Source organism: Candidatus Tumulicola sp., assembly GCA_036490475.1.
GTDB lineage: Bacteria > Vulcanimicrobiota > Vulcanimicrobiia > Vulcanimicrobiales > Vulcanimicrobiaceae > Tumulicola.
On sequence record DASXDT010000001.1, the window covers coordinates 1 to 230686 of the forward strand.

Genomic DNA, 230686 nt, shown 5'->3' on the forward strand with positions numbered 1-230686 from the left:
TCCCCAGGCGGGACACTTATTGTGTTAACTGCGGCACAGATGGAGTCGATACCACCTACACCTAGTGTCCATCGTTTACGGCTAGGACTACCGGGGTATCTAATCCCGTTTGCTCCCCTAGCTTTCGCTCCTCAGTGTCAGAACAACCCCAGATGATCGCCTTCGCCACTGGTGTTCCTCCCGATATCTACGCATTTCACCGCTACACCGGGAATTCCATCATCCTCTGATTGCCTCAAGATCAATAGTATCCACACCGTTCCCCGAGTTGAGCCCGGGTCTTTCTTTGCGGACTTATCGATCCACCTACGAGCGCTTTACGCCCAATGATTCCGGACAACGCTTGCCCCCTACGTCTTACCGCGGCTGCTGGCACGTAGTTAGCCGGGGCTTCCTCCAGGGGTACCGTCAATATCGTCCCCCTCGACAGTGGTTTACGACCCGAAGGCCTTCTTCCCACACGCGGCGTCGCTCCGTCAGGGTTTCCCCCATTGCGGAAAATTCCTCACTGCTGCCTCCCGTAGGAGTCTGGACCGTGTCTCAGTTCCAGTGTGGCTGGTCGCTCTCTCAAGCCAGCTACCCATCGGAGTCTTGGTAGGCCATTACCCCACCAACTAACTAATGGGACGCAGTCCCCTCCTTCAACGGATTACTCCTTTCATCGCCGAGTGATGCCACTCAGAGATCGTATGCGGTATTAGCTAACCTTTCGGCTAGTTATCCCCCATTGAAGGGCAGGTTGACTACGTGTTACTCACCCGTCTGCCACTAAGTATTGCTACTTCGTTCGACTTGCATGTGTTAGGCACGCCGCCAGCGTTAGTCCTGAGCCAGGATCAAACTCTCCATAAAAAATTTTATGGAACCCTTGATCAGGCTCTCAAAATTCGCGTTGCTATTTTCAGGACCGCTTGCGAGGCGATCCACACCCGAAGGTGCTAGCGAAATTGTACGTTCTCGCGACTCAAAGACATTGCCAAATTTGACCTTGTCTTACAGGTCGGAGACCCACAGACTTATTGCGCTGCTGCACTGTTCAGTTTTCAAGGAGCGAACCTAGTCCCGGCCGGCGTTTTCACGCGGATCTCAACGACCGCGAGGGCGGCCGCCGGTTTAAGTCACAAAGGCTATCTTATCGCGCTGGGAGGGGCGTGTCAAGGGCGCGAGCCCGTTATTTTTTCCACGCCCTCGACCACTCAAACCTTGCGAGAGACGGATTTTGCCTGGAGGAACAGCAGCAAGTAATCCGGTCCGCCGGCCTTGCTGTCGGTTCCCGACATGTTGAACCCGCCGAACGGATGAGCGCCGACCATCGCGCCGGTGCTCTTGCGATTGAAGTAGAGATTGCCGACAAAGAAGTCGTCGCGCGCCCTGGCGATCTTCGCCTCGTCGCTGGTGTACAGCGATCCGGTGAGGCCGAACTCGCTGTCGTTGGCGATGCGCAGCGCGTCGTCGAAGTTTTCGGCCTTGATGACCGCGAGAACCGGCCCGAAAATCTCTTCTTGCGCGATGGTACTGTCGGACGCGACGTCCACGATGACCGTGGGCTCGAGGAAAAAGCCTTTGTCGCCGGCTCGCCTGCCGCCGTTCAATACGCGGCCTTCGCTCTTGCCCTTCTCGATGTACTCCGAGATTGTCTTGAGCGCGCCGGCGTTGATCACCGGACCCATGCCGACCGCCTGGTTCTCCGGGTCGCCGACGGTAATCTTGTCCACACGAGCTTTTAGCTTTTCGAGGAACGCGTCGTAGATCGGCGCCTCGATGACGGCGCGCGAACACGCCGAGCACTTCTGACCCTGGAATCCAAAAGCCGACGCGGCCACGCCTTCGACCGCCGCGTCGATGTCGGCGTCGGCGGCGACGATAATGGCGTCCTTACCACCCATCTCGGCGACTACTCGCTTGATCCACTTTTGACCGGGCTGGGGCTTGGCCGCCAGCTCGTTGATATGAAGCCCGACTTCTTTCGATCCGGTGAACGATATAAAACGAATGTTGGGGTTCGACACGATCGCATCGCCGATGACGCCGCCCGAACCCGGAACGAAGTTAACGACACCCGGCGGCAGCCCGGCCTCGTGCAGCAGGTCGACGAACCAGGCAGCCACGATGGCCGAGTCGCTCGACGGCTTGAGCACGACGGTGTTGCCGGTGACGGCAGCCGCCACGGTCATGCCGGCCATGATGGCGGCCGCGAAGTTCCACGGGGGAATGACTGCACCGACGCCCAGCGGGATGTAAATCATCTCGTTGCGCTCGCCTTCGATCGGCACGATGTCGTGCACGCGGTCGTAGCGTAGCGCTTCGCGCGCGTAGAATTCGAGGAAGTCGATCGCCTCGGCCACATCGCCGTCGGCTTCGGGCCAGGTCTTGCCGACTTCGAACACCAGGAGCGCGTCGTACTCGAAGCGCCGCTGGCGTAGCAGCTCGGCGGCCTTCAAAATGATATCGACCCGGTCGCGGACTGGAACGCGCTTCCACGTTTCGAAGGCGCGCTTGGCGGCCTCGATGGCTTCGACCGCCTGCTCTTTCGAAGCGGAGCTCGTCTCGCCGACAATCTGCGAGGGATCCGCCGGGTTCACCGAGGCGATCCGTTTCTCGGTCTCGATCCGCTTGCCGTCGATGACGAGCGGGTAGTGCCGGCCAAAGCGTCTTTTGACGGACGCCAGGGCGGCGGTCATCGCGGCGCGGTCGCCGTCGTCGGTGAAATTCTTTACGGCTTGGTTTTGGAAGGGCTCCAAGCGCTCGAGCGTTGCAGTCATGCTTTTATCCTACCAAAACACGCAAGCTCCGAATATGCCACTTATACGATAGCGGTGCGCCTAGGGGAGAGCGAGAATTACGATACTATGACCTACGACATCGCGATCGTCGGCGGAGGCATCGTCGGCCTCGCGACCGGCCGTGAGCTTCTGCAGCGCCACCCCGGTCTCAAACTCCTGATCCGCGAGAAAGACGATATGCTCGCGAAGCAGCAGACCGGGCATAATAGCGGCGTCATCCATTCCGGCATTTACTACAAGCCGGGTTCGCTCAAAGCCAAGCTGTGTGTCGAAGGTCGCAAAGCGCTCTGGGAATATTGCGCCAAGAAAAATATTCCGTATAAGAATGTCGGCAAGCTCATCGTGGCCACCGAAGAGCGCGAGCTGGCAAACCTCGACGACCTCTATCAGCGCGGCATCGCAAACGGCATCGACGGCCTCGAAGTGATCGACGCTGCCGGCATCGCCGAGCGCGAACCACATTGCCGCGGGATCAAAGCGATTTTCTCGCCGGTCACCGGCATCATCGATTACGGCGTGGTCGCGCGTAGTTACGGCGACGACGTGCGTGTGATGGGCGGCACGATCGAAACCGGTTGCGAAGTGACCGGCATCGACCGCGTCGGCGGCAAGTCGATCGTGCGTTCGAATAAGGGCGACATCGAAGCGACGCACGTGATTACGTGCGGGGGTTTACAATCCGATCGGTTGGCGCAGATGACGGGCGGCAAAGCGGATCCGAAGATCGTGCCGTTCCGCGGCGATTATCTCATTCTCAAACCCGAGAAACGGTATCTGGTCAAGAGTAATATTTATCCGGTGCCGGATCCGGCGTTCCCGTTCTTGGGCGTGCACTTTACGCCCCGCATGAACGGCGACGTGTGGCTCGGGCCCAACGCGGTGTTGGCGTTTGCGCGCGAAGGGTATAAGTTTACGACGATCAATCCGCGCGATCTGGTCGAAACGCTCACCTATCCTGGATTTATCAAGCTTGCCGGAAAGTTTCTTTCGACGGGCTTGGGAGAAATGTACCGCGACGTCAATCGCGCCGCCTACGTACAAGCATTGCAGCGCTACATTCCGGAGTTGACGGTCGACGATACGCTGACCGGTCCGTCGGGCGTGCGCGCGCAAGCGATGACCGCCGACGGTTCGATGGTCGACGACTTCGTATTCGACGGCGACGCCGGCGTCGTACACGTGCGCAATGCACCGTCGCCCGCGGCAACATCGTCGCTTGCGATCGGACGATTCATCGCCGACGACGCCGACCAGCGTTTCGAACTCAATCGCTCGGTAACGGCTGTTTCATGATTGCGACGCGACCGCGCACCTACGCCAGCGCGCACATTGGCGGCGTTTCGTTCGCGGCCTATCTTCTCGGCATGGGTTTGGCGGGCGCACCGCTCCTCGTAGCGCACGCGCTGCTCGCATTACTCATCGTGATCGCCGGCGCCGCCGTCGTTTCGTTCCGTCCGTCCACGCTCGGAATGTTTCTGCTCGGGTTCTTCGGCGTGATCGTCACCGCGTACGTGCAACATGCCGACGGGTATCTCTTAGGCACGGCTGTGGTCGCGCTTGGGCTCGGCGGCCTCTCGGCAGCGTCGTACGGCCGGCGGTTAGCGCCGCTGTTAATTGCGGTTGTCGGCGCTGCTATCGGTTGCGGTTTATATTTCCTCGGCGTCCCCTCGGGATACTAGTACACAAAACGCGCCATGAGCGAGAGTAAGCATCTGGAGATCGAACGCGGTCTAACCGATGATTTCTCCATTCCATCTGGCATTCAACGTATCTCATTTGATGAACGGCTCCCACAAGATGATTTGGAAAAGCTCGGAAACGAGCTTTATCACCGCCCCGAGATCGCTGTAGCGGCATGCTTCCGCCATGTGAGCCTCCGTAGCAAACGCACCTTAGAGCCAATCACCGATCTCGAATTTCTGAGGTACTTTCCAAACATCCGCAACTTATATATCGACCTTTGGGAGCTGATCGATATCTCTGGGCTACGCTACATCCGATCACTAGAATCGTTTTCGCTAGGCGAGACGAAAACAAAGCGTCATTCGCTCCGTTTCTTAGAGATGTTTCCGAACATTCGGGAGCTATCGCTCGAGGGGCACGTAAAGGGGATCGACGCGATCCGGAGCTTACAGAAGCTCGAATGCCTTCGTCTGCGATGTGTCACATTGCCGGACACTAGCATACTCGAGCCGTTACAAGACTTGCGGACGCTCGAACTTGTACTCGGCGGGACGGTTCGGCTACAAGGTTTGTGCAAACTTTCCAAGTTGCGACATCTCGAATTGACGATGATACGAAAACTTGATGACGTGAACGTAATCGGCGAACTAAGAAACGTAGAAACCTTGCATCTGCAGGGGCTGCGTAATGTAACCGAACTTCCGTCCCTTCGTAACCTGACTCGATTGCGATCCGTGTATCTCGAAACGATGAAAGGCCTACAACATATCCGAGGTGTTGCCGAGGCCCCATCGCTGCAAAAGCTGATCCTTATCGACATGACCAAAGTTGATCCAACGTCGCTTCGCTGCTTGGTCGGACATCCGACTCTTCGGGAATTTAGAGGCGGCTTGGGTTCGATCAAGCGCAACGCCTATGCGGAAGCCCTACTGGATCTAGAGCCTCAGGTTTGGCTTCCGCCTGGTGTACGAGAGAAAGCGGTGCTACAGATTGCGATCGAAGACGCGAAGCGCATGATGAACTGACGTGAAGACGCTGATCAAAACGTTGCTCGGGCTCCTTCTACTCGCCGGCGGGGTTGCTCTCGGCACGTTTGTGGAGCGCGCCACGGCGGTTCGGGAGACTCCGTCCGATGCGGTTCGGCAGCTCGCGAGTTTTCATCGATGCCTTACCGTTATTCCGGCCGTGCTACACGGCTCGTTGCACAGCTTGCACTTACAGACCGCCAAGCAACGAGCGATCTTCGTTTTCGAACTCGAGGGAAGTTGCGCGAAGACGACGCTGCACGGTTTCGAATCGACGGACATCACGAAGCTCACCGGCTACCGCTTCGTGGCCGGAAACGATCTAACGAAATAGGTCGTTGTGCGAAATTAGGCCGGGCGTTTGACGTGCACGCCGACGGCGATGCCGGCCGAACCCAAAACGATGTTGAGCAACACGCCAAATGCCGCGACTCCGTAAAACGATGCGTCAGAAACGCCGGGGCCCCGACCGCCAGGGCCAATCAGCGCGGCCAGGTAACCGCCGAGAAACACTTCGACGAGCGCTGCGAGGATGATTGGGATAAGGGCCAGCCAGCTTTGCATAAAGCGCCCGGCCAGGATACCCGCGAACACGTAGAGCACCGACGACAGTAAAACAAACTGCCCGTAATCGACAGACGTCGCCTTGGCGAAACTCGCCGCGACGACGTCAAAGAGAACCATGACCACCGAGAACAACAGGGCCAGGCGAAGCATGGCCCTTGTCTTATTTCACCAGTTCGATGAGCGACAACTCGGCGGCGTCGCCGTGACGAACGCGCGTCTTGGTGATGCGCGTGTATCCGCCGGTGCGGCCTTTGAGGGCCGGCGCGATTTGTTCGACGAGTTTCTTGACGACCGCCGGTTCGGTAATGAACTCGGCGACGTTGCGGCGTGCGGCCAGATCGCCGGCCATCGCTGCGGTGATCAAACGCTCGATGACGGGGCTGATCTCCTTAGCCTTAGTGGAGGTCGTTTCCATCTTCTCGTGCTTGAAGAACGACGTCGCGAGATTGCGCAGCAGCGCCTTGCGGTGGCCGTCGGTGCGGGAGAGACGCTTATAGGCGATCTGGTGCGGCATAACGTTTACTCGCTACGACTGGCGCAGCGATAATCCCCTCTCTGCGAGTACGTCCTTAATTTCATCGAGCGACTTCTTGCCGAAGTTGCGCATCTTCATGATCTCGTCTTCGGTGAGATCCAGCAGCTCGGACACCTTCGAGATACCCGCGCGCTTGAGACAGTTGAACGAACGAACCGACAGGTTGAGCGTTTCGACCGGAACGTCCCATTCGTTGGGCGGCGTTTCGGGGAGCGGCTCCGAGCGGTGCGTGAAGCTCGAGAACAGGTCGAGCTGATCTTGCATGATCTGCGAGGCTTTGGCTAATGCATCGTCGGGCGAGATCGAACCGTTGGTTTCGATTTCGATCGTCAAGCGGTCGAAATCGACGCTCTGACCGACGCGCGTGTCGTCGACCGAAAAGTTCACCTTGCGAATCGGCGAGAAAATCGAGTCGAGCGGAATCAATCCGATCATGTGCTCGATGTTGCGCTGACGGTCGGCCATAACGTAGCCGCGTCCCATCTCGACGCCGATTTCCATCGACAGACGCGCGTCCTTAGCGGACAGCGTAGCCAAATGATATTTCGGGTCGAGCACTTCGACGTCGGCATCGGCCGTGATGTCGGCCGCGGTGACTTCGCGCGCCCCGCTCGCGTTCAGGCTCAGCACCTTGGGTTCGTCGGTGTTCAAACGCACCGGCAAGCCCTTGAGGTTGAGCATCAAGGCGATCGTATCTTCGACCATCCCGGGAATCGTCGAGAACTCGTGCAGCACGCCGTCGATCTTCATGTACGTAACGGCGGCGCCGGGAATCGAGCTGAGCAGAATGCGGCGCAGCACGTTGCCGAGCGTGATACCGAAGCCGCGTTCGAGCGGCTCGATGATAAACTTTGCGTAGTTTTCACGACGCTCGCGCACTTCGATGGTCGCGCCCGCGGGCGTTTCCAACATAGTCATGGGTGTTTGTGATCCTTTGTGACCGCTTACGTTATCCGCCGCGGGCTCCGGCCCGCGACGATCGTACGCCTAGCGGCGGGTTGAGGTTATTATCGCGAGTAGTACTCGACGATGAGTTGTTCGTCGACCGGCGTGTCGATTTGCTCGCGCGACGGTAGTTGGACAATTTTGCCGGCTTTATCCGGATCGTTCCAATCCAGCCATTCGGGCGGGCGGCGGCCGGCCGCGACTTCGAGATTCGAAGCGAACACGGGCGACTTCACGCTGCGCTCGCCGATCGTGATGACATCGCCGGGCTTGACGATGAACGACGGAATGTTGACGATCCGGCCGTTCACGCGGAAGTGGCGATGGGTAACCAGTTGGCGCGCTTGCGCGCGGCTACCGGCCAAGTTCAAACGATACACGACGTTATCGAGACGGCGTTCCAGCAGCGACAGGAACGAGCGGCCGGTCTGACCCGGAACGCGCGCGGCCTCGCGAAAATACCGTTCGAACTGCGTCTCGTGCACGCCGTAGTAGCGACGCATCTTCTGCTTCTCGCGCAATTGCCGTCCGTATTCGGACGTTTTATTGCGGGACTTGTTTCCCGTGGTCTTCTGACCGGGCGCGGTTCCGCGGCGCTCAACGGCGCACTTTTTGGAGAGACAGCGATCGCCTTTGAGAAAAAGTTTGATCTTTTCGCCCGTACGGCTCGCAGCTGTTTCGCGGCGGCACAAACGACAAACTGGGCCGGTATAACGCGACATCGATTATACCCGTCGCCGCTTCGGCGGACGGCAACCGTTGTGCGGAATCGGCGTAACGTCTTTAATCATCGTGATCTCTAGGCCGGTGGCCTGAAGCGAACGGATGGCGGCCTCGCGACCGGAGCCCGGGCCTTTGACCATCACGTCGGTCGATTTCATGCCGTGGTCCATCGCCTTGCGCGCGGCAGCCTCGGCAGCCATCTGTGCGGCGAACGGCGTCGACTTCTTGGAGCCCTTGAAGCCCAAGTTGCCGGCCGAAGCCCACGAGACCACATTGCCGTGCGGGTCGCTGATTGTCACGATCGTATTGTTAAACGACGCGTGGACGTGCGTCACGCCCGACTGAACGTTCTTGATCTCGCGCTTGCGCCGAGTCTTGGTCTGCTTCTTAGCTGCCAACCGAAATCTCCGATGTTCCGTAGTTTGGGCGTGAAAGAATGCCCGGCGCCGAAATCGACGCCACAAGCCGTGATTTTACCGCATGGCCGCCGGAAGCGCAAGTACGGAAATGGAAAGAGCCCACGCCTTTCGGCGAGGGCCCTTCCGCTTGTGAGGTCTTCGGACGGTCTAGAACTTGATGCCCAGACCGGCGAAGGGACCGTTGTCCGTGATACTGGACGGGGCGTTGTTGCGGCCCGTCAAGTCGTTACCCATCCAACCGAGATCGATGAAGATCGGGCTCTTCCCAATCACATAGTCTAGGCCGACCTGGTATTTGTACATGTTGTACGACAACTGGGTCGAGGGGATGATCACGTTCGAGTAGTTGCCCGAGATGCTCGGGTAGTACCAGAAGCTGCCGAAGAACGACAGAGCCTGGTTGAGGTCCGGCAGCTTTTCGATGCCGAAGCCCACACCGTTCATGTTCGGGTAACCGTAGTTGGTGGAACGCCACAGGTAGCCCACGCCAATGTAGACGCGCGGATTGAGAACGCGGATGGCCAAACGGGCATCAACGTCGGTATCGCGAGCCGTGAAGGCGGGGACGTACGTGCTGTATCCGCCACCGATGCCGGTGACGAAGCATTCCTGGCTGGGGACGGCGGCGACCGAGCTGTTCGATCCGCAGTTATGCGGATAACCGTACTGCTCGAACGAGCCTTCGACCATCCAGGGAATGTTCAGCGCGCTGAACTCGAACGCGCCGCGGACCGCGTACGAGCTCGTTCCGGTGTTGCCCGGGCTGAACTCGTTGTAGACCTTCGGCGAGATGATGTAGTCGCCCGCGACAAACAAGTCGTGGTAGGGCGTCTGCACCGGTGCCGGGGTCGGCGTGGGCGGCGGCGGGGGCGGCGGTGCGCTGGGCGGAGCAGGCGGCGGCGTGGCCGGCAAATACCGGACGACGACGACGTGTTGATCCGGGACCCATTGCACGTAGGCTCCCATGCCTTCCGAAATTACGCGGACGGGCACGAGAACGTTGCCTTGATAGATGATCGGCGGGACGTCCAGGGGACGCGATTCGCCGTTGATCATGACTTCCGGCTTACCGACGGTCACTTTGACTTCGGAGCCGGGTTTCGAAACGGTCGCCGTCTTGGTTCCGGCGTCGTACGACACCGTGGCACCCATTTGCTCGAACATCGAGCGTAACGGGATCAAAAGCGTGCCGCCCTTTACCAGCGCCGCGAGAACGCGACCCTGCTTGAGAACGTCAGGCTTCGAATAGACGTGATGATCGTTATAGAGAATCGGAACTGAACCTGACGGCGGAGTTCCGAAGTTCGCGGCGGGCGTTCCCGCGTCTTGAGCGACGCTGTTGCCAGTGTTTCCAGTCGACGCTTGGGACGGGGAGGCCACCGCGTTGAGACCACACGATGCTGCTATCAGCAACGCGAAGACTCCGGTGCTCAGTCGTTTCACTAATGCCTCCTTAGGTTTTGCGTGCTCGACCGGTCCAATCCGATCGAGCCAACATGCTTGGGCCACCTAGCGCAGACCAAGCACGTACTCTCGCACAATAGTGCTTATTCCCCAACGGCGCTACGAGATAAACGCCATAGCCACGCAATTCCAAGCGAAGTTTCACCTGCGGCTAATATGAAGGCCAAGCGGGGGCCAAGCGCTTGGTCCCCTCCGCCCCACCGGGCTAGAACGGCCGTTGTGAGCGCCGGGGCGACGATTTGCGGCAAAATAATGGCTAGGTTCCACAGCCCCATAGTGGTAGCGAGCGCTCCCGGGGGCAGAATTCGGCAGGCGATGGCCCAGTCGGCGACGAGAAACACGCCCCAGCCGAGGCCCGCCAGCAAGGTGGCGGCGATGGCGACGAACGGATTGGGGATCAGGGCGAAGACGATGAGCGCCGCCATCACGACGACCCCGCCGATGGTCGCGACGAGTCGTTTGTCGGCCCGGTCGCTGGGACGCGCGGCAAGTGCGGCGCCGGCCGTTCCGATCGCCGTGAACGAAAGAATGAGAACGCCGGTAAACTGGCGCGCATGCACGGCCGGCATATGCAACGTTCCCACCACGTAGAATAACAAATAACCTAGCAGCGTATAGAACCCGACGTAAATCAATGCGCGCGAAATAAACAAGTTGCCGAACGCGCGAGTAATTTTAAGCCGTTCTTGTGGCAGCGGCGGCGGCAGCGCGAGCCCGCGAACGTGCGCGCTGGTGACGGCGTCGGATCCTAACAGCATCGCGATCAACACGCCCGACAGCACCCTCGCATCGGAGATGTACGCCGCACACACCGCGCCAACCGCGTTGCCGGCACTCTGTAACGCCGCCATCCACGACGACGCGACGCCGAAGCGAGCGCGCGGCATCGCATCGGGAATGATCGCTTGATACGGACCGATCGCAACGTTCAGCGCGGCCTGCACGCAGACGTACGCGATCGTGAGCGCCGCGAAGTTCGAAGCACCATAAAACGCGGCAAGCGCGATCGCTCCAACGACTGCGCCGCCAACGTAAAACTCGATGCGACGGCTGCCGTGTCGACGGCGTGCGTCGGACCACGGGCCGACGACGATCTGCACGATTGCCGCGACCACCGCGCCGACCGTCGCCAACCGCCCGTAGGCAAGCAGGGGCTGCGAGGTAGCCAGTTCGAGGCTCCGTGACTGCAGCGAAATCCCGAGCAGCGCCCCCCACACCGCCTGCATGCCGAACCACAGCAGTCCGAGACGCGGTGCGCTAGGCTCGTTGGCACGCATAGCGATACTCCTCTGCGGTGTCCGCGTCGTACGCCAGTTCCGGTGCGCAGTCGCGCACGCCGCTGGCCGGAAAGCCGACGATGCGCCGTGCAACGCTTTCTATATCGCTCACGCTTAAACGCCCGAGTGCAAACTTTAGCAGCGCGGGCGGACGGATCATGCCGACCATCTTCCATGGCGCCTTGCGCGCCTCGAACATTTTAATTGCGTAGTCCACGAGAACCGGCGCGCTGCCGGCCGGCAATACGAACACCCCGCCGTTGACAACGCGTTCGCCGTTCAGTTTGATACCGAAAGCCGGTCCGTCGGGAAAGCGCCGCACGAACGTGTCGTGCTCGCTCAACGCCACCGCGATGGCTCCAAGCGGAACGCGCGTGACGAACTCCGAAACGGCGTCGCCGTCGACGTAGGGCATGTCGCTGGTTGCATACAGCAGCCGTTCTCCATCTTCCGGCCACGCGTTCAACGCGAGCCGCACGTTGTCGATCCCGGTAACGCCTTCATCGACGAAACGTTCGACGCGGTCCGCACACGCTTGACGCACCGCAGGTCCGCCGATCACTGCGATGCGGTCCACGCCCGCGTCGCGCAACGCATCGAGAACGCGATCCAGCATGGTCGCGCCGCGCACCGGCGCCAACGCTTTGATATCGGTTCCCGCTAACTCCGCGTAGGCGGCGTCCACCCGACCGCCGGTGGTGACGACGGCCTTCACGCGTCCAGATCTGCGAACAGACCGAGCTGCCGTTTGGCCTTTGGCGGCGGAGCGGGCGGCGGATGCGCGACGACCGTCGCGGCCGCGTCGCCGTAGCGATCGTCGAGAAGCATTTCAATGGCTTCGGCATTTGTGGCCGCACGCCCGGCCGCATGGTTGTTGAAAAACACGAACGTGTCGCTCGCCTGTGCTTCGATCTCAGCGATGCGGTCGGTCCACGGTACCAGTTCTTCGACGGTGTATTCGTAGGCATAGCGCGTGACGTTGGTCCCGCGCCACCACTGCGCGCTGTTGCGACCGTGAAAGCGAACGTAGCCGACGGGCGACGTCACATCGGACGAGGGCGTCAACAGTCCCTCGAGCTTCGGCATATCGACGTTCGAGAAACCGGCGCCGGCAGCGCGCAACAGTTCGATGGTTTCGGACGATTGCCACGCCGCATTGCGGAACTCGACCACGACCGGCAGCTCTTCGAACGCGCCGATCACGCGTTTAAGATACGTGACGGTCTCGCGTTCGGGTTTGAATCCATGCGGGAATTGTGCCAGAACGCAGGCCAGCTTTCCGGATTCGACGAGCGGCGCGAGATTGTCGCGCATGAGCGCAGCATCGTCGTGCATCTGCGACCGGTCGCGCGGATGGGTCACGGTTTGCGGCAGCTTGAAACTAAAACGAAACGCAGACGGGGTGTGGGCGTTCATCCCCGCAACCGTCGTCCGCGCCGGAACGCCGTAATAACTGGAATCGATCTCGACGGCCGCAAACCGCCGGCTGTACAACGCGAGCATGTCGCGCCCTTTGGTTCCGTCCGGATAGAACGGACCGATCCAGTCCCGGTACGAGAACCCGCAGGTGCCGACGTAGATCAACGCGCGTCACATGCGGGTGCGGGACTACTTCTTGGTCGCGACCTTCTTCTTGCCGGCGACGGTGCGTTTGGGACCCTTGCGCGTACGCGCATTGGTCTTGGTACGCTGGCCGCGAACCGGCAGTCCGCGGCGATGCCGCGTGCCGCGATAGCAGCCGATGTCCATCAGACGCTTGATGTTGCCTTGCACTTCGCGGCGAAGGTCGCCCTCGACGCGCAATTGCAGCCCGTCGATCGCATCGCGCAGGCGTTTTTCATCGTCCTCGCTCAAGTTCTTGACCCGAATGTTCGGATCGATGCCGGAGCGGTCGAGCAAACGCTTCGACGTCGTCGGTCCGATGCCGTAGATGTAGGTCAACGCGATTTCGATGCGCTTTTCGCGCGGCAGATCGATGCCTGCAATACGAGCCATGGATTATCCCCTTACCCCTGAACCTGCTTGTGCTTGGGGTTGACGTCGCAAATCACCCGCACTTTGCCGTGGCGGCGGATGACTTTACATTTTTCACAAATTCGCTTAACGCTGGGTCGTACTTTCATGTCTTGCTTTCTATCTATACTGCTGTGGCGAGACGGTAGCGTTCGAGCTCCGAATCCTCGCCATATTCGCGCAGGGTCAGGACCTTCGGACCGTCGTCCGTGACGGCGATCGTATGTTCGAAGTGCGCTGCGAGTTTACCATCCTGCGTGACAACTGTCCAGCCGTCACGCTGCACGTTGACCCGGTAGCCACCCTCGGTGATCATCGGTTCGATGGCCAAAACCAGTCCGCGACGCATGACCATGCCGGTGCCGCGCTTACCGTAATTGGGCACTTGCGGCTCCTCGTGCATCTCGCGGCCGACGCCATGCCCAACAAGTTCGCGGACCACGCCATAGCCGTTTTTCTCGGCGTGCGCCTGCACCGCGGCTCCGATGTCGCCGAGATGATTTCCGTCGCGCATCTGCTCGATTCCGATCGTCAGACACTCGCGCGTGACCTCGAGCAGCCGCCGGGCCGCCTCCGAAATCGTCCCGATGGCTACCGTGACGGCGGTGTCGCTGACGTAGCCCTCCAGCGTCGAGCCGATGTCGATCGACAGCAAATCGCCATCGCCGAGTACGCGGTCGCCGGGAATTCCGTGCACGACTTCTTCGTTGACGGATGCACAGATCGAGCCGCTAAAACCGTGATAACCCTTGAACGTCGGCACCGCGCCCTGCGCGCGAATACCGCGCTCGGCCATCGCATCGAGCTCGCCGGTGGTCATGCCGGGGCGCACCGACTGCATCAGCTCGGTCAGCACGCCGGCGGTTACCTTGCCGCTGCGATGCATCAGTTCGATCTCGCGTCCGGACTTGAGCGCTACCATTACGTCCCCGGCGCCCCGATCGCGGCGAGCAGTTGGCGCGTGACCTCGTCGACTGCAGCAAGCGCGTCGACGTCAACGAGTTTTCCCCCGCGGCGATAATACTCGATCAGCGGTCGCGTCTGCTCGTCGTAGACATCGAGCCGCTTGCCGACCGTTTCGGCCTTGTCGTCCTCGCGTTGCACCAACGGGGTGCCATCGTCGTCGTCGATGCCGGCAATACGCGGTGGATTGGTGACCGCGTTATAGGTGCGGCCGTTGCGCGGGTTCGACCAGCGCGCGCTAAGACGTGCGATCAACGTGGCGCGATCGGCGTCGAACAGCACGACCGCGTCGAGCGGCCAACCCTTCTCGGCCAAGAACGTGTCGAATGCTTCGGCTTGCGCGACGGTACGCGGAAATCCATCCATCACGAATCCCGACGGTAAGTTCGCCAGTTCGGCGCCGACCATGTCGATGATGACCCGATCGGGCACGAGTGCGCCGCTCGTCATATAGGATTCGGCCAGTCGTCCCAGCTCGGTTCCGTTGGCGCGCTGCTCGCGCAGAATGTCGCCGGTCGAGATCTGCTTGGCTCCGAAGCGCTGGTCGAGAACGCGCGCTTGCGTACCCTTACCGGCTCCCGGCGGACCAAGAAACACTAGCCGCAAGAATTTATTTCTTGATGAAGCCGCGGTAATCGCGCATCGCCAGGCGTGCTTCGATTTGCGTGATGGTATCCAGCGCCACGCCGACGACGATCAGCAGCGACGTCGAACCGAGATAAAACGTCGTTACCGACAGGCCGCGCTGGAGCGCTCCGGGGAGCACGGCCAGCAAGCCGAGGTAGATGGCGGATGCGGTCGTGATGCGGACTAGGATCTTGTTGAGGTAATCCACCGTCGGCTGTCCCGGACGAATGCCCGGAATGAAGGCGCCGGTCTTCTTAAGGTTGTCGGCCACGTCGCGCGTGTTGAGCACGACCGAGCTATAGAAGAACGTGAAGATCACGACCAGCAAGAAGTAGACGATGTTGTACAGCAGGCCGTTGGGCGAGAAGTACAGATTGAGCAGCTGCGAGATGGCCGGCGGATTGCTCGGTAGCGAGATCGGTCCGAACAGATGGAAGTAGGTCGCCGGCGTATTGCCGTGCGCGAACCACGACAGTGCCTGCTGCGGCAGCAACAGGATCGAGATCGCGAAAATGATCGAGATGACGCCTGCGTTGTTGAGGCGCAGCGGAATGTAGGTAGAACGTCCGGCGAACATCTTGCGGCCGACGGTACGGCGGGCTTGCTGCACGGGCACGCGCCGCTGACCCTGGTATAGGAAGATGATCGAAACGATCACGATCAAGGCGGTCAATATATACAAGACGATGTTAAGCACCGATTCGGCGCCCTGTGTCGTGGACGTCAGCGTCTGCGTGACGTAGGTCGGGAAGCGCAGCACGATGCCGATGAAAATGATCAGCGAAACGCCGTTGCCGATACCCTTGTCCGTCATTTGCTCGCCGAGCCACATCAAGAACAACGTGCCGGCCACCATCGCGATAATGGCGTACAGTAAAAACCAGATGCTAGTATCGTAAAAGACGTGCGAGCGCTCCATGGCGTTGGCCATGAACGTAGCCTGCATGGCGGCCAGCACGATGGTCAGCCAGCGAGTGTATTGGCTGATCTTTTTGCGGCCTTCTTCGCCGCCTTTTTTGGCCAGCTCTTCGAGTTGCGGCAAGACGACCGTCATCAACTGCATGATGATCGACGCGTTGATGTAGGGCGTGATGCCCATCGCGATAACCGACAACTTCTGCAGCGCGCCGCCCGACAGGAAGCCGAGCAAGTTGTAGAACGCGCCGCTCTGCAACACACTCTGCCACTGCGCTTGGTTAACGTTGGGCAGCTGCACGTGGATCATGAAGACGAACCACGCGAAGCCGAACAGCACGAACAGAAGCCGCTTCCGGATCTCTGGGACGAGAACGGCAGCGCGAAGATTATCGAACAAGTTAGATGTTCTCGATGATCGTTGCGCCGGCAGCCGTCAAGGCGTCACGCGCGCTCTGCGAAAACACGACGTGGCGGAAACGCAATCCGGCCGGCAGATCGTGCCCCGGCCTGGCTTCGCCCAAAATTTTCACGCCGTCACGAAGCGACGCAAGGACGCCATGCTTTTTGAGTGATTCAGGCGTGACTTCGATCGATGTATCCCAGCCCGACAAGCGATGCAAATTGACGACCGCAAGACGCGTCCGGAAATGTCCGATATCGCGCGCCTTTTGGGAGTAACCGCGGTTGTGCGGTAAGCGCCGCTGCCACGGTGTCTGCCCGCCCTCGAAGGCCGGACCCTTGCCGCCGCCCGAGCGAACGGTTTGACCCTTGCCGCCTTCGCCGCCGGTTTTGACCATGCCGGAACCGTGGCCGCGACCGATGCGCTGACGCTTCGGGCGGCTACCAGGCGCCGGAACGAGCGCGCCGAGTTTGAGTGGACCGGCCGAGGCCGTCGTCGTGGTTTCGTCTGCCATCGTATTCGTTCTCGTCTGCCGTTAGGCGGCGAAGATTTCCTTAACCGTCTTGCCACGCAGCGATGCGACGCGTTCGGCGGTCCGCAAGGACCGGAGCGCCTCGACCGTCGCCATGACGACGTTGATCGGATTGGTGGTTCCCAAGCATTTGGTCAGAATGTCGTGAATGCCGGCCAGTTCGAGCACGGCGCGCATCGAACCGCCGGCGATAACGCCGGTGCCGGGAGCGGCTGGTTTGATCATGACGCGTGCGGCGCCTACCTGCATAAATACTTCGTGCGGAATCGTTTTTTCGACCATCGGGACGGTGACCAGGCTCTTCTTGGCCTGCTCGACCCCTTTACGGATTGCGTCCGGAACCTCGCCGGCCTTACCGATCGCGAAGCCGACCTTACCGCGACGATCGCCGACGACGACCAGCGCGCTAAAGCTAAAGCGCTTACCACCCTTGACGACCTTCGCAACGCGATTCACGCGCACGACCGTTTCTTCGAATCCGCTGTTGTCGCGCTCGCGACCGCCACGATACTGCATTAAAAGTTCAACCCCGCTTCTCGCGCCGCATCCGCAAGCGCGCGTACCCGTCCGTGATAACGATTGCCGCCGCGGTCGAAGACCACGTCGGAGATGCCGGCTTCTTTGGCCTTAGCGGCGATCGCCGATCCGACCGCTTTGGCCGCCTCGACGTTGGTCTTCGATTCCAAACTTTCGCCGACCGGTTTTTGCACGGTCGAGACCGCAGCGAGCGTGACGCCGCGCGAATCGTCGACCAGCGTTGCGTAGATATGGTGCAGCGTGCGCTGCACGAACAACCGCGGACGCTCTTGCGTACCGGTAACCTTCTTGCGCAAGCGCTCGTGGCGCGCGCGACGCGAAACCGCTTTGGAAGCTTGCGCCATTACTTCTTGCCAGCCTTTCCGGCTTTACCGAGTTTCTTACGCACGACTTCGCCCGCGTACCGGATGCCTTTGCCCTTGTACGGCTCGGGCGGACGCAGATTACGGATGTCGGCTGCGGCTTGTCCGACGGCTTGCTTATCGATGCCGTCGACGTGCACGCGGTTCGTGCCCTCGACACTCAAGACGATACCGGCCGGCGGCTCGAATGTTACCGGGTGCGAGTAGCCCAAATTGAAATTCAACCGGTCGCCGGCCTTCGAAACGCGGTAACCGACGCCCTGAATCTCCAGGCTCTTACGAAAGCCCTTGCTCACGCCCTCAACCATATTGGCGATGAGCGTGCGCGTGAGCCCGTGCGAGCTGCGGTACGGTTTCGAATCGCCCTTGCGCTCGACCGTCAACGTTCCGTCGGACAGCTTGACGTCGACCAATTGCGGTGCGATCGCCTGGCTCAGCTGGCCCTTCGGACCTTTGACGCTGACGGTGCTCTCGGCGACCGTAACGTCGACGCCGGCGGGAACCGCGACCGGCAACTTTCCTATGCGTGACATTCTATCGTTCTCTCTCTTGCATCGTTCTAAAGCGGACTACCAGACGTAGGCTATGACCTCGCCGCCGACGCCAACTTTTTTGGCGCGTTTGCCGGACATGATGCCCTGCGGCGTCGAGATGATGACCAGACCCAAACCGCCCAGCACGCGCGGAATCTCCGACTTGCCGGTGTAGACCCGCAACCCCGGGCGCGAAATGCGGCGAAGGCCGTTGATGACTTTTTCTTTTTCCGGCCCGTACTTGAGCTGGATGCGGATGAGGCCTTGCGGACCCTCCGTCACGCGCTCGAAACTGACGATGAAGCCTTCATCGACGAGAATCTGCGCGATCGCCTGTTTGGGGCGCGAGGCCGGAATATCGACCGTCTTGTGGTTGGCCATATTCGCATTGCGAATGCGCGTCAACATATCGGCGATGGGATCGGTTACTGCGGACATGCCTTCCCCCTTACCACGACGCCTTGGTCACGCCAGGAACGACGCCTTTGTGCGCGTTCTCACGGAAGCAGATGCGGCACATAGCAAAGCGACGCAAGTAGCCGCGCGGGCGCCCGCAGATGCGGCAACGATTGTAATCGCGCACCCCGAACTTGGACCCACGCTGCTGCTTGACTATCATGCTCGTTTTCGCCATTAACCGCGTCCCTTCTGTAGCGGAAGACCCATCGCCGTAAGAAACTCCGACGCTTCTTCGTCGTTCTTGGCCGTCGTAACGATCGTGATATCCATCCCGCGCGTCTTGTCGACTTTGTCGTAGTTGATTTCTGGAAACACGAGCTGCTCTCGCAACCCTAAGTTGTAGTTGCCGCGTCCGTCGAACGACTTCGTCGGCAAGCCCCGGAAGTCGCGGATACGCGGCAGCACGACGTTGAACAGCTTGTCCAGGAACACGTACATGCGCTCGCCGCGCAGCGTGACCTTGGCTCCGATGTTCATGCCTTCGCGTAGCTTGAACGCCGCGATCGACTTGCGTGCCTTGGTGACGATCGGCTTTTGGCCGGAGATCGCCGTCAGTTCCGAAACCGCCGCATCGAGCGACTTGGGGTTAGCAATCGCCTCACCCACGCTCATGTTGATGACGACCTTCGAGAACTTCGGAATCTCGTGGACGTTAGCATAGCCGAAGCGCTCTTGCAGCTGTTCGCGCACGCGTCCTTGATAGGTTTCCCGCAAACGATTCGCCACGCTTACGCTCCCTTCGCCGATTCGCGCGCGGGCTCGCCGCAGCGCGCGCAAACGCGTTGCGAACCGCCCGTCGGCGACTGCTGATGGCGCAGGCGCGTCGGCAGTTTGCACTTCTCACAGACGTATTGCAGAGCCGACAACGGAAGCGGCGCTTCTTTCTCGACGATGCCGCCTGTCTGCGAGCCGCCCATGTTGCCGGACGTACGCTCTTGTTTGGTGTGCCGCTTGATCACGTTCAGACCTTCGATCGTCGCGGTTCCGTGGTCGACTTGCACCGCCTTGACGGTTCCGCGATGACCGCGTTCTTTGCCGCGACGGATCATCACCGTGTCGCCCTTTAAAATATTCGGTTTGGCTGCCATAACGCTTATAACACCTCCGGCGCCAGCGATGCGATCTTTAAGAAGCCGCGGTCGCGCAGTTCGCGCATGACCGGGCCGAAGACGCGCGTGCCGCGCGGATCCAGATTGTCTTTGTCTCCCTTAATAATCACGCAAGCGTTGTCGTCGCTGCGTACGACCGAACCGTCGGCACGCCGGATCGGCGCACTCGTGCGGACGACGACGGCTTTGACGACTTGACCCTTCTTGACGGCCGCACCCGGAATGGCGCTCTTCACCGTTCCGACGACGATGTCGCCGACGTGTGCGTACGAGTGCCGGCTGCCGCCGGAAATGTGAATCACCAGCAGTTCGCGTGCGCCGGAGTTATCGGCCACCTTGAGCCGCGTTTCTTGTTGGATCACTTCGCTCGCTCCACGATTTCGACCAACCGCCAGCGCTTGTCGCGCGATAACGGACGGCATTCCATAATACGAACCACGTCGCCGATGTTGGCTTCGTTGCGCTCGTCGTGTGCCTTGAAGCGCGACGACTTGCGAACGATCTTGCCGTAGGTGCGATGCGGCACGCGCGTTTCGGACACGACGACGATCGTCTTGTCCATCTTATTGGACGCGACGCGACCTTGCTTGACGCGCCGCGACGCGCGTTCCGTCGCGTCCGTCGCGTCGACGGCCGGCGTTTCGACGACCGGCGTCTCGACGACCGGCGTCTCGACGTTATGCTGCTCCATGCTGCTCCTCGGCAATCCGCTTTTCGGAAATCACGGTCTGAATGCGTGCGTAGGTACGGCGGATGGCACGAACCTTGCTGAAATCCGTGAGATGCCCGGTACGCAGCGCAAAGCGCAGCGTAAACATCTCGTTCTTGGTGTCGCGCGCTTTCTGCTCGAGCTCTTTAATGCTCAGCGAACGCCACTCGTCGAGATCGGTTTTTATCATGCGGTGACCTCCTCGCGGGCGACGATCTTGGTATCGATGGGCAACTTGGCGGCGGCGCGTTTCAGCGCTTCGCGAGCGACTTCCGGCGCAACGCCGGAAAGCTCGAACAGCACGCGTCCGGGACGCACCACGGCTACCCAGAACTCCGGATTACCTTTGCCGGCGCCCATGCGGACTTCGGCGGGCTTTTTGGTGACCGGCTTATCCGGAAACACTTTGATCCACACTTTGCCGCCACGTTTGATGTGGCGCGTCATGGCGATACGAGCCGCTTCGATCTGCCGGCTGGTCATCCAACACGGTTCCATCGCTTGCAATCCGAAATCGCCGAACGTCAGCGTGCTCCCGCGAATCGCGCGCCCGGTCATGCGTCCGCGATGCACCTTGCGCCATTTGACGCGTTTGGGGGTCAGCATTACTCTTCGGTGACCTCCGGTTGCGCGGGTGCGGGTGCAGCCTCAGCTTGCGGCGCGGGCGCGGTTTCGACGTGCGGCGCGGGTGCGGCTTCGACGTGCGGTGCGGGTGCGGCTTCGACGTGCGGCGCGGGCGTCGACTCGACGACTGCGGCTAACCGATCGACGATCGCTTCGGGCGCGCTTTCGTTCGGCAGCGCGGCTTCGGTAAGCGCTTGCGCCTCGGACTCATGTGCCGGACGAGAGATCGGCGGCTGATGCGGCGGCGCTCCAACCGCTTGCGGAGCACGCTCGCCACTACGGCCGCGGCCGCGGCCACCCCGTTCGCGACGTTCGCGGAACCCGCCGCGGTCGGCACGATCGCGAACATTGGCATCCGGGCGCGGCTGATCGGGCAGCACTTCGCCGCGATACACCCACACTTTGACGCCGATGCGGCCGAACGTGGTAAATGCTTCGACGGTCGCGTAATCGATGTCGGCGCGCAGCGTGTGCAGCGGCACCTTGCCATCGGAGTTGCGCTCGGTACGCGCGATTTCGGCACCGCCGAGGCGGCCCGAGACTTGTACTTTGACGCCGCGCGCGCCGGCCTTCATGGTTCGCATGATGGCTTGCTTCATAGCGCGACGGAACGCGATGCGTTTCTCGAGTTGATCGACGATGTTCTGGCCGACCAGACGCGCATCGAGCTCGGGATGCTTGATTTCCACGACGTTCACCTGAACGTTCTTGCCGGTCAGACGCTCGAGGCTCTTGCGGATGTCCTCGATACCGACGCCGCGCTTGCCGATGATGATACCGGGCTTGGCGGTGTTGATGAGAACGCGCACCTGATTGGTACGCCGCTCGATCTCAACTTTGCTAATTGCGGCCGAGCGCATCCAGCGGTTGAGATACTTGCGAATCGCGACGTCTTCGTGCAACCAATCGATGTAGTGGCGCTTCTCGAACCACCGGCTGTCCCACGTCCGCGTGATGCCCAGCCGCAATCCGACCGGGTGAATTTTTTGACCCATGCTTACTCCGTAGCTCCGGCAGCAGCTGCTGCAACCGGCGCGGTCGCGCGTTTGCGCGAAGATTTCTTGCGGCCCGCTTCGGCGGCCGGACGGCGAACGATGCGGCGTGCGCTCTGTACCGAGGCACCGGCGCGTTTGCGCGGCGGCTTGGCCGGCGGCTGTTCGCTCACCATGACGGTAACGTGCGACAGACGCTTACGCTTGAAGTACGCACGGCCTTGTGCGCGCGGATCCAGTCGCTTGGTGAAGCGTCCGCCGGGACCGCCGTCGACCGTAATGCGCGTGATGTACAGCTCGTCGGCATTCATGTCGTGATTGTTGCCGGCGTTGGCGACGGCGCTGCGAACCAACTTGCCGATCGGTTCGGCGGCGTAGACGTCGGCAAACTTCAACAGCGCGAGGGCTTCACGCACGCTCTTACCGCGAATGGCATCGGCCACGCGGCGCAGTTTACGCGGTCCCATGCGCACGAAGCGCAGATGCGCGACGGCGTTGGTCGTAGGAAGCGGATGTGCGGCACTCATTATTTCACCGTCGCTTTATCGCCGCCATGTCCGCGGAAATGACGCGTCGGCGAAAACTCGCCAAGCTTGTGGCCAACCATATTCTCGGTGACGTAGACCGGAATATGCATCTTGCCGTTGTGCACGCCGATCGTATGCCCGACCATGGCCGGAACGATCGTCGAAGCGCGGCTCCACGTTTTCACGACGCGCTTGTCGCGCGTTTCGTTGAGCTGATCGATTTTCTTGATCAGATGCTCGGCCACGAACGGGCCCTTTTTGAGACTGCGGCTCATTTACTTCGAACCCCGTTTGCGAACGATCATCTTGGTCGTGCGCTTGTTACGGCGCGTCTTTTTGCCCATCGTCATCTGGCCCCACGGCGTGGTCGGCGGACGGCCCGAGGTCGAACGCGCCTCACCACCACCATGCGGGTGATCGACTGGATTCATGGCGATACCGCGAACGCTCGGGCGTTTGCCCAAATGGCGTTGACGGCCGGCTTTACCGATGACTTGATTTTCGTGCTCGATGTTGCCGAGTTGACCGATGGTTGCGCGGCAATCGATGTGGATGCGGCGCACTTCGCCGGACGGCATACGCACTTGCGAGTACGTGCCTTCTTTTGCCATCAACTGGGCCGAAACGCCGGCCGAACGAACGAGCTTGCCGCCCTCGCCCGAACGCAGCTCGATGTTGTGGATGACGGTACCGACCGGAATGTTCTTGATCGGCAGGCAGTTGCCGATTTTGATGTCGGCGCCGGTGCCCGACTCGATCGGATCGCCGACCTTGAGGCCGAGCGGCGCAAGGATGTAACGCTTCTCGCCGTCGCGATAGTTGACCAACGCAATACGGCACGAACGATTCGGGTCGTATTCGATCGTCGCGACTTTGGCGGGAATCCCGTCCTTGGTACGCTTGAAATCGATAATACGATACCGGCGTCGCGCTCCGCCGCCTTTGTGGCGAACGGTGATGCGTCCGTTATTGTTGCGTCCGGCGTTCTTCTTGCCGGCTTCCAGCAGCGACTTTTCGGGTTCGACCTTCGACAGATCCGAAAAATCCATCGTGGTGATGAACCGGCGGCCGGGAGATGTCGGGCGATATTTCTTTACTGGCATGTTTATTGCTCGAAGTAGTTGACGCCGGCCAGTTCGATTTTTTGTCCGGCCTTGAGGGTGACGACGGCTTTTTTGAAGTCGCTCTGCTTGCCATGCGTTTTCACGCCGCGCTTGGCGAAGTTGCGCGATTTACCGCGAACGTTCACGGTGTTGACCTTGGTCACGTTCACGCTGAAGATCGACTCGATCGCATGACGGATCTGCGTCTTAGTCGCGTGCGGGTTCACGACGAACGTGTACTGATTGAGTAGCGCATCGGCCATCGCTTTTTCGGTGATGCGCGGAGAAACGATGACGTCGCGGGCGTCCACTAGCGGGCTCCTTCGGCAGCGTCGAGCCGGGCGACAACCGCGTCGTATGCGCCGGTCGTGAAGATAATGCGGTCGTAGCGCAACACGTCTTTAACATCGAGCGCTCCATCGTCGGTGACGGCGACTCGCCCAAGATTGCGCGTGACCCGCTCGAGCAGCGGACGAATTTCCTCGCCTTGTCCGCATACGACGAGGGTTTTGGGGCCGGTCTTCGCGGCCTTGACGTTGCCGAACAGCAGCGCCGCGCACGCGGCCGTCTTGTCGATCGCGAATCCCGCGGTATCGAGCAAGGTGATGGCATCGTTGCGGAAGCGATCGGATAGGGCGGCCATGAACGCGAGGCGGCGTTCCTTTTTATTGAGCGACTCCGAATAGCTGCGGGGCTTGGGGCCGAACACGACGCCGCCGTGGCGCCATTGCGGCGAGCGGATCGAACCCTGGCGGGCACGACCGGTTCCCTTTTGCTTATACGGTTTGCGGCCACCGCCCGAGACTTCGTCGCGACGCTTGGTCGAGGCAAGGCCGGCGCGAGCGTTCGCCATCTCGCGATGAACGGCCCGGAACACGACCGGAGCGGCCAACGCGTAATCGCGGAGCAATAACTCGGGGGCCGCGACCTCGCGTACGGTGGCGCCTTTGGAATCGATAACGTTTGGCATGCTACGCCCCCGCCGCCGGCGCGACCGGCCGGCTCTTGACGCTCTTGCGAACGATCACGAGGCCATTTTTGGCACCCGGAACCGGACCGCGAATCAACAGCAAGTTGCGCTCGCCATCGGCGCGGACGACTTCCAGATTCTGCGTCGTCGTGCGATCGACGCCGTAGTGTCCGGGACGCCGGCTACCCTTAACGGTACGACCGGCGTTGGTGTCGCCGTTCGAGCCGGGCTGGCGGTGGATCATCGAACCGTGGCTCGCGCCGCCGCCGCTGAAGTTGTGGCGCTTGATGCCGCCGGCAAAGCCGTGGCCCTTCGAGATGCCTACCACGTCGATGCGATCGCCGGCTGCGAACTCGGCGACCGTCACGGTCTGACCGGCTTCGACGCCGTCGATGTCGTCGCGAAACTCGCGCACGTAACGTGCCGGTTCGACGTTCTGCTTCTTAAAATGCCCAGCAAGGGCACGGGTTACGCGGCGCTTTTTACGCGTGCCGAACCCCAGAGCCACGGCATCGTACCCGTGCTTCTCTTTCGTCCGGCGTTCCACGACCGTGCAGGGACCGGCTTCGATCACCGTCACCGGGACATATCGCCCGTCGTCGGTGAAAACGCTCGTCATCCCAACCTTGCGGCCAAGGATGTTCTTCATACGTCCTCGTCCTGTTGAAATAAGGGGTGCTAGTACACGGGCCCAGGCGTATCGACTAGAACTTTCGACCGGCACACGCAAATAACCGCGGGCCGGCCTGGACCACAACCCGGAGAGTGTATCAGGCGCCGCGAGAGGCGTCAAGGGCGAGAGTCGGCAGCCATGATGCCCGGACTTCGATCCATAGAAACGCTAGGTGCGCGTTCGGTGGCTCGCTCGCTTGATTCCGATCCCGCACCGTGCCGGTAAGGGGCACAGAAGCACTGCAAAATTTGGACTAGACTTAGTCCGCTGGTTCACATTTTGGCGATCGCCAAACTCGTCCTCAATGCTGTTGTTCATGGCCGACGCCCCGTTTCGCGCTGTCCGAGCCGTCGCCAATACGCCAGACAGAGCCGGACCGAACGCCGAAGCGGCCCAAAAAGCCGCATCCACACGTTACCGATTTGTGAACGAGTGGACTAGACGTAGTCCGATTTCGCTACAGTCGAAAACGGGTGTGTGCCGCCCGGCCTACGTGAATGCGTCGAGACCGGTGATCTCTTTTCCGACGATGAGCGCGTGCATCTCCGTCGTGCCCTCGTAGGTGAGGACCGATTCGAGATTGTTCATGTGTCGGATCACCGGATACTCGAGGGTCACGCCGTTGGCGCCGAGGACGGTGCGGGCGGTGCGCGCGATCTGCAGCGCTTGGCGAACGTTGTTGAGTTTTCCGAAACTCACTTGCGAGGGATGCAACTGTTTGTCGTCTTTGCGCCGGCCGAGGTGCAATGCCAACAACGTGCCTTTGTTCAGCTCGAGCAGCATGTCGACCAGCTTTTCTTGCGTGAGCTGAAAGCCGCCGATCGGCCGGTCGAACTGCACGCGCGTCTTAGAATACTCCAGCGCGGTCTCGTAGCACGACCGCGCGGCGCCCATCGCGCCCCAGATGATCCCGTAGCGCGCTTCATTTAAACAGGCGAGCGGGCCGGAGAGACCGCGCGCCTTCGGGAGCAGCGCTTCGGCCGGCAGACGGCAGTCGTGCAGCACCAGTTCGCTCGTAACCGATGCGCGCAACGAAAGCTTGCGGTGGATATCGTTCGCGCTAAAGCCCTTGGTGCCGGCGGGAACGATGAATCCGCGGATGCCGTCGTCGGTCTGCGCCCAAACGATCGAAACATTGGCGATCGAACCATTGGTAATCCACATTTTGGTTCCGTCGAGGATCCAATCGGAACCGTCGCGGCGCGCGGACGTGCGCATTCCGCTAGGATTGCTGCCGAAGTCCGGCTCGGTCAAGCCGAAGCATCCGATGGCTTCGCCGCGAGCCATCGACGGCAGCCAGCGATTCTTCTGCTCTTCGCTGCCCCAGCGGTAGATCGCGTACATCGCAAGCGAGCCTTGAACCGAGGCAAAGCTGCGTACGCCCGAGTCGCCGGCTTCCAATTCCAAACAGGCGAGACCGTACGCCACCGCGCTCGCTCCAGGACAACCGTACCCGTCGAGGTGCATGCCCAGGACGCCCAACTCACCCAAGCCGCGCCCCAGATCCCGCGGCAAGGTGCCGCTCTCGAACCAGTCGGCGACGTTAGGGGTAATGCGGTCGCGTACGAACGCGCGGACGCTGTCGCGGATCAGGCGTTCTTCGTCGGAGAGCAGCCCCGAAATGCCAATGAAGTCGACGGCGTCGGGAGCGCTACGCGGGGTCGCTCCGCTCACCGGTTGACGAAGCTCATATCTTCGTAGCGGTCGCCGCTGGCGACGCCCGGCGGAAAGATGTCATCAAGCCACTGCAGTTCCTCATCGGTCAGTTGCACCGCAAGTGCGCCGACGTTCTCTTCTATATAGCGCACGCGTTTGGTGCCCGGTATCGGGACGACGTCGTCGCCCTGCGCCAAGAGCCACGCGAGCGCGATCTGCGAGGGGGCGCAGCCCTTTTTGGTTGCGAGCTGGCGAACCGCATCGACCAGTGTCAGATTCTTGGCAAAGTTGTCGCCGGTAAAACGCGGCGAGCTGCCGCGAAAGTCCCCGGGCCCAAAATCGCCCGCGCTCTTGATTTCGCCGGTGAGGAAGCCGCGGCCGAGCGGACTGTATGCCACGATTGCGGCGCCGCACTCGCGGAGCGCCTCTAACTGGCCGTTCTCTTCCAGATCGCGCGACCAGAGCGACCATTCGTTTTGGACCGCCGCGATGGGGTGCACGGCGTGCGCGCGGCGGACTGTCTCGGCCGAGGCCTCCGACAACCCGATGTAGCGCACCTTACCGGCTTCGACCAAGCGCGCCATCGCACCGATCGTTTCTTCGATCGGCGTAGACGTGTCGACGCGATGCTGGTAGTACAAGTCGATCGTGTCGACCTTCAGCCGGAACAACGACGCATGGCAGGCAGCGGAGACGTACGCGGCACTTCCGTCAATGCCGCGCTTTTGCGGATCGTTGGGATCGCGCACGATTCCAAATTTGGTTGCGATAAACACATCGTCGCGACGGCCCGCAATCGCCCGGCCTACCAGCTCTTCGTTGTCGCCGGTGCCGTACATATCGGCGGTATCGAGCATCGTAATGCCGAGGTCGAGCGCGCGGTGGATCGTGCGAATCGACTCCTCGTCGTCGCGCTGTCCGTAAAAATCGGACATGCCCATGCAGCCCAGCCCCAGTTCGGATACCAGGGGACCGGCCGTACCAAGTTGTCGTTGGTTCATCTACCTACCAATCGCCGGCGGGCGATTAGCGTTTCAGCACGCGCGCGAGTTTGTCGAACAACGCCTCGGTCGACCGCTCGAATTGGTCTTCGAAACGCCGCCAGAACAGCCGGCCATCCGTATCGGATAATTGCGCGTCGAACCTGTGGACCACCGTGGTCGTCTTACCTTCGGTCGTCACATAGAAACCGTGCACTCCGTCGATGCCTTCGTTTTGAATGCGCCATACGATGCGGTCTTCGGAAACGGCCTCTTGCAGGACGGCATGCACGCCCAGATGCCACTCTTCGGTTTTACCGACGGATAACGGGCCGGGCGAACGCATAAACGGCTGCGACGCAAACGGCCAAATTTGATCGCCAGACGTCCCCATTTCTTCTAAGAGATGGTAGATTCGCCGTTTCGTGCCGCTAAATTTACGCTCGCGGGCCTCATGAAGCTCGATGGGCATGCCCGCTCGCTTCGCTAACGTAGCGCAATTATCCCCACAACGCCCGACGCGACGATCAGCACCGGTGCGCTAAGCTTCGTGCGCAGCGTGAGCAACACGACAACGGCGGTGACGGCGTATGGCAAAATGCCGGCCGGGGTTCCGCGCGCGATCGTCAACACGCTCGACCATACCAACCCGACGATGGCCGGTGCCAAGCCACGCGCCAAGATCGGCCGCCACGGCGAGTTTGCGAAGCGATCCCAAGCAACGTCGGCTGCCATCATAATCGCGCTCGACGGAACGAACATGCCGACGGTCGCAACCGTCGCGCCGATCAACGGCGTCTTCGGCATCGCCGCATATCCGATCAGCGCGGCAAAAATCGTCGTCGGCCCCGGCACGAGCTTGCCGATCGTGTAAAACTGCGTGAACTGTGCCGACGTCACCCAGCGGTAGTTTTCGACCGCGTCGCGATGCATCTGCGGGATGATGCCTTTGCCGCCGCCGAAGCCTAAGACCGATAACTGTCCGAACGTCCATAGCAGATGGAGCGCCGTATGCATCGTACTGCTCACGGCGAGGCGGCCTGACGGCGAGAGCGCAGATATTCGTGCATGATGCCGATTCCGCCGAAAACGACTAGCACTAACAGCAACGGCATTTTGAAGAGCGACACGACCACCGCCGTGAGCGCCAGTAACAGCAACTTAATCCAGTCGTTGCGTTCGTCCCAGCTCAACTCCAACGCATTGGCCACCGTGAGCCCGAGCGCGCCGACGGCGCAGCCGCGCAGGCCGCCCCGGACGAACGGATTTTCTGAATACTTGAAGTAGAGGGCGCCTGCGACTAAGACGATGAGGAGCGGCGGAATGCTGGCGCCCAGAAAGGCTGCGATCGCTCCCGGCACGCCGCGCGCGCGCTGACCGCAAAAAATCGCGAGGTTGAGAATGTTTGGACCGGGCAACACTTGCGCCAACTCGAGGCCTTCCAAAAAGGCGTCTTTGTCCATCCAACCTTGCTTGACGACCTGCTGGCGGATCGACGCCTTTTGGCCGCCGCCGAACGACGTCGACGAAATCGCGGCAAAAACCAGCGCGACGCTGAGCAGCGTCGGCCGGACGGGCGGCGCCGGTGCGTCGTCGCTAGCCGGCATCCGGCAGCGGACCGTCGATCACCGGCGACGTGTGTTTTCCGGACAGGATGTGGATGTGCACGTGCTCGGTGTGCTGATATGGCGGCAGCACGCCCATCCGAACCGTAAAGCCTTTTTCGTACATTCCCATCTTGAGCGCGACTTTTTGAATGCCGGCGAGCAAACGGCTCCAGATGCGCGCGTCCCCTAAACCGAAATCCAGGAGCGTCGGTATCCATTTTTTCGGAATGATGACGACGTGGACTTCCCACCACTCGGGTTTGCTGCGATCGATGTTGTGGCGGAACGCGAAAACGTCGTCGTCTTCGTATACGACCTCATCGGCGCGGGCGCGCGTTCCGTCGAGCCGGCCGCGAAACGTGTGGTCGGGATCGGGCTTCTCCCACGTACGCTGTTCTGGGCCGCTGATGAGGTGCGAGATCCACTGCGTCATAAACGCTCCTTCAAAGTAAGCCGGCGCGAACGATCGGAGTTCGACGGCAAAACGTCCGTCCTTCCAGCAGGTCGCGCGGCCGTCACGCTCAAAGCGCGTGCGTATGGCCGACTTCAAAGACGGTAAATCCGTCGTTTCCCCGAGCGATATCCTAGCTGGGCCACCGGACTGGCCCAAGGAACCCAAATCTTGGGACAAGATCGTCGGCGACAGCGAGATCATCTTTGAAGATTCGCACGTCGTCGTGTTCCACGATCCGGTCGACGAAGACAATGAGTCGCCGCGTGAGGAGGCCGAGCTGCGCGCGACCTTGTTGTGCAAGAAGCACGTGCACAGCTTGATGGATCTGGGCGTCGCGGACGAGCAGCTGAGCGCCAAGATTCTGCACGGCATCCAACAAGCGGCGTACAGGCTTGGCTTGGAGGCAAAAGGATTCGAAGTCCGAGCACACGTGTATCCGCCGATGCAACACCGTCCCGAGTTAGCCTTTAAACTCCGTTCCGGCAAACCGCCCAAGAAAGGCGACGCCGCAGCGGGCTAACTCGTCCCGATTGGCCGTCGTCAGTCGGGCCACATAAAAAGTAAGAGGTCGCTCGAGTATCGCGAACCATCGTAGCCAGATGAAAAATGCATTTAGCGCGTTCGCGTCCGGCGTTAACCGGTTCGTTTCATCTCCGGCAGCGACCGGAGCCGCCTTTATCATCGTCCTCGTTTGGGCGCTTTTCGGGCCAATTACTCGTTATTCCGACGGCTGGCAGCTTCTCATCAATACCGGAACGACCATCGTCACGTTTCTTATGGTCTTCGTCCTTAATAACGCGCAGAGTCGCGATACCATAGCGATGAACGCAAAGCTCGACTCCCTTATTAGCGCGATTGAGAAAGCGGATAATCGGCTCATCGGGCTCGAGGCGCTACCGCCCAGCGAAGCCGAACAAATTACGGCGGAACTCCACCATCCGGAAAACGACGGAAGCGAGAGCCAAACACACCGCGAAAAGGACCGCTGATGCGGCGGGGAAGTCGGGGCCACACGGCTCTCGGGCGCCCCGACTCTCGCGAAAATAGCGGTTAGCGAACCTTCGGGCCGATATCTTTTTCGGCGAGTTTACCGAGTGCTTGCACCACGAAGATGGCCAGCAGCGTGACGAGCACTGCGTAGATTAGCTCGGCCAGCACACCGCTGCCGGGCTTGAGAAATAACGCGATGGTATCGCTGATAAACTTATTCCATGCGCCCGCGGCGATCAGGCCGAATGCCACCGTGGCCAGCGCGACCATTGTGCCCAGGTACGTCGGTTTGACTTCCACGTTGCCCTCCAAAGCATAAAACGACGGAGTGTTTTCCGTCGTTTTATGGGGAACGGCTTGGGCTGCCCTGCCGGGCGGCCGCTTGCGAACTCTTAGGCTTTGAGTTCGATGTCCACACCGGCCGGGAGATCGAGATGCATCAGCGCGTCCATCGTCTTGGGCGACGCTTGCAGAATGTCGATCAGCCGCTTGTGGGTGCGCATCTCGAAGTGCTCGCGCGATTTTTTGTCGTTGTTGGTGGAACGCTGCACGCAGAAACGATTGATTTCGGTTGGGAGCGGAACTGGACCGCTTACGAACGCACCGGTGCGCTTCGCCGTTTCGACGATGCGCTCTGCAGATTGGTCAAGCACGCGGTGGTCGTAAGCCTTTAACCGGATGCGAATCTTTTGTTTTGACATTTACTCCGAGACGCTGGTGACGACGCCGGCGCCGACGGTGCGGCCGCCTTCACGGATTGCAAAACGCAGTCCCTCTTCGCACGCGATCGGCGTGATCAGCTCGACGTCCATCTGGACGTTGTCGCCGGGCATCACCATTTCGACGCCGTCCGGCAGTTTGATCGTGCCGGTGACGTCGGTCGTGCGAAAGTAAAACTGCGGACGATAGTTGCCGAAGAACGGCGTGTGGCGGCCGCCCTCTTCTTTGGAGAGGACGTACACCTCGGCCTTAAACTTCTTATGCGGCTTGACCGAGCCAGGTTTGGCGAGCACCTGGCCGCGTTCGATGTCGTTGCGATCGACGCCGCGCAGGAGCACGCCGATGTTGTCGCCCGCGATGCCCGAATCGAGCAGCTTGCGGAACATTTCGATGCCCGTGACGACCGTTTTTCTCGTCTCTTCTTTGAGACCGACGATCTCGATTTCTTCACCGACTTTGACCTGTCCGCGCTCGACGCGTCCGGTACCGACGGTACCGCGTCCGGTGATCGTGAACACATCTTCGACCGGCATGAGGAACGGCTTGTCGATTTGGCGGACCGGATCCTGAATGAACTCGTCGACCGTGTCCATCAGTTGGAAGATCGGATCGGTTGTGCCGGCGCCACGCTTGCCATCCGACTGCAGCGCCTTGAGGGCCGAGCCACGGATGATCGGCGTGTTATCGCCGTCGAACTCGTACTGGCTCAGCAGCTCGCGAACTTCCATCTCGACCAATTCGAGCAGCTCTTCGTCCTCGACCAGATCGACCTTATTCAGGAAGACCACGATGCGGGGAACGCCGACTTGGCGCATAAGCAGAATGTGCTCGCGCGTTTGCGGCATCGGGCCATCGGTCGCCGCGACCACCAGGACCGCGCCGTCCATCTGGGCAGCGCCGGTGATCATGTTCTTGATGTAGTCGGCGTGACCGGGGCAATCGACGTGCGCGTAGTGACGCTTTTTGGTCTCGTACTCTTGGTGCGAGATAGCGATCGTAATGCCGCGCTCTTTTTCTTCGGGAGCGTTGTCGATCTCGTCGACGCCGCGAGCTGATGCCAGCCCCTCGGTTGCGAGACAGTGCGTGATCGCCGCCGTCAGCGTCGTCTTGCCATGGTCGACGTGTCCCGTCGTGCCGATGTTGACGTGAGGCTTATTGCGCTCGAACTTTGCCTTGGCCATTTTTTTCCTTACGCTTTATTGCGAGTTAACCGTTTACGTCACAAACGCCCTCGCGAAGAGAGCGCCATGACCTACGGAATATATCAAGAGGGCAGCGACCCTGTCAAACGGGGAAGCCCCTAGGCGGCGCCGGCCTTTTTGCCGGATGCCTTCGCGACGATCTCTTCTTCGACCGAGCGCGGCGCCTTTTCGTAGTGCGAGAACTCCATCGTGTAGGTCGCGCGCCCCTGCGTGGCGGACCGCATGTCGGTGGCGTACCCGAACATCTCCGAAAGCGGGATGTTAGCCAGGATGACTTGCACGCCTCCGGGCGCTTCCTCGGTGGACTGAATGACGCCGCGGCGCCGAATCAAGTCGCCGGTGATGCCGCCCATGTACTCCCGAGGGGTCGTGACTTCCACTTTCATCAACGGTTCGAGCAGAATCGGCCCGGCCGTGCGATTGGCTTCTTTCCAACCCATCGACCCGGCGATTTTGAACGCCATTTCCGACGAGTCCACATCATGGTACGAGCCATCGAACGCGGTGACCTTAAAGTCGAGCACCGGGTAGCCGGCCAGGATGCCGCTCTGTGACGACTCGCGGATGCCTTCCTGAACCGCCTTCGAGTACTCCTTGGGTACCTTGCCCCCGACGATCTTCCATTCAAAGATGAAGCCGGTGCCGGGCTCTTGCGGCTCGACCCGGAGCCAGATGTCGCCGTATTGACCTTTACCACCCGACTGCCGGACGAATTTGCCTTGCTTTTCGACCGTCTTCGTGATGGCTTCTTTGTATGCAACCTGCGGTTTGCCGACGTTGGCCTCGACTTTAAACTCGCGTCGCAGGCGGTCGAGAATGATTTCGAGGTGGAGCTCACCCATGCCGGCGATAATCGTCTGCTGGGTTTCTTCGTCGGTGCGCATGCGGAACGTCGGATCTTCTTGCGCCAAACGCGTTAGCGCGATGCCGAGTTTGTCCTGATCGCCCTTGGTCTTCGGCTCGATCGCTTGCGAAATGACCGGTTCGGGGAAGGTGATCGACTCGAGCGTGATCGGCGTTTTCTCATCGCAGAGCGTGTCGCCGGTACGCGTGTCGGTCAGACCGACCGCCGCGGCGATGTCGCCCGCGCCTATGCTATCGATATCTTCGCGATGGTTGGCGTGCATGCGCAAAATGCGCCCGATGCGTTCCTTGCGCCCGCTGCGCGAGTTCAGTACGTAGCTGCCCTTGTTCAACACACCGGAATACACCCGGAAATACGTCAAGTTGCCATACGGATCGGTCGCGATCTTGAACGCAAGCGCGCAGAACGGCTGCTCGTCGGACGCTTTGCGCGTCATCTCGTCGCCGGTCTTTGGATCTTTGCCGATAATGGGTTTGGCATCGATCGGCGACGGCATGTACTCGACGACGGCGTCGAGCAGCGGCTGTATGCCCTTGTTCTTGAATGCGGAACCGCACAGCATCGGCAGCACGCTGCCTTCGATCGTAGCGCGGCGCAACGCCGCCTTCATGCGATCGATCGGCAAGTCCTTACCGTCGAAAAACATCTCGAGCAGCTCGTCATCTTGTTCGGCGATCGCTTCGACCAGCGACTGGCGCCACTTGAGCGCGACCTCACGCAGCTCGCCGGTGACTTCTTCTTCGGAGTCCATGGTCGAACCGAGATCGTCGGTGTAGACGGTCTTTTTCATCGTGAATAAGTCGACGATTCCCTGGAAGTTGTCCTCGGCGCCGATCGGCACTTGAATCGGGACGGCGCGACCGCCCAGACGTTCGCGAATCTTGTCGACGACGTTGAAGAAGTCGGCGCCCATGCGATCCATCTTGTTGACGAAGATGATGCGCGGAACCTTATACTTATTGGCTTGGCGCCAGACCGTTTCCGACTGGGGCTGCACCGCGGCAACCGAATCGAACAGCGCGACTAAACCATCGAGCACGCGCAGCGAGCGCTCGACTTCTACGGTAAAATCGACGTGTCCGGGCGTATCGATGATGTTAATACGCGTGTCGCGCCACGTCGTCGCCGTTGCGGCCGACGTGATCGTGATACCGCGTTCTTGTTCTTGCACCATCCAGTCCATCGTGGCGGCGCCGTCGTGGACTTCGCCGATCTTGTGGACGCGGCCGGTGTAGAACAGAATACGTTCGGTACAGGTCGTTTTGCCGGCATCGATGTGCGCGGCAATGCCGATGTTCCTCGTTCGTTCGAGGGGAAAATCCCTTGTTGCCATGGTGTTTGGTGTGTTTTACGTTTTACCAGCGATAGTGTGCGAAGGCTTTGTTGGCCTCCGCCATTTTGTGCGTGTCTTCGCGCTTCTTGATCGTCGCGCCGGTATTGTTGGACGCGTCGAGCAGTTCGTTCGCGAGTTTTTCTTCCATCGAGCGGCCGGCGCGCGAGCGGGCGAACCCGATCAGCCAGCGCATGGCCATCGCTTGACGGCGGTCCGGACGGACTTCCATCGGAACTTGGTAGGTTGCGCCGCCGACGCGCCGCGGACGAACTTCGACCAACGGCATCGCGTTGGAAAGCGCCTGCGAAAACACGTCCATCGGGTCGCGTCCGGTTTTCTCGGACACGATGGTGAGCGCGGCATACGTAATGTTCTCGGCAGTCGACTTCTTGCCGCGCAGCATCACTTTGTTGATGAACCGTGCGAGGACTTTCGAATTGAACTTTCCGTCGGGCAGAATCTGCCGTTTGACTGCGGGCCCTTTACGCGGCATTACTTCTTCACCGTTCGCTTGGCGCCGTACTTCGAACGGCCTTGCTTGCGGTTTGCGGTCCCGGCGGTGTCGAGGGTTCCGCGGATGATGTGGTAGCGAACGCCCGGCAAATCTTTCACGCGGCCGCCGCGCACGAGCACGACCGAATGCTCTTGCAGGTTGTGGCCGATGCCCGGGATGTATGCCGTGACTTCTTCACCGTTGGTCAAACGGACGCGAGCGACTTTGCGCAGCGCGGAGTTCGGCTTCTTGGGCGTGACGGTTTTGACTTGGGTGCAAACGCCGCGGCGCTGCGGATTGCCGGCCACTTCGAACTGACGCGTCGGTAGATCCGGATGCCCCGGCTTGGGACCGGTCAGGATGACTCGGAACGCGCGGGTCTTGACCTTTTTCTCGGTTTTTTCGCGACCGCGGCGAACCAGCTGATTGATAGTGGGCAAAATCGCTCCCTAACACAGTAAAACACGGCCTCCACCCCAAGACCGAAGCCTCGGGAAACCTCGGGAGCGCCCCCGGCACCGCGCCGGGACCCCGAGTGGGGCCGAACCTCGGCAGTCTACCACGAGCGCGGCGGAAGCGTCAACGAGCGGCGCTAGGATGCGCCGTCCGTGGCACGTGTAATTTCGCCGGCAATTTCGGCCGCACTAAAGCCGCGCTGGCGTAGGCCGCGCACGAAACGCTCGGCCGCTTCTTGCAAGCCTTCGCGCCGGTCGGCCCGCGCCGACTCGGGTGCCCGATCGGCGACGCGGGTTCCGCGCCGGCCCTCGCTGACGATCCATCCCTCGGCTTGCATATCGGTGTAGGCGCGCGCCACCGTGTTGGGAGCGATCCGCAAATCGCCGGCCAGTTGGCGAACCGTCGGCAGCAGTGCGCCGGCCGCCAGCGTTCCCGATTCGATCGCGCCGCGTAACTGTTCGGCAATCTGGCGATACGGTGGCGTCTCGAGCCGTTCATCGACGTAGAGAAACGGCTCGTGGTTCGCGTCAGGCAATGTCCCGCTCGAACTTTACTGCCGAGCGCCGGGCGATTACGAAGGCCCCCAGGACGGCGGCGAGCAGAGCAGCTTCGGCGATCCATGACGCCACATCGCTCGACCGGCGATAAGAGTCCGCGACGAAAGGGATACTGGAAGCGACCAGAGCGGTCGCCGGCGCGCAGGCCAACGTGGCCATATTGGTCACGCGTAGCACGCGCAGACGCTCGTCGACCGCATACTCCATCTTCGGATCGTCACCAAGTAGGAGCGCACGACCGGCCGCGATTTGCCAGGCGATCCAAGCGAGAATCGCAGTAGCGACCGCGATCACGATCACGACGAGCGGATGCATTCCCGGAGAGGCAAGGACGACACCCGTGAACGCCGCGCCCACGGTCAAGTACAGGAACGGCGGTATTGCCTGCAACGGCGAGCGCGGGACCAGCGCTGCAGCTCTGCGGTGAACGGCACGGCGCATTCCACTGAAGCAGATGAGTTCCGAAGCCGCCAGGCCCAAACAAAACAGCGCGTAGGGAATCGCAAACGGGACGGCCGGGATGAGTTCGACGATCGCCAGCAAGATGGCAAGGATCCCGACCGAACGCCGCCACGGAACCGCGCTGCCTTCTGCCGCGCGGCGAGCCGCCAGCGTGCGTTCGAGCCGCGCGACTTGGTCCGGCGTCAACCCCTCCGGCGTGCGAAAAAAGCAAGTCGCTCCGGCGCCCCACCACCCAAGGCTGCGTCGCACGAGTATGGCGATGCCCGCCCCGGCCAAAAGCGCCGCCCAAATCAAGCGCAGCAGCATTTCGCGTTCGTACAAAGGAAGATGATGAATCATTGTATCAACACGTTAATACAAACGGAACTTTGTGTCAAGCATCTGGTACAAAAGCGAAGGGCCGGCTTCAGCGAAGGGCCGGCTTTGAGGAACGGGTAAGCCGGGCTCCGTGGCGGCAAGCGGCGACTTCGTCGAACCCCGGCGACTCGGCGTTCTGGACGGTTTACGCGGCCTAGCCGTGCTCTTGGTGCTGTGGTACCACGTGTGGGAGATTTCGTTTCTTCCATCCCCCGTCGCGTGGTTGCAGTTCGTTCCGGAAACGGGCTTCATCGGCGTCACCCTTTTCTTCTATCTGAGCGGCTTCGTGATCGCGTATCCGTTCGTACGCGAATGGCTGGCAGGCGGTCCGCCGCAACGTTGGGGCGAGTTCGCGTGGCGCCGCTTTATCAAGATCGTGCCGTCGTACGTGTTGTTCATCGGCATCGCGTACGCGCTTGGATACGCGCAAAAACAGCCGGGAGCGTGGGCTCCGGCCGACATCCTGACGCATCTGCTGTTCGTGCATACGTGGTTTCCGCAAACGTACGGAACCATCAGCGGCGTGTTGTGGACGCTAGCGGTGGAAGTCGAGTTTTATTGCATTTTCCCGCTGGTGTGGTGGTGCTTCCGGCGCAATCCTTGGCTGACCACTGCCGGTGCCGTGCTGATCGCCGCCGTGTGGCGGGCGTGGCTGGCGCACTGCTGCATGCAAACCTGGTTCGGCGAGTACTCTGAAAACTTGCCCGGATATCTCGACATCTTTTTGTTCGGATCGATCAGCGCGTATGCGTACGTGCGTTTCGGCCCGTTGCGTTCGCGCGCCGGCAGCCTCGTAAGTGCGGTAGCCGGGTTGGCCGGCGCGGCGTGGCTGGTCGTTTTGTTGCAAAGCTTGTACGCCTACCGGCTCGCAGATCAGTGGGCCGGCGTGTGGCAGATCGATCGCCGGCCGATGTTGGGCGCGGCCTTTTCGGTGTTGGCGTTGGGTTTTTTGTGGGCGCCCCGGTGGTGGCAGTTGCTACTCGATAATCCGCCGCTGCGCTTTTTAGCGACGATATCCTACAACCTATATCTCTATCACCAAATGCTGGCGCGCGAACTGTTGGCGTGGCGCATTCCGCCCTACGTCGGCGCCGCGAATTACGATCCGGTCTGGCAACCGCAGTTTACGGCGATCGCGTTTGCGAGCACCATTGCGCAGGCAACGATCGTGACGTTCGGATTCGAACGTCCGTTGTTACGCGTGCGGCCGCCGTGGGCGCGTACGAAACGCGACGGGGCACTCGCATCGTCGTGCGACTCGAACGACAACGCGCAAACACCCTCATCGAAGTCGCCGTCGCGATCGCCGTCATCGCCATTGCCGCCGGCGCCGCCCTAAGCGCGTTTCTTGCGATCGGGCGGCATCGCATCGAACGCGATCGCCGCGAAGCGCTCGAAGCCTGCGTGCGTCGCGAACTCAGCACGGCGGTCGACATCGTGAAATACAGCGGAGGATCGATCGTTCCGGCGAGCGTCGCCACCTCGCTCCCGATGCCGGGCGGCTCTCCGCTGGCGGCGGTGGTCTCACTGGCGACTCACCGAGCCGGCGGGGCGTGGCAGATCGACGTGTCGGTGCAAGCTTCCGGCGGGACGCCAGACGGCGGTGCGTCGCAACGTGCCGAGCTGCGAGCGACCGTTGCGGCCCAAGCGCCGGTGCCCGGTTCGGAGTTGCCGCGCAACGGGCTCGTGCCGGCGCCGCCCGGGGCGCCGTAACGTGCTGCTGCGTGCGTTGTTCGCAATCGGGCTGATGTGCGCGCTGCTCGAGCCGGCCGTTCGTGCGGCCGCGGGCGGCGCGGTGGCGGCGCTGCACGCGCGGGCCGCGATAGCGGCCGGCGACGAAACCGGGTTCGCGGTGGCGCGGGCGCGTTTCACATTGGCTCGATGGGTCGCCGCAGGGAACGACGCGGGCGCCGCACTTCCGCCCAACGCGCAGCTCAGCGCGCAATGCGTGGTGCGGAACGGCGATCATTGCGCGATTCAAAGCGAGGCGACGATAGCGTGGAGTACGCCGGGCGCGCCGCGCGCGACTCCGTGTCCGAACGAGTCGTGCACGGCATACGATCAAGCCAATGACGACGTGAGCGAAGGGCGCGTTGAAGCCGCCGTGGTTGTAACGGCGGTCGAGGCCGGCGGAGTAGCACTAGCGACGCGGACGACACGCGTACGCTTTCGCACTTGGCGCGTCGCACCGTATGCCGCGTTAGACGGGCGGGGCGACGGCACGTTCTCACCGGATTTCGAAGATGCCGGTGACGACGGCGGCGCAACCGATGGGACGGGAACCTTGGCGACGACCGTTTACCGCAACGCGGTTACAGGGGCGACGATTCCCGCCAACGTTTGGCGCCAGCGTATTGCTCCGGCGGCCACCGCTCCCTTGCGGTGGTCGCCGTGAGGCGCTTTACAGTTTGAAGATGCTCTTCGTCAAACCGGCGAAAACGGGGACTTCAACTTCTTTGCCTTGGAAACCGGTGACGAACGTCCAGATCCACAGCACGAACCAAATCAAGCCGAGGACCATCGTTAGCGGCACCGCGAGCGCCCATAGATGGATCAGCCCGAAGATGAAATCGATCGCGAACAAGAGCACGATGTAGGCGCCCCAAATCACGATCGACTGCGCGGCCGACCATTTGGCGAACCGGTTGGTTCCACCGCCGAGGAACATGACGATTCCGCCGATGATTCCCAGCAGATAGGCTAAGCCCGCGGCGACGTTGGGCGCTAAGCCAAACGGTCCATCAGTGGCGGGAGGCGGTGAGGAAACTGACATTGCACGGCCCTTTCATAAGTGGTGACGGTCGGTCGGTTGCAATGAACCCCTGGCTTGGCTTTCGTACGTCCTCCCTCCTACCTTAAAAGCGCTGCGTCCTCGGCTGACGAACGCAAAGGCAGTGCGTTCACGTACGCTCGTGTATGCGGGCCTGCTCTATGTTGCCGTCTGTTGGGGACTCAACGTGGTGCTGGTCAAGGCCGCAATCGACCGATTAGACCCGCTCGTATTCACCGGATTGCGCTTCGTCGCGATGACGCCGTTGGTTTTTGGGCTGGTCGCCGCCACCGGACAACGCGTGCGGTTGCGACGGCGCGACGTGCCGTTGCTGGTAGCGTGCGCGGCATGCGGATATGGCGCGTATCAATACTTCTGGATCTTCGGACTAGCGAATACGAGCGCGTTCGCGTCCTCGCTGCTCGGCGCGCTCGCACCGGTGTTCACGCTGCTCATCGTCGCACTCACCGGTGCGGAGCGCGTTACGACGGGTCGCTGGATCGGCGCCGCCATCGCCCTCGCCGGTGTCGCAGTGTTTGAAGGAGCCTTTGCGGGTCATGCCACGTTTCGGCTCGGCGACGCATTGACGCTGTTATCGTCGCTGTCGTTTGCCGGCTATAACGTGTTGACGGCGCGACTGGTCGGCCGCTATCCGCCGATCGTGCTAGTCGCGATAACGATGACGATCGGAATGTTGATGATCGCGCCCGTCGGCGCGGCGCGCCTGCCGCACGTCGACCTATCGCATCTGGGCTGGGCCGTCTGGGGACCGTTCGCATTCGCCGTCGTGTTCCCAATCGTGCTGACGTGGCCGGTGTGGAACTACGGCATCGCCCAAATCGGCGCCGCGCGCGCCGGAATGTTTGGTTTTCTCGTGCCGATCGTGGCCGGCTTCGCGAGCGTCTGGATTTTAGGGTCGCACTTGGAACCGCATCAAATCGCGGGCGCAGCGATTTGCTTGGCCGGGATGGCGATCGCGATGCTGCTCGGACGCCTTTCTATCGCCGGCATTTGGTCGGAGCGTTCTTCACCGCTCGAAAGGTAGCGTTCGGCGGCGCGCACAACAGGCCGCGGATGCGAAGCGCGCGCGCGTGGTATGCGCTGCTGCTGTTACCGTTCGTGGGCACGCTGCTGCCCTTTTTGTATAACCATCCGAGTCCGGTGCTGTTCGGGCTGCCGTTCTTTTACTGGTATCAGCTGTCGTGGGTTGTGATTACGTCGCTGCTGTTGGGCGTGGTGGCATTCGTGACTCGCAGCCGAGATGTGTAGCGTTGCTTAGTCATGTCTAGCGCTGCTTTTGTGATGCTCGGCCTAGCGGCCGTGGTCACGGTGCTCGGGTTCGTAGCGGCGCGCTGGGGTTCGCCTAATCTGCAGAGTCTCGATGAATGGGCGCTGGGCGGACGCAGGTTCGGCACGATCGTGTCGTGGTTTCTGCTCGGCGGCGACCTGTATACCGCGTACACGTTCATCGCCGTTCCTGCGCTGGTATATGGCGTGGGAGCATTGGGGTTTTTTGCGGTGCCGTATGCTACGGTTGCGTACCCGATTGCGCTCGTCGTGCTGGTACGTTTTTGGGGCATAGCGCGGTCGCGCGGCTATGTGACGAGCGCCGATTTCGTGCGCGACCGTTTCGGCTATCGCCCGCTGGAGGTTGCGGTGGCGCTCACCGGGGTGGTGGCCGCAATGCCGTACATCGCCTTGCAGTTGATCGGCATGCGAGCGGCTTTCGAGCAACTGGGCGGCGTATTTGCGGCGTACCACGGCTTGCCCGCGCTGACGGTAGCTTTTGCGCTATTGGCTGCGTACACATATACAAGCGGCTTACGCGCGCCGGCGCTGATCGCGTTCGTGAAAGACACGTTGATTTATGTGACCGTGATTGCGGCGATCGTTGTGATTCCTTCGCGGTTGGGTGGTTGGTCGCACATCTTTGCGGTCTCTGCATCCGTGTTAGCATCGAGGCCGAAACCGGGATCGATCTTTCTGGCGCCGTCGCAGTATTTTACCTACGCGACGATGGCATTTGGTTCGGCCTTGTCGTTGTTCATCTATCCGCATTCGATCACCAGCGTGTTGGCGGCCAAAAGCCAGGAAGTGATCCGGCGGAATATGGCACTGCTGCCGATTTATTCGTTGTTGTTGGGGCTGCTCGCGTTGCTCGGATATTGCGCGATCGCGGCCGGCATTCACGTTAAGCCCTCGCAGACGAGCAGCGTCGTGCCTTTGCTGTTCGCGCGATTCTTTCCGGATTGGTTCGCGGGCGTGGCCTTCGCTGCGATCGCGATCGGAGCGCTCGTGCCGGCCGCGATCATGTGCATCGGTGCGGCCAATTTGTTTGCGAGCAACGTCTTCCGCGAGTTCTCGCCGGAGCGCAATCCGGTGGAGACGCTGATCGCGCGTCGGTTAACGTTGGCGATGTGCGCTTGTGGCTTGCTGCTGATCTTCTTCCTTCCCGTGCCGTATGCGATCGACTTTCAGTTGTTGGGCGGATCGGTGATGTTGCAGATCTTCCCGTCCTTCGTTTTGGGGCTGTGGACGCGCTGGTTCGAGCCGCGCGCGCTGCTGGCCGGATGGGCCTGCGGAATCGCCTCGAGCTGCGCGATGGCGTATGCCGCCGGCTTTAGCTCGAATTTTACCGTTGTGGTGTTTGGGCACTCGGTGACCGGATTTATCGCATTGTACGCGCTGACGGTCAATCTGTTGGTGAGCGCAGCTGTAACCTTGGTTTTGCGTGGAATGGGGACGCACGCCGGGATAGACCGCACGACCGCAGGAGATTACACGTGAGCGATTTGGTTTTACCCGAAGGTTGGCCGCGCCCGAGTGGCTACGCGCAGGGCGTCGTGGCTTCGGGTCGCGTTTTGGCGATTTCCGGCCAGATCGGCTGGAACGAACGGAACGAGCTGGTTGGTCCGGCATTTCTCGAACAGGCGCTGCAGGCGCTGCGTAACGTCGTTGCGATCGTTCGCGCGGCCGGGGGCGGGCCCGAGCATCTGATGCGGCTGACATGGTATGTGGTCGATTGCGCTGAGTATCGCGAGGCGACGCAGGCGTTGGGTGCTGGCTACCGCGAGATTATTGGTTCGAACTATCCGGCGATGACGCTGGTGCAGGTTGCGGCACTGCTGGAGGAAGGCGCTCGAGTTGAGATCGAGGCGACGGCGGTGCTGCCCTAACGCGGCGGCGCTGCGTGACACCCCGATTTCGGACTGTAGGGAATTCGAACTACGTCTAGTCCACTCGCTCACATAACTATTACGCAAACTTAACCGTTTTTGCGTCGGTTTTGACTCCAAACGGTTCGCCGTCAGGTCTCACTTGCCGAGAATTAGGGACGAGCGCGACGATCACTCGCGTTTCGAGCCGAAAAACGCGTTACCAAAACGTGAACTGGTGGACGTAGTCTAGTCCGAATTCCCGACAATGCTAAACATGGGCGGCGGGGTCTATTTTCCTAGGATCGCGTGGTATACAAACACCAGCAATAATTCGCGGTTCCAATTCGCGACGCGGATATCTCGTTATATCCGTGTATAACATCGACGATATCGCTGGGCTTGACTTCGGGAGGATATTCCGGGAAGTCCACAGCGTTCCCAGTGAGCACCGGAATTCGCCGCCCGTCGCGCAAGATCAGCGCGAACGATGTTCCGCCCATCGAGGTCTCGCCGCCGCGATACAGCTTATTGGCAAGTAGCGCCGGCAATCGTGAGGGCGATGAAAAAATACGCTTAACGCGTGATATCGAGAACAAGCTCTTGCAAGGGTCATCTAAGGGCCAGACGCCCCAATGTTTGTGCCAACTAAACGCCTCAGCGAAGTACACGCGATCGATGAGTTGCCCGCTTTCAACTTCGACACAGCAGGGTCGATACACCAGCTCGCCGTCGCGCGATGGCTCAACGGCGAGAATCTCTTGGAGAAGCCTCCCTTCGAGCACGGGGATGCGCGCTGTGCTGCCGGTTGACTTGCTGCTCCGAACCTCGACATATTGCTGTTTCAGCATCGCGATCGATCAGCGGTCGCGCAGTTTGTAGCGCTGGACCTTTCCAGTTTCGGTGCGCGGGAGTTCGCTGACGAACTCGATCTCGCGCGGCGCTTTGAACGGCGCTATGCGGGCGATGCAAAAGGCGCGCAGCTCGTCCGCTTTGTCCGGCGAGGCTTCCGCGGGATCAGCCAACACGACGAAGGCCTTTACGAGCTGCGTCTCCTTCACTTCGTCGCGTTTACCGACGACGGCGACTTCTTTTACGCCGTCGTGAGCCAGGAGTGCTTGTTCGACTTCCGGTCCGGAAATATTGTAGCCGGCCGAAACGATCATGTCGTCGGTGCGCGCGACGTACCACAAATATCCCTCGTCATCCATGCGATAGGCGTCGCCCGGGTAGTTCCAGCCGTTTCGAACGTAGGTGCTTTGGCGCTCGTCGGCCAGATATTTACAGCCGGTCGGGCCTTTGACGGCGAGCCGTCCGACGGTGCCATTTGGAACGCGGTTGCCATCATCGTCGTGCACTTCGGCTACGTAGCCGGGCACGGCGCGTCCGGTGCAACCGGCTCGAACTTCCGGCGCGGGCGACCCGACAAAGATGTGCAGCATTTCGGTGCTTCCGATCCCGTCGAGGATGCGAATTCCGGTCGCCGCATGCCATGCTTCCCACACGGGCTTGGGAAGGGTCTCGCCGGCCGAGACGCAGCGTCGTAAAGACGAAAGATTGCGCTGCGGCGCATGTGCGGTCATCGCGCGGTAGGCGATCGGCGCGGTGAACAACGTCGTGACGCCGTACGTTTCGATCGCGTCCAATAACTCGGTAGCGCCGGCCTTTTCTATCAATAACGTGGCGGCGCCGGCATATAACGGAAACAACAGATGTCCGCCCAGCCCGAACGTAAACGCCATTGGAGCGCTTCCGCAAAACAGGTCGTTCGCATCGGGCTGCAAGACGTGTGCGCCATAGGAATCGCACGTCGCAAGGATGTCGCGATGAAAGTGCATCGCGGCCTTCGGCTTGCCGGTGGTTCCCGATGTAAACGCGATCAACGCGACGTCTTCGGCGGCAGTTTCGACGTTGTCGAAACGATCCGAGGCGCGCCGCATGAGCATTTCGACCTCTTCATCCGGGCCGCCGAAAAATGCAATCGTGAGATCGTCGATGCCTTCGGCTGCGGTCACGAGCTCGTCTTGCAGGCGCCGATCGCACAACGCTAGTTTGACGTGGGCCGTATCGATCATCACGCGCAGCTCGGTGCTTCGATAGAGCGGCATGGTCGTTAGCACGACGCCGCCGGCTTTCAAAACGGCGAACCAGCAGGCCGCGAGCATCGGTGTATTGGGCGCGCGAAGCAGCACGCGATTGCCGGGAACGAGGCCGAAATCGTCGACCAGCACATTCGCGATTCGGTTCACCGTGGACAACAACTCGGTGTACGTCCACGTTCCAGCAGGCGAAACCACGCAACGGCGATCGCCGCGTCCAGCGGCAACGTGGCTGTCGAGTAACGCGTCAACGCAATTCAGGCGCTCGGGATAGCGCATCTCCGGAAGGTCGAAGCGCTGCTCCGGCATCATTTCGCGCGGCGGCAGGCGATCCTCGGCAAACGTATCGACGTGGGCGGTCACCCGCATCTTAGGCTTCGAGCACGCTGCGTGCGATGACCAGCTGCTGCACTTCACTGGCGCCTTCGTAAATGCGCAAGGCGCGCACGTCGCGATACAAGCGCTCGACGATCGAACCGCGCGTCACACCTAACCCTCCGAAGAGTTGGACGGCGCGGTCGCAAATGCGCGAGGCGGCTTCGGTCGCGAACCATTTGGCCATCGCGGCCTCTCGGGTGATGCGCGCCGCGCCGTTGTCCTTTGTCCAGGCAGCACGGTAGATCAACAGCGATGCGGCATCGAGTTCGGTCGCCATGTGCGCCAGCGACGACTGCGTGAGTTGCAATGCCCCCAACGGCGCCCCGAACAACTTACGTTCGCGTGCGTGAACGACGCTCTCGTCGAAGGCGCGGCGCGCCATACCGACGGCGGCCGCACCAACCGTACTGCGAAAAACGTCGAGGGTCGCCATGGCTATTTTGAATCCGTCGCCTTCGGCGCCGATCCGCGCACGTTCGGGAACGCGAACGCCACGAAACGACACCGCAGCCAACGGATGCGGCGCGATCGTCTCAATCGGTTCGCCCGGTTCGACGCCCGGCGTTTCGGCATCGACCGCGAAGGCGGATAGGCCCCTGGCACCCGGACCGCCGGTGCGCGCGAAGACCAGGTACACGCCGGCCAGTCCAGCGTTTGAAATCCACATTTTTTCGCCGTCGATCGCGTACCCGTCACCATCACGGACCGCGACCGTTTGTAGGGCTGCAACGTCGGATCCAGCCTCACGTTCGGAAAGCGCGAACGCTGGAATCAGTTCTCCAGTCGCGACGCGGCCGAGATAGCGCGCGCGCTGCTCGGCATTTCCGAACAACGAAACGGGTCCGATGCCGAGGCCCTGCATTGCGAACGCAAAATCGCCCAACGCGGAACGATAGCCGAGATGCTCGCGCGCGACACACAACGTACGGACGTCGACGGATTTACCATCATTCGGCACGCAGCAGCGCAGCAATCCGGCCGCACCCAGCGCGCGAACCCAGGCCGTGCACGTTTCAGCCGGGCGCGCTTCGTCGTCTTCGATTTCGACGTCTCGTGCGAAGGCTGCAACGCGTTCGGCGAAGGCACGATGTTCGTCGCCGAAAAAGGGCCAGTCGTAACGCCCGGCGCTCATCGGCCTTTCCACTCCGGCGCTCGCTTTTCGATAAACGCGTCGTATGCCTCGCGAAAATCCGCCGTTTCCATGCAGCGCGCCTGCGCACGAGCTTCGGAATCGATTGCATCGTTCAGCGGCATCGACCACTCTTCCAACAACATGTGTTTGGTGACGCCGTGCGCGAAGGTCGGGCCGGCAGCGATGCTGCGGGCCAGCGTCACGGCTCGCTGGAGGACGTCGCCGGGTTCGCACAGTTCGTTGTAAAAACCCCAAGCAGCGGCCTCGGCTCCGCCCAGCGTCCTGCCGGTATACAGCAGTTCTGACGCGCGGCCGAGACCGACGATGCGCGGCAAGATCGCGCACGCGCCCATATCGCAGCCGGCCAACCCGACGCGCACGAACAGGAATGCGACGCGCGACCGCTCGGTACCGAATCGCATGTCCGACGCCATCGCCAGAATCGCGCCCGCGCCGACGCACACGCCGTCGACCGCGGCAACGATCGGCTGCGGACAGGCTCGCATGGCTTTGACGACATCGCCGGTAAGCTGCGTGAACTCGAGCAATTCTTGCGGGGATTGGGTGGTGAGCGGTCCGATGATGTCGCGTACGTCGCCACCCGAGCAAAAGTTGCCGCCCGCTCCGGCGAGCACGATCGCGTGGACGGTTTCGTCGGTCGCGAAGTCTGTAAATCGCGCCAACAGTTCGCGATAGAGATCGAAGGTGAGCGGGTTCTTGCGCTCGGGACCGTTGAGCGTGAGCGTCGCGACGCCATGTTCGACCGCAACGTCGAGTCTGGTCTGCATCAGCGAATCACTAGCGGGAGATCGCGTTCGAAACTGTCGCCGGCGCTGTTGTGGGCGATGACGCGCAACGCATACGGCCGAATAAAGATCGGTGCGACGTCGAGAACGTCGACCGCGAACGCAAAGCGGCCGAAACCGACGCGCGGGACGTCGATAGAAAATAAGTTCGTACGAACCTCCACGCTGGCGACGTTCGTGCCGCCGACGAATGCACCGGACCAGCGCGTGCCGCGGCGGACGTCGAGCGTCGAAAAATACATTTTGGTGAGACGCGGAGGTGCTCGGTCGGGTAGCACGTTCGGCGCGGGTAGTGTCGGTGTTCCGCCGATTTGCACGCCCGGCGGTACGGACGGCATGCGCGAAACGCAACCTTGCAGCAGGGCGACGCCGAGCGCGACGGCGACGATCGACCAACGGGCGCTCCAAGCAACGGCCATTACCGGCAAGGTCTACGAACCGGCCGTCCATTTCCTTCAAAGGTCGCCCCCGCCCGCGCGCGTAACGGCTTACGGATGCAGCGCCAGGCGGTACCCCGCAGCGTGGTCTTCGATTACGCAGTCGCGGTGTGCTGTCTTTGGATTGCCTACGGCTTTTTTGTCGATGCGTGGGCGCACGGTCACGTTCCGATCGAAACGTTCTTTACTCCATATCACGCCACGTTTTATTTAGGAATGGTTGCGGTAGTAACCGTAATGGCGACCTTCGCCGTCCGCAATCATCGAGCCGGATATGCCTGGTCCGAATCACTGCCGCGCGCATATCGCTTGGCCGCTATTGGAATTCCGTTTTTCTTTATCGCTGGATTGGGCGACATGATCTGGCACTCGCTGCTCGGCCTCGAGGAGGGCGTCGATGCCTTGCTGAGCCCGACGCATCAGCTCATTGGGTTGAGCATCTTCTTCGTTTCTTCCGGCCCGATCCGCAGCGTCCTCGCCGACCGGCGCCACGCGCGCGATTACGCTCGGCAGTTTCCGCTGGTCATCGGTTTGGCGACCTGGCTGGTGCTGGTGCATTTCGGGACGGCCTACGCGTTCGATCCGGCAGCCGGTCGAACCAACGCACCGCCGCCGATCGTTCCGTTCGCGCCAACGTACCTGACGGCGCTCGGGATCGGTTACTATAAAGTGTCGGTCGGCGTGCTCATCGTCATCGCGCAAAGCACGATCGTGGCCGGTTTTGCATTATGGCTGGTGTCGCGCGTTCGCACCGGTCCGGGCTGGATCACCGCGATGTTCGTTCTCGGCAACGCACCCGCCGCGGCTGCGTTCACCAACCACACGTGGCTCTTGGCGACGACGGTGTTGCAGTCGCTCGTCGCCGGTGGATTGGCCGATCTTGCCGTCGCGCGTTGGCATCCCCGGCCGGAACGGCCGGCGGCCTTCACCCGCTTCGCAGTGTTGGTGCCGGTAACGTACATCGGCGTTTATGTATTGACGACCCTGGCGACCGACGGCGTGTGGTGGGATTGGAACGTCGCGCTGGGGGCGTGGATTTGGTCGGGCGTCTGCGGATACGCACTGAGTCTACTGGTTCGAGCGCGCCGGGCAGCCTAATCGCCGCGGTTGCAGCAGCCGCGGCGTTAGTGCTGCACGGTTCGACGTCCGGGCGATACGGGTATTTTCGCGACGAACTGTACTTCATCGCCTGCGCGAAGCATTTGGCATGGGGGTACGTCGATCAGCCGCCGCTCGTTGCAGTCGCCGCATGGCTATCCGGGCCGGCAAGCTACTCGCTGTTCGCATTGCGTGCGTTTCCCGCGCTTGCAGCCGCATTGACGGCGGCGATGGCCGTCGCAATCGTCGCAGAACTGGGCGGCGGACGTTTCGCCCGCGCGCTGGCCGCGGTCGCTACGATACTCACGCCGGCGTACCTCTTGCTCGGCAACGTGTTGACGACGACGTCGCTCGAGCCGTTGTCTTGGACCTTGGCGCTCTACTGTGCGATTCGCATCGTGCGCGGCGGCGGAGCGCGATGGTGGATCGCGGCGGCCGGTGCGGTCGCATTCGGAGCGTACGGCAAATACTCGATTGGGCTGCCGGTCGCAGCGATGTTGGTCTCGGTGTTGTTTTTTCCCGAACGGCAGCGATTGCGGACGCCGTTGGCTCTGTTATCCGGAGCGCTGTGCCTGGTCGCGATTGCGCCGAATCTTTTGTGGCAAGCCGGACACGGCTGGCCGTTCGTCGATGTCGTGCGCGAGGACGCTTTGCATCGACCGGCGCTCGCTACCGGCTTATTTTTGGAATCGGCGGACGTGCTCCGCAATGCGTGGTCGTTCGCCGTCGAACAACTCGTCTACACGAACCCGCCGGCGGCGTTGGTATGGCTAGCCGGAATCGCCGCGCCGTTCCGCATTCGCTCGTTGCGCGACATACGTTTCGTGCCGGTCGCATATTGTTTGACCTTCGTCGTGGCCGTAGCGCTCTCGGCAAAAGGCTACTATATCATCGGTTTCTATGCGACGCTGCTGGCGATCGGCGCGGTGGCGATCGAACGTTTGGCGGCAGGTTGGCGGGTAACGCTGCTCGGCGCGGTCGCGGTCGTCGGGATCGTCGCGATGCCGTTGTCGTTGCCGGTGTTGCCGGCCGGCGGACTCGTTCTGTATACGCAAGCCTTCGCTTTGACCGGAACTGGCGGTAGTGCGGCGCATCTGATTCAGCCGGTGTTTGCGGAAGAGTTTGGCTGGCATCGACTGGCGTCCGACGTCGCTTCGGTCTATCGATCGCTTCCTGCAGCAGACCGTGCGCGCGCCGCCGTGTATGCCGATACGTATGCCGATGCCGGAGCGCTGGACTTTTTCGGGCCGGGGTTTGGGTTGCCGCCGGCGATTTCGAGTCAGAACTCATACTATCTGTGGGGCACGCGCGGCTACGGCGGGAGCGTTTTAGTGGCGGTCGGGGCGTCGCGCATCGATTTGTTACGACGTTTTTATCGCGACGTTCGTTTAGTGCGCACTTCAGACGAGCCGTATCGCTGGATCGTCGAAGGGCCGTCGCCGATCTATATTTGCCGCGACCCGATCGCGCCGCTTTCGGTTATTTGGCCGAGCTTACGCTGGTACGGAGCGTGACCGTAGCGATATAGCACGAAGCAGCAGCCGTAGCGTTGTGAGGGTACTCCGTACAGTGTGGCGCGCAACGCTCAAGCCGGCTTCACACTGCTCGAAACCGTCGTCGCGGTTGCTATTATCGCAGTGCTGGCCGGCGTCGTCGTTTGGTCGCTGGCGCAGCGTCCGGCGGCCGCGTGGCAAGCGGCGAATGATTTCGATGCCGCCTTCGCTGCGGCTCGCGGAATCGCACAGACGCAAGGGAACGGCGCGACCCTCGCATTTCTACCGCGAGCCGGTGACAAGGGCGGCTTTACGTTGCGGGTATACGCCGGACGTCCGAACGGCCAAAGCGCGGTGGTGGCCGACAACGTGATGCCGGTCGATTCAACGTTCAGCGTTACCGAGGCTGGTTTGGGCAAACCGCCGTTTGCGCTCTTTCTTGGCGCATCCGATCATGTCAGCGGGCGCGCTCACTATCCGAAGGTCGACGGCGCGCATGTGACGTTCGCGACGATCGAGCGCGAGCCGGAATGTCCCGCGACCGGTTTTACATTGCGCTTCTTTTCGCCGGGACGCGCAGCGCTCACGCGACATCTCGCCTGCACCGTCTGGATCGCGACCGCTCCGCTCCCAAACCCATCGCCTACGCCCAACGTACCGATCGTCGTGCCGACGTCGCTAACGTATTTCTGGCCTACCGTTCGCGAGCAAACCTTCGACGCCAGCGAATGGGGCTACACCCATTGGTTTGCGACGACCGATGGTTTTCGTTGCGGCAACGGGGTGGCGACGTTTCCCGACGTATTGCCGTCCCCATATTCGCCGCCGTACGAAGAGAAAGAGGGCATCGCTACGCCGTCACCACCGCCCAACACGCCGTATTCGTATCCGAACTCGTTCGGGCAGGGCACCAACGACGCGCCGGCAGCGTTTCCGCTCGAGCCCAGCGCGGCCGGAACGTGTCGCGCGACCGTCACCGACGACTTCGGGCAAGGCGCTTCCACGAGCGTCGATGTGATGGGTTGGCTGACGGCAACCTACGCCGGGAAATCGTACGCACACGCCACGCAACCTGCGCTGCAGTTTCCGCGCGGGGCGTTGGCGCAACGCGGTGCGAGCGTACGCGTCGGCGCGAGCAAAACCTACGATGCTCAGCCGTTGCAACCGCAAGCGTACCTCGATCCGTTGTGCGCAAACTACCTTCGCATCGAAACGCAGCCTGGCAACACGCCGCAAATACCCTCGAAACAGCCGGCGACCGCGACGATCGTGTTGCACCTTTCTGCGACTCCGCCGTCGCCACTGCAATGCAGCGGTATCTTCTTCGATCAATATCCGGGTTCGCGCGAAGGCGAAGGCGTGCCGTTCGGTGCCATCCTCGGAGTCGCGCGAGCGGTAGAACTTTGGCCGCCCGCGATCGAGTTTGCAGCTTACGGGTCGTCGCTCGTGCAGGGCGCGCATTGTGTGGCGCGGCCATACTCGGGCGCGGAATTCCACGATCTTTCGAGCCCGCCACCGTGGTTGTCCGGGCTGGTCTCCCTCGACGGCAATGGATGTTACGACGGCAGCGCGTGGATCCGCGAGCCGGAGTCGCCGGGCGCATTCGATGTTTTGGCAGCGCAGAGTTTGTGTTTGACAAATGGGTCGCTGCAACGCGGCGGCTGGACTCCGGACAACCGTCGTCCCGGACCGGATGGGTTGGCGCTCGCAACACCGCAAGGCGGGCGACATGACGGCTCGGTATGCGGCGTCACGCTACGTGGGGATCCGAACGCGCCGAACGGCGGCGTCGTCGCAGTAGCGGCGCGCGTCGTTACGACATGTCCGGAAAAAGGCAACGCCTGGCTGGGGCCGCTCGACGGCATCTGTTACGACTTGTACGACGAGGTAACGGGGACGACCGAAAACGGCGGCTGGATCGAAGAGAGCAACGTCGGATTGTACGTGCCGCACGGTACCAGCGGTGACGCGTTGTATGAATGGATCGTGGGCGACGGTTCGTGTTATATCCAAACGCTATTGGGAACGCCGTTCGCAAATTGGACGACCATCCTCGGTAACGGCGATCCAACGCCGCCACCCGCGCCGTCACCCTCCCCAATTGCGAATTCGGCGGGATTCGGCGTCAACGACATCGCGCACGCTAGCGCACTCACGAACGCGCCGGATCCCAAGCCGACGCAGCCGCCCTCGCAAGATTGCAAATAGTTTATGCCGGACTTGAAACTAGCGCTACGGTGTAAAGCGATACAAGGTGCCGTCGCCGTTGCTGCCGCCGGCCGGAGCCGTGCCATACAGTTGGACGCCGATCGCTAAGAGTCTACCGAACGGTTCGCTACCGTCGCTGATGCCCCGGAAGCTGTACAGCGTCTTTTCCGCGCCCGACGCTGTGATCCGAAAGATCGCTCCCTCATTGTTTCTTCCGCCTTGGTAGGCCGGTCCATACAGCGCTCCGTGGTACGCGATCACTCCACTCATGGGAGCGGCACCATCGTTGCTTTGTTGACCGAAATTATAGATCGTTCCGCCACTGCCGGATGGGGAGATCGCGAACACGACGCCCTCGGCGTGCGTTCCGCCACCACTCGTCGTGCCAAAAAGCTTGCCGTGGAACGGCGTCACACCTGAGCAGAACGGATTCTTGCCATCCGTTCCGTTTCCGAAACTGTACAAAATCGCTTCACTTCCGGTGAGCGTCAGGGAATACACCGTGCCCCCGCCGTACGCGCCGCCGGTGGTGGTCGTTCCGTACAACTTTCCGTTCCACCATGTAAGACGCGATGCCGGAGACGAAGCATCGTTGGCGGTCGCTCCGAAGTCATAGACCGTTCGTTCTGTGCCGGATGGGTCGATCGCAAACACCACCCCGCTTCCGTGCGCGCCGCCGGATGTCGCCGTTCCGTAGATCGTCCCGTGAACGTCGATTAATCCGCCCTGAGGCGTCGCACCATCCGCGCCTCCGAACTGATGCACGATTGCGAACGCACCGTCGGGTGTAACCGAATACACCGAGCCGTCCAAATAGGCGGTCGTGCCGTACAATTTTCCGTGCCGCGAGAGCAGGCCGCCGTCGGGAAACGCAGCGGCACCATTTGCCGGAAACGCATACAGAACGCGCAACTTACCGCCCGTCGTCGATTCGTAGACGACTCCCGACGAACCGCTTCCACCTTGCGACGCTACGCCGTACAGCTTGCCGGATTGTTGTATTACCCCCGACGTCGCCACACTGCCGTCCGTAGCGCCGCTAAAATTATGCAGATCGCGAAGGGGCCGGCCCATCGCGTCTGCCTGCGCGGACGGCAATCCCGTCGCCGGAACGCCGATCGTCTGCGCGGACTGTGCGCAACCGGACAAGAGTATTGCAACCGCGCTCATACAGAGCGCGACATTCGTTGGTCGAGCGGCCTTCATAGTGTTCCCCGATCGTAGCGTGGCTTCGATCGATGCTAGCACGAGGCGAGCGGGCTCGTCGGCGGCGTTTCGTCACGACAGGTATCGGAAAATAGTCCCACCGGCGCCGGCGCGATCGCAGACCCTTTAGGCTAATTACGCCTCTGTAGAACCCGGAATGACGAGGGCGACGCCGGTGCGGTTGCCCTCGATCAGCCCTAGGACCGCAGAGGCCACCTCTTCGACCGACGCGATACGTCCCTCGGGATTATCGCGAGCTAGCCGCTCGCGCGCGTCTGCGACCGCGGCACCGGTATAGCGTACGACGTTGTCGACGGCGCGGTCGAGCATGTCGGTATCGGTGTAGCCCGGACAAATCGCGTTGCACGTGACGCCGGTACCGGCGTACTCGGCGGCAATCGCACGCGTCAGTCCGATCACGCCGTGCTTGCTCGCGCAGTAGGCGGCCAAGTACGCCGAACCTTGCAAGCCGGCGGTGCTGGCGACGTTGACGATCCGCGCCCAACCCGCCGCGACCATTTCCGGTGCGACCGCGCGCGAACAATAAAACGTTCCGTCCAGATTGACCGCGATCGACCGTCGCCACAGATCGTCGCCGGTGCGCGTCAGCGAGGCCGACTCCGCGACGCCCGCGTTGTTCACAAGGATTGCGACCGGACCGTAGCGCTCGCGACAACGATGCAACGCATCTTCGATTCCGCCGGCGTCGGTAACGTCGGCTTGGTGCCAATCGGTAGTGTCGCCGTCGGGTGGCGTACGCGACACGATGCTGACGTGCGCGCCATGCGAGCGCAATGCAGCAACGATGCCCGCGCCGATACCGCGCGCACCACCGGTGACGATCGCGTGACGGCCTGCGAGCGTCCGCGAATCAGACGACATTGGCGGCGGCCTGCTCGGCCGCGCGTTCGATTAGCCGCTCGAGTTGCTGTTTTCCGGGAACGTATTGCACCGGCCAATCGGCCTCGGCATATCCGAGTTGCGCGGCGGCGTGTAACGTCCAGAACGGATCGGCCAGATGCGGGCGTCCGAGCGCGACCAAATCGGCGCGTCCGGCGGCTAGGATTGCGTTGACCTGATCCGGTTCGGTGACGTTACCGACGGCCATCGTCGCGATGCCGATTTCGTTGCGAATGCGATCGGCGTAGGGCGTTTGGAACATCCGTCCGTAGACGGGTTTGGCATCCGGCGATGTCTGCCCGGTCGAAACGTCGATGAGATCGGCGCCGGCGAGCTTGAACGCGCGCGCGATTTCTACCGAGTCCTCGCCGGAAATTCCGCCCGCAACCCAATCGGTCGCCGAGATGCGCACGGAGATCGGTTTGTCTGCCGGCCACGCCGCGCGCACCGCGGTAAAGACTTCGAGCGGATATCGCAGGCGATTTTCGAGCGAACCACCATAGTCGTCGGTTCGTTGGTTTTGCAACGGCGTGATAAACGACGACAACAGGTAGCCGTGCGCGCAGTGCAGTTCGATCATGTCGAAGCCGGCGCGTTCGGCCATCTCGGTCGATCGTACGAAGGCGTCGCGAATTGCATCCATCTCCGCCCGGGTCAATTCGCGCGGCACCTGATTGACCGGTGCGTACGGAATCGCCGACGGCGCAACGAGTGGCCAGTTCTCATCGTCCGCGAGCGGTTGATCCATACCCTCCCACATCAGCTTGGTCGAGCCTTTCGGCCCCGAATGCCCTAGCTGCATGCAGATCTTTGCGTTCGAAAAGTGATGCACGAAATCGACGATCCGCTTCCACGCGCCAAGGTGTTCGTCGAGGTACATGCCGGCGCAGCCGGGCGAGATGCGGCCATCGCGTGTGACGCAGGTCATTTCGGTAAATAGCAGACCTGCGCCGCCCAGCGCGCGCGAGCCCAAATGGACCATGTGGAATTCGTTGGGCATACCGTCGACCGCGCTGTACATATCCATCGGCGAAACGACAACGCGGTTGCGTAGTGCGAGCCCACGCAAGAGCAGCGGCGCGAACATCGGCGGTATGGAGGCTCCGCCTGCGAACCAACGCTCGACACCCTCGACATACGTTGTATCGCGCAGGCGCAGGTTTTCGTGACCGATTCGTTGGCTGCGCGTCAGCAGGCTATAGGCGAATTGCTCGGGTGGCAAAGCAGCGTAGCGGGCCACGTTTTCGAACCACTCGGTCGAGTTACGCGCCGCATTCTGTAATTTCAGAACTTCGAGCTTACGAACGTCCTCGTAGGCGCGAAGCGCGTCTTCCAAACGACCATTTGCGGTCTGCAAAGAATCGGCGAGGCCGATCGCATCCTCCATCGCGAGTTTGGTACCGGAACCGACCGAAAAATGCGCCGTGTGGGCGGCGTCGCCCATCAGCACGACGTTCTCGTGAATCCAGTGCTCGTTGCCGACACGTGTAAAGTTGAGCCAATCGCGTCCGCGCAGGTGCGCGCTATTGGTCATCAGTTTGTGACCGTGGAGGTACCGGGCGAACAACTCTTCGCAGAACGCGACGGTCTCGGCGGAATCGAACTTGTCGAGACCGTGCGCCAGCCACGTCTCTTCGCGACATTCCACGATGAACGTGCTAAGATCGCGGTCGAAGCGGTAGGCGTGAACGGTGAACCAGCCGTGTTCGGTCTTTTCGAAAATGAACGTGAAGGCGTCGAGCGGCAACGTCGTGCCGAGCCACACGAAGCGGCATAAGCGCGTGTCGAGGTTGGGCTGAAAGGTCGACGCGTAGGTATTGCGGATGCGGCTGTTGATGCCGTCGGCAGCGATCAGCAGATCGCAGTCGCGATAGGCCGAAACGTCGGCGACGTCGATTTCGAAGTGCAGGTCGACCCCGACTTCGGCCGCGCGGCGTTGTAAAATTCCGAGCAGCTCTTTACGCGAGATCCCACAGAATCCGTGGCCGCCCGAGGCGATCGTCCGTCCGGCGAAGTGAACGTCGATGTCGTCCCAGTGCGCGAACGCTTCGGTGATGGCGCGATGCGTCGGCTCGTCGGCGGCGCGCAGATTGCCGAGCGTCGCGTCCGAGAACACGACGCCCCAGCCGAACGTGTCGAGCGGGCGATTGCGTTCGATGACGCGGATGTCCCAATCCGGAAACCGGCGCTTGGCCAGAATCGAAAAGTACAGGCCGGCCGGTCCGCCCCCGACGCAGTTGATCCGCATCCGCGGTTAGTGCTTGCGCGCGATGAGCACGCCGTCGCAGAGGGTGATGAGCGACACGTCGACCCGCCGGTCGACCGCGGCCTTGGCGTTGAGCGCGCGCATCGCCACCGTCCCGGTGCCGTTCTGCGAAAGATCGGCGACGTCGCCGCTCTGCAGCGCGTTGTCGACCAGAATCAAACCGCCGGGGCGCAGGGCTTCCAATGCCAGTTCGTAGTAGGCGTCGGTGTTGACTTTATCCGCATCGATGAACGCCATGTCGAAGGGCTCGACACCGTCGGCTAATAGTTCGCGCAGCGTCTCAAGCGCCGGCCCGATATGTAAGTCGATCTTTTCGGCGACGCCGGCCTTCTGCCAATAGCGGCGCGCGACCGCGGTGTACTCCTCGCTCACATCGCACGCGACCACGCGACCGTCGTCGGGTAATGCCAACGCGACGGCCAGCGAACTATAACCGGTAAAGACGCCGATTTCGAGATAGCGTTTCGCGCCGATCGCCCTCGCCAGCAGCTGCATGAAGGCGCCCTGATCGGCGCCGATCTCCATTACCGCATTGGGTAGATTGTCGGTTTCACGGCGCAGTTCGGCCAAGATCGGGTGTTCTCGAACCGTCGTTTCGAGGATGTACTGCTGTACCGATTGGTCGACGAATTCGCTCTTGCCGATCATGCTGCCGCTCCGTTTTCTGCTTTCGCTAAATCCTCGAGTATTGCAATCGCCGCACGCTTGCCGGGAAAGCCGCTGACGCAGCCACCAGGGTGCGCGCCCGAGCCGCACAGATACAGGTTGCGCACCGGCGTGCGCGTGGCGAAACGATGTTCGTAAATTTGTCCTGGCACGAGTTCTCCGTGAAAGATGTGTCCGCCGGTCAATCCGAAGCGTGCTTCGAGATCGGGCGGCGCGAGGAGTTGACGCGCTTCGATCGCGTTCGGCAGATTGGGTGCGAGGCGGCCCAGGATCGCAACGATCCGGTCGGCGGCTTCTTCGCGCTTGGCGTGCGTCCAACCATCGGCGCGGTCGTACGGAAAATACTGGGCAAAAATCGACAAAATGTGTTTGCCGGGCGGCGCCAGCGACGGGTCGGTCGGTGTTTGCAAGAAACACTCTATTAACGGCGAGACGCTCGCACCTTCACGCGCTCCGTCTTGAAACGCGCGCTGGAGGTAGTCGATCGACGGGGCAACGTGGATCGTCGCGCGATGATGCGGCTGGGGGTCGGCGCCCGGACGCGCGGTGAAATTCGGAAGTTCGCCCAGCGCTAGGTTCAGTTTCAAGGATGGCCCGGTGGTCTTCCAATCGAGCACTTTGGCGACGAACTGCGCCTCCAGGGCCGACGGGTCGACCATCTCGAGAAACGTTGTGTGCGGATGCGCGTTGCTGGCGATCGTGCGGGCGCCGAACTCGGTGCCGTCATCGAGTGCGACGGCGACCGCGCCATCGTCATAGGTGACGATGCGTTCGACATTGGATTCGATTCGGATTTCGGCGCCGTGATTGCGCGCGACGTCGGCCAGCGCGCGCGTGATGCTGCCCATACCACCCCGTACGTAGGCCCATGCGCCCTGGACGCCGAGGATTCGGCCCGCAAGATGGTGCGCGAGCACGTAGCCGGTACCGGGATCGCGCGGGCCAAGGTTGGTGCCGATCAATCCATCATTCACGAGTTCGGCTTGAATGACCGGCGTCCGAACGTAGCGTTCGACGAGTTCGGCGGCCGAGCCGCGCAATAGCGCCTGCGTATCGTCGTCGAACCGGTCGAAACGCGGTTCGGCGTCCGAGAACGAATCGAACAGCGCCCGCCCGGCGCGCTCGACGCGCTCTCCGTAGGCTTCGAATCCGGCGATATCGCCCGAGTCGAACTTCGCTATTTCGCGAGCGTTAGATGCGGCGTCGGTTCCGAACAGCAGAGAACGGCCGTCTTCGAGCGGCGTGAACGCGTACGGATCCTTACGATAGAATTCGAAGCCGTGCGCTCGCAGATCCAGTTCGTCGACCAGCCATGGGTCGAACAGACTGCACACGTAGGACGCCGCCGACACGGTGTATCCCGGCCAGACCGATGCGTCGCTGACGGCGGTCCCGCCGATGACATCGCGCGCCTCTAACACCAATACCGAACGGCCAGCTTTGGCCAATAAGGCGGCGCAAACCAAGCCGTTATGTCCCGCGCCGACGATCACCGCATCGTAGGTGGTCATGCAGCCGGGATACGACCCGGTGCAAACCTTCTCATCTAGCCGGTGGGCCGGGGACCCGCGCTGTGGCAGCGAATCCGTCGGCCTACGTTTCGCTATTGACCTGAGGAGCGCCATGATGATTCGTTCGCGCATGCTTCGAGTGGCTTTCGGACTCGGCATTGCCACCGCGCTCGTAAGCGGGTGCGGCGCGCCATCCAGTGAGTCGGTGCCGCTGCTATCGTCCTCTTCCGCGCACGTTGTTAAACCGCAAGCGGCGCAAGCGATTCAAAACGTTATCGTTATCGTTCAGCAGCATCGAAGTTTCGACAATGTGTTCGCGGGTTTTCGCGGCGCCGATGCGCCGATGTATGGCCTCGAGCACAATGGAAAACGCGTCTCGTTACGACCCATCCGCCTGGAGAGCGTGCCATCGTGCGGTGACGGCGAATTTTCGAACTACTTCGATACCGTCTATAATAAAGGCCAGATGAACGGGTGGGATTTGGTCGATGCAAAAGATCCTACGTGCCCATACACTCGCATCGTCCGCAACGAGGTCAAACCGTATTGGGACCTCGCGAAGCGGTATGCTTTGGCAGACCACATGTTTGCATCGACGCGATACGAATCGTTCGTCGACTCGATCTACCTGGTCGCCGGAACAACCAAGTTACAAGCCAATACGTATGCGGCCGGAGCGCCGAGCAAAGAACCGTGGGGTTGCGACGCCCCGGCCGGTACGACAACGCCCATTCTGAAAAACGGAAAAATCGAACTTGGCGGACCATTTCCGTGTTTCACGCAGTTTCCGACCATCGCGGACTTGCTCGACAAGGCCGGGGTCGGATGGAACGTCTATACCGACCGGCCGACGAGCTCATTGCCGTTCGACCCCTTCGAGGCGATGAAGGCCGTACGCGAAGGCCCGGACTGGACCGCCGACACGAGCTCGCCCGCATCGAACGTTCTCAACGATCTCGACTCTGGTGCACTGCGGCCGGTGTCGTTCGTCCTCTCGCCCGTTCGAGATTCGGACTATCCGGGTAACGGCGGCGGACCCAAGTGGGTGCAACGCATCGTCGAGCACGCGCAGAAAAGCCGCTATTGGCAGCATCTGGCGATCGTCGTCGTATGGGATGATTTTGGCAACGGCTCGTTCTACGACAACGTCCCTCCAGCCATCCTCGACCCAATGGGACTCGGCTTTCGCGTCCCATTGTTGGTGATATCGCCGGCCGTCAAACACGGCTACATTTCGCGCACGCAATACGAGTACGGTAGCATCTTGAAATTTATCGAAGTCAACTGGAATCTCGGAACTCTGCGTGCGACAGACGAACGCGCGACCAGCATCCGCGACATGTTCGACCGATAGCGGCATTATAATAAACCGTCTACTTCGCATCCTACTGGCGGGGATTCCGATCGCCGCGCTGTCGGTCGCGGTGCCATTCGTTAACCACGTCGAGCCACGGGTGCTCGGTTTGCCATTCGTGTTGGCGTGGATTGCCTGGTGGGTTGTGGTGACACCGGCGTTCTTGTGGACGCTCGGACGGATCGAACGGCATTGGTAATCTCGCTATCGATCGTCGCCTTCATAGTGCTCGCGACCATCGCTTTTGCTCTGGTAAGCGTGCGGCGTTTCCGCATGGACCCGCAGCAGTATCTGGTCGGCGGACGTTCGTTCGGGACCGCATTCCTATGGGTGCTGATGGCGGGTGAGATCTACACCAGCTTCACGTTTCTGGGAATGGCCGGCTGGACGTATAGCCTCGGCGCTCCAGCCTACTACATCTTAGCGTACGGCACGTGCGGCTTCGTCATCGGATATTTTTTACTCCCGGCGATTTGGCAGGTCGCTAAAGACCGCAACCTGCTGACCGGGGCGGACTTTTTCGCCGACCGCTATTCGAGCCGCGCGCTGGGAGTCGGCGTCGCGGCAATGCAGTTCATCACGATCGTTCCCTACGTTACGCTGCAGCTGAGCGGTTTGCAAACGTTGCTGCACCTCGCCGGCTACGGACGCATCGACGGCATCGCAGCCGCGTGCGTGGCGTTTCTGCTAATTGCCGGATTCGTGTTTACGGCCGGTTTGCGCGGCACGGCATGGGCGAGTTTGATCAAAGACACGCTGGTCTTGGCGGCGGTCGCGTTCGCGGGCATCGCTATTCCAATTCGGTTTTTCGGCTCGCCGGCAGGGGCGATCGACCGGGTGCTGGCGGCGCATCCGCATCTGCTGACGCTCCCACCTTTGACGGCGCCGCACGGCGGCATATGGTACGTGACGACGGTTCTTCTCACGTCGATCGGATTCTTCATGGGACCGCACACGATGAACGCGGTCTATAGCGCTCGCTCCGGAGAGGCGTTGCGACGCAATGCCGCCCTGCTTCCCATCTATCAGTTGCTGTTGCTGCTGGTGTTGTTTGCCGGCTTGACTGCAATCGTGCTGGTGCCGGGTTTAACCGGCGCGCGGGTCGACCAGTCGTTCGTGCTGGTCGTCGCGCACTATTATCCACCGTGGGTGTTGGGATGTGTCGTCGGTGCAGGCGCATTGGCGGCACTGGTTCCGGCCAGCGCCATCTTACTCGGCGCGGCGGGAACGTTCGCCAAAGACGTGCTCGGCGCGTTCGCCATCGCGACGGCCGATGCTGCGCGCGTGCGGGCCACGCGCATCTCGGTCGCGGCGATCGCAGTGGCGGCGCTGATCTTTTGGTTAACCGAGCAACGCACGCTGGTCGAGCTGCTGTTGATCTATTACAACGCGGTGACGCAGCTGATGCCGGGCATGGTGGCCGCATTCGTGTGGCCGCGCGCGACCGCGTGGGGCGTGGCAGCAGGAATAAGCGCCGGACTTATCCTCGCGCTTATTCTCTCGCAGTGCGGCATTGCACCCTGGGGTATCAATGCCGGATTCCTCGGCCTTCTCCTCAACGTCGCGGTGCTCGTCGCCGTCTCCCTGGCGACGCCGCGGGGGGTTACGGTTTAGCCGAAGCTCGGTCGCGACGCGAAGCAGTCGCGGCAATACACGGGCTTGTCGCCACGCGGATTGAACGGCACCTCAGCGACGCCGCCACACTGGCTGCATGTCGCAGTAAACATCTCGCGCGGACGTCCGCCGCCGGCACGATCGCCGCCACCGCCCCCACCCGGGCTATTAGAACGCATTGCCTTGCGTGCCTGACGGCAGTCTTGGCAGCGATTGGGCTTGTTTTGAAAACCTTTTTGCTCGTAAAAGCGCTGCTCGCCTGAGGTAAACGCGAACTCTCGCCCGCAGTCCACGCAATTGAGCATTTCATCTGTGTACACGAACCGAGTCTCCCCTTTTGCGGTTAATCTGCTGCGAGGTTTGCGACCTTTCCGGCATGAGTCCTTCCGCTCCGGCGCAAAGGGCGCAGCATGTCCGTTCCCGAGATTCCGGAGGTCGTCAACCCCTCCGGTGCGGCCGACTATCTAGAGGTTATCACGCGTGCGGTTTTCCAGGCGGGCGTGCGCTGGAAGCAGATCGCAGACAACTGGGACGCGTACCGGCTGGCGTTCGAGTCGTTCGACCTGCGGCGCGTCGCCGCGTATAACGATCTCGACCTCGAACGTGTGCTCGGAACCCCCGGTATCCTTCGCATGCGACGAAAAGTAGCGGCGACCGTGGCCAACGCTCGCGCGCTAGCAGAAATCGAGCGCGAATTCGGGGGAATTCCGGAGTATCTCCACGCGTTTACCGAGTACGACGCTCTGGCGGCCGACATCCGGCGCCGCTTCGCTTTTATGGGCGAAATGAACGTATGGTACTTTCTGTTTCGCATCGGGGAGCCGGTGCCGCGCTTCGAGAACTGGGTGGACACCATTCGCGGAGATCATCCACGGATGTACGATATGGTTTTACAGGCGCGCGCCGCTGGGCGTTCGCCGGAACGAGGAGAATAACACGTGCGAATGAGCGGCGTACCGTCCGCCATGGTGTTGGCATTTGTCATCGCCGGCCTCACGGCGCAAACCCCCGCCCCCCCAGACACCGGAAGCGCGGCGCCGGTCACACTTCCCACGAAGCCGCTGCGCTCGCTGGAGTACAATTTTACGGTCGACTATCAACAGAACGGCGAAGGCCACACCGGTGACATTGGAACCGGCGGCAGCGGCGTCCGTTCGGCGTTGAACGGCATCGGCAGAAACGGCGTACTGAATGCGGATGTCATGGGCATGGCCAAAGACGGGGCGTTAGTGATTCGCGTGTCGGAATGGCTGCAAGAACAACCGCGCCCGAGCCAGCCCTATTTATGCGCGGCATATCCGAACGGCAGCGTAGTCTGCCCCGAGCAATTGGACGTCACCGACGCGGAGAATGAGTTGATGACGTTCTTGGGCCGGGGCTTTTACGACGCGACCTTGGTGGACGCTCAACATCAATGGAAGCGCGCCTATTCCAACAAGAACGTCGCGATCGCATCGACGTTCACGATAATCGGAGCGCCAGACGCCAACCCCCTGACGATTACGGAAGATTCGGAAATCACGTCGCAGACCGGCGCCTTTCATAATTGGAAAGACAACGCGCGCCTCACGTACGATCCGGATCTCGAGGTTCCAATCAAGATCCACGACATGGCCCTCCAGCAGGGTCGCGGTAACACGTCGGTTCAGACTACAATGGATTTCCAACTTACCAAAGATTCGTTTGCCAAACCGGCTCCTCCGGCTCACTAATCACACTTTGCGAGTAGGCTAAAACCCCTACACCACCGCATTTATTCCCAACAGGGCCAACTGGTACAGAATTATAGTACCGGTTGGACCGTTGACGTGTTGAGACCAATATTTTCGGGTAAGCCGTGAGTACGTCAATAGACCCTTAGGGGCTACCGACGTTGCTACCTTATTTCTAGGAACATTGGGGAGAATCAACATGAATCAACGAGTGAACCCAGTTCGCTTCGTACTCGCGCTAGCGGTTCTCGCATTGTCTGCCGCAGGCTGCTCGGGTGGATCGCCGTCGAGCGCGCAGTACACGCCCACTTCCACGGGTGCGGCACAGACGCCGGCGGGTGTTACGGTCAGCCCGGATAAGAATAAAGTTCAGATCGTTTCGAGCTGCGGAACGCATATCAAGATCGTGGTGCTCGGATTCCAAACGTGCCGGTTCCACGAACCGGGCTACACCGGATCGTTCAACGTCACCGACCACACCAACGGATTAATTGGCATCTCGCCCGCGAGCGGCGACAAGAAAACGCTCTTCACCGTCAGCGCGCTTTTGGTGGGCAGCGGTTATTTCTTAGTCGAAGACAGCAACGGCAAGAAGCTGAGAGTTCACGTCAAAGTAACATTGGTGTAACCGGACACACCCCGGCCCAACCGTCGAAGGCCCGCTTAACCGCGGGTCTTCGTTTTGGATGCGCTACGGCTCGATACGGCGGGTCTTGAATCCCACGTTGCGCATCGCCGCCACGAACTGCTGGGGCGATAGATAGCCCTCACGGCCGTCGAGCTGATTGAGCGTGTCCCAAAAATCGCTTCGCGTTTCGTCGTCGATCAGATCCAGGAATGTTAGGATGCGCGCGCCGGCCTCATGCTGTGCCCGCTCGAAATGGTTCTGCACGTCCAGCGTCGGGCCGCTCCAGCCGCACGAACAGATAAACTGGTCTTTCTCATTCGAGCCGTAGACCGGACGATGCTCGACGTCGGAATTTAGCATCGCCCCGCCTTCTGCTTCTCCACAAGTTGTCCGCTTCTCATCGCCGCGATTCGAGATAGCGTGCGATGCGGCGGTCGGGAACGAGCCACATCATCGCGACGATCGCATACATCGCATCGGCCAGCCACACGTTGATGAACGCCAAGCAGATGCCCGCGATGTAGAGCACCAGCGCCATCTTACCCTTCGCGTCGTCGCCGATGGCCTTTCGAAGCTCCGACTCGTCTCCTTGCGATGCGACGACGACGTTCTGCATGAGCACCCACGACATGGCGCACGCCAACAGCGACACGCCGTAGACCGCGGTCGGGACGGCGTCATGATCGTGATTGCCGAGCCATGCGGTGGTAAATGGTACCAACGAAAGCCAGAACAGCAGGTTGAGATTCGACCACATGATTCCGCCGTTGACCCGCTGCACCAACTGGAAAAAATGATGATGGTTGGCCCAGTAGATCGCGACGTATACGAAGCTGAGCAGGTAGCACAGCATCTGCGGCACCAGCGCCGATAAGTCGTGAAACGAGGCGCCCAGGGGTGCCTTTATTTCGAGCACCATGACCGTGATGATTACGGCGATGACGCCGTCGGTGAACGCGGTGAGCCGTTCGGGTTTCATACGTTACGCCGTAGGTACGACGCAACGCCGTGCGCGGCCTTACTCGGGCGGGGGTGACCCTGCAGGGCGCGGCGGACGCGGCGGCCGTACGAAGTAGAGGCCGAGTGACGGCGTGTAGTTCATCGCCGGGACGTCCTTGCCGTCGAAGTTTTTGGTCTTGAGTTCGTCGGGGGTAGTCGCAGCGACGCGCCCGCACTGCACGATCGCACCGAATACGGTCGGGTCGCTAGGCTGCAACTCGTACCACGTTCCGCCGGCTGCGGTATGCGCGGTGATCGTCCAGGTCGGCGCTTTGCCGTGCGAGGTAAAGTAGGCGTTCAACTCGTTGAGTGCTTGCGTCGCAAGATTCTTCGCATCGCCGGTACATGAGTCGCTCGCGCGCACTTCGAAGGGCGTTTTGGGCGGCGTGGCCGGCAGTTTGTACACGCGGAATGATTCTTGTCCGGCTTGCTGCTGGCGAGCGACGAAGTACAAGCCGACCGCCGGCATAAAGTCGAGTTGCGGTGCGAAGAACAGCGTCGTTTGCGGCGCGTAGAGTTTGAGCGACGTTACGTCGGCGGCGCGTGCGATGTGCAATGCAAAGCAGCCGGCCAGCGCGCGCAAGCGCGTCGTACTCTTGGGCACGATCGACAACGCGTAGGTCGAGCCAAGGCCGTGATACGTTACGGATGCGTCGGGTAGGTCGGGCGCAGATAGCGTCGCGGGATACCCAGCGTTAGTCTTCGCCGCTTCGATGCGCGCAACATACGCTTTCAACTCGCCGGATAGCGCTGTGGCTTTCGATCTGTCGTCGGAGCTGCAACGCGTCTGATCGGCGATCAGGCCGAGCGGATCGGCCGGCGGTGAGGTCGGCAACGGTGCGAAGAACGGCCGATTACCGGAACCGCCATTGCCGCTCGGCGGACCCGCTCCCGGAGGCGGCCCTCCGCCGGGGGGTCCGCCGCCGGGACCGCCACCAAATCCGCCGCCGCCAAATCCGCCACGTCCGCCGCCGCGATTGCGTACGGGATTATACGCCGACGATGATTGCGAACTGACCGCGCCCGGCCCGAAGCGCGCGCTATAGGTGAGCGAAATCTGACTCGGCTGGATCGGCCGCGCCATTGTCGGGACCAGATAACCGGCTAACGTCGTATACGGCACGGCGTTTTTCGGCGTCGAGAAGATGCCGGCATAGGTGTTGGTAATATTGCTGGCGGCAAACGTCAGCGTTCCGAAGTTGAGCGACGCGGTCACGCCGGCGTCATAGGTTGTGTAGGCCGGCAAGTTGTTGGGATTGTTGCGGCCGGTGTACTGCGCGTCGGCCAGCCATTCGAAGATCGAGTGCGGCGCTTTGTAATCGAGAACGACGCCCGCGCGTTGCATCGGTTGATTCGGCAGCTGCAAGCCCGACAACACGATCGAATACGGATTGTTGAGATACGGCGAGTTGGAGAATGCTTGCGACTGAATAAGATTGTAGAACGGCTGCACGACCAAACCGCCGAAGGTCGCGTAACCGGTAAGTTCGGCGCCCTGATAGATTCGCTTGATTCCCGAGATCGGCGTCGAAAAATACAGTTGCGCGGCCTGCAGCGGCGTGTTGGATTTTAAATTGCAGCCGGCCGCGGAATCGAACAGTTCCTGGGCTTGTTGCAGATACCCGACCGGTAGTAACCCTTGCTGCGCGAGCACGGTGCCGTTGACATCGACCGGCAGCAACACGCCGGCTTGGATTTGCCGGTAGAGTTGCACCGAGACGTTGCCGCCCTTAAACGTTCGCGTGTAGCCGGCGCGATACGAAATGGAAGAACTCGGGCCGGGATTGTCGCCCGGCGCCTGTCCGTAGGCGGTGTCTTGAGCCGGCGTGCCCGCGCACGTAAAGCGTAGCGAGGCCGGATCGCTCAGGATTTGCGAACGGCCCATCGTGGCCGCGACACCACCCAACGAATACGAAGCGTTGTACGTATCGACGGTCGTCGGCCTCCACGTCGCCGCTATGCTGCCCAACGCGGTGACGCCGCCCGAACCCGTGCCCGTGCTCAATCCGAGGGAATCCGAAAGCGTGAGTTTGTCGCTGGAATGGATCGTGTCGGTAGCGCTGAGAGCGTCGTAGCTCGTGTTAAACCCGCCGAAATAATACTGCGCAGACTGCTCGATCAACGGCGTGGTGACGTTCTGCGAGGTCGAACCGTAGGCTTGGATCGAGATGGTGTGGCGCTGTTGGGCCGGCAGCGTCGCGCTAACCGAAAAGCCTTTGGTACTCATCAGGGTGTCGAACGCGTTCGGCTGATTGTCGGGAATCGGATACGGTCCGGTCGAGATATCGACGTAGCGTTCGAGTTCGTCGAGCGACATTTTCGAAACGGTCGAATACAGCGTTCCTTGCAGTTCGGTGGCGCCGACCAGCGCGTTGTCGGTAAGCGCATACAGCTGCGTGCTGCTATCGCTGCTATTGTTGGGGCCGTAGCCGCACGGCAGTGCGGGCGGCGCACCTTCGCGCAAACAGACGATGTTGGTGTCCCGCGTCGAATTGAGGAACGTTCCGGTGATCGACTGCGAATCGCCGAACTCGTAACGCGCTTTGAAGAGATTGCCCGAGACTTCACTGTCGCCGTCGTGGTTGTATTCGAGCCCGCTGCCGTCGAGATAATACTCCCCGTCGATTAGAGACGGCGTCTCGCGATACACGGTCTGCGCCGCGACGCCGAGTTTCCCGACCGAACCGCTCTCTGCGAACGAATAGTTGTATTTACCGTAACTTCCGGCCGAGAAGCTCGCCTGCGACATCCAACTGAGCGTCGGCTGCAGCGTGCTAAAGTTGACCGAGCCGCCCAGCCCCCCGAGCGTCGCACCTTGGCGGACCGACGCTCCCGAAAACAAGTCGGTCGCGAACGCGCCGAGGTTGCCGGCAGTGCCGGGCGCATTGAGCGGAATGCCATCGAGCGTGAGCGCGGTTTGACTCGCGTCGTGACCTTCGAGGGAGACGGTCTGCGTTGCGTCACTATCGTCGCTGCTGGTGGTAACGCTGACGCCAGAGAGTTTGTTCAGCGCGCCGGCCAGATCGTCGGAGAGGCGGCGCTGCGCCGAGTTTTGATCGATCGACGTCGATGAAATGACGACCGATGCTTTTACCTGGACGGTTCCGATAACTTTGAGATTGCCGGTGTCCCCTTCGAGCGCCATCGTCACGGTGACCACTCGGCCGTCGAGGACTTCAAACGACTCCGACGTCAGGCTATGGTAGCCGCGTTTGACGATGCGTGCGCGATAGATGCCGTCGGGAACTTCGGTGAAGATGACCTTGCCGTTGGTGCCGGTCAACTCAGACGTGATGACCGCGCCATCGAGAAGCACGCGCGCCAACCCGACCGGCTGCTTGGTTTGCGCGTCGGTAACGACGATCGAAATCTGGCCCGAATCGGACTGTGCGATCGCCGGAAGACCGGCTAAGGCGAGGCATGCGGCAAAGGCCGCGGCGATTATTCGACGCATCGTGGCGCGCCGATTGTAAACGACGCTACCTGAACTCAGCCTGGGAAGTCAGCCGCTCGCCGCGCGGCGGCGAGCGTCGCGAACGATCGCCGCGCGGCGGCGAGCGTCGCGAACGATCGCCGCGCTCGTCATCCATAAAAAGAACGCCGAGCAGGCGCCGACGACGAATTGGCTCGCGGCATCGCTCCATCCGGCGAGTTCGATCGCCGCCCCCGCCGCGGCGACGCAGACCAACGCGATGCCGGCGAAGTAGTACGGCTTGTACGGCAGATATCGCGCGATCGGCAGAAAGTGCAACCCGACGATTGCCGCGACGACCGGAGCGGCCCAATGCATCTGCTGCGACGGCGGGATGAGGAAGACAGCGACGATGATGGCCAGCGCTTCGACTCCGGAAGCGATCCCGATGACGCGCGCGCGGTGGCGCCGCCCGACGGTCGACGACGCGTCGTATTTCGGGACTCCCAGGAATAGCGAGATCGAGATGAGGACGGCCACCGCGTAGGGCAGCCAGAGGTGCGAGCCGGTGGCGTGCAGGGCGAATGCGAACCAGAGGGTCGCGAAGACGCAGAGCGTTGCGACGGCAGCACGCACGGCGTTTACGCCAGGCCTCGTACGCCGCTCGGCGTACTACGTCGCATGAGTCAATGTCAATGCTCGGCCAACCCCTGCGGGTGGTCGGGTCACGGTGCCGGCGAGCAGTGCGACGTGGAGGTCACGATCGAGACGGTATGCGTCGATTGTGGCGGCCATAGCCACCTCGGGTTTGCCGAGGGCGTTCAGAACGTCGGGCGGGGCCGCGACCAGTAACCACAATCTCGGCGCTTACGCCCCGAGCCGTTTCTGCACGGGCGCTGTCGTTAGCGCGGAATACGTATCCGGCGATGCATCGAGTGTGATCGTCAGCGTGGTACCGTGGCCCGGCGCGCTGTCGATGGCGATATCGCCGCCGGCGCGTTCCACCGCGCGCTTCGCGATCGCCAATCCGAGACCGGTTCCGGTGATCTCGCCGCGCTCGTCGCCGCGATAAAAGCGTTCGAAAGCGTGCACGCGCTCGGATTCGGACATACCGGGTCCTTCATCGCGCACGCTAATGATCACGTGACCATCGTTGCGGCTCGCGCGTAGGTGGATCGGCGCTTCGGGCGCGTATTTGAGCGCGTTCTCGATGATGTTCCAGACGGCTTCGCCCAACTCGCTGGGATCGGCGTCGATCGTTTCGACGTTGTCGACCGAGTAATCGATCTGGCGGCGCTCGTCGAGCCGGTGCGCGGCCTTGACCTGCCCTTGTAAGAATGCTTTCACATCGATGACTTCGACGCGCGGCTCGGTTTCGGAATCGAGACGTGCCAATCGCATCAAGCGATCGATCATGCTCCGCATGTGCTCTTTCTCGAGCGACATGGTAGCGAGAATTTGACGAGCGATCTTGGGTTCTTCGACGGCGCCTCGGCGCAGCACGTCGATATAGCCGCCGATCACGGTGAGCGGCGTGCGAAGTTCGTGCGAGGCGTCGGCGGCAAACTGGCGCATGCGACCCTCCGCACGCCGGCGATCGTCCATCGCACTCGCAACGCTAGCGGCGGCATCGTTGTAGGCCTCCGTTAGGGATGCCACTTCGTCGCCGCTTTGCAGAACGAAACGTCGTTGGGTGTAATCGCCGTTGGCGAGCTGGTGCAGTGCGGTGCTGACCTCGCTGATCGGTTTGAGCGCCTGCGATGCAAACACCCGGCCGATGAACCACGAAACGAACATGGCGCCGAGCGCGATCGCCAACACGATGCGCCAATACGGATCGAGCGAAACGATCAGCAGCCACGGCGACGTCGCGAAGGCCACGTAGCCGCCATGCACCGGTGCCACTTGCATGGGATCGAATCGCGAAGTATCGGCCGGCGGACCGAGCGGCGGACCGATGAAGTGCGGCGAGTGGACCGGATGGGGAATGAAATGTTCGAAACCGCCCAGCGACAGGATCCGGTCGAGCACCTTGGGACGAAGGGTTTTATCACCCGCGAGATAGCTGCCCTTATTATCGTAGACGGTGACTCGCATACCGATGCCTTGCAGGGCGGCAACAACCTCCGGAGCACCTTGCGCGAGCGTCAGGCCTTCGCGATGATAGCGATCGGCCATGATGCGCGCCTCTTCGTGCTTGGCGATCACGATGTCTTGGGAGAATGCGCCGAGTTCGACGACCAGCGCGATCGACGAGGCAACGATGACGAGCAGCACCGTCACGCCCAACAGCGCCGCGTAGAGCGCCGAGAGGCGGGACGCAACCTTCATGCCGATTTATTGGCTAAGGCCGTATCCAACCCCGCGAACCGTGCGGATGAACGATCCCTGCTCGCCCGGCCGGTCGATCTTGGCCCGGAGATACGAGATGTAGGTCTCGACGATGTTCGGGCCGCCTTCAAAATCGTGACCCCAGACGATTTCGAGCAAGTGGTCCTTGCTGAACACTCGGCGCGGCTCGCGTAGAAAAACTTCAAGCAAATCGAACTCGCGCTGGGTGAACTCGAGCACGTCCTTGCCGCGCCAGGCTTCGCGCGTATCCGGATTGATCGACACGTCGTGCCAACGCAGCACGTTCTCTTCGATCAGTTGTGGGCGCCGCAGTTTGGCGTGCAAGCGCGCGATCAGTTCTTCGAAAACGAACGGTTTGACGAGATAATCGTCGGCGCCGGACGCGAGCGATCGCACTTTATCGTCGGTGCCGCCTTTGGCCGTGAGCATAAGGATCGGCGCCTGCGTAATCTCGCGCAAGCGCGGCAGCAGCGTGATACCGTCGATCTTGGGCATCATGATGTCGAGCACGATCACTTCCGGATCGAACGACTTGACCAGTTCCAACGCGCCGAAGCCGTCGGTCGCGGTCCGAACCTCGTAGCCCTCGCGGGAGAGGCCCAATTCGAGCATTTCACGGACCATGCGATCGTCATCGATGACGGCAACGCGGGAGTTCGGCATAGTTTGCATGTGTACGGTGCATCGTGGGCCCCTACCCTTGGAAGGGCCTGAACCTAGACGTTAAGCGGCCCGTAACGTCGTAGGCCAATGCGAGAAGCGCTGCCCGGAAATCAAGGCGGCCTGGCGGATCGATTCGACCGGATGGCAGACGACCTCGACACCGGCAGCCTGAAGCACGGCGTCCATCGCGGCGTCGGGAAGCCAGCGAGCGAACAAATGCACCCGGCCCGAGCCGGTGGCCCGAGCCAACTCGACCATAACGTCGGCCGCGGAACACTCGCGACGCGCCAGGAGCGGCCGGACGATCTCGGCTTCGAACCGGGAACCGGACCAGCCGGCCGCTACGATGACGATGCGCGACAGCTCATCGGGGACGGACGCCTCGAAGTCGATCACCGCCGCGCCGACGTTGGCGGCCAGATGCGGTTCCGTCTGGGCATGGAGGGCTGCCCGGGTGATGGACGACTCCGGACCGGCTGCGAGAACGGCTCCGGCTCCAATGAGATATTCGCTCATGCTCCGAGTATCGCGGGTGAGAGTGCCAACTGGGTGGCGCACGGCGAAACGGGCGCCGCCGAAACGACGCCCGAGCCGGTTGCCGGAGTGGTTGATGGAAGGGATGAGATGTTCCGGGCCTGGCTCGGAACCGCCGCGATGAGGAGGCGCTGCGGCTCCGCTCCTGACTCTAACGATAGAGCGGCAGCGTCGAACGGTCCCTAAGCAAATCGGACTACGCGTTTGCTCGCCGCGTTTACGAAATGAGGCGGCGCCGGCGCGCGGCCGCCACCGCCTGCGCCCGGCCATGACATTGTAGCTTGTTGATCGCGTTAGCCAGATGGGCGCGGACGGTGTTTACGCTGCGCCCACTCTGCTCGGCAATATCTTTCGTGCTAAATCCTTCGGCCAACAATTGCAACACGTTGACTTCGGCTGCGGTGAGCACGGCATCTTGGTCCCGGTAGCGTAGGCCCGCGAGCGATTGCAACACCGCCTCGAGCACGCGGCTGACGTCGGAGTATCCGAAACTCGGCAGGTGCCCGACCGAAGAAAGCATCGCCTCGACATCGAGCCCCGACGGTCCGCGCGCGATGAACTCGCGAGCGATGCGTCCTGCCAAGCCGGTCACCGGGTCCGATCGCTTGATAAAAATACGGCGAGCAATCCGTGAGGCATACGTGGTTCGTTCGTTGAGCGTTTCGGCGATCACACAAAACAACAATCCGAGCGTTACGCAGCGGATGCGAAACAACCCGCGCGGCTCGACCGAATCGACGATGGCCAAGACATCGGACACGGCTTCGATGGACGGGCCGCGGCGATCATCGAGGGCCAAGAACGCGGCGAATTGACCGCCGACCAAGACCGAATCGAAGTAGTGGTTCAGGTGTTGCCAGCACGGCGCCAATAGACGATGCGCCTGCGCGAACTGTCCCTCCCAGGCGAGACGCAACGCTTTGAAACTCGAAGCCACAGCTGCACGCCGTGGGTCGGAACGCAGACCGGCGACGAGATCCTCATACCCGGCGCTTTCTTCCGCGTTACCGCGTCGCATTTCAGCGGCGGCTACCTGCAGCATGGCCGTTTGCAATTCGACCGCGTCGCGCGATTTCGTGGCGGCATCGACCGCGCGCTCGGCGTACCAAAGTTGGGCCATCACGTCGTCGTATTCGTGACAGACTAGGTTCGACAAGGCTGAAAATGCTCGGCTTGCCACACTATAGTTGTCGAGTTCCAATGCCAGCTCGGAGGCATGTCCGAGATAATCCTTGGCGAGTGCATAGCGGCCCAAATACATCGACGCAACGCCGATGCGCTGCAGCGCTCGCGCGCGGGACGAATCAAATGGAATCTCGGCGAGCGCCGACGTTGCCGCATCGACTTTGGATTGCGCGCTCTCCCGCAATCCCGTAGCCGCCTCCATCGCCCCGAGCAGTGAAAGCACTTCGGCTTTGATGCTCGGCGAGAATCGCGGCGACTCAACCAGCGGCTCGACGATGCCTTCGATGGCGCCGCCGTGGTTCAACACCAACGCCGCAAGCTTGAGGCGCGCGCTGGCCTCAAGCTCGGCATCGTCACCCGCTATCGCAACCGCGCGACGTAACGTCGCTTCGGCGCGGATGGGATTGCCGCTCGACGCGTACAGTAGACCGCGCAGCGTCAAGAGGTTCGCGTCGGATTCGCGCGTGGCGGGTTCGATCGCGTCGATTGCTTGGCGTACGGTCTGCGAGTCTCCGCGGTCCAGCAACGCGATACCGTGTTTCGCTAATAGCCGCCGAATTTCTGATGCGACGCCGGCCGCGGTGGCCGCGCGCACTGCATCACTTGTGAACTCGAATCGTTCGAGTGCGATCGCAACACGTGAAAGCAGATCGCGTCGCTCGGCTTCGGCCAACGGCAGCTCTAGCAGCGCTTCGCGAACGAGTGGCACCCATCGATACGTACCATGATCGCACTGCACGATCGAGGTTCTAGCGCCGATTCGTTCGAGCAAAACGGAGGCGTTCGCGCATCCGGCCGTTTCCAACACACGCAAGTCGACGGCGGGTAACAACGACGCGAGATGTAGACATTCCAACTCGTCCGATTGCATCGCCGCGAACGCTTGCTCGCGCCAGAACGAAGTCGCGTTGCGGCGCAGGTTCGGCAAAAACGTGACAGCGGCCGGCCATCCGCCGGCGATTTCCTCGATTTGTACCGAGTGGGCATCGCCCGACGCGAGGCCGTCGCCCATGAGGAACTCCGTGATCTCTTCGCGCGACAGGCGCAAATCGGTGGCGTCGAGCGGGGCGTCGCAGTGTCCGTACGCTTGCCAACTCGCAACTGGCAGCCCGAATGTGCCACGCGACGCGATGGTCCAATGTATTTCGGCCGGCGCGGCGTCGATCGTAGCAACGAAGCGTTCCAATGAGGCCGGATCGCGAAAGAGCACGTCTAGCGAGTCGACAACGATTCGCGCGACGTTATCTGCGACGGCCGTGTCGATATCACGCAGCAGCGATTCGAAGTCGTCGCGATAGTCGCGAACATCGAACGCTCGCGCCGAAGGGTCGCGCGAGTAGCGCGCCGCCTGCAGCGCGCTCGTCTTGCCCCACCCGGCAGGGGCGACAAGTAGTGCGATCCGTTTCCGTTCCAGCGAATCGAGTCGCGCCGACACGCGGACGCGTTCGAACGAAGGCCCGGCGTCCGCTCCAAAAGACGCGCGTTCCACGCGGAGACACTTGTACGGTGTGTTGCGGCAACCTTGTGTGTAAGTACTCGCCGCACCTAGTCAGACGATGTTACACAGCACAGCAGAGCGACCGGCCAGGTAGGCAGCGCGTGTGGTGATTATCGGGCACCGTAGCAAATTCGGACTAGACTAAGTCCACCCGTTAACAATCGAAATCCACCAAAATTGCTAATTTCGGAAACAACAGTAAAGATTTCACAACCGATCGGTCACGAGAGGTCAAAATCGCGAAAAACTTGTTGCTGAGATATTTCGAAGGTCCGAAATTTACGATTTCCCTTTTATGAACGAGTGGACTACGTCTAGTCCGAATTCACGAGAACGGAAAACGCGAAGGCGCCGGCATCGCGGCGCAGACACACTCAGCCAGAGTACGTCCACGCGAGGTGGCTGATGTCGCAGCTAAACGGCACGAGCGTTCTGGTCGACTGAAAGATCAATTCTCTTATTGGGGCAGCGCGTCCGGAAGCGTCAAGCGGGCCGCACCGACGTAGCGATCGGCCATTCCATAATAAAAGTCGATCGTGCCATTGCCGCGGTCGTCGATGCCGGTCGGAAACACGACGTTATTGACGACGCCTTGCGTTTCGTCGGGTGTCTCAGGAATAAAAATCGGGGTGTTCGAGCGGTATTTCAAACCGCCGTCGCGGCCGGGTTCAAAAAAAACGACACCCGCCGTGTAGTTCACCATGTTGTGCTCGCCGGGTTTGGTCGCCAGCGTACCGGAAACGCCGTGATAGATCATCATCATGCCGAGCGGGGTGCGAATCGGCGGCGTGCCGGCCCCGATACGCAAATGTTCCCATTCGTTTTCGGGGTCGATCCCCAAGCGGTGGCCGTCGACACGCGTAATTGCCTTTAGGTCTTTCATGACTTCGTTCGCGTCGCAATACGAAATCCAAATGCTCGGCAACGGATTTTTCGTCCCATGCGGCGCGGTTTCGGCGGTGGTGTAGGCCGGACGATGGATCAAGCCGATACAGAGCACGCCATCCGGGCGTTCGAACACGTTGGGACCGAACACGCCGTCTTTATTATCGTAGTTGTTAAAATCGACGCCCAGCGCTTCGTCGTAGCCGTAGGTGATCGGCCCGAGGCGATCCCAGTGCAAACAATCCTTCGAGACGGCCACCGCGATGCGCGGACCGGTCGGCCCCCAGGCGGCGTAGGCCATGACGTAGGTCTTGAGCTTTTCAATGTACGTGACGCGTGGATCTTCACAGCCGCCGGTGCCTTCCTCGGGGCGCAGCTCGTACGGCTCGGTGGGCTCGAGTGCGAAGCCGAGGCGTTCGACGTCGACCGGATCGCCGTTGTCGTTGAAGATCACCCGAGCGATACCGACGCGCGAGTGATTGCCTTTTCCTACGATGCGCGGAAATAGATAGAGCTCGCCGTCCGGGCCGCGAGCGGCTGCCGGATTGAGCACGCCTTCGACTTCTTCCGGGCGATTTGGGTCGGGCCGCATGATAATGCCTAAGCGCTCGACCTTAAAGGGCGATTTCTGCGTTTCCACCACTCGGCTCTACGCTACGGAGCGTTCCGAACCTGTTAGCGGCGATCGATCTTGATGTTTTTGCCGACCAACCTGCGTTTCTCAAACGTTCTTAGGTGCATGGTATCGCCGGCCCGCCAATCGTTCATGGTGCGGCTGTGGATCGTCCAAGCGACCGCGAGAGCGCAGCCGATGGTGATTGCAAACCACACGACGTCGGTCATTCGAATCAGCGCGCGTGTGAAGAGCGCGAGCGGAACAACGAATAGCGCGCTGGCGAGCAAGGCCTTCCAAAATCGCGGTTCGGACTGTTTGCGATCGAACACTAATGCTGCACCTCGAACGGAAACTGGTACACGCCATAGGTTGGTGTGCAATGAATGCGCTTGGGTCGATAGATACTATTCTCCACTGCGGTGATGGCCGCGTCGTCGAGCACCGAGCTTCCGCTACTGCGAAACATCGACGCACGCTTCACCAAACCGTCGGGCCCGAGCAGCACCTCGACGTCTATGTCGGGCGATGCTCCGGCTCCTAGCGCCTTTTGCGCGTCTGCAGGCGAAACGTCGAGCGGCGCGCGCTTTACGACTACAGCTTCTTCCCCAGCCGTGTTGCACGCGCCGGTTGGTACCGCCGCGGGTACGGTCCACGACGCCGGAATACCGGAGACCGACCAGGTTGCGGTTTGCAGAGCGCCGTCATGCGGACCGTAGAACGACGCCACCAACACCGATCGATCCGGCAACGAATACGCGAAAGCATGAGGGATCGCGGTGCAGCCGAACTTTGCGGCCCCGTCGGCGAGATTTTCGTACGACGACTGTAGATCGAAATCGCCCCCGCACGGTAACTGCAACGAACCGCGTTCGTGTGGAACGCCTTCGAAGCGAACCAGCCACACCACGCCGCGAAAGTCGCCGTACGCAGTCAACTTTCCGCCGTCGGGACGGTCGGCGTGCAGGATTGAAATCGCACCGACCTTCGTTACATTTGCCAGCGGATACGCAGCGGCAGCTCTTTCCATCGGTGTACCGAGAACGATGCCGCCTAACGATGGCTGCGCGGCGGGGGTCGCGGCAACCAAGGCGGCCACGCCCGCGGAATATGCCGCAGCCGCAAGCACTCGAGGAAACGCACTTGTCATTGGGAATGTCGTTCGACCATGACCAATGGTGCCCATCTTATTCGACTCTTCGTGCGGCGTGCGATATTGTGCGTCGGTCTCGCCATTGCCGCGACGTCCTTCGTGCCCGTGCTCGCCGCAACTCCGGCGCCGGTAGCAACCGCCGCACCCGCGGACTTGGCCAGCATCGCGTTAGCGACGTCGATGCTGCACACGGTTGGCGATTCGATTTGGCCGAACTGGACGTCGGCGCCGTTTCGCATCGATCTCCTCACCGCAAACGGACCGGTCGAGAGCAATTTCGCGTCGCCACAGCCGGCACCGTCGTTTCCACCCAACCTAGAGGCGACGTTCCCTTGGGCCGACGGCGTGCCAACGATCGTCATCGGCGAGCCGCAGTTCGTGCAGGCGCACGAACCGATGCGTTAGATTATCACGCTGCTGCACGAACATTTCCACCAATGGAAAGATGCGTGGCCGCCATATTTTTCGAGCGTCGCCGCGCTAAAGCTCGCGCCCAACGGCAACAGCGGGATGTGGATGCTTAATTATCCGTTCCCGTATTCCGATGCTAAAGTCGATGCCGCCTTTGCGGCGTTATCCCATCAGCTGGCCAAAGCGCTTGCAACCTCGGACTCGGCGGCCGAAGCCACGACGTTCGTTACGATGCTGCGTTCGTTCTCCGCGTCTCTCCCCGAGGGCGATCGGAAGTATTTCGCGTTTCAATGCTGGCAAGAGGGCGTCGCGCGCTACACAGAGTTCGCAATTGCGAAGGCCGCAGCGCAAGCGCACGCCTCGAACGAGACCTTCTTAACGGACGCGCAGGCCTCGCTGCTAGCCGCCGACTCCGATCGAACGTATGCACACGTGATCGCCGATCTGAACGACGCTCCGGCAGTTGCGCGCGACAAGCGCGTTGCGTTCTATGCGTTCGGCGCCGGCGAGGCGATGCTCCGCGATCGCGTTCGGCAAGGTTGGCACGCTAACTACCTGGACCCGCGACTCGACCTTTCGGTCTTCTTCTAACGCCGCACGTCGATCTGCTGCGTTCCAACGAGCATGCTGCCGTTGTCTAGATCGTACACCTTCAACTCCAGCAGGCCCGTGCCATACGGGGTAAAGCGAAAGTCGCGCGTTTCGCCGATGGTGAGCGCCTGCGTTGCGACGCGCTCTTGTCGAAGCGCAGACGGCAAATCGCGTCCATCCTTGGCAATGGGCGTCCATTGCAAAACGCGCGATCCGTCGGAGAGCGACGCGACGAGGTTTTCGCCGCTGAGCGTCATCACCGCGATGCGCAAGCGTTGCGGTACGCCGGCGGCAACCGTCAGCGCCGGGGGCTTTAACAGTCCGTTGAACGCAACGTAGGGACTGCCGGCACGTTCGTATGACTCCGAGATCATAACGACGTGATCGGTGGCCGGATCGAACGTCTGATGCGGCGGCAGCACAATCAGCGTCCCATAAATGCCGCTTGCGAGTTGCCAGCCGTCGTCCATGTGCGCGTGATACATGAACGTTCCGGCGTCGGGCGGCGTGAACCGCGCGACGAACGTCTGCTTCGTTCCGATCGCCGGGGACATCGCATTTTGACCCATCGGCATCGCCATCCCAGAGCCGCCATCGAAGTAGCTGTTTTGCAAGGCAATACCATGCCAATGAATGCTGGTCGACTCGCGCGTGTTGTTTGTAATGGCGATCGCAACCGGTTGTCCGCGCGTGAGAACGATGGGAGGACCGGCGTTCCCGCTGGACTGCTCGTGATACGCGCCGTCGTCTAAAGTCAGCGTATCCTTCGTGAGCCCGGGGTACGGTGGCGCGCTTTCATCGCGCGCGTCGACCGCTAACGTCATTCGCCGCGGCGCCGTCGCATCCGATGGGGCGCGATCGCCGGGACGCGGGCGCACCTGGATGGCGACGACCATGCCGCCCATCGGCATGTCCGCGCGATGAAACCGATTGGCGACCGCCACTTCGGGGTCTTTGGCAAGCGCGAACTCCGGACTGGCTTTGGCGGCCCGCATGTCGGCGATCGGCGCGTGTCCGACGATATGATCGCTTATGTGGCAGTGGAACATCCAGGTTCCGGCGCGGTCGGCGACCCAAGAGATCTCCTCTGCATCGCCGGGATGAAACGCATGCGTGACCTCATCGTACGCTTGCGGCCGGTCGACGCGAAAGTAAAACCCGTGCAGATGCATCGGATGCGTCATACCGCTAACGTTGGCGATGCCCCAGCGCACGTGCTGTCCGCGTTCGTACGACAAGCGTTCGGTCGCAGGGTACGAGCGCCCGTTGATTGTTTCGAGCGCGTAGAGAAAGTTGGGCCCGACGGTCGGCTCGATCACCGGCGCGTAGATACTCAACAGGAAGACGCGATCGATGGGCGGCGCGTGCGGACGGTCGACGACGATGGCTCCCGACAACTCGGCGTCGCTGGCAAATCGCGATGCGAGACCTTCACCAAAATCGGATCCGTAGTAATAAAACATTCCGGCGCGATCGAGCGTGAACGCAACGTGACGCGTTGCACCGCGCGGCACCGTTATAATAACCTGCGACGCCGCGGAGCCGTTCGCGAGCCCGCGGATGGTGAGATCGTGTGCAAGTTCGTTATGAATCGAAGCAACGACACGCGTGCCAAGCGGAACGTGGACGAGCGGCCCCGGGATCTGCAGCGAGCGACCGGCCTCGCCGAAAGCTTCGATCGGCAAACCCATCGTGCGCGGCCCGTCAGGGTACCACATTCCCCAACGCGCGACGAGTGCGATATGCAGCGTGTGCCCGCTACGCGATCCGCCGGAAGCCATGCCGTCGCTAGACGCGATGTCGTCAAGCCGGCCGAACGTGCCATTTCCGGTCAGCGGTGACGCGGCGTGCGCCGTAGCGCCGAATGCTAACGTACAGAACGTCATTGCTGCGAGGAGCGACAGAACGTGTTTCATGCATGCATTGTCGCCGCACGGCGTGCCGAGAGCGTGCGAGTCGGGACGGCACGCGAGCGGCACGGAGCGCCGCTATGGTTGGTGAGCGAGCCGAGTCACGGTCCGGTTCGCCCCCACGACGCTCCCTCTCAATGAAAGGATCCCTACCATGAACGGCACCCTCGAAAAAGTGGCGCTCAATACCCAGCCGATTCCGCCCGGCGTTGCGTTTTATTCGGATGTGGCCAAGGCGGCCATCGCACGCGCCTGGACGTTGTACGACGTGCAAACCGGGCTCGCAAAGGGCGCCGATAACGACGGCGACTGGCTTCCCGTGAATTTCATCCACAGTCTGGGCGACAATATCTCGCTGGAGGTGGTCTACCGATTCATTCATCCGCTGCATCCGAATTGGTTCGGTCAGGAAATGCGCGCGATCGACTATCTCACCGTTAGTGCCGAACTGGAAACGGCAGCGGCGGTTACCAGCGTTCCGTCGATGCGGGCTGCTTTCAGACAGGCGGCCAACCGACTCCAGCAACGCGCCATCCAGCGCGGCGCAGAGTAGAGGCGCAGCGATAACCACCGGCTGTTTGCAACGACGGGCCGAAGCCGCTTCCGGCGACGGAAGATTCGACTTCGGCTCGAACGTGGCGATCATGCTCGACGTGCGCCTGTTCGGGCAACCCGAGGTTCGCTACGCGGGCCAGCCTGTTAAATTTGCAAAGCGCTCGACGACGCTAGCGATGCTGGCCGTGCTGCTGCTCAAACGCGGCCACGTCGTATCGCGCGAATCGCTCGCTTTCACGCTGTTCCCCGAAACCGACGAAACTGCCGCCTTGGGTGAACTGCGGCGCTATCTGTATCTTGCGAACAAAGCGCTCCCGGAATGCGATACCGGTCCGTGGATCGTAACGGACGCGGACACCGTACGTTGGAACGACGCGGCCGGCGCCTCCATCGACTTCATCGAGTTCGAACGGTTGAGCGGCGACGCCGCCACCTACGAGCGAGCCGTGGATTTGTATACCGGCGATTTACTCGAAAGCGTCTATGACGACTGGGCGTTGCCCGAGCGCGAGCGGTTGCGTTCGCGGTATTTGAACGTACTCGACCGGCTGGTGGATCGATGCCGTACCGAGCGCGACTACGGTTCGGCTATTGCGTATGCGAAGCGCATCCTCGCAACCGACCCCTGGCGCGAAGATACGCTGCGCATTCTGGTTTCGCTGCGCTACGAATCGGGCGACACCGCCGGAGCGCTAGCCGAATACGATCGCTTCGCCAACCAACTGCGCGACGAGCTGGCAATATCGCCGATGCCCGAGACCGTGGCCGTGCGCCGTTCGATTCTTCGCAGCGAAGCCGTACCCGGAGTTCCGTCGCCCGCATCCGTTGCCGCCGCGGATTCGTCGCCCGCGCGCGTTGCAACCGTGCTGCCATTCGTTGGGCGAACGCGCGAGATGGCCAGTCTGACGGCTGCGTGGGGTCGCGCGGCGCGCGGTAGCGGCGGCATGGTTCTTTTGGGCGGCGAAGCCGGCGCCGGCAAGTCGCGACTGGCGGCAGAACTGGCGCGCATCGCGCAAGGCGAGGGTGGTCGCGCGTTCGCAGGCAGCACCTCGGCTCCCGAATCGTCACCCTATCAGTCGATCGTCGGAGCGTTGCGTTCGGGACTACCACTGCTGCAGGCAAGGCCGCTGAGTGGCGAGCGTCGCGCCGTTTTAATGCCGCTCTTGCCGGAACTGGCCGACGACGCGCCGGCAAAAGTATCGTTTTATGAAACGTCGCCCGACCGCGCGACCACGCGCGTCCAAGAAGCGCTCTCACACGCCGTCGCGACGCTCGCGACGCCGCGTCCACTCTTGTTAATTCTCGAGGACCTACACTGGGCGGGTCCGGCGACGGTCGAAGCCCTCGGCTCGATTTTTCGCGACATCGCGCGCCGCCCGGTGCTGATCGTCGCGACCTATCGCGTTGAAGAAACACCGCCGCAACATCCGCTACGAATGCTCCGCCGGTCGCTCGAGTCGCATCCGAACCTTACCGAAATCGAGCTCGATCCGCTCGACGAGACCAACGTAGGCGAGTTAATCGAGCGAGTCGAGGGACTGCGCGAACGCGACGCCGGCCTGACGCGGCAGCTATTCATGCAAAGCGAAGGCAACGCACTCTTCTTGGACGAGGCGATTCGCGCCATTGCCGAATCGCGCGATCCACTCGACGTATCGACGAGCGTTTCGGACGTCATCGCATCGCGGGTCGAACGGCTCGGGCAAGACGGGCGGACCGTCGCGGAGATTGCAGCGGTGGCCGGCTCTGGCTGCACGCTTTCGCTGATTCGCGAAGTATCGAACCTTTCGACGACGTCGATCGCGCGCGGTCTGGACGAACTATTGGACCGGCGCATTCTTCGTGAAGCCGGCGCGCGGTCGGGTTCGGACTACGTTTTTAGCCATCATTTGATTGCGGACGCGGTGTATTCGGAGATCGATCCGGCATTTCGCGCGCAACGGCACTTGCGGATTGCCCATTGCCTGGAAGCCGCGCAGGGCTCGCGCGGTTCGGCCTCCCCGCAAGAGATCGCCCGGCATTACGAACGATGCGGTGAGCGCTCGACGGCCGCGCAATGGTATCTGACGGCCGCGCAATCCGCGCGCGACGTCCACGCACACGGCGACGTGATCACCCTGGCGAGCCGTTCGCTAGAAAATGCCGAAACGCCGGAACAGCGCCGCTCGGCGCTCTATGCGCGGGAAAGCGCGCACGGCCGGCGCGGCGACCGTGAGGGACAGCGCGCGGACATCGAGCTGCTCGAAACCATTGAAGGCAACGAACGCCCGGACGCGGCATTCGAGGTAACGCTACGACGCATTCTTCTAGCGCGCTCGCTCGGCGATTCGGATGAAGAAACGGCATACCTCGAACGCCTGCGTGCGCTGGCGGAGGAGCTCGATGACGACGCCCGAGCGCAAGCGTCGACGCAGGCCGCCACGCATGCATCAAACGCCAGCAATGCAGCGGACGCGAAGCGGTTCGCGCTCGACGCGCTCGCCAAATACGAGCGCTCCGGAAATGTTCGAGGCCAACTGGAATGCCTGCATCTTCTGGTCGAGTCGACGTCGAACACCGGGGACCTCGAGTCATCGGAACGCTATCTTGCGCTGATTCAACAGCGCGCAGGTGCGGTCGAGGATCTCGCCTTCGAAGCGCATTCCCTCGCCGTCGCCGCGGTGGCGGCGCTCTTACGGCAGCAGTACCGAGGGTGTTTTTCGCTGACGCAACGATCGCTCGAACTGTACGTGCGGGCAAACGATCGCGAAGGCCAGGCCACCGCGCGAGGACGCCTCGCCGTCACGGCGGCGTGGCTGGGCGACTACACCTTCGCGCTGCACGAATTCGATGCGACGCTTGCAATGTATGAGGCATTGGGCCACAAACGCGGGATCGCGCTAACCCATACGAATCGCGTGCTGCTTCTGCTGCGCATCGGTTCGTTCGCCGAGGCACTGCGGTCCATCGACCGCTCCAACGAGCTGTTCGAAGCCGTTCGGGAAAAGCGGACGTTGGTCGCGAATCGCGTGAACGCGAGTTTCGTGCACGGGCAACTCGGACATTTGGATGTAGCCAAAGAACTTGCGATATCGGCGCTAACGCTTTCGCGCGAACTTGGTTATCCGGTCTTCGAGGCCGCCGCGTTGTCGACGCTCGGCAACGCCGAGCGGCGGCTCGGCGACTTCGACGCCGCGATCGAGCATCTCGAAGCCGGCCTCGCGATTCGGCGACCGGTACAAGAGCCACACGATTTCGTCGACGATCTGACGGATCTCGCGTTGGCCTATGTCGAGGCAGAACGACCGGAGCGCGCGCTGGAGGTGGCACGCGAACTAGCGCGCATCGGGGCCGTCTCGTTTGACGGGGCGCTGTGGCCGCATTACTCATGGTGGGCGGCCGCGCAAGGGTTCAGAGTCGCCGGCGCGGCTCGCGACGCGGACGCAGCGTCGGCCCGGGCGCGATCGTCGCTTACCAGTTTCGCGGCCCGAATTGAGGACGAATCACTGCGAACCGCGTTTCTCGAATTACCAGCAAATCGAGCGATTGCCGACGATGCCTGAAGCCGCGCACGATGGCCGCATGCCGGACTGCTACGATGGGACGGTGGAGAAACGATCTCGCCCGGAACTCGTTTTTGTCGTGCGGATGTGGTTACAGGGCGAATCCGGCTCCGAAGACGGCAGCTGGCGCGGTTCGATTCAGGATGTGAACTCCGGAAAGCGCTTTTACGTCGTCGGGACGCACGACGTCAGCGATTTTATCGAGGCACGGCTGAACGAGGCAATCGAGCGGACCTAGCGGATTTGCGCCACGGGGGCGCTCTGTGTTACAAAGTATGGGATGGAGTTAAACCGCGCCCTCTCCGATCTCGAGGAAGTTCGCGAGCGTCTCGCGCGCGTTCAGCGTTTTGAGGGCTATTCTGCACCCGCGGCGGCCGCCAGCGGATTGTGCGCGATCCTGGCCGGTCTGACCCAAGCTTGGGTCGCACCCTTGGCGGCCACCCACGGCCAGCTGCAGACCTATCTAACGATCTGGTTCTCGTGCGCCGCCGCCGCACTAGCGATTAACTATGGCGCCGCGGCGATCTGGTTGTTCAGCCACCGCAGCGCGCACGACCGCAGCCAGTTCCGGTCGGCGGCGATTTCCATCGCGCCGAGCGTCATTTTGGGCGCGGCCATCACCGTCGCGCTGTGCCACGCCGGTGCGTATACGCTCTTGCCCGGAACGTGGTTCGCGCTGTATGCGATCGGATTGTTTGCATCGCGCTCGCAGATCCCCGACGGTGCGCTATGGGTGACGATCGGGTTCGCCGCGTTGGCAGTTGGGTTTTTAGCCACGCCGTTATCCGATATCGCACTCTCGTGGTGGGTGGTGCCGCTGGGATTCGGCACCGGCCAGCTCGCGATCGGAGCATTGCTATGGGAGTCGCGTTCGCATGCCTGACGAACAAGAGGCGCCCTTCTCCTATCCCGGCTTGGAGCGGATCTTTCACGAGCGCGGGCGCTTGTCGATTTGTACGTGCTTGATCGCGCATCCCGAGGGCCTGACGTTTACCGACTTACAAGACGCCTGCGACCTAACCGACGGCAACCTAAACCGGCACTTACACGCGTTGGCCGAAGTCGAGATTTTGAAGGTCGAAAAGAAACGTGGCAACGGGCGGCCGACGACGGTCTATCACATTACGCCGCGCGGCCGCAAACGCTTTCTGGCATACATCGACGAACTCGAATCGGTCGTTCGCGATGTGCAAGAGCGCACGCCGCAGCGCGCTGGCCGCAACCTCGCCACGACGTAGCATAAAACTTTCGCGCGAGGGTTGCGCGTATTCGTAACTTTGTGATACAAAGTAAACATGGACCGCAGCGTTACCCCACGTCACATCGCCATCGTCATGGACGGAAACCGCCGCTGGGCACGCGAGCGTGGACTGCCGATCGCATACGGTTATTACCGCGGAGTGGTTGCACTGAAGCGAGTAGTACGCGCCGCAAAACGCAAGGGCGTGGAAGTGGTTACCGTCTTCGCGTTTTCCGACGAGAACTGGCAGCGACCACGGAACGAAGTCGACTGCTTGATGCAGTTGTGCGCGCGTGCCGCCCGCGGCCAACTGCGGGCGCTCGGCAAGGACGGCATCCGGGTGCGGCTATGCGGACGCGTGGACCGGCTTCCGGCCGGAACGCGCGACGCGCTACAAGGGCTGGTCGATGAAACGTCCGCGAATCGCAGGTTGACCCTCAACGTCGCGCTGGATTACGGGGGACGGCGCGAGATTAGCGACGCGGTACGCGCGTTGGTTCGCGAGGTTGGCGCCGGGCTGCGCGACGTCGAATCGATCGACGAACGTGCCGTCGGCAGCCGCCTGTACACCGCCGGCCTGCCGGATCCGGATCTGATCGTGCGCACGGGCGGCGAGCAGCGCCTCTCCAACTTCTTATTATTTCAAGCTGCGTACGCCGAGTTTTGGGCGACGCAAACCTACTGGCCCGACTTCGACGAAGCACATCTGCACGCCGCGCTCGACGATTTCGCGTTACGCCAGCGGCGTTACGGCACCTAACTTCCTCAAAGCCGATGATCGTTCGACAAAACACGCCGTATTTGCGGACATATACTTTGCCATACAAAGTTTTATCAATCGTTGCGTGGACGTGCTTTGGCGGCACCTGCCTGGCGGCGCTACTTTTTCAGCCGCTTTTTTTATACGCCGAGTTTTCGACCGCGTTGCTACTCGGCTTCTTCCTCGATCTCATTGCAATCACGGCGTTTATCGTTCTCGCAAAGGTCGCGCGGGAGATCGAACTGCCGTTGTCCACTCGAGCGCTCCTGACGGCTACCGTTTTAGGTTCGCTCCTGAATCCGCATCTTTGGGACGGAAGACTCTCTGATCTCGATGCGATCGGCTCGTTTCTGTTCGGTATCATGCCGTACGGCTTCCCCTTTTTTACCATTAGCATGTGGGCGGCGGTCGAAGCCGTCGGTGCGACCAAGCGGCGAGCGCGGGCTGCGTTTGCGTACGCCGCCGTTCCCATTTCAATCGCCCTTTGCTATCTGATTGGCGGCCAACTGGCAGACCGGCTGGTGACGACGTCGCTTTCCCTCATGGCCGTTTCGGCTCGCGGCATTCCACATGATGCTCCACAGCTTAGTGCGTATCAGTTAGATCCAGGTAGTTTGCTCTGCGACTGTCGGAGGTTTATCGTCCACGATGGAAGCAACGTCGGCGAATCCCAAGCGTTGCTTCTGCTGCGCCGCGACGGCGGTTACGGCTGTTCCGTCCGACTCAATCGAATCGTATCGGCCGATGATTACGACGTCTCGAGAACCTGCGGAGAAACCGATCACGCCTACGACGCACTCGACGCGGAATTGCTGCGGCCGAAGATGCAGACGGCGATAAAACATCCGGCTACCAGCAGCGGGTATCCGAGAGACGGCACCAAGGCGTTCTTACTGCCGCCCAAACGTCCGGATATCGCCGTGCACGTCGTCTGGACCGGTACACCGATCTGTAGTTGCTGGAACTTCGTGGTCGACGATTGGAAGCACGTTGGCCCAGGGCGAATCGCTGAGATCGTACGGGACGGTCAGAAAGACTGTATGATCAGCGTAACGCGTTTCGCCCGGACCTACTATTTTGTCTCGCAGCTCTGCGAGTAGAGGATCGATACGCGTGAAGAAACTCGAGATTATCTTCTTCGTTGCGACGTGCGCGGTTGCGTTCGTCTTTCATCCGATTTTTGCGTACTCGGTCGGATGGTCGGTGTTCTTGTTGGGCGCGCTGCTTTGGCTCGTGCTCTTCGGGTTTCTGGCGTTCTTCTTCATTTTTGCGAAAAGCATTCCGGTGCCTCTCCCCTATTGGGCGATTGTCGTTTCAGTATTGGCGGGCGGCGATTTGCTGTGTCCGTATTTCCGGTCGCAAGGAATTTTTGCTACGCCATTTTGTCTCATCCCATACGGCTTTCCGTTCGCCTTCGCAGGCGCGTGGTCGGTCGCTGCAGCCCGCAAGGCATGGATTCGTACGGACGCGCGGCTTGTTGCCGTTCATGCAGCCGTGCCGTTCGCATTGTACGCCGCACTGTGGGGCGGTTCGGCCATAGCCAACGCGCACGAATTATCGCAGTTGCAGCGCGAGTTCTCGGCTCAGATGCGCGCCGGCACGCCGGCCGCCCATTTGCTAATGGACGCCGACATCATATGCCCTTGTTGGACTGCGATCGCCTACTACCCGCGCCGTCTCGGCTCACGTGGTGTTGTCGACTACGTTCGCGACGTCTATGCGGGCAGCGACTGCGAAGGCACTGCCGAAAATATTATCAACGCCGACTTCTACTGGGTGCATGTCGATTGTTTCAACCTTCCAACGACTACTCCCGGTCCACCGGCGCATACGTAACCGGTTCGTGCAAGAAATGTGCCTCGTTGAGGCTCGACGGAATCTCGACGAACGTACGCGGACGAATCGTGAACTTGAACATATCGGCGATCGAGGTGACGCTGGCGTCGCGATCGGGATTGCTCGGCGTTCCCATTTGGCCCAACGCGAAGTTGTCTTCGACGAATCGGAGGATGCTGGCGAACTCGTACTGGGTATGCGATAGCGTGCCCTTTTTGACATAGGGTGAAATCACGAGCATCGGCACGCGGAAGCCGAGGCCGCCTTGGTTATCGAAGTGTGCCGGCTCGACCGGATCGAAAAAGCCGCCCCAGTCGTCCCAGGTAACGATAATCGCGGTCGAATCCCAGTAGCTGCTCTTGCCCACGGCGTTGACGACCGACGCGATCCACTCCGGTCCGTCGTATTGCGCTTTCGGTCCGTGGGGATGATCGGAGTCCGCTTCGGTCGGGATCACCCAGCTCATCGACGGCAGCGTTCCGCCGGCGATGTCTTTGAGAATATTGCTTTGCGGGATCGAAACGTCGCTCTTCCAGTCGGGTCCGTTATAGATCGGCGACAGCGTTGCCATCGCGTTCCACAGCGCACCGTTGGTATGGTTCTTGTATGGCGGCGTGTAGTATTTCCAGCTGACGCCGGCGGCATCGAGCAGATCGGGCATCGTTTTGTTGGGATAGGTTAAGCACGGGAACGGGCCCGCATTAACGAGGTACTTGCCCTCAAATGTTAACAGTTGCGTGGTGGTCGCAGGCGGTGCGGCGCATCCCCAGTTCTCCCCGTCGGTCGGAAAGTCGATCAACGTACAGTTCGGTCCGGTTCCGCCGCACGCCGTGTTGGGATAGACCGTGTCGCCGTGCACGAAGTCTTGATGAGCGGTGAAACTGCCGCTGCCTTGCGTTTGGAACAGCATGTCGGCCAAACCGTAGGTCTTGGCCATCGTCCAATAGGGCGCAATCGACGCCGGACTCGCATATTGATAGGGTGCCAATCCGGCCGGATTGTTGCCGAGGATACCTTCGAGGTTGAAGCCATCCATGTCGCACGACGTCTTCGGATACACGTATTCTCTGCCGTCGCACGCCACGTTGTATGCGTGAGAATCGTGATTGATGTCGGGCGCGGGCAGCCCACCTTCGGTGAGCGCCACCGCGGTCTTTACATATTTGTTGCCCGTCTTCTTTAAGTAATAGCCGCTCGTCGCACCCGTAGCGCCGGGAAACGTTGCGAAGAAATCGTTAAACGAACGATTCTCTTGAATCATGAGAATGACGTGCTTAATTTTTCCGCCGCTCGCGCTTTGACCGGGACCGACCGTGCGCGTCGACAGTTGCGCCGCGGACGGAACAGTCGACGTCGCAGCGCCGTTGCATGCCGACAACATGCCGAGCGTCGCGACCGCGGAAAGCAGCCGAATTCTCAAAGACGTCATGCGTTTGTAGATTCTCGTTACGCGCGAGCGCGCCTTCGCTACTATATTCATGACCTACGTCACAAAGACATCGCCCGGCTAACGAGAACGATCGATTCACTAAGCTTGCTTGAGGAGGGCGTCGATGCGTGCGATAACTGTTGCGATGCTGCTAGCGCTAGCGGGAAGCGCAGTTCCGGCAATGCCCGCGAACGCCGCGCTAACTGGTACGCCATCGCCTGCGGACGCCGCCGTGCGGCGCCGAATCGATGCCGTCGTACAGAGCGTGCGTGCGACCTACGGCGGGAAAACGCCGGTACCAGGCGTGCTGATCGGCGTGTGGGACGGGAATGGTGCGTCGTATCAACGCGGCTACGGATACGCAGACGTTACGACTAAACGCCCGATGTCGATAGCGGACCACTTCCGGATCGGCAGTAACACGAAGACGTTCGTCGTCGCCATCATTCTGCAACTCGTGGACCAGGGCAAGCTCGGCCTCGACGACACCGTGTCGCACTTCGATCTGGGTCTCAACGTTCCGAACGGCGACAAGATCACGGTTCGTCAGTTATGCGACATGCGCAGCGGCTTGGTGGAAGCGTACGACGACCCGCGACTCCAGCAAGGGTCGCTCGAACGGGGCGCGACATTTTCGCCGCGTCAAACAATTGCGTGGGCGTTGCGCCAGAAACCGTACTTTGCGCCCGGCGCCGGCTATCACTACAGCAATACCAATTATTTACTGCTCGGGATTATTATAGAAAAGCTGACCCACGACACGGTCGGCGACCAGATCCGCACGCGCCTTCTCGAGCCATACGGCCTCGCCAATACGTCGTATCCGGATACCGAAGGCATGCCCGAACCCTGGGCGCACGGGTACGGATTGACGAAAAGCCGCACGTGGAAAGACATCAGCGGAACGATTCCAGTCGAGCTGATGGGTGCGGCCGGGCGGATGATTTCAAACATGGCCGATATGAGACGTTGGATTCAGATGTACGCGACGGGTAAAATCAGCAAGGCGGCAACGTACAAGGCGCTCAAGTCGTGCGTCTACACCGGCGATGGTAATCTGTATTTCGGGTTGGCGTTGGTCTGCAGCGCGGGCTGGTATGGTTACACCGGCGGCCTTCCGGGATATAACACGGCCGAATATTACTTTCCAGCGAAAGGCGTGACGATCGTTGCGTGGGTCGGCGCGCAAGCTGATACGCCGCCGCCGGGCGTCGCCAGCGCGTTAGTCAGGGGCATAGCCAAAATCATGACGCCAGATAACATCCCGTTCGTTATGGGCGGCAGCGGCCGTTCCGGTCTATAGCGCGTTACGATGTGGCGATTCGTTATTCTCTGGTGTTCCGGCGCGATGCTGCTAAGCGCTTGCGCGGGCTTTCACTCGCCGCCAGGTGCCCAATTGCCGGCCGTTCGCCCGAACGCGCTTTCGGATGCAAAACAACAGGATTTGGTTTATGCATCCGACGAGCAAGGCATAACGGTGTACGTATTTTCCTACGCCACTGGCCAACTGCTTGGAGAACTCAATAACTTTCGATATCCAACGGGCGAGTGCGTCGACCCGGCGGGCAATGTTTTCATCACGAATCAGATTCCGCCGGAGATCCTCGAGTACGCGCACGGTGGAGCTGTGCCGATCCAGACATTAAGCGATCCGTACCTACCGAACGGTTGCGCGGTCGATCCCAGAACGGGCAACCTCGCAGTGGCGAACTTCAACGGGAACGTTGCTCTCTATGCTCGGGCGAAAGGCTCGCCACTGATCTACGCAGATTCAGATTTTACATCTTTTCATTTCTGCGCGTACGATTCGAGCGGCAACCTGTTCGTTACCGACGGCGGTTCTGCGCGATTAGCAGAGCTCGAAGCTAGCGCTAGATCGCTTCGGACGATTCCGATCGATGGGACGCTGGCTGCCGACAGCATTGCGTGGGACGGCCGGCGTTTTGTCATCGCGAACAAAGAGTACGACCAGAAGCCAACACATCTCGCCATTGTGAAAATTGTTGCTAAAAATGCGAAGATCGTCGGCTCGGTTGCGCTTCGCAACTACGTGCTCGGACCGTTCTTCGGGCAGTTCTTTCTCGACGGCAAGTTCGTCATTGGACCGACAGCCGGACCCCAGGGGAACGCACAAAACCTCCGATCGTGGGCCTTCCCGCGTGGCGGCAATCCTATCAAAGCATTTCGGACCGGCGGCGACATCTATGTGACACTCTACGGCGTTGTAGTAAGCAAAGCGCACCCGTAGAGCCCCGTCTTCGTCGGCGGAGAAGGATAGTAGTTGTTCGAACCACTACTACCGACCATGGATCATTCCGAACAGGCACTGATTGGACTAGGCTTTTCAGCGTACGAGGCACGGGCATACGTCGCACTGCTGGGAGCGGGCACGGCGAACGGCTACGAGATCGCTAAGCGCTCGGGGGTGCCGCGTGGCAATATCTACGACGTGCTCGATCGTCTGATCGATCGCAAGGCGGTTACGCGCCGACCCGGTCCCGGCCGCGGACTTTTCGTCGCCGTTTCGCCGGGCCACTTGGGCGACGTTTTGCAGGCCGACCTGAGCGCGGCGATATCGCATGCGACAAGCCTTCTTACCACGATCGCCGAGCCCGTCGTTGCAGAGCCGATTTGGGAAATCGACGGCTACGACCAACTACTGGCGGCAACGCGAGACGCGGTATCGACGGCGCAATCGAGCATCGCCATCGCGCTCTATCCTAACGAAGCCGCTGCGGTAGGCGAACAAGCCGAGATCGCGTTTCGGCGCGGGACGAGCGTGGTGAGCGTTTGCATGGCGTCGTGCGAACGGCCATGTGGCGGGTGCATGGGCACCATCTACCGGCGAAACGCGGCCGCTGCCGGCGACGACACGCAACGATCGCTAGTCGTTCTCAGCGACGACCGATGGGCGATCGCCGGCCGCATCCAGGGAGAACACGCATCTGCAGTTCGTACGGCACAGCCGGCGATCGTCGACCTCGCACGCTATTTCATTTCCGCAAGCATCGCAACTTCAAAGGAGATACAATCGTAATGAAACTTGCTACATTGACCTCATTCGCTGCCGCGTTCGCACTTCTCAGCTCGGCACCGGCCGGCGCGGCCGGAACTTGGCTGCCGAACGTCACCGATGCGCCGTCGCGCTTTTCCGGCCCCGGCGTGTACACCGGACCGCCCGCGTTACCCGTGACGCTGTCGATGATCATCGCCGGCGGTGGTCCGTCGAACTTTAAGACCATTACGTTGGTCAAAGTGTTGGCTGGCGACAAAACCCAAGCCGAGGTCGCTTCGCTCACGAAGAAATTCGGAGCCGACAAAGTAACGAACTTCGTAACGATCTTTCCGTTCGTCGTCAGCGATGCACTTAAGATCGCCAAAGCGAAAGGCGTGGCGCTTCCGTCGACGCCGAATCCCAGCCCGTCAAACGGCAAGGCGCTGGCCGGCGCTCTATGGGCGGCGGGCCAGACTGGTAACGGTTTTAGCGTGGAAGTGATGTTGGATCGCGCCGTTTCGCACGGTATCCACGAACAAGTCATGACCGACATCGACGCCAAGTACGGAATCGCGCAAGACGCCGACTATCACGCCGTGCTCAATCAAGCGATGCACGACTTAGCCGCCGTCTATAACTTCGACGCCGAGGGCCACTCGAAGAGCAGCATGTAATGCCGAATCTCGCGCTCGAATCGAAGGATCCGAGCGCCAGCCCGTTCCGCGCGGAAACATTCAGCCGGGCAAACCCGTATCGGTGGGGTGACCTGGATGTTGCCGCAACTGTTAGCGCGCGGGGGCGCGCTTCTGCTCACGTTCGCGGTTTGCATCGCGCCAAGGCCGAGCGTCTCCGCGGAGAATCCCCCGACCGCGCGCGTCATGATCGTTGGGGTGGCCCACTTTGTGGCGAAAAACGACGTGCACAACTCGACGTTTACCGACAGCCCGCTCTCGGCCGGAAGGCAGGCGCAGATTCGCGAAGTGGTCGACCGTCTCGCGCGTTTCAAGCCGAATAAAGTGCTGGTCGAGGAAACCTACGGCGATCCCGTTTGGAATCAGCGGTACCTAGAGTACCGAGCTGGTACGTTCACGCTTCCGGCGAACGAGGTGTATCAATTTGGGTTCCGCCTAGCGGAGGCATGCGCGAATACGACCATTTATCCCATCGACACATTCGGCCCCACGCTGATCGACGATAGCAGCGCCGACGGGAAGCGCATCGACGCATATCTCGAGGCCAACTTCAAGAACGTTCCAAGTGTGCCGTTCGACGCGTTGCTCGCGCGCCAGGCGGACCTAGAGCAACACGGCACCTACCTCGAATTGCTGCGCTTCCTCAATACCGATGAAGCAATCACGGCAAACGCGTCATGGTATGCGGTAATGGCGGGTAACGGCAGATCGGCTGCCGATGCCGGAGCAGCGTATACTGCGCAGTGGTACACGCGCAACACATATATCTACTCGAATATCTTGAGCGTCGTAGAGCCCGGCGATCGCGTCGCAGTCATCATGGGCCAGGGGCACAAGTTTCTTCTGCGCCAGTTCGTGCAGCTCAACCCGCATCTCACGTACGTCGACGTGGAAGATTATCTGCGCTGAGCGTTTAGCTCCAAAACGTTTCGCCGACCCATGTTGATTCGAGTTGATTTACGCGATCCTCTGTAAGCCGAGTCTCGCACGTGCCGCCGGCCAGCGCGCACCATGCATCTCGATACCCCAACCAGGCGCGCTGCGACGCGGCCAGCTGGGCTCGTTGCGGCGGATTCAGCCGCTCGTTATACAAGCGAACCATCCGGCTCAAACGCACCTCAGCGACCTGCGATACCGGCTGCTCGCTCACATGCGCCGTCCTTTTGGTAAATGCCGATAGTTCCGCCGCGCGCGTGCGACTGGCCGTATCGTTGCACTCGATGAATAACTGTGGGGCGATCGATCCGCCGCTATATAATTGATATTGAAACGAACACGTCTTGGCACGCACCGCCAGCCACGCGGCTTGGGAAGCTTCGAGCTCGCTTGTTTGACGGGGTGATGATTTGAGGTAGGCGATAGCCTCCGAGTAGGTCGTCTTCAATTCGGCCGACGCCGCTGCATTTCGCTTCGACCAGCACACTTGCATATCGATCGTCGTGCCGTTGCTGCACGGGCTCGCCGCGCCGACGGCGGCCATGAGTATCGCCGCCAGCGCGAGCGGTTTGATCACTTCCCGACTACGAGATCGATCGGATACGCTCTGGAACTGTAAGACATTGTCTGGATGAGGTTCGTGCTGTTGGCGGCATAGACCGTGACGTCACCGGTATACTGATTGATACTCATATTGCCGACGTACAGCTTTCCGGCGCTATCGAGTGCTAGGCTGCGCGGATTGCCCACTCCGTCCGTGATCGTCCGAAGTAGGTTCAAACTGCCTGGAGAATAGACCGTCACACTGCCGGCGTACGTTCCAGCCATGTAGTTCGCGACATATAGATTACCGCCGCTATCGAACGCAAACGCGATCGGATTGCATATTCCGTCAGCGGGAGTTATCGTCTGAATCGGCGTCGAGCCATTCGGGGCGTAGACCGATACAGAGCCCCCATTGGAACTCTTACCGCACGTGCCAGTGGTAAAGACGTTTGCCACGTACAAGTTTCCAGCGCTATCGAAGGTAAGAGCTACCGGGGAATCGACGCCTTGCGATATCGTTCGAAATGGTGTCGTCGAGCCCTCGGCATATACGCTGATGGGATGCTCGTTTGACGCAACGTACAGATTGTTTTGCGGATCTAACGCAATAGCTTGGACAAACTTTACTCGGATGCGCTTAATTCGGCGTTCCTTGCCTCCTAGGAAAATTGCCACGCCGTTCTTATCCGCCACGTACAGATTCCCGTCGGCGTCGAAAGCCACGAGTTGGGGCGAGTGTAGTTTTTTCGAGATCGTCTCAACTAATTTCTTTCCGCCGTTGGCGTAAACAAGCACGCTCGAGATTCCCGCAATATAAAGCCGCCCGGCTGCATCGAAGGCCATCCCGGTGGACTGCTCGCCTATAGCGCGCACGAGCTTACGTGGCGAGCCTCTATATACGGCAACCACCGCGGGCCCGCTTTCCTCTGAAACGTACAGCGAGTCGCCCTTGGGAGCCTTCGGTCCGAGCTTCGAGGAAGGGCCGCTTTGAGCGATCGCAGCCGGCTGGACGGAGTTTGACGAGCCGGAACATCCGGCAAACAATAGCGCAAAAGATGCGACTGCTGTCGCGGCATATGGTCGAGGCAATTCGAGTCCCCTTTTCTTTATTCTGGGCGGACGATGACGATCGACGAGCACTCTTCGTCGGCCCACACGGCGCGCCCGTCGGTCGCGCTGGTCAGCACTTCGAACGCGCGCACGATGTCGGCACGCATACAGGCTAACATGCTGCCGTCGTCGTCGAGCGCGAGGTCGACCATGTCGTGTGCGGCGTCGAGCGTCAGCCGCTCACCCAAATTGGTATGTTTTGCGGCGACAACTTGCGTCTTCCAGCCCGTTTGCACGATCAGGTGCGCGATGGTCGAGATGCGCTTGGCGGCTCCATGACGCCGTTGCCACAGCACGTCGGCGATGCGATCGCTACAGTAACCGGGCGAGAGCAGCGATTCTATCTCGAGCGCCGTTGCATCGAGTTCTAGCAGCGTTTGCAGATCGGCCACGGCGAACGCCGTGACGCGGTGGTTTTGCAACTCATCGAGTAGTTCGAGCTCGGACGAAAACTCCGGTCCGGCCAATACGCTGTATTGCGCCGCATATTCGTCACGAAACTTAGCGGCTTCTTCGGGCGCTTGCGTTTGGTTCACGGGATGCTTAGATGTCTTACATTCGATGATTATGCGATACCCGAGCGAGCCGAGGATCGCGTCAGCAATGCCATCGGGCGCGCCACCTCCGCCGCAGTGTTTCGTTAAGAAGCCTAGCTGCGCGAACGCGTCGCATACGGCGATTTCGAAAGCCAACGGGTCGTCCCCCGATCCCGTCTTCTCGAGCCGGTCCATCAACGCACGCACTTGGGCTTCGTCGCGCGGCACCGGTTCGATATCGGGCCAATCGTCGGCCGGTTCGTTGATGCGGAATCGCCGCTGTTCGTCCTGCAGAAACGGCGCCCGCCGCTGGTGCGCCACCTGGCGCGCGATATATTCGGTGAGCGCCGTATAGACGTATTTGCGCTTGGTGTCGGCGGTCAGCAACGCGAGTTGCAAGGCTTCGTGCAGAATCTCGCCGGCCGTACGGGCTTTCCCATCGGAAAGAATCTCGATCGCGGCCTTGATCACGTGGCCGTGCGGGGCCGGTGTATTGCTCATCGTTATGGGCGCACTGTCGAGCCGCTGGTTGGGCATCTGCTCGACCTGCGTCGCAAACACATCGCCGACGTCGTGCAGCCGGGCGGGCATGTCGCGATCGGTAAATGCGCCGGCGGATGCCAGCGACTCGAGTTCGTTCCAGCGCACGGGCGTGCAGACGGTGAGGTCGGGCGGACGCAAACTATAGGGTGCAGCACTGTAGCGGCGCGCGGCGTTGCTGGAGACGTGGACGTGCACTCGGCCGTCGGCGTGCGTGTTGGCCTCGCCCGAAATCAACTCCGGATGGCGGGCGATGGCTTCTCCGCACAGTTCGTGCAGGCGCGCCCGCAGCGGCGCGGCATGGGGTGCATCCGCGAGCGGGATCCACAAGGCGATGCCGTTGCCGCCGTCGATCAACGGCACGCACTTCCACCCGGCTTTCTCGAGCAGCACGTCGCGCACGACGGCTGCGGCACGTTTGACCCGATCGAACCCGGTGCCGGCTCCCTCGAGCAGCACCCGGCCGAAGCGCAAGCGTTCGTCGTCTTCTGGGAGCGGAGCCCAGGTAAAGAACGACATCGCGTATTTAGCGTGGATGAGCCACAACAATTTGGTGTGTGTCAGCGGTACCTGCGTGACGTGATAGACCGCCGGCTTATCCAGTCCGTCGGGGTAGTTGGAATACACGATCGGCGAGTTCGCTAAACTCGCTTCCATGAGTGGGCCGACGAGCCCGTAATGCGCCAATACTCGCGGTTGAAGCGACGTATCGCTTCTCGCGGGCGAGGTCTTCATGTTCTAGCCCTTCGAGTTCACCTCAGGGGCTTTCCTTGCGCTTACCAAACGTGAGCCAGACAGCATCGACCCCGCCGCCGGACGGAGCCGATGTTTCCTGACCTCGATTACTTTTTAGATCCGGCTAACGACGGCCGCGAAGGGTTGGCTCGCGTGTCCGATCGCGTCGGTTTGCGCTCCACCCTCCGGATAGGCAAATATCTTGACCGATTTGTTAACGTAGTCGGGAGCGACAACCGTGTTGCCGTCGATGTACGATTGAAACACGACGCCGGTTCCCTGCAGCACCGTCGACCCGATGACTTTCGAACCCTTCGTCTGATAGATCGTCGCGGGAGCGAGATCGCCGCCTTCATCGGCGACGGTCATATTCTTGCCGTCCCATTGTACCGAACCACCGCTGTTGATCGGCGCGTCGAGCGTGATGTCTTTGAACGTCGTCTTTCCGCGTTGCAATTCGGCGTAACGGAACTGGCCGCTGGGATTGCCGCCATCAACAAAGAGATTGCCCTTGTTGTCATAGCCGGCACACAGCATGAAGTGAATATTCGAGTCGGAGTACACCGTGGGATCGCCCTCCGCTTTGGCGTACACAGAAACGCTGCCCGGTCCGAAGGATGTGGAGTCGTAGTTGGTGACCGCAAGATTTCCGGACTTGGGGTCGACCGCACAACCGTTCGGAGTTTGACCGGCATCTTGTAACGTGACGACGGGCGTCTTGCCGCCGTGTTCGTATTCACTGATCTGCGAGGCGCCGCCATCGACGATCCAGACGTCGCCCTTTGCGTCGACGCACTCGCCGGTCGGACTGGTAAAGCCCGTGAGACGATCGATCAATTTGCCTTTGGGATAGGAGTACACGAACACCGAAGCCGCGGCGTTGTTGGAAACGTAGAGCAAGTCGCCTTTTCGTAGGTCGGGATTGGCGGCCGCGGATCCGGCTGCCGGTGCGGCAGCAGGCATCATCGTGGACGACCCGGAGGACGAACAGGACGCCAGCAGACTTCCTAGAGTTGTGAGGCTCGCGAGCCAGGCGGTCGAGCGAATCTGTGGTAGCAAGCAAGATCTCCGTTCAAAGCAGCACGTTATCGCAAAACGATTGGTACAATTTAGGCAAGCCTAATTAATTGAAATGAAAGAAGTCTGAAGATTGCGAACGTTCATACTATGAACACGGTCCTCGTTACCGGCGGTACCGGATTTGTGGGCGGCCATGCGATTCTGCACTTGCTTCGCAACGGCTACGCGGTTCGAACCACCGTGCGCGACGTCACACGCGCTGCCCCGGTACGCGAGATGGTCGCCGCCGAAGGCGTCGCCGCGGGCGAGCATTTATCGTTCGTCGTTGCCGATCTGGAAAGCGACGACGGCTGGCAGGAAGCGGTCGAAGGATGCGAGTTCGTCCTGCACGTCGCGTCGCCGTTTCCGCTCCAGCACACCGGCCACGAAGACGACCTGATCCGGCCGGCACGCGACGGCACGTTGCGTGTACTGCGTGCGGCGCACGCTGCCGGCGTCAAGCGTGTGGTCTATGTATCGTCGTTCGGTGCGATCGGCTACGGGCACGCCGGCGACGGACCATTTTTGGAAGAGTGCTGGACGAACGTCGATGCAGCCGACGTGCAGCCGTACGTTAAATCGAAAACGTTGGCCGAACGCGCGGCCTGGGGGTTCGTCGAAGGCGAAGGCCGCGGACTCGAATTAGTATCGGTCAACCCGGCCGGGATTTTCGGGCCCGCACTACGCACCGGCACGTCGAGCTCCATCGGTATCATTAAATCGATGCTCGACGGCTATATGCCGGTCGCCCCGCCGATCTATTTCGGCGTGGTCGACGTGCGCGACGTCGCAGATCTATTGCTGCGTGCTGCGACGACGCCGCAAGCGGCCGGCGAGCGATTCATAGCGGTGGCGGGCGAACCACTGTCGCTTCTGGATGTCGCCAAAGCGCTGCATCACGGCTTAGGCGAGCGCGCCGTGAAAGCACCGCACACCGAGTTGACCGAAGCCGATGCGCGGCACATCGCTACCGAGAATCCGCAGGCAGCAGGATGGTTGCCGCAACTGGGCATCGTCCGGCGGACGAATTCAGAAAAAGCGCGCACCGTACTCGGTTGGAATCCGCGACCAGCCGACGACGCGATCGTCGCGAGCGGCGAAAGTCTGCTGCGCTAAGAAGCGGTGGCGGGCGTTGCGGCGACTGCCCGACAGCCGGCGCACAGACCGTGCAGGCTCAATAGCGTTTCGCGGACTTCGATCCCGTATTTTCCGGCAAGTTCGCGCACGCTCTGTTCGGGCGGCAAATACTCGATGTCGTCGACGCGCCCGCAGACGTCGCAGCGGAAATGCGCGTGCGCCGGAGCGACCGCTTCGTAAAACGCCCGGTCGGCGCCCGGGAGTATGATTTCGGACACCAGCCCGAGATCGCGCAACTTGGTGAGCGCGCGATACACCGTGGTGAATCCAAGGCCGGGTTTGCGTTGTGCGGCCAAATCGTGAATCTGTGCCATGGTGAGGTGTACGCCGGGGCCCTGACCGTGCACGATCTCGTGCACGAGCCGGTAGTTTTTCGCCATATGCGGGGTGTTGCTAAGCGCCTCCACGGTGCCCCGATTGTAGCACAGGGCGCCCTTGCCGAAAAGCGCGCTAGCGGGTGCGACGTAAGACGACGATGTCGTCGTGGTCCGAGACAACCGCATACAAGCCTTGCTGCCGGGCGCGCCGGACGACCGGCAAGTGAACTCCGTCCCACGCTGCCGACGCATAGTGCTGGTCATAGACGATGTACTCGGGCATGCTGCGCACGCCGATGCGCGCATTGGGATCGAATCCCAAGTGCGAAAACAGTTCGTCGTAGGTGCCGATGGTCGCGGTTGGCGGAAGGCTTTGCAGCATCGCAGTGGTTTCGGCATCGCGTGCGTTTGGCACGCGCACGAAATGACCGATGTGTAATGGGCTGAACGCGATCGACACGACGGTACAGAGTGCGGCGGCTGTCCAGGTCCAACGGCGACCGCCAGGTTGCGAGCGTTCGAACAGTCGCGCCCCGGCGATGACGAACGCCACCAGCACGTACGGCACCCAGACTGCGGCGTAATGCTGGCCCATGGTGTAGGTGAGCGGCTCGCGCGAAGCCAGCACTTCGGCAAAGCCGGGTAACGCAAGCACTAGCGTGCGCGAGCGCAACGGTACGAAGGCCAGCGGCACGAACGCTTCGAGCAAATACGTGATGCGGCCGAAGATCTGCGTTTGCCACGGCAACGCTTTCGCATAGCCGGCCCATTCGTAGAAGTGTTGCGGTACCCAACCCCCCGGTGCGCCCGCCAACGCTCGAATGGCGGTGAAGTACGTCGCAAACACGACGATCGACGCCGCGAACAGCGCGATGCTGAAAACGGTGGCGCTGCGTTCTTTGCGTTGTGCGAAATACACGGCACCGACGAGGCCGACGAACGCGAGGGCGGTGGACTGATCTTCTTTCGATGCGAGCGCGACGGCCGCGAACAGGGCGGCCCAACCGAAACGGCGTGCATCGATGGCCCACAGTAGAGCTGCGATGGCCGCCGGCACGAACGCTACTTCGTGAAAATCGGTGAAGGTGACGCCCTGGAGCGGCGGATAGAGCAGCGCGACGCAGGCGAGCGCAGCAGCGCTCCAGTCGCTGGTTCTGCGACGCGCGATCGCGAACAACGGAGGTGCGACGAGGGCGGTCGCGATCGCTTGCGCGGCGACGAGCACGAGCGGCGAGTGAGCAAGCCACAACGGTGGCGCCAGCACGTACAGAATCGGTGAGAAATGGTAGGCGAAATGCGACGTGCCTTCGACCGTGTTGTGAAAGCCGTGGAACGCGGTCGCGATCGTTTGCACGAACAATCCGAGATCGGCACCCGAGTGAAACGTCGCGTAACGAGCTGCTCCCAGCACGAAAAAGACGATCGCGTAGGCGAGCGTTGCGGCAGCGACGGCGCGCCGCGGGGTGAGCCCGTGCATCGCCACTTCTTCTGCGCCGGCTTCGGGGAACGCTTCGCCGCTTTTTGTAGCAGGCGCGTTCGACCGGCGTGAGAACGCTCCGCCATGCGCGTTCTTCTTCTCTCATTGGGGCTGGCGCTGGTTTTGACGGCCGGTAGCGCGGCATCCGCACGAACGTTACAGATTTCGGACGCCGCTCGGATCTTGAATTTGGAAGAACCGGCGATATCGCCTGACGGGCAGACCGTCGCGATGCTGATCTACCATCAGGATTTGGTGCGAGCCGAAGACGTTCCATCGCTGGTGTTGGTCGATGTGGCGTCGGGCCATATGCGAACGATCGTTCGCGGGCGCGACGTCGCGGTGCCGCGCTGGTCCTCGGATGGTGCCCGTTTGGCGTACCTGGCTGCGGACGCAAACGGCGTGGTGCAAGTCTATCAGCGCTCGCTCGACGGCGTGGTACGCGTCACCCAGAGTCCGACGGATATCATCGACTTCGAATACAGGCCAGACGGACGCGAGATCGCGTATGTCGCGGCGGACCTGCCCGCGAATCGCGTCGCATTGGCAAAGCATCACGACTATTTCTTTGCGGGCAATAACGAGTACACCGCGACGGCACTCACCCCGCCCGATCACTTGTGGGTGATCTCACCCGACGGCGGCCGTGCGCGCCGCCTAACCAGCGGGTCGTGGACGATTGCACCGACGGATCCGGGCGGCATCTTCACCTCGCAGTTCGCGTGGTCGCCGGATGGACGGCGCATTGCGTTTACGCGTGTCGCTACACCGTTCGCCGGCGACGACGAGCTATCGACGATTTGGGAGGTCGACTCGCGCGGCGGCACACCTACGAAATTAACTGCTTTGCCTCAGTTTGAGTTGAGTCCGTCGTACGGCGCAAAAGACTCACTTTTGTTCTGGTATCCGGCCGGAGGCAACTTCTTGGCGGAAAATACGCTGATGCTGTCTCACGGCGCATTGGGTCATGGCATTAGCGCATTACTGCCGCAGTTCGATCGCAACGTCGCTGGGACGTTGTGGTTTCCAGACGGGCAGCGAATGCTCGTCTGCGCGAGCGAAGGCACCCAAGTAAAAGCATGGGAAGCGGACTTGCCGCATCATGGGCCACCGCCGGGCTTCGAAGTGCAAAACGGTATTGTGCCCTTCGATCTTGGGTCAAGAAATATTATCTGCGATCCGTATTCGAGCAGCACCTTCGATGCGGGCATAGCGGCGTCGTTTGCGCGTAACGGCGGCTTAGCTTTTCTAGCGAACGACGCACGACACGCGCGCGAATTGTTCTTTCTGGCTGCCGGCGCGCACACGCCGCGACAGGTAACGCACCTTAATTCGTTCCTCGATTCGTTGACGATCGGCGATATGCGCCGGATCGAATACAATGGGCCGAACGGGTTTGCGGAAGACGGAGTCGTGACGGTGCCGCCGCAATACGATCCGAAGAACCCGAAACGCTTTCCGATCGTTCTATTGATTCACGGTGGCCCCGGACTGTCGAATAACCTCGAGTTCGCCTGGGAAGACTGGCCGCTCGCACAGTTGATCGCTTCACGTGGGTATGTGGTGATGCAGCCGAACTATCGCGGGAGCGACAATCTGGGCAACGCGTATATGCTCGCGATTCAAAACGATACTGCCGCGGGGCCGGGCACCGACGTGATGGCCGGTTTGGCCGCGGTTGAGCGCGAGCCATATGCGGATTCGACGCGGGTTGCAGTCTCCGGCTGGTCGTATGGCGGGTTGCTCACGACGTGGTTGATCGGCCATAGCCACATCTGGCGCTCGGCGGTTTCGGGCGCGGCAGTGAACGACGAGACTAACGAATATGACACGTCGATTTCTAACGTTCAAAACACGTATTATCTGGGCTCGTCGCCGTATGTTGGCGATGGCCTGCACATTTATGCCGAACAGTCGCCGATCACGTACTACAAAGACATCACGACGCCGACGCTGATTTGGTCGACCGTCGGCGATCCGGTGGTGCCGATCTCACAGTCGTACGCGCTGTATCACGCGTTGACGGACAACCACGTCGAGAACAAGTTCCTTGTGTTTCCAGCCACGACCCATGGTCCGAGCAATCCGGTGCAGCGCGCCGACCTGACACGTTTCTGGATCGATTGGATTGAAAGGCACCCCTGACGCCTGGCCTCATTTTTCGACCCTAGGGTTTTCGGACTAGACTCAGCTAAGCAGTTCACAATTTTTTGAGCGCGGATCCGTTCCGATCTCCCGACTCGAGCTACAGGGTACCAAAATCGGACGCCGACACCTTGGAAAAATCCAGTACTCGCTTGTGGAAAACTCCGAAACGAGTGGACTAAGTCTAGTTCAGATTCGCTAGTGGCGGCGTGCCAGAAGCCGGCGGGGTACGAGACGGCTTCGGCCAGCGAGGTGGTGTGAGACGGCCTCATTTTGTTACAAAAGAATGAACAGCGACTATCCGACCTTCGTGAAGCCATGCGGATCGGCATTGAATCGGTCGAGCCGCCCGAGTTAGTAACCGCCCGAACCCTTCACGGCGCTCGCGACATCTCGCGCATCATGCACGCACCGCAATAGCAAAGGCGCCGGCTGGACAACAGCCGACGCCCTTTCTAGTTGATGAGAAGCTGACTCTATTGCGATTGCAGCGTGAGGTTGTTCTCGTTGACGGCGTAGTTGCCGGCTGCAACTTGACCGTTCGGGTTGGCGCAGATCACGCCGTTATTCGGGCCGTAGATGACCACGAGGTTGGGCGATCCGCACTGCACTTGCTGCAATCCGTAGTTGGATAACAGCGTGGCACCAGGACTGCTCTGCTGCACTTGGTAGGACGTGTACGTCTGATTCGAGTTGACGACGGCGCCCATGACGGCTGCAGTCGTCGCTCCGACGGCGAATGCCCCCCAGAATCCGCCACCCCAGTAGCTGGGATACGGCGTCCAGACGGCCCCGTGATTCCAGCCCCAGGCCGGTCCGCGGTACACCGGGTTCACGACGACCGTTCCGTGGTAGCCGTAGCCGTTGTAGCCGTTGTAGTTGCGGTTAACGTTCACGTTGTTGTTGTTGACGGTCTTGTTTCCGCTGTTGATGTTGTTGTTGTTTCCGTTGCCGTTGTTGCGGTTACCGTTGTTATTTCCGCTATTATTGCCGTTACCGTTACCGTTACCGTTACCGGGCTTATTGTTGTTGTTGCCATTGCCGTTGCCAGGCTTGTTGTTGTTGTTGTTGCCATTACCCGGCTTGCTGTTGCCGTTACTTGCGGTATTGCTGGGACGGTTCGGCTGTTGTTGCGGCCGTTGCTGCTGCTGCGGCGGCTTGTAGCCCGGGCGCGACGACGGGACGTCGTTGCCCATGTTGAACCCGCGGCCGGGATTAGACGGGGCCGGGCGCGAGGCAGTTTGGCGAGACGGTGCGGAACGGCCGCCTCCGCCGCCGCCGCGGCCACCACCGCCGCCACCGCCGCCAGGACGTGCTTGCAAACCGGCGGTCGACGAAGCGAAGAACGCGATCGCGATGACCAATGCTATCTTTTTCATTATGGCGTTTTCCCGTCGATCGTGCCACTGCCGGTGATATACGTGCCTTTGTTGGTCTTAGCAGAGAATATGACCGAGTTCGGCGCGATTTTAATGGTCGATAACGGCAGCATCACGTCAGCGTCCGTCAGGTTGAAGTAGAACGTCGCATTCACGAACGGAATAACGTGCGGCGTACCGTCTTCGTCCATCGACAGTTGCTTAGCGTTGCACCGCTTGAGCCCGTTGTCTTCGACACACGAGCCTCCGCTAATGATAACGGTCGACCACTTGTCGGCCGACGTCAGCATCAACGTTTTACCGACGATCTTTATGCCCACGTCGGTATACGTGCTGATCGAATTGTTGTTCTGTTGAATTTTCAGCGTGCCCGTCGCCCAGGCTGGAGCGGTCATCGCCACAGCCAAAGCGGCAATGCTGACAAAATATCGCATTCCCATGTTATCGCGCTCCTGGAAGGTCGCCGATGACCGGTTCGACGCTGGTTTCTTCACCGAACAGGATGGGATATAACAGGCCGGCGAGACCGCCCCCGATCAATGGCGCGACCCAGAACAACCATAGTTGCGATAGTTCCGCACCGCCTCCCATGGCCGCGAAGATGGCCGGACCGGTGCTTCGTGCCGGATTAACCGATGTATTGTCGATTGGGATGCTGATCAGATGGATGAGCACGAGCGCGAGACCGATGGCCAAGCCGGCGAACCCGACGGGGGCGCGCTTATCGGTCGAGCCGAGAATCACCATCAAGAAAAAGAATGTCAGGACGATTTCGGCAATGAGCGCCGAGGCCATATTGTAGCCGCCCGGCGAGAGTGCGTCGAAACCATTCGATGCGAACTGCCCGACCGTGAATCCCGGCTTGCCGGATGCAATCGCGTACAGTACGGCCGCGGCGGCGATAGCGCCGATGACCTGAACGACGATGTACGGGATGACGTCACGAGCGGGGAAGCGTTTGGCCAACCAGAGCCCGACGGTTACCGCCGGATTGATGTGGCAGCCGGAAATCGGGCCGATCGTGTAGGCCATCGTTAACAGCGTTAGTCCGAACGCAAACGCAACGCCGACAAAACCGATGCCGAGCGATGGAAAGCCCGCCGCGATGACGGCGCTTCCGCAGCCGCCGAAAACGAGCCAGAACGTACCGATAAACTCTGCCGCTAGTTGCCGAGATTTCGCCATGCTGATCCTCCTATTCATCCTAGTATAACAGAACCGCGATAGTTACCAGCCGGATACTTCCGCGCTCAAGATTTCCCCCACGATTGCGACTCGCGAAGGTCACGAGCTAATGAGGCATTGAGGAACGTACGGATGATGGCGATTCCCGCAAGCTGTCCGATCGACGTCCATGACGGGTGAATCGCGGTGCGGACGATATCCGCGGCAAGCGTAAACTCGAGTGCGAGTACTAGCCAAAGCGCAAAACGCGTCCAAATCTGCCGGCGCCCGCGCGTCTTGTCGGTCCGGGCAAAGAATCCGGCGCCGATCCCGTAGACAGCTTCCAACGCTGCGCCCAAGACGATGAGGGCCGCCAGCGCCTCTACGAATTCGGCAACGACCGAGGAAAACATGGTCAACAGCTCTTCCATCGCCTCTCAGGGTATCGGAAGCGGTCTGTCGGTTTGGAGGGGCCGTCTTGGACAGCCCGGCGCGGGAAGCCCCGGCGGGTGCGTATCGTGGGTTTGTTATGCCTTCCGAACCGATCACGTCCGAATCGGCGTCCGACAAGATCAACACGGAGCTATCGTCGCGCCGGACGGGGATGTCGTTTCAGCGCACCCGGATGAGCGCCGATCGAACCCTGATGTCGGTGGTGCGGACGTCGCTGTCGCTGATCGGCTTCGGGTTTACGATCTACCAGGTTTTTCAGAAGCTGCACGATTCGAAAGCGATCGGCAGCGACGCGTCGGCTCGGCATTTCGGTCTCGCGCTCGTGTTTCTCGGCGTTTTGATGCTGGTGCTTGGGATTATTTACCAGCTTCGATTCATGGTCGAGCTACGAGCCCAACGCGTGGCGATGGCCAGCCAAGGATTGATCCACGCGGAAAGTAATTTCCCTCCCTCCATGACCCTGGCCACCGCAATCATCTTGCTGGGAATTGGGATCGCGGCGATCGCCAGCATGATCTTCAACGTGACGTTGTTTTAGGACGCGCAACGCATCCGATAGCTCATGCATCGAACGGATTGGACTCTGCACGCCATCGAACGCAGCACCTGCGCCGATCGCGAAGACCGGCACTCCCCCGAGACGACAACGAACATCCGCAAGCATCCGAGTGAAATCGACGTTTGCGGCGCCGATATGAAGCCCCACGGCTGCCGAACCGGACGCCGCCGCGATGCTGTGCAGTTCGGGCGGAGCTAACTGTCCGAGGAAGACGCTACGATATCCGATTTCGGCGGCGACGACGGCGGCAAGCAGCGCGGCCGCCGAGTCGGGTTCGCCAGGGAACGTCGCCATAATACATGACGGAGCCGCTGCATCCGGAGCATAGCGTTCGAAGAACTGGGCCGACACCGAATGAATCCCCTCGGCCAACATCGTTCGTTTGGTCGCGCGAACGTGCGGATCGTCGGCGGAGTACTCTATTTCTTCCATCAGCGGGCCGACGATGCCGTCGCAAAATTCGACGGCGGAGTGCATCGCGCCGATCGTAACCAAACTGGAACGCAGCCGAACGAAATCGTACGCGGCAATGAGGCGCAGCAGGTGTTCGATTGGAGAGTCGAGGTCGTCGCCGACCTGACGCTCGAAGCGAACCAGTTTGCGCAAGGCGCCTAAGGGCAGATGCGCGATGTGCGAAATCGACTCACCGGCGCCGACTGCCTCTCGTAACAGCGTCAGGCGCCTGACATCCTCGTCGGAAAACAGCCGTTGCCCGCCGCGGCCGCGGGCAGGACGTACGGCAGAATAACGCTTTTCCCAAGCGCGGATGGTGTCGGCCGTCAGATGCGTTAAACGCGAGACAGCCAAAATGGACAAACCGCTCACGCTAATCCCCCACACCTCCGAGGACGGTCACCGGTCCCCAAACCATACCAGGTAGCGGTTGCGAAAACCTTGGCCGCCCTGTCCAAGACGGGGCGGCGAACGCGGGCGTCAAAACGATTACGTTCGTAAGATGCCGGTTGGCGCAGTCGACGCCTGTGTGTGGGGATATCCGCTCGTGCTGTTCGATGCAGCCGCGCGCCGAAACGCGCAGAGCGACGATGCGGCTTTAGCCGGCGTCAGCATGCCGAACGACGACCTCGCCGTTCGGACGGCTTGGATCGATTTGCACCACAGGCCGGTGGCCCTTAGGGCCGACGAAACGACTCGCTACTATTCGCTTTCGCTGTTCGATGCGTGGGGTCGCAGCTTCGCATCGCTGGGCACGCGCACGACCGGAAATCAACGGCAAACGTACGCAATCGTTACGCCCTCGTGGGGCGGCACCGCACCGAACGGCGTGCGCACCATCGAAGCGCCCACCAATCGGGTCGCGGTAGTGGCGCAGACCGTGAGGGCCGATGGCGACATTGCGGACTTGCAGGTTTCGATTGCCCCGATCGGCCCGCGTGATAACGACCGCGCAACAGCGATCGCCGATGCATCGGGAAGTCCGAGTGGATCGGTCGCCGATGCGATCGCACATGCCGGCGGTCTTGCGTTTTTCGAGCGCTTGCGCGGGCTGTTGGACGATTCGGGACGATATTCGAGCGCGATCGGGTGGCGCGACGCGATCGACGAAGTACTACGAAGCGATTCGCGCGCGCTCGCGGCGGGCTTTACCGAGGCCCTTGGCTACATCGAATCGGGCTTGCCGGTGACCGCTACGGTCGACGGATGGGAAGCGCAGCAACGGTTCGACGCACGCAGTACCGCCTATCTCGAACGCGCTCGCTCGTGCCGTTTTCATTTTTTGGCCGGCGACGAGCAAGACGTGTTGTACCGCTTCGCGCGCACCGACGATGCCGGACAGCCGCTGCATGGCGCGCGGGCGTACCGCCTCCATTTCGAAGGATGGAACCGGCCGCCGGCGCGTGCATTTTGGTCGCTGACCGCGTGCGACAAACAGTTGCGGCGGCTGCCTGCAGACGTCCGACATTCGAGCATTCGATCGCGCGACAATCTGGTAAGAAACGCCGACGACTCGCTGGATATTACGATTCAGCGCGCCCCCCCGGACGAATCGAGCGTCAACTGGTTGGCTCTCCCCGACCAAGCATTCGGGTTGATTTTCCGGCTGTATTGGCCGCGGCCGGCAGCGCTGAGCGGCGTATGGTCGCCGCCCGCGCTTCACGCGGTGCGAGTTACAGCATGAGTCGAACTATCACTACGCTTTGGGCGACGCAAATACCGCGGGCGACACGGTAACATTCGGCTTGTAGTTGCTGAATGAAAGAGTGCCATCGACGCTGTAGCCCGGAAAGCGCGCGGAGATATCGGACTTCATAGGTAGCTGGAACGTCCCTACCTCCGCGTAATAGTCAGTTAGCTGCAGCGTCCCACCGTTAGTATAGTTCCACTGCACGTGTTGGATGAGCGCCGACGCGTCGCCGACCGTAACACCGATACTCTTAACGCGGCTACCGGTGTTTTTTGGAACGAGCGAATAGGTCGAAATCGTACCGGTGTCGCCGAGTGCGGTTACGGTGTAATCGTTGTTCAGCTTGCTAAAGCTCGGCGTGGACGTAGCGAGATCCTTGAACCGGGCCAGCTGTCCCGTAACGTTTTGAAATTCGATCTTTCGGTTCGGCTTGAGATAATAGACCGTACCATCGAACGTACGGTGCATCGGCAACAGCACGTGCAGGGTCGCGGAAAGTTGGGCAGAGGCCGTATACGATTTTAGACCCGGATTCGGGTCGGCGGCCCGGCGAAGCAAATCCAGCGAGGCCGTACTTGCGGATCGCGCGTCGAGCGGCACGATAGCGATCAGTGCGATGAGAAGCGCCAAGCGTCTTGCTTTCCGGTACGTCGTGCCCGTTGGGCTTACTAATGGTCTAGCCATGCGTAACCTCCGGATTCAGATTGTGTCGTCGAGCCAGTCGAAAACTGCGCCGTTGAGCAGCGAACGATTGCCCATTTCGCAGTGGCCGCCGGCGCCGTCCTCGGCTGCAAAATGCAACAGCGTCTTCGGGCAGGTTAGGCTGTCGTACAGTTGCGGGGCGCCGGCGGCAAGTGGATCGTTCTCTGCCATCGTTAGCAGCGTCGGACACTGAATTTGCTTGGCAGAATCGCCCAAGTCGTAGCGCTGCATCTCCGTTAAAAACTCCGACAGCGTGGCTTTTCCTTGCACCCAGAAGCCGCGCTGCACGAACCGCCAATGTAGGCCCGGGTCGTTGTCAATCTTCCGTTGCAGTTGGTCGGCGCTCGCGCCGCCCGTAGCACGCCCAAAGACGGACATCGCGCCCGACAGTCCCGGATCGGCGACGCACGCCGCTAAACGAGATTCGTGCACTGCCGCGCGCAGCGCCAAATATCCGCCGAAACTCCATCCCAACAGCACCAACGGGCGTTCGGAATATTCGGGGATTGCTTTGACACAATCGATGACGGGCGTCACCACGTTCTCCCAATCGGGTCGCATCGCAATACCGTCGCGGATCAGCGGGGCGCCTTGCCCTGGACCATCGTACACGAAGCAGTCGTAACCGCGCCTCGTCGCTGCAACGATGGACGCAAAATACTCATCTGTGACCGTCGTGTCGTAACCGCTGGTGAAAATCAGTAGCGGGTCACGGTGATCGACACCATCCTGGGCAGCAAATGCGTAGGCCGGCAATGTCGTAGATTCGTATGGGACGTGCAGCGACGCGGCGGGCGAATCTAACATTGCGACCGCTTTACCGAAGGTATCCATTTGCTTGTCGAAGGCGGCGGTTAACCGAGGATCCACGGGTGTGCCAAATAGCGGGCGATACGAGATTCCGTAAAAGCAGGCCGCTTTGAAGAGCAGCGCGCGTGCCGACTCACCATGGCCGGCGCTTTCAGCTTGTTGGGCTTGCTGCGCGCGTCGATCGGCCGCGGAACTCCAGGCGTTAAAGAATGCAGACGCATCGCCGGTTCCGACGGCGGACGCGATGGCGACAGCTTCACCAAAATCGATGCCGCCGTACGGAATGTACGCGAGCGCCAGCGACGCGAGATCATCAAACAAGGCGTTTTGATACAGCATTATTTGTCGACCGATACTTGCGACCAGGCGCGTTGGGCCGTGGGGCTGAGGCTATCCATATGTTTGAGAAATAGCGCCACTTGCCAGATCTGCGTATCGCTGAGCGAACCGCCAAACGACGGCATCCCGGTCCAACGGATTCCGTGGGTGACCTTCCAATAGGTATAGCCGTCGGCGTCATCCTCGACTCCGTGGTGAGCGAACTGCGGAGCGTGCTGGTACAGCCCTTTGGCAACATTGCTCGGGTTGCCACTCGAATCTCCGTGGCATAGGGCGCAGTTCTGCGCGTAGAGCTTGACGCCGGCGAGCACGTTAGCATCGTTGAGCGGCAGCGGATTGTTGACGTTCGGAGCTTCGCGATGCATCGTCGCGCGCAACGAGGCACGCGCAGCCCACTCCTCAAGGCCATTCGGGCGAGCATCGGCGTTGGCCGGAACCATGCCCGTCCTTAACGCCACGAGTCCGCCGATAGCGATAACCACTATCGTGAGGACGACGCCAACGACGATTCCCTTTAACAAACGCATTCTCCGAAAGCGACTAGCAACGCCCCTTTAGGAGTTTCCTTAAATGTACCCTTTGCGGAGTGCCGTGACCGCGGCTTGGGTTCTGTCCGCGGCCGAGAGTTTCTCGAGAATATCGCGGATGTGGCCTTTGACCGTGCCATACCCGATGTAGAGTTGCTCGGCGATTTCGTTGTTGCCGCGGCCTTCGGCGATCAAACGCAGAACATCGGTTTCGCGTGGCGTGAGCGGCGAGGCCGCACCGCTTTGCAATTCGTTAGCGCGTTCGCGGCCCGCGACGTGGGCGAGCACGATCTGGGCGATTTGCGGATCGAAATAGGCGCCCCCCTCGGCAGCGAGGCGCACCGCGCTGACGATGCGCTCGGGCTCGGATGTTTTCACGCAATAGGCGTCGGCACCGGCGGCCAGCGCTGCAACCACTTCGCCGGGAGCATCCACCATCGTGACGATCACCACGCGAGTAGTGACGTCGCTTTCGCGAAGCCGGCGGGTGAGTTCGATCCCGTCGAAACCGGGCAACCCAATATCGACCACAGCGACGTCGGGCCGTTCGCGAAGAATCGCTTCCAAGCCGAGGGGCCCATCGGCGGCTTCTGCCACGACATCGCTGGTTGTCTCGAGTGCAACGCGCAAGCCGGCGCGCGTCAATGCGTGGTCCTCGACGATGACGACCTTCGGTCTAGCGTTCATTCTTGGGCTTTCGGCAAGCGGAGCGTAAACACGCTGCCTTGTGGATCTCGCGGGCCGTAGGTGACGCTGCCGCCGTGCTTTTCGGCGATGCGGCGAACGATATATAAGCCTAGGCCGCTGGATACCGCGCCTCGGGTTCCGCCGAATCGCTGGAACAGCCATTCGCGCCGGTCGGGCTGAACGCCGTAGCCGTCGTCGGTCACTTGCAATATCACGTCGCCGGCGTCCGCGAATCCGTTCACCACGACGTTCCCGTTTCGCGGCGTGGCGGCAATCGCATTGGCGACCAAATTGAGAAGCGCACGACGAATTTCGTGCGGGTCGCCGGTGATGGCGAGCGGAGCGTCGCGCACTTCGCTTCGCAACGTTATGGCGTTCGAGCGCGCGAGCGGATCCAGTTCTTCGACGGCGGTATCGAGCAGCGGGCCGGCATCGACGCGCTCGCTAACGCGCGATTCTTCACCGGTTTCGTAACGCGCGACCAGTAGCAGCGTTTCGACGATGCGCCGCGCTTCCTCGTTGGACGCTTGCGACGCGCGCAAGACGTCGCTGTAGCGATCCGGCAACACCCCGAACGCGCCGTCGAGCGCCTGTTTCGTGGTGACTCCCGCGGCCACCAACGGCGTGCGCAGATCGTGCGCGAGGGTGTAGATCATGTCGCGAATTACGTCGGTGGTGCGTGCGGTTTCGTTGCGGCTGGCCGCGATCTCGTCGTTGCGACGCCCGAGCTCGGTGAAGACGTAGGCTTGTTCGAGCGCGACCGAGGCTTGCTCGAGAAAGGCTTTCATGGCGGCGGCCGTGCCCGCATCGAAGGACGTGCCGGGTGCGGCGATTGCAAACAGCACGTGCGCGCCACCGGCGTACTGCTCGGGAATCTCACCAACGAGTGCCTCGGCTGCGCCGTCGAGCGCAGCGAGCCGCAGCCTTCCAACGGCGTCGTCAGCCGTGACGTGCACGATGGCACCGTCCTCGCGCGTTTTAGCGACGAGCGACGCAATATCGGGTGAGAGTGCGTCGCGCGTATACGATGGTTCGCCGCCATCGTCGAGCCGAATCACCAGCGGCGGTTCGGCCGGAAGATCGTAGACGATCAGACGCGTCGATGCGGCGTGCAACAGTGCGATCGTTTCGCTGAGAATCGAACGCCGCACCAAATCGAGGTTGAGCGTTTCGCGGACGCGGCCGGTGGCGGCGCGTAGGGTTCGTTCGATTGCGACTTGGCGTGCGCGGCCGTTGGATTCACCAGCTTCGCGCGCCAGGCGTTGCGCCACGATGGTGAGATAGGCGACCAACGCGAACGAGGCGGCCGCAAGCAACCGATCGCCAATGGCGATGGCATCCCAAATGTGTCCGGCGCGCGCGCCGTCGGTGTAGCCGGCGATGACGTTGAGCACTTGCGCCGTTATACAGAGCTGCAACGTTAGGCGCGGCTTGAGCGCCAAACCGCTCAGCGCGATCGGCCCGTCGAACAGAATCGCCGTGACGAACAACTGCGGCGTGAACAGGTCCACGATCCAAGCGGCGATTAGCAGCGCGTAGCAGAGCAAGCCCACACCGGTGGGTTCTCGGCCCTTGCGGGGGCGCCATGCCGCGCGCAGAACACGGCGGACGTGGATCGCAGCCTCAAGGCCGAACAACTGCTCGCCGAGATCGGCGGGCGACCGCGTTTGGTGGTGTACGTCGCGGCCGCGCCGGGCGCCGGAAAGACGCGGCGGTTACTGAACGAGGGCGTGCGGTTGCAGGCCGGCGGCAAACGCGTCTTTATCGGTTGGATCGAAACCAAGGGCAGGCTCGATTTAGAAGAGCTGGCTTCCGGGTTGCCGCGGCTTCCCGGCCGGCGCGCCATAGTAAACGGTGCGGAGTTTTCGGATTTCGACTTCGAAGCGGCGCTACGCGAACGGCCCGACGTGGTGCTGCTCGACGAGCTTGCGCACGAGAATCTGCCGGGCGGCGCGCACGTGAAGCGATGGCAAGACGCCGAGGCGTTGCGCACTGCGGGAATCGGCACGATCGGCGCGCTCAACGTGGCGCATTTGGAATCGGTTGCGCCGACGGTCGAATCGCTGGTCGGCTATCCGGTGCGCGAAATCGTGCCGCTGTCGTTTCTAAAATCGGCCGACGAAGTGGTGGCGCTCGACGTGTCGCCGCGGCTATTACGCGGGCGTGTGAAGGCCGGCAAGGTGACCGACGAGCGCGATGTGGAGCGTGCGCTCAACGGCATCTTCGAGGATCGCACGCTTGCGAGTTTGCGCGAGTTGTTGTTGCGAACGGTAGACCGTTTGACGTTGCCGACGCTCAAAGCCAGCGGCAACGCCTTCGCGACGGCCTTGGTGTATCCCGATCACGATCCGGCGGCGTTCTTAAAGCGCACTTCGGCAATCTCGCACGCGTTGGATTTGGAACTGGAAATCGTACCGACCGGCGGGGCCGACCGCAACGCGCTCGAGGCGACTGCGCGCGAAGTGGACGGCGAGGTATTGCGCGAGATGCCAACGCCGGCGTTCGATAACTTGAAAGCCGCGCTGGTGGCGTTGCCGTCGGGACGCGACGCCGCGCGATTGGCGAACTTGCCGTTGTCGTACGATTTGTTTATCGGGGCGCTGGACCAGGCGCATTTGGGCCGTAACGCGGCGTTTTCGCCGTATTCGAATTCGGCGGCGGACCGGATGCGCGTTGGATACGGGCGTTTGAGCGTGTATTTAGGACCGGCCGCCGGTTCGGGCAAGACGTTTGCCATGCTCGACCGCGCGCATCAATTGCAAGACGATGGCGTCGATGTGGTCGCAGCCTTTGTGGAGACGCACGGCCGATCCGAAACCAGCGCGTTACTCGACGGGCTCGAAGTGCTACCACCGCGAGCGATCGTCGCCGAGGGCATCACGTATACCGAATTAGATCGCGACGCGCTTTTGGCACGCAAACCGCAAGTCGCGCTGATCGACGAGTTGGCGCATACCAACGCGCCCGGCTCGGTAGCGCCCAAGCGTTTTTTCGATGTGCTCTCGGTGTTGCGGGCCGGCATCGACGTCATTACCACGCTCAACGTGCAACATCTGGAAGGCTTGGCCGACTCGGTTCGGCGGCGTACCGGCGCCACGGTGCGCGAAACGCTGCCCGACGGTATTCTCTCGCTGGCTGATGAGATCGTCTTGATCGACATCACGCCCGAAGCGCTGCGTCAGCGTTTGCGTGAAGGAAAGATCTATCCGACCGAGCGCATCGATAGTGCCTTAGAGAACTTCTTCCGCACCGAGCATCTCGAGGAGTTGCGCGAGTTGGCATTGCGCGAGGCGTTGCACGGTCGTTATCGCGATTCGGTGCCGACGCCGTTCGATCGCATTTTGTTGACGTTGGGGCCGAACTCGCTGGAGTTGCCGCTAGTGGCACGCGCCGGCCGCATGGCGGCGCGCCTGTCGATCGAGTTTACGATCGTGCACGTGACCGATCCGAAAGAACCGGCAGATGCGGCGGCGGTGGCGGCGGTGCGCGAGCACACCAGCAAGACCAACGTCGAGTGGATTGAGGAAGCGCACGCCGACGCGCCACGCCGCGTCATCGAAATCGCCCGAGCCATCCCCGAAACGGTCGTGGTCGTTCCGGGTACTCGACGCAAGCCCCGGCTGCTGGCGCGTAAATCGTTCGCACGGCAACTGTTGGATGCCGGCGCACTCGAGTTGCTGGTGTTGGCGCGCTCCTCGTGAAGGCGCTTGTCGGGTCTATCGCCGCAGCGTCGATTCTGGTTGCGATCGCCGGTTGTGGCGCGCGAACGCCCTACCAGATGTCGGATCAAGATAAGCAGCGCTTCGTCGATGTCGCACGGGTCGCTCGCGGTGGCGGAAACGCTCCGCTGATCTTCGGAATCTCCGACTGCACCGTCTATAAGGCCGTTACGAAGGACCAACAGATCGTCGACTGGCGCGTGATTCTACGATCGGATTGGGGTCAGCAGTCGTATCCAAAATTTATGACGGCGTGTGTCGACGAGCATCTGAAATATTCAGCCCCGTACGTGCTCGTCGATATGTGTGCCCGCGCGATCGGCGCCGGCGGCGGCTGCAACGGCGGCGGCACGTACCGCAGCCGCGATGGCGAACGCTGGCAAATTCAAGGCAACAGCCTACGTTGGTATCCGCTCCCGAAATAGGCTAAAAGTGCCACCGTGCGACAGACGCGTACGGGCCGCTCTTCGCGGATGGTTCGTACCCGCGCAAGGCGTTGGGGATAACGTCGATTTCACTGGGTTGCCACAAGAATACGTACGGAACATCCGCAGCCAGTTTGCGTTGGATGAGGCTGTAATATGGTTTGCGCTCGCTGCGTTCGTAGGTTGCCAGCGCCCGATGCAGCGCGAGGTCGACATCGGGATCGCAATAGCGCGCGAAGTTAAAGCCGTTCGGGGGAACCTGACCGCACGCTACGTAGGAGGATGGATCGGGATCGAGACCGGTTTGCATCCCGAGTAGCGCGATTTGGAACGTTCCGCGTTCGAGCGGTCCGCCCGGCGCGTACAGCTGATTGATATCGTATGGCTTGGCTTTGACGTCGAAGCCCGCGACTCTCGCCTCCTCGACGATCAGCGGGACGATGGTGCCGGCTGCAAACGACCGGCCGTAGAAAACGAATTGCAATTGCAGCCGGCGGCCATTCTTGGTTCGAACGCCATCGGGGGCGGTGTGCCAACCGGCCTTTTCTAGTAGCTCTCGCGCTCGCTCCGAATCGTAGGTTTGGGCGTCGGCCTTCGGATCGTACGCCCACCCGAACAGGCCACGCGTCCCGGTCGCCGCATCGTACATTCCGTACGTGGCTTTTTTCGCGATCGCCGACCGGTCGATAGCGGCAGCGAAGGCGCGTCGCACGGCTACATCGTGAAACATCACATCGCCGAGATTCAGAACGATCACGCCGAAGCTTGGCCGGTCGCGCGTGACGACGACGGTGTGTTCCGGCAGTGCGCGTAACGACCGGATCTCGGCGGGACTGGCCAGGAACGTGGCGTCGACATCGCCGGTTCGCAATTCGTTGAGGATCGTCGCGTGATTCGAAACGAAACGGATGCTGATGCGCGCGATCTTCGGCGTTCCGGCATAGTAGTGGTCGTTGGCCACCAGATCGAGACGGTCGCCGCGGAGCCATCGTTCCAGCCGATACGGTCCCGAACCGATCGGCGAAAGATTAAACCGCGCGGCGACCAACGTTTTGTATTTTTCGAGCACGTGCGACGGGAGAATCGGCCGTCCGTCACCTCCGAAGAACGTCGCGACGATCGGAGCGAACGGACGCTTTAGTAGTACGTCCACTTCATACGGGTTGGGTGCCGAAACGCTCTCGATCGAGTCGTAATCGGACTGCGCCGGAATAGCGTTAACTCGGTCGACGCTCGCACGGTAGGTGAAAACGACGTCGCGAGCGGTGAGCGGGATCCCGTCTTGCCATCGCACGCCGTGGCGCAAGCGGTACACGATATGGCGACCGTCCGCAGAAATGCCTCCGTTAGCGACCGTCGGCACGACGGCTGCAACGTCGGGCGCGATCTGGTTACGCTCGTCGTAGCGGGTTAGCGACGAGAACAATAAGGCAGAAACGTCGCTCACATCCGGTCCTTGCAGATAGAGCGGATTGAGCGAACTTGGCTCCGACAAGCGCGCCACGACCAACTGCGACGCGCCGCGCGACGCCGCGCTGCGATGATCGCACGCTGCGACCGAGAGCAGCACTAAAATGGCAAACAAGCGAGGCGACATGTCCGGCCGGCCTTCAGGCTATATTTCGGTGGTCGGCGTCGAGTCGGGAACGATATCGACGTGGATATCCGACGCTCGGATTTTGCCGGTGCCGACCATTAAGATGCCGCCCACTGCTTGGGTTGCGTCGGGCGGCACGTGGAGAACGATCGTGAAGGGAGTCCAGTTTGTCGTCCCGTGCAGCCATCGGTCTTGCATGTTGTCGAGCTGCATCGACGGGCCGTCGATCCGCAGCCAGAAACCAGCGCCGCCGACAACGTTGTCGGTCGAAAGATATCCGCGCACGCGAATCGTCTTCCCGAGATACGGCGTAACATCGAAATGGCCACCGTACGAACCGAACGGCTTGGTCTGCGGATCGACGCCGTCCACGCTGTGCATCGAATGGGTCGGGCCACCCGAATACCCACCGGCGTCGGTCGGCTCCGCCGCAAACGTATCACCACGAAGTGTCCACGTAAACTGTAACGGACGGTCGTCCGTTCCGCGAACGCTCGACGCCGTTGTTGCGCTGCCGTAGCGCGTGAGGACGAGTTCTCTGGTCCGTTCGGCCACGGCGGCCGCTCGTCGGGTCGCCGCCGGCGATCCGCTCAGCAATAACGCTTCGTCGAGACCCGCTTGCAACACGACGTCGCTGTACTTGGCGACATCGAAGGCCGACGGTTCGACCCAACGGTCCGGCTGGATGCCGACGCGCTGAAGCTGCGTGCCGTTGGGCCAGCGTACGCCTTCGCCGCTGAAATATAGCGTTATATTACCGGGTACGACCATGCTGGTGACGTCGCCGTCGGCGCCGGCAGTTGGCGTTCCCACGAAGCGCGTTCCCGCCGCCGCGCGAAAGAGCAGCGCACTGTGCTCGGATTGACTGATCGCTCGCGCGTCGATCAGCATGACGGTCGGCTTGCGATATTTTGCCGCGTCGGATGCGGTGAGACGCTGCATAAACTGCCGATAAGCCGGCAACCAAGCAATATCGTCTTCCGCGCTGTCGATCGGGTTGCTCACGACGGGTGTTGAAAATAATGCAAACGGAACATTCGACCGCGATGTCAAGCGCGCGGCGACCGGCCACTCTGCCAATCGGGGGTATCCGCGATTGTCGAAGACGATCGCTTTCGTATTCCAAAGCGCGATAAACATACTGCCGACTTGCGAGGGCAATAAACGATCCAAATCGACATAGCCCACATTGCCGGGCAAAATCGCGTAGATCGGTTCCGCGCTCTTTTCGATCGAGCCGCCGGCGGAACGCTTCACGGTCGCGGACACGCTGCGTTTGCTGCCCGGAGCGTGATAGCGAAGCGTAACGGTCGAACCGACCGGACCGGCGATCAACGAGCCGGCGCCGTAATTCCGAAGCGCATCGAGATCGGCCGACTGCGGCGTCGAGGCGTTTATCAGCTCTTCTGCTCGTAGCATCGCCATATGGGTTGGAACACCGTCGATCGCATCGATGACGTCGCCCACGCGCATACTGGCAGGTAGCCTTCCCGAACGAGCGATTGCCGTGATGACCGCTTGATGCCGCAGGTATCGGACCGTTATCGGTACGCCGGCACCATAGTATTGTGAAACTAGGTCGCCCATGAAGGCGCCGTGCGAATCGTGCAGGTGCGCGTAGAAGCGCATGAGCCCGATCAGGTAGTCGTGCGGGTTGCGGGCCACGATCTCGTCGGAAATTGCGCGTTCGGCCGCCTTATCCCAATCGTCGTGCGAGAGCGATGTATAGGGTGAAAAGTATCGGATGACGTTATAGATACGCGCAACCGCCAGGATGCGCAGCCCCTCATCCGGGAACGACATCCCGCTGCCGTACGAATCGTCTTTCTTCTCGATAGGAAGATCTTTGCGGTCGATCTGCAGCCGCGTCGCGGGTTGGCCCATCCGGCCGATGGCGTCGGCCACGCTCTGCACCGGCGTCGCAACCGTATCGCCGCGATCGATGCCGTCGATATCACCGAGCCGGTAGGTTGCCGTGAGGCCATACTCTAGGGCAATCGACGCAGTCCTCGTTGGCTCGAACACCGGTTGGCCGCCGATACTGTAGATCGAAGCTTTTCCTGACATCGCGAGGCCGAGGATCGTCGGTGAGATCATCGTGGTAGGGCCGACCAGAAATCCGATTCTGCGGTCGCTCGACGAAGTGCCGTGGAGTATTTGTGGATCGGCAATGTCGAACCGCGAAGTATAACCGTCAAAGCTAGAACTGTGTGGCGGATACCCGATATACGAGTGCGTGCGCGTTCGCGGGAGTTCTACGTCGCCACGTACGAGCAACGATAGTTGCGAGTCGGGCGAAAACATTTCGTCGAGCGACGACATCGCCGACGCATTTGTATACTCGATACCGCGAAGGTCGAACAGGATGGCGTCGCTTTTCGCTACGAGCGCGAACGGCCGGGTGGACGTTCCGGAGTCCGCAGAAGAGTCGATGTCCTTGCCGCGATCCGCCTCTAGAGCATTCGAAATCGTAACGACCGAGAGAGGGCCGCTCGGTGAAACCGTAACCTTGAGCCGAAACTGACTCGCGCGATCGAGGTGTATCGCCGGATCGTTTACTACGGACAACCAACCTTCTATCGCTGCCAAGTAGCTCGCACGATCCGTCGCTACCCGAATCTTCGGCTCGGCCGACATGAACGTCATGTCCAATCTCTGTTGCGAACTTGGCGTCTGCGGGTCGAGATAACGTATATCTCCCCACAGTTTTATCGCCGATAGCAGCGCCGATTCGGGGCTAGCTGATTGCGCGTTTATCGGCAACGGCGTGGCGCCCAGCAAACTCAACGCAGCTGCAAGCGCAAAGCCGGCTACGGCTCTAGAGCATATCCGCATCTAGCGTACATAGGCTATGGCTAGGCCGGACCCTGCAGGATCGGCCGGGAGACGAGGCCGGTTTATCGCACGACGAAGATCGAGAGCAGGACACCCGCAAAGAACAGCGCGACGGCCGTGTAAAGGCGCGCGGGCGGTATGCGTTTGGTTCCGGCGATCGCCACGGCGATAATCTGCATCTGTATCCACCCTAGCAGCACGATTGTCAGCAGGTCGGCGTACAACAATCGCGGTCCGGCGGTCTGCGAGACACTGCGGTACACAAGCATAATAAACAGTTGAACGACGACGAGTAACCATATCGTGGCGCGCGGACCGTACCCATCGGCCCATCCTGCGATTCCAAAATGCAGCGGCACGCGATCCGGTAATTCGCGATACCGGAGCGCCGTATAGGCGATCGTTCCGGCAATCGCGGCAGCACAGAGAGCCATCGCTATGTTGACCACGTCGCTGGTTGTTACTCGGGGCGCCGAGGCAAGTTACGCCGAAGCCACTTTCAGAAAGTCTTCATCCCGGCCCAATAGGCTGAGGACACGTCGCGCAACCACCCGGAGGAACAATCGTCATGCGTTTGAGGCCATTACCCTTTAGGCTCCTCGCCGCGGCGTTCTCTTGCGGTGCGGTGGCGTTGACGTGCGCGTGCGCCGGCGTCGGGGGGGCTACGCCGGCGGCACCAGCGGGTGCCACATCCGGCCTGGCATCGGCGCACTCCGCGACCAAACCCGGGCTCGGGGCCGTGCTCACGAGTAAAGGCGGCCAGATCTTCGGATTTGACATCAACTCGACCGGCAACGACGGAATTCTATCAACCGCGACGTCGATCGAATCGTTCGACCAAGACTCGGGCGCCGTCACCGGCTCGTTTCCGAAGAAGGCTCCCGCCGGCACCACATACAGTATCGTCGGAATCACCACCGGCGACGTCGCTTTAGCGATTCGCTACATTCCGATAAAAAGCTCGATTTACTCGCGCCGCGCGTATAATACGATCGCGCCGCCGACGCAGCAGAAGTTTACCGGTAAGTGGACGCCGCCGCTCAAAGACATTCAAGTCGAGCAGGTTGCTCCAAATCAAACGGCCGCCTCCACCGCGCTGTATTCCATAGAGCTCAAGAAGAACGACATTCCGGATCTGATCGTATCGAACGTGGCCAAGAATACGTTCTCGAAGGTCGTGCATTTGGATCCGAACTTCTTTTCGCTGGGCAACGGACCGCAGTTAGCCCAGGATACGAAAACCAATCAAGCCGTGTTCGCGCTCTCGCCGGATTACGGACGAGTCGGTGGCGATCCGCCGCTCAACGTGCTGTTCGACATGAAGACCGGTAAGAAAACGCAATTCAACGGCCTGAACAACGGCTATTATCACGCCGGTTCGGTGAATGGAGCGGCGGTCGACTCGAACACCGGCATCTTCGCCACCGACACGGAGCTGAACGCACAAGTCGAATTTTACAATCTCGCGAGCAAAACCGCCACGTTCGCGCAGTTACCCTGCACGAGCGATACGTCGCAGCTGAATAGCGGGTCGGGCATCGCCAACGACTCGACCAACGGGCTGTTTATCGTGACCGAACAGTACAACGCCTGTGGAAGCGGCAGTGCGATCGTGGTCTACGACGAGCAAGGTAATATAATGGAAACGATCACCGGCTTCACCTTCTACGCGGGCGAACCGGCGCCGGTGATCAATCCTAGCAAACGAATGGGTTGGGCCTTCGGACCGTCGTTTAGTCAACTCCAGCAGTTCTTCTACTGAAGCTTCTTCGCGTCGAGCGAGTGCGCTCTCGCCACGCCGAAAGGCTCGAGCATTTCGATATCGTCGAATCGAATAACATCTGCGAGCGAAACGCTCAGCTCGTACAGCGTTGCTCTAAACTTCGATGGGAATACGGGCTCCTGACCTAGCCAAAAATAAATTTCGGCGATCGCCCCATCCGCAGAAAAGGATGCGTACAAAGCGCCACCCGATCCAGAGTCCAATCGGCCGCCAATGCACGAAGTCTGCAAAGGGTCACGAGCCGGGCGGTCCACGTGAGTTCGATGTTTATAGGTAAACGCCGGAATCGAGCTGTTCGATCAGAGCGAGGACCGGCTCGGGATCGCCGTTTCGTATCAGATCGATAGGCCGTTGATTTTCGAGAAGCGGGTGGCGCGCATTCAACCACAACCGGGTTTTTGCGGGTTCATAAAAGTCAGCCAAGCGCCGAGCGATGTAGGCCAGATTGGCAATAACCGTCTGCCTGTGAATGTCCGGGGTTGCCTTGCGCCGGCCCAGCGCGATACGGTGGCCGGGGAAACGTCCACAATGTTGGCGACGTCTTTCCCCTGAAGGCCACCCTCTGTCCGGAGGTCTTCCAGAATCCGGGAAACGGCCGTCGGCATCGTTTGGGTTACCATATGCTTTCATATTGTAACCCCGTGTGAAAGCATTATGTAACTATCTGGCCATGGAATCTTCTTGCAAGTCGAGATTTAGCGCCAGCACGTTGACGTGCGGTTCGCCGAGGAAGCCCAGTTGCCGACCCGCGATGTGTGTTGCGACGAGCGCCCGCACCGAATCGACGGACACATGGCGGGCGGCGGCGATCCGCGGCACTTGCCAGTAGGCCGCTTCCGGCGAGATATCGGGATCGATGCCGCTGGCGCTGCTCGTCACGAGATCGATCGGCGGCGCTCCGAGGGCGTCTGGATTGTCGTGCTTGAGTTGCGCGATGCGTTTTTGCGTCGCAGTCATGAGCTTGGCCGAGGTCGGCCCGAGATTCGTGCCGCCGGTGGACGTCGGATCGTAGCCTTTGCCGGCGGCCGATGGGCGCCCCTGAAAGTACTGCGGCTGCGTCCAGAGTTGGCCTACGAGCGTCGAGCCCACCACGCGCCCGTCGACCTTCACCAGCGAACCGGCGGCTTGCCACGGGAACGCGACGCGCGCGAACCCGGTCATAGCCAGCGGATACAGCAGTCCGAGAAGTACGACCGTTACGACGGTCATACGGAACGACGTGCCTAGTTGTGCGATCACGGCTGTTTGGAATTCCTTATGTCAGATGTAACGCGGTGAGAAGGACGTCGATGACTTTGATCCCGACGAACGGTACGATCACGCCGCCGACGCCGTAGATCAGCGTATTGCGGAGCAGCACGACGTCGGCGCCTCGCGGCTCGTATTTGACGCCGCGCAACGCGATCGGAATGAGCGCGACGATGATCAACGCGTTGAAGATCACGGCCGACAGGATGGCGCTTTGCGGCGTGCTGAGGTGCATGACGTTGAGCGTCGCCATCGGCGCGTAGGCGGCCGCGAACATCGCGGGCAGAATCGCAAAGTATTTGGCAACGTCATTGGCGATGGAGAAGGTGGTGAGCGCTCCGCGCGTCATCAGCAACTGCTTGCCGATTTCGACGACGTCGATCAGCTTGGTCGGATCCGAATCGAGATCGACCATATTGGCAGCCTCTTTGGCGGCCTGGGTGCCCGAGTTCATCGCGACGCCGACGTCGGCTTGCGCCAGTGCCGGTGCGTCGTTGGTGCCGTCGCCGGTCATCGCGACCAAACGTCCCGACTGTTGCTCGCGCTTGATGAGGTCCATCTTGGTTTCGGGCGTGGCCTCGGCGAGAAAGTCGTCGACGCCGGCTTCTCTGGCGATAGCGGCTGCGGTGAGCGGGTTATCTCCGGTGATCATCACCGTACGAATTCCCATGGCGCGCATGCGTTCGAATCGCACACGAATGTTCGGTTTGAGCACGTCTTTGAGATGGATCGCTCCGACGACCTGCGCACCGCGCGCGACCAGTAACGGCGTGCCGCCGCTGCGCGCGATGCGCTCGACCTGTTGGGAGAGCTCTGGCGGCGCGCTGCCGCCGCGTTCGCGAACCCACGCGATAATCGAGTCGGGTGCGCCCTTGCGGAGCTGCGCACCGTCTTGGAGATCGACGCCGCTCATGCGCGTGTAGGCGCTGAACGGAACGAATGTGCCGGCGGGTTGCGGCATGTGGCCGATGGTTTCGCGCGCCAACGCGACAACCGACCGGCCCTCGGGCGTTTCGTCGGCTAGCGAAGTGACGTAAGCGACGCGTTCGGCTTCTTTTTGCTCGACTCCGGGAGCGGCGATGATCGCGGTGGCTTGGCGATTTCCGAGCGTGATCGTTCCAGTTTTATCGAGCAACAACGTATCGACGTCGCCCGCGGCTTCGACCGCGCGTCCACTGGTGGCAAGCACGTTGCGTTGCATCACGCGGTCCATGCCGGCGATGCCGATGGCCGACAGCAGTCCGCCGATCGTCGTTGGGATCAGACACACGAGTAACGCGATGAGCACCGTCACGCTTTGCTTGGCGCCGGCGTAGATCGCAAACGGCGATAGCGTGGCGACGGCGATGAGGAATACGATTGTCAATCCGGCTAGCAAGATCGAGAGCGCAATTTCGTTCGGGGTTTTCTGGCGCTGCGCGCCTTCCACCAGAGCGATCATGCGGTCGAGAAAACCGGATCCGGGCTCGGCGGTGACGCGCACGACGACCCGATCGGAGAGTACGCGCGTTCCACCGGTGACGGCGCTGCGGTCGCCGCCGGATTCGCGAATGACGGGCGCAGATTCGCCCGTAATGGCGGATTCATCGATCGTGGCAGCGCCCGATTCGACTTCCCCGTCGGCCGCAATCACATCGCCGGTTTCGGCCACGAATCGATCGCCTTTTCGCAGCAGGGCGCTTGCGACGCGCTCTTCTTCTCCATTTTGGGTGAGACGGCGCGCGGTCGTCTCGGATTTGGTTTTCCGAAGGAAGTCGGCTTGCGCGCGGCCGCGGCCTTCTGCCACGGCTTCGGCGAAGTTGGCGAAGAGTACCGTGAACCATAGCCACAGCGCGATCGCGATGTCGAAAGCGGCGCTCGACGCGTGCACCGCCACGTCGCGGATAAAGAATCCGGTCGTTACGGCGGCGGCGGCTTCGACCACGAACATCACCGGATTGCGGATTTGTTTGCGCGGATCGAGTTTGACGAACGATCCGGCAACGGCGCCGATTAGTATCGGCCCGTCGAGCAGCGAGAGCGCTTTGGGTCGCCGTTCTAAGCGGCGCGCGGACAGCATATTAGAACGTCTTTCCTTCGTTGAGGTAGAGGTGCTCGACGATCGGACCGAGCGCGTCGGCCGGTAAGAACGTGAGGGCGCCGACGATGACGATCACGCCGATCAGTAGCACGACAAACACCGGCGAGCTACTGCGGAACGTACCTTTGCTTTGCGGTACCGCTTGTTTTCCGGCGAGCGCGCCGGCCAGCGCCAGCGTTGGAATCGCGACGGCGAAGCGTCCGAACAACATGTTGATCCCGGTCGCGATGTTGTAGAACAAGTTGGCGCCGAGGCCGGCAAACGCCGACCCATTATTGGCGTTGGTCGACGTGAAGGCGTAGAGTATTTCGGAGAAGCCGTGCGGGCCGCTATTGCTCAGCGTCGCGGTTCCCACGGGCGTTATCGCGGCGAGCGCCGTAGGGATGAGGCACAACGCAGGCGTGACGAGAATTGCCAGCACCGCGAACTGGATTTCGCGACGTTCGATCTTCTTACCGAGGAACTCGGGCGTTCTGCCGACCATCAGGCCTGCGATAAAGACGGTCAACACGACGAAGACGAGCATGCCGTATAAGCCGCTGCCGACGCCCCCGAAAACGATCTCGCCCAGCTGCATATTGACCAGCGGCATCAGACCGCCGAGCGGTTCGAACGAATCGTGCATAGAGTTCACCGCGCCGCACGACGTATCGGTAGTGACGGTCGCGAATAATGCGGACGATGCGGCGCCGAAGCGGCATTCCTTGCCCTCCATGTTTGCGCCGGCGACGCCCATGTGATGGACGATGGGGTTGCCGGCCGCTTCGGCCCAATACGTGATGGCAAAGCCGGCGAAAAACAGTAGCGCCATCGCCGTAAAAATCGCCCAGCCTTGGCGAGTGTCGCGCGCCATTTTTCCGTACATGTACGTGAGTGCGGCGCCGAGAACCAGGATCAGCAGCATTTCGATGAAGTTGGAAATGCCGTTCGGGTTTTCATTGGGCGCCGCCGAGTTGGCGTTGACGAACCCGCCGCCGTTGGTGCCGAGCTCTTTGATGACTTCCTGGCTAGCCATTGGGCCGCCGGTTAGCGTTTGGGTTTGGCCGGTTGCGGTTTTTACGTCGTGATATGCGTTGAAGTTTTGCGGGACGCCAGTCCACACCAGCGCGAGGCCGATTACGATCGAGGCCGGCAGCAGAACGTACAGCAGCGAGCGGGTGAGATCGACCCAGAAATTACCGAGCGTTTTGATGGTGGTTCTGGTTATGCCGCGAACGACGGCGACGGCGATCGCGAGGCCGGCGGCAGCAGAGACGAAGTTGTGCCACGCCAGGCCGGCCATCTGCGAGAGATAGCTCATGGTGCTCTCGCCGGAGTAGAACTGCCAATTGGTATTGGTGGTGAAGCTGATGGCGGTGTTCCACGCGAGGTCGGGTGCCATGTTATCGAAGTGCTGCGGGTTAAAGGGCAGCCATTTTTGCGTTTGTAGCAGAACGTAAAGATAGGCAACGCCGATGAGTGAAAACGCCAGCAACGCGAGCGCGTAGACGATCCACGACATCTCTTGGTCTTCGCGCACGCCCGTTATTTTGTAAATCGCGCGCTCTATTGGTTGCATTATTGGCGTGAGCCAGGTCTTGCGGCCTTCGTAGACTGCGACTAAGTACAGTCCGGTCGGTTTCGTCAGCGCAAGCACTGCCGCGAAGAGCAGCAGCGCTTGGATCCATCCTATGGCAGTCATCTGTTGTTAGAACCGTTCCGGTCGCAGCATTGCGAAGATGAGGTAGGCCAGGCCGAGTACGGCCAGCGCCAGTCCGATCGTGTCGTCAGCGTGCACTTGTTGTTGTGCTCGCGTTAGACTCGTTCGCAGCCCGCGATATAGCGGTCCAGAACTGTGAAGCATATGGCGGTCAGCAAGATCAAGGCGATTTCGAGCATTTGGTTCATTATCGGCCGCTCGTGTTGGCCGCGCCATCCTCCGAACGGATCATCCATTCGGACGCTTGACGTTATGGTTTTGATTCCTAGGATTAGCGGCGATCATGCTTATAGGCTTACGCTCGTTATTGCTTGCGCCGTTGGTTGGCGCGCTCGTCGGCGCGGCGCCTTCGCCCGCGCCGTCTCCGGTGCCGACGCCCGCCGATCCATGCGGGTCGTTGCTGTCGATCGTGAACCGGCCTACGTTCGGAACCGGCGTGTGCACGGTGCGTACCGGCCACGTCGATATTGAGAACGGCTATGAGAATCTGACGACCACGGGCGGTTCGAATACGGTATCGTATCCGCAATCGTTGATTCGGATCGGCACGTACGATCCGCATCTGGATTTGGAGGTCGGTCCGCTGACCACGAACCGCACGTCGTCTGCCGGGGTGCCGGTCGTCGGCGGCTCGGATTTCGCGTTCGGCGCAAAGTACGAGCTGGGGTATACGTCGCGAGCGGTGTGGGGCGTGAACGCATTGGTGACGGTTCCGACCGGCGGATCGACCTTTGGTGCCGGCAACGCACAGTTTACGGGAAACTTCAACTGGGGTTACACTTTGAACTCGGAGTTTGGATTGAGCGGGACGCTTGGGTTCAATGCCTTTAGCGCGTACGTGCGACCGAACGTGGCGCAATCGTACTTTGCGTTTACGCCGACGCTCGAGCTGACGGCGGCGTTGCCGGGCGGGCCTTCGCAGTTGGGGCTCGAGTACGCGTACTTTTCTTCCGCCGGTCCAGGCTTAGGGGCGAAATTCTTCGCCGATGCGGTGTATCAGCGCGATTTCGGCCAGCACGTGCAGGTCGACGTGGAGTACGGCTTCTCGCCCGGCCCTTCGATCGGTCCGCGCCAGCATTATATCGGTGCCGGCATCACGTTCATGAACTAAGCCGCGGGCTTACAGATGATTTCGGACTGTAGGGAATTCGGACTAGACTTAGTCCAGTGGTTCACAATTCGGAAATGCGTTTTGTGTCCGTGCGTCAGCGAAACCGGCGAGACTCTGTGGAAAAGTTTGGGCTGCAACGCAGACTTTTGGGAATGGAGTCGATCCTAGGGGCTTCCTTGGCGCAAAACCGTCCATCAAGCAACAACAGATCGGTCTCGATCACCATCACACTGGTGTCGAGGCCCTTTTTGCGCGTTGCCGGCATGTGAACGAGTGGACTTAGTCTAGTCCGAATTTCGTAGTGTCGCGGGAGAGTTGCATGTACCGGCGGGGCAAGCCGTCATGATTTCACGAGCGGTGTTCGCGCCGGCGGCCGGAAACCGGGATGGCAGGCTAACGGATGTCGGGTATACAGCGGTAATGAGTAACGAACGCAAATACGGTTTTCTTCCACTCGTCGCTGGAGCACTCGCGGCCAATTACGCGGCACAGTTGCTCGGCCCGATGGACAAGGCGAGGGCCGAATACGCCAAGAGCACGCGGCCGCCGTTCGCGCCGCCACCGTGGGCGTTTGGCGTGGCATGGCCGATCAACAACGTCCTCACCCTGTGGGGCAACTGGCGCGTTCTGAACGCGCCACCGTCGGACGATCGCACTGCCTATCTACGGCTGCAGGCCGCGATGTGGATTCTGTTCACGACCCACGGGCTGGTCCGCTTTCGTTTGCGCAGTCCGGTCCTCGGCGCGCTCAACACCTTTGCGTACACGGCCTTTGCCGCCGCTTCGGCGTTCCGGGCCGCACGAATCGACCGCCGGCTTTTGGCGTCGTACTCGACGCTCATCCCATGGCTGCTGGTGGCGTCGGCCCTCTCGGCTTACCAACTGGGTGATCCAGATGCCGTTTTCAAGCGTTCTACGGATAGATGAAATCCATAGCTTTCCTCGCCCTAGCCCTGCTGCTCGGCGCAGCGGCTCCCACTCCGCAGGCTGCCGCTGCGCCGCCCGCGGGCACGCAGCGCGTCGTGCTCGCCGGCGGATGTTTTTGGGGCATGCAACTCGTGTTCGAATCGCTCAAAGGCGTGAAGTCGGCCGTCGCCGGTTATTCGGGCGGCAACTCGCTAACGGCGCATTACGACATCGTGAGCACCGGCACGACCGGTCACGCGGAATCGGTGCAAGTAACGTACGACCCGTCGGTTATCTCCTTTTCGAAATTGCTCGACATATATTTCACCGTCGCGCACGACCCGACCGAACTCAACCGGCAAGGTCCGGACGACGGTTCGCAATACCGTTCGGAAATTTACTACACGACTGCGACGCAGCGCGAAGAAGCGCTTGCCGAGATCGCGCGTCTCACGCATCAGCATAAGTTTTCCGATCCGATCGTGACTAAGGTCGAAGCGTTTCGCGGATTTTACCCGGCCGAAGACTATCACCAAAACTATGCGCTACACAACATGAACGACCCGTACATCGTCGCCAACGATCTGCCGAAGTTACAGAATCTGCACCAGCAATATCCGCAATTGGTGAAACCCGGAACGCCCTAACTATTTCGGCGCGTCGTCGACGTGCGCGGCGTAGGAGCGCGGATCGAAATACCACGCGGGCAACGAACTCGGGAATGCGATGTCGTTGAAATCGTAATCCACGGTCGCGTCTTTGCCGAGATATTCGGAATCTTGTTCGTAGGTCGGGGTACCGTGAATGTGCGTGACGACCGGCATGTTGTTCATCCAGCCGAGCGTCACAGTAAACAACATCGGATAGACGTGGTTGCCGTTGTCGCCTTCGTCGAACAGTTTGTCCGTGGCAACGATTTGCTGCAGTTCGAGCGTCGTCGCGTCCACGTATAGCTCCCGGATACGATTTCGATCTGGATCGCGACGCGGCTGCAGGCTGAGGTGCAACACGTTGCCCTCTCGCACGATGTTGGTAATGCGATAGTCGAACTCGCCCATCGCGGTGACGACGGCGATGGTCGGCGGCAAGCTTCCGGTCGGCTCGGGCGTCGGTACGAAGTCGCGCGGGCTCGTATGCGGATGCGCTGGCGCCGGCTCGAACAAGTCGGCCGTCGGCGGACCCGGATCCCACGGCTCGTTAAACGACGGGCGCAAAAATTCGAGCGTTCCGCGTGCAGACCCGCGATAGACCTTGCGGCCCAGCGCCGCGCGGTCGAAGGTGCGGCACCATATGTGATACGTGTAGCTATTCAACAGATCGGGATAGCCATCGTCGAGCGTTTGTTTGCGTACGAGCGTATACGTCGTGTATGGCGGCGGCGGACGATGCGAACGAAATTGGCGACGAATCAAGAATAGCAAGCGGTCGGGCGAGGGCAGCGGCGTCGGCGATGCGGCATGATACGGCAGTACCGGTGCGGCCGAGCGGGCCGTCGCCGGCACGATCAACGCCAACGCTGCACTAACCAGTACGAACGCCGCGGCGAGAAGGCTTTTCACACGACTCCTCTTGCCTCGGCGCTCCGCGCGTTCCTGGCACGACAAGCATGGCGCGGAAAGTCTGTGACGAACCTCAGCGCGTGGCAAAGAAACGTCGCGCGCGCGGCCGTGCTTCGGCACCGGTCGCACTGATCGTCATCGGTTTGATCGCGGCAGCCGCCGCGTGGTGGACGCTCGCGCCGCACCATCATCATTCACAAAGAGACGGAACCGTCGCCGTCGTGACGTCGACACCGACCGAAACCGAAGCGCCGGACGAATCGGCGACCGATACGCCGGAACCGGTTGCGACGGCCACCGACCGAAGCGAGCCGAGTGCCGAACCGAGCGCCGGCGAGTCCAGCGAACCGAGCGCGGCCCCTTCTGCTACGCCGGCCGAAAACGTTACAGCACCGCCCGCAGCCCCGGTTCCGCGCATGCACGGGTCGGGCGCGAAACTGGCGTTGATCGTCGACGATTGCGGACAATGGATCGACACCGAGCGCGGCTTCGTCGCGCTGGGCGTACCGCTCACCGTCTCCGTCTTGCCCGACGTTCCGTACACGAGCACGATTGCCAAAGAAGCCGCTGCCGCCGGTAAAGGCGTGATGCTGCATCTTCCGATGGAGACGGTTTCGGGGCTCAATCCCGGACCCGGAAAAGTGACGACCGAAATGTCGGACGCGCAGATCGCAGCGCAAGTCGAAAGCGATCTAGCACAAGTGCCGTTGGCCTCCGGCGTGAACAATCACGAAGGCAGCAAAGGTTCGGCCGATCCGCGCGTGATGCGCGACGTGATCGAAGTCCTGGCCAAACACGGCGACCTGTTCTTCATCGATTCGAAAACCAGCGCGACGTCGGTCGGCGAACAAACCGCGCAGGCGCACGACGTTCCGACCGCAGCCCGCGACGTATTTCTCGACAATCAAGAATCGGTCGCGTATTCAGAGGCGCAGCTGCGCGAAGCTGCCGCGATCGCGTTGAAAACCGGCAGCGCCATCGCGATCGGGCATCCGCGCCCGACCACACTGGAAGCCGTGCGTTTACTGATTCCGCAACTGCAGGCCGAAGGGGTGCAGTTCGTGCTCGCGCGGCAACTGGTCGTCCCGCAAACGTAAGGCCGCAATATGACGAGCACGCAACTGGATTGCGGCGACTCGATCGTTCTGCGGGCGCCGCTGCTTTCCGACGCCGCCGCGATTGCGACGCACGCGAACGACCGCAACGTTTGGATCAATCTACGCGACGCCATGCCGCATCCGTATTCGTTCGACGACGCGCAGCACTGGCTGGGGTCGATGCGCGAGCAGGATCGGGTATCGATGTTTGCGATCGATCGCGAGGGCGAAGCGATCGGCGCGATTAGTTTGGTGTTGGGCACCGATATCGAGCGCCGTTCGGCGGAACTTGGCTACTGGGTCGGCTCGGCATTTTGGGGGCGAGGAATCGCGACCGCCGCGGTACGGCGCATCTGCGACTACGCCTTTACCGACTTAGCCCTGCTACGCGTTTTCGCGACACCGATGACCGGTAATGCCCGGTCGAAACGCGTGCTTGAGAAAGCGCGTTTTACGTTAGAAGGAATCATGCGAAGCTGTTATGTGAAGGATGACACGATCGTGGACGCCGCATTATACGCTCGCATCGCGCCATCGCAAAGGGCCTTATGAAAAAAGCACCGATTTTGTACACGGGGCGGCTGATTTTGCGTGCCCACGAGCCCGCCGACCTGGATGCATCGGCCGCCATGTGGGGCGATCCGTCGGTGGTGCAGCACATTTCAGGACGTCCGAGCACGCGTAGCCAAAGCTGGCAGCGGATCCTCACGTACGCGGGTCTCTGGAGCATGTTGGGCTACGGCTATTGGGCGGTGGAGGATCGCGCCACCGGCGGGTTCGTCGGCGACGTCGGTTTGGCCGATTTCCACCGCGCGATCGAGCCGCCGTTGGATGGCACGCCCGAGACCGGTTGGGTGATCGCGCCGAACTTCTGGGGCAAGGGGTACGCAACCGAAGCGATTCGAGCGGCGGTGGCCTGGGCCGACGCGTCGCTGGATTTCGATCGCACGGTCTGTATCGTGTCGGCCGCTAACAAAGCGTCGCTACGTGTGGCCGGTAAGGCCGGCTACGTCGATATGGGGACCGCGACGATGAACGACGAGCCGCTACGGCTCTTCGTGCGAGCGCAGGCCCGACACTAAGTCCTCGCCGTCAGGGGCGTCTTCGCCGGCCGGAAGCCAACGCTCGGCCCAACGGCCAATCGCGTCGAGCGCTTCGCGCAACTCGCATCCGCCTTGGGTCAGCTCGTACTGCACGCGCACGGGAGAGCCGGACTGGACTTCGCGCCGGATGATGCCGGCGGATTCCAGCTCGCGCAGCCGTTCGGTGAGCAAGCGGTCGGAAATACCCGGAACGGCCGCCAGCAATTCGTTGAAACGGCGCGGCCCAGGCAGCAGCACCCGGATGATCGCCCCGGTCCACCTACGGCCGATGAGCTCGACGGCACGGTGGAATCGAGGACAAAGGCTACTTTCAGTATGTAGGCTACTTGACATATGTATAAAGCCGTGTTACCTAGTTCGACGTGAGCATTGCGTTATTAATTGTGCGACTGATTGTGGGATTGGGACTCGCGGCCCACGGCAGCCAGAAGCTGTTCGGTTGGTTCGGCGGGTATGGCCTGTCGGGCACAGGTGGATTCTTCGACAAGATCGGCTTTCGGCCCGGCCGCCTCTTCGCGTTAGCAGCCGGACTGGGCGAGTTCGTCGGCGGACTGCTCACGGCGTTCGGTGTCGGTGGCGCGCTGGGCCCAGTCATCATCGTGTGCGTCATGCTGGTTGCAATCGGAGCCGTGCACCTTAGCAAGGGCTTCTTCAGCGATAAGGGCGGCTGGGAGCTGCCGGCGATGTACGCTTGCGTCGCGCTAGCGATTGCGTTCGCAGGCAACGGACGTTTTTCGGTCGACGCCGCACTTGGTCTCACATTCTTGACCGATCCGCTGCAGATTTGGATCGCGTTGGGTGCCGCACTGATAATCGCAGTGCTGAACATCTTCGCGAAGCGGACCCCGGCGACGTGAGTTTTCGTTTCCCGCTAGGGTTACGGTGGCGCACCGCTATTTGACGGTAGCGGCGTGCGGCGCGGTAATGGCGAGCCGGTCCACACCGGGCGCATGGCTGGTGCAGGCGACGGCGTGAACACCGCGCGCGGGAGTTGTTGCGCTTGCGGTTGCTGTTGGTAGGGCGTTGCGGAATCGAGCGGCGCGGGTGGCGGCGTTCGCACGTCGAGTTGCCGGCTGCGAGCATCGTAGTGTACGAGGTCGCCGAGGAAGCGTAATACCGGACCGATTTCGACGAACGCACTCTGCGGAGCGGCCCAGCCGCCACCGCTGAGGGGAACACTGAGCTGCCGCCCCGCACGCCGCACGGTGAGCGTGGAACCGTCAAACCAGACCCCGTCGGCCAAGCGCCGCAGCAACGGACTGACCGGCGCGTACACCCGCCCGGCGGAGACGTACGCGCGCACATATTGCACCAATGGCCGGCCGTCGATCGAGATCGTCACCGGCGGCGGAGGTGGGATTACCGGCACTTCGCACGATATACCGCGCGGTGTGATGCGATTCATCTCCGCGTTTCGCGACGCCGCCATGCGGTTTTCGCGAGACGGTTGCGCGTTTCTCGCCCAGTCGATCGCATTCAACGCTCTCTTCGCGCTGTTTCCTTTGACGGTGCTGGTGCTCAGCGCTGCGACCTTGGTTTTACCATTCGCCGAGCGGCGCACGCTGGGATTCTTCGACACGTTCGCACCAACGTTGCACGACTATATCGCGGCCAATCTGCAGACGTACATGTACGGCCGCGGCATCACCAGCCTCATCGCGTTGGCGATTTTAATTTGGTCGGGCAAGAATCTGTTCATGGGCCTGGCGTTCGCCCTGGATCGCGCATTGAACGTTCCGAAAGCACGTCCGCTGGTGCACAACCTGCTGTTGTCGTTCGTGATGCTGCCGCTGATCGGGATATTGCTGATCGTCGCGATCGTGCTGCCGGTTCTTTTGTCGATCTCGGTGCGTGCGACCGGCTTTGCCGAAAATGCACAGATGTTGCACTTCTTGGTATACGTGCTGTCGATCGCACTGGTGTTTGCGGTTACGGTGCTCTTATATCGGTTGCTGCCGAACCGGGCCGTTTCGTGGGGTTTTTCGGTACGCGGCGCGTGCATCGTGTCGGCAGCGTGGCCGGTGGTGCAATATGCCTTCGCGCAATACATAGCGCACGTCGATTTTACGGCCGTATATGGGGCGCTTTCGGCGCCGTTGGTATTGCTATTTTGGTTTTATTGCATCGGTTCGATTTTTTTATATGGGGCGGAGTATGCGGCCGTGTTGAGTAGTAACCCATGACGTTGGTGTTCGTGCACGGCGCGGGCTGTACGCCGGCTTCGTTCGGCTCGTTTCCGCAACGGTTTGCGGGGGCGGTGACGGTGGCGTTGCCAGGACGCTGTGGTGATGCGTCTTCACCTTCTTCCGTCGAAGCGTTTGCCGATTTCATTGCCGGTTCGGTGGCTGCGTTCCGCGGCGACATCGTGCTGTGCGGACATTCGATGGGTGGTGCAGTGGCATTGGAGGTTGCGCTGCGCGGCGGTGTTAGCGGCGTCCGCGGATTGGTGCTTCTTGGTTCGGGCTCGCGTTTGCGCGTGGCGCCGGCGATTTTCGAACGTTTGGAAGCTGATTTTCCAGCCGCCGCGCGCCAACTGGCAGGCTGGTTTTTTGCCGATCCGACGGCCGAACGTCTGGACGCCGCCGTGGCCGACATGCTTGTGGTGGGACAGGCGCAGACGGTGCGCGACTTCCGCGCATGCGACGCGTTCGACGCGGGTCCACGCTTGCACGAGCTGCGCGTGCCGGTGCTGGCCGTGACGGGCGAGCGCGACGCGATGACGCCGCCCAAATACGCGCAGTCGCTAGCCGACCGGGTGCCTTTGGGCTCGGCGCGAATCATTCCCGATGCGGGACACTTCGCGATGATCGAACGCCCGGACGAGGTCGCGGACGCCATTGCGGCTTTTGCCGCAACGGGCTGAGCCGTACCGCAACTGGCAGCACTGATGGAAGGAGCACCGTGGGTCGGTTTCTTGGAGCTTTGTTACTCTGCGCGTCGATCGCGCTGATCGCGGCCGCACCAACACCCCAGAACACGCCGGTCCCGGTGGCGACGCCGCTGATGAACGCGCAGACCCCCCCGCCGCCGTTGCCGCCGGGCGTGGCGGGCAGCGTCTTGGTGTATCCGTTCGACGTGCAAACGGGCGCCGACCAGAAGCTCGGGACGGCGATCGCCGAAATCATCGCGCAAGAAATGGGCGCCGGCGGTAGCTTGGTTGTCTTGCCGGTGCCGATGGATGTCAAGCGCACCGACTTTTTATCGCACGCACGCGAGCAACACGCCGACTTTTATATTTCCGGCTACGTAACGCCGGTTGGAGATGCGGCGGCAGTCGTGGAGCAGGTCGTGAGCGTCGAGAGCGGCGTGATTATGTTCTCGCAAACCGCACAAGTGCAAAGCGTTTCGGACGTTGCCTCGCAGTCGTTGCAGGCCCGTTCGCAGATTCTGGCGTTCTTGGGGCGCGCGACGCAATCGATGCAAACAACGCAATCGAACAGCACGCCGGAGCCCAAGACGACCAATGGCGCGCAAGTGCCGCTTAAGGGTATCTCTGGGATCGTCGACTCGGTGTTTCACCATCACGGCGCATCGCCGACGCCCGCGGCTCTCGCGGTGAAACCTAGCCGGGGCATTTATGTCGTGCCGCCGACGGTCGCGGCTCCCCCGGCTCCGGGCGTGACGGCTGCCGAACTTACGAATACGAGCAACGAGCTGTACTTTGCGTTGAAGCATTATTATACGGCGCAGATGGCTCCCGCTACGGCGGACGTTCCGGGTGCGGCAAATGCTATTTGCGGTCCGAATCGCAACAATACGATCGCGACCGGCACGATTTCGCAAGTCGTCCCGAAGCGTGGGCGCACGGTTTCGACGTTCGTGCTATCGGTGTATGCCTGTTTTGGGGCTCGCTTGGAGCAACTGACGGGAACCGGCGAAACCGTGAAGCAGGCAGTAGACGCGGCGGTAGCCTCGTATGCGGCGGCGCATCCCGACAACAGTTAGCCGGGTCGGAACGGTAGTGAAACTTCTGAGCTTGGACCACGCGGACGTGCGCGTGGCATCGATTGCTGCGGTCGAGCCATTTTACGATGCGGTGCTGATGCCGCTGGGTTTATCGCGCAAGCAGCGCGCTCACGTTGCCGAGGACGGCGAATGGCACGACGTCGACGTTTCGCATGCGCCGAATGCGGTGGAATATCATACGCCCGTTGTACCGGGTGAAGCCGGCTGGTTCATCGGTTTTATCGAGGATGAATCGATGGACGCGACTGCGACGCGCCTAGCCTTTGCTTTGGATTCTGAGGCGGACCTGGCTGGGGTCGAGGCGTTGGTGCGCTCTGCCGGCGGACGGGTGGTTGAATTTTCGAGCGATGCGGGGTATCCGGCGTTGTTCTTTGAGGATCCGCTCGGAACGCGGTTGGAGATTTGCGCGCGGCGGCCGCGGGCCTAACCTCTTTGGTCTTGCGCTAGGCGGTTGGGCGGCATGGATTGCAAGAATGCATCAATAGTTGTTGCGATCTTCTGCTCATGCATGAGTGTGTATTGCGGCGTACGTTCGTTTCGAGTTTGGCGCGATCCGGAAGGAACGTTCGCTTATTTCCTCGGTGGTGGATACGATGAACGAGGTGCGCACGATCAGGTATTTCTTTCCAAAATTATAGGTCCGTTCCTCACGCTTGTCTCGGGAGTCGCCGCGGTTGCGAACCTTTTCAACTTTTTTAAGTGCAGGGCATCGCCACAATTGCTTGCATCGGTTGCCATCCTTTATGGACCGCTCCAGGTGATCTCATTCCAAGCAATCTTGGCCGTGTCGCTCGTTATTGGAGCGATTACGTACGTACTGAATACACAGGTGCGCGGTGGAGCGAGGTTCGCTTATGCTGCATATCTTGCGGCTTTCTCCTTCGCCGGGTTGCAAACGGCAGCATTTTCACGTTGGGGCGATGGCGGAGCGATGGGGCTTTGTCACGGGTCTGCTTGCTGTCGTTGCCGCGCTGTACAGATACGCCTTGCAAAAGTTTGGCGCACCCCCGGCCGCGACCCGTATCGAATTCAGACTAGACTTAGTCCATTCGTTCGCATCTTGGTAACACGATAATTTTGCTCGCGACAGTCTTTCGGCAACGAAACGGCAACGAGCGGGTAACGAGCGGGGTCCAAATCGGCGGCGTGGATGCCGATCTGTTGCGATCGGACGCCTCGTCACGCGGCGAACGTCAGTCGAGCAGCGCCTTCGCACCGAATCGGCGTTTGCCAACGTATGAACGAGTGAACTTAGTTTAGTTCGAATCCCATAGAGCGTCCGAAGGGCCATAACGTTCGGGCGATGTTGTTCTTGTCACATTTGCTGCCGTTGCGGGCACTCGAACTCAGTGAATGTCAGAAGCAGCCTTCAACGTCCATCAAGCTAAAACGCACCTATCACGTCTTCTTCAACGGGTCGTCGACGGGGATGAGATCGTCATCGCCAAGGCGGGAAAGCCGCTCGCGCGGCTCGTTCCCTTCAACGCGACGCGTGCACTCGATCGCAAGCTCGGCGCCTTGGAAAACACGCGCAATGCCGATATTCAACGCGAGCATAAACGAGAAGCCGACCTCTACGCTACCATATCTGCGGCCGGTGTCTCGGAAGCTACGCAAGTTTGGGCAGAGTCTTGGGAATCGTCGGAATGTTTAGACGGCGACTAAGATTCTTGCTCGACACTCGCGTGATGCTCTGGGCGTTGACCGACGTCGCCAGTCTGCCGATCTTTTATCGGTCGGCGTTGCGGTCGAAGTACAACGAGATTTTCTTTAGCGCAGCCAGTATTTGGGATCTAGCGACAAGCGAGGAACCGAATCGATGGGCTCGAGGATTCGCGCCCGACGAAATTGCACGATCGGCGGTGGAGACCGGCTTTATCGAACTACCGATTGGGGCGGACGCCGCCGCAAAAGCTCGGACGCTGCCGGCATATCATGAAGACCCGATCGACCGCGTGCTCATCGCGCAGGCGATAATCGAGCCGGCACGCTTTCTAACGACCGACAAATTTCTTGCCAACTATTCGGACGTTGTAGAGATCATTGAAGAGGAGACGCACCCGCAGTACCAGCGTTACGGCGCGTTCTCGCGCGCGGCGAGCTGAACGGCGAAGGCAAAGGTTGAATACTGCACCGCGACGCTTGGCAACCGCAGGGCTACGAGGTCGCCCCTAGTTAGCGTAGCGGCTCCACTCCGCGGCGATACGCCGGCCCTGATACCGGGCCATCGCCATGATGGCGATCATCGGGTTTGCGCCGCACGACGTCGGAAAGGCGGACGAGTCGCAGACGATTAGACCATCCGCTCCTCGAACCTCTCCCCGCGAATCGAGCATGCCTTTGCGCGGGTCTTCCGACATTTTCATTGAGGCTTGTGCGTGTGCCGAAGTCACCAGTGTCTCGTTAGGAACGAACTGCAGGTTTTCGCATAGTGCGGACTCGCCGGCCGACACGAACCGCGCATTCCCGCGCGACGTGAGCGGCTCCGACGACGTCAGGATCGCTTCCATTGCACCCGACGCAAACGCGATTTCCACCATTTTTTGCGCGGCGAGGCGGAGCCGGGACTTGTCTTCATCTCCGAGTGCATAGTAGATGTCTGCTTTGTTGGTTGTGGCGTTCCAAACAACCCGGTTGTTGTCATCGACCGTGTCGACCAGCATCGCGCCGAAACCGCCTAATCGCGAATATGCCCGCATGAGCTCGAAGTGATCGGCCCCGAACCCGGGCAATGCGATGGCTGCGTCGATCGGGTGATCGAAAAGACATTCGATCATGAATTGGTGTTCTTTATAAAAATAATCGCTATAGTACGAACCGGTGATGCCCCGGTAGTTCGTGATCGATCGTTCGTGGACGGCGGCAACCGGCAAGCTTGGATGCAGTACTAAACCGCGCCCGATCCGATCGTAAGGGTCGGGCGTCAGGGAACGCTGCAAGAGTGCCGGCGATTCGATCGCGCCGGCCGCTACGATAACGAGCCTTGCCGTAACGTCCAGGCGTTCGCTTTCGATCGTCGCGGAAGCGCCCGTAGCTCGAACGGCTCCGCGTATCTTCTCAAATCGGATTCGGTCGACCGAACAATCTGGTATTAGGCGGACCCCGCGTTGCAGGGCATCCCGCATGTACGTGACTAGCGTGCCGCGCTTTGCATCGTACGCACAGCCCTGCCCACAAAAACCGCAGCCGATACAGCCTTGCATATTGAGCTCGAATTTTCGCACGGCGATACCGAGCCGGTTGCAGCCCTCTGCGAAGAGGCGGTTATTGTCGTTCACTTCCTTGTCGCCCGGCGTGTGGACGTTGCAGCGCTTGCGAACATCGTTGGTCGCGGTAACGAGATTGAGGCCGGGGACGTCGAAGTCGCTCGCGTCCCCACGCAAGGAAAATCCGGCTAATCCATACTCCGCACGCCAGCGATCCCACACCGCGGGAATCGGATCGAACGCCAACGCATAATTTACGGTCGTGCCACCGCCGACACACTCGCCACCGGCAACCGGAATGGCGCCGTCGACGGTCGTCCTTCCGCCGCGATCGGCGAGCAACACGGTCATGTCGAGCTCTCGTTGATCGAACTGCGGCGCTTGAAAATAACCGCCTCGCTCGAGCACGATAATCGACAGCTTCGAAAACTCCGACAGCGTTGCCGCAAGCGTCGCGCCGCCCGCGCCCGATCCAATGATGAGCACGTCGCAAACGAGGTTCTTCAACGGGCTTGGCTCAGCAATGGTCCCCGATACCCTATCGCGCTCCAGGATTCCGGCATCGAATAAAGCGTCGATAAAGACAGAGCGCGTACGGATTGGTAGAACCGCCGGCGCACGTTAAACGCAGAATGCTGCCACAACGCAATGTAGGCGATACGAGCGGACGGTTCTGCATCCACGAAGGTCTGGGATGCGCGTAATCCGGAGGCAGCGAAGGCCGCGGCATCGATGGTGCCGCTCTTGTCGTCGTTTTCGTGCGGAGCGGTCGCTCGTTCGATCTCGATCGTCTGCGGCGACGATACCGCAAAGGCATCCATCTGGTTGAACGCACGAAGAGACGCGGTAAAAACTGCGTCGGCATTCAGCCTGTATATGCCGTCCATTCGTGCGACGAGAGCGTCGGAAGAGATGTCAGGAAATCCGGACGTTCCGATCGGTAGCATCGTCGCTATCAGGGCGTTCAGGATCGGGCCACTTCCGCTAGCGCTCGGAGCGGATGCCAGCGCCGTTTTCCGCAAGAACGCAGCTGCAGCGGCGCCCGCAGCCATGCTTTTGACAAAATCAGTGCGGTTCACGGCAAGCCGTTACCGGGCGTTCTCGGGGACGGCGCGATAGGCGGCGACGTCGTCGGTCATGATCTTCTCGGTGACGGAGTACGTGCCCGATGACGTGCCGGTAAAACTCCAATGTTCCGACGCTTGGCTCGCGTTGGCATTCAATGCGCTATCCGGAATCGCTTTCAGCGAATCGTAACGGTAGAGCACATAGTTTTGGCCCGGTTGTAGGCCCGAGACCGTGACGGTCAAGGTGAGAGGGTCGGACGGGGGACGCGTATCGGAGTGTTTGGCGATCTGCGGAACTTCGTCGTTGGCGCTGGTCGCAACACGCACGGGAATCGTCTCGTGGTCGTCGTCGCGGACGCCGGTAACGGCGGCGCCATAATTCTTTCCGTAATCGGGAAGCGAATACCAGGGCACGTCCGGCCCGTCGGCCTGCTTTCTGCTGCGCTGGAAACTTCCGAACGGATACGTGAACACGTAACGTGAATGGCCGGGACCGGATCCTAAGAGGCCATTGTCACTGAACGCGATCCGGTCGTCGGGATCGTAGCCATCGCTGCTTTGGCGTGCGTCGATACCGAGCACGGGGACGATATGGTCGTATTCCGGCGAGCCGGCGCGCGGATTGCGGTCGCCATAGAATCGATAGTCGTTGGTGTAGATGCCGATCACGACGGGATAGCCTTGCTTTACGTTCTGTTTGACCCAGGCGAGAAAGTCGTGCGGGCTCTTCTCGGTTTTTCGGTTCCACTCGGTAGCGGCGAGGTGCATGTTGCGCGCGGCGCGCATATCCGAGCCGCCGAGCAGCAATTGGCTTCGATAATCGTATTGCGGCGCGTCGGTCGCGGCGGCACGCGCATCGTATTGCGAAATATACTGCCCGTAAAAGAGGCCCGCGCTGATAAACGACACCTCGCCGCAATAACCGTAGTTATGTTCCCATTGATAACGCGGGTCGATGTCGAGACGGTATTGATGTCGATTTTGGCTCGTGATCCCGGCTGGCGCGGCCGCGGGCAAAACCGGTCCGTTACAGCCCGACAGTACGAGCGAAGCCGCTATCGTGGGTGCGACAATGACGGCACTGAACACTCGGACCCGGTTTACGCGAAGTTGTTCGAACATGATGTAACGGAGTCGCTTCTATTGGCGTCGAGCGACGGCCTGGAAGCGGCAGCCAAGTTGCGGCTAGGCTAGCACGGATGGGCCTTTGCGATGGTCAGGCGGCCGCGCAGATAGTCGAGCGTAACGACATATTTCTCAAGCGTCCGGTTGCCGATGTTGATATCGAACGCGTCGTCGGACGAGGGCAAAAAACGCACCGCCGGCGCACCGAACTTCGTGTCGCCGATGCGAAGTTCGGATAGCGAACCTTGCGTTTCGGAGTGCGACCGTTGCAGGCCAAGTTTGGCGATGCCGCGCTTGGTCACCACCGGCGTTCCCGAGTTGCCGGTATCGATGGCGGCGGAAATACGCTTCTCATTGGCCCAGGCATCGCCGACATCGATCCAGCCCGACGGCAACATATTGAACGGCGCCGTCAATGGAGCATCGTCGTGACTGGTCATCATCGAAGTTTCTCCGCACGGATAGTCGATGCGAACGCTGCGTCCGTCGAAGAAGTTCGAACCGAGGACGCCCGCCAGAGACACGCCGAGCCGTTTACTCATCGCCGAGAGATCCGTCACTACGATGTCGAGCGGCCCGATGGCCATCGCTCCGTAGCGCAGGCCGTGCAACGTCGCGGGGAACGCCTTCGTCGTACCAGCAGCCATATCGTTGCCGCGGGCGGCCGGGCCGTTCGCACGAATTGCAAGCGACTTTGCGACGGCCGCATCGACGATCGAGGGCGTCGTTCCGGTGTCGAGCAGAAATGCATACGGGCCTTTGCCGTCGACGGTCGCCGAAACCACGATCTCGTGGTGGACGTAGCGGAACTTCACGGTCGTCATCGACGACGGCGCGAGCGGCTTAGCCGCGCCGACCAGTGCGAACATCAAGCAGGCTCCAGCCAGCGATCGAAGCATCAACGTTCAGACTTTCTTCACGGGAAGTTGCGAGGCTATCGGCAGATTCATCGTTGCTTCACTTTTCATTTTGAGGAGCAGTAATCATGCGTTCTTATACTCACGCCTTCGCGCCGGCTATCGTGCCGGCCGTCTTTATACTCGCAGCATGTAGCGGCGCCGGATCCGGAGTGCCGGATGCAGCTGCGGCGCCCACTGTTGCCGGGGCCGTGTCCGGTGCTGCTGCGGCGGCGTCCGGCGTTGCTGCGACGGCGCGCGGTTGGATGTCTCCCGAGGCCAAACGGCACGGTACGAAAGTGTACGTGGCGGACCTGGTGCGCAACGTCGTGCGCATCTACGCTCCCGGCGGCGGCAACGAAATCGGCGAAATAACGACTGGGATCGACGGGCCTTACGGTATGTGGGTGGCTCCCGGCGGCTCGCTCTACGTATCCAACGTTACCTCCGGCACCATTACCGTTTACCCGGATGGCCAGGACTCGCCGAGCGCAACGCTTGGCGGCGCGACCAACGTGATCGGCGTGGGGGTTTCCAAGTCCGGCGACGTCTACGCAGCGGGGTTCGGAAGTAACGCCGTCTACTATTACGCGAAGGGTGCAACCTCGCCAACGCGCACGGTAACATTGCCGGGGCCGGAAGGCTTCGGCATCGACGCCAAACAGAACGTGTATGCCGCCTATAATAACGGCGGCTATTCCGGCCGCGTCGAGAAGTATTCGCGCGGTTTGGTGAACGGCGAAGATCTCGGCATTGCAGAGGGGATGGCGAGCGACGCAAAGATCGACGCGAGTGGAAATCTGTTGCTCGGCGATCAGTCGAATCACGTTATCAATATTTTCCCCGCCGGCGCGACGCACCCAACGAGCTCGATCGCCAATCCGAGCGGGATTCCGTTCAAGTTCGTCCTGAACAAGAAACAGACGCTTCTGTACGTCGCGAGCCTTTCGCAAGGCACCGTCAACGTGTATAGCTATCCGAAGGGCGTGCTGCAAACGACGACCTTCAACGGCTTGCTGACGGTGTCGTCGGTGGCCGTTAGTCCGCCGGCGATGTACTAGGTGCCGTAGTCGATAGGGCGCGTTCGCGGAACGGAAGCAGCCACAACGCCGACGCGCCCAACAACACCGTGCCGATAACGATCGTCTGAGTGACGCCGGCTGCGCCGCCGAGATAACCACCGACGAGCGAGCCGAGCGGCAAGGTGCCCAACACGAACGTGCGTATCGTCGCATTGACGCGGCCTTGCATACGCATATCCGTGAGCGCCTGGCGGTAACTGACCTGATTGATATTGTAGATTGGAACAGTAATGGCCGATGCCGCCGTCGCTACGCCGAGCACGACGTATGGAAGGCCGAAGGGCGCAAGTAGATTTACGCCGCTACCGACCGCTCCGAACAAGATTGCGCCGATGAGGACGCGGCGCAAGCCGAAGCGCGCTCGTAGGCGAGCTGCGAACAACGCTCCGACGAAGCCGATTTCCGCAACGCCGAACGCTATTCCGAGCCAACCGGGTTGCAGCCGCAGAATACGATAGGCGTAGATCAATATGACGGCGTTGACGATCCCGATGCCGAAGTTGACGGTTGCAGTCGTTAGCGCCACCCATCGCAGATCCGGCGATGCCACCACGAAACGTATTCCTTCGCCGATCTCGCGGAGGCACTGTTGCCCGGTCAGCCTCGGTCCCTCGTGCGCGGGTTCTCGCTTGCGTATCATGCTTAGGCTCAGCGCCGACACGAGATACGAAAACGCGTCCACGCCGATGGCAACGGCAGCCCCGAGCCACTGCACGAGTATACCCCCCAATGCGTTTCCCGCCATCTGCGATCCCGAGTTCGAAAATTCTAGCTTGGCATTGGCGTCGGTCAGTTCGTCTGCCGGGACGATGACGGGAAGATACGATGGATACGCAACGCCGAAAAAGACCGATGCCGTGCCACTCACTAGGGCGACCACATAGATCACTGGAAGCGTCAGGTGTCCATAGAGGGCGGCAATCGGGATCGCCGCCAGCACGAAAAAACGCACCCAATCCGAGATCAGCATCATCCTGCGGCGTGAATAACGATCGGCTAAAACGCCTACGAACATCCCCAGCACCGGAAACGGAAGCATCTGCAGCGCTGCAATCGCGCCGACTTGCGGCGCGGTCGCGTGCAGAACGAGCACGGCGAGCGTCGGCAAAGCAAAGCTCGTTAGGGCCGATCCGAGCAGGCTCACGGTTTGGCCGGCCCACAGTTTTTGAAACTCGGTCATCGCGGACCTAGACCTCGGGAAATAACTCCGCGGGCGGCGAGATCGTTATGCGTTTGGCTGGGATGTCGACGTCGCGGATAAACTCCGAGACCATCGGCACCATCACGCCGCTCACGATCAACATGTCGCTGGCGGGATAATGCGCGATCGAATCGACGGTTCCATAGCTGCGGCCATCGGCGGCATCGATCACGTCGCAGCCGGCGAGATCGGTGTCGAGATATTCGCCCGGTTCGACGTCGACGCGATCGCGCGATGTGTAGAGCATGGCGCCGCGGAAACGTTCGGCGGTATCGGCGTCGTCGACGCCCTCAATGCGAACTAGCAGCCGTCCTTTATGCGGACGTACCGACGTGAGTTTGATGCTGGCGCCTTCCCAGTAAAACTCGGCACCGGCTAAAACGAGCGTGCGACCCGCATCGGTCGGATCGCACTTTACCTCGCCACGAACGCCGAACGGCCCGGCAATCCGGGCCACCGGCACGTCATTCTTCCTTGGCATCATCCGCGGCGTCGTCGCCGGCTTCTTCCGTATTCATGATATCGACCGACACGCGGCTCTCGGCGGTCGCACGAACCAACGTGCGCAATGCATGCGCGACGCGCCCGTTGCGGCCGATGACTTTGCCGAGATCGTCGGGAGCGACTACTAACTCGATCACCGGCTGTTGCGCTTCGTCTAGGAACAACTCGACCGCGACCTTCTCGGGTTCGGTAACGAGTTTCTTCGCCAGAAAATCCAGCATGACGGAAGCGCGGCGATGTCCCGCCCACGGATCTTGCGGATCGGCGTTACGACGCCGTTGCGGCCGGTCGCCGTACGAGGGGCGGTCGTCGCGACGACGGCGATCGTTGCGCTGTCCATATCCGCCGCCGCCTTCGGGTCGCGGCGGACCGTCGTTGCGCGGCGCACCCGCACCCGCGGGCGTGCCCTCGAAACGCGGTTGCGCATCGGATCGCGGCGCGCGATCGGCGGTGGGCGCCGACCGGCGTGGCTCGTCGAGTTCGATTTCGTCGATGATCGTTTCGTTCGCGCCGCCGATCGTGCGCGCGCCCAGGGTAGGGCGTCGCTCGGCCTCTTCGGTCTCTTCGCCGAAGAGTCCGAATTCGTCGTCGAACGCGCTCATTATGCTGCGCCTTTAGCGTTCTTGGGAGCGCGCTTGAATTCGCGAATCGGTCCGCGTTCCATGATGCCGCGCTCGGAAAACAAGCGGCGCACGGTCTCGGACGGTACGGCGCCCTTCGACAACCATTCTTTGGCTTTGACTTCGTCGACTTCGATGGTGCGCGGTTCGGTGCGCGGATTGTAATGGCCGAGGATTTCGATAAAGCGTCCGTCGCGCGGCGCACGTGCGTCGGCTACGACGAACCGATACGTCGGCTGTTTTTTGGCGCCCATGCGCCGGAGTCGGATTTTTACCATAGCGTTACTTTCATTTGAATGCGGGCAAACGCGGCATACGCTTCTTATTGCGTCCGCCGCCAAGCTGTTTCATCATTAGGCGGGACTGTTCGAACTGCTTGACGAGCCGGTTGACGTCGGACACTTGCGTGCCCGAGCCAAACGCGATGCGCTTGCGGCGCGAGCCGTTGAGCAGGTCGGGGTTGCGGCGTTCCCGTCGCGTCATCGAGCAGATGATCGCTTCGATGCGAGCCAGATCTTTTTCGGGGATCTGGAAATCTTTGGGCAACCGCCCGGAGAGGCCGGGAATCATCTTCAACAGGTCGGTCATCGAGCCGAGTTTGCGCATCTGACGCATCTGGTCGAGAAAATCGTCGAGCGTGAAACTCTGTTTGAGCAGCTTTTCTTCGAGCTCTTTGGTTTGCTCGGCGGTGTAGAGCGACTGCGTCTTCTCGATGAGCGTGAGCATGTCGCCCATGCCCAAGATGCGCTGCGCTAACCGATCCGGATAGAACGGTTCGAGCGCGTTGAGTTTTTCCCCGACGCCGACGAATTTAATCGGCGCGCCGGTATCGGCATGGATCGAGAGCGCCGCGCCGCCGCGCGTGTCGCCATCCATTTTGGTAAGCATCACGCCGGTGATGCCGAGCCGCTCGTTGAAGCCGCGCGCCACCGTGGTGGCTTCTTGTCCAGTCATCGCATCGACGACCAGCAAGATTTCTTTGGGTTGAATGGCGGCTTTGATGCGCTCGAGTTCGCGCATCAGATCGTCGTCGATTTGCAGGCGGCCGGCGGTGTCGATGATGACGGTCGAGATGCCGAGGCGTTTGGCTTCGGCCACGCCGTCGCGCGCGATCTTGACCGGATCGCTGGTGCCGCGTTCGAAGACCGGCAGATCCAATTGGCGGCCGAGGGTTTGCAACTGGTCGATGGCGGCCGGACGGTAAACGTCGGCGGCAACCAACAGCGTGCGACGGCCTTGTTCTTTGAGTCGCAACGCGAGTTTGCCGGCTTGTGTGGTTTTGCCCGAGCCTTGCAGCCCGACGAGCATGATCACCGAGGGTGGTGCGTCGGAGAATTGCAGACGGGCTTGCGCGCCGCCGAGCATGGCGACCAGTTCGTCGTAGACGATTTTGACGATCGTCTGCGCCGGCGTGAGCGAATCGAGCACTTGCGCGCCGATGGCCTGCTCTTTGATACGAGCGACGAATGCCTTGGCTGCGGCCAAAGAAACGTCGGCCTCGAGGAGCGCTACGCGGACCTCGCGCAGCGCTTCGTTAACGTCGCTTTCGCTGAGTTTCCCGCGACCGCTCAAGCGCGCGAAAACCGCGCTCAAGCGTTCGCTGAGTTGATCGAACAATTAGGTCGTGGTACCGCCGCCGCCGCTCGCGTTGGCTTCATCGACGCGTTTGACGGCGTCGCCGACGGTCTTGATTTTTTCGGCTTCCTCGTCGGGAATATCGATGTTGAACTCGGTCTCGAACGCCATCACCAACTCCACTTGGTCGAGGGAGTCGGCGCCAAGATCGTCGGTGATCGACGCTTCCGGCGTCACTTCCGATTCATCGACACCGAGCTGCTCGACGATGATCTTCTTGACTCGATCGAAGGTCGTGGCCATTGCTTCTCCTTAATAAGTGCGCGTACGCGTGTACGAATTCACATGAACACCCCGCCGTCGATGACGAGGGTTTGCCCCGTAATGTAAGCAGCTGCTTGCGAGCAGAGGAACACAACCGGACCGCTTACGTCCTCCGGCGTTCCCGTTCGCCCCAACGCGGCTTGATTCGTCAACACTCCGCGCGCGGCTTCGGGCATCTTTTCGGTCATGGCGGTCTCGATGAGGCCCGGCGCGACGGCGTTGACTCTTATATTCCTCGAACCCAACTCCTTCGCGGCGGATTTACACAAGCCAAGCAGGCCGGCTTTCGAAGCGGCGTACATGCTTTGACCGGCGTTTCCGAACGCACCGACGACGCTGCTGACGAGCACGATCGATCCCGAGCGCGCCTTCATCATCGGTTTCGCGACGGCGGCGGTTAGATAGAACGCGGATTTCAGGTTGACGTCGAGCAGGCGGTCCAACGCCTCGTCGCGCAATCGGATGAGGAGCCCGTCTATGGACTGGCCCGCGTTGGCAACAGCGCAATCGAGGCGGCCGAAGCGGTTGAGGGAGCCCGCGACCGCCTCATCTACCGCCTGGCGATTAGCAACGTCGCACGGTATCACGAGTGCCGACGTGCCCGTCCGGGCGGCTGCGCAGTGAGCGGCCGTTTCTTCCAGCGCGCTTACATCGCGTCCAACGAGCGCTAGGTCTGCTCCGTGACGGGCGAATTCTATCGCGATGGCTCTTCCGATGCCCCGGCTGGCTCCGGTGACTAAGGCAACCTTACCGTGGAGGCTCGAGTCGAGGGTCATGTCGGCGGTCATGCGGGCGCTTTCGCTAGTCTTTGACGTAACTTTTCGACGCCGTTGAAATCGCTGACGGTGGTGACCTCGGGCGCGTCCGGCATGCGCTTCATGAGCGGTCCCAGTACCCCGTTAGCGCCGAACTCGACGACCAGGTCGAGATCGTAGGTGAGGAGGCGCGCGGCCGTGTCGTGCCACCGTACCTGCGAGACGATCGACTCCACTAGCCGTTCGCGGATCGTTGAGATGTCTCGGTAGGGCTGCGCATCGACGTTGGAGATCACGTCGAACTCCGGGACTTTGAAATTCGCGTTGGCCACTTCGCGAGCGAAGCGTTCGACGGCGGGGCGCATCAGCTCGCTGTGCCAGGCGCCGGAGACGTTGAGGGTTACCACGCGTTTGGCCCCTGCTTCGAGCATTGCGTCGCCGGCTTGCTGGACCGCTTTGAGGTCGCCGCTGATGACGATTTGCGAGGGGGCATTAAAATTGGCGAGGGCGACTCTTCCCGCTCCGCTGCTGCGGGTTTCTGCTGCGACGCGCTCGATGACGGCGGCGTCGAGGCCGAGAACGGCCGACATCGCGCCGGGCGCGAGTTCGGCGGCATCCTGCATGGCCTTGGCTCTTTCGTCGACTATTCTTACCGCGTCTTCGAAGCCGATGCTCTTGGCGATAACCAGACTGCAGATCTCACCGAACGAATGGCCGGCGCTGACTGCTGGTTGTATCCCGCTTCCGACCGCCTCGTAGAGTGCGAGGTTGGTCGCGAAAATGGCCGGCTGGCTGAATTGCGTTTCGCGAAGTTTTTCATCCGGGCCGGCGATCTGGAGCGCGAGTAGGTCGTAGCCGAGCACGCTCGAGGCGCGGTCGAACACATTTTGCGCGCCGGTCGACTGGACCGCAACGTCGGCGCCCATGCCGACTGACTGCGAACCTTGGCCCGGGAAAACGACGCCTACGCGCACCCTCCGCTAGGGCTGATCTGGTGCCGCTGCGGCGTGAGTGTGCTCGTCTTTGATTTCCATGACTTGGCGACCGGCGTACGTGCCGCATTTGCCGCACGCGAAATGCGGCCGCTTGGGCTCGTGACACTGCGGGCACTGGACCGTCGTGACGGGTTCCAGTTTCCAGTTGGCCGCTCGGCGGCTGCGCGTTTTACTGCGCGGCGTTTTCCATTTTGGGTTTGCCACGTTAGTCTCCGTCTTCTCCGTTGTCGTTGTCGTTGTCGATGTTGCAGGCGCACTGGCCGGCGTTTAAATTCGCGCCGCAGGAGCCGCACAGCCCCTTGCAGTCATCCGTGCATCGCAGACCCATCGGCAGAACGGTCAGGACGACCTGCCGCGCGAGATCCGCGATATCGAGCTTGCCGTCGATGAGGACGTTGCCCTCGCCGAACGGGTCGGCTTTGCGATCGATCTGCGGGTCGAGCCGCTCGTCTACCTCTACTAGCAGTTGCCGCTCGACGTGCTCGAGACAGGCGTCGCAGTCGCCCTCGGCGGTTGCTTGAATCTGACCCTCGACCATCAGGATACGGTCGGCGCACTTCATTTCGAGATCGATCCGGGCCGGCTCGGGAAACTTGATTCCTTCGAACGACTCGAGGGGGACGTGCTCGTGGAGCGTCAGGACCTGACCTGCGCCCGAGAGGATTCCCTGGATATCGACGGTGTGCGGACGTGCCATATGCAGTATGAAAGGCCCCGCCGGCAGCGGAGCCTACAATCGCTCATTTTAGGGTGTGGTGGCGTTGTTGTCAAACCGCTCTGCTGGGGCGCGGGCCGACGCGCGCTCGCGCGGCCTTGAGCGGGGCCCTTGAGTTGCGGGACACATGGAAATCCGACTGTATGGAATTCGGACTAGACTTAGTCCACTGGTTCACAATTCGGCAGTGGTGAAGCCCGCCGAATTCAGCCGATCTAGCGGCTTGGGCGCAATTATCCACAAGCGGACCGTTTCTCGGCGCCCAAAAGGTGCGCCGAACGAGCGATAGGGCTGGCCCGCAAGGGTGATCGGTGCGAATTTTGCCTCATCAAGAAGGTGAACGAGTGGACTAGACTTAGTCCGAAGTCCGTATGGGACTAGTGCGGGTATACGCGCGCAAAGTCTGCTTTGAACACGTACGTTCCCGGCACGGGCGCGCAATAGAAGCGCGCCGGCGCGTACGTGGATTGCAGTGCGGCGTCCTTCGTCACGTTTTCTTCGGCTTTCGAAGCCGTCGATGACAGCACGTACGCCTTGGCGGCACGGCCACTCGCATCGACGTACACGATGACTCGAACCGAGCCCTCGCCGCTAGCGATACCGGGACCCCTCGGAAAATCCGGCGAAACCGCCTTCTGGATCGTTGCGGCGTCGCTGAGGCTTCCACAGGTCACCGCCGGCAGCGCCTGGACGAACTTCGCAGCAAGATGCAACGTCGCACCTGCCGGCTGCGGAGGAACTGCGGGATTCGCGGGAGTCTTGGTTTGGAACTCGCGCGGCTCGGTGGCGCAGGCTGTTTCGGCGCCGCCGTCGAGGCGGTATGAATCGACGTAGATAAACTTCGCCTCGATCGGTTTCGGGAATGTTATTTCGACCGGTGCGGTGTTCTTGATGCTTCGCGGCCCGGAAAGCGCCAACGCGGGAACATCGACTCCGTACGCGTCGGTCGCGGAGAAGACGACGAGATGCGCGCCTGCCGACGCACCGTCGGCCCGCAGATGTGCAACGAGCGTTGTCGGCGACGTGACGGCCGCTTCGACGTCTACAGAACAGAATGGATCTCGAGCGGATGGATCGGCGACCACCTCGACCGGCGGGGTCGCCTGGGCGTCAGCGACAAAACCGCTCGCGCAAAAGAAAGCGCCGGCCAGCGCCAGCGTACCAAGTTTGGTCCTCACAGCATGCACGCTACTTGTCGAATTCAACGGTGAAAAGATATGCGGCGTTAACCGGCATGCAATGTATGAGCGCGGGCTGGTAGGTCGACCGTATCGCGGCGGCTTGGGCCTGCTCGTCGGTAACATCGATACCGCTCGATCGCGTAAGATAGGTCTTAGCAATTTGGCCGGTCGCGTCGACGTATACTGCGACGATGGCGGTTCGCATCTTATCCAGGTTCTCGATTCCATCGGGCTGTACCGCGTGCGTTACGATCGCGTCGCGATCCGGCGCGCCGCAATTCGTGACCGGAAGCTTTTCTTTGAGGGTCGCCGGAAACGTTATATAGTGATTCAACAACGCGGGAGAGGGCCGGTTTAGGCCGACCGTCGCATAGTCGAACTGTCCAAGTTTAAAAGGTTCTATCGCGCATTGCACTTCTGGAGCGCCGTCCGCGGAATAGGATTCGATATATGCGTTTTTGACTTCCACGGCTTTGGGTAACGCGATAAGAAATTGGGACGTGCCGTTTTCACTGACAAGTTTGAACGTCATGAGCGGAAGGACGTGCACCGAAAATGCCTCGGTTGCGGTCATCAACACCAGTCGCGCCGACAGCTTCTTTCCTTGCGTGAAGAGCGTGGCCAGTAGGCGATCGCTCGTGGCGCTCTCGGCGTTGCTCTTAACGTCCCAACCGGCCATGGAAAGCGACACACCGCAAAACGGATCGACGCCGGGCGGTGGACCATCCCCATAGTGAACGCTTTGAGCGTACGCCGGCGACGCCGCGAACGAGCTCGCGAACAGCAACGTGGCGACAACACCGATCGGGCGAATTGACTCGCAGCCGCGCCATAGAAGCGCGCGCCACCTCTCAAACATCGTGCGAAGCTCCCTCCCGTGTCAGGTACGACACGAACCGGGGACTTACCGGCTAGCGGGCGTCGGTCGGCATTTTGCCGGGTCGAACGCGACGTCTATGAGCGAAAATGCCGAACACGTCACGAACATTCGCACGAGCATACACTTAGACGGAACGCGGCACCGGCGCGAACACGGGCACGATTCGAGCACCATCACGCCCACGGTGAAGAAACGCCGACGGACCCCGGCATCAATTTGACCGACAAATAGTAAGCTTCGGTCGTCGCGGGGCTATCGGCCCTCATGCAAGAAGAGCGACCTGTATGCGGCGGCTTATCGCTTCCATCTGCTTCTTTTTTGCCTTATGCGCGCCGCTCTGCGCCGGCGCGCAGACGGTGACGCCATCGCCAAGCCCTTCGCCTGACCCGCCCTATTGGGTAGATCCTTTTTGCAGCGTAGCCGCCGACTACGATTACTGGGACGTGGCGCGCAATCGGGGCATCGACGACGGGCCAACAAGTTATCTCCTCGGAAGGCTGTATGCTCACAGTACCGGCGTTTCCGCGCACGTCATCTTGCTGTCCGACACCGACGCGTACGAAGCGTCGATTTCGACGCAGCCGTTAAGCGGCGACGCCGACTACCTGCGCCATTCGACGCAGTTTCTGATCGCGTTACCCAATGCGATGCAAATCCGATATGCCTATGTGGACTCATACCAGCTCGATGGCGGCACCGTCGTAAATTGCCCGACGGAAGCAAATCACTTCGAGAAGGGCATCGGTCAAAACGCCCCCGCCGACATCAAGATGACGCCGACATTTGCGGCCTCGTTTCGTCAAAAGTTGCCGACCCTGACTTGCGGCAAAGTGTACAGGGCGGCGACGGTAATGCGCGCGGAGTCGCCACGCGGCATCCAGACGGGCAAGACGCTCCAGGTGAAGATTGCGATTTATATCAACTCGGATGGGTCGCTGGCGAAATCGTTCGTGTATAAAAAGAGCGGAGTCGACTATGCGGACGCGCTGGCACTCGATGCGGCTAATCGGTCGTCCTACATCGCGGCGCAGTTCTTATGCACGCCGATCGTGGGTGAGTACCTATTTACCGCGGACTTCGAACCGTAGGCCAACCAGCGTCACGACCGGACGACGATCGTCAGGCGCCGCGAGCGTTTCTCTCCAGGATGAAAATATTTGGGCAGTCGACGGCTTGGAGCGGTGGCTTGAGTAGCTAACGCACTCGATCGCTCCGGCCACGCAAGGGTCGGCACGTCGTCAGCTGCCATAGCGTTAAGCCGACCGTTCACGTGATCTCTTCTTCTGCAGCGCAAACGGAACGAACAGTTCGAGTGCGGCAGCGACAACAATCGCTGCGGTCGCGATCACAAATAACAGCCGGTAGTCGCGTGCGGAATTCACGAATATCGCCGAGTAGGCATATGCGGCTACCGCCTGCGAGGCCGCGAATACGACCGTCGCCCGGCTCCATTTCGCGTTCTGGCGCGGCGCATCGTTGGGATAGATCTCGCGTAACCAACCCAGTGTAAGCGGGACGATGCCCGGCGGGAAACTTCCGACTACGAACGCCACGACGCTGAGAACCGCCACGTTCGACGATACGCTCAGCGCGGCGAGTGCGACGATCTGCAATAGTAACGCGCAGCGAATAGCTCGCGTTGCGCCGAACCGATCGGTCAGCCAGCCGTATGCCAACGGCCCGCACATCGATCCGACGCCGTAGACGATCCATAGCAGCGACGCAGCACCCGTACCATCGCGCAAGCCGCGTGCGACGAAATCGACGAAAAACAGCATCGGCGGTACTAGCCCAACGGCCATGCATCCATACACCACGTCCAGCAGCGTCGATCCGTATCCGCGCGCTGCGCGTTCGGGTGCGTTTTTTAGCGTGACTTGGAGTTGCGGTCTGTGCGACGCCTCCGGCCAGGCCGTCCAGTTAGCGAGTGTCAGCGCCAACGAAACGACGCCCAGTCCGATCCACGTGCCCGTCAGCCCCACGTGAGCCAAGAGCGCGGGCACGAGCGTTCCGGACGCCGCGATGCCGACGCCGACGCCTAAGAAAATCGCGCCGCTGGCCGCGCCCTCGCGTTCTTTTGGAACGCTGGGCAGTATCGCCGCGGCAACGAGCACCACGATCGCGCCGCCGGCGATGCCCGACAACAAACGCCATGCGAAAAACCAATCAATCGAAAGCGGAAACGCGCACGCGATGAACGCCGCCGCAACGAGCAGTTGCATGGTTCGAAGAACGGCGACGTTTGATGAGCGGGCCGCCATCCACCGTCCGCCGAGAGCACCCAGCAAATATCCAGCCAGATTTGCGGCGCTCAGAAAAACCACGGCCGCTTCGGGAAACCAGTGCTGCGCGATCAATGGCGGCAACAGCGGCGTATACGCAAAGCGCGCAAAACCGACGCCAATGAGCGTGGCACAGAGACCTGCTATGAGCGCGCGCGCGACGGCCGGGCGTTGCATCTGCCCCGGCTTCTCCCAGGCACTCCCCGTACGCTGCTTTGCAGAGATGAGCGAGTTGCGGCCGGCTAATAGTCGCCGACCTTTTGGGGTACGGAGACTCCATGCGTCAAACGAATCTGACCAACGAGCCTGCCGACTATATCGAACGTCGCGAGGCGTTGCGACTAGCCGAGATCGAGGAAATGCGGCAGCGCGAGCGAGTCGCCGAACTGCGACGGCAGTTACCCAAGGGCGCTCCGATGCAAGACTACGAGTTTTGGGAAGGGCCGTCCGATTTGTCGGCGGGTGACGAGCCGGTTCGTTCGGTTCGGCTGAGCGAGCTATTTAGCGCTCCCGGCCGAGCGTTGGTCATTTATCAGTTGATGTACGGGAAAAAGCAAACGGAGCCGTGTCCGATGTGCACGATGTGGATCGACGGTTACAACGGCGTGGCGAGGCATCTGGCGCAAAACGTGGATTTCGCGATTGCGGCGGCGGCCGACCCGGCCGCGTTGCGTGCGTACGCGCGTGTACGCGGTTGGAAGAATTTACGGCTGTTAAGTTGCGGCGACAGCAGGTTCAAATACGACATGGCCAGCGAAGACGCCGATGGCGCGCAAGATTCCACGATGTCGGTGTTCTCGCGCGATCCGCATGGAACGGTTCGACATTTCTACACTTGCCATCCGCACTTGGCCGACGATAACAATCAGCGCGGTATCGACCTACTGACGCCGGTCTACAACATGCTCGATCTCACGCCGGCCGGGCGCGGCGACTGGTTCGCGGGTCTCGACTACTAGTTGGCTTTGGCGGCGTGGTCGCCGGCGGCGACGGCTTCCTTTTCGCAGGCGTAGGCGCCGTGTTTGGTGTGGCCGTACCACGTCTCGCCCTTGTAGTGATACACGCCGGTTGGCAGATTAATCCAAACGACCTTATCGCTGTGGCAATGCGATGTCGCTGCACTCTCGTTGTCGTACGTCGTCATCTGGTCGGGTTTGCTGCTTTTCCCGCCGCCGCAGGCGGTGAGTAATGCAACGAGGCACAGCGCCCCGGCGGTCACGGTCTTGCTACGCATCAATCGTTTTGCTCCTCATGAGATTGTCGCGCGTTGCCGCTACGCTTCGGCCTTGTCGCGCACCCTCCCGTGAGCTAGTGCAGGCCGCCCGAAGCGCTGATGCGTTCGCCGGTCAGCCACGCGGCTTGATCCGACGCTAAGAAAACGACCACCGGGGCGATGTCTTCCGGCGTTCCGATACGTCCGAGCGGGGTCATTCCGACCATCGCGGTTTCGAACGGGCTATCCTTGATGCCCGCGGTTCGAACGCCTTCCGTATTCGTTACGCCGGGCGCAACCGTATTCACACGAATCTTGCGCTCGCCGAGTTCCTTAGAAAGTACCGATGTGAGCGCGTCGACTGCGCCTTTGCTGGACGCGTAAACGACGGACTGCGGCTGCGGATTTTCGCTGACGATGGAACTGACGTTGACGATACTGCCGCCCGAAGCCGGAAAATATTTCAGGGCTTCGCGGCTGGTCAGGATCGGACCCAATACGTTGGTATCAAACTGGCGGTGAAAATCTTCTTCGCTCACGTCTTCCAACGGACCGAACGCGAATACGCCGGCGTTGTTGACCAGGACATCGAGGGCGCCCAACTGGCTTTTCACCGCTTCGAACATGCTGCGCACATCGGCGCTTCGGGAAACGTCGCCTTGCACGGCGATGGCGCGACCGCCGGTCGTTTCGATTGCCGAAACCGTCGCCTGCGCTCCTTTTTGGTCGCTCGAATAGTTCACGGCCACGGCAGCTCCGGCTGCGGCTAAGCCTCGCGCTATTCCGGCGCCGATGCCTTTCGAGGCGCCGGTTACCAGGGCCACTTTGCCCGTAAGATCGATCATCTTGGTTACGTTCACTCCTGTTTGACGTCAAAATGTTTGACGTAAAAACATATTACAACCTCATATAGTTTGATGTCAAGCTATCTCAGGTCGAAGTTTCTTGACAACGAACGGCGCGTGCTTTACTTTTAGACGGTGAAATCAGACCACGTGGAACGTACGCTCGGACAGTCCGGCATTCGCATGACCGAGACGAGCGTCATCGAGGTCGTGTCGCGGCTCCATCGCGTGGTCGCGTTCACCGACGAGCGGCTCGACCGGATGTTTTCCGATCTCGGCGTCAAGCAAGGCGAGGCCGAGGTGCTCATGATCCTCGCGACCGGAAGCGATTTACCGCAGAGCCCGACCGGTGTGGCTTCGCAACTGCTGTGCTCCACCGGGGCGATGACCAACCGGCTCGACCGCCTCGAAGCGGCCGGGCTGATCGAACGGCGCCACGACACGAAAGACCGGCGAGCCATTCTACTTTCGATTACGGCCAAAGGGCGAAAGCTTGCAGTACGGGCAATCGAGGCGCGCGACGCAATGGGCGAAGAACTGTTGCCGGGCCTCACTATGGGCGATCGCAAAACGCTGGTCCGCCTCCTGCGCAAGATGCTGGTCGAGTTCGAGGACGCCGAACAGTAGCGCCCTTTCGCGTTTCCGGTGCGGTGGGATAGACGAGCGACATGACGATCGAATCGACTTCATCGCGGCTCGCATCCGAAGGCGTTCGGTACGCGACACAGATCGCGGGTGCCGCACGTAAACACGGGCTGAATCCGGAACTGCTCGCCGCCGTTGCGGCGCAAGAAACCGGTGGGCCCGGCAGCAACGCCGGACGCAATATCGTCGGAGACGGCGGCCACGGCCGCGGCGTCTTTCAGATCGACGACCGCTGGCACGACTTCGCCAAAACGCCGGAAGCGATGGATCCACAGGACAATGCCGACTATGCAGCCGGCATGATCTCCGGCTTGCTCAAGCGATACGGCGGGAACGTGCACGAAGCGCTCTCGGCGTATAACGCGGGAGATCCGGATGCGACGGGAACGCGAACACAATGGGGCGACGGCCAAAATCTCGGCTATGCCGATTCGGTGATCGAGCATTACCGACGGCTGACCGGAACGTCGGGGGCTGCGCCACCCGGAACGCCAGGCGCCGGGCCCGACGGACCGAACGATCCGTCTCCGCAATCGCCCGGAATCAACGCGTCGGGCGAACCCGCCGGACTCGCCGAATTACTTCAGGCCCTCGAGAGCATGGCTTCGTCGGGCACGGGTTCGATGCAACCACCGACACCGCCTCAGCCGCCGCAAAGCTACCATCGCCAGATGACCGATTATAGCAGTCTGTTCGATGACGACGACAACGGCTAACACCCGAATCAAGGAGAGACGACATGGCTTTTCTACTTCCGATCCTCGAAGGGGTCGGCTCGAGCTTGCTGGGCAACGCGATCGGCAGTGCCGTTGGTAATGGCGCATCGGGCAATCTCGAGAACAGCGCGATGAACGGGCTCAACGCGCAAGACGAGCAGTTTCAGCTCGGCATCTATGCGTCGGAAGTGCAGAACCAAGAACAGTTGCAGATGCAGAGTGAAGTGTTCGACCAGATGATGGACGAACGCAGCGAAAACATGCGCGAGATCGATACGCTTCGCAACGTCGACATGACCCAACGCAAAGCCGACGACAGCATCACCAAGAAATTCATACAAAGCATAACCGAGTAACGGCGTTCAAAGAGGCGCACAAAATGTCGTGCTCGTGAAACTCCAGGCAAAGGTCGCCAGAATAAAGGCCCCGATGCCGATGGCCACGAGCGACAGAGTTCGCCTCTTTTCCCAAACGCTTGCTGCCACGAGTGGCGTAACAATCACATACGCAACGAGTATCTTATCTACAATCGGAACCCAATCGTAACACCGATACGGCTCTATAGGCCATCGAGTCTGGAGAGCAAAACGAAACGCGAAACCGCCTAGTACGGATACGATCGAAACACCGAAGGCTGCGATAGCCGCAAGCGCACGAATCGTCCAACGAGCCATTCTAAATAATCCACTTAAGGAGAAGAATCTTGAGCTCCTATGTATCTTCGGAATGGAAAACGATTTTCTTGAGAGTGGTCCGTATCACCAAGAAATTTCATTCAGTCGATCACTGAATGAACGGACCAATTCTGCCGGTTCGCGCGGTCTCAACCGCCGCGCGGCCGGCGACGAAATCTCCCGACGACGACCTCACGCCAGACCAACAAGCGCAGGTTGCCGCCCAACATGCCGCTTTCGATTTCGACGCCGCCGAGAATGCCGAGCTGCAGCGCGAGCACGATGTGCTTCAAGCGTTGCTGATGGAAGAGCTCAAGAACGAGGACGAGATCGTTAAGAAATGGATCGCGTTGATCTGAGGCTTGCAGCGAGCTTGCTCCGCCACAAAGCCCAATCTTCTCGCTGACTAGTTGACGATACATTTCCACGGCAAATCACAGAGCGCGATGAAGGTGAAGTACATACTAGGCACATCCGGCCCTCCATTTGGTCCCAGGCAGCGACCGGATGCGCACTAGTGGTGAGTCCGCAAACGTCGACCGTGACGCAACGCAAGGCCGACGACCCGCGAAGCTTCGTGGCACACGACGAAGCCGCACGGTTGATTGAAGACGATCTCGCGGATGCCCGCAGAATGATAGCGGACTGCACTCTAACTGATGTTCAGGATAAGCGCGAGTCCCGAAGAAAGCGCTGCGGTTCGTTAGGGAGCGGAAAGCCGCGTAAAAGGCGCTAGCTGAGTTAAAGATCGGCAAACCCTCGGGGTCCCAAGCTTTAACTCAGCGTTTTGAAAAAGGGATTGCCCGGTTTATTGAGAGGCGTTGTCGAGTTGCGTAAACACTCCGAGGCATCCCCAACCTAAGCACCAATGTCCATCTATGTAGTACCAAACCTGCGCCCACTGACTACAAGTGTAATTGGGAATAACGTCAGACGACGGGCCACCAGATGACCAGGCAAACTTTGGTCTTTGAATTCCGACTATGAGGTTTGGGGATGCGCCGTTCGCTACGAGCATCTTCTTGGCTGCATCGGCGTGCCCGCTGTTCAGAAGAGCCGTAAATCGCGGGTCTTTAGCTAGTTTGTTGGCAGCAGCGGTATCCCGCGCCCGCTGGGGCGAATTGACGTTAGACCCAGCGGTCTTCTGCGCGAGTGCCGATGGAGTGTTTCCTGCGAGTATTAGAAACGCCGCGATCGTAGCGACAATGCGAAAATTCATAGATCTTATTCTCCCTTTACTCCGAGTGGAGGCCTGGAGCTGAATCGGTCCTTGGGGCAACCCAGGCCTTCCTAGCCTTAGCAGTATACAAGCATGCGCTTCTTGAGGTCAATGAAGAGATCCAGTTTCGGTGCTGCACTTTTGGAGCGGCTTGGATTTTGTTGAAACTCAATCGATGCGTAGCTCTCAGGCGTGCTCCTAGAACGAAGCTGGGAAGCGACAGGTGGCGCGATCGACTCGGACGATTCACTATCGCCTCGTCCTTGCTAATATAACCGCGTCTACCAGCGGCGTAGCCATTCCTTACGGGCGCGGAACTCCGCGTGCTAGCCGATTTTTGGCGGGCGTCGAGCGTCGATTTACCAGCCTCGCATCTCCAAGGCCATTGCGGCGCTCCCGGAGTCGCCGGCTTCTATGCCGTCCCGTCGCGGCAGAACGAACTTTTGACCTGTGCGAAGCTCCCTAACAAACTTATGTCGCCAAGAAGAGGAAGACCGAGGACAGCATCACCAAGAAATTCATTCAGTCGATCGCCGAATGAACGGACCAATCTGCCGGTTCGCGCGGTCTCGACCGCCGCGCGGCCGGCGACGAAATCTCCCGACGACGACCTCACGCCAGACCAACAAGCGCCGGTTGCAGCGCAACATGCCGCTTTCGATTTCGACGCCGCCGAGAATGCCGAGCTGCAGCGCGAGCACGATTTGCTTCAAGCGTTGCTGATGGAAGAGCTCAAGAACGAGGGCGAGATCGTTAAGAAATGGATCGCGTTGATTTGAACGCACGCGATCGAACGCCGGGGCACAAAGAAGGACGCCGCCCACCGGCGACGCCCTCCTTTTCATTAGCAATACCTACGGACTGACTTTGAAAATTGTGCCGCAGCCGCTGCCGCTGCAACCCGTTCCACCACCGAGATACGTCGTGCCGTACAACTCGCCCTGAAAATCGACAACCGGCGACTGTGGGCCACTTCCATCGCTACCGCCGGCAAAGCTATAGAGCACCGTGTCACTTCCTCCGGAGATTGGCTCTTCGAACACCGTTCCGAAGCCGCCCGTTCCGCCGCCGTTCGTCGTTCCGTAGAGTTTGCCGTTGTAATACAGCAAATCCGCGTCCGGTTGATTACCGTCGGGGATGTCGGTGAATGCGTAGAGTGCGTTCTCGGTGCCCTTCGTCGTGATCGAGAAGATCACGCCGGAATTCTTCGGACCGCCGCCTTCCGTCGTGCCATAGAGAACGCCTTTTACCGCGATGAGGCCGTTCGGATACGCTCCGTCGGCGGTCCCGGCAAACGTATGGAGAGTCTTCTTCTTACCGTTTTTGGTCAGTTCGTACACCGTACCGCAACCGGTCGAGCCGCAACCCGAACCACCAAAGAGCGTCGTGCCATAGAGCTTCCCATGCAGCGCAACGACGTTTGAATAATCGCGCTCGCCGTCGGTACCGCCCTTGAAACTGTAGATGACGCGCTCGGCACCGGCTGTGGTCGTTTCGTAGACCGTTCCGCATCCCGCGCCGCCACAGCCACTCCCGCCGCCGTACACGGTCGTGCCGTACAGCTCGCCGCCATCGTAGGTTAAACCACCCTCAGGACCTTGGGCGTCCGTGCTGCCCTTAAAGCTATAGAGGTTCGTTTCTTTGCCACTCGGTGTGACACTAAAGATCATTCCGGCTGAGTTCGCGCCGTTGCTCGACGTGACGCCGTACATGACGCCTTTGACGTTCGTTACCGGCCCGAACGGCCACGAACCGTCCTCTGCGCTGTTGAGATTGCCGCGAAAGTTATAGACGACGTCCTCTCTTCCGCTCTCGTTGACGGAATACACGGTGCCGCACCCGAGATAGCATCCATTGTTACAGCTTGCGGAGCAGTAATTTTTTGATCCGTTGAGCGTCGTGCCATAGAGCTTGCCCTTCACCGCGATCAGTCCGGCCAACGGGCTGGCGCCGTCGGGAGTTCCTTTAAACGCGTAAAGCTGCTGATAACCCGAAGAAGACGCGCGATGCGACGCTGTTTGTGCCGCTACGGTGTTCGTGGCTGGGTTCAACGCCCCACCAGAGCCGCCGCATGCGGTGAGAATCGTCGCGGATAAAACGATACCAACTAGAGTGCGCAGACGGGTCATTCCGGTACCTCCAAGACGAAAACGAAATTTGGTTTGGGGTTCAACGCTTACTGCGACGTCACATTCTTAGTCGATCCGGCGTTCCCACTTCTAAGACGTCGCCCGCGCGAGATCACAGTGGAGAGCACGGAAGCACTCTCGTGTAACTCATTACGAACGTCGCCAAAACGAGTGCAAGGAGTCCGACGACGACGATCGTCGCGCCGCGCGCTCTTCCTTGAATAAAGGCTACCGCTAAGGGCGCGGCCAGCAAATACACGACTAGAGCCGTCGCAACGCGTGACTCCCAAACGTAACAATGATACACCGGCGGCGGGCGCTGTGTGTTAAAAGCCATTCGTCCTGCGAGGCCGACGATCGCGCCGAACGCCGCTACGACATATCCCATCAGAGCGCCGAGGAGCGCACTCTTCAACGAATTCGCGGTCACAAGAATGACGTTGGGAGAAAGACGTTTTAGTACCTTGTACCGCTTCGTTTTGCGCAACGCGGTGCGGATGCCGCGGGGATCGTCCCCCGACGTAGGCCGCGGAAGTAGGGCACCCGAACAGCGTTGACACTACGGTGGGCAACTGAAAGGAGCCGATGAGTTGACAACTACTCCTCCCGAGCACGGCAAGGACGCATCGATTACCGAGCAGGCGGTTATCGGGGTTATCAAAATGAAGACTTCGGCTACCGAAGTACCCGCTCTGCTAGAAGAAATCAACGCTATCTTTGTCGTCGAGCGAGTTAGCTTGGACGGATTTCTAGCCGCTCAGGTGCTGCTTAGCGTCGACGGAAAGACGATCGCGATCATGACCGAATGGAAGGATCGCCATGCGTGGGCACGATCCCGCTACGACATGCGCATCGGCAGGCTTATCGAGCATTGCCTTCTGAAATCGGCAACGATCGAGTTCGAACTCTACACGCGACGCGGAGAAGTTCCCCGCCAATCATCGAGCAAAGCGAGCTAGTACCAAGCGTAACACTCCACCTTGTAGCACGAGCGTCACGATCACGGCCGCAAACACGGCGTCGATAATACTGTCGCGATGCGCGAGCGTTGTGGGCAAGGCCAGCGCCAGCGCGAGCGGCAACGCGCCGCGGACGCCCGCGGCGAAGACAACCGCGGATTGTCCGCGGTCGCGCACGGCAACGATTGCGAGAACGACACGGACGAGCGCCATCGTCGCCAGCACGACGATCGCCAGCACTGGCGCGTCCGCGATGCGTACCAGCGAGATCGACAACCCGGTCGCAAGAAACACGACGGCATTCGTCATGTACGCGGCGGCGTGCCAAAAGCCGGCGACACGCTCGAGATGTTGCATATGCGGGCGCCCGCGCAACAATACGCGCAGGGCGATTGCGGCCGACGCACTTGCGAAGATTCCGGACCACCCGAATGCCGTCGCGATCAGGTAGGACGCGAATGCCAGCGCGACGGTTCCTGCCACCTCATATTCCGACGCCTGCGTTGCGGCCAGTCCGAGCCATAACGGAACAGCGCAAATGGCGCCGACGATCGTTCCCATTACGATTGCGATCGTGCCGTGCCCAACCGCGTGATACCACGCGATCCCACCTCCGGCAGCCAGCGTAAGACCGACCCCGTACAGCACGACCGCGACGCCATCGTTGCCGATCGACTCGGCCTCGACGATCGCGCGTGTCTCGGGACGTACGTTCAGGCGCCGAAAGATTGCGGTTACGGCGACCGGATCGGTTGCGCAGACGATCGCTCCAAGTATTAACGCCGCAGACCACGGCAGCAGACCGGTCCACACCAACACCGCTGCGACCGTCAAGGCACCAGCGACGGTTCCTGGGATGGCCAAAAATGCGATGGCGGCGACGTGCCGCCGCAATGCGCGAACGTCGATGGTCCAAGCCGCCTCGAAGATCAGCGGCGGTAGAAACGCAAAGAGCAGGGCCGGTCCGAATGCGAAGGGCAGTGCCGGGTGCCAGAGCGCGCCCGCGATCGCGCCGCCGCCTGTCAGCACCACGGCCGGAGGCAAACGCAAGCGTTCCGCGGCAATCGACAGCACAAGCGCCACGGCAAGCAAAATCGTGAACGACGCTACGGCAGAAGAGAGCATCGATGCTTACCTTCGGGCAAGCGCGCCGCGAGGCTTTCTGCCCGGTTAGTTGAGCAGCCCCTACGCGTTGACGTAGCTGACGATTTCGGAGCGCGCGCGCAGTCCAAGTCTTTCAGCGATTCGGGCTTTGTACGTCTCGACAGTACGCGGACCCACTCACGAACGTACGTCTGAATCGCACTCTGCACGCCCATGTCGTCGAGTTCGGCGCGCATAGCTCGAGCGTAACGCAGCGAACGGCCTTGATCATTTCGGTGGTGAGATCGCGTAGTTCGCCCACGCGTTCGTGCAAGGCCGCCGCCCCCGGGATGTTCGTTCAATTCGGTCAGGTTTTGCACGCGATCCAATCCGATCGACACGCCCGTCATTTGTTGGCCCAGTTGATCGTGCAACTCGCGAGCCAACGATCGGCGCTGCCCTTCATCGGCCGCCAGTAGCCGGCGGCACAACGAATCGCGTTCGCGCGTCCGGTTCTCGACCTGATGCTCGACTGCGTCTAGTGCCAGGTGTTGGTCCTGCACGTCGGTCGCGGCTCCAAGCCAGCGAACGATCGTACTTTTTACGTTGACGATCGGTACGTGCCGCACCATAAACCATGGGTACGTTCCGTTGTTAGCGCGAATTCAATGGCGCTTTGTAGCCGGCCAGACGCTCTTCGAGCTTGCGACGTTCGGTGGTGAAGCGCGACACGCCAACGATTAGCTCGACGCCCCGCCGGCATCGCGCGCCGGTCCCCACACGAGCTGATAAAACCGCCAGCGTTCCGTCGGGAGCGACGTAATATACTTCGTCGCGCATCCGCTCGCCGGTTGCAAAGATTCGCTCGACCCAACCCTCGAGCTTCGCCTCGACCTCCGGGCCGAGCCCAACGTCTGCGAGCTGCTTTCCGACGATTTTCGACAAACTCTTCTTAGTCTCATAGGACCGAAAATACCTGACGCGAACGCGCATAGATATGCATTCCGAAATCAGCCGGGCGCGGACGGCAAAACGCCCTACCGCGCAAGTTGGAGATCCAGCCGACGCCGAACGGATCACGGTCAATCTAGCGGGCGATATTAGCACGGAACTGCACGGCGTCGCAGATCGGCATCGCGTAAGCGAAAGCTCGATCGTCGAGATCGCCTTGCGCGAAATGTTCCGACGTATCGGACCGATGGCACTCGGCACCTTCTTACACGAGAACGGAGGCTGTCTGCGACGACGCCGTTCGTGAGCGCCCCTCGTATCGAAGATCTTTCGCGTTTGTTGAACGCCATCGCCGCAGCCGCCAGAAGGCCGGCGGAGCTGAGTAGGTGTTTTGACGAACTGATCGCGTGCCCAGACGTCTTCGACGGCGTCACGTGGCTTCGCGGCGGTTATGGAGGCGCGGCTTTCGTCGTTGCCGCTACATGGGGCTGCAGCGGAGAGGCCGCACGCTCGTGGATGCGCTGGCCGTTGCGCCGCCTGTTCGTCGAGATGCAACCGGCGCGAATCGGCGATCCCTTTGGCTCGGGCCGCCAGGCACTAGCAATTCCGTTTTCACACGGCGCCGAACGATCGGTACTCATCGCGCTGGTGCACGAGGCAGCTTGCTCGGAAGCGTACGACGCGTTCTTTCGCGCGATCGAAAGCATCACGGTAGCGGCCCTCGATTCACCATCTTCGGACTCGAGCGAACTGCCGGCAACGACGCTCGAACCTTCAATCATTGCGTTCGGCTTGCAGGACGATCTCTACCACCGGCTCGCCGCTGCCCTCGGACGTCGCGGATGGACCGCACAGGAAGCGGGCGCCTTCACCGAATTCACGGGCCTCGTCCGAACGTCGCCGCCCGACGTCGTCGCGGTCGACGCGACGCGCTTGCACGACTGCATGGCCGCCGTCGCGACCATCCACCGCATCGCGAATTACGGCCCGTTGCGCCTGCTCGCATTTGGCGCATCCGCCGCACAGCAACTGCTGTCGGGCGGCCTGATCGACTGCGTATTGTCCACGGATGCTTCGTCCGAAGCGATCTTTCGAGCGATCAAACAACTGGCACTAAAATCGAACGCGCTGCGACGCACGTTCGTCGCCGAAGAAGCGCTGTCGGCGCAGCGAGCCGCCGCCAGCGCATTGAGTCCGCAAGAGCTGGCCGATTTCGCCGCGCGGCAAGCTGCCGGCATGGTTAACGGATGGGCGGCCTGCGTGCTCCTCAACGAATACGGAGCGGTGTTTCGAGCAGAATACCCCCCGGCACCGAATCCGGTTTTGCGCAAGATCCCGCGGCCGTTCGTAACTGGTGAACGGCTGTTCCAGGCGATGGCTAACGAAGCGTTTTACGATAGCGTAACGGACGACGTGGTCGAGCGCCGGGCCCTCGCAAACCTCGAGCCCAAGATGGCTGCCAGCCTGGCACTTGTATCGAAGGCGCAGCGCCACTGCGGAGCGATCGTCGCGACGTCCAATCAACGCCGTTCGGATTCGCTCGGATTCGAAGCGTTAGATCGCTTCGCCAACGCCGTCGCCGCGCGCTTCGAGCAACTCCAGCCGGATAAGTACGCGCTTCCGGAGTTGCGTAAAGAACGGCTATGGGAGCGCTTGCGAGATCGCATGCTGCACCTGGATATTTATCGTTCGTCGGACTGCACGATCCCCTGGAAATATCGGATATTCGACGACGCGTGGGGTCTACTGACGCTCGGCATCGACGACGACAGCGATATGATCCGTCAGCTGCATCTGCCGAAGCGCCGTTCGGGCGTTCCGGCTGCACCGGACCTACGCGAACGAGGTAGCGATGCAGCGTGCTTTGCAGCGACAATCGACTTTTCGACTCAAACGATGCACTATTCGAGCAGTGGCTTTCCGCCACCGTTGTCGTTCGAACGATCCGGACTGCGCGCAAGCAGCCGGATCATCGGAACCCAAACAACCGGCGTAGCGGCGCTACAGCCGGATGCCGGCGTCGTGATTTGCGACGGCGCGCTATGGAACTGGCTGCAACGTCGCGACGCGCCGTACGAGCGTTTGGCAACCGTCTTAGATCGCGAGCAGCCGATCGGTCTTGCGTCGGTGGTTACACTGGGTTAGGGACCGGGTCGACCAAGCCGTGCATCGCAGAGTCGACCAACTCGAGGTTGCGATCGACCTCCACGGATTGCCGCTCGAGACGCCGCAACGCCGCCACGTCGCCGTTCTTCTTACATCGATCGATCATCCGATGCAGCAGATCGCGACGTTCCTGTAGCGCGCGAACGGCTGCCCATAGTGCCGATTCGAGGTACCGCTCGTGCGCCGATAACATCGACTTCCCGCTGTACGCATGTCCCGTGCGGCAGCGGAAGCGCAGAACTGCTTCATCATCGAGTTCCCACAGCGTTCCGCCGCAATCCGGGCACGTAAACACCGATGGCACGCCGGCGACGCGTTCGTCGCGAAGCTGGGGCTCGTGCGAGATTGCCGGAACGGGTCGTTGCATCCACTCCATAATCGCAGCAACGAGTCGGCGCGCGGGAAATGCGCCTTCCACCGCGCCGGTTCGTAGCGCATTGAGCGGCATATCGGGAAATTGCGCGTCATCGGGATCTTGCACGAACGTACCGCCGCCGGCATCGCGGATTGCGACCATCCCCGCGGCGCCGTCGTCGAGCGTACCCGATAACAACACGCCGCAAGCCGAAGGTCCGAATGCGGTAGCGGCGCTGCGAAACAGCACGTCGATCGACGGGCGATGATTGTTTTCGGTCGGTCCTTGCAGCACGCGCATCACGCCGTCTTGTAACGTCAAGTGATGGTCGGGCGGCGCGATGACGATGCGTCGAGGCGCGATCGGCGCACCGTCGATCGCGTGTGTTGCAAACAGCGCGCCGGCACGCGACAAGAGATGCGGCAAAGCCGAAACGCTCGTGGGCGGCACGTGCGTTGCGATAAAAACCGCGGCCGGAAAGTCGGCCGGAAAATCGGCTACCACTTGCAGCAGCGCTTCGATGGCTCCGGCCGAGCCGCCGATCACGATAGCCGGGAAGCCGCGATCGATCACAGCATGCATTGTAAAGGTGTTGTTCCCACATTCAGTAAGAGACCCACATGGCTTCGACGGGCGATTCGGACGAGTCCTATATCGTCGTTATCGGTGCATCGGCCGGGGGAATCGACGCCATCTCGCGATTAGTCGAGGCGCTTCCCCTCGACTTTCCAGCTCCGATCGTGGTCGCGCAACACGCCGATCCGCATACGCCCAGCCGTTTGCCCGAAATTTTGCAACGACAGACGCAACTGCAGGTCGTGTCGCTATCGGAACGGGCTGAGACGTTAACGGCGGGATCGCTCTACTTATGCGCCTCGGGCCAGCACCTGGCGATTCGAGGCAACGAGGTGATCGCGAGCGTGCGTCACGACGGGCACCCGGTGCCGTCCATCGACATGCTATTCGCGAGCGCGTCGGAAAGCTACGGCGATCGGACGGTCGCAATCATCTTATCGGGTATGGGAACCGACGGCGTCGCCGGCGTGCGTGCGGTGAAAGAGCGCGGCGGCACGGTACTCGTGCAAGAACCCGAATCCGCCGCGTTTCCGGCATTGCCGTCGGCGATTCCGCCGGACCATATCGATTACACCGCAATGGTCGAATCGTTGGCCCCGCTGCTGATAAATCTCACCGCGGGTCCGCGCGACGGCGATGTGACCGATCCCGATGTCTTACATGCATTTCTCAATCAACTCCGCGGACGAACCGGCATCGACTTCCGACAATACAAGATGCCGACGATCGTACGGCGGCTGACGCGATTGATGGCGACGTCGGGAAGCGAAACGCTGCGCGACTACTTGCGGCATCTGGCGGCACATCCAGAGGCCTACCAGCGACTCGTTAGCACCTTTTTGATCAAGGTCACCGAGTTCTTTCGCGATCCCGCTCTGTTCGCGCAGCTTCGCGAAACGATCCTGCCCGAGCTCATCGCGAACGCGCGCAAGAACCACAGCGAATTACGCCTGTGGTCGGCCGGATGCGCGACCGGCGAGGAAGCCTATTCGGTGGCGATCGCCCTGGCCGAACTGTTAGGCGACGACGTCGAAACGATGCCGATACGCATTTTCGCGACCGATCTCGACAGCGAGGCAATTGCATTTGCGCGCCGCGGCATCTACCCAGCCGGCGCGGTAAATGAAATGCCGGCGGCGCTGGTCGCAAAATATTTCGTGCGGGTCGACGACGCCTATCAAATCAAGAAACGCATCCGCAACCTCACCGTGTTTGGTGAATACGATTTGGGGCAGCGCGCGCCGTTTCCGCGCATCGATTTGGTGCTGTGCCGCAACGTATTAATATACTTTACAAAAGAACTGCAGCAGCGCACGCTTCAACTGTTCGCGTTCTCATTGCGGCCGGATGGTTATCTGATCTTGGGCAAATCGGAAACCGCAAATCCGCTGCCGCGCTACTTCACCACGGTGCAGGCGGCACTCAAGATCTTCCAGCGGCAGGGTGAACGGTTGCTCATTCCTGCGCCGGCAATGGCGGATGGATCGATCGCCCGCGATCGACCGGCGCCTCGGCGCGTCGCGACCACGCTGGACTCGCCGCGCCGCAACGCAGGCGAAACCGCCCCGCCGCGCTGGTCCTTGGTCGATCGACTTGGTGCGTTTCTGTTCGAGTCGGCATTCGGTGTGGTTGTGGTCGACCGCAACTACGACATCGCTACGATCAATCAGGCCGCGCGCTCGATGCTGGGCATCCACGGCCAGGGCATCGGCGAAGACCTCGTCCACAGCGCTAACGTGCCGTCAAGCGACATCAAAGGCGCCCTCGATGCGGCTTTTCGCAACGAAACGACGGGCTCGCAACGACAAATCGAGATCACCGACTTGCTCAGCGGCGCGATCCGCTATCTACATATCGCATGTTTTCCGGATCGCACGTCGGAGCGCGAGGGCCGCGTCGAAAATTTGTTCGTGTTGGTGACCGAGACGACCGAAAACGCGATACGTCTGCAGTCGCTGGAAACGCGCAACATCGAAAACGAAGCCGGCCTCGGACGTTTGGAAGCGCATACTTCCGAGCTGCAAGGCCGGCAGAAATTGCTGATCGAGGCCAACGACGAGCTGACGACCGCGAATGCCGACTTGCGCAGCGCCAACGAGCATCTCCTGATCTCGGCCGAGGAAGCCGAAGCGGCCGCCGAAGAGGTCGAAACGCTCAACGAAGAGATGCAGGCGACCAGCGAAGAGCTGGAAACGCTCAACGAAGAGCTGCAGGCGACGGTCGAAGAACTCAACACCACCAACGAAGAGTTGGGCGCACGCTCCAACGAGCTAGAAATATCGGTGCGCGAACGGGAAGTTGAGTTGCGGACGACGCGCGAAACGCTGGCAACGCTGCGCGCTGCCGTCATTCGAACGCCGCTAGCGCTGTGCTTCGTCGACGACTCTCATACGGTGACGGTCGCATCCGAGCGCTACATCGCGCTGTCGCGGCGCAACGAATCGAAACTTCCAGCAGCCGGTGAGCGTTGGAAACATCCACCCGCATCGCTCGATTTGGAAGACGACACCGGCGCGGTTCGCTCCTACGTTGTCGAAACGGTGCGGCTGGGCGGGGGCGGCGTCGATCTGATCGTGACGCTCATACCGCGTTCGGCCTAATCTTCACGAATTGAAAGAGCCGCCGGAGTTGAACTCCGGCGGCTCTGCATTAATCGGTCGTCGCGAAGGCGATGGGGGTTACGGTTCTAGCTCGTAGACCGCTTCCAACGCTGCAAGCGTCGGACGAGCAGTGCGAACGTCGGGGTTGCGCGCGGGGAACGGCTTGTCGCCGCCACTGGCGCGCTTCTCTTGGTACAGGCCGAACCACGCTTGATCGTCGTAACAGCCGGGGAAGTTACCGTTGTTCACAATAATGTTGCCTTCAAAACCGCCGATATGGCTGTGCGACCAGCCAGACTTCCACCACTCGTCGTTCCACTCGAAGTAGAAACCTCCGCTGGTGACTCCCGTCCCATTGGTCGCGCGATGGTCGTAAATTTCCGTCGCATTGTTTTTGACGAGGTAGACCAGGTCGGGCATCTGCGGGTTACCGGATCTCCGGAGTTCCGTCGCAGCTTCCCACGGCGCGGGCGGCGGCAAGCCGTAATATGGCTCTTGTCCCGTACCCTCCGGATAATTCGTGCACTGTCCGTTCGACTCGTTATAGCGAGCGCTGGACGCGGGATAGTAGGCGGCGCTGGCCCCATACTCGGCCATAATTTCGGGTTTGGTCGTCGAGTTGGAGATCTGCGGGAAGATATTTTTCATCGAGCGACCTCGATAAACGTCCAGTCCCCATGTATCGGCTTTGAACCCGGCGAGTTCGCCCGCCCGAACGGTTTTCAGGCCGTCGTCGACCATCGTTGTGGTAGTGATCTTCTGCGCCTCGGCAGCCGCGAAACCGTCGTTCGTGCTCTTGACGATCTCGTTCAGCTTTGTCCACCAGGCTTTTTGATTGATGAACTCCTCACTGTTAATTTCGGAGCCGATCGACACGCCCATTACTGCAGGGAAGCTGCTGTATTCGGTCGTCATCAACTTGTAGACATTATTGAGTGCGTCGAGATATTTCGGCCGGTTGACGTCCGCGCCGCCGAAGTACACGCTGAGCACAACATATATGGGATGATTGCCCCGGTTCCACGCCCTGTTGAGGAATTTGTTGATCTTGCCAGTCTGATAGGGACGCAGCGTATTTCTAGTGCCAAAAATGCTTTCCCACGGCTTGAAACTGGTTAGCGTGACGTTATAGACCTTGACGGCATTGACGCCGGCGGCCCGCATCGCGTCGAGATCCGGTCCCCAGATCGGCTCGTTGGCGTTGTCCAGCGGATTTGGATCGGCGTCGGCGTCGATCTGGGCGTTACCGTAATCGACGCCCTTGATGAAAAATGGTTGACCGTCGAGCTCGATGTTGCGGCCGCTGACGGTAAATGCGGTCGAATTCGCGTCTCGCGCGTGCGCCGGCTGCGCAACCTTCGCGGCTGGCCCGGCTTGCGGAACGGCCGGTTGGTTCTGCGAGCCGCTACAACCGGTCAGCATCGCGGCCGTCATGCCCACGCCGACGAGCGAACGATTAAATCGTCCGTTCTTGATCATACTGCCTCCCTCTGCTAAACGAAGTCTCGGAGTGCCTTCGTGGGTCCGCGAGCGCTTCCTAGTAAGACCAGCTGGCAATATGTTTAACCCGCCATAATCGTGGGCAGACTTTGTCTGTAAGTAGAAGCAGAGGATCGTCCATTGTACTAGCTTACGCTCGAAGAGGGCTCGCAACTGCGGGTCCTCTTCTGATATCTTGGTGAGCATGAAGTTCGTTTTCCGCGCGCTGCCGGTGCTGATCTTGACAGCTTGCGTCGCCTTTCAGAACGGCCCGAGTGCCGCGCCCGGCGGCTCGACCAGAGTGCCGGCCGCCGGTAGCCTTGCGAAGTCGGCGTTCATCAAGCACGTCGTTATTATTCTGCAAGAGAACCGGACGCCGGACGACCTGTTTCAAGCGCTCGCCGACGAGGGCGCGGACGTACGCCCGTGGGCAATCGACGCAAAGGGCAAGCGAGTGAAGCTGATCGAGACGTCGTTAGCAACCGTATACGGTCTGGGGCACAATCACACGTCCTTCGTCCGCGACTACGATTGCGGCAAACTCGACGGCTTCGATGCGGGCGTGCAATTCAAGTATCACTTGCACCCCTTCTCGTACGCGCCATTGTCGGAGGTGCAGCCGTACGTTGATATGGCGCGCCAGTACGCGTTTGCCGACCATATGTTCGAAACCCAACAAGCCGGCAGCTTTCCAGCGCATCAGTACATCGTGAGCGGAGCCGCCAACGCCGAACCAAAGTCCGCAGACTTCGTAGCAGGCGACCCGTTCGATCCAAAGAACGGGCGCGCAGCACCGGCCGGCTGCGACGCAGCGACGGCTTCGGCAGTTAACACGATCGACCCGAAGGACGGCAGCGCCGGCCCCACGCCGCCTCCGTGTTTTAATCGCCCGGCACTGTCGGACTTGCTGGATTACAAAGGCGTGTCGTGGCGTTACTATCAGAATGGCTTAGGTGTCGGACTGTGGCACGCGTTCGACGCGATCCGGCACGTCCGTTTCGGACCGGACTATCAGTACGTCGTGACGCCCCCCGAGACGATTATGAACGACGTGCAGAACGGCCAGCTGCCCGGCATGTCGTGGGTGATGCCCGCCGACAGCAAACATTCGGATCATCCGGGAAACGACAGCAACGAAGGTCCGTCGTGGGTTGCAGCGGTGGTGAACGCGATCGGTAACAGCCCCTATTGGAACAGTACTGCGATTCTCCTGACGTGGGACGACTGGGGCGGTTTGTACGATCACGTGGTGCCGCCAATGGAAAATAACTGGTACGAGCTCGGCTTCCGCGTTCCGCTGGTCATTATCTCGCCCTACTCGAAGCACGGTTACGTTTCGCACGTGCAGCATGAGTTTGGCAGCTTGCTCGCGTTCTCGGAAGAAACGTTCGGCATCCGTAAGGGCGCACTGCGCGCCACCGACGTCCGCTCGGACGATTTGAGCGACGCGTTCGATTTCAAGCAAACGCCGACGCCGTTCGTGACGATCAGTGCGCCGCCGTTCGTGCCCTCACAGGATCCGCCGGCGATTCGTAACGCCGAAGACCCGGAGGACGATAACGGCGTAGTGCCCGACACACCAAGTTGCATGACCGTGGGGCGGCGGCGATGAGCCTCGACCTAGCGGCGCTGCTAGGGCGCCGAGCTAGCGGCGCGAGGTGCCGCGGGTCGCTTTCTTGCGGGCCGGTGCCTTGCGAGCCCGCGCTTTACTGGCCGGCGCCTTTTTTAGGGTTGTCTTCTTAGGCTTGGGCCCGCTGCTCTCTTGAGCGTTCAACATGCGCTGCTTCGCGCGTTCCATCTTTGCGCCCAAATCTTCGCGCTCTTCGATTTCCATGAGGTCGCGAGCCAGCGAAAAGATCGTCGATTCTTCTTCTTTGACGTGGTGCTTGACGTTTTCGGACAGGACTTGCACTTCAGCTTTGAACTGCTCATCGGGTTGGCGGCCGGACCGGAGCAGCGCTATGAGCCGTTTAATCAGGTCGTGTTCGGTGTAGGCTTCGAACACGTCAACGGTTTCTTCTGTCTCTTCGGCGCGCTTTTGCAACACCGGATAGAAGTATTTTTCCTCGATCGCTGCGTGGACGGTGAGCGCCTGTTCGATCTGGGTGGCGAGGTCGTGAAGCTTGTCGTCGTCGGGCTCGCATTTCATTGCTTGATCGAGCAACGCACCTACGGTTTCATGGTCCTTGTGCAACAGGGTCAGTACGTCCACAGAACTCCTCCAACAGATGTTAGCCTATTGCTTATTAACTGCCCAATAAGGCGGAGATTGAAACAATAGATCACAACACCGGGACGCCGCTTTTAGGCGGCGTCCCGGTTGTTCGGTTGGTTCGGCTATGCTACGCCGGTGGTTGCGGCGTTTGTATTGGTGGCGGGACTTGATTGCCAAGCTTCTTTCGCTGATTGACGGGCTGCTGTGGCCGCTTCGGTCGCAACGCCGACTCCGATGTCGGACAGCTCGCGAAGTGCCACTTCAGGAAGTGCCTGCCCGATCGCCATGACGCTTTGCGCGTAATCGGAGAGATGACGCTGCGCGAGCTTCGCGACCGTGGAGTTACCCAGCGCCACGGCCGTGGTTTGCAGTAGCGTATAACCGGCCGTACAGAGTGCGAGCGCGGTGTAATCGTCACGTAAACCCTTCGATACCTTGGTCTTGCGTATCATATCGATCGCGCCGGCGAAAAAGCCCTCGAACTGTGAAACGGCGCTCTTGACCGGGTCGGCCGCATTTCCACCGAGTTGGTTTAGCTCGGCTTCGAGCGCGCCGATGTGCCGTTTCGATTGGTCCAGTATCTGTTGCACGAGTGCGCCGCTCTGCGGATATTTTGAGAAATCATCGTCCTTGGCTTGGGTTTCGAACGGGATTCGTATGTGGCGCTCCAGCGCCAGCATGTCGCTAACGTATGCTTGAAGACTGCGTTGCTCGTCGCTCACTTTGCGTTTGGTCCTTTCAATGAAGCCTTCGGACTGTACCCAGCGGCCAGGCGCGCAAACGCGGTTGCTTGGCGATTGTGATGCGGGTTTGGCACCGTAGAGAATTCGGACTAGACTTAGTCCGGTCGTTAACATGGTAAAGACGATATCGGCCGCCGGCTATCGCTGCATCTTAGTATGACATAGCAGTCTTATGCACCGATCGCACCAACGATGTGAATCGTCTTCCGCAGATACATCGAACAGTGAAGCGAATGTGAACAACTATTCGTTGCTAACGTATGGATTAGCGGACTAAGCCTAGTCCGAATTCTTTAGGGTCCCAAAAGACGGAGCCGCCGGGAGCGGTGGCGCGGTAAGCGTTTTAATCTTTGGCCCCAGGGAGCGAACTTGCAGGACCGAACGGCTCCAGGAGACTTGCCGAAATGAGGCGACCGACATGCGTTCTTTTCCCTTTTTAGCTATACTATCCGTTCTCGCGTACGCTGGCTGCGCCGCGCAGATTGCACCGGCGACGTCGCCCGCTACCGCGGCACACCGCACGCACCTCGCCAGCAATATGCTCATTTTCGCTACCGATTCGGGAGAGCTACGGTACTGGCCGATCTCGCAGAAAGGCGGCCGGACCTCGTACTTATTGGCGAAGTTAGCAAATGTCAAAGGACCTAGCGCGATGTCCGCCAGTGGCGACACGATCGCAGTAGGGGTCGGAACGCCGTCGAGCATCGTTCTATACGATGCGGCGAGCGGCCAACAAACATCGCTACCGGAGCCGGGGTACGCACTCGATGTTAATTACGACGCCCAAGGCAACATTATCGTTTTGAACGTGATCGACAACCACCATCGTGATATTATCGTTTACGAACCGCCGCAATTCGCGCCGACGACGCTGTCGTCGTGCGCCTTCATCGATTACAATAGCTCGTATATTGCCGCCGACAACGAAGGCAATATTTACATCAATCAAAACATCCCCGAGAGCGCGACGGTCATCGAGATCCCCAAGGGGCCGAGCGGATATACCCCCGAGCTTTGCTCGAAGTTGCCAATTCGTGAGACCGGAAGTGCCGCAGGTCTGCTCGTCGACGCCAAGACCGACAACCTCGTGGTATTTCACGAGCCCGACTTATGCGCGGGCGGTAACGAGGCCGAAATGAACGTTTACGGCAAACCGTACGGGCGAGGAACGAGGATATCCAAAAATCTTCACGGCAACTGCGCGGGCACGCTACGGTTTGGACTCGACGATACGCAAGTCTATTTTCTCGACGGCAGCCCGGAATTACACGTAAGAAATTCCGGACCAAATGATTACGGGGAGCACATCGACCAGCGGAACTATCCCGGCGGAGGCGGCCACGGAGAATACCGCGATTCGCACCTGGCAACCGGGGTCGCCACTATCCCCTAGCCGTAGGTGAACTCGGGGTTACTCTGTCCGACTTCGATGATATAGCCGTCGGGGTCGCGGATATAGCAACGCGTCTCACCGTATTTAGGGATCGGCGGAGTGATGAACTCGGCGCCGCGTTCTTTCCACTCTTTGTAACACGCTTGAATATCCGCGACGCGAACGTTCATAAAGCTGCTGACCGCGTCGGGGTTGGACGGAACACTGAGCGTCACCGTCGGTTTGTCGGGCGTCGGGCCACCGCCGGGGTTGACGATGAGCCACGTATTCGCGATCTGCACGTATCCGGGTGCCCCCTTCGTGTCGCCCTTGCTTAATATCTTGGCGCCGAAGACCTTTGCGTAGAACTCCACCGATCGCTGGATATCGGCGACCGTGATAAAAAGTGCGATGCTTATGCCTTGCTTCGGCGGCATCTCGTAGTTGGTTTGCCCAATTTGAACTTCGCTCATCGACGACTCCTTTAAACAAATTATGGATTACGGAACGAGCAGCACCTTACCGATACCGCCCTTGGTAAATGCGGCTTGCGCATCGCCCGCATTCTTGAGTTCTGCGCGAAGTCCGATTGGGATCGCCATCTTTCCATCGTTCACGGCGTGCGCGACGAGCTCGATCGTCCCACGGTTTTGCTTCGATTGAAACGGAACGACCCGGACCTTCGGATAGTTGTTGGAACCTTCGGGCGCTCCGGTAACCGACGCGAATATCCCGCCGTCTTTGACTTTCGCAAGCAGATCGGTAGCGGGTTTACCTCGCAGCGTATTCGCTACGAGATCGACTCTTGCTACGCTCGCGAAAGCGTCCGGGTCGTCCAGCGCGACGGTCTCGTCGGCGCCGATGCTTTGCGTCTCATCGAGCTGCGCGCGCAGGACGCCGGCGACGACATGCGCTCCTAACATCCTGGCTGCGTACACGGCACACCGGCCAACGGCGCCCGCCGCGCCCGAAACCAGCACCGTTTGGCCGGATTGTAACTCGCCCGCGCGCGCGATGAGCTGAGTGCCCGTAACGCCCACGAGCGGAAGAGCCGCCGCGTCGACCAGGTCCATCGTGTCGGGCACGCGAGCAAAATAGGTGGATTTGTCGGCAACGAGTTCGGCGTAAGTGTGGTACGACCAACCGCAAACGCGATCGCCGATGTTCAGATCGGTGACGTGGTCACCAGTTGCGATCACGATCCCCGAAACATCGAGGCCGATGATGGCCGGAAACTGTAGCGGGTACGCATCCTTCAATACACCGTTGCGTTCGAGCATGTCTTCGGGGTTGATACCGATTCCGGCGACCTTGACGAGAACATCGCCGGTGCGCAGCTCGGGATCCGGCATGTCTTGATACTGCATGACTTCCGGACCGCCATAACCAGTGAGTACTGATGCTTTCACTCAGAAACATTGCAAGAATTTGCCGGACGTTCCCTTCGTGGCGGCTTGTTTTTTGGCGTAGCCGAATACCATGTCGCGCCCGAGTTGGGTCTGACAACCCAGATGCGGGGCTTCATTCGCTCCGAAACGCGGGCCGATTTCGACCCAGACAGTGTCGCCGTCGTCGACGAACAGCACTCCGTAGTTCGCGAGAACTTTCTGCGACGCCGGTATGTTGCCAATTGCGTCGAGGGCGCTCTTAGCGAACTCGAACGCGGGGTGGATCTCGGGCTCGGGCGCGAGCTGAAACGGAATCGCGTCGGCATGGAACGGTCCCCAAAATTTGAACGGGAGCCGGGTACCGCCGGTGGTAGGCGTTTCGATGGCAAGCGGGTCGCTAAACTCATGCTTCCAGATATCGCCGCCTTCGCTGGCTTCGATCGTCGTTTGGTACGAAGCAGCGAAAAGTTTTTCGACCAGCGCGATGTGCAGCGGATAGCCGATCGTATCGGACGGATGCCGGATGAGAAGTATTCCGGCGAGGCTACCACCGGGAGATGGCGAGGGAGCGGGCATAATTAAGAGTTCGTTCGTGCCGTCGACTGCCGGGCCGTACCCGTATTTGCCGGCAGCGTTGCCGTAGAGCCATACGCCTTTGTCGGTGTACGGGCCAGTCTGATTAACGACGACCGGTTTGAGACTTGGCGTTTGGGCTATCGCTACTGCTTCGATACCGATACAAAGCATCACTAGAAAGCAAAGAGCGAGCCGTTTCAAGCGCATTTGCACGTTACTGTGTCGCTGCTACGCGATCTCACGTTGCGATAACCGCATCGTATCGAGATCGACCTCGACCGTGCCGACCGGATGGCCGTGAATATCGGTAAACTCCGCCTTAACGAGCCGTCTAGGGCCGCTTTCCGCGGCCAGCTTTTCGAGCCGGTGCGCTTCCGACGAAGTAACGAGAACCAACATCGACCCGCCTCGGGACCGCTCCGACGTGTGCATGGTGTACACGCTTATACTTCCAATCCTTTCGATAACTACGCAGCTACGTCGCCAAGTCCGTATTTTGAAACGAGCACGATCAGCGCTGCCGCTCGGTCAAGATGCGCCATCTGGCCCCGACCCTGGCCAACTGGTTCGAAAAACTCGTTCAACTTTTTGCTATCATGCCTCCGTACTGCTCGTCGCTCACCTTCTCCAGCCACTCGACGTTCTTGCCGTCGAGCTTCTCCTGAATCGCGATATGTGTCATCGCGCTGTTCGGCGACGCCCCATGCCAGTGCTTCTCGTTGGGGGCGATAAGCACGACGTCGCCGGGCCGGATTTCTTCGATCGGGCCGCCCCAGCGTTGCACGCGCCCGAATCCCGACGTGACGACGAGCGTTTGCCCGAGCGGGTGCGTGTGCCACGCAGTGCGCGCACGCGGCTCGAATGTCACCTGTGCGCCGGCCACACGAGCCGGCTCGATGCGATCGAACAACGGGTCGATGCGAACGGTGCCGGTAAAATACTCTTCGGGGGCTCTATTGGACGGCTGCGCGCCGACGCGTTGAATATCCATGGCGAGCACATACCCAACATCGGCATGTCGCGGAACGTATGAGGTTGAACGCCGCTGATGTGCCGCTGGATTCCTCACCCCTTGAGATCTTAATCCGGGCTGCGGTTACGACCGATCTCGAAGCGATCCGCGCGATTTATAATCAGGGCATCGAGGATCGTTGCGCGACGTTGGAAACCGAGCCGCACGATGCCGCGCAAATTGCGGCGTGGTGGGCGTTGCACGACAACCGGTACATCGTGGCAGTCGGGGAAGACCCCGGCGGTACGATCGTCGGATGGGCTTCATTGAATCGATTTTCGCATCGTTGTGCTCACAATGCGATTGCCGACGTGTCGATCTACGTCGCGCGCTCTCAACGGGGAATGGGAATCGGCAAACTTCTCTTAACCGATATTCTGGAGCGAGCCCGCCGATCTTTTCGCAAAGTCGTGCTGCACGCCCTCGACGATAACGTCGCCGGCAAGCGGCTGTATTCGTCGCTCGGTTTCCGAGAAGTCGGCACCTTCCGCCAGCACGGCGAGCTCGATGGAAAACTCGTCGATGTCATCGCAATGGAACGGCTCCTAACGTAAAGTAGCTTAAGCCGCCCGCGCTACGTCCGCAGCGTCCGGTCTCGGTAGACTCCATCTGTTACCAGCGTTCGCGAGCGTATAGGTGCTTCGCGATCTCGATAGTCCTTACGAGCGCACTCGGACGTCTCCCTAGAACATTTGCCAGCAGCACGAACGGGATCGAGACCCTGTGATGTCCGTGAGAGCTATGAAGACGGCGGTGGATCGTGCTGCGCCGGGCCGTGACGACCGCTGAGAATACCTGTGAGCGCCTTGAGACGCCGCGCGCCTAAGATCGAGTTGTCCGACAGGAGAGGACAACACTTTGCTGCGTTTTCAAGGTCCCCATTCCGACGTTCCCATACCGTCGAACGGCACGCACGAACGGCACGCATCTCGCTGCCGGCATGCGCCGGATGGCGCGGGTTGGTCCGTCGCAGCGACAGTGCTCCGATTCCTGATGGCACGGCCAGTTATCCCAAATTACCGCTACTATTCAGGAGGTCGATATGTTGACTTCGCATACCCGGCTAATTGCAGCGGCTTTCGCAGGCGGCCTCAGCTTGGCCGCGTGCGGCGGCGGGGGCAGCCCGTCATCGGTGACACCGCTTACCCAGTCGGCGCAACGAGCACCCGAAGCCGCGAACCACGGCCCTTGTAAAATGCTCCCACTTGTCGATCGGCGTACTCGGCTGCAGGAAGCACGGTCGGGCCAGAATTCCGGTCCCTTGAGCTGCGGCCTTGGCGCTTCTCACAAGGGCGCATCGCGCCCTAATACAAGTAACTTACAAGTGTTCGACGTTCCCGGAGCTATTAGCGTGAGCAACTGCTCACCATACGACCTGTTTAACGACTGCGGGACGTTCGGCATCAGCATAAACGCGTCAGGCACCATCGTTGGATACTACCTTAATAATATGGACGCAGTAGCCGCATTTATCCGGACGCCAGATGCAAACTACACGTCCTTTCAAGCTAACAGCAAGTGGGCCACCAGTTCCAACGATATAACCAATGGAGGTGCCATCGTCGGGCAATACGCCGATGGACAGGGCGTCCTTAACGGTTTCGTACGGCGTAAGAATGGCTCTTTTGTGAGCTACCAAGCTCCCTGGGCTAGCCGGATCCCGAACGATAGCGTGGGACAAGGCACATCAACTGGCGCAATCAACGCCCGCGGCGAGAGCGGTGGAATTTACTTCGACTCGCAGGGCTTAATTCACGGATTCATCCGGCAACCCAACGGATCGTTCGTTCAGGTGAGCCCGGACGGCTCCGTAACGAGCTCAGTGTGTGTTGCTTGCATCAATAATGCTGGAACCGCCGCCGGAGATTACACGGATTCGGCTGGAATTGGCCTCGGGTTTATACGAAGCGCAGCTGGGGCCATCACTACGGTCTCCGAGCACGGGGCCGTCGACACGGGCCTTACCGGCATCAACAACCGCAATAGCGTGCTCGGCTTTTTTGTCGACACAAACAGCGCGGTATGGGGTCTGATTCGTGGTCATAACAAGAGAATTGTATTCCAAGACCCCAAAGCCAGCAAGACCTACGGTAACGGAACGCAACCGGAGGCAATAAGCGATGCCGGAGCCGTTACCGGTTTCTACGCCGACGCTCAGGGCGTCGTCCATGGTTTTTACCGATCGCCGACAGGTCGGTTCTCTGAGTTCGATCCGCAGGGGTCGATCTATACCGAGCCTTACGCCATCAACGCTAACGGCACGGTGACCGGCTATTGGTACGATGCGCAAGGTGCGAACCACGGTTTCATCTGGACGCCAAAGTAGGCGGTCTGCCGGCTTTTGCGCTGGAACGGTAACGAAGCAGCCCGCAGAAATGCGGGCTGCTGACCCAAGAGCTGAAAACCTTTAAGTTCCTATGACAGTGGACTTTTAGGCAGTCAGGGTCTATCGTAGCTTTGAAAGGCAAATCATGAACGTAGCGGTGGCTCCGGCACCGAACAATCCGAAGGGACGCGGGCAAGATGCTGCGCGGCTCCTTGCCGTGCTGCTGATAAGTGCATTCAGTATTGTGCTGACTTTGTCATCGTTAAAGCTGCTCTTTATTCCAATGGGTTGGCTGGGACTAAACCTGAGCGGCGACGTGGTCTACGAGGTCGACCCGGGAACTGCAGCAGCCGTCGCGGGCGTACGAATCGGCGACCGTCTCGCTCCCGATACGCCGTTTTTCGTACGGCAGGCGATCGCATTCTCCAACCATTTCGGTCGAGCCGAGTATTCGTTCGATGTCGTTAGAAACGGCCGTCTGAAGCACATCAGCGCGATCGCAACCAAACCCGAACCAGAACTTGGACCGGTCGGATACGCAGCCTTCCCTATTTTTGGAGCTGCAGTCTTCGCCTTTCTCATTTGCGCTATTGTCGCAACGTTCGTACTTCTCTCACGCCCCAGCCGCTTGACGTGGTCGTTTTATTTGTTTTGCATCGGCGCGATGATGCCGTGGTTCGGCTCGTATGCAATAGCGCAGACCGTGCCGATGCCGTTTGGATTCATCATCCAGATCGTACGCGTGACGCTCTTATGCGTGGGCGTTTTTGCGGGACTGGATTTCGCGCTGCGCTTTCCAACCGGTCAGCTGGCGGGATGGCGAAGAGCATTGGCCTTCGCATTGCCGTTTTTCGCAGCAGGGTTCGTGGCGTGGGAGTATCTATTGTGGTTCTCCCTTGGGACGAACGTCAACGTGTCCGATCCCTTCGGCCTCGTCGACGTAAGCGTTAAAACCTCTATTGCCGTCTTTTCGATTGCCGCCGTCGTCGGCACGTATCTTTCTTCAGCTTCCGGGCAGAGACAACGGATGAAGTGGGCCGTGATCGGCATTTCCCTCGGGTATTCGGCCATCGCGGGTCACGACATAATGCTTAACTTCGGGCTGTTCCAAGGAATTCTCCAATTCGTTACGTGGTGCTTCGTGCTAGCCGCCTTTCTTGCACCGTTGTCCGTAGCGTACGCGATCGCACGTCATCGCGTCATCGATGTGCGCTTCGTTCTGAGCCGCGGCTTCGTGTATCTTATCTTGACGTTGGCACTGGCGGCTGCAGTGGCGTTGACGTACTGGACCACTAACGTCTTCTTACAGCGGGCCCACGTCGCGGGACTCGTTCAATTCTCGATCGCTATCCTGGCTGGCGTCATCCTTATGCGCCTCTACAGCCGGATGGAGTCTGGAATCAGTCGCTTGTTTTTCCGGCAACATCACGCAGCATTGCAGCAGATTTCGTCCCTGTCCGCAGGGTTAGGCCGCGCCGAATCACTGGGAGAATTAGAAAGACTGGTTGCATCCGAGCCGGCAGTCGCCTTAGACCTCGTTGCCGGTGGGGTGTACCGGCAGACGCCGAACGGCTGGTACGTTCAGGTATCAACGCAGTGCGAGGGATTGCCGACGCAGCTTGGTACGGATGATCCGCTGATCGCGCGTATGCGAACGTACGCCGAACCGCTCCGGTTGTCCGCTCATCTGTTAGAACAAATCGGTAGCTCGCTGCGCGAACAGTCGTTAGCGCTAGCGCTTCCACTTTATGTTAACGGGACGCTTTATAGCGTCGTTCTTTATGGTGCGCATGTAAACGGATCGGACTTGGACCCGCAGGAAGTTAGTGCGATCGTTGCTCTACAGCGACCGGCGGAGCTGCCTTTGCGCACGCTTTTAGAACGCGCAAAACATCTACGAGAGCTTGCCGACCTGATCGCAAAAGCGCCACCGGACGTCGCAACGGATCCTTACGACTATTTGTCAAATCAATTCATTGACGCACTTCCGCCGCGCACGAGGGCGGCCGTCGTTGCCTGCGCATCCATTCCCGGGGCATGCGTCGCCGATATCAACAATGCCACGGAAGATCGAAACGGCAGTCGACTGATCAGTGAATGTCCACCTCTTTCATCGATCCTGCGTCTGCGCGAAGCGAAAACCTTCGAGGTTCATGATTTGGTGACGCGCGCGATCGAGCGACGCTTCCCCGAACATCGCCAGGTTATGCTCGGCCGATGTGGTCGCGCTTCTGCCGAAATTGGGGATCACTCGCGAGCCGCGCAATTGCTCCAGCTAGCCGGGCTTCACTCGGCGGCTGCATCGGAATTGGAAACGTACCTGTCTCAGCAAGATCCTGAGGCGCTGGTTCGTTGGACCGACGACGGTAGAGAGTACGCTTACAATGGGCTTGCGGCAGACATCCATCCGAACTCGTGGATAGCCCACAGCGCATCGCGACTCTTCCGCGACTCGCCGCGCGCATCGCTGAACGACGGCCGCCGGGTGGCGAATGTTGCATCGGAAGCCGCTTTACGGGCGCCTCTCCTCATGCCGTGGTTGGCGTACTTGCAGGCTGAAGCCGGCCAACTGCGCGCCGGCGGCGAGGCGCTTTGTTCGCTTCCAACCGAGTTTGGCCCCACATTTGCGCTGGAATTCACGAGTGTTACTCGCGCGCTCTTCGCAGGAAGGTTGGGAAACATATCTTGTTGCGCCAGCGAAGTCGATCGCGTGGCGACGACCGTCGTATGCAGAGGCCTTCGCGCGCTAATTTATGCCGCGCACGTCAAGCGAATGCAGGGCGATTGGAATGGGGAACGTTCGAGTTTGGACTCCGCCATCGAAACGCTGCGCGCGGCGCGTTCACGCTTCGTGGTCTGGGCGCTAGCGGAGGCGGTCACCGGCGCATGGTTGGCTGGAGATGAGCACGCACGACTGGGGTACGCTGATGCGCTGCACGTGGCCGCCATGCAGTACGACGCACTCGGCTTCGTCGACTTTGCCGCGATGCCGTCAAGAGAACAGGGGCCGATGGGATGGGAGTCCCCTCGTTGGCTGGCTTTGGCTCATCTACGTGCGGCGTGCGACGCAGAAACGTGGGAGCAAGCTCGCGATTCCGCAACCCGCGCTTTAGTGGCGGCGACCGATACGGAAGAGCCCTTCGTGCAAGTTCTAGCCCATCTCGCGTGCGCGGAGTTTGACGAGAACGCGCGCCAAGAACACTTTAGGCATGCGCTAAGCGAGAGCTGCAAGGTCGACTCGCCAGTGCTTGCGTCGGCAGTTCGCGCCGTGATTTCGAACGAGGCGCATGCCGGGATGCTCATGAGCTTCGTTATGAATTTACGCAAAGACCGGGACGCTAGTCAGGCGGCGCTAGTGGTCGAGGTTACCGCGGGGAGAGTGCGTCGTGGCAGGCTAGCCGTCGCACTGTCGGAGCGCGAACTTGCGGTAGTGCTCGCGATTGCGCGCTCGCAGAACGCGACGCCCGGCGCAGAGCTCGCCGATCTGATCTGGCCCGACTTAGACGACTCGGCTGGATCGCACGCTGTCCAGACTTGCATGCACCGCTTACGTCAACGCCTCCGAGACGCAGGCGCTGTGGAGAAGACGGCTTACGGTTATCGATTGCGCGACGGCATTCTGGTCGATCTTTCGGAAATCGAAGTGTTCGTGCGCGGCCTCCAGGGCGACGATACGCTCGACGAATTCACAGCGCTCCGATTAGCGGCGCTTGCGAAGCAGCTAGATGTCTCGCGTCCCGCTTTCATGGCGGAATGGGAATGGTTTAGTCCGATCGAGCGACGGATCGAGGAGTGCTGGCGCTTCGCACGATACCGCTTGGCTTTCGATGCCTTTGCGCGACATGAGTTTGACAGAACCGTGAACTTAACGCAGTCAATCATCCTGCGCGATGAATTGGACGAGCCGGCGTGGGAGCTAGTCATTCGCGCTCTAGTAGAGAAAGACGACCGCGCGGCCGCACAACGCGAGCTACGTCGCTATCGCGAAATCACACTGCGCGAGTTGAACGCACAGCCGCCGCCGCATCTCTACGCCCTCGTCGAGTCGGCGCCGGAGAAAAAGTGGAGATTGCGCGTCGTAGGCGACCAGAGCGCGTCAGCCGGAGCCTAAACAGCCCATCACACAGCGTGCCGCCGAGAGCGGCTCGGGATTTCTTTTGATAGCGCCAACGGCGGGATCGAAAACCCCGTGATGGCCGTGAGAGGGCGATGAGATACCGGTCGATTGCTCTGCGCGCAGACCGTAATGATCGCAGCGAATGGCTGTGAGCGCCTTGAGACCGCGCGCCCTTACGATCGACATCTGACAGATCCGACGATCGCGATTCCAGTCGGCACGGCCCCGACGCGGACGACCCCATCGAACAATGTGCCGCACACGGTGAACTCGCGACCGTCGCCTGCCATCCCAAAGTACTGTTGCTTTTCAGGAGTTTGTTATGTCGAATTCTAACACCCGATTGATCGCGGCGACTTTCGCGGGTAGCCTCAGCTTGGCTTCCTGTGTGGGCGGAGGCTCGTCGCCGATGACACCCCTCTCCCAGCCAGCGCAGACCGGCGCCGCACACAACGTAATCGCCCCGCTCGATAACGACTGGGGCGGAACAACATTGTCGCCGGCCGTGAAGCCCACCGTCGTCGCGGCAAACCTGGAGAATCCGCGCGGAATCGAGTTCGGCCCCGACGGGCGGCTCTACGTTGCAGAAGGTGGTTTGGGCGGCTCTCATTCGACTGTGGGCCAATGCCGGCAAGTTCCGGCTCCGACCGGACCGTATCTTGGCGGATTCACGGGGCGGGTTTCAGCGATAAACGTAATGACGGGCGCGCGTACTACGATCGCCCGCAATCTTCCGTCGAATCAGACCGCGGCCGCGACCGGGGGGTTCGTGAGCGGCGTCGCGGACGTCACGTTCGTGCATGGCACGCTGTATGCACTCATATCCGGCGCCGGATGTTCGCACGGCTTGGCCGGGACCTTCAATAGCATCGATAGTATCAGTCCGTCGGGCACGGCCATACCAATCGTCAACTTGAGCAAATTCCTAAAGACCCATCCCGTCGCTCATCCGGATCCGGACGATTTCGAACCTGACGGAACCTGGTTCAGTTTCGTGGCGGTGGGACACGCGCTTTATGCGGTCGAGCCCAATCACGGCGAAGTGGACATCGTCAGACCGAACGGTAGCATCAACCGTCTCGTCGACGTTTCCGCCACGCAAGGGCATATTGTTCCGACGGCGCTCGCGTTCGTCTCTTCCGGATTCTCAGGCGATGGCGTTAAGAGGGGTCAGTTCGTGCTCGGCAATCTGAACACGTTCGTCCCCGGATCGCAACGACACGCCAAAGTTTTTCGTTTGACCATGCACGGGCAACTCGACAAACTTGCTTCAGGGCTTACTGCAGTGACCGGCGTCGCGGTGCATCGCGGGCAAATCTACGCTTTGGAAAGCTTCACGGGCTTCTACGCGCCCGCACCGCCCGTTGCCCACACCGGAAAGGTCGTGCGGCTCGCTCGCGACGGCTCATGGCGCACCATCGTGAGCGGACTGAGTTTTCCGACCGCGATGACCTTCGGCGACGGTAACACGTTGTACATCTCGAACCAAGGCTTCGGGCAGCCGACGAATACGTCGGGTGAAATCGTGAAGGTGCGGGTGCCGGACATCCGCGACTAACGCGCACCCTATCCCGACGGTCAGAGCATCGGACGGCCGCAAACCGGTGGATGTGCGCGTCCACGGTTTGCCCGCCGTCCGGCGCTGTATTTGCGGGCTTTTTCTGTGGTTAGGGCGGCGGTGTTGCCGATCCGCGACATTGCGCGGCAAGCGGGATCAACGTCTTTGTGAATTCGTGTTCGCGATCCAAAATGACACTAACACCTTGCAGCGCGGCGCGTGCGAGGGCGCGGGCCGGCAACTGCGCGTTAGGCGCGAGGCCGGGCGGCGGAGTCGGGCCGGTAAACGTTAAATCCGCACCAGCGGGATTATCGTTGAACATCCTCGAGAACTGTTGCGTCTCGGACGCACCATCCAACACGTTGAGTTCTGCGCGCTGTGCGCCCTCTGCAGCGCCAAGTTGGGATTTCAACTGCTCGATTGCCGCGTGATCGCTGCCCTCGTTCGTCGCCGCATCAGGTGCATCGCGCAGTAGGTCGTCGATCTCGTCGAGGTTGCGAATGATGGCCGAAACATCGTTCTCGAGATGAAGAGAGCCAAGCATGCGACCGTTACTAAGGCGGGTCCGATCCTCGAGAACCTTTTCGCCGTCTTCAATCGCAGCGTCATTTTGCATTAACGCCATGATGCTGGGGCCGATACGGTCGTGAAGGGCCGCGCATAGCGAGCGCGCCGTGACGTGCGTAATCTCTTTAAGCGGGCTCGCCTGCGGGCCAGGCGACGGCGCCGCTACTTGAGCGACGAGCACCGCAAACGTAATAACGTCGAGCATACGAATCACTCCGCGTAGATCGAACGATTTTTATCCGTTCGCCAGCCACCCCCGTGCGCCTGGCGTGCGCTGCCGAGCCGAAAAGGCAGCCACCGTAGGAACGACCTTGCAAGCCGGTTAAGCGCCTTTGCTTACTCCCAATTAGTGGAGAGGAAGGCTTTATGCGAACGATACTCGTTTTTCTTGCGATGGGAGCGGTGCTTGCATCGACCGCCTGCGCTTCGACGGTCGCGCCATCAACCGGCGCATCCGAGGCACAGTCATCGCTACTCAGTTCAAACGCGGTTCCGAAGCCATCACCCACTGTGCTACGGCAGCCCGATCTCGGGCCGAAACCGCGCGGTTGGATGCGCAAGGAAAGTCATTCAGGATCGCTGATCTACGTTGCCGACGGCAGCCAGGTGAAGATCTTCCCGGAAAGTGGTTCCAACCCGCCAGCCATTGGAGCAATTACCGACCAGGTGAATGGTGCATACGGGCTGTTCGTGGACGGGAAGCGGGATCTATTCGTCGCCAATTCTGCGACAATAACGGCGTATCGGCCAGGCGCCTTGCACCCGTATATCGTTTACAGCGATCCCGCCAGTCCACTGTACGTTGTTGAAGATCACGCGGGCAGGCTGTATGCCGCCAACCGGAATGGAACGGTCACTGAATATCCACCGCATCAAAGCAGTCCAGACCGGACGTTGCAAACGCCCGGGGTAGAAGCCGACGGAATAAACGTAGACGATGCGGGTAACCTATACGTCGCGTATCGTGGCGGGTCGACATCGGGTAGCATTGAGAAGTTCCCTCCGAACTCTACAAAAGGCCGTATTCTGGGCATGCTTCTCGACCAGCCGCAGGGCTTACAGCTCGATCACTCGGGAAACATCCTCGTCGTAGAGACCGGCGGCAAACAGGTTGTGGACATATTTCCGCCCGGAAGCCAATCCCCGTCCCAGGTCGTGCAAGCCACTAATGGCGTTACGCAAGTCGTTCTTCGTGAAGCTGAAGACAACATGTACGTTTCGAATTTCGCTAATGACAACATCTATATCAGCCACTATCCTCCGGGCGAGTTCCAACTCAAAATCGACACCGGTTTGAGGGGTGTTCAGGGCATGGCGCTTAGTAACGAAGAGCGATAAAACTGGTTAAGGCGGCGCCGTGGCGGTTCCCTGACACTGCGCGGTAAGGGGGATCAACGTTTGCATTAGGAGTTGCTCGCGAACCCGAATGACGCGTGTGACTTGCGTCGCGGCGTCGGCGACCGCATGTAGCGGAACGTTTTGTAAAGGAACGAGATCTGACGACGGTGCGTTTCCCGACATCCCCTCATCCGGCGGTGTGTCAGAGTACATCAGTCGCGTCATCCCCTGCGTCTCATTCGTGCCTTCGATGACCTTGACTTCGGCTCGCTGCGCTTCCTCAACGCTTCGCAACTCGGTTGTTAGTTGCTCCATCGTATTCGGCGCGTCGCGCAACAGATCGTCGATCTTGCTGAGGTTGCGAACGATGGCAGCGCCGTCGTTTTCAAAAATCACCGTGTCGAGCGGCCGCCCGCCACCCTCGCGTGCGCGGCGTTCTAGAATTTTTACGCCGTCCGCGATCGTCGCATCGTTTTGGATCAATGCCGACTCGCTGGGGGCGACCCGGTCGTGAAGCTCAATGCACGTTAGGCTCCCCGTAACGTGCGTGATCTCTTTCAGCGGACTCGCCTGCGGGCTAGGCGAGGGGGCCACTCCTCGAGCGAGGAGCGCGACAAAAAGCAAAACATCGAGCATACGAATCACCCCGCATCGACCGAACGATTTCTTACGCGTTCGAGCGTCGACCTAATTCGCCTTGCGGCAAAATACAATCAGGCGCGGCGAGGCAACAAAAAAGCCCGCAAGTGCTGCAGGCTTTTCTCGATGGTGGGCCATCCTGGTCTCGAACCAGGGACCTCATGCTTATCAAGCATATTTTGTCATGCGAAAACCTTATTTTATATGACTTTTTCGGGCATACATTGGGGGTTATTTTGGGGGTTAGTGGGCTAGTTTAGGGTTAGTAGAATTTCCCGGTTTTTGGTGGGTTAGTAACGCGGTATGGAGGTCGGAAGCCTCATGCTCTCTTAGGCCCTAACCCACCTCCGTTCGCAGGATGCTGACTCACCCTTAGAGCCGGGTTCTCTCGTGAAACGTCGCGGATGGGGACCGCATGCTTTTTGGCAGGCAGTCATGTGAGTGCATGAGCTAAGGACCTCATGCCAAGCGGAATCGCCGTATCTGCATCGCTTGACCCCCAAACACACGTTCGATATAATCGCGAGTATGAGCCTATTAGATTCACTCGAACAGCGCCGAGTACCGCCGCTCGCCAAAACAATGAGCGTCGTCATGGAACGGCGCGAACAAATGAGACTGGACAGAGACGAACTGCTCGAACACACCGAGGAGTTCGAAAAGGACCTAGAGCGTATCCTAAAGCCTTGGGCGCACAGCGTGGACCCGGTGACTGACCGATTACTGATTGCCGTTGAGGGGGTCACCGGAGCGGCGTGGGGTAGGCGTCTCCGCTTCTACAACGGTCACTTCATCGAGTTTGCAATCAGCCAAGAGGGTTCGCTGTCGATGTGGACGAGCGCCGATAATGTGCGTCAAGTTTTCGATGCCGGTATGTGCTTCAGGTTCAATGCGGCCGAAACCGGTGGCACCTTCGTGTTAGAGACGTTCGAGCAGCACGAGCATCACGGAATTCCACTTTCAAGTATTCTCGACGAACATATTGCGGCGGCCATCAATTTGCCGGAGCTTATCGAAGACAGCCTCGAACAACGTCCAGAGGGCAAATAAAAATAAAAGCCGCTCTTTAACCGGAGCGGCATAACGGCTTCGAGTCGCTGCTCGAATGTGCTAAAGGTGACGCGAAAGCTATGCCAACCCTTCGAACAATATGTCCGGGCGCATCTCATCGCAACGTTTGTGTAACTGTTCCCCCATCTCCTTAAATATGTGCACGAGTACGTCTTCAAGGGGTGCAGTGAGTTCATCGTATGGCTTCCCACTCTTTTCGGAAATAACCGGCCGATTAAGTTTCTCTACATCTTTTGTCGAACGCTTCGCTAATATCCGGCGGTAGGACAGCCTGTCTACTATGAGACGCATGATTCTCTCAACCAACTCAGCCCTATCGACTAATATTTGATAGTTCATATCTTCCAATTTTTTAGTGAAGTTCTTAGGTCCCTCAAACATCGTTATTCTATGCCTTCCGTGTTTTGTTTTTAATGTCAATTCGTTGTTAGCGGTTGCCGAGGCCGCTTTCGAACCGAAGAATCGCCACCCGAGTCGCTGCTCGGCATGTCTTGGGATGTGGCCTTAGGCGAGCTTGTCGAGTCGCTCGACGATTGCTGGAGGTATCGCAGCCACGTCAGCCGCGCTGATGCCTTTGCGTTGGGCGACGTTGTTGATGGCAGTCTTGAGTCCAAGCAGCTCGATTTCTGCGCCGCCATGCAGACCTTCAGCGAGTTCGCTGATGATGCGAGTGCCCTCAGGGTCGGCTGTCCTGTGAAGCGGCCGCATCACGCGCATCGCAATGCTTTTACGAGCCGCTGCGCGTTGTGCGTCCGTGCTTGTCGCGCTTCGAAGCGTCTCGACTTCGAGTGCGACGACTGCGCGGTCTTGCCGCGTCGCCTTGCGACTCATCTTCTCGATGGTCGCCGGGTCAGGGCTGGAGGCGACTTCGAACTGCCGCTGCGCGATGGACTTTGCAGAAGTTTTCATGCTGTTTCGCCTTTCAAAGCGTCGGGGTTCACCTGTTCGAGCATGACGGGAAGCACTACGTCGAGCGAGCCGCTCAAGCGCATGAGTTGTCCGGTCAGCCTGTCGTCGTTGGTTAACTCGTCGAGCGTGATGCTACCAAGTTCGGTGAGGCCGAGCGGTTCGAGAACGAGCGCCATCAATTCATTGTGGGCTGTTTTTTCTTCCTCGATGCTGTCGGCAAGTGCCGCTTTTCGGGTTAGCTCGCGAAACCGCGTTCGGTCTGCCAGTAGAGTCTCGACGGCCCTCTTAAAGAGGACCGCTTCTTCGGGTTCGGTCATGGGTTTGGCTCTTTCGTGCCGCGTCTTGCGGCAGTCGTTGATGACCCTTCAGCAGGGTCGGTTTAGGTCTACGCCACGCATCCGGCGCGCGTCTAAGACGGTGATGGTTGCTCTGAGCGCTCTTTAAGGTGCGGTGCGAGTATCTCGCGCAGTCGTCTCTCGACATCAGGTCTGGACATCATGCCGCGAATGACCCAGCTAACAACTCGGTACGATACACCAAGTTCTTTGCCGAGGTCCGCATACTTGAGGCCGCCGCGTTTGAACGCGTCAGCTAGGTCCCGGTTGGGATTCACGGGACGACCTTGCGGCCTTGCATCCTCTTCCAGCGCTCGAATCGCTTCGGTAATTTGTCGGGCCTCGCGTCGCTTCGTTCGCGCTTCTGCTTTGAGTTGTTCGATAAGCGCCTGCATCAGATGTCTCTCCAGCTTTTGGCCGCTCGCAGTAGCCCGACCATATCGTCGTCCGGTTGCAGTTTACGGATGCAGCCTCGGAGTTCGACTAGGCTCGGCCGATAACTAGCGTCGCGTACTGCGCCCGAGATAATGAAGTCGGTTTCGAAAACCGTTTCTTTCAGTAAGCCCCAATTGGGTCGCCCGAGCATCACGACAACGTCACGCAGTTCGAATGCGAAAACGAACAACGCCTCGTGCCCAACGCGAACCTCTAGCGAGTTCGCAACGGGTTGGATGGCTTGATACGCCGACGATTCCTCGACCGACGTGAACGAGTCGCCGGAAACTCGAACGCAGAACGCATTTCGAGCGCGAGCAAAAAGGTTGCCCGCTCCCGTATCAAAGCCCGTTGAGCCAAGAATCCCAGGTGCAATGCGACGCCAGCAGGACACGTTTGCGGTTTCTTTACGCCAGGGAGGTTGCCCGACGAGTTCGAGACCTTGTAACTCCGTGCCGAGCGCCGGGAACCGACCGGCCGCAATACGTTCAACCTGGTCGGCGACTCGCGGGATTACCGGAAGAGCGGTTGACGCGGATGTCACGAGGTTTCCCTCTCTGCCCGCTCCAGTGCGACTCTAGCGGTAACAACAAGGTGCGCTGCAGTCAGCGGCACTTGTAGGAGTTCAGGTGTGATAGGCACCTTGGGTGTTAGGATGTCGTTGAAGTACGCTGCCGCTCGGTCAAGCACGCTCTGCTTTCTTAGCAGGCCGTCCGCATGTCGAGATAGCGTTGAAGCGGATATGCCCAACGCCTTGGCAATTTGATAGTCAGGCGTCCCGCTGATGCTCAGCAGTTCCTTGAACAAAGTTGTCGTTTGCACAGTGATTTCCGTTGCATCGCACGTTGCTTCGTGCAGATGAAAAAAGAGAGACGCCGTGGACAACGTCCACAACGCCTTCGAGTGATTCGATTGTGAGATTCGTCGCGGACCGACCTGCGCGACAAGCCGGTCCGCTTCGTGTCGCGGAGTAAACGCGACGTTGAGCACGCCACCGACTGCGTGCCCTTCCCCTTCGCTTTGGGAAAAGTATTTGGTCTACGTCGAAGCCTCCGCCGCGCGGCTGAAGCGTAGCGAAGACTTCGAACGTGACTGTGGCCGAGCCAGACGAATCCAGCTACGGCCGTCCGTGACGTTCTGCACCATCACGGAGCATCACACGCTCGACTCGTCAGTCAAAAGGAACTGACGACTATGCGGTCGAGCAGTGCGATTGAGGAACGGTACCTCGAAGCCGTTGAGGTACCGTTCGAGCAGATGCGAGCTTCGGTTTCGCATCCGCAACCGAGGATTGAGCACCCTCGGTTTTCGCGCCCGGAGTTCGGAGCGCAAACTTGTTCGGGAATTAAAAAGAGCGAACCGGCCCTGTTGCGCCGTCGCTCATTTCCCCTACCTTAGTCATTATACCACGGAAATCTCAAAAGTCAAGTCCCATGAGCCGAAAAGCCCTGTGGTTATTGAGCTTTTCCTGAACGGTGTTGAACCAAGGCCGTCTGTTTAGACGAGCATTGCGGTCAAGACGGAGAGGTCCTCGACCCAAGACCTCTCCGTGTTGTTCGCCTTTGTCTACCGAATCGGACCCGCTCCGACACCACCCTTGTTCGAGCGCGACTGGGCGTTGTAAGCGTTCACGATTTGCGTGAGCAACTTACCGTCGAGGTAGACTGGCGTGCTAATTTGTAGCTTCAGTTGCGTCAGGCTTGCGCCGGTTGCAGTTCCGTAGCTACCCCGCCCGCCGTATCCAGGCGTTGCTGTTGGCGAGTATGGTGCGAGTTGCGTGTTGCCAAGTGACGAACCGGCAGCACCGCCAACGACTGCGTCTCCGCCCGCAGAACCTCCACCAGTTACCGGCGAGTTGTACGCACCGTATCCAGTTGAGCCGGACATACCGGAAGCCCATCCTTGTTCTTCAGCCGCGAATGTACTGCTGTCCATGCCGGGGGTGTTGTATCCACCCGCTGCACTTCCGCCGCCATACGAGTTGATGGAGACGATTGGCGAGTTGGTCGCGCCGGTAGCTTTCGCTTGCCATTGCGAGCCCAACTGTTCATAAGCTGTGACCGAAATCTGCTTGCCGTTCCACAGAGTAAATTCACCCTGATATTCGGATTTGATTCCAAGTCCGCTCGTACCGAGTGCGAGGATTTGTTTGGAGAGTGGGTCGTTCGGGTTCTTCTGCGCCCACGCGACCATCTGTTGACTCATCGGCAACGCGCCGTCTGCACGGTTGTATTGCGGTTGAGCGTTGATGGTTACGCCGTTGTAGGTTCCGGTCGTTCCGTTCATGTTGGACACGAACTGACCGTAGTTCTGCGTGTCGTACACATCTGGCTCGTCCGCTGCGGTTTCATGGTTGCCGAACAGGCCGCCAAGAATACCGCCCGCTGCGGGAAGCAACGCACCGATGATTGGCCCGATACCGGGAATCATCGAAGCAGCAGAGCCTAACGCTCCACCGACTGCACCCCAATCCGAACTGTTACCGGCACTCGTCTGCTCCATGCCGCCCAAAGCATAGCCTTGAGCCGCACCGCCGATGATGTTGCCAGCGATTTTACCACCAGTGGTGGCTTCCAGTTTCTGGAGTATCGGACCTAATGCCGCGCCGAGCGGACCGAGCAGTCCCGAGATGAGACTGAATCCGCTTTGCGTTAATGGCGAGTTTCCAGCGTCTGCTCCATAACCGGAACCAGACTGACTGTTCGCCATGTCTTGCGAGACTTTTTGTCCGGCCGACACGGCTGTTGCCGTCATCTGAGCGTCGGAGACTGCTAACGGAGTGGTTGAATCTCCGAGTTGCATTCCGCTCGATTGGTCAACGACCGATACAGCTACTGGGTTGGTATTCGAACCTGCGCCAGTTGTCTGCCCGTTCGCACCTTGCGTACCGCTCTTATTGTCGTCGGTACCGCTACCCGAGCCGCTTCCCGTAGCGCCCGGCATCTTAGCGACATCGGCTGCGAACTTTACTTCCCAGGCGTTGAGTTTATCAACGACTTGCGTCTTCGTGTTCTGCAGGATGTCATTCAGTCCATCACGGTTGACTTTGAGCATGTTCTGTTCAAGGTCGCGCGCTTTGGACGCCGGGTCTCCGAACATCGAGTTCGTGAGATTTTTGACGGTCTGCTGCCACCATGCGGTTACGGTGTTCGTGAGGTAGTCCTTGAAGAGGGACTGCATTCCCGAAAGTGCCGTTCCGCTGATGGCTTCTTTGTACGCGGCTTCGCGAGTCTGCGCGTTGTTCTGGTTACCCATAAGACGCGAGATGGATTGGTCGATTACTTGCTCACCGGCTTTTTCCAGCGCCGACTGCGTCGCTTTGTACGCAATCGAGTTCTGGATTTGTTCCTGTTGAGCGAGGAGCGGTAGCAGTTGCTGCTGGAGTCCGAGTAGTTGCGTTGCCGACTTCACGCGCTGTTGGTCGGCTTCGGTGAGACCGCCGGTTGTCGCAGCAGTGCTCTTAACCCATTCGTCGATTTTCTGCAACGAGTCGTCGATGCTGTTGTAACCGTCGATGAGTGTCTTCTGAGCTTGAACCGAACCATCGTCCAGTCCCATCAACTTGCCGAGGTCTTCGGCGTTCTTCGATGCGAGCGACCCGATGAGGCCGTCCATGTTCTTGCGGAACTCACTGAGGCTCTTGTCGGCTTCACTCAGGCCTTGGTTGGCTTTAAGCCCGGCCTTATTGATTTCGACGAGCATCTGAGCGAACACCGCCGCTTGTTTCGGGTCGCTCGATTTGAGCTTCTCGTACAAAGCGTAGATGGTAGCGCCCATCTCTTTTAAGGTGTTCACCTGACCACCGGCCGTGGCGAGCTTGCCCATCGTCGTCGTAACGTGCGAGAGCGAGTCGTCGAGACCGCTGATGTAGAATTGGAATGCTTGCGGTGAAGACATCGCCGGGGCCGACGAGCTTCCTACGCCCTTTACGTCACCGTATCCGAGGAACGACATTGGCATCGAGTGGACGCCAGCGATGTGCTTCGGTACGTTCGCAGACAGAGATGACCACGCATTGGCTTCCGCCATCGTCGTGGACTGTGTCTCTTTGAGCTTCTCTTTCTGCGTGTTGTAGAGTTGAAGGTTGCCCTTAGCCTTGGTGATGGCTTCGTCGGCCATACGCCAGGCTTTCGCTTCAGCGTAGACAGCCGATGAACGGTCGCCGCCCTTGACATTGCCCTTCGCATCGAGCGAGGCGTGGTGCGTCTTGATTAAGTCTTCGAGGTGCTGCTTCTGAGCGTCGAGAGACTTTATCTCTTTCTCAGTTGCCGTCTGGCCGTTGTAGATGGCATCGTTCTGCGTTTTGAATGCAGCGGCGAGCTTCTTGACGGTGTCCTCGGTAAAGCCGTTTGCGGCACCCACTTTGGTGAGTGTCTTGACGTATTGCTCGGCGGCGTTGGCGGTATCTCTCCACTTGGAGATTTGCGCCATCGCGTCGGCTTTGTCTTTATTGACGGCTTCAGCAGCGATTTGCTGTTCGGTGGCGACCTTGGGCTTCTTCCCGCCGCCCAGTCCCGCGCCCGGCATGGTCATGCCAGCACCGTTACCGCCCTTGGCTTGGTCGAGAAGTTTCTGCAACCACGGTGGAATCTGGTCGAGCTTGTCGTAGCCGGGGACATCACCCGTGTGATGGATTTTGTTGTATTCTTGTGCGAGGAGTTGTTTGATTAACTCTCCGGCATCGGTCCTGTCATCGTTGGTTGCGTGCGGGTTGTCGTACAACGTCCACATCGCATTGTTAAGTTGCTTCGCCATCGTGCCACCGTTGGCTTTGATGCGGTCGCGTAGCGCGTTCGCAGCATCACCATCAGGGACGAGTAGCGGGTTCTTGACAATGTCGCCGGTCGTATCGAGGATGCCCTTACCGCCGCTTTCGGCACCGTGCGTGCCCATGTCAACGGCCGCGTCGATGCGCGACATCTTGTCGAAGTTCTGCAACGCCGACATGGCTGCGTACATCGCCGCAAGCGGACCGATGGCGCGAATTGCGTTACCGGCAATAGTGCCGAGTCCGGCTGCGAAGGCGCTCAGGCCGCGCGTAGCACTCGCTTCTGCGACTGCCTGCACGTCTGCCATTGCGACTCCGGCCTTTTCACAGGCCGCCGCGAACCCGCCTAACTGCCAGTTGACTGCTTCGATTTTAGCTTGCAGCATCTGCAGTGCGGCCTGTTCGCGCTCCATTTGCGCCGTGGCGTCGTTGACGGCCCCGACAGTGTTGAGTTCCGCGTTGACGAAGGTCTGCGCCGAGAGCGCGGCTTCCGTCTGAGCGCCCTTGAGGACGGTGACGTTGGCCGCAGCAGCAGCCGCAGCGGCTCCCGTACCTTGCAGCATCGCTGCGACGCGAGAGAAGCCGAGTAGGAAACCGTAAGACACGCCGAGCTTGATGACCGAGGTAGCAGCACCGATGACCGCACCCGAATGCGCGGCCAGCACTGGGAAGAGCGTGCCGGACAGGAACGACGCTACCCGCGTTGCGGTCGGGAGAAGTTGCGTACCGAGTGCGAGGTTCAGTTCTTGGAACGATGCCTTCAGACGTTCGACTTGACCATTGTAAGTGGACATTTCCGCCGAAGCGATGAGTTCCAACGTACCTTGTGACTTGCCGCGAATCTGGTCCGCGAGGTCTTTCGTCTGTTGCAATGTTTCGATGAACGTGCGCCAGGTATTGATGGTCTGCGGTTTGACGCGCAGCAGTCCGTCAGCCTGAGCTTGCTTCAGTTTGTCAACATTGGCAATTGCGGCGTCCATGAAATGCTCGGAGTCCTGGAACGCGCCGGGTCCGAGAATGCTAATCCACTCTTTGAGTTGCTTGCCGCCCTGGTTGAGCGAACCGAACATCGTCGAAACTTGCGTGCCGACTTTGCTGCCGGTCTGTCCGAGGTTTTCGATTTGCTTTGCGACGGTCGCGATGATGAGCGCGTCGTCCATGCCTTGTGCGCGCAGCGTTGCGCCCGACTCGGCCATACCTTCAAAGATGTCGCGAATGCCTTCGTTCTTCGAACTGGTACCCGGTTGAGCCTTAAGCACCGGCGCAATACGCGTCGCAGCATAGGCAATCTGGTCGTACAGTTTCGGAATCTGTCCGAGCGACAGTCCGAGTTCGTGCCAGATGGAGACAGACTTCTGGTAGACTTCGAGCGAGTCGATACCCGACGCGCGATGGAACTTCTCAGCGTCTGCAGCCAGCTTTGCAGCGGCGGCGAGAGCGGTCTGCGAGTCCACGAGCTTGCCGGTGGCATCGTGCATTTGCGAGGTCTGTTTCGTCCACAAGCCGATGGCTTGCTGAACGTCGGTGATGTCCGAACCCCACTCCTTGGCGATGATGATGGCGTCTTTCAGCGCGGCATTCGTGTCGATTTGCGCGTTGTAGATACGCTGGAGCACCTGCTCCATCTGGACGTTCGAGGCTTCGTTCAGCGAGTTCATCACTTCGCCGAGTGCCGTGTTGAACGTCTTCATCACCAGTTCGTACTCGACGAACTTGAAGACGGTGTTGCCGACGATACGGCCGAGCATATCGAAGGCGTCTTTTTGCTTGCCAACAGCGGCTGCATTGCGGCTCGCGATGTTGGAGATGTCTGTTAGCCCACCACCGCCATTCGACATACCTGCAGTCGCGTTGCGGCGCTGCGCGTCGGCAATCTTGTTCTCAACGGCCAGCCGCTTCTCGGCCACCGTGAGCATCGTGTTCTGATTCTTGATGGCCTGCGCTGCGCCCTGATTGGACGAGACAGTGACCTTCTGGATACTGGCAACGGCTGCGTTCGTGCGCTTGACGAATTCTTGAACGGCCGCATCGGCTTGTGAGGCGTCTACACCAATTGAGAAGAGAAAATCGCTCGCCGCCATGGCCGGACCTCATCTGATTGAAACTGCTGCGCCCATAGGCGGCTGTTGAGGGAAACTCTGCGAGAGTGCTGACGCAATGACCGACACATCAGCACTCGCGGCAGAGGGTCGCGACGAAATGACAACATCGCGACAATGGTGCGCGTCTGAGACGCACCGCCGGGAGGATTTAACCCGGCTTCCTGCGCGTAGAAAGACCGCGCAGAAACTTTGAATAGAAGCGCCGACGCATGGCCTGCTCACCTTGCGTCGGCGTTCGCCCTTCGCTCCAGGAGTACCGGAGCGAGACTTACCTGCGGATTTAGGCCGCTTCTCGGACTTCGACCGTCACCGTCGCGTCATTCGTGGCGTCGAGATTCACAAGCCTGAACTGCAGCGCGTCCGCAGCTTTGTATTGGTCGAGCGCGACGTACTGCTGCGATACGACCGGGGATGCCGAGTTGGCTGCTGGAGCAACGGTTGCGAGGTCGGCGAAGTCGCTGAACGACGTTCCCTCGTCGATGCTGACTCCGACCTGCAGCTTTACACCCGTCGTCGCACCTGTGGCGTCGTAGTGTGCCAGCAGTGACGCAGACAGAGACGAGAACTTGGCCGCGAGTTGGGTCGCTGGCAACGTGACCAACGCACCCTTCCCGACGACGCCGGAGAAGGGCGTCACTTGCTGGCGCTCTTCGCGTCCGGCTTCTTGGTCTTGCCGGAGTCTGCAACGATTTCGATAGTCGGCGAATCGCCCTCGGAAAAGATTTTGAGACGACGGCGGGTCTCGGTGTTCTTCTTGCGGTTCTCGGCGACTAACGCCCACGCTTCATCCACGAGGTCGTCATACAGCCGCTTCGGCATGTCTTTATCGCGCTCGGGCATCTCGATGTCCTCGTCCTGCAGTTGGACGCGGTGAATGCTGCTGTTCGGCCCAACGTCGAACGCGGGAGTCTTTGTCTCGCACATCGCGTCTTGGGATGGCTCCATCCAGTATTTGATGTCGAACATCTGGCCGGTGCCAACGTCGATGACGCGGTTTTTGAGAAATCTGATGTCAATGTAAGTCATTTCGTGTTACTCGTGTGTGGTTAGTTGCTGGCGCTCTCCGCGCTCGTACCGGATACGATTTCCGGCGTAGGTTGGTCTTGCGTCGCCTCATCGTCGATTTCGACGTGTGCCGCAGAGCCGGAAGCATTTTCAAGCCATAGGCGCAGTACGCGTGTTCGCGGCGGGAGAGCCCCGAAGTTCACAACGGTCGTCTTCGAGTCGAGCGTGACGCTTCGGTGATAACTGCCGAAGTTGCGCCCATTCTGTGAGGACTGCACACTTAGGCGGACCTTTCCGGCAGGCGTAGCTCGTGCGGAGAATTGCGTGACGGCGTCGTTGCAGTCGAGACTATGCTCGACCGATTCGCCGGACGCCAAGTTGATGATGGTACTCATGGGGCTCCAAATTGAAGAAGCGCCCGGTGAGAGCGCTAAGTTATAAGCGAGAGTGAACGCGTCGCGCTAAACGTCGGCAAGTAGCTTCGTTAGCTTACGACCAAAGAATTGTTCGAGCTTTATGGCTGTCCCGGAGGTTGGACCGGGGATTAGGCGGCCTTGCTCGATTTTGGAGTAGCTGGAATAGCCGAGACGCACGCGCTCGCTGACTTCGCGTTGAGTTAGGCCGCGACGCTGCCGCTCGAAAGAAAGTTGTGTCAAGAGTTGGCTCCGATGAGAATGGAAAGTTGTCGGCGGCTTCAGGGCGACTAGGACCGCTAATCAGGTGCTAGTTTTAGGCCCCTCACTATAATCAGGCACCCCGGTATATGGTTTAGTTGAGGAGTGCCTCGACCTCATGGTTTCGCCATTTGTCCTTCCTGAAGTACTTGTTCATCTTCTTTCGAAGACGCCTGATGACGTATCGTTGAACCCCTTGGACATGTTTGGCGGCCTTGAAGGCTTCTGCACCGACTCGCTCTCGATGTCGCTCTGCGGACACCTTAGCGAAGTGCTTCGTGCAGAGCGTCTCGACGTTGTCCAAACTTCGCGGTTTGGAAGTGTCCACAATCCGCACGAGAAGACGCTGCTTGATACGGTCGCCGATGGGATACTCTGCATTCAGCCAGGCCTGGTAAGGGTCTTGCTCGGTGTCGTCACGTTCTTCGTTGTGTTCTTCAACGGGCGGTTCACATCGCACGCAGCCGCCATCCCGTTCGATTGCAGCCTTTCGGAGCGCGGAGCCCTTCAGATGGCGGCCGGATTTGACTTGGTGCGCTCGCACTTGGCATAGCTGCGAACAGTAACGCTTAGGGCCACGCTCGGGGAAGCTCTCTAAGCACTGACCGGTTTTGCGAGACTTGTAAGCACACCGAAGATTTTTAGGTTCGTCTTTACTTTTCACTTTAACACCGGGTTAGAACGGAAGCTCGACGACTTCGTTGCCCGCGTTGATTTCTGCAACAATCTCGCCAAGTCGCCGATGCGTTAGCGCGTCCTTGATTTTCGGTTGGAGCGACTCGGGATACATCGCAAGCTCTGCTCTCCCGGTGGCGATGGCATCGGCGCACTCGTCGATTTGCTCCTGCGAGTATTCGGGAACCGCCGAGCCCGCACGACGCGCCCGCCCTTCCGCCCGTTTGAATGACTCCGCACGCGCGGCTACGGTGTGCAGTTTCTCGTCGAACTCGGGCCACCAAGGCTCTACAGGATACCCGGCTTCAATGGCATGGATGTAAAGCGCGGTCGGTTTCTGCACCGGCTTACCGATAGAGTATTGCCGGGCAATCTTGCGGGGCAGCCAGTGCGCCCACATGTGGCAGAACGCAACGCCTCTGAGCCCCACAAGCCTGTCCAGTTCGCCTGTGTTCAACGGCTCGCCAATCACCATAGGGAGAATGAGACCGTCGATGTCAGGCTGCAGGTTCTCGAAGTCGTCGCTCGCGAGCGTTCCGTCCGGCAATAGCAGTTCGGTGCTCACCTTAGGCATGGGTGCCTGATGGTCGCCATCGGTGGACGTGTGCGCCGAGGTCAGCCCGAAGCCAAGGTCTCCATCGCCAACGCTCGCCCCGGAGCCAGCAGAATTACCTATGGAATGAGACGCGCTCGTTGACTCGCGCTCAAGGTCGGCTTCGCCTCCAGCGTCCAGCAGAGAAGCAGAATTATCAATAATTGAATTTCTGCTCCCGCCGCCGGTGGTAGCGTCGGTAGGCGAGGTGCCGCCGAGCGGAGCGTTCTTGTTCTCGGTTTTATTCTGCTTCGTCTGCTTAGTGGCATAATTGTTCCAGGTTACCTGGCATAATTGTTCCAGGTCATCTGGCACGATTGTTCCAGGTCGCGGACTCACGGACAGAGCTTCAATCTGGCACAATTGTTCCAGGTCTGCGCGGTTAATCCGATACGTCACCTGGTTACGGCCGTCGCGACCGGCTTCAGACACCGCACCTAAAGTGAGTAGCCGCTGCAGTGAGTCACGAACAGTCTTACGGGACACTCCCGCGAGTGCAGCGATACGAACTTGGCTCGGCCAGACGTTGTCGCTCTTTCCGAAGTCGTGCCGGAGCAGCGTAATCAGGACGAGCTTTTCGTTACCTTTGAGAACCTTGGTGTCGAGAACGAAGTTCGGCACCTGCGTGTAACCGCCGAGATAACTACGAGGGGCGGTTTGCATAGAAACCCTGGGGCATAGAGCCCTCGGTCGCGGTCAGGATGCCGGTCCGGTACAGTTCTGATTTCGCTCGGCGGACATTCCGGTTGGAGCAGCCGATGCGATGCTCAATTTCGGAAACGGTAAGGCCTTCGCGTACAGCGTCGGCAACGCGTTGCAGGAACGAGTCGGTCATTTTGCCGTTCTCGCTGCATGGGATTGGATGTGGAGAGCTAGGGGCGACGCATCACCGCGCGCGCCCGTTGAGGTCCGCATTCCAGCGGACGAAGGAGTTGTCTTCACCGATTAACCTGGTGGAGGGCAGTTACCAATTCAGCCCGGTCGAACTTCGGGGTCGCCTGTCGTCCCCGCGTTGATACCGACACGAACCTATACGACAGCTTCCCCGTCGTCTTGACTATCAGCGCGAACTCTGTGAGGCCGTATGCCCTCGCGCCGTTATGCAGGTCCAAATCGCCGAAGACCTTCGCCGACAAACAGAAAACGATGTCGGCTTCGCCGCATCGTTGAACCTCTCACCATCATTATAACACAGGAATTGCATTTGTCAAGATGCGATGACGCGTAACTATTCCAAAAACCCTATATGTCATAGTATCTTTGGCCGTCGCGACCGACTTACTCATCGTTGCTGGAGAGACGTTCGGCTGAACGGTATTGAACCTCGAACGATGTCAACGGTATATTAGCCGACGCCCGGTGCGAGTCTAAGGTGAACACCTTAATTGTAAGAACCTGTCAACACTGGCCGGTCGTCGCACGTCTAACTGTGGAAGTATCGCTGTAAACTCTTCCTCGTAGCGTAGATGCAGTCGTCCATTAAGGTGAACACCTTAGTCGGCAGGCCGTTCGCGGTCCTCGTCCATTGAGGTGAACACCTGAGCGCTCTGGACGTGTATCCGGTGTTCCTCAATTAAGGTGAGCACCTTAGGCCGCGACCTATTTGTCAACACCTTCGTCAGCCATGGGTAACGCGCGTTAGTCGTCGTTCTCGTCGTCTTCGTCATCGTTGAACGTACCGATGACATTTAAGTAGCGACGTTGATTCAGGACTTCCGAGATTGTTTCGCCACCGGTGCCGACGACGCGCGCAGTCTTGGGTGAATACTGCCCTGACCGGTACCCGTGAGGGACGAAGCCTTTCACCTGGTAGAATAATCCGAAGACGTGCTCCGCACCACGCGCTGAGATAGTCATCGGATTCTCACGGTCCTCTTCTTCATTGATTGGCCCACTCCACTCAAGTTCAACTAGTTCTTCAGGCTTTAGCGGCAAGTTGACCTCGACATCAACGCTGAAGTTATCTCCGACCTGTACGTCTACGTCCTGGCGCATTGATTTATCGAACTCCGCAGGCGTGAAACAGATAACACTGGCAACGAAACTGTCGAGCGGTATCTGCAGCGACGCGAGCACGGCGGTCTTGACGAGACTCTTGCGGCCGTCGTCATCTCTGTTCTCAAAGCCGTTCCATATAACAAGTAGCGACGCCTTACCCATAGGAAGCGGGATGTAGTGACTCGCCGCTCCGGGCAACGACCGAGACACCGCGTCAAGAATGGGCTTCTGGTACTTCCCCAGTGAATCGAACTTTACGGTCTGCTCGTATCTGAACGACATCGTATCTTCTCCGTCTGGTCGTCGTGGCTAAAGTGGAAGCTGCCTCGGGCCTTTGATGTGCTCCAACCGCCGAAGCACTCGTGAACTGTGTTAGCTGCTGCCGCTCCCTGGGCAAAAGATTGGAAACGACTTCGAGACTGATATTCCGCACACATTCCAATATGTAGTGCCTTGCGCGTTGCGCTCGACGAGGCGACCTACATACACAAAAGCATCGACTCTCGTTTTTAGACGAAAGAACTGGTCAACACTTATGTTCGTCATAAACGAGTAGGCGTGCAAGGCCTTTTGCGGGTCGCAATCACCTAGATAGTCAATTGGCTCCTCGGCCGCCGGATATGTTTCCACTGCTCCTTTGTTAGTTGCCGCTGCCGCCGACAAGTCGTCTTGAAAGCCCTCAATCATGCGATGAACTTTCGCCGGAGACATGTTTCTCGGTATCACGGAACCCTTCGCGTAAAGCTGAACATTGGTGTCTTGCTCTCCAAAGTTTGCGAAGCATACAGTCGTGTAGAAGTAAAGTGCCTCCGGGATGTTACCGTTTGACTTGTCCGTGAAATTGGCTGGTCGGGAAGGGCCATAGTCCCTTACCATCGCTGTAGGATTCGGGTTCGGCGTCGGACTTGCTGACGAAATATCGTTCCCAATTGTTGAAGAACTTCCAGCCGATTTAAGCGCGGCGCAAATTAAAACAACTGCAATGCAACCAACTGGTATTGCAACGAGGAGACGGCGGGGAGTCGTCCACCAAGCATCTAGTGGCAGCACGTCCCAAAGAAACCATAAGAAAGAAGCAACTCCGCCAATGCAAAGGGTAACTTGAAAAAACGTGTTTGAAAGATATAGCGCACCAATAAGTCCGCCCACGGCAAGCACGAAGGGAACAGCGGGGTGCGAGTACCAAGGACGTTTCAGTTGCCCCGTCGAGTGCGAGAACACCCTCACCGTCCTAGCGGTCCTGATGCCGGAGCCTACATATTCCCAGGTGCAGCCTTGGGCGGAGTGCCCAAAATTATGGCACGGAGCAAATCGCGTTCCCGCAGATACGCGGTCTCTGACATCGTTATGCTCGACGCATTGCACTTCGCCAGTCTTAGGGACGATTTCGCCCGGTCTATAGAACTCGGCCATCCTGGCGACACCTCCAGTTCATACAACAGCGGTTAGAGCCAAATGGCTCCCCATAATTTTCGAACTCTACTTCTACGGAACTGCGAGTGCGTTCTGCCGGGCGACCTATCCCCCTTAGTTCAACCGCACGAGCCATCGACGCGCGTCGTCCTGCACCCACTCGCCTACGTCGTCGAACGGGCCCGGATGCTGCTCCAAGGACCGGAGAGCTTCGAGTAAGGTGTTCACCTCAAACCGCATCACGGCGACAGTAACCGTTTCCCGGATGAGGTGCGTAGTTGGGTGTGTAGTGGCGCGACAGCGACCGAGACTCCGGCCAATCTGCAACCCATCCCCCGGTCTCGCGTCGTGAACCGATGAGCAGGTAGGTGGCGAGCCGTTCCGCTGCCTGCCTAGCCTCGCGCACGCTATCCGAGGGGTTGAATTTGCGCCTTTCCTAGGTTACGATAATAGAAGGTTATCGTAAGTCAGGAGGTTGTTATGATTGCACCGCTGCCCGGCACATCGCTCGACACCGCTACCGTACTCGATGGGCTTGCCGACAAGGCTCGTGCGTATGCTGAGGGTGCTCGCGCCGACAACACACGTCGCGCCTATGAGTCCGACCTGCGGGCGTTCTGCTCGTGGTGTCAGACGCGTGGTCTAACGTGCCTTCCTGCGACCGCTGAGACGCTCTCGCTCTACATCGCGGACGTTGGCGAGTCGATGAAGCCTGCGACGCTGCAGCGGCGTCTAACAGCCATTGCAGTCGCGCACAAGGCAGCCGGTTACGAATCGCCGACCGCGCACGAAGTCGTCCGTTCGGTACTGACCGGTGTACGACGCAAACTAGGGGTGGCTCAGGTCCAGAAGCTGGCCCTAGCTGTTGACGATGTGCGAGCGATTGTTGACGAGCTTGGTGATGACAAACCTATCGACGTTCGGGACCGAGCCCTTCTGCTGCTGGGATTCGCAGGAGCGTTACGCCGGTCTGAACTGGTCGCGCTGGACGTGGCCGATGTCGCATTCGAGAAGCAGGGTGTCGTCATTGTGTTGCATCGCTCGAAGACGAATCAAGAAGGCGACATCGAGCGCATCGCTGTTCCTTACGGTTCGGACTACAGGACGTGCCCGGTGCGTGCGCTACAGGCTTGGATTGAGGTCGTTGGCGATGGTCCGCTGTTCCGTAGCATCGACCGGCACGGAAACCTCGGCAATCGGCTGTCGGCGCATTCCGTCGCGCTCGTCGTCAAAGCGCGCGCCGAGCAAGCTGGACTCGACCCTGCACTCGTTGCCGGTCACTCCCTGCGTAGCGGCTTTGCGACGAGTGCAGCGCGTGCCGGTAAGTCTGAGGCTGCTATCATGCGTCAGACGCGCCACAAGAGCGTTACCGTCGCGCGCCGGTACATCCGGCAGGGAACGATGTGGGACGACCACGCGGGGCACGGAATCGGCCTCTGAGGGTCAGAACGCGACTTTCGCCCGACCGTTCTTGTCCCTATGCGGGTCTTTGAACGACGCCGCGAGCCGCCGCTTTATGCCTCGCGTCGGCATTCGTTCACATTCTTGACGAATCGGTGAAACATAGCGTCGCGGACCAGGCCCGTCAACGTATCGAGGTGCTTGCGGCCGTCGAGATAGCCGAAGAGATGCTCTACGGTGTAAGCGCGACCTCCACGAGGCAGCGGAACGTACCGTTCACCGACATCGTCCACTGCCATTCCGCCTCCCCAATAGCGAACGTGCCAGTCCGTATGAACGGCGAGCATCTTGTGATTCATCAGCACGAATCGGCGGTCTTGAGCGTCGGTGATTTCAGTTTCCAAGAGATGGTCGATGGCATGTCCGTGGTCGCTGGTTGGGAGGCCTAGGAGTCCATCTTTCAATCGGTAGCTGCTCAAGGTTTTGCTCCTTCTATACGACGTTGCGCCGCTACAGAATCTGCAGCAGTCGATGCAAGAAATTGTACTTGAAAAGCTGCTAAAAGTTCAAGATTTAGCCATTGAGCACAAAATTCGAACGACACTTCACAGAGAGTCTTTGCAATGCGCCATTCCGCACCCATTCCGGCCGCTCTGGCGAGGTTTAGCGCGCGCGATGACTCTACACTCACGAGCGCCGTCGCGAACGCGTTGTAGGGCAGAATTGGGTGTCGATACCGGGCCTTGACCGGCGTGGTAGTCTGAGGCCTTATGGATTCACCGGACGACTTCGTCACACGCAACGGACCCGACGACCGGTTCGCGCCGGATGGACAAGCTCGACTCGACTACTGCAAGGTCTGCGGGGCTGCTCTGCTGCTGCGTCGCGATGATGACGCCGAGCCCAATTGTGGGTCACATTGACGAGTTTCTGCCAGAAATGCGGGCGCGCGTTTGAGGCGTCTGGTAAATCATCGCATTCAAGCAGTTTCCTCGACCCTAACGACCCTTTTGAGCATGTCGCGTCGCTTCAAGACTGCAAGAACCCACCTGTCAACACGCAGTTTTGAAAGATGTTGCAGCAACCCACCTGTCAACACGCAGTTTTGAAAGATATTGCACGAAAAAAGGGTACCCCAAATGGGTCCATTTCCAGCTTTGAGCGTCGTCGGTACGGCGTAGATTCGAGCAGGCTCGGCTCTCGAACGACTGGATTGGCCTGAGCTTGTCAATGCCTCGACTTGCGCTTTCGCCCGGTCTTGCGGGCGCGCTTCTCAGCGGTCCTCTCGCGCCAAGCCCGGAGTACAAGGTCCGTGATTCGAGCCAAAGTATTGATTAGTTCGAGCAGTACCGATGGATTGAGGTCTTGCATGAGGGAGCCGTTGTTCCGGGCTCCTCCTATGTACTGTGAGGACTGTAACGCCCGCCTGAGTTTCTCCCAGGAGGGCCGTTGTTCAGCGCCGGGATTATCCGCAGACGCACTTCATCCGGCCGCTTATGGCTACGGAGGGTTTCACTCATGGTCTATCCGCACAAAGACTCACCGACCGGCGCTGTTCCTGTTGGAGCGGTCATCTTGACCGAGATTCAAATACCGTTCTGGAATCTCGTGGGACTACTTGTGAAGGTCTCGCTCGCGGCTATTCCGGCGTCCATCATCCTGTTCGTTATCTACGGCGTGCTATGGGCAGTCACGTTAGGATTGTTCGGGGCGGGGCTGTTCGGGACATTTCACCGATAGCTCGCAAAGGTCGGGCGAAGTGCGTCCACTCAAGTCCCGTTCGGAACGTTTTCTTCGCCCGAACTTTTCGGCGAGTTGACCTCGGAACTTAGTGGACCCGGCGCGGGGAAGGACGTGACTCGCTCTTGCGGTGCCGGTAGGTCGTATGACACTACGAAGCGCACGCCCTGACCCTCCAGCACTGTCCATTTCCCCGTACCCCAGGAGTTGAACATGCTAAGGAACTCAACTTTAACTAGGAAGGACTTGTACGCGTCGGGTGATTGCGACGGTACCTTTGAGAAGGTCAGCCCGGCCATTTCGTGCTTTTTCGTTTCCCCTGCGGCGAGAGTGTATGGAAGTTCGCCGCGAGCCATTCCGCTTTGTTGCAGTCCCGGCCCGACCGGTGTAACGTGTACGTTGACTAGCAGCGCCGGTCCTGAACCGGCGTTTTGCACGCTGAATGCTAGGAAATAACGCCCGTCTCCGCTGTTAGAGCAATTCGCGTCCTTAAGGAGGCATACCGGCGACAAACTTTCTTGATGATGCCGGTCTGATAGTTTGTTACCCTGGATTGTATCTCCGGCGAGGTCAACGGTAGCTTTTCGCAACTTGGCCGTATAAACTGCGAGTCCCAGTGTCGCAAGGAATAGAAGGCCTGTTATAACGTCGAGAACTGTATCCGTGTGAGGTTGTGGAGGTGGCACAATGACAGTCGTGCTGCTTCCAGCATGCGTTACTACCGATGTCAACATGTGAGGAGTCATATTGGGGAATGCCCCTGAGGGACAACTCCAAAGCTGAGCCCTCCTTGAGGCTCGTCGCGGTGCCCACGCGCTGAAGCTCTTCCCAATCTCAAGGCTTCATGCCCGCTGCTTCGTGCAATCGTCGCCGCTTATGACTATTCTCTTTGTGAAACCAGTCAAGGTATCCGTCACGGTTCGGGTCGCGGTGAAATCGCCGGAGACCGAACCCTGATAATCAAACTGAACACGGTATCTAAATTGCACGTTGTAGGTTGTCCAAAGCAGCAGCCCCAGGGCGATGAACGTCAAGGTTGGAGCCGCTTTGTAACAGGAGAGAATGCCGCCGAAAAGTTTGCCGATTGATTCCCTTGCTGCCAAGGGCTGACCTAAGAGTAATGAGCCAAGTGCTGGAACGAGAAACAACGCCACCAAGAAGAGTGGTATAAAATAGTTGGAGGCCAACAGTATTTCAGCGGGCTCCTGAGTTCCGCAAGTGTTTTCCATGGCTAAAAGTCTCGCCGCGAAGAAGCTAACAAAAGCCATCTCCGCTATCCAGACGCAAAGCCAAAGCCTCGTAGACTTGCGGCGTTCCGCCGCTTGTTGGACATGGTGCTCAAGCCACAGCCTTGCCGTGGTCCGTTCTCTTTCTGCCTGCTCGGCTTTGTCGTAGTCCACGTCGATATTTAACTTCCGTTTGCCCGGTCACAAGGTTTCGGCATCGCGACTTTTCCCGAAAAGATACTTATCACTTAACTACCGCCTTTTCGAGGTACTCGCGAGCGGATTCGAAAATCGCCCTCAAAGAGTCGGATAACTGTTGGCGCAGTTCGGCAATCAACGCTACATTTAGAGTTAAGCCTTGCCAAGTTGACTCCGCTCTGGGAAGCGGCGGGTCAACGCCAATTATCCTCGGAGGCTGTATGGCCCAATTTCTGGGTGGACTGCCCCGGTGGGAGAGAATGTCGCGCATGTTCTTCACGGCCTTATAGGCTTTGCTCTTTTGCACCGTCTTGAGAACCGACGTGACCTTGTGGTCGCGAATCTGACTTGAAAGTCTGCCGACAATTGCGTCTGGCGGGGGCACCTTCTTCTCGTCAAGGTTAAACTCTATTTTGTTAGGGCTTACGAGTGAGAGCGCCGCGTATACGCCGAAGAATGTGCATTCTATCACCGATAGGCCATTCGTGAAAAACGAGAACAGGGCGGTCTCTTCGAGATTTCGCTGCTCAGCGGACGGCATGGTTAGCGGGTAGAGCCTTTCGAACTCTCTTGCCGCCACGTCAAGACCGCTCCATCGGTACACGATGCTGTTTGATGCCGCAGTAAACTGCCTCCAAACCGGTGAAGGTTGCTGATTGTTCGCGTTGCGATGCGCCATGTCTAATCCATCGCACACGGAAACGATAGCATCGTAATCGTCAGACGGAAAATCCGCTGGCATCTGAATAGATGGCATGCGAAGAAGTTCGCGACTGCCTGTTCGCACGCCCTTGCCTTCTCGGAGCGAAGGGTTTCTGGCACCTCATGCAAACTAACCCACCCAATGGCTATGAAAAAGAAGGCTCGGAAGGTCGCTCACATCGTCCAAGTCGAGGGTTACGATGACCCGCTTGGCATTGGCGGTCGGTTTGTAACGACCCAAGAGCGACAGTCCGGGACCGGCTCCATCGACCGCGTGACTATCAAGGGCGAAGAGTTCTGGCGCGCCCGGTACTGGATGGATGACGCCAAAGGCGTGCGAGTGCGAAAGGCGCTCTATGCGAAGTCGGAATCAAAGGTTCTGCAAAAGCTTTCGAACCTTCGGAAGACTCCGACTGCGAGTCGCGATGCGAAGAAGCTCACTCTGGAGCAGTACCTCACGCATCACTTCCTCCCCGGCATCGAGCAGCAGGTTCGGCTCAACACGTTTTCGACGTATGACCGCGCCTGCCGGAATCACATCATTCCTCGTATCGGTAAGGCACGGCTCGTGTCATTTACACCATCGAACGCGAACGCATGGACCGCCGAGTTAGCAGCGGACGAGACTGGCGCTCGTGCGACGCAGCAGGCCTTCATGGTTCTCAAGCGCGCGCTCGGGTACGCGGTCACGCCGTTAGGCCTCCTCGAACGCAATCCGCTCAGTGAAATGCACGCTCCGAGGGCCGACAAGAAGACGCAGCACATCCTCGGCTTGGATGAAGTCGGGAAGCTACTCAAAGCGGCGCAGCAGACGGACTGGTACGTTTTGATTCTGCTCGCGATTGCAACGTCGATGCGTCAAGGTGAACTGTTCGGTCTGCAGTGGAAGCATGTCAAACTTCCCGAGGGGTATCTCCGCGTCGTCGAGAGTCTGCTCATCGGACGCCAAGGCGAGCCGTATCTTGCGGCACCCAAGACTGAGGCTTCGAAGCGACGGGTTGAACTGTCGCCCATGCTCGTGCAAGTTCTCACCGACCACAAGGCGCGACAGACCGACAACCCGCTCGGTCTCGTGTTTCCGGCGGCTAAGGGCGGCTTCATCCGCAAGGATAACTTCCGGCGCGACGTATGGGTCCCGCTCCTTGAAGCGGCCGAATTGCCAAGCGTTACCTTTCACAGTCTAAGGCACGCCGGGAACTCGCTGCTCGTCTCTCGCGCCGGGGTCTCACTGAAGGTCGCTCAGGAGCGTCTCGGCCATGAAACCAGAGGCGTCACGTTCGACGTGTACACCCACCTCGAACCGGGCGAATCCAAGCGCGCAGCGGCTCAAATGGACAAGCTCCTAAACCGCTCAGGTGGGCTAGTAACGGGGTTAGTAAGCTCTTCGAAGGGCTCGAAGCCGAGGCCTAAGGCAAAGAAAAAAGACTGAAGCTATCAGTCTTTTTCTCTGGTGGGCCATCCTGGGTTCGAACCAGGGACCTCATGCTTATCAAGCATGCGCTCTAACCAACTGAGCTAATGGCCCTCGGGGAAGCTCCTGTATAAGACGCGCGCGCGGCCGTCTCCTACCGGACGGCGTCGGAGGCGGCGCACGGCGGGCGCGGAAGCGATTCGAATGCGGAAAATGTCGGGTGTCTGGCTGCTGCGCGCGACGGTCGTGCTCTCGTTGCTCTCGGGAGAAGCTTGCGCCGGCGATCCCGGGCTGTCCCCGCCTGCAGCAGCGTCCGCCGACAGTCCGAGGACGGCAACGAGCGGCGAACATTCGATGTGGTTGTGGCCGGGCAGCAGCTATCCGCCGGCAGCCTCGGTGATGGCGTGGTGCACGGCCAACGGCGTCAGCAACGTCTTTCTGTACGCGTACGCACGCGACGGCCGACTGCAACACTCGCGCGAGCTGCAAAGCTACGCCAAGGCCGCGCCGCCGGCCGGCGTCACGCTGTACGCCTTGAACGGCGACACGAGCTGGATCGAACACCCGAACAAAGCCGTCGCGTGGGAAAACGCCGTCAACAAAAGCGGCTTGTTCTCCGGTATTCATATGGACACCGAGCCGAATCAAGTCTCCGGCTGGAAGGCGTACGACAAGCCCGGCGCGGTGCAATCCGACACGCCGATCATCAAACACTTCTACACCATGCTGCACGCGGTGCGCGCCAACAGTCCGTCGACGCACATCGAGGTGGACGTGCAGTTTGCCGACACCGATTATACCAAGGCGCTCGGCTTTCCGACCGATGGTTACAACAGCTTCGGCGAAGCGCTGGTCGCCGACACCGATGAGCTGACCGTCATGTCGTATCGCACGGCATTGAACGGCAACAACGGCTTGCTCCAGATTTCGGCGCCAATGCTTGCACTGGCCACCGCGCACGACAAACCGATACGGTTGGCGATCGAAACGACCAAAGACCCGGCCGATCCGCAAGACTCGTTCTGGGGACAGCCGCAATCGGCCGTTACGACAATGTTAAATGCCATCGACAACGCCGAAGCGTCGTCGACGGCCTACAATGGAACGTCGGTGGAAGACTATGAGGCTTGGGTGGAACTCAAGAAATAGCGCTTAACGCTAATACGTATCCGGAGGCGTGTTGTCGACGTGCGTCAGGAAGTATTGCGCGTCTTCGCTCGAGGGAATTTTGACGAACGTAATGGGCGGCTGCGTGAAGTCGAACATGTCGTCGAACGCCGCCGCTCGCTGATCGGCTAACACCACCGAACCGTTTCCTAGGAACGGCAATCCGAACGTTTCTTCGATGAAGTGCAGCGTGCTCGCGACCTCGTAATGGGTGTGCGAGACGTAGCCGGCTCTTGCGTAGGGCGACACCACCATGAGCGGCACACGGTAACCAAGGCCTTCGTACGCGCCCGTGACCGGATCCGCTAGCTGCTTCGGTACGACCGGATCGAACCAGCCGCCGGACTCTTCCCACATGACGATGACGGCGGTATTGCCCCAATACTGACTCTGACCGACCGCGTTGACGATCGACGCGACCCAGGACGGTCCGAGGCTTCCGGATTGCGGACCGGGATGATCGGAGTTGGCACCGCTCGGCGTCACCCACGAGACCTGCGGTAAGTTCCCGTTCGCGATATCCTTGAGGACTGTTGTGTCGGGACTGACGATATTGGCGTGGTCCGGACCGTTCCAAACGCTTTGAATCGACTCGAACGGATCCAGATTGCTTCCTGCGCCTGACTTCTGCGAGTAGAATTTCCACGTGATGCCGGCTGCGTCGAGCGAGTCGGCAATGGTCGAGAACGTAAAGCACGGATACGGGCCCGCGACCTCGTGGCCGGTCGCCGCCGGGAATTGCGGCGGATCGGCTTGACCGAAGTCGAGCACGTTTGCGGTAACACCTGGCTTCTTCTCGTTGCAGCCCCAGACCGAACCATCCGGAACCTCGACCGTGTGGCCGCTTTGCCCGGCGATCATGTACTCGTGCGAAACGAACGTGGGACCGCTGTTCGATTCGAAGGCCTCGTCACCCAAGGCGTACTCTTGGGCGATCGTCCAATACGGTTGGATGTCCGATTTTTGCACGTACGTAAACGGCATTTGCTTGACGGTAGGATCGTTGGAAAAAACCCAACACTGGGGCTCGTTATTCTCGTTGACCTTGTCGCTACAGACGGAACCAGTTTTTTTGAACTTAACGATCTCGTCGTCCCAGCCATCGTTCTTGCCTCGATCGAAGTCTTCGAGAAACTGGGTGTGCGAGTGATTGATATCGCGCTTTTCTTCCAACGGAAGTGGTTGCAACGTGTAGGTCGTTCCGTGGCCCATGCCGTTGCTCGCCGTCTTCGCTCCCGGAAAGCCGTAGAACAAATTGTTGAAGCTGCGATTCTCTTGCATGACGATAATAACGTTCTGAATAGGCGTCGATCCGCCCGAGTGGTTAGCGAAAGAGCGCGCGGTGCCGGGCGCTGCCGGCCCCTGGGATAATGGCGAACTACAGGCGGCCAGAACGACCGCCATCAACCACGAGAGTTTTTTCATGTCGATCACTCCTCAGTAGGTGTCGGCCGGCGTATCGTCGTGGAAGTTCTCGAAGAGCGTTGCGTTGCCGGTGGTCCGAATCGGAACGAACGGAATCGGTTTCTGCGTGTAGTCGAACATATCGTCGAATCCGTCGGCACGTTGATCGGCGTATTTTATGCCCGAATCGCCGCCGATAAACGGCAGGTCGAACGTCTCTTCGAGAAAGCGCAACGTGCCGGCGATCTCGTGCTGTTTGTGCGAGATGTAGCCGGCCCTGGCGTACGGCGATACGACGATCAGCGGAACGCGAAAGCCGAGTCCCTCATAGGCATTTGACTGAGAATCTAGATACTGCGGCGGTTTCACCTCATCGTACCAACCGCCCCACTCATCCCACATGACGATGATTGCGGTGCTCTTCCAATACTCGCTTTTGCCGATCGCATTGACGATCGAGGCGACCCATTTCGGCCCCTCATTCCCCGACTGCGGACCCGGATGATCGGACGTCTGACCGCTCGGAGTCACCCACGAAACATTGGCAAGCTTACCGGTGCGGATATCTTTGAGGACCTGCGTATCGGGATAGATAATATTTTTGCGATCGGGACCGTTCCATACTGCCGAGCTCGATTCGAACGGATCGAGGTCGCGCCCCGTCCCGGTTTCTTGCGCGTAATATTTCCACGTGACATTCGACGCGTCTAAGTTTTGCGCGATCGTCGGATAGGTGAAGCACGGATAGGGACCCGCGATTTCGTGCCCCGTATCTTCTGAGTAGACGGGCGGCCTCGCCCGTCCGCCCTTTAGAACGTTCACCGTCGTTCCGGTTTCGGCGTCGCAGCCCCACGGTTGTCCGTGGGGAACCTCGGTTGCGTGACCCGATTCGCCCGCAATCAAGTACTGGTGCGACGGAAACGTCGGACCATTATTCGACGAAAACGTGTTGTCGCCGAGTGCGTATTGTTGCGCCATCGCCCAGTACTCCGTTATCTGCGTTGGATCGACGTATGAAAACGACATCTGTTTGAACCTGGCGGACTGCTGGATGTGAAAGCACGGCGGTTCGTTGTAGCGGTTGATTGGATTGCTGCATATCGAACCGGTTTTCTTCAACGAGACGACGTACTGATCGAAGCCGTCGATCTTTCCCTTATCGTAATCCTCGAGAAACTGATAATGGGAATGGTCCATCTCGACCGGCCACGTTAGTGGTATCGACTGCAAATGATAGACCGTGCCGTCGTGGCCGACGCCCGAGTTGACCGTCCGCGCGCCCGGAAACGCGTGGAACAAGTTCTCGAAGCTGCGATTTTCTTGCATGATGATGACGACATGCTTAATCGGGGTTGACGTCGCTGCGCGCCTGGCCGCGCCCGGCGAGAACGCTCCGGGGAAACCGGAGGCGCCCGGCGCGCCATCGCATGCAGCAAGGCAAGCAAACGCCAGAACGGCGCTTATCCATCGTGAATACACGCCTGGCGTATTAGCCGGATGCGTCAGTAAATACTGTCCGTTCCGTTCGAGGATAGGGTACCTAGTACGTGTCCCCGGGCGTGTCATCGTGAAGGTTTAAGAAGTACCGCGCACCGTGCTTGACTGGGGGAATGGTGACGAATGGAATCGGCGACTGCGTGTAGTCAAACATGTCGTCGAACCCGTCGGCCCGGCAATCGGCGTACTGCGTTTTTTTGTCCGTGCACGACCCGATGGTACCCAAACCAAACGTTTCTTCGATGAAGCGCAACGTGCTGGCGATCTCGTGCTGGTCGTGCGAGACGTACCCGGCCTTCGCGTACGGCGACACGACGATCAGGGGCACGCGGAAGCCGAGACCCTCACGTGCTCCGGTTTGTGGATCGGCGTACTGCGGCGGATGAACCGGATCGAACCAGCCGCCCCACTCGTCCCACATGATGATGATTGCGGTGCTGTCCCAGTACTGGCTGTTGCCGACGGCATTGACGATCGATGCGACCCAGTCCGGGCCGCCATCGCCGGACTGCCGGCCGGGATGATCGGATTTCAAGCCGCTGGGCGTCACCCACGATACGTTTGCGAGGTTGCCGCTCGTGATGTCGGAGAGAACCTTGGTATCGGGCGAGATGATGTTCGCGCGATCGGCGCCGTCCCAAATCGGTTTGTTGGCCTCAAACGGCTCGAGGTCACGCCCCGAATCGGCCTTTTGCGCGTAGTAGCGCCAGGTCAGACCGGCACCATCTAGGGCGGCGGCGATCGTTGGATAGCTAAAGCAGGGGCTCGGCCCGGCGACTTCGTGACCGGTTGCCGGAGAGAATACCGGGGGATCGGCCGGGCCGTAGGCTAGCAGATTGACGGTCACACTACTGTTCGCGTTGCAGCCCCACGGCTGTCCGTTGGGCACTTCGACGGAGTGACCCGATTGGCCGGCGACCAGATATTGATGCGAAACGAACGTCGGGCCGTTGTTGGACGAGAATGTTTCGTCGCCCAACGCGTACTCCTCGGCCATCGTCCAGTACGGCGTGATCTCCGTGTGATCGACGTACGAAAACGCCCGCTGCTTGTCGACCGGATTCTTTGAGATCACCCAGCAGCTCGGCTCGTTTTGATAGTACGGGTTATTACCTTTGCCTTGACACTTTGGGTCGTTAGCAGGTTGAGGAAGAATCTCACTATCCCAGCCGTCGTCTTTGCCTTGGTCGTAATCTTCTAAGAATTGCGAATGCGAATGGTTAAGGTCGAAGTAATATGCGAGATCAACCTTTTTCACCTTATACTGGCTGCCGTGGCCGTTACCGAACTTGGCCGTCTTGGCACCAGGAAAACCATAAAACAAGTTATTGAAGCTACGGTTTTCTTGCATGACGATAATGATGTGTTGGATGGGCGTCGTTCCACCGGAATGATGGGCGAACCGGCCGCCAAACGATGGGATCGCGGCGGGCTGCGACGAACCCGAGCCGCACCCAGAAAGCGCAAGCGCCACCGAAGCGAGCAGCGGCGCGAACGCAAGCCTTCGTGCGGAATTCATAACTAGTACGTATCTCCCGGCGTGTTATCGGGATGCGTTAAGAAGTAATGCGCGTCGTAGTGGTCGGTGGGAATCGTGACGAACGGAATCGGCGACTGCGTGTAGTCGAACATGTCGTCGAACGCATCGGCGCGTTGATCGGCATAGGTTGGGACCGAGCAGTTGCAGATCGGCGGCAAGCCAAACGTTTCTTCGATGAAATGTAGCGTGCTGGCGATCTCGTGCTGGTCGTGCGAAATGTAGCCGGCTTTCGCGTACGGCGACACGACGATCAGGGGAACGCGAAACCCGAGACCCTCGCGTGCTTTCGTTTGCGGATCGGGGTACTGCGGCGGATGCACCGGATCGAACCAGCCGCCCCACTCGTCCCACATGATGATGACTGCCGTGCTGTTCCAGTACTGGCTGTTGCCTACGGCGTTGACGATCGACGCGACCCAATCCGGGCCGCCGCTGCCGGATTGCGGACCGGGGTGATCCGATTTCAGGCCGCTGGGCGTGACCCACGATACGTTCGCCAGGTTACCGCTGGAGATGTCGGTGAGCACCTTGGTGTCGGGCGCGATGATGTTTGCGTGATCCGGGCCATCCCAAATCGGTTCGTTGGCCTGGAACGGCTCGAGGTCGCGTCCCGAATCCGCCTTCTGCGCATAGTACTTCCACGTGATGCCGGCAGCGTCGAGGTTTGTAGCGATCGTCGGATAGCTGAAGCATGGGGGCGGGCCGGCGACTTCGTGACCCGTTGCCGGAGAAAATGCCGGGGGATAGGCTTGGCCATACGCCAGTAGGTTGACGGTCACACCACTGTGCGCGTTGCAGCCCCACGGCTGGCCGTCGGGAACTTCGACCGAGTGACCCGATTGGCCGGCAACGAGATATTGATGCGAAACGAATGTCGGGCCGCTGTTGGACGAGAACGCATCGTCGCCCAACGCGTATTCCTTAGCCATGGTCCAGTACGGAACGATCTGCGTGGGATCGACATAGGAAAGTGCCGCCTGCCTAAAGGACTTGTTCTTCCAAAACACCCAACAGCTCGGCTCGTTGGCCTTGTTTACCGGATCCTTGCATATCGAACCGGGGCCGTTCAGATCCTCGATCAGATCGTCCCACCCATCGTCTTTGCCTTGATCGTAATCTTCTAAAAATTGCGTGTGCGAATGGTTGAGATCGAGCTTATTATACTTAAGGTCTACTTTCTGCAGCTCGTACTGGTGCCCGTGGCCGTTACCGAACTTGGCCGTCTTGGCGCCCGGAAAACCATAGAATAAATTATTAAAGCTACGGTTTTCTTGCATGATGACGATGATATGTTGAATGGGAGTCGACCCACCGGAATGATGCGAGAACGGGCCGCCGGCGACGCCTTGGCCGGGAGTGGTCGACATGGGCGAACTGCAGGCGGCCAACGCCGCCACGGCCACGAGCGCTAATTTTTTCATACCATTCCCTCTATCGGCACATCGAGACGCATCCTAGTAATCGATTTCCGGAGGCCAAACTTGCTTTTCGGCATCCTTGTTCACCTTCGGACAGGGTGGTAGTTTCACCGGTTTCGTAACCGGCGGTTCCTTCGCTAGTTTAATGGCCTTGAATTTGATCGGCTTCTGCGTAAAATCGAAAATGTCGTCGAAACCGTCGGCGCGCTCGTCGGCAAAGTGATATTTCGTTCCGGTTCCGAGCGGCGGCAGGTCGAAGGTCTCGCGGATGAAGTGGATCGAACTCGCGATCTCGTGCTGCTGATGTGAGATGTAACCGGCTTTCGCGTAGGGCGAAACGACGAGCAACGGGACACGGAAGCCTAAGCCCTCATTTGCGCCGGTGATTGGGTCGGGATACTGCTGCGGGATCACGTGGTCGTACCAGCCGCCCCACTCATCCCACATAACGATGACCGCGGTGCTGTTCCAATACTGACTCTTGCCGATCGCATTGACGATCAATGCGACCCAGTCGGGCCCGCAGTTTCCGGAACCCCCACCGGGATGATCGGAGGCATGCCCGTGCGGCATGACCCACGAGACTGACTGGAGATTGCCGTTGTCGATGTCGCTCAGCACGTTGGTGTCGGGAGATGAGATGTCGCCGTTCGACCAGTCGGGACCATACCGGATGCTCTTAACGGCATCAAAGGCGTTGAGCCACCACGAATCTATCTTGGGAGGCTGCACGTAGTAGCGCCAGCTGATGCCGGCATTGTCGAGCTCGTCGGCGATGGTGGTGTAGGTCGAATCCGGTCCCGTCATTTTGATCGGGAAGCACGGATCTGGACCCTTGATTTCGTGTCCGAAGATTGGATCGTACTGGGGTGGGTCGGCAGCGCCGTATTTCAGATAATATTCCCATTCGCTGGGAGCGTCGCAGCCCCACGGTCCGCCGCCAAGGCTGGGAATGTCCGAGGCGTGGCCGGAGCGGCCGGCGATCATATATTGATGCGATGCGAACGTTGGCCCGTTGTTCGAGGAAAAGGTGTTGTCACCGAGCGCGTACTGCTTGGCCATATCCCAGTACGGCTGAACCTGGGCCTGAATGACGTACGTATAGGGTTCTTTATTAAACGGCGGCCCGTGAATCAAGTAGCACGGCGGGTAGTTGACCCAGAGTTCTTTGGTGCAATATTTTTGCGAGCCGTTGTTGCCGTAGATCTGTTGGTCGAACCCGTCGCCTTTGCCATTATCGAAATCCAAAAGAAACTGATAATGGTAGTGGTTTTGGTCGTGCGCGTACGCGAGGTTGATCGGTTTGAGCGGATACACGGTACCGTCATGCCCCATACCCGTCGTGGCAGTGTTCGCTCCCGGATAACCGTAAAACATGTTATCGAAGCTTCGATTCTCTTGCATGATGATGACGATATGCTGGATCGGGCTAGACGACGTGCGATGATGTGCGGCGTTCGCCGACGACAAGATCGACGTTCCACCGGAACCGCCGCACGCAGAGAGCGCGAATATCAATGCCATGGATAGTTTTTTCACGACGGATCCCCTCACCATTAGTAGTCGATTTCTTCTGGGAACGTGTGCTTCAGGAAAAACGAGCCGGGTTCTTTGACGGGTTTGATGTTCTTGAACTTGATCGGCTGCTGCGTGTAGTCGAAACAGTCATCGAAGCCGTCGGCACGCTGATCGGCGTAGGTTTGGCCCGAACCTGCCCCCAGGAACGGCAGCTTGAACGTCTCCTCGATGAAACGCAAGGTGCTGGCAATTTCGTGCTGCTTATGCGAAATATAGTGCGGCTTGGCATACGGCGACACGACGATAAGCGGCACGCGATAGCCCAGGCCCTCGTAGACCCCGGTTTGCGAATCGGGATATTGCGGCGGCAGCACGTGGTCGTACCAGCCGCCCCATTCGTCCCACATGATGATGATGGCGGTGTTTTTCCAGTACGGGCTCTTGCCGACCGCGTCGACGATCGACGCGACCCAGTCGGGACCGAGGTTACCCGAACCGCCTCCCGGATGGTCGGACGCACCGCCGTGCGGCATGACCCACGATACTTGCGCCAGATTTCCGTTCTGAATATCGGAGAGCACGTTGGTGTCCGGCATCGAGATGTCGCCGTTCGTCCAATCCGGCCCGTTGAAGACCGCTCGTACCGCTGCGAAGGCGTTGAGCCAGTACGAATCTTGAATCTTGCCTTTAATCTCGCGCGGCTGCACGTAGTATCGCCAGCTGATGCCGGCGTTATCCAGCGAGTCGGCGATGGTGGGATACGTTCCCGATTGTTTGAGCGGGAAGCACGGATCGACGCCGACGTATTCGTGCCCGACCTTCGGACCGAACGCAGGCGGGTCGGCTTCGCCGAACTCGATGTAGTTTTCGGTTTCGTTCGGCGCATTGCAACCCCAAGGCATCGTGCTGGGCACTTCGGAGGCGTGTCCGGATTGGCCGGCGATCAGATACTGATGCGAAACGAACGTCGGACCGTTGTTTGACGAAAATGTTTTGTCGCCCAAAACGTACTGTTGGGCCATATCCCAGTACGGCTTAATCTGCGCCTGAATCGTATACGAGTACGGCATCTGCATGTTGCCGCTGCCGGTTAAGAAATTCCAACAGTGCGGTTCGTTAAACCAGTTCTTATCGGTGCAGCCCTTGCCGGATTTGTACGGCTGCGTAATCTGGTGTTCCCAGCCGTCGTTGCTACCGCGATCGTAATCTTCGAGGAACTGCCAGTGGTAGTGGTTGATGTCGTGGCCCCACTTGAGGGGAAGTGCTTGCAACTGATACACGCGTCCGTCGTGACCCTTGCCCGACGTCGCGTAGTTTGCGCCCGGAAACTTGTAGAAGAAATTATCGAAGCTCCGGTTTTCTTGCATGATGATGACGATGTGCTGGATCGGGCTCGACGAGGCGCTGCGGTGGCTTCCAGCGGCAGACGGTCCAAACGACGGCTGGCCGCTCGGTCCGCTACACGAGGTAGCAATCGCAGCCATACACAACAGCGCGGCACGTTTCATCTAGGAGCGCCTTCCGCGCCTGCGTAATTGAGTCCTAGACCCACAACAAGAGCGACCGTAACCGTAGTCATCATTTCCCATGAAACCACGCGGGGTGTGTGTGCGGGAGCCCCGAAGAGCGCCCCGTGCAAGCGAACACCGACCCTGCGGTCGCCGGCACGCCAACCTTTCTCTTTTCGGATATCGAGAACAGTACGCAGCGCTGGGAGCGCCATCAATCTGAAATGAGGGAAGCGCTCGAGCGTCACGACGCGGTGCTTCGGTCGGCGATCGAAAAGCGTGGCGGCCGCGTTTTTAAAACGGTCGGCGACGCCTTTTGCGCGGTCTTCCCGCTTGCGACCGATGCAGTTTCGGCCGCGGTCGACGCGCAGCGCGCGCTCGGCGCGGAAAACTTTGACGGTGTCGACGGACTGCTCGTGCGTATGGCGGTTCACACCGGTGAGGCGCACCCGCGCGACGGCGATTACTTCGGACCGACCGTCAATCGCGTCGCCCGGCTCATGTCGATCGGCTACGGCGCACAAGTGCTCGTCTCCGGAACCTCAGCCGATTTGCTGCAGGGCGAACTTGCTGCGCCGCTGTCGCTGATGGATCTGGGCGTGCATCGGCTTAAAGATTTATCCGACGGCGAGCGGGTGTATCAGTTGGTCGCACCGGACTTGCGGTTGCAATTTCCGGCGTTACGGTCGCTCGATTCGTTACCGAATAATTTGCCGAGACAGCTGACGACGTTCGTCGGGCGGGAAGCCGAAGAACGCGACATCGCATCGTTGATGGATCGCGCACCGCTGGTGACGCTGGCCGGATCCGGCGGCGTTGGAAAGACACGGTGCGCGTTGCACGCGGGCGCGGCAGTTCTCGACAAGACGTCCGACGGCGTGTGGCTCGTGGAACTCGCATCGCTCACCGACGGGGCGTTGGTCGGAGGTGCGGTAGCGCAAGCGCTCGGCGTGGCCGAGTCGCCGGGACGGCCGATCCTCGACGTGCTGATCTCGCACTTGAAGTTGAAACAAGCGCTGTTGATTCTGGATAACTGCGAGCACTTGATCGATGCAGTGGCGACCGCGGCCGACGCTATTCTGCGCGCATGTCCGCGCGTGCGGATCATCGCGACGAGCCGTCAGAGTTTGAACGTCGACGGCGAGCAGGTGTATCGCATGCCGTCGTTAGCGGTGCCGCCGGCTTCGCGCTCGACAGCACTTGCGCCGGCCGATGCAAGCGCATACGGTGCGGTGGCGTTGTTCGAAGATCGCGCTCGGGCGGTCGATGCGTCGTTTCGTTTGGATGCTTCGAACGTGGATGCGGTCGGCGAGATTTGCCGGCGTTTGGACGGCGTTCCGTTCGCATTGCAGTTAGCCGCAGCGCGCGTGGCGGCATTTCCGCCACGCGAGTTGGCCAAGCGGCTCGACGAACGCTTCCGCCTGTTGACCGGGGGTAGTCGCAGCTCGCTGGCGCGCCAACAAACGATGCGAGCGATGATCGACTGGAGTTACGATTTGCTCGACGAGCGCGAGCGGGCGATCTTCCGGCGGTTGTCTATTTTCAGCGGCGGATTTACCAGCGCGAGCGCGGCTTCCGTGTGCGTGGACGCGACGATCGACGAGTTCGACGTGTTCGACGTTCTGGCGTCGCTAGTCGACAAGTCGATGGTGTCGCCAGAACCGGGAACCGGAGGATCGTTGCGGTACCGGTTGTTGGAGTCGACGCGACAATACGCGTTGGACAAGTTGAAAGAGCTGGGCGAACGCGAATCGGCCGCACGTGCGCATGCCGGTGCGTTTGTGGAACTGGCGGAAGAGCTCGAGCGCGACAAAGAAACGATGGCGGACCGAGGTTGGTACGCATTGGTCGAGCCGGAGTTTGAGAACTGGCGCGCGGCGCTTTCGTGGACGCTGGACGAAAAGGCCGATGTGCTGTTGGGGGCGCGGCTGGCCGGCGCGCTGCATCCGTTATGGGCCTCGGTTTTGGCCGGCGAAGGACCTCGCTGGGTACCGCTCGCCATCTCGTTGGCGCCTTCCGATGCGCCGAGCGGTGTGCTCGCGAAACTCGAGCTCGCGAACTCGGCTTTGCAGGCAGCGTTTCTGCATCGTGCCGAGAGCTACGCGGCGGCGGCGCGCGCTTTGGAGCGATATGACGCGCTCGGCGACGCGTTTGGTCTGACGGCGGCGCGCGATCTGGCAGGTTCGGCGCTGATTTTGATGGGCCGCTTGGACGAGGGCGAGGTGTTGTTACGGGCTGCTTTGGAGGACGGGCGGCGCTTGAAGTTGCGCCGCTTGAGCGGCAACGTCTTGGTCGCGCTGGGAATCGCGCGCGATGCGGTCGGCGATCTGGACGGCGCGCGCGCTTATCTCCGCGAAGCGCTTGAGAACTTTCGCGCGATCGGCGCGGAACGGCTTGTAACGTCGGCCGCGAACAATCTTTCCGAGACGGAGTTCCAAGCGGGCGACGCGGAGCGGGCATTAGCGTTGTCTACCGAAGCGCTGGAAGGTCACCGGCGTTGGAACGACGTCAGGAGCTGCGCGTTGACGCTGGCCAATATCGCGGCGTATTCGGTGTGGCTCGGGCGTTTCGACGAAGCGCGTGCTGCAGCTCGCGAGGTGATCGAACTCGCCACCGAAGCCCGGCTTGAATTTCTCGTGTTGTGTGCGCTACAACACCTAGCGGCGATCCTCGCGCTGGATCGCTCGGGTTCGGCTTCGGATGCGGTGCGGGCCGCGAGATTGCTGGGTTTCGTCGAGGCGCAAGCGCCGAAGATTTCGTTCGTTCGCGGTTACACCGAACAGCAAGAATACGACGAGATGGTCGATGCGCTGCGTGCGTCGCTTGGCGGCGATGCGTTACAGGCGCATGTTGTCGAAGGCGCCGCGTGGGACGAGGCACGGGCGTTACGGGAAGTTGCCCTAACTCGCGATTCCTGAGAGTTTCGATCGCGCATAGTGCGATTCGAGACCGTGTGGTTTTCGGACTAGACTTAGTCCACTCGTAAACAAAACGTTCATGTAAAAAGCGGGCCGTATCGGGCGATTTTCCACCGGTTTCCGCGATCGCAGATGTCTGTTGCGGGCGAAAATTGGGTGTGGTGCATTTCGACCATAGATCGGCAAGAAAATGGCAACAAACTTGGCTGAAAGCGGCCCGAAATTACGTTACCAAGATGTGAACGGGTGGACTAGACTTAGTCCAAATCGCGTACGGTGCGAAATGAACGTGCCGAGGGGGCGAGCTACGGCATAGCCCCCGGCTGTGCCCCACACGTCGGCAACGCAAAAACACAACCGTTTGTCAAAACGAATGGCCTCGGATCCGCGATGATCCTCATTTTGGATCCTCTACAGAACGAGATGACAGTATCGCAAGAACCAGCACGATAAGCGGCACCGCAATATCGCTAAACCACAGGATCAAGCCGGCGTTTCCGGGAGCCATGTTGTGGCAACAGATGATGAGTTGGATATGCTGTGCGGCGGCCGCCCAACTGAAGATCACGAACGGGATCGATAATGCTAAGCGAAAATCGTATCCGCGCCAGAGCGAGAGTATGGCCGAGACCCCCAGGCCGATTTCGACCCAACCGAGTTCGTATTCGAATGGGCTGGGAAGCCACCCAATACTCGGAGCGGCAATGTTTTGAGCATACGCATGCAGCAAGCCGTAATAAACGAATCCAATTCCGACTGCGTAAAAGAGAATCTCGCTCCAGAAAATGGACGCTACGCTCGGCGATTGCCGTGCGGTACGCGCTCGACGGACCTTCGCGAACGACGTAATAATCGCGACTACGAAAAGAACGATCCCGGCGTTACTTAAAACCCATGTGATTGCGTCTTGGATCACGCGTTCCACCCATCCGCCCGAGAGATTTTCGACTTTCCATGGTGGAGGCAAGGAGACTCGAACTCCTGACCCTCACGCTGCCAGCGTGATGCTCTACCAACTGAGCTATGCCCCCGCAATCGCCGCCTATTCACGCCGTCGGGGTTGAGTCCTTGCAGAGCCACGAGCGCTGCGGTAGGGTTATCCTCACGACCCCGGAAAAGTCGGGGCGCGCACGGGGATGTAGCTCAGCTGGTAGAGCGTCCGGTTTGCATCCGGAAGGTCAGGGGTTCGAGCCCCCTCGTCTCCACATGTTTCTTACCGAGGGGAAGCTCGGCTGCAGTCCAAAAGAGGCCGCCATGCCGGTTCTATTGCGACACAAAGCAGCCGTTACGTTTGGATTGCTGCTCGCCAGCCTTCTCGCGGCCTGCTCTGACGGATCGTCCGGATCCTCAAGCGGCGGCTACGGTCAAGGCGATCCAAAACTTGCGGCGCCTAACCCCGGCGGCGGTACGATCGATCCGTTCCTCACCGATGGCCAAGCGGTGATGAAAGCGCTGAACGCGATTGCCGAAAAATCCGGCCGGCCGCTCAAAGTAACCACGATCGGCGCCGACGGCGTCAACGGCCTGATGGTCGACGTGCAAGAACCGAAGAATCACGTCAACGTGGATCACTACGTCGTCGCGCCTGACGGCACGATCACCGGACCGACTCCGGTGAAGATGATGTCCATGGACAACGGCCCCGTCACCGCCGCAAAGATCGACGCACAAGCTTTCGATCCGAACGCGATCGCGTTCGCAAAACTCGCCGCGACCGCACGAGCCGCGATCGCAAAGTCGGGAGACGCCGACGCGCGCGTCACGCAGTGGGAAATAAACGGACTCGACAAAGACGACCGGCACTTTATGTATCTAGAGTCCGCCAGATCCAGACCGGCCGCCAACATCGACGCACAACTCAACATCATAGGGATGTCATATTGAAGCGCTCGTACGCCGCCCTCGTCCTAGCCGCCACGGCCGCCATTACGATGCCCGCAGCAGCGAGAGCCGATAACCCCGGTACGATTAACGCGTACGTCACGCCCTATTACAACTCGACCGGCGACGTCGTTCATGTCGGCAAATACAGCGCGGGCTTAGCCTCGAGCGATCGTCGACGATTCGTCGCCACCATTCAACAGATGCGCAGCCAGTGGATGCAGTTGACGTTCCCCGAGTTGTACGTCGCGGCCATTCGGCTCTACGACATGGGCTACCGAAACGAAGCGACCTACTGGTTTTACTCGGCGCAGTATGCCGGCCGTCAGTTCCAGGCATTCACGGATCCGAACAAGCTGGGATCGATCGGCAATAAAGCATTCGAGCTGTATCACGCACAGGACGCGTTCTTTCAGTTGAGCGGCACGGACATCAACGGCTACGCGTTCGGCAACATCGACGCCGCCTTGAGAATCCTCGAACACGTTCGCAACGAACGCCGCACCGTGCCGGACGTGCGCAAGATTTATCCGGGCGTAGCGTTTCTCAGCCAGCCACAATGGGCGTCGCGCAACGCCATCATTCAGTCC

The 230686-nt window shown here is 60.3% G+C and carries 241 protein-coding genes, 3 tRNA genes, 1 rRNA gene and 2 pseudogenes (1 of these 247 cut by a window edge); 87 read left to right on the forward strand and 160 right to left on the reverse strand.

Annotation, left to right across the window (positions count from 1 at the left end; genetic code table 11):
- Both VGF98_00005 and pruA read right to left on the reverse strand, forming a co-directional pair.
- Positions 1-852, reverse strand: a 16S ribosomal RNA gene (locus tag VGF98_00005); the annotation flags it as partial.
- Between the two features lie 344 nt (positions 853-1196).
- A complete protein-coding gene (gene pruA, locus VGF98_00010) occupies positions 1197-2762 on the reverse strand; it encodes an L-glutamate gamma-semialdehyde dehydrogenase (protein HEY1680010.1) in 1566 nt (521 codons plus the stop codon).
- Positions 2763-2849: 87 nt separating this feature from the next.
- Here pruA and lhgO point away from each other — a divergent pair, with 87 nt between their 5' ends.
- Genes lhgO through VGF98_00030 form a run of 4 tightly spaced genes read left to right on the forward strand, consistent with a single transcriptional unit; the run spans position 2850 to position 5825 of the window.
- The gene (lhgO, locus tag VGF98_00015; protein ID HEY1680011.1) at positions 2850-4076 is read left to right on the forward strand and encodes an L-2-hydroxyglutarate oxidase; all 1227 of its coding nucleotides are present in this window, start codon (positions 2850-2852) and stop codon (positions 4074-4076) included.
- Positions 4073-4462, forward strand: coding sequence for a hypothetical protein (locus VGF98_00020; GenBank protein ID HEY1680012.1), 390 nt, complete (start codon positions 4073-4075; stop codon positions 4460-4462). The genes lhgO and VGF98_00020 overlap by 4 nt, the downstream gene beginning before the upstream one ends.
- A 15-nt stretch (positions 4463-4477) precedes the next feature.
- The gene (locus VGF98_00025; GenBank protein ID HEY1680013.1) at positions 4478-5491 is read left to right on the forward strand and encodes a hypothetical protein; all 1014 of its coding nucleotides are present in this window, start codon (positions 4478-4480) and stop codon (positions 5489-5491) included.
- A gap of 1 nt (position 5492) precedes the next feature.
- Positions 5493-5825, forward strand: coding sequence for a hypothetical protein (locus tag VGF98_00030; GenBank protein ID HEY1680014.1), 333 nt, complete (start codon positions 5493-5495; stop codon positions 5823-5825).
- Positions 5826-5839: 14 nt separating this feature from the next.
- On the opposite strand, the gene VGF98_00035 is transcribed toward VGF98_00030, so the two are convergent.
- The 39 genes and pseudogenes from VGF98_00035 to VGF98_00225 all read right to left on the reverse strand — a co-directional run bounded on the left by VGF98_00035 (position 5840) and on the right by VGF98_00225 (position 30148).
- Positions 5840-6208, reverse strand: coding sequence for a hypothetical protein (locus VGF98_00035; protein HEY1680015.1), 369 nt, complete (start codon positions 6206-6208; stop codon positions 5840-5842).
- A gap of 10 nt (positions 6209-6218) precedes the next feature.
- Complete coding sequence (rplQ, locus tag VGF98_00040; GenBank protein HEY1680016.1) at positions 6219-6572, reverse strand: 50S ribosomal protein L17; 354 nt, start codon at positions 6570-6572, stop codon at positions 6219-6221.
- Between the two features lie 12 nt (positions 6573-6584).
- Complete coding sequence (locus VGF98_00045) at positions 6585-7511, reverse strand: DNA-directed RNA polymerase subunit alpha (GenBank protein HEY1680017.1); 927 nt, start codon at positions 7509-7511, stop codon at positions 6585-6587.
- 89 nt (positions 7512-7600) lie between these two features.
- A complete protein-coding gene (rpsD, locus tag VGF98_00050) occupies positions 7601-8260 on the reverse strand; it encodes a 30S ribosomal protein S4 (GenBank protein HEY1680018.1) in 660 nt (219 codons plus the stop codon).
- Positions 8261-8263: 3 nt separating this feature from the next.
- On the reverse strand, positions 8264-8659 hold the full coding sequence (gene rpsK / locus VGF98_00055; protein ID HEY1680019.1) for a 30S ribosomal protein S11: 396 nt from the start codon (positions 8657-8659) through the stop codon (positions 8264-8266).
- Positions 8660-8827: 168 nt separating this feature from the next.
- Positions 8828-10123, reverse strand: a complete 1296-nt coding sequence (locus VGF98_00060; GenBank protein ID HEY1680020.1) for a copper amine oxidase N-terminal domain-containing protein — start codon at positions 10121-10123, stop codon at positions 8828-8830.
- 104 nt (positions 10124-10227) lie between these two features.
- Positions 10228-11421: an MFS transporter gene (locus tag VGF98_00065; protein HEY1680021.1), complete on the reverse strand. Its 1194-nt coding sequence runs from the start codon at positions 11419-11421 to the stop codon at positions 10228-10230.
- Complete coding sequence (locus VGF98_00070) at positions 11402-12136, reverse strand: NTP transferase domain-containing protein (GenBank protein ID HEY1680022.1); 735 nt, start codon at positions 12134-12136, stop codon at positions 11402-11404. The genes VGF98_00065 and VGF98_00070 overlap by 20 nt, the downstream gene beginning before the upstream one ends.
- Positions 12133-13005: a DUF72 domain-containing protein gene (locus tag VGF98_00075; protein ID HEY1680023.1), complete on the reverse strand. Its 873-nt coding sequence runs from the start codon at positions 13003-13005 to the stop codon at positions 12133-12135. Before VGF98_00075 ends, VGF98_00070 begins: the two co-directional genes overlap by 4 nt.
- Before the next feature lie 24 nt (positions 13006-13029).
- A complete protein-coding gene (gene rpsM / locus VGF98_00080) occupies positions 13030-13416 on the reverse strand; it encodes a 30S ribosomal protein S13 (GenBank protein ID HEY1680024.1) in 387 nt (128 codons plus the stop codon).
- Positions 13417-13427: 11 nt separating this feature from the next.
- The gene (gene rpmJ, locus VGF98_00085; protein HEY1680025.1) at positions 13428-13544 is read right to left on the reverse strand and encodes a 50S ribosomal protein L36; all 117 of its coding nucleotides are present in this window, start codon (positions 13542-13544) and stop codon (positions 13428-13430) included.
- Between the two features lie 14 nt (positions 13545-13558).
- The gene (gene map / locus VGF98_00090; GenBank protein HEY1680026.1) at positions 13559-14356 is read right to left on the reverse strand and encodes a type I methionyl aminopeptidase; all 798 of its coding nucleotides are present in this window, start codon (positions 14354-14356) and stop codon (positions 13559-13561) included.
- Positions 14356-14994 carry an adenylate kinase gene (locus VGF98_00095; protein HEY1680027.1) on the reverse strand — a complete coding sequence of 213 codons (639 nt, stop codon included), beginning with the start codon at positions 14992-14994 and terminating at the stop codon, positions 14356-14358. Before VGF98_00095 ends, map begins: the two co-directional genes overlap by 1 nt.
- 13 nt (positions 14995-15007) lie before the next feature.
- The gene (secY, locus tag VGF98_00100) at positions 15008-16339 is read right to left on the reverse strand and encodes a preprotein translocase subunit SecY (GenBank protein HEY1680028.1); all 1332 of its coding nucleotides are present in this window, start codon (positions 16337-16339) and stop codon (positions 15008-15010) included.
- Between the two features lies 1 nt (position 16340).
- On the reverse strand, positions 16341-16856 hold the full coding sequence (rplO, locus tag VGF98_00105; GenBank protein ID HEY1680029.1) for a 50S ribosomal protein L15: 516 nt from the start codon (positions 16854-16856) through the stop codon (positions 16341-16343).
- Positions 16857-16877: 21 nt separating this feature from the next.
- Positions 16878-17390 (reverse strand): 30S ribosomal protein S5, encoded by a 513-nt coding sequence (gene rpsE, locus VGF98_00110; GenBank protein HEY1680030.1) that lies wholly within the window; start codon positions 17388-17390, stop codon positions 16878-16880.
- The gene (rplR, locus tag VGF98_00115; GenBank protein ID HEY1680031.1) at positions 17390-17755 is read right to left on the reverse strand and encodes a 50S ribosomal protein L18; all 366 of its coding nucleotides are present in this window, start codon (positions 17753-17755) and stop codon (positions 17390-17392) included. Before rplR ends, rpsE begins: the two co-directional genes overlap by 1 nt.
- A complete protein-coding gene (rplF, locus tag VGF98_00120; GenBank protein ID HEY1680032.1) occupies positions 17755-18306 on the reverse strand; it encodes a 50S ribosomal protein L6 in 552 nt (183 codons plus the stop codon). Before rplF ends, rplR begins: the two co-directional genes overlap by 1 nt.
- A gap of 36 nt (positions 18307-18342) precedes the next feature.
- Positions 18343-18744, reverse strand: coding sequence for a 30S ribosomal protein S8 (gene rpsH, locus VGF98_00125; GenBank protein ID HEY1680033.1), 402 nt, complete (start codon positions 18742-18744; stop codon positions 18343-18345).
- 10 nt (positions 18745-18754) lie between these two features.
- The gene (locus tag VGF98_00130) at positions 18755-18940 is read right to left on the reverse strand and encodes a type Z 30S ribosomal protein S14 (protein ID HEY1680034.1); all 186 of its coding nucleotides are present in this window, start codon (positions 18938-18940) and stop codon (positions 18755-18757) included.
- On the reverse strand, positions 18940-19491 hold the full coding sequence (rplE, locus tag VGF98_00135; protein HEY1680035.1) for a 50S ribosomal protein L5: 552 nt from the start codon (positions 19489-19491) through the stop codon (positions 18940-18942). Before rplE ends, VGF98_00130 begins: the two co-directional genes overlap by 1 nt.
- Positions 19492-19493: 2 nt before the next feature.
- Positions 19494-19853, reverse strand: coding sequence for a 50S ribosomal protein L24 (rplX, locus tag VGF98_00140; GenBank protein ID HEY1680036.1), 360 nt, complete (start codon positions 19851-19853; stop codon positions 19494-19496).
- Positions 19854-19858: 5 nt separating this feature from the next.
- Complete coding sequence (gene rplN, locus VGF98_00145; GenBank protein ID HEY1680037.1) at positions 19859-20236, reverse strand: 50S ribosomal protein L14; 378 nt, start codon at positions 20234-20236, stop codon at positions 19859-19861.
- Positions 20233-20487, reverse strand: a pseudogene (gene rpsQ / locus VGF98_00150) (30S ribosomal protein S17). Before rpsQ ends, rplN begins: the two are co-directional and overlap by 4 nt.
- Positions 20488-20551: 64 nt before the next feature.
- Entirely contained in the window at positions 20552-20773 is a 222-nt protein-coding gene (gene rpmC, locus VGF98_00155) for a 50S ribosomal protein L29 (GenBank protein HEY1680038.1), read from the reverse strand.
- Positions 20770-21189, reverse strand: a complete 420-nt coding sequence (gene rplP / locus VGF98_00160) for a 50S ribosomal protein L16 (GenBank protein HEY1680039.1) — start codon at positions 21187-21189, stop codon at positions 20770-20772. The genes rpmC and rplP overlap by 4 nt, the downstream gene beginning before the upstream one ends.
- Positions 21190-21578: 389 nt before the next feature.
- A pseudogene (rpsC, locus tag VGF98_00165) lies at positions 21579-22202 on the reverse strand (30S ribosomal protein S3).
- 2 nt (positions 22203-22204) lie between these two features.
- Entirely contained in the window at positions 22205-22726 is a 522-nt protein-coding gene (gene rplV, locus VGF98_00170; protein ID HEY1680040.1) for a 50S ribosomal protein L22, read from the reverse strand.
- Positions 22726-23001: a 30S ribosomal protein S19 gene (rpsS, locus tag VGF98_00175; GenBank protein HEY1680041.1), complete on the reverse strand. Its 276-nt coding sequence runs from the start codon at positions 22999-23001 to the stop codon at positions 22726-22728. The genes rplV and rpsS overlap by 1 nt, the downstream gene beginning before the upstream one ends.
- Complete coding sequence (gene rplB / locus VGF98_00180; protein ID HEY1680042.1) at positions 23002-23829, reverse strand: 50S ribosomal protein L2; 828 nt, start codon at positions 23827-23829, stop codon at positions 23002-23004.
- A 2-nt stretch (positions 23830-23831) separates the two neighbouring features.
- Positions 23832-24140, reverse strand: coding sequence for a 50S ribosomal protein L23 (gene rplW, locus VGF98_00185; protein HEY1680043.1), 309 nt, complete (start codon positions 24138-24140; stop codon positions 23832-23834).
- Positions 24140-24799: a 50S ribosomal protein L4 gene (gene rplD / locus VGF98_00190; GenBank protein ID HEY1680044.1), complete on the reverse strand. Its 660-nt coding sequence runs from the start codon at positions 24797-24799 to the stop codon at positions 24140-24142. Before rplD ends, rplW begins: the two co-directional genes overlap by 1 nt.
- Before the next feature lies 1 nt (position 24800).
- Positions 24801-25448, reverse strand: a complete 648-nt coding sequence (gene rplC, locus VGF98_00195; protein ID HEY1680045.1) for a 50S ribosomal protein L3 — start codon at positions 25446-25448, stop codon at positions 24801-24803.
- 513 nt (positions 25449-25961) lie between these two features.
- Positions 25962-27146, reverse strand: a complete 1185-nt coding sequence (locus VGF98_00200; protein HEY1680046.1) for an acyl-CoA dehydrogenase family protein — start codon at positions 27144-27146, stop codon at positions 25962-25964.
- Complete coding sequence (locus VGF98_00205) at positions 27143-28129, reverse strand: aldo/keto reductase (GenBank protein HEY1680047.1); 987 nt, start codon at positions 28127-28129, stop codon at positions 27143-27145. Before VGF98_00205 ends, VGF98_00200 begins: the two co-directional genes overlap by 4 nt.
- A gap of 25 nt (positions 28130-28154) precedes the next feature.
- Complete coding sequence (locus VGF98_00210) at positions 28155-28580, reverse strand: hypothetical protein (protein HEY1680048.1); 426 nt, start codon at positions 28578-28580, stop codon at positions 28155-28157.
- Between the two features lie 14 nt (positions 28581-28594).
- The gene (locus VGF98_00215; protein ID HEY1680049.1) at positions 28595-29125 is read right to left on the reverse strand and encodes a chromate transporter; all 531 of its coding nucleotides are present in this window, start codon (positions 29123-29125) and stop codon (positions 28595-28597) included.
- A gap of 8 nt (positions 29126-29133) precedes the next feature.
- Positions 29134-29715 carry a chromate transporter gene (locus VGF98_00220; GenBank protein HEY1680050.1) on the reverse strand — a complete coding sequence of 194 codons (582 nt, stop codon included), beginning with the start codon at positions 29713-29715 and terminating at the stop codon, positions 29134-29136.
- Positions 29705-30148: an HIT domain-containing protein gene (locus VGF98_00225; GenBank protein HEY1680051.1), complete on the reverse strand. Its 444-nt coding sequence runs from the start codon at positions 30146-30148 to the stop codon at positions 29705-29707. The genes VGF98_00220 and VGF98_00225 overlap by 11 nt, the downstream gene beginning before the upstream one ends.
- A 103-nt stretch (positions 30149-30251) precedes the next feature.
- Between VGF98_00225 and VGF98_00230 the strand changes: the two genes are divergently transcribed.
- Complete coding sequence (locus VGF98_00230; protein HEY1680052.1) at positions 30252-30689, forward strand: hypothetical protein; 438 nt, start codon at positions 30252-30254, stop codon at positions 30687-30689.
- A 79-nt stretch (positions 30690-30768) separates the two neighbouring features.
- On the forward strand, positions 30769-31158 hold the full coding sequence (locus VGF98_00235; GenBank protein ID HEY1680053.1) for a low affinity iron permease family protein: 390 nt from the start codon (positions 30769-30771) through the stop codon (positions 31156-31158).
- A 61-nt stretch (positions 31159-31219) separates the two neighbouring features.
- Here the strand turns inward: VGF98_00235 and VGF98_00240 are convergent, their stop codons facing one another.
- From VGF98_00240 to VGF98_00275, 8 genes are all read right to left on the reverse strand, one after another.
- Positions 31220-31459 (reverse strand): DUF5654 family protein, encoded by a 240-nt coding sequence (locus VGF98_00240; protein HEY1680054.1) that lies wholly within the window; start codon positions 31457-31459, stop codon positions 31220-31222.
- 92 nt (positions 31460-31551) lie between these two features.
- A complete protein-coding gene (gene rpsJ, locus VGF98_00245) occupies positions 31552-31860 on the reverse strand; it encodes a 30S ribosomal protein S10 (protein ID HEY1680055.1) in 309 nt (102 codons plus the stop codon).
- Positions 31861-33060, reverse strand: coding sequence for an elongation factor Tu (gene tuf, locus VGF98_00250; protein HEY1680056.1), 1200 nt, complete (start codon positions 33058-33060; stop codon positions 31861-31863). It abuts the gene before it with no gap.
- 119 nt (positions 33061-33179) lie between these two features.
- Positions 33180-35279: an elongation factor G gene (gene fusA, locus VGF98_00255; GenBank protein ID HEY1680057.1), complete on the reverse strand. Its 2100-nt coding sequence runs from the start codon at positions 35277-35279 to the stop codon at positions 33180-33182.
- Between the two features lie 22 nt (positions 35280-35301).
- Positions 35302-35772 (reverse strand): 30S ribosomal protein S7, encoded by a 471-nt coding sequence (rpsG, locus tag VGF98_00260; protein ID HEY1680058.1) that lies wholly within the window; start codon positions 35770-35772, stop codon positions 35302-35304.
- Positions 35772-36212: a 30S ribosomal protein S12 gene (gene rpsL, locus VGF98_00265; protein HEY1680059.1), complete on the reverse strand. Its 441-nt coding sequence runs from the start codon at positions 36210-36212 to the stop codon at positions 35772-35774. Before rpsL ends, rpsG begins: the two co-directional genes overlap by 1 nt.
- Positions 36213-36364: 152 nt before the next feature.
- A complete protein-coding gene (locus VGF98_00270; protein ID HEY1680060.1) occupies positions 36365-36763 on the reverse strand; it encodes a GntR family transcriptional regulator in 399 nt (132 codons plus the stop codon).
- Entirely contained in the window at positions 36756-37553 is a 798-nt protein-coding gene (locus VGF98_00275; GenBank protein HEY1680061.1) for a hypothetical protein, read from the reverse strand. The genes VGF98_00270 and VGF98_00275 overlap by 8 nt, the downstream gene beginning before the upstream one ends.
- 142 nt (positions 37554-37695) lie before the next feature.
- Between VGF98_00275 and VGF98_00280 the strand changes: the two genes are divergently transcribed.
- From VGF98_00280 to VGF98_00290, 3 genes are read left to right on the forward strand one after another with little or no spacing between them, the layout of a single operon-like run.
- Positions 37696-38943, forward strand: a complete 1248-nt coding sequence (locus tag VGF98_00280; protein ID HEY1680062.1) for an acyltransferase — start codon at positions 37696-37698, stop codon at positions 38941-38943.
- Complete coding sequence (locus VGF98_00285; GenBank protein ID HEY1680063.1) at positions 38856-39317, forward strand: prepilin-type N-terminal cleavage/methylation domain-containing protein; 462 nt, start codon at positions 38856-38858, stop codon at positions 39315-39317. The genes VGF98_00280 and VGF98_00285 overlap by 88 nt, the downstream gene beginning before the upstream one ends.
- Before the next feature lies 1 nt (position 39318).
- Entirely contained in the window at positions 39319-39999 is a 681-nt protein-coding gene (locus VGF98_00290) for a hypothetical protein (protein ID HEY1680064.1), read from the forward strand.
- 6 nt (positions 40000-40005) lie between these two features.
- On the opposite strand, the gene VGF98_00295 is transcribed toward VGF98_00290, so the two are convergent.
- On the reverse strand, positions 40006-40377 hold the full coding sequence (locus VGF98_00295) for a hypothetical protein (protein HEY1680065.1): 372 nt from the start codon (positions 40375-40377) through the stop codon (positions 40006-40008).
- Positions 40378-40498: 121 nt separating this feature from the next.
- Between VGF98_00295 and VGF98_00300 the strand changes: the two genes are divergently transcribed.
- Genes VGF98_00300 through VGF98_00315 form a run of 4 tightly spaced genes read left to right on the forward strand, consistent with a single transcriptional unit; the run spans position 40499 to position 43550 of the window.
- Entirely contained in the window at positions 40499-41419 is a 921-nt protein-coding gene (locus VGF98_00300) for a DMT family transporter (GenBank protein HEY1680066.1), read from the forward strand.
- Between the two features lie 29 nt (positions 41420-41448).
- Positions 41449-41643 carry a DUF3311 domain-containing protein gene (locus VGF98_00305; protein ID HEY1680067.1) on the forward strand — a complete coding sequence of 65 codons (195 nt, stop codon included), beginning with the start codon at positions 41449-41451 and terminating at the stop codon, positions 41641-41643.
- A gap of 12 nt (positions 41644-41655) precedes the next feature.
- Positions 41656-43161, forward strand: a complete 1506-nt coding sequence (locus tag VGF98_00310; GenBank protein HEY1680068.1) for a sodium:solute symporter — start codon at positions 41656-41658, stop codon at positions 43159-43161.
- Positions 43158-43550 (forward strand): RidA family protein, encoded by a 393-nt coding sequence (locus VGF98_00315; protein HEY1680069.1) that lies wholly within the window; start codon positions 43158-43160, stop codon positions 43548-43550. Before VGF98_00310 ends, VGF98_00315 begins: the two co-directional genes overlap by 4 nt.
- A gap of 278 nt (positions 43551-43828) precedes the next feature.
- Here the strand turns inward: VGF98_00315 and VGF98_00320 are convergent, their stop codons facing one another.
- The 5 genes from VGF98_00320 to VGF98_00340 are packed head-to-tail and all read right to left on the reverse strand — an operon-like array spanning position 43829 to position 48363.
- The gene (locus VGF98_00320) at positions 43829-44380 is read right to left on the reverse strand and encodes a hypothetical protein (GenBank protein HEY1680070.1); all 552 of its coding nucleotides are present in this window, start codon (positions 44378-44380) and stop codon (positions 43829-43831) included.
- A gap of 9 nt (positions 44381-44389) precedes the next feature.
- A complete protein-coding gene (locus tag VGF98_00325; GenBank protein ID HEY1680071.1) occupies positions 44390-45991 on the reverse strand; it encodes an AMP-binding protein in 1602 nt (533 codons plus the stop codon).
- A gap of 7 nt (positions 45992-45998) precedes the next feature.
- Positions 45999-47138 (reverse strand): acyl-CoA dehydrogenase family protein, encoded by a 1140-nt coding sequence (locus tag VGF98_00330; GenBank protein ID HEY1680072.1) that lies wholly within the window; start codon positions 47136-47138, stop codon positions 45999-46001.
- Complete coding sequence (locus VGF98_00335; GenBank protein HEY1680073.1) at positions 47135-47926, reverse strand: enoyl-CoA hydratase family protein; 792 nt, start codon at positions 47924-47926, stop codon at positions 47135-47137. Before VGF98_00335 ends, VGF98_00330 begins: the two co-directional genes overlap by 4 nt.
- A complete protein-coding gene (locus VGF98_00340) occupies positions 47926-48363 on the reverse strand; it encodes a hypothetical protein (GenBank protein HEY1680074.1) in 438 nt (145 codons plus the stop codon). The genes VGF98_00335 and VGF98_00340 overlap by 1 nt, the downstream gene beginning before the upstream one ends.
- A 75-nt stretch (positions 48364-48438) precedes the next feature.
- Between VGF98_00340 and VGF98_00345 the strand changes: the two genes are divergently transcribed.
- The 3 genes from VGF98_00345 to VGF98_00355 are packed head-to-tail and all read left to right on the forward strand — an operon-like array spanning position 48439 to position 53180.
- Positions 48439-49479, forward strand: coding sequence for a hypothetical protein (locus tag VGF98_00345; GenBank protein HEY1680075.1), 1041 nt, complete (start codon positions 48439-48441; stop codon positions 49477-49479).
- On the forward strand, positions 49413-50993 hold the full coding sequence (locus VGF98_00350; protein ID HEY1680076.1) for a glycosyltransferase family 39 protein: 1581 nt from the start codon (positions 49413-49415) through the stop codon (positions 50991-50993). Before VGF98_00345 ends, VGF98_00350 begins: the two co-directional genes overlap by 67 nt.
- Positions 50994-51050: 57 nt before the next feature.
- On the forward strand, positions 51051-53180 hold the full coding sequence (locus VGF98_00355; GenBank protein ID HEY1680077.1) for a type II secretion system protein: 2130 nt from the start codon (positions 51051-51053) through the stop codon (positions 53178-53180).
- A 24-nt stretch (positions 53181-53204) separates the two neighbouring features.
- Here the strand turns inward: VGF98_00355 and VGF98_00360 are convergent, their stop codons facing one another.
- From VGF98_00360 to VGF98_00380, 5 genes are all read right to left on the reverse strand, one after another.
- Complete coding sequence (locus VGF98_00360) at positions 53205-54350, reverse strand: choice-of-anchor tandem repeat GloVer-containing protein (protein ID HEY1680078.1); 1146 nt, start codon at positions 54348-54350, stop codon at positions 53205-53207.
- A gap of 171 nt (positions 54351-54521) precedes the next feature.
- Positions 54522-55268 (reverse strand): SDR family oxidoreductase, encoded by a 747-nt coding sequence (locus VGF98_00365; GenBank protein HEY1680079.1) that lies wholly within the window; start codon positions 55266-55268, stop codon positions 54522-54524.
- Positions 55258-57534 carry a bifunctional salicylyl-CoA 5-hydroxylase/oxidoreductase gene (locus VGF98_00370; GenBank protein ID HEY1680080.1) on the reverse strand — a complete coding sequence of 759 codons (2277 nt, stop codon included), beginning with the start codon at positions 57532-57534 and terminating at the stop codon, positions 55258-55260. The genes VGF98_00365 and VGF98_00370 overlap by 11 nt, the downstream gene beginning before the upstream one ends.
- Positions 57535-57540: 6 nt before the next feature.
- On the reverse strand, positions 57541-58200 hold the full coding sequence (locus VGF98_00375; GenBank protein ID HEY1680081.1) for a class I SAM-dependent methyltransferase: 660 nt from the start codon (positions 58198-58200) through the stop codon (positions 57541-57543).
- Positions 58197-59729, reverse strand: coding sequence for an NAD(P)/FAD-dependent oxidoreductase (locus tag VGF98_00380; protein ID HEY1680082.1), 1533 nt, complete (start codon positions 59727-59729; stop codon positions 58197-58199). The genes VGF98_00375 and VGF98_00380 overlap by 4 nt, the downstream gene beginning before the upstream one ends.
- A gap of 112 nt (positions 59730-59841) precedes the next feature.
- Here VGF98_00380 and VGF98_00385 point away from each other — a divergent pair, with 112 nt between their 5' ends.
- The 3 genes from VGF98_00385 to VGF98_00395 all read left to right on the forward strand — a co-directional run bounded on the left by VGF98_00385 (position 59842) and on the right by VGF98_00395 (position 62697).
- Positions 59842-61083, forward strand: coding sequence for an alkaline phosphatase family protein (locus tag VGF98_00385; protein ID HEY1680083.1), 1242 nt, complete (start codon positions 59842-59844; stop codon positions 61081-61083).
- Positions 61084-61153: 70 nt separating this feature from the next.
- Positions 61154-61282 (forward strand): DUF3311 domain-containing protein, encoded by a 129-nt coding sequence (locus VGF98_00390; GenBank protein HEY1680084.1) that lies wholly within the window; start codon positions 61154-61156, stop codon positions 61280-61282.
- Complete coding sequence (locus tag VGF98_00395) at positions 61276-62697, forward strand: sodium:solute symporter family protein (protein HEY1680085.1); 1422 nt, start codon at positions 61276-61278, stop codon at positions 62695-62697. The genes VGF98_00390 and VGF98_00395 overlap by 7 nt, the downstream gene beginning before the upstream one ends.
- On the opposite strand, the gene VGF98_00400 is transcribed toward VGF98_00395, so the two are convergent.
- Positions 62694-62876, reverse strand: a complete 183-nt coding sequence (locus VGF98_00400) for a CxxC-x17-CxxC domain-containing protein (GenBank protein HEY1680086.1) — start codon at positions 62874-62876, stop codon at positions 62694-62696. The two genes, VGF98_00395 and VGF98_00400, sit on opposite strands and share 4 nt — an antisense overlap.
- Positions 62877-63107: 231 nt before the next feature.
- On the opposite strand from VGF98_00400, the gene VGF98_00405 reads away from it, so the two are divergent.
- The 3 genes from VGF98_00405 (at position 63108) to VGF98_00415 (ending at position 65037) form a co-directional block, all read left to right on the forward strand.
- Positions 63108-63632, forward strand: a complete 525-nt coding sequence (locus tag VGF98_00405) for a DNA-3-methyladenine glycosylase I (GenBank protein HEY1680087.1) — start codon at positions 63108-63110, stop codon at positions 63630-63632.
- Positions 63633-63641: 9 nt separating this feature from the next.
- Positions 63642-64409 (forward strand): hypothetical protein, encoded by a 768-nt coding sequence (locus tag VGF98_00410; GenBank protein HEY1680088.1) that lies wholly within the window; start codon positions 63642-63644, stop codon positions 64407-64409.
- Between the two features lie 199 nt (positions 64410-64608).
- The gene (locus VGF98_00415) at positions 64609-65037 is read left to right on the forward strand and encodes a hypothetical protein (GenBank protein HEY1680089.1); all 429 of its coding nucleotides are present in this window, start codon (positions 64609-64611) and stop codon (positions 65035-65037) included.
- A 63-nt stretch (positions 65038-65100) separates the two neighbouring features.
- On the opposite strand, the gene VGF98_00420 is transcribed toward VGF98_00415, so the two are convergent.
- The 4 genes from VGF98_00420 to VGF98_00435 are packed head-to-tail and all read right to left on the reverse strand — an operon-like array spanning position 65101 to position 70084.
- Complete coding sequence (locus tag VGF98_00420) at positions 65101-65397, reverse strand: hypothetical protein (protein HEY1680090.1); 297 nt, start codon at positions 65395-65397, stop codon at positions 65101-65103.
- Positions 65398-65434: 37 nt separating this feature from the next.
- Positions 65435-66016 (reverse strand): TMEM175 family protein, encoded by a 582-nt coding sequence (locus tag VGF98_00425; GenBank protein HEY1680091.1) that lies wholly within the window; start codon positions 66014-66016, stop codon positions 65435-65437.
- Between the two features lie 39 nt (positions 66017-66055).
- Entirely contained in the window at positions 66056-69490 is a 3435-nt protein-coding gene (locus VGF98_00430) for a TonB-dependent receptor (GenBank protein HEY1680092.1), read from the reverse strand.
- Between the two features lie 48 nt (positions 69491-69538).
- The gene (locus VGF98_00435; protein ID HEY1680093.1) at positions 69539-70084 is read right to left on the reverse strand and encodes a hypothetical protein; all 546 of its coding nucleotides are present in this window, start codon (positions 70082-70084) and stop codon (positions 69539-69541) included.
- Between the two features lie 45 nt (positions 70085-70129).
- Between VGF98_00435 and VGF98_00440 the strand changes: the two genes are divergently transcribed.
- Complete coding sequence (locus VGF98_00440) at positions 70130-70300, forward strand: hypothetical protein (protein ID HEY1680094.1); 171 nt, start codon at positions 70130-70132, stop codon at positions 70298-70300.
- A 15-nt stretch (positions 70301-70315) separates the two neighbouring features.
- Here the strand turns inward: VGF98_00440 and VGF98_00445 are convergent, their stop codons facing one another.
- The 7 genes from VGF98_00445 to VGF98_00475 form a co-directional block, all read right to left on the reverse strand.
- Positions 70316-71779: a HAMP domain-containing sensor histidine kinase gene (locus VGF98_00445; protein HEY1680095.1), complete on the reverse strand. Its 1464-nt coding sequence runs from the start codon at positions 71777-71779 to the stop codon at positions 70316-70318.
- 6 nt (positions 71780-71785) lie between these two features.
- A complete protein-coding gene (locus VGF98_00450; GenBank protein HEY1680096.1) occupies positions 71786-72472 on the reverse strand; it encodes a response regulator transcription factor in 687 nt (228 codons plus the stop codon).
- Between the two features lie 51 nt (positions 72473-72523).
- Positions 72524-72979, reverse strand: coding sequence for a hypothetical protein (locus VGF98_00455; GenBank protein HEY1680097.1), 456 nt, complete (start codon positions 72977-72979; stop codon positions 72524-72526).
- Between the two features lie 235 nt (positions 72980-73214).
- On the reverse strand, positions 73215-75671 hold the full coding sequence (locus VGF98_00460) for a LuxR C-terminal-related transcriptional regulator (protein HEY1680098.1): 2457 nt from the start codon (positions 75669-75671) through the stop codon (positions 73215-73217).
- Positions 75672-76137: 466 nt separating this feature from the next.
- Positions 76138-77205: a hypothetical protein gene (locus VGF98_00465; protein ID HEY1680099.1), complete on the reverse strand. Its 1068-nt coding sequence runs from the start codon at positions 77203-77205 to the stop codon at positions 76138-76140.
- A gap of 35 nt (positions 77206-77240) precedes the next feature.
- Positions 77241-77510, reverse strand: coding sequence for a hypothetical protein (locus VGF98_00470; GenBank protein ID HEY1680100.1), 270 nt, complete (start codon positions 77508-77510; stop codon positions 77241-77243).
- Positions 77510-78328 carry a TonB family protein gene (locus VGF98_00475; protein ID HEY1680101.1) on the reverse strand — a complete coding sequence of 273 codons (819 nt, stop codon included), beginning with the start codon at positions 78326-78328 and terminating at the stop codon, positions 77510-77512. Before VGF98_00475 ends, VGF98_00470 begins: the two co-directional genes overlap by 1 nt.
- Before the next feature lie 18 nt (positions 78329-78346).
- Between VGF98_00475 and VGF98_00480 the strand changes: the two genes are divergently transcribed.
- The gene (locus VGF98_00480; protein ID HEY1680102.1) at positions 78347-78736 is read left to right on the forward strand and encodes a hypothetical protein; all 390 of its coding nucleotides are present in this window, start codon (positions 78347-78349) and stop codon (positions 78734-78736) included.
- A 105-nt stretch (positions 78737-78841) separates the two neighbouring features.
- On the forward strand, positions 78842-79333 hold the full coding sequence (locus tag VGF98_00485) for a hypothetical protein (GenBank protein HEY1680103.1): 492 nt from the start codon (positions 78842-78844) through the stop codon (positions 79331-79333).
- On the opposite strand, the gene VGF98_00490 is transcribed toward VGF98_00485, so the two are convergent.
- Positions 79330-81249, reverse strand: coding sequence for a multicopper oxidase domain-containing protein (locus VGF98_00490; GenBank protein HEY1680104.1), 1920 nt, complete (start codon positions 81247-81249; stop codon positions 79330-79332). The genes VGF98_00485 and VGF98_00490 overlap by 4 nt on opposite strands.
- Positions 81250-81397: 148 nt before the next feature.
- Here VGF98_00490 and VGF98_00495 point away from each other — a divergent pair, with 148 nt between their 5' ends.
- The 8 genes from VGF98_00495 to VGF98_00530 are packed head-to-tail and all read left to right on the forward strand — an operon-like array spanning position 81398 to position 89176.
- On the forward strand, positions 81398-81796 hold the full coding sequence (locus VGF98_00495) for a hypothetical protein (protein HEY1680105.1): 399 nt from the start codon (positions 81398-81400) through the stop codon (positions 81794-81796).
- A 25-nt stretch (positions 81797-81821) separates the two neighbouring features.
- Entirely contained in the window at positions 81822-85340 is a 3519-nt protein-coding gene (locus tag VGF98_00500) for an AAA family ATPase (GenBank protein ID HEY1680106.1), read from the forward strand.
- Positions 85333-85578: a hypothetical protein gene (locus VGF98_00505; protein ID HEY1680107.1), complete on the forward strand. Its 246-nt coding sequence runs from the start codon at positions 85333-85335 to the stop codon at positions 85576-85578. The genes VGF98_00500 and VGF98_00505 overlap by 8 nt, the downstream gene beginning before the upstream one ends.
- Before the next feature lie 42 nt (positions 85579-85620).
- Entirely contained in the window at positions 85621-86223 is a 603-nt protein-coding gene (locus tag VGF98_00510; GenBank protein HEY1680108.1) for a hypothetical protein, read from the forward strand.
- Positions 86216-86578, forward strand: a complete 363-nt coding sequence (locus VGF98_00515; GenBank protein HEY1680109.1) for a transcriptional regulator — start codon at positions 86216-86218, stop codon at positions 86576-86578. Before VGF98_00510 ends, VGF98_00515 begins: the two co-directional genes overlap by 8 nt.
- A 57-nt stretch (positions 86579-86635) precedes the next feature.
- Positions 86636-87340 carry a polyprenyl diphosphate synthase gene (gene uppS, locus VGF98_00520; protein HEY1680110.1) on the forward strand — a complete coding sequence of 235 codons (705 nt, stop codon included), beginning with the start codon at positions 86636-86638 and terminating at the stop codon, positions 87338-87340.
- Positions 87341-87354: 14 nt separating this feature from the next.
- On the forward strand, positions 87355-88440 hold the full coding sequence (locus tag VGF98_00525; protein HEY1680111.1) for a hypothetical protein: 1086 nt from the start codon (positions 87355-87357) through the stop codon (positions 88438-88440).
- Positions 88441-88453: 13 nt separating this feature from the next.
- On the forward strand, positions 88454-89176 hold the full coding sequence (locus VGF98_00530; protein HEY1680112.1) for a hypothetical protein: 723 nt from the start codon (positions 88454-88456) through the stop codon (positions 89174-89176).
- On the opposite strand, the gene VGF98_00535 is transcribed toward VGF98_00530, so the two are convergent.
- Positions 89148-90605: an alkaline phosphatase family protein gene (locus tag VGF98_00535; protein HEY1680113.1), complete on the reverse strand. Its 1458-nt coding sequence runs from the start codon at positions 90603-90605 to the stop codon at positions 89148-89150. The two genes, VGF98_00530 and VGF98_00535, sit on opposite strands and share 29 nt — an antisense overlap.
- Positions 90606-90729: 124 nt before the next feature.
- On the opposite strand from VGF98_00535, the gene VGF98_00540 reads away from it, so the two are divergent.
- From VGF98_00540 to VGF98_00560, 5 genes are all read left to right on the forward strand, one after another.
- A complete protein-coding gene (locus VGF98_00540; GenBank protein ID HEY1680114.1) occupies positions 90730-91908 on the forward strand; it encodes a serine hydrolase domain-containing protein in 1179 nt (392 codons plus the stop codon).
- Between the two features lie 9 nt (positions 91909-91917).
- The gene (locus VGF98_00545) at positions 91918-92853 is read left to right on the forward strand and encodes a hypothetical protein (GenBank protein HEY1680115.1); all 936 of its coding nucleotides are present in this window, start codon (positions 91918-91920) and stop codon (positions 92851-92853) included.
- A gap of 57 nt (positions 92854-92910) precedes the next feature.
- Positions 92911-93642: a helix-turn-helix domain-containing protein gene (locus tag VGF98_00550; GenBank protein ID HEY1680116.1), complete on the forward strand. Its 732-nt coding sequence runs from the start codon at positions 92911-92913 to the stop codon at positions 93640-93642.
- Positions 93642-94274, forward strand: coding sequence for a hypothetical protein (locus VGF98_00555; protein ID HEY1680117.1), 633 nt, complete (start codon positions 93642-93644; stop codon positions 94272-94274). The genes VGF98_00550 and VGF98_00555 overlap by 1 nt, the downstream gene beginning before the upstream one ends.
- A 96-nt stretch (positions 94275-94370) precedes the next feature.
- Entirely contained in the window at positions 94371-95201 is an 831-nt protein-coding gene (locus VGF98_00560) for a DUF5694 domain-containing protein (protein HEY1680118.1), read from the forward strand.
- Positions 95202-95205: 4 nt separating this feature from the next.
- Here the strand turns inward: VGF98_00560 and VGF98_00565 are convergent, their stop codons facing one another.
- The 4 genes from VGF98_00565 to VGF98_00580 form a co-directional block, all read right to left on the reverse strand.
- The gene (locus VGF98_00565; protein HEY1680119.1) at positions 95206-95805 is read right to left on the reverse strand and encodes a lysozyme inhibitor LprI family protein; all 600 of its coding nucleotides are present in this window, start codon (positions 95803-95805) and stop codon (positions 95206-95208) included.
- A complete protein-coding gene (locus VGF98_00570; protein ID HEY1680120.1) occupies positions 95802-96647 on the reverse strand; it encodes a hypothetical protein in 846 nt (281 codons plus the stop codon). Before VGF98_00570 ends, VGF98_00565 begins: the two co-directional genes overlap by 4 nt.
- 233 nt (positions 96648-96880) lie before the next feature.
- Positions 96881-98695, reverse strand: coding sequence for a hypothetical protein (locus VGF98_00575; GenBank protein ID HEY1680121.1), 1815 nt, complete (start codon positions 98693-98695; stop codon positions 96881-96883).
- Between the two features lie 114 nt (positions 98696-98809).
- Entirely contained in the window at positions 98810-99661 is an 852-nt protein-coding gene (locus VGF98_00580) for a hypothetical protein (GenBank protein HEY1680122.1), read from the reverse strand.
- A 201-nt stretch (positions 99662-99862) separates the two neighbouring features.
- Between VGF98_00580 and VGF98_00585 the strand changes: the two genes are divergently transcribed.
- Entirely contained in the window at positions 99863-100870 is a 1008-nt protein-coding gene (locus VGF98_00585) for an NAD-dependent epimerase/dehydratase family protein (protein ID HEY1680123.1), read from the forward strand.
- Here VGF98_00585 and VGF98_00590 read toward each other — a convergent pair.
- Together VGF98_00590 and VGF98_00595 are read right to left on the reverse strand one after the other, a co-directional pair.
- A complete protein-coding gene (locus VGF98_00590; protein ID HEY1680124.1) occupies positions 100867-101271 on the reverse strand; it encodes a Fur family transcriptional regulator in 405 nt (134 codons plus the stop codon). The genes VGF98_00585 and VGF98_00590 overlap by 4 nt on opposite strands.
- A gap of 70 nt (positions 101272-101341) precedes the next feature.
- Positions 101342-102685 (reverse strand): DUF2079 domain-containing protein, encoded by a 1344-nt coding sequence (locus tag VGF98_00595; protein ID HEY1680125.1) that lies wholly within the window; start codon positions 102683-102685, stop codon positions 101342-101344.
- A gap of 84 nt (positions 102686-102769) precedes the next feature.
- On the opposite strand from VGF98_00595, the gene VGF98_00600 reads away from it, so the two are divergent.
- A complete protein-coding gene (locus VGF98_00600; GenBank protein HEY1680126.1) occupies positions 102770-104830 on the forward strand; it encodes a prolyl oligopeptidase family serine peptidase in 2061 nt (686 codons plus the stop codon).
- Between the two features lie 476 nt (positions 104831-105306).
- Here VGF98_00600 and VGF98_00605 read toward each other — a convergent pair whose 3' ends face one another.
- The 4 genes from VGF98_00605 to VGF98_00620 form a co-directional block, all read right to left on the reverse strand.
- Positions 105307-106209: a hypothetical protein gene (locus VGF98_00605; protein HEY1680127.1), complete on the reverse strand. Its 903-nt coding sequence runs from the start codon at positions 106207-106209 to the stop codon at positions 105307-105309.
- Entirely contained in the window at positions 106209-106643 is a 435-nt protein-coding gene (locus tag VGF98_00610; GenBank protein ID HEY1680128.1) for a hypothetical protein, read from the reverse strand. Before VGF98_00610 ends, VGF98_00605 begins: the two co-directional genes overlap by 1 nt.
- A 7-nt stretch (positions 106644-106650) precedes the next feature.
- Complete coding sequence (gene aqpZ / locus VGF98_00615; GenBank protein ID HEY1680129.1) at positions 106651-107394, reverse strand: aquaporin Z; 744 nt, start codon at positions 107392-107394, stop codon at positions 106651-106653.
- A 65-nt stretch (positions 107395-107459) separates the two neighbouring features.
- The gene (locus tag VGF98_00620) at positions 107460-107786 is read right to left on the reverse strand and encodes a DUF1622 domain-containing protein (GenBank protein ID HEY1680130.1); all 327 of its coding nucleotides are present in this window, start codon (positions 107784-107786) and stop codon (positions 107460-107462) included.
- Between the two features lie 116 nt (positions 107787-107902).
- Between VGF98_00620 and VGF98_00625 the strand changes: the two genes are divergently transcribed.
- The 3 genes from VGF98_00625 (at position 107903) to VGF98_00635 (ending at position 110522) form a co-directional block, all read left to right on the forward strand.
- Positions 107903-108364: a DUF202 domain-containing protein gene (locus VGF98_00625; GenBank protein HEY1680131.1), complete on the forward strand. Its 462-nt coding sequence runs from the start codon at positions 107903-107905 to the stop codon at positions 108362-108364.
- A gap of 375 nt (positions 108365-108739) precedes the next feature.
- Entirely contained in the window at positions 108740-109000 is a 261-nt protein-coding gene (locus tag VGF98_00630; protein HEY1680132.1) for a hypothetical protein, read from the forward strand.
- Between the two features lie 340 nt (positions 109001-109340).
- Positions 109341-110522 carry a DUF1214 domain-containing protein gene (locus tag VGF98_00635; GenBank protein ID HEY1680133.1) on the forward strand — a complete coding sequence of 394 codons (1182 nt, stop codon included), beginning with the start codon at positions 109341-109343 and terminating at the stop codon, positions 110520-110522.
- Positions 110523-110534: 12 nt separating this feature from the next.
- Here VGF98_00635 and VGF98_00640 read toward each other — a convergent pair whose 3' ends face one another.
- From VGF98_00640 to VGF98_00660, 5 genes are all read right to left on the reverse strand, one after another.
- Entirely contained in the window at positions 110535-111158 is a 624-nt protein-coding gene (locus tag VGF98_00640; protein HEY1680134.1) for a hypothetical protein, read from the reverse strand.
- Positions 111159-111227: 69 nt separating this feature from the next.
- Positions 111228-112379, reverse strand: a complete 1152-nt coding sequence (locus tag VGF98_00645; protein ID HEY1680135.1) for an alpha/beta hydrolase — start codon at positions 112377-112379, stop codon at positions 111228-111230.
- Positions 112379-112906: a cytochrome c gene (locus VGF98_00650; GenBank protein HEY1680136.1), complete on the reverse strand. Its 528-nt coding sequence runs from the start codon at positions 112904-112906 to the stop codon at positions 112379-112381. The genes VGF98_00645 and VGF98_00650 overlap by 1 nt, the downstream gene beginning before the upstream one ends.
- 39 nt (positions 112907-112945) lie before the next feature.
- Positions 112946-113593: a response regulator transcription factor gene (locus VGF98_00655; protein ID HEY1680137.1), complete on the reverse strand. Its 648-nt coding sequence runs from the start codon at positions 113591-113593 to the stop codon at positions 112946-112948.
- A complete protein-coding gene (locus VGF98_00660) occupies positions 113590-115146 on the reverse strand; it encodes a HAMP domain-containing sensor histidine kinase (GenBank protein HEY1680138.1) in 1557 nt (518 codons plus the stop codon). The genes VGF98_00655 and VGF98_00660 overlap by 4 nt, the downstream gene beginning before the upstream one ends.
- Before the next feature lie 57 nt (positions 115147-115203).
- Here VGF98_00660 and VGF98_00665 point away from each other — a divergent pair, with 57 nt between their 5' ends.
- Positions 115204-117294, forward strand: coding sequence for a hypothetical protein (locus VGF98_00665; GenBank protein HEY1680139.1), 2091 nt, complete (start codon positions 115204-115206; stop codon positions 117292-117294).
- Entirely contained in the window at positions 117291-117737 is a 447-nt protein-coding gene (locus VGF98_00670; protein HEY1680140.1) for a hypothetical protein, read from the forward strand. The genes VGF98_00665 and VGF98_00670 overlap by 4 nt, the downstream gene beginning before the upstream one ends.
- A 1-nt stretch (position 117738) precedes the next feature.
- Here the strand turns inward: VGF98_00670 and VGF98_00675 are convergent, their stop codons facing one another.
- The 3 genes from VGF98_00675 to VGF98_00685 form a co-directional block, all read right to left on the reverse strand.
- Entirely contained in the window at positions 117739-119334 is a 1596-nt protein-coding gene (locus tag VGF98_00675; protein ID HEY1680141.1) for an ABC transporter substrate-binding protein, read from the reverse strand.
- 18 nt (positions 119335-119352) lie between these two features.
- Positions 119353-122121: a S41 family peptidase gene (locus VGF98_00680; protein ID HEY1680142.1), complete on the reverse strand. Its 2769-nt coding sequence runs from the start codon at positions 122119-122121 to the stop codon at positions 119353-119355.
- 110 nt (positions 122122-122231) lie between these two features.
- Positions 122232-122618: a DUF1648 domain-containing protein gene (locus tag VGF98_00685; protein ID HEY1680143.1), complete on the reverse strand. Its 387-nt coding sequence runs from the start codon at positions 122616-122618 to the stop codon at positions 122232-122234.
- 119 nt (positions 122619-122737) lie between these two features.
- Here VGF98_00685 and VGF98_00690 point away from each other — a divergent pair, with 119 nt between their 5' ends.
- Positions 122738-123931 (forward strand): hypothetical protein, encoded by a 1194-nt coding sequence (locus tag VGF98_00690; protein ID HEY1680144.1) that lies wholly within the window; start codon positions 122738-122740, stop codon positions 123929-123931.
- Positions 123932-124612: 681 nt separating this feature from the next.
- On the opposite strand, the gene kdpC is transcribed toward VGF98_00690, so the two are convergent.
- Genes kdpC through kdpF form a run of 4 tightly spaced genes read right to left on the reverse strand, consistent with a single transcriptional unit; the run spans position 124613 to position 129057 of the window.
- Complete coding sequence (kdpC, locus tag VGF98_00695; GenBank protein ID HEY1680145.1) at positions 124613-125191, reverse strand: potassium-transporting ATPase subunit KdpC; 579 nt, start codon at positions 125189-125191, stop codon at positions 124613-124615.
- Positions 125192-125207: 16 nt separating this feature from the next.
- A complete protein-coding gene (kdpB, locus tag VGF98_00700; GenBank protein HEY1680146.1) occupies positions 125208-127259 on the reverse strand; it encodes a potassium-transporting ATPase subunit KdpB in 2052 nt (683 codons plus the stop codon).
- A gap of 1 nt (position 127260) precedes the next feature.
- Positions 127261-128961, reverse strand: coding sequence for a potassium-transporting ATPase subunit KdpA (gene kdpA / locus VGF98_00705; GenBank protein ID HEY1680147.1), 1701 nt, complete (start codon positions 128959-128961; stop codon positions 127261-127263).
- A gap of 6 nt (positions 128962-128967) precedes the next feature.
- The gene (gene kdpF / locus VGF98_00710; protein ID HEY1680148.1) at positions 128968-129057 is read right to left on the reverse strand and encodes a K(+)-transporting ATPase subunit F; all 90 of its coding nucleotides are present in this window, start codon (positions 129055-129057) and stop codon (positions 128968-128970) included.
- 205 nt (positions 129058-129262) lie between these two features.
- Here kdpF and VGF98_00715 point away from each other — a divergent pair, with 205 nt between their 5' ends.
- The 3 genes from VGF98_00715 (at position 129263) to msrA (ending at position 131643) form a co-directional block, all read left to right on the forward strand.
- The gene (locus VGF98_00715; GenBank protein ID HEY1680149.1) at positions 129263-130090 is read left to right on the forward strand and encodes a hypothetical protein; all 828 of its coding nucleotides are present in this window, start codon (positions 129263-129265) and stop codon (positions 130088-130090) included.
- Positions 130091-130432: 342 nt separating this feature from the next.
- The gene (locus VGF98_00720) at positions 130433-131017 is read left to right on the forward strand and encodes a tryptophan-rich sensory protein (protein ID HEY1680150.1); all 585 of its coding nucleotides are present in this window, start codon (positions 130433-130435) and stop codon (positions 131015-131017) included.
- Positions 131014-131643: a peptide-methionine (S)-S-oxide reductase MsrA gene (msrA, locus tag VGF98_00725; GenBank protein HEY1680151.1), complete on the forward strand. Its 630-nt coding sequence runs from the start codon at positions 131014-131016 to the stop codon at positions 131641-131643. The genes VGF98_00720 and msrA overlap by 4 nt, the downstream gene beginning before the upstream one ends.
- Here msrA and VGF98_00730 read toward each other — a convergent pair whose 3' ends face one another.
- Positions 131644-132555 carry a hypothetical protein gene (locus VGF98_00730; GenBank protein ID HEY1680152.1) on the reverse strand — a complete coding sequence of 304 codons (912 nt, stop codon included), beginning with the start codon at positions 132553-132555 and terminating at the stop codon, positions 131644-131646.
- An 80-nt stretch (positions 132556-132635) separates the two neighbouring features.
- Here VGF98_00730 and VGF98_00735 point away from each other — a divergent pair, with 80 nt between their 5' ends.
- The 3 genes from VGF98_00735 to VGF98_00745 are packed head-to-tail and all read left to right on the forward strand — an operon-like array spanning position 132636 to position 134734.
- Entirely contained in the window at positions 132636-133652 is a 1017-nt protein-coding gene (locus VGF98_00735; GenBank protein HEY1680153.1) for a divergent polysaccharide deacetylase family protein, read from the forward strand.
- A gap of 9 nt (positions 133653-133661) precedes the next feature.
- Positions 133662-134204 carry a GNAT family protein gene (locus VGF98_00740; GenBank protein ID HEY1680154.1) on the forward strand — a complete coding sequence of 181 codons (543 nt, stop codon included), beginning with the start codon at positions 133662-133664 and terminating at the stop codon, positions 134202-134204.
- Positions 134201-134734, forward strand: coding sequence for a GNAT family N-acetyltransferase (locus VGF98_00745; protein ID HEY1680155.1), 534 nt, complete (start codon positions 134201-134203; stop codon positions 134732-134734). The genes VGF98_00740 and VGF98_00745 overlap by 4 nt, the downstream gene beginning before the upstream one ends.
- Here the strand turns inward: VGF98_00745 and VGF98_00750 are convergent.
- Positions 134699-135088, reverse strand: a complete 390-nt coding sequence (locus VGF98_00750; GenBank protein ID HEY1680156.1) for a helix-turn-helix domain-containing protein — start codon at positions 135086-135088, stop codon at positions 134699-134701. The genes VGF98_00745 and VGF98_00750 overlap by 36 nt on opposite strands.
- Positions 135089-135138: 50 nt before the next feature.
- Here VGF98_00750 and VGF98_00755 point away from each other — a divergent pair, with 50 nt between their 5' ends.
- Positions 135139-135612, forward strand: coding sequence for a DoxX family protein (locus VGF98_00755; GenBank protein HEY1680157.1), 474 nt, complete (start codon positions 135139-135141; stop codon positions 135610-135612).
- A 20-nt stretch (positions 135613-135632) separates the two neighbouring features.
- Here VGF98_00755 and VGF98_00760 read toward each other — a convergent pair whose 3' ends face one another.
- Complete coding sequence (locus tag VGF98_00760; protein ID HEY1680158.1) at positions 135633-136184, reverse strand: hypothetical protein; 552 nt, start codon at positions 136182-136184, stop codon at positions 135633-135635.
- Here VGF98_00760 and VGF98_00765 point away from each other — a divergent pair.
- From VGF98_00765 to VGF98_00790, 6 genes are all read left to right on the forward strand, one after another.
- Complete coding sequence (locus VGF98_00765) at positions 136183-136938, forward strand: YihY/virulence factor BrkB family protein (GenBank protein ID HEY1680159.1); 756 nt, start codon at positions 136183-136185, stop codon at positions 136936-136938. The genes VGF98_00760 and VGF98_00765 overlap by 2 nt on opposite strands.
- Complete coding sequence (locus VGF98_00770; GenBank protein ID HEY1680160.1) at positions 136935-137618, forward strand: alpha/beta hydrolase; 684 nt, start codon at positions 136935-136937, stop codon at positions 137616-137618. The genes VGF98_00765 and VGF98_00770 overlap by 4 nt, the downstream gene beginning before the upstream one ends.
- A gap of 38 nt (positions 137619-137656) precedes the next feature.
- Complete coding sequence (locus VGF98_00775) at positions 137657-138700, forward strand: hypothetical protein (GenBank protein HEY1680161.1); 1044 nt, start codon at positions 137657-137659, stop codon at positions 138698-138700.
- 16 nt (positions 138701-138716) lie between these two features.
- Positions 138717-139148, forward strand: coding sequence for a VOC family protein (locus tag VGF98_00780; protein ID HEY1680162.1), 432 nt, complete (start codon positions 138717-138719; stop codon positions 139146-139148).
- Between the two features lie 926 nt (positions 139149-140074).
- Positions 140075-140386, forward strand: coding sequence for a type II toxin-antitoxin system prevent-host-death family antitoxin (locus VGF98_00785; GenBank protein HEY1680163.1), 312 nt, complete (start codon positions 140075-140077; stop codon positions 140384-140386).
- Between the two features lie 5 nt (positions 140387-140391).
- Positions 140392-140826 carry a type II toxin-antitoxin system VapC family toxin gene (locus VGF98_00790; protein HEY1680164.1) on the forward strand — a complete coding sequence of 145 codons (435 nt, stop codon included), beginning with the start codon at positions 140392-140394 and terminating at the stop codon, positions 140824-140826.
- Positions 140827-140892: 66 nt separating this feature from the next.
- Here VGF98_00790 and VGF98_00795 read toward each other — a convergent pair whose 3' ends face one another.
- The 4 genes from VGF98_00795 to VGF98_00810 all read right to left on the reverse strand — a co-directional run bounded on the left by VGF98_00795 (position 140893) and on the right by VGF98_00810 (position 145018).
- Entirely contained in the window at positions 140893-142434 is a 1542-nt protein-coding gene (locus VGF98_00795; GenBank protein ID HEY1680165.1) for a GMC family oxidoreductase, read from the reverse strand.
- Positions 142431-143006 (reverse strand): hypothetical protein, encoded by a 576-nt coding sequence (locus VGF98_00800; GenBank protein HEY1680166.1) that lies wholly within the window; start codon positions 143004-143006, stop codon positions 142431-142433. Before VGF98_00800 ends, VGF98_00795 begins: the two co-directional genes overlap by 4 nt.
- Positions 143007-143015: 9 nt before the next feature.
- Positions 143016-144116, reverse strand: coding sequence for a hypothetical protein (locus VGF98_00805; protein ID HEY1680167.1), 1101 nt, complete (start codon positions 144114-144116; stop codon positions 143016-143018).
- Positions 144117-144184: 68 nt separating this feature from the next.
- A complete protein-coding gene (locus VGF98_00810) occupies positions 144185-145018 on the reverse strand; it encodes a retropepsin-like aspartic protease (protein HEY1680168.1) in 834 nt (277 codons plus the stop codon).
- An 86-nt stretch (positions 145019-145104) separates the two neighbouring features.
- On the opposite strand from VGF98_00810, the gene VGF98_00815 reads away from it, so the two are divergent.
- Complete coding sequence (locus VGF98_00815; protein ID HEY1680169.1) at positions 145105-146076, forward strand: hypothetical protein; 972 nt, start codon at positions 145105-145107, stop codon at positions 146074-146076.
- On the opposite strand, the gene VGF98_00820 is transcribed toward VGF98_00815, so the two are convergent.
- From VGF98_00820 to VGF98_00875, 12 genes are all read right to left on the reverse strand, one after another.
- A complete protein-coding gene (locus VGF98_00820) occupies positions 146054-147277 on the reverse strand; it encodes an MFS transporter (GenBank protein ID HEY1680170.1) in 1224 nt (407 codons plus the stop codon). The two genes, VGF98_00815 and VGF98_00820, sit on opposite strands and share 23 nt — an antisense overlap.
- 7 nt (positions 147278-147284) lie before the next feature.
- The gene (gene rimM, locus VGF98_00825; protein ID HEY1680171.1) at positions 147285-147755 is read right to left on the reverse strand and encodes a ribosome maturation factor RimM; all 471 of its coding nucleotides are present in this window, start codon (positions 147753-147755) and stop codon (positions 147285-147287) included.
- A gap of 7 nt (positions 147756-147762) precedes the next feature.
- Positions 147763-148404 carry a KH domain-containing protein gene (locus VGF98_00830; GenBank protein HEY1680172.1) on the reverse strand — a complete coding sequence of 214 codons (642 nt, stop codon included), beginning with the start codon at positions 148402-148404 and terminating at the stop codon, positions 147763-147765.
- Positions 148404-148700, reverse strand: a complete 297-nt coding sequence (rpsP, locus tag VGF98_00835; protein HEY1680173.1) for a 30S ribosomal protein S16 — start codon at positions 148698-148700, stop codon at positions 148404-148406. Before rpsP ends, VGF98_00830 begins: the two co-directional genes overlap by 1 nt.
- Positions 148701-148710: 10 nt before the next feature.
- Positions 148711-150039 carry a signal recognition particle protein gene (gene ffh, locus VGF98_00840; GenBank protein ID HEY1680174.1) on the reverse strand — a complete coding sequence of 443 codons (1329 nt, stop codon included), beginning with the start codon at positions 150037-150039 and terminating at the stop codon, positions 148711-148713.
- Positions 150040-150300 carry an acyl carrier protein gene (locus VGF98_00845; protein HEY1680175.1) on the reverse strand — a complete coding sequence of 87 codons (261 nt, stop codon included), beginning with the start codon at positions 150298-150300 and terminating at the stop codon, positions 150040-150042.
- Positions 150301-150338: 38 nt separating this feature from the next.
- Entirely contained in the window at positions 150339-151109 is a 771-nt protein-coding gene (locus tag VGF98_00850; GenBank protein ID HEY1680176.1) for a glucose 1-dehydrogenase, read from the reverse strand.
- Positions 151106-152050 carry an ACP S-malonyltransferase gene (fabD, locus tag VGF98_00855; protein HEY1680177.1) on the reverse strand — a complete coding sequence of 315 codons (945 nt, stop codon included), beginning with the start codon at positions 152048-152050 and terminating at the stop codon, positions 151106-151108. Before fabD ends, VGF98_00850 begins: the two co-directional genes overlap by 4 nt.
- A gap of 6 nt (positions 152051-152056) precedes the next feature.
- The gene (gene rpmF / locus VGF98_00860; protein HEY1680178.1) at positions 152057-152275 is read right to left on the reverse strand and encodes a 50S ribosomal protein L32; all 219 of its coding nucleotides are present in this window, start codon (positions 152273-152275) and stop codon (positions 152057-152059) included.
- Between the two features lies 1 nt (position 152276).
- Positions 152277-152768 (reverse strand): DUF177 domain-containing protein, encoded by a 492-nt coding sequence (locus VGF98_00865; GenBank protein HEY1680179.1) that lies wholly within the window; start codon positions 152766-152768, stop codon positions 152277-152279.
- A 395-nt stretch (positions 152769-153163) separates the two neighbouring features.
- A complete protein-coding gene (locus VGF98_00870; GenBank protein ID HEY1680180.1) occupies positions 153164-153964 on the reverse strand; it encodes a hypothetical protein in 801 nt (266 codons plus the stop codon).
- Positions 153965-153974: 10 nt separating this feature from the next.
- A complete protein-coding gene (locus VGF98_00875) occupies positions 153975-154826 on the reverse strand; it encodes an energy transducer TonB (GenBank protein ID HEY1680181.1) in 852 nt (283 codons plus the stop codon).
- A 464-nt stretch (positions 154827-155290) separates the two neighbouring features.
- On the opposite strand from VGF98_00875, the gene VGF98_00880 reads away from it, so the two are divergent.
- Positions 155291-155935 (forward strand): hypothetical protein, encoded by a 645-nt coding sequence (locus VGF98_00880; GenBank protein HEY1680182.1) that lies wholly within the window; start codon positions 155291-155293, stop codon positions 155933-155935.
- A gap of 165 nt (positions 155936-156100) precedes the next feature.
- Here the strand turns inward: VGF98_00880 and VGF98_00885 are convergent, their stop codons facing one another.
- Positions 156101-157306, reverse strand: coding sequence for a YbfB/YjiJ family MFS transporter (locus VGF98_00885; GenBank protein HEY1680183.1), 1206 nt, complete (start codon positions 157304-157306; stop codon positions 156101-156103).
- Between the two features lie 101 nt (positions 157307-157407).
- Here VGF98_00885 and VGF98_00890 point away from each other — a divergent pair, with 101 nt between their 5' ends.
- Complete coding sequence (locus VGF98_00890) at positions 157408-158088, forward strand: DUF899 family protein (protein ID HEY1680184.1); 681 nt, start codon at positions 157408-157410, stop codon at positions 158086-158088.
- On the opposite strand, the gene VGF98_00895 is transcribed toward VGF98_00890, so the two are convergent.
- Positions 158085-158363, reverse strand: a complete 279-nt coding sequence (locus VGF98_00895) for a hypothetical protein (GenBank protein ID HEY1680185.1) — start codon at positions 158361-158363, stop codon at positions 158085-158087. The two genes, VGF98_00890 and VGF98_00895, sit on opposite strands and share 4 nt — an antisense overlap.
- 74 nt (positions 158364-158437) lie before the next feature.
- Complete coding sequence (locus tag VGF98_00900; GenBank protein HEY1680186.1) at positions 158438-159187, reverse strand: glucose 1-dehydrogenase; 750 nt, start codon at positions 159185-159187, stop codon at positions 158438-158440.
- Between the two features lie 150 nt (positions 159188-159337).
- On the opposite strand from VGF98_00900, the gene VGF98_00905 reads away from it, so the two are divergent.
- The 4 genes from VGF98_00905 to VGF98_00920 all read left to right on the forward strand — a co-directional run bounded on the left by VGF98_00905 (position 159338) and on the right by VGF98_00920 (position 161581).
- Entirely contained in the window at positions 159338-159814 is a 477-nt protein-coding gene (locus VGF98_00905; protein HEY1680187.1) for a MarR family transcriptional regulator, read from the forward strand.
- A 41-nt stretch (positions 159815-159855) separates the two neighbouring features.
- Positions 159856-160548 (forward strand): transglycosylase SLT domain-containing protein, encoded by a 693-nt coding sequence (locus VGF98_00910; protein HEY1680188.1) that lies wholly within the window; start codon positions 159856-159858, stop codon positions 160546-160548.
- 23 nt (positions 160549-160571) lie between these two features.
- A complete protein-coding gene (locus tag VGF98_00915) occupies positions 160572-160904 on the forward strand; it encodes a hypothetical protein (GenBank protein ID HEY1680189.1) in 333 nt (110 codons plus the stop codon).
- Positions 160905-161338: 434 nt separating this feature from the next.
- On the forward strand, positions 161339-161581 hold the full coding sequence (locus tag VGF98_00920) for a hypothetical protein (GenBank protein HEY1680190.1): 243 nt from the start codon (positions 161339-161341) through the stop codon (positions 161579-161581).
- A gap of 1378 nt (positions 161582-162959) precedes the next feature.
- Here VGF98_00920 and VGF98_00925 read toward each other — a convergent pair.
- The 3 genes from VGF98_00925 to VGF98_00935 all read right to left on the reverse strand — a co-directional run bounded on the left by VGF98_00925 (position 162960) and on the right by VGF98_00935 (position 164985).
- Entirely contained in the window at positions 162960-163286 is a 327-nt protein-coding gene (locus VGF98_00925; GenBank protein HEY1680191.1) for a hypothetical protein, read from the reverse strand.
- Between the two features lie 9 nt (positions 163287-163295).
- A complete protein-coding gene (locus VGF98_00930) occupies positions 163296-164570 on the reverse strand; it encodes a choice-of-anchor tandem repeat GloVer-containing protein (protein HEY1680192.1) in 1275 nt (424 codons plus the stop codon).
- 112 nt (positions 164571-164682) lie between these two features.
- Positions 164683-164985, reverse strand: a complete 303-nt coding sequence (locus VGF98_00935; GenBank protein ID HEY1680193.1) for a hypothetical protein — start codon at positions 164983-164985, stop codon at positions 164683-164685.
- Between the two features lie 175 nt (positions 164986-165160).
- On the opposite strand from VGF98_00935, the gene VGF98_00940 reads away from it, so the two are divergent.
- Positions 165161-165529, forward strand: a complete 369-nt coding sequence (locus tag VGF98_00940) for a hypothetical protein (protein HEY1680194.1) — start codon at positions 165161-165163, stop codon at positions 165527-165529.
- On the opposite strand, the gene VGF98_00945 is transcribed toward VGF98_00940, so the two are convergent.
- Genes VGF98_00945 through VGF98_00955 form a run of 3 tightly spaced genes read right to left on the reverse strand, consistent with a single transcriptional unit; the run spans position 165509 to position 167557 of the window.
- The gene (locus VGF98_00945) at positions 165509-166654 is read right to left on the reverse strand and encodes a cation:proton antiporter (protein HEY1680195.1); all 1146 of its coding nucleotides are present in this window, start codon (positions 166652-166654) and stop codon (positions 165509-165511) included. The genes VGF98_00940 and VGF98_00945 overlap by 21 nt on opposite strands.
- Positions 166636-167244 carry a histidine kinase gene (locus VGF98_00950; GenBank protein ID HEY1680196.1) on the reverse strand — a complete coding sequence of 203 codons (609 nt, stop codon included), beginning with the start codon at positions 167242-167244 and terminating at the stop codon, positions 166636-166638. Before VGF98_00950 ends, VGF98_00945 begins: the two co-directional genes overlap by 19 nt.
- Before the next feature lie 22 nt (positions 167245-167266).
- Entirely contained in the window at positions 167267-167557 is a 291-nt protein-coding gene (locus VGF98_00955; protein ID HEY1680197.1) for a hypothetical protein, read from the reverse strand.
- 52 nt (positions 167558-167609) lie between these two features.
- Between VGF98_00955 and VGF98_00960 the strand changes: the two genes are divergently transcribed.
- The gene (locus VGF98_00960; protein HEY1680198.1) at positions 167610-167870 is read left to right on the forward strand and encodes a hypothetical protein; all 261 of its coding nucleotides are present in this window, start codon (positions 167610-167612) and stop codon (positions 167868-167870) included.
- The gene (locus VGF98_00965; GenBank protein ID HEY1680199.1) at positions 167867-169708 is read left to right on the forward strand and encodes a hypothetical protein; all 1842 of its coding nucleotides are present in this window, start codon (positions 167867-167869) and stop codon (positions 169706-169708) included. The genes VGF98_00960 and VGF98_00965 overlap by 4 nt, the downstream gene beginning before the upstream one ends.
- Here VGF98_00965 and VGF98_00970 read toward each other — a convergent pair.
- Complete coding sequence (locus VGF98_00970) at positions 169695-170666, reverse strand: chemotaxis protein CheB (protein HEY1680200.1); 972 nt, start codon at positions 170664-170666, stop codon at positions 169695-169697. The genes VGF98_00965 and VGF98_00970 overlap by 14 nt on opposite strands.
- 38 nt (positions 170667-170704) lie before the next feature.
- On the opposite strand from VGF98_00970, the gene VGF98_00975 reads away from it, so the two are divergent.
- Positions 170705-173260 carry a CheR family methyltransferase gene (locus VGF98_00975; protein ID HEY1680201.1) on the forward strand — a complete coding sequence of 852 codons (2556 nt, stop codon included), beginning with the start codon at positions 170705-170707 and terminating at the stop codon, positions 173258-173260.
- 78 nt (positions 173261-173338) lie between these two features.
- Here the strand turns inward: VGF98_00975 and VGF98_00980 are convergent, their stop codons facing one another.
- Positions 173339-174739: a hypothetical protein gene (locus VGF98_00980; GenBank protein HEY1680202.1), complete on the reverse strand. Its 1401-nt coding sequence runs from the start codon at positions 174737-174739 to the stop codon at positions 173339-173341.
- Between the two features lie 205 nt (positions 174740-174944).
- On the opposite strand from VGF98_00980, the gene VGF98_00985 reads away from it, so the two are divergent.
- Complete coding sequence (locus tag VGF98_00985; GenBank protein ID HEY1680203.1) at positions 174945-176351, forward strand: alkaline phosphatase family protein; 1407 nt, start codon at positions 174945-174947, stop codon at positions 176349-176351.
- Between the two features lie 33 nt (positions 176352-176384).
- On the opposite strand, the gene VGF98_00990 is transcribed toward VGF98_00985, so the two are convergent.
- Together VGF98_00990 and VGF98_00995 are read right to left on the reverse strand one after the other, a co-directional pair.
- On the reverse strand, positions 176385-176951 hold the full coding sequence (locus tag VGF98_00990; GenBank protein ID HEY1680204.1) for a hemerythrin domain-containing protein: 567 nt from the start codon (positions 176949-176951) through the stop codon (positions 176385-176387).
- A gap of 125 nt (positions 176952-177076) precedes the next feature.
- Entirely contained in the window at positions 177077-177676 is a 600-nt protein-coding gene (locus VGF98_00995; GenBank protein HEY1680205.1) for a hypothetical protein, read from the reverse strand.
- Between the two features lie 439 nt (positions 177677-178115).
- Here VGF98_00995 and VGF98_01000 point away from each other — a divergent pair, with 439 nt between their 5' ends.
- Entirely contained in the window at positions 178116-179090 is a 975-nt protein-coding gene (locus VGF98_01000) for a hypothetical protein (GenBank protein ID HEY1680206.1), read from the forward strand.
- Here VGF98_01000 and VGF98_01005 read toward each other — a convergent pair.
- From VGF98_01005 to VGF98_01025, 5 genes are all read right to left on the reverse strand, one after another.
- Positions 179087-179542: a VOC family protein gene (locus VGF98_01005; GenBank protein HEY1680207.1), complete on the reverse strand. Its 456-nt coding sequence runs from the start codon at positions 179540-179542 to the stop codon at positions 179087-179089. The genes VGF98_01000 and VGF98_01005 overlap by 4 nt on opposite strands.
- Positions 179543-179569: 27 nt before the next feature.
- Entirely contained in the window at positions 179570-180478 is a 909-nt protein-coding gene (locus VGF98_01010) for an NADP-dependent oxidoreductase (GenBank protein HEY1680208.1), read from the reverse strand.
- Positions 180479-181207 (reverse strand): hypothetical protein, encoded by a 729-nt coding sequence (locus VGF98_01015; GenBank protein HEY1680209.1) that lies wholly within the window; start codon positions 181205-181207, stop codon positions 180479-180481.
- Between the two features lie 54 nt (positions 181208-181261).
- Entirely contained in the window at positions 181262-181432 is a 171-nt protein-coding gene (locus VGF98_01020) for a hypothetical protein (protein HEY1680210.1), read from the reverse strand.
- 181 nt (positions 181433-181613) lie between these two features.
- The gene (locus tag VGF98_01025; GenBank protein ID HEY1680211.1) at positions 181614-182024 is read right to left on the reverse strand and encodes a cupin domain-containing protein; all 411 of its coding nucleotides are present in this window, start codon (positions 182022-182024) and stop codon (positions 181614-181616) included.
- Positions 182025-182068: 44 nt separating this feature from the next.
- Between VGF98_01025 and VGF98_01030 the strand changes: the two genes are divergently transcribed.
- The 4 genes from VGF98_01030 to VGF98_01045 all read left to right on the forward strand — a co-directional run bounded on the left by VGF98_01030 (position 182069) and on the right by VGF98_01045 (position 190046).
- The gene (locus tag VGF98_01030; protein ID HEY1680212.1) at positions 182069-182599 is read left to right on the forward strand and encodes an arsinothricin resistance N-acetyltransferase ArsN1 family A; all 531 of its coding nucleotides are present in this window, start codon (positions 182069-182071) and stop codon (positions 182597-182599) included.
- A gap of 770 nt (positions 182600-183369) precedes the next feature.
- A complete protein-coding gene (locus VGF98_01035) occupies positions 183370-184371 on the forward strand; it encodes a hypothetical protein (GenBank protein HEY1680213.1) in 1002 nt (333 codons plus the stop codon).
- A gap of 145 nt (positions 184372-184516) precedes the next feature.
- A complete protein-coding gene (locus tag VGF98_01040; protein HEY1680214.1) occupies positions 184517-188482 on the forward strand; it encodes a hypothetical protein in 3966 nt (1321 codons plus the stop codon).
- Between the two features lie 415 nt (positions 188483-188897).
- Positions 188898-190046, forward strand: a complete 1149-nt coding sequence (locus VGF98_01045) for a ScyD/ScyE family protein (GenBank protein HEY1680215.1) — start codon at positions 188898-188900, stop codon at positions 190044-190046.
- Positions 190047-190155: 109 nt separating this feature from the next.
- Here the strand turns inward: VGF98_01045 and VGF98_01050 are convergent, their stop codons facing one another.
- Positions 190156-190818, reverse strand: coding sequence for a hypothetical protein (locus VGF98_01050; GenBank protein ID HEY1680216.1), 663 nt, complete (start codon positions 190816-190818; stop codon positions 190156-190158).
- Between the two features lie 161 nt (positions 190819-190979).
- Here VGF98_01050 and VGF98_01055 point away from each other — a divergent pair, with 161 nt between their 5' ends.
- Positions 190980-191951, forward strand: a complete 972-nt coding sequence (locus tag VGF98_01055; protein ID HEY1680217.1) for a hypothetical protein — start codon at positions 190980-190982, stop codon at positions 191949-191951.
- 6 nt (positions 191952-191957) lie between these two features.
- Here the strand turns inward: VGF98_01055 and VGF98_01060 are convergent, their stop codons facing one another.
- Positions 191958-192596 (reverse strand): hypothetical protein, encoded by a 639-nt coding sequence (locus tag VGF98_01060; protein HEY1680218.1) that lies wholly within the window; start codon positions 192594-192596, stop codon positions 191958-191960.
- 522 nt (positions 192597-193118) lie between these two features.
- On the opposite strand from VGF98_01060, the gene VGF98_01065 reads away from it, so the two are divergent.
- A complete protein-coding gene (locus VGF98_01065; protein HEY1680219.1) occupies positions 193119-193640 on the forward strand; it encodes a hypothetical protein in 522 nt (173 codons plus the stop codon).
- A 525-nt stretch (positions 193641-194165) separates the two neighbouring features.
- Here the strand turns inward: VGF98_01065 and VGF98_01070 are convergent.
- The 9 genes from VGF98_01070 to VGF98_01110 form a co-directional block, all read right to left on the reverse strand.
- Complete coding sequence (locus tag VGF98_01070; protein HEY1680220.1) at positions 194166-194570, reverse strand: hypothetical protein; 405 nt, start codon at positions 194568-194570, stop codon at positions 194166-194168.
- The gene (locus VGF98_01075) at positions 194567-194887 is read right to left on the reverse strand and encodes a hypothetical protein (protein ID HEY1680221.1); all 321 of its coding nucleotides are present in this window, start codon (positions 194885-194887) and stop codon (positions 194567-194569) included. The genes VGF98_01070 and VGF98_01075 overlap by 4 nt, the downstream gene beginning before the upstream one ends.
- A 92-nt stretch (positions 194888-194979) precedes the next feature.
- Positions 194980-195300, reverse strand: a complete 321-nt coding sequence (locus VGF98_01080; protein ID HEY1680222.1) for a hypothetical protein — start codon at positions 195298-195300, stop codon at positions 194980-194982.
- Positions 195300-195734, reverse strand: a complete 435-nt coding sequence (locus VGF98_01085) for a hypothetical protein (GenBank protein ID HEY1680223.1) — start codon at positions 195732-195734, stop codon at positions 195300-195302. Before VGF98_01085 ends, VGF98_01080 begins: the two co-directional genes overlap by 1 nt.
- A 146-nt stretch (positions 195735-195880) precedes the next feature.
- Positions 195881-196330 carry a hypothetical protein gene (locus VGF98_01090; GenBank protein HEY1680224.1) on the reverse strand — a complete coding sequence of 150 codons (450 nt, stop codon included), beginning with the start codon at positions 196328-196330 and terminating at the stop codon, positions 195881-195883.
- A 576-nt stretch (positions 196331-196906) separates the two neighbouring features.
- The gene (locus tag VGF98_01095) at positions 196907-202189 is read right to left on the reverse strand and encodes a hypothetical protein (GenBank protein ID HEY1680225.1); all 5283 of its coding nucleotides are present in this window, start codon (positions 202187-202189) and stop codon (positions 196907-196909) included.
- Positions 202190-202490: 301 nt separating this feature from the next.
- Positions 202491-202847 (reverse strand): hypothetical protein, encoded by a 357-nt coding sequence (locus VGF98_01100; GenBank protein ID HEY1680226.1) that lies wholly within the window; start codon positions 202845-202847, stop codon positions 202491-202493.
- Positions 202844-203176: a hypothetical protein gene (locus VGF98_01105; protein ID HEY1680227.1), complete on the reverse strand. Its 333-nt coding sequence runs from the start codon at positions 203174-203176 to the stop codon at positions 202844-202846. The genes VGF98_01100 and VGF98_01105 overlap by 4 nt, the downstream gene beginning before the upstream one ends.
- Before the next feature lie 80 nt (positions 203177-203256).
- Entirely contained in the window at positions 203257-203610 is a 354-nt protein-coding gene (locus VGF98_01110) for a hypothetical protein (protein ID HEY1680228.1), read from the reverse strand.
- Positions 203611-204091: 481 nt separating this feature from the next.
- On the opposite strand from VGF98_01110, the gene VGF98_01115 reads away from it, so the two are divergent.
- Positions 204092-204442 (forward strand): hypothetical protein, encoded by a 351-nt coding sequence (locus VGF98_01115; GenBank protein ID HEY1680229.1) that lies wholly within the window; start codon positions 204092-204094, stop codon positions 204440-204442.
- A 123-nt stretch (positions 204443-204565) separates the two neighbouring features.
- Here VGF98_01115 and VGF98_01120 read toward each other — a convergent pair whose 3' ends face one another.
- From VGF98_01120 to VGF98_01135, 4 genes are all read right to left on the reverse strand, one after another.
- Entirely contained in the window at positions 204566-205777 is a 1212-nt protein-coding gene (locus VGF98_01120) for a helix-turn-helix domain-containing protein (GenBank protein ID HEY1680230.1), read from the reverse strand.
- A gap of 22 nt (positions 205778-205799) precedes the next feature.
- On the reverse strand, positions 205800-205991 hold the full coding sequence (locus VGF98_01125; protein ID HEY1680231.1) for a hypothetical protein: 192 nt from the start codon (positions 205989-205991) through the stop codon (positions 205800-205802).
- A gap of 803 nt (positions 205992-206794) precedes the next feature.
- On the reverse strand, positions 206795-207436 hold the full coding sequence (locus VGF98_01130) for a hypothetical protein (protein HEY1680232.1): 642 nt from the start codon (positions 207434-207436) through the stop codon (positions 206795-206797).
- A gap of 90 nt (positions 207437-207526) precedes the next feature.
- Complete coding sequence (locus tag VGF98_01135; protein ID HEY1680233.1) at positions 207527-208312, reverse strand: hypothetical protein; 786 nt, start codon at positions 208310-208312, stop codon at positions 207527-207529.
- 735 nt (positions 208313-209047) lie between these two features.
- Between VGF98_01135 and VGF98_01140 the strand changes: the two genes are divergently transcribed.
- Positions 209048-210007, forward strand: a complete 960-nt coding sequence (locus VGF98_01140; GenBank protein HEY1680234.1) for a site-specific integrase — start codon at positions 209048-209050, stop codon at positions 210005-210007.
- 74 nt (positions 210008-210081) lie between these two features.
- Here the strand turns inward: VGF98_01140 and VGF98_01145 are convergent, their stop codons facing one another.
- Positions 210082-210447 carry a hypothetical protein gene (locus tag VGF98_01145; GenBank protein HEY1680235.1) on the reverse strand — a complete coding sequence of 122 codons (366 nt, stop codon included), beginning with the start codon at positions 210445-210447 and terminating at the stop codon, positions 210082-210084.
- A 1039-nt stretch (positions 210448-211486) separates the two neighbouring features.
- Between VGF98_01145 and VGF98_01150 the strand changes: the two genes are divergently transcribed.
- A complete protein-coding gene (locus tag VGF98_01150; GenBank protein HEY1680236.1) occupies positions 211487-211708 on the forward strand; it encodes a hypothetical protein in 222 nt (73 codons plus the stop codon).
- Positions 211709-212550: 842 nt separating this feature from the next.
- Here VGF98_01150 and VGF98_01155 read toward each other — a convergent pair.
- The gene (locus VGF98_01155) at positions 212551-213108 is read right to left on the reverse strand and encodes a hypothetical protein (protein HEY1680237.1); all 558 of its coding nucleotides are present in this window, start codon (positions 213106-213108) and stop codon (positions 212551-212553) included.
- A gap of 70 nt (positions 213109-213178) precedes the next feature.
- Positions 213179-213811: a hypothetical protein gene (locus tag VGF98_01160; protein ID HEY1680238.1), complete on the reverse strand. Its 633-nt coding sequence runs from the start codon at positions 213809-213811 to the stop codon at positions 213179-213181.
- Positions 213812-213982: 171 nt separating this feature from the next.
- On the opposite strand from VGF98_01160, the gene VGF98_01165 reads away from it, so the two are divergent.
- Complete coding sequence (locus VGF98_01165) at positions 213983-215263, forward strand: tyrosine-type recombinase/integrase (protein ID HEY1680239.1); 1281 nt, start codon at positions 213983-213985, stop codon at positions 215261-215263.
- Positions 215264-215282: 19 nt separating this feature from the next.
- Here the strand turns inward: VGF98_01165 and VGF98_01170 are convergent.
- Positions 215283-215359 (reverse strand) — tRNA-Ile (locus VGF98_01170).
- 90 nt (positions 215360-215449) lie between these two features.
- Between VGF98_01170 and VGF98_01175 the strand changes: the two genes are divergently transcribed.
- Positions 215450-216394 carry a hypothetical protein gene (locus VGF98_01175; protein HEY1680240.1) on the forward strand — a complete coding sequence of 315 codons (945 nt, stop codon included), beginning with the start codon at positions 215450-215452 and terminating at the stop codon, positions 216392-216394.
- A gap of 9 nt (positions 216395-216403) precedes the next feature.
- Here the strand turns inward: VGF98_01175 and VGF98_01180 are convergent, their stop codons facing one another.
- The 6 genes from VGF98_01180 to VGF98_01205 all read right to left on the reverse strand — a co-directional run bounded on the left by VGF98_01180 (position 216404) and on the right by VGF98_01205 (position 225297).
- Positions 216404-217837, reverse strand: a complete 1434-nt coding sequence (locus VGF98_01180) for an alkaline phosphatase family protein (GenBank protein HEY1680241.1) — start codon at positions 217835-217837, stop codon at positions 216404-216406.
- A 12-nt stretch (positions 217838-217849) separates the two neighbouring features.
- On the reverse strand, positions 217850-219295 hold the full coding sequence (locus tag VGF98_01185; protein ID HEY1680242.1) for an alkaline phosphatase family protein: 1446 nt from the start codon (positions 219293-219295) through the stop codon (positions 217850-217852).
- A 61-nt stretch (positions 219296-219356) separates the two neighbouring features.
- On the reverse strand, positions 219357-220832 hold the full coding sequence (locus tag VGF98_01190) for an alkaline phosphatase family protein (protein ID HEY1680243.1): 1476 nt from the start codon (positions 220830-220832) through the stop codon (positions 219357-219359).
- Between the two features lie 2 nt (positions 220833-220834).
- Positions 220835-222274: an alkaline phosphatase family protein gene (locus VGF98_01195; GenBank protein ID HEY1680244.1), complete on the reverse strand. Its 1440-nt coding sequence runs from the start codon at positions 222272-222274 to the stop codon at positions 220835-220837.
- 33 nt (positions 222275-222307) lie between these two features.
- Positions 222308-223795: an alkaline phosphatase family protein gene (locus VGF98_01200; GenBank protein ID HEY1680245.1), complete on the reverse strand. Its 1488-nt coding sequence runs from the start codon at positions 223793-223795 to the stop codon at positions 222308-222310.
- A gap of 32 nt (positions 223796-223827) precedes the next feature.
- Positions 223828-225297, reverse strand: a complete 1470-nt coding sequence (locus tag VGF98_01205) for an alkaline phosphatase family protein (protein HEY1680246.1) — start codon at positions 225295-225297, stop codon at positions 223828-223830.
- Positions 225298-225422: 125 nt separating this feature from the next.
- Here VGF98_01205 and VGF98_01210 point away from each other — a divergent pair, with 125 nt between their 5' ends.
- The gene (locus VGF98_01210; GenBank protein ID HEY1680247.1) at positions 225423-228215 is read left to right on the forward strand and encodes an adenylate/guanylate cyclase domain-containing protein; all 2793 of its coding nucleotides are present in this window, start codon (positions 225423-225425) and stop codon (positions 228213-228215) included.
- A 397-nt stretch (positions 228216-228612) separates the two neighbouring features.
- On the opposite strand, the gene VGF98_01215 is transcribed toward VGF98_01210, so the two are convergent.
- Entirely contained in the window at positions 228613-229131 is a 519-nt protein-coding gene (locus tag VGF98_01215; protein HEY1680248.1) for a DUF6790 family protein, read from the reverse strand.
- 39 nt (positions 229132-229170) lie between these two features.
- A tRNA-Ala gene (locus tag VGF98_01220) sits at positions 229171-229246 on the reverse strand.
- A gap of 101 nt (positions 229247-229347) precedes the next feature.
- Here VGF98_01220 and VGF98_01225 point away from each other — a divergent pair.
- From VGF98_01225 to VGF98_01235, 3 genes are all read left to right on the forward strand, one after another.
- Positions 229348-229420 (forward strand) — tRNA-Ala (locus tag VGF98_01225).
- Positions 229421-229469: 49 nt separating this feature from the next.
- The gene (locus VGF98_01230; protein ID HEY1680249.1) at positions 229470-230099 is read left to right on the forward strand and encodes a hypothetical protein; all 630 of its coding nucleotides are present in this window, start codon (positions 229470-229472) and stop codon (positions 230097-230099) included.
- A protein-coding gene (locus VGF98_01235) for a hypothetical protein (GenBank protein HEY1680250.1) crosses the window boundary here: on the forward strand, positions 230096-230686 show its 5' portion. It continues 126 nt past the right edge of the window; 591 of the gene's 717 nt are visible here — the first part of the coding sequence; its start codon is at positions 230096-230098; its stop codon lies off the right edge, out of view. Before VGF98_01230 ends, VGF98_01235 begins: the two co-directional genes overlap by 4 nt.

Excerpts from the sequence above, each read along its gene's own strand:
- pruA (HEY1680010.1), bottom strand. The coding sequence starts at position 2,762 with ATGACTGCAACGCTCGAGCGCTTGGAGCCCTTCCAAAACCAAGCCGTA.
- lhgO (HEY1680011.1), top strand. The coding sequence starts at position 2,850 with ATGACCTACGACATCGCGATCGTCGGCGGAGGCATCGTCGGCCTCGCG.
- VGF98_00020 (HEY1680012.1), top strand. The coding sequence starts at position 4,073 with ATGATTGCGACGCGACCGCGCACCTACGCCAGCGCGCACATTGGCGGC.
- VGF98_00025 (HEY1680013.1), top strand. The coding sequence starts at position 4,478 with ATGAGCGAGAGTAAGCATCTGGAGATCGAACGCGGTCTAACCGATGAT.
- VGF98_00035 (HEY1680015.1), bottom strand. The coding sequence starts at position 6,208 with ATGCTTCGCCTGGCCCTGTTGTTCTCGGTGGTCATGGTTCTCTTTGAC.
- rplQ (HEY1680016.1), bottom strand. The coding sequence starts at position 6,572 with ATGCCGCACCAGATCGCCTATAAGCGTCTCTCCCGCACCGACGGCCAC.
- VGF98_00045 (HEY1680017.1), bottom strand. The coding sequence starts at position 7,511 with ATGACTATGTTGGAAACGCCCGCGGGCGCGACCATCGAAGTGCGCGAG.
- rpsD (HEY1680018.1), bottom strand. The coding sequence starts at position 8,260 with ATGTCGCGTTATACCGGCCCAGTTTGTCGTTTGTGCCGCCGCGAAACA.
- VGF98_00065 (HEY1680021.1), bottom strand. The coding sequence starts at position 11,421 with ATGCGTGCCAACGAGCCTAGCGCACCGCGTCTCGGACTGCTGTGGTTC.
- rpsM (HEY1680024.1), bottom strand. The coding sequence starts at position 13,416 with ATGGCTCGTATTGCAGGCATCGATCTGCCGCGCGAAAAGCGCATCGAA.
- rpmJ (HEY1680025.1), bottom strand. The coding sequence starts at position 13,544 with ATGAAAGTACGACCCAGCGTTAAGCGAATTTGTGAAAAATGTAAAGTC.
- map (HEY1680026.1), bottom strand. The coding sequence starts at position 14,356 with ATGGTAGCGCTCAAGTCCGGACGCGAGATCGAACTGATGCATCGCAGC.
- rplO (HEY1680029.1), bottom strand. The coding sequence starts at position 16,856 with ATGGCAGACGAAACCACGACGACGGCCTCGGCCGGTCCACTCAAACTC.
- rpsE (HEY1680030.1), bottom strand. The coding sequence starts at position 17,390 with ATGCAGTATCGTGGCGGTCGCGAGCGCGACAACAGCGGATTCGAAGAA.
- rplR (HEY1680031.1), bottom strand. The coding sequence starts at position 17,755 with ATGGCGCAAGCTTCCAAAGCGGTTTCGCGTCGCGCGCGCCACGAGCGC.
- rplF (HEY1680032.1), bottom strand. The coding sequence starts at position 18,306 with ATGTCACGCATAGGAAAGTTGCCGGTCGCGGTTCCCGCCGGCGTCGAC.
- rpsH (HEY1680033.1), bottom strand. The coding sequence starts at position 18,744 with ATGTCCGCAGTAACCGATCCCATCGCCGATATGTTGACGCGCATTCGC.
- VGF98_00130 (HEY1680034.1), bottom strand. The coding sequence starts at position 18,940 with ATGGCGAAAACGAGCATGATAGTCAAGCAGCAGCGTGGGTCCAAGTTC.
- rplX (HEY1680036.1), bottom strand. The coding sequence starts at position 19,853 with ATGGCAGCCAAACCGAATATTTTAAAGGGCGACACGGTGATGATCCGT.
- rpmC (HEY1680038.1), bottom strand. The coding sequence starts at position 20,773 with ATGATAAAAACCGATCTCGACGAGTGGCGTTCGCTGAGCATTAAAGAG.
- rplP (HEY1680039.1), bottom strand. The coding sequence starts at position 21,189 with ATGCTGACCCCCAAACGCGTCAAATGGCGCAAGGTGCATCGCGGACGC.
- rplV (HEY1680040.1), bottom strand. The coding sequence starts at position 22,726 with ATGAGTGCCGCACATCCGCTTCCTACGACCAACGCCGTCGCGCATCTG.
- rpsS (HEY1680041.1), bottom strand. The coding sequence starts at position 23,001 with ATGAGCCGCAGTCTCAAAAAGGGCCCGTTCGTGGCCGAGCATCTGATC.
- rplB (HEY1680042.1), bottom strand. The coding sequence starts at position 23,829 with ATGCCAGTAAAGAAATATCGCCCGACATCTCCCGGCCGCCGGTTCATC.
- rplD (HEY1680044.1), bottom strand. The coding sequence starts at position 24,799 with ATGCCAAACGTTATCGATTCCAAAGGCGCCACCGTACGCGAGGTCGCG.
- rplC (HEY1680045.1), bottom strand. The coding sequence starts at position 25,448 with ATGAAGAACATCCTTGGCCGCAAGGTTGGGATGACGAGCGTTTTCACC.
- VGF98_00205 (HEY1680047.1), bottom strand. The coding sequence starts at position 28,129 with ATGAACCAACGACAACTTGGTACGGCCGGTCCCCTGGTATCCGAACTG.
- VGF98_00210 (HEY1680048.1), bottom strand. The coding sequence starts at position 28,580 with ATGCCCATCGAGCTTCATGAGGCCCGCGAGCGTAAATTTAGCGGCACG.
- VGF98_00215 (HEY1680049.1), bottom strand. The coding sequence starts at position 29,125 with ATGCATACGGCGCTCCATCTGCTATGGACGTTCGGACAGTTATCGGTC.
- VGF98_00220 (HEY1680050.1), bottom strand. The coding sequence starts at position 29,715 with ATGCCGGCTAGCGACGACGCACCGGCGCCGCCCGTCCGGCCGACGCTG.
- VGF98_00225 (HEY1680051.1), bottom strand. The coding sequence starts at position 30,148 with ATGACGCAGTGGATCTCGCACCTCATCAGCGGCCCAGAACAGCGTACG.
- VGF98_00230 (HEY1680052.1), top strand. The coding sequence starts at position 30,252 with ATGGCCGACTTCAAAGACGGTAAATCCGTCGTTTCCCCGAGCGATATC.
- VGF98_00235 (HEY1680053.1), top strand. The coding sequence starts at position 30,769 with ATGAAAAATGCATTTAGCGCGTTCGCGTCCGGCGTTAACCGGTTCGTT.
- rpsJ (HEY1680055.1), bottom strand. The coding sequence starts at position 31,860 with ATGTCAAAACAAAAGATTCGCATCCGGTTAAAGGCTTACGACCACCGC.
- tuf (HEY1680056.1), bottom strand. The coding sequence starts at position 33,060 with ATGGCCAAGGCAAAGTTCGAGCGCAATAAGCCTCACGTCAACATCGGC.
- fusA (HEY1680057.1), bottom strand. The coding sequence starts at position 35,279 with ATGGCAACAAGGGATTTTCCCCTCGAACGAACGAGGAACATCGGCATT.
- rpsG (HEY1680058.1), bottom strand. The coding sequence starts at position 35,772 with ATGCCGCGTAAAGGGCCCGCAGTCAAACGGCAGATTCTGCCCGACGGA.
- VGF98_00275 (HEY1680061.1), bottom strand. The coding sequence starts at position 37,553 with ATGCTGCTGCGCTTGATTTGGGCGGCGCTTTTGGCCGGGGCGGGCATC.
- VGF98_00295 (HEY1680065.1), bottom strand. The coding sequence starts at position 40,377 with ATGTCAGTTTCCTCACCGCCTCCCGCCACTGATGGACCGTTTGGCTTA.
- VGF98_00305 (HEY1680067.1), top strand. The coding sequence starts at position 41,449 with ATGCGAAGCGCGCGCGCGTGGTATGCGCTGCTGCTGTTACCGTTCGTG.
- VGF98_00310 (HEY1680068.1), top strand. The coding sequence starts at position 41,656 with ATGTCTAGCGCTGCTTTTGTGATGCTCGGCCTAGCGGCCGTGGTCACG.
- VGF98_00320 (HEY1680070.1), bottom strand. The coding sequence starts at position 44,380 with ATGCTGAAACAGCAATATGTCGAGGTTCGGAGCAGCAAGTCAACCGGC.
- VGF98_00330 (HEY1680072.1), bottom strand. The coding sequence starts at position 47,138 with ATGAGCGCCGGGCGTTACGACTGGCCCTTTTTCGGCGACGAACATCGT.
- VGF98_00335 (HEY1680073.1), bottom strand. The coding sequence starts at position 47,926 with ATGCAGACCAGACTCGACGTTGCGGTCGAACATGGCGTCGCGACGCTC.
- VGF98_00340 (HEY1680074.1), bottom strand. The coding sequence starts at position 48,363 with ATGGCCGTTGCTTGGAGCGCCCGTTGGTCGATCGTCGCCGTCGCGCTC.
- VGF98_00345 (HEY1680075.1), top strand. The coding sequence starts at position 48,439 with ATGCAGCGCCAGGCGGTACCCCGCAGCGTGGTCTTCGATTACGCAGTC.
- VGF98_00360 (HEY1680078.1), bottom strand. The coding sequence starts at position 54,350 with ATGAGCGCGGTTGCAATACTCTTGTCCGGTTGCGCACAGTCCGCGCAG.
- VGF98_00365 (HEY1680079.1), bottom strand. The coding sequence starts at position 55,268 with ATGTCGTCTGATTCGCGGACGCTCGCAGGCCGTCACGCGATCGTCACC.
- VGF98_00370 (HEY1680080.1), bottom strand. The coding sequence starts at position 57,534 with ATGCGGATCAACTGCGTCGGGGGCGGACCGGCCGGCCTGTACTTTTCG.
- VGF98_00375 (HEY1680081.1), bottom strand. The coding sequence starts at position 58,200 with ATGATCGGCAAGAGCGAATTCGTCGACCAATCGGTACAGCAGTACATC.
- VGF98_00380 (HEY1680082.1), bottom strand. The coding sequence starts at position 59,729 with ATGACCACCTACGATGCGGTGATCGTCGGCGCGGGACATAACGGCTTG.
- VGF98_00385 (HEY1680083.1), top strand. The coding sequence starts at position 59,842 with ATGATGATTCGTTCGCGCATGCTTCGAGTGGCTTTCGGACTCGGCATT.
- VGF98_00400 (HEY1680086.1), bottom strand. The coding sequence starts at position 62,876 with ATGCGTTCTAATAGCCCGGGTGGGGGCGGTGGCGGCGATCGTGCCGGC.
- VGF98_00405 (HEY1680087.1), top strand. The coding sequence starts at position 63,108 with ATGTCCGTTCCCGAGATTCCGGAGGTCGTCAACCCCTCCGGTGCGGCC.
- VGF98_00410 (HEY1680088.1), top strand. The coding sequence starts at position 63,642 with ATGAGCGGCGTACCGTCCGCCATGGTGTTGGCATTTGTCATCGCCGGC.
- VGF98_00415 (HEY1680089.1), top strand. The coding sequence starts at position 64,609 with ATGAATCAACGAGTGAACCCAGTTCGCTTCGTACTCGCGCTAGCGGTT.
- VGF98_00420 (HEY1680090.1), bottom strand. The coding sequence starts at position 65,397 with ATGCTAAATTCCGACGTCGAGCATCGTCCGGTCTACGGCTCGAATGAG.
- VGF98_00425 (HEY1680091.1), bottom strand. The coding sequence starts at position 66,016 with ATGAAACCCGAACGGCTCACCGCGTTCACCGACGGCGTCATCGCCGTA.
- VGF98_00430 (HEY1680092.1), bottom strand. The coding sequence starts at position 69,490 with ATGCGTCGAATAATCGCCGCGGCCTTTGCCGCATGCCTCGCCTTAGCC.
- VGF98_00440 (HEY1680094.1), top strand. The coding sequence starts at position 70,130 with ATGAGTCAATGTCAATGCTCGGCCAACCCCTGCGGGTGGTCGGGTCAC.
- VGF98_00445 (HEY1680095.1), bottom strand. The coding sequence starts at position 71,779 with ATGAAGGTTGCGTCCCGCCTCTCGGCGCTCTACGCGGCGCTGTTGGGC.
- VGF98_00450 (HEY1680096.1), bottom strand. The coding sequence starts at position 72,472 with ATGCAAACTATGCCGAACTCCCGCGTTGCCGTCATCGATGACGATCGC.
- VGF98_00455 (HEY1680097.1), bottom strand. The coding sequence starts at position 72,979 with ATGAGCGAATATCTCATTGGAGCCGGAGCCGTTCTCGCAGCCGGTCCG.
- VGF98_00475 (HEY1680101.1), bottom strand. The coding sequence starts at position 78,328 with ATGACAAGTGCGTTTCCTCGAGTGCTTGCGGCTGCGGCATATTCCGCG.
- VGF98_00480 (HEY1680102.1), top strand. The coding sequence starts at position 78,347 with ATGACCAATGGTGCCCATCTTATTCGACTCTTCGTGCGGCGTGCGATA.
- VGF98_00485 (HEY1680103.1), top strand. The coding sequence starts at position 78,842 with ATGTGGATGCTTAATTATCCGTTCCCGTATTCCGATGCTAAAGTCGAT.
- VGF98_00490 (HEY1680104.1), bottom strand. The coding sequence starts at position 81,249 with ATGAAACACGTTCTGTCGCTCCTCGCAGCAATGACGTTCTGTACGTTA.
- VGF98_00495 (HEY1680105.1), top strand. The coding sequence starts at position 81,398 with ATGAACGGCACCCTCGAAAAAGTGGCGCTCAATACCCAGCCGATTCCG.
- VGF98_00505 (HEY1680107.1), top strand. The coding sequence starts at position 85,333 with ATGCCTGAAGCCGCGCACGATGGCCGCATGCCGGACTGCTACGATGGG.
- VGF98_00510 (HEY1680108.1), top strand. The coding sequence starts at position 85,621 with ATGGAGTTAAACCGCGCCCTCTCCGATCTCGAGGAAGTTCGCGAGCGT.
- VGF98_00515 (HEY1680109.1), top strand. The coding sequence starts at position 86,216 with ATGCCTGACGAACAAGAGGCGCCCTTCTCCTATCCCGGCTTGGAGCGG.
- uppS (HEY1680110.1), top strand. The coding sequence starts at position 86,636 with ATGGACCGCAGCGTTACCCCACGTCACATCGCCATCGTCATGGACGGA.
- VGF98_00525 (HEY1680111.1), top strand. The coding sequence starts at position 87,355 with ATGATCGTTCGACAAAACACGCCGTATTTGCGGACATATACTTTGCCA.
- VGF98_00535 (HEY1680113.1), bottom strand. The coding sequence starts at position 90,605 with ATGACGTCTTTGAGAATTCGGCTGCTTTCCGCGGTCGCGACGCTCGGC.
- VGF98_00540 (HEY1680114.1), top strand. The coding sequence starts at position 90,730 with ATGCGTGCGATAACTGTTGCGATGCTGCTAGCGCTAGCGGGAAGCGCA.
- VGF98_00545 (HEY1680115.1), top strand. The coding sequence starts at position 91,918 with ATGTGGCGATTCGTTATTCTCTGGTGTTCCGGCGCGATGCTGCTAAGC.
- VGF98_00550 (HEY1680116.1), top strand. The coding sequence starts at position 92,911 with ATGGATCATTCCGAACAGGCACTGATTGGACTAGGCTTTTCAGCGTAC.
- VGF98_00555 (HEY1680117.1), top strand. The coding sequence starts at position 93,642 with ATGAAACTTGCTACATTGACCTCATTCGCTGCCGCGTTCGCACTTCTC.
- VGF98_00560 (HEY1680118.1), top strand. The coding sequence starts at position 94,371 with ATGTTGCCGCAACTGTTAGCGCGCGGGGGCGCGCTTCTGCTCACGTTC.
- VGF98_00575 (HEY1680121.1), bottom strand. The coding sequence starts at position 98,695 with ATGAAGACCTCGCCCGCGAGAAGCGATACGTCGCTTCAACCGCGAGTA.
- VGF98_00580 (HEY1680122.1), bottom strand. The coding sequence starts at position 99,661 with ATGATGCCTGCTGCCGCACCGGCAGCCGGATCCGCGGCCGCCAATCCC.
- VGF98_00585 (HEY1680123.1), top strand. The coding sequence starts at position 99,863 with ATGAACACGGTCCTCGTTACCGGCGGTACCGGATTTGTGGGCGGCCAT.
- VGF98_00590 (HEY1680124.1), bottom strand. The coding sequence starts at position 101,271 with ATGGCGAAAAACTACCGGCTCGTGCACGAGATCGTGCACGGTCAGGGC.
- VGF98_00595 (HEY1680125.1), bottom strand. The coding sequence starts at position 102,685 with ATGCACGGGCTCACCCCGCGGCGCGCCGTCGCTGCCGCAACGCTCGCC.
- VGF98_00600 (HEY1680126.1), top strand. The coding sequence starts at position 102,770 with ATGCGCGTTCTTCTTCTCTCATTGGGGCTGGCGCTGGTTTTGACGGCC.
- VGF98_00605 (HEY1680127.1), bottom strand. The coding sequence starts at position 106,209 with ATGAAAAAGATAGCATTGGTCATCGCGATCGCGTTCTTCGCTTCGTCG.
- VGF98_00610 (HEY1680128.1), bottom strand. The coding sequence starts at position 106,643 with ATGCGATATTTTGTCAGCATTGCCGCTTTGGCTGTGGCGATGACCGCT.
- aqpZ (HEY1680129.1), bottom strand. The coding sequence starts at position 107,394 with ATGGCGAAATCTCGGCAACTAGCGGCAGAGTTTATCGGTACGTTCTGG.
- VGF98_00620 (HEY1680130.1), bottom strand. The coding sequence starts at position 107,786 with ATGTTTTCCTCGGTCGTTGCCGAATTCGTAGAGGCGCTGGCGGCCCTC.
- VGF98_00625 (HEY1680131.1), top strand. The coding sequence starts at position 107,903 with ATGCCTTCCGAACCGATCACGTCCGAATCGGCGTCCGACAAGATCAAC.
- VGF98_00630 (HEY1680132.1), top strand. The coding sequence starts at position 108,740 with ATGAATCCCCTCGGCCAACATCGTTCGTTTGGTCGCGCGAACGTGCGG.
- VGF98_00635 (HEY1680133.1), top strand. The coding sequence starts at position 109,341 with ATGCCGGTTGGCGCAGTCGACGCCTGTGTGTGGGGATATCCGCTCGTG.
- VGF98_00645 (HEY1680135.1), bottom strand. The coding sequence starts at position 112,379 with ATGCTGTATCAAAACGCCTTGTTTGATGATCTCGCGTCGCTGGCGCTC.
- VGF98_00650 (HEY1680136.1), bottom strand. The coding sequence starts at position 112,906 with ATGCGTTTGTTAAAGGGAATCGTCGTTGGCGTCGTCCTCACGATAGTG.
- VGF98_00655 (HEY1680137.1), bottom strand. The coding sequence starts at position 113,593 with ATGAACGCTAGACCGAAGGTCGTCATCGTCGAGGACCACGCATTGACG.
- VGF98_00675 (HEY1680141.1), bottom strand. The coding sequence starts at position 119,334 with ATGTCGCCTCGCTTGTTTGCCATTTTAGTGCTGCTCTCGGTCGCAGCG.
- VGF98_00690 (HEY1680144.1), top strand. The coding sequence starts at position 122,738 with ATGCGTTTGAGGCCATTACCCTTTAGGCTCCTCGCCGCGGCGTTCTCT.
- kdpB (HEY1680146.1), bottom strand. The coding sequence starts at position 127,259 with ATGCTGTCCGCGCGCCGCTTAGAACGGCGACCCAAAGCGCTCTCGCTG.
- kdpA (HEY1680147.1), bottom strand. The coding sequence starts at position 128,961 with ATGACTGCCATAGGATGGATCCAAGCGCTGCTGCTCTTCGCGGCAGTG.
- VGF98_00715 (HEY1680149.1), top strand. The coding sequence starts at position 129,263 with ATGCTTATAGGCTTACGCTCGTTATTGCTTGCGCCGTTGGTTGGCGCG.
- VGF98_00720 (HEY1680150.1), top strand. The coding sequence starts at position 130,433 with ATGATTTCACGAGCGGTGTTCGCGCCGGCGGCCGGAAACCGGGATGGC.
- msrA (HEY1680151.1), top strand. The coding sequence starts at position 131,014 with ATGAAATCCATAGCTTTCCTCGCCCTAGCCCTGCTGCTCGGCGCAGCG.
- VGF98_00740 (HEY1680154.1), top strand. The coding sequence starts at position 133,662 with ATGACGAGCACGCAACTGGATTGCGGCGACTCGATCGTTCTGCGGGCG.
- VGF98_00745 (HEY1680155.1), top strand. The coding sequence starts at position 134,201 with ATGAAAAAAGCACCGATTTTGTACACGGGGCGGCTGATTTTGCGTGCC.
- VGF98_00750 (HEY1680156.1), bottom strand. The coding sequence starts at position 135,088 with ATGTCAAGTAGCCTACATACTGAAAGTAGCCTTTGTCCTCGATTCCAC.
- VGF98_00765 (HEY1680159.1), top strand. The coding sequence starts at position 136,183 with ATGCGGTTTTCGCGAGACGGTTGCGCGTTTCTCGCCCAGTCGATCGCA.
- VGF98_00760 (HEY1680158.1), bottom strand. The coding sequence starts at position 136,184 with ATGGCGGCGTCGCGAAACGCGGAGATGAATCGCATCACACCGCGCGGT.
- VGF98_00770 (HEY1680160.1), top strand. The coding sequence starts at position 136,935 with ATGACGTTGGTGTTCGTGCACGGCGCGGGCTGTACGCCGGCTTCGTTC.
- VGF98_00785 (HEY1680163.1), top strand. The coding sequence starts at position 140,075 with ATGTCAGAAGCAGCCTTCAACGTCCATCAAGCTAAAACGCACCTATCA.
- VGF98_00805 (HEY1680167.1), bottom strand. The coding sequence starts at position 144,116 with ATGTTCGAACAACTTCGCGTAAACCGGGTCCGAGTGTTCAGTGCCGTC.
- VGF98_00810 (HEY1680168.1), bottom strand. The coding sequence starts at position 145,018 with ATGCTTCGATCGCTGGCTGGAGCCTGCTTGATGTTCGCACTGGTCGGC.
- VGF98_00815 (HEY1680169.1), top strand. The coding sequence starts at position 145,105 with ATGCGTTCTTATACTCACGCCTTCGCGCCGGCTATCGTGCCGGCCGTC.
- VGF98_00820 (HEY1680170.1), bottom strand. The coding sequence starts at position 147,277 with ATGACCGAGTTTCAAAAACTGTGGGCCGGCCAAACCGTGAGCCTGCTC.
- VGF98_00830 (HEY1680172.1), bottom strand. The coding sequence starts at position 148,404 with ATGAGCGCGTTCGACGACGAATTCGGACTCTTCGGCGAAGAGACCGAA.
- rpsP (HEY1680173.1), bottom strand. The coding sequence starts at position 148,700 with ATGGTAAAAATCCGACTCCGGCGCATGGGCGCCAAAAAACAGCCGACG.
- VGF98_00845 (HEY1680175.1), bottom strand. The coding sequence starts at position 150,300 with ATGGCCACGACCTTCGATCGAGTCAAGAAGATCATCGTCGAGCAGCTC.
- VGF98_00850 (HEY1680176.1), bottom strand. The coding sequence starts at position 151,109 with ATGACCGCCGACATGACCCTCGACTCGAGCCTCCACGGTAAGGTTGCC.
- VGF98_00865 (HEY1680179.1), bottom strand. The coding sequence starts at position 152,768 with ATGGCACGTCCGCACACCGTCGATATCCAGGGAATCCTCTCGGGCGCA.
- VGF98_00875 (HEY1680181.1), bottom strand. The coding sequence starts at position 154,826 with ATGTTTGAGAGGTGGCGCGCGCTTCTATGGCGCGGCTGCGAGTCAATT.
- VGF98_00885 (HEY1680183.1), bottom strand. The coding sequence starts at position 157,306 with ATGCAACGCCCGGCCGTCGCGCGCGCGCTCATAGCAGGTCTCTGTGCC.
- VGF98_00890 (HEY1680184.1), top strand. The coding sequence starts at position 157,408 with ATGCGTCAAACGAATCTGACCAACGAGCCTGCCGACTATATCGAACGT.
- VGF98_00895 (HEY1680185.1), bottom strand. The coding sequence starts at position 158,363 with ATGCGTAGCAAGACCGTGACCGCCGGGGCGCTGTGCCTCGTTGCATTA.
- VGF98_00900 (HEY1680186.1), bottom strand. The coding sequence starts at position 159,187 with ATGATCGATCTTACGGGCAAAGTGGCCCTGGTAACCGGCGCCTCGAAA.
- VGF98_00910 (HEY1680188.1), top strand. The coding sequence starts at position 159,856 with ATGACGATCGAATCGACTTCATCGCGGCTCGCATCCGAAGGCGTTCGG.
- VGF98_00915 (HEY1680189.1), top strand. The coding sequence starts at position 160,572 with ATGGCTTTTCTACTTCCGATCCTCGAAGGGGTCGGCTCGAGCTTGCTG.
- VGF98_00920 (HEY1680190.1), top strand. The coding sequence starts at position 161,339 with ATGAACGGACCAATTCTGCCGGTTCGCGCGGTCTCAACCGCCGCGCGG.
- VGF98_00925 (HEY1680191.1), bottom strand. The coding sequence starts at position 163,286 with ATGAAAAGGAGGGCGTCGCCGGTGGGCGGCGTCCTTCTTTGTGCCCCG.
- VGF98_00930 (HEY1680192.1), bottom strand. The coding sequence starts at position 164,570 with ATGACCCGTCTGCGCACTCTAGTTGGTATCGTTTTATCCGCGACGATT.
- VGF98_00945 (HEY1680195.1), bottom strand. The coding sequence starts at position 166,654 with ATGCTCTCTTCTGCCGTAGCGTCGTTCACGATTTTGCTTGCCGTGGCG.
- VGF98_00950 (HEY1680196.1), bottom strand. The coding sequence starts at position 167,244 with ATGGTGCGGCACGTACCGATCGTCAACGTAAAAAGTACGATCGTTCGC.
- VGF98_00960 (HEY1680198.1), top strand. The coding sequence starts at position 167,610 with ATGCATTCCGAAATCAGCCGGGCGCGGACGGCAAAACGCCCTACCGCG.
- VGF98_00970 (HEY1680200.1), bottom strand. The coding sequence starts at position 170,666 with ATGCATGCTGTGATCGATCGCGGCTTCCCGGCTATCGTGATCGGCGGC.
- VGF98_00975 (HEY1680201.1), top strand. The coding sequence starts at position 170,705 with ATGGCTTCGACGGGCGATTCGGACGAGTCCTATATCGTCGTTATCGGT.
- VGF98_00980 (HEY1680202.1), bottom strand. The coding sequence starts at position 174,739 with ATGATCAAGAACGGACGATTTAATCGTTCGCTCGTCGGCGTGGGCATG.
- VGF98_00985 (HEY1680203.1), top strand. The coding sequence starts at position 174,945 with ATGAAGTTCGTTTTCCGCGCGCTGCCGGTGCTGATCTTGACAGCTTGC.
- VGF98_01000 (HEY1680206.1), top strand. The coding sequence starts at position 178,116 with ATGCGTTCTTTTCCCTTTTTAGCTATACTATCCGTTCTCGCGTACGCT.
- VGF98_01005 (HEY1680207.1), bottom strand. The coding sequence starts at position 179,542 with ATGAGCGAAGTTCAAATTGGGCAAACCAACTACGAGATGCCGCCGAAG.
- VGF98_01020 (HEY1680210.1), bottom strand. The coding sequence starts at position 181,432 with ATGTTGGTTCTCGTTACTTCGTCGGAAGCGCACCGGCTCGAAAAGCTG.
- VGF98_01025 (HEY1680211.1), bottom strand. The coding sequence starts at position 182,024 with ATGGATATTCAACGCGTCGGCGCGCAGCCGTCCAATAGAGCCCCCGAA.
- VGF98_01040 (HEY1680214.1), top strand. The coding sequence starts at position 184,517 with ATGAACGTAGCGGTGGCTCCGGCACCGAACAATCCGAAGGGACGCGGG.
- VGF98_01045 (HEY1680215.1), top strand. The coding sequence starts at position 188,898 with ATGACACCCCTCTCCCAGCCAGCGCAGACCGGCGCCGCACACAACGTA.
- VGF98_01050 (HEY1680216.1), bottom strand. The coding sequence starts at position 190,818 with ATGCTCGACGTTATTACGTTTGCGGTGCTCGTCGCTCAAGTAGCGGCG.
- VGF98_01055 (HEY1680217.1), top strand. The coding sequence starts at position 190,980 with ATGCGAACGATACTCGTTTTTCTTGCGATGGGAGCGGTGCTTGCATCG.
- VGF98_01065 (HEY1680219.1), top strand. The coding sequence starts at position 193,119 with ATGAGCCTATTAGATTCACTCGAACAGCGCCGAGTACCGCCGCTCGCC.
- VGF98_01070 (HEY1680220.1), bottom strand. The coding sequence starts at position 194,570 with ATGAAAACTTCTGCAAAGTCCATCGCGCAGCGGCAGTTCGAAGTCGCC.
- VGF98_01075 (HEY1680221.1), bottom strand. The coding sequence starts at position 194,887 with ATGACCGAACCCGAAGAAGCGGTCCTCTTTAAGAGGGCCGTCGAGACT.
- VGF98_01080 (HEY1680222.1), bottom strand. The coding sequence starts at position 195,300 with ATGCAGGCGCTTATCGAACAACTCAAAGCAGAAGCGCGAACGAAGCGA.
- VGF98_01095 (HEY1680225.1), bottom strand. The coding sequence starts at position 202,189 with ATGGCGGCGAGCGATTTTCTCTTCTCAATTGGTGTAGACGCCTCACAA.
- VGF98_01105 (HEY1680227.1), bottom strand. The coding sequence starts at position 203,176 with ATGTTCGACATCAAATACTGGATGGAGCCATCCCAAGACGCGATGTGC.
- VGF98_01110 (HEY1680228.1), bottom strand. The coding sequence starts at position 203,610 with ATGAGTACCATCATCAACTTGGCGTCCGGCGAATCGGTCGAGCATAGT.
- VGF98_01115 (HEY1680229.1), top strand. The coding sequence starts at position 204,092 with ATGTTTGGCGGCCTTGAAGGCTTCTGCACCGACTCGCTCTCGATGTCG.
- VGF98_01125 (HEY1680231.1), bottom strand. The coding sequence starts at position 205,991 with ATGACCGACTCGTTCCTGCAACGCGTTGCCGACGCTGTACGCGAAGGC.
- VGF98_01130 (HEY1680232.1), bottom strand. The coding sequence starts at position 207,436 with ATGTCGTTCAGATACGAGCAGACCGTAAAGTTCGATTCACTGGGGAAG.
- VGF98_01140 (HEY1680234.1), top strand. The coding sequence starts at position 209,048 with ATGATTGCACCGCTGCCCGGCACATCGCTCGACACCGCTACCGTACTC.
- VGF98_01150 (HEY1680236.1), top strand. The coding sequence starts at position 211,487 with ATGGTCTATCCGCACAAAGACTCACCGACCGGCGCTGTTCCTGTTGGA.
- VGF98_01160 (HEY1680238.1), bottom strand. The coding sequence starts at position 213,811 with ATGGCGCATCGCAACGCGAACAATCAGCAACCTTCACCGGTTTGGAGG.
- VGF98_01165 (HEY1680239.1), top strand. The coding sequence starts at position 213,983 with ATGAAAAAGAAGGCTCGGAAGGTCGCTCACATCGTCCAAGTCGAGGGT.
- VGF98_01175 (HEY1680240.1), top strand. The coding sequence starts at position 215,450 with ATGCGGAAAATGTCGGGTGTCTGGCTGCTGCGCGCGACGGTCGTGCTC.
- VGF98_01180 (HEY1680241.1), bottom strand. The coding sequence starts at position 217,837 with ATGAAAAAACTCTCGTGGTTGATGGCGGTCGTTCTGGCCGCCTGTAGT.
- VGF98_01190 (HEY1680243.1), bottom strand. The coding sequence starts at position 220,832 with ATGAATTCCGCACGAAGGCTTGCGTTCGCGCCGCTGCTCGCTTCGGTG.
- VGF98_01195 (HEY1680244.1), bottom strand. The coding sequence starts at position 222,274 with ATGAAAAAATTAGCGCTCGTGGCCGTGGCGGCGTTGGCCGCCTGCAGT.
- VGF98_01200 (HEY1680245.1), bottom strand. The coding sequence starts at position 223,795 with ATGGCATTGATATTCGCGCTCTCTGCGTGCGGCGGTTCCGGTGGAACG.
- VGF98_01205 (HEY1680246.1), bottom strand. The coding sequence starts at position 225,297 with ATGAAACGTGCCGCGCTGTTGTGTATGGCTGCGATTGCTACCTCGTGT.
- VGF98_01230 (HEY1680249.1), top strand. The coding sequence starts at position 229,470 with ATGCCGGTTCTATTGCGACACAAAGCAGCCGTTACGTTTGGATTGCTG.